Raw genomic sequence first — 230,686 nt, 5'->3', positions numbered from 1 at the left:
GCTAAGAAAAGCGCCAAACTCTGATTTGTTTTAGCCCTGTACTCTTAAAAACTGGCGCTAAACGTCCGGTCTTGGTCTGACTACAAATTTACCATTCTGCATTGGGTCTGTTTTCGGGAAAAGAAGCCTGAAAGACAGACCTTTTCTTTTGCCTTGAACTCGTATATTACTGCATGCGAAATCGGTTTCTGCTTCTGGTGCTTTTGCTTGGCTTGCAACGGATTGCCCTGGCCTGGGGCTTCTACGCGCACCAGCGCATCAACCAGCAGGCCGTGTACACCCTGCCGTCCGAGATGATCGGGTTTTACAAGCAGCACCTGCCATATTTAGTTGAACAGGCTGTGGCCCCGGACAAGAGACGGTATGCCGTGCCGGAGGAGGGTGCCCGCCATTTCATTGACCTGGACGTGTACGGAGACAGCGCTGCCTGCAAACTGCCCCGCCGTTGGGATGATGCCGTAAAGCAATTTACTCTGGATACCCTCCAGCGGCACGGCATTGTGCCGTGGCACATCGGGTTGGTGCAGTACCAGCTCACCCAGGCTTTTCAGGAGCATGATGTCCCGCGTCTATTGCGGCTTTCGGCGGAGCTGGGCCACTACGTAGCTGATGCCTGCGTGCCGCTCCACACCACCCACAACTACAACGGCCAGTTCACAAACCAAAGAGGTATTCATGGGTTGTGGGAAAGCCGCCTGCCGGAACTTTGGGCATCGGAATATGATTTCTTTATAGGTCCGCCGCAGCACCTAACCAATCCCGGCCGCACCGCCTGGGAGATAGTGGCCAGGTCTAATGCCGCCCTGGATTCGGTCTTTTCCGTGGAGAAACAGCTCACCAAGACTTTCCCCGAGGACAAGAAATACAGCCTGGAGGAACGCGGCGCCACTACGGTCAAGGTCTATTCCAGGGATTTCAGCCAGGCCTACCACCGTGGGCTGAACGGGCAGGTGGAGCGGCAGATGCGGCTGGCCATCCACCTGGTGGCCAGTTATTGGTACACGGCCTGGGTAAACGCGGGTCAGCCTGATCTTCGGCAATTGGCGCCGCTCACGCCTGAGCAAAAGCAGCAACTGGAGCAGAACAAAATTGAGTACCAAACCGGCGAACACGAGGCACGGTAAACAGGTGTTGGTGCGTTTTACCCCTGTCTTATGGAAAAAAGGCCCGGAACGCATCTTGTGGAAAAGAGAAACAGAAGCAGCGCATCTTATGACGGGAGGCCCTCACATGGATAAGAGCTATAGAGTTGACGTATTCCTGATTGCCTTAGGGTTGGCCACCCTGGTGGTGCAGCGGTTCTTCTTGAACCCAGACACCGATGCAGAGAACTGGCCCGGTTTCAGGTCTACCAAAGTGGAGGCCTCAGCGCCCATCCGCGCGCAGGTGGTGCCGGAGCAGGAGTACACCATCACTTTCCCGGCGGGCTCCAAGTACCAGGGCCTCACGCCGCCGGCAGATGTTAAACCCAATCCTTTCCTGGAGGTGCAGCGGATTGTGAACGACAATGGGGAAGTAAGGGACTACGCCGGCAAAGACACCGATATGCGCCAACTGCTGCTGGCCCACGCTGGCAAGGATTACCTGTTTGTGTTGCAGCAACAGGCCGCCAACGAGATGTTGCGCCATGAGCTTTTCCACCATTACTACAGTGATCCCACGCAGCCCAACATGTTAGAAGCTATAGGTTTTTACACGAATCAATTGCTGCAGGCCAAGTCTGAGGATGCTAAACTGATCTACATGTGCCTGCGGGCGCTTAAACAATACTGGCCTGAGGAGCAGCTTGCCCAGGCTGCCCTTTCCACCGCCACCCGGGTACAGGCCCGCGAGAAACAGGCTGCCGCAGATACAACCACCACCAATGGGTACCATCGGCAGGTCTACGCCCGCGAGCTGAAGAAGATGGCCAGCCGCCTGAAAAGCCCCGGCAAAGTGGATAAGCCTGTGGACAAGCGGGTGGATAGCTAAGTGGATAAGACGTGAATAAATATTCTACCCTAATCCTTTTTGAGGGCTCACCTAAAGCATTACTTTAGGAGTGAGAGGAAGGATATAGTTGCTGGTGCCTGACTTTAAAACATTGGTTTATAATTCATTTCATGATTCATTCCTTCCGTAGCCGTGCCGTGTTGGCAGTGGCTTGTATTAGTATCTTAAGCCTTACCTCGTGCGAGAAAATGCTCCGTGACATGGCCACCAAAACCACCACAGGGGAGAAAAAGCAAACTGCAGACTCTGTGGCGGCCGCCAACGCCCAGGCCTCTACTGCCGCTTCGGCCAGGGCCAAAGAACCCGAGTACGAGATCACCTATCCCAAAGGATCTAAATACGCAGGCCTCACCCCACCCAAAGGAGTCAAGGAAAATCCGTTTGAGGAGATTGCCCGTATCTCTGAGGCGCATGCCGGCGAAGCCAACTGGGCCGACAAGCACGCCGATATAAAAGGCGTGTTGCTGCAAAACCTGCAGAAAGATTACCTGTTTGTCTTGCAGCAGCAGGCCGCCAACGAGATGCTGCGGCATGAACTGTTCCCGCACTATTACCAGGACATGGGCAATACCCGCGTGCTGCTCACCATTGCTTATTATACAGAGCAGTTGGTGGAAGCCAAATCTGAGGATTCAGAGCTGATCTACAAGTGTCTGCGGGCGCTCAAAGGCCACTGGTCTGATAAGCAGATTGCCGAAGTCGCCTTGGGTACGGCCAAAAGAGTGCAGGCCCGTCCCATTTTGTCGCCCGCAGATACTACCACCCGCAATGGTAACTACCGCCAGGTGTACGCCCGCGAGCTCAGGAAAATGGCGCAGAAACTATCCGCTAACGCATAAGCCCGGTGAAGGCAACTTTACTGAGTTGTATTTTGTATTATGAAGGAAGATTTGTTTTTGTCTGAAGTGGTCAACTGATAAGTAGTCAATATCTTGTAAGATAAGTCTTCTTTTGTGTTAATGTGATTAGTATAATATATGACTGAGAAAACAGAGCCTAAGAAAATAGAGAATTCTTTGTTTCAGGTACGCTTGCCGCTCTTCCTGGGCCTGGCCATGGCCGTGGGTATCTTGGTGGGCGCCACCTTATTCCAGCCCAGCTCCAACAATCCGCAGGGTACCGCCCGGGGCTATCTTAAGTTCCGGGAGATCCTGAGCTACATTGACCGCGAGTACGTGGACACGGTGAACACTGAGCATCTCTCTGAATACGCCATCAACAAGATGCTGGAGAAGCTGGACCCGCATTCTTCTTACATTCCGGCCAAAGACCTCACCCTGGCCCATTCTTACCTGGAGAGCGATTTTGACGGCATTGGGGTGGAGTTCAACATCTTCCGCGATACGCTGTACGTGATTGCGCCGCTGAGCGGTGGCCCTTCTGAGCAGGTGGGCATCCAGGCGGGTGACAAGATCCTGAAAGTGAACGGCGAGACCATTGCTGGGGTGAATATCTCCAATGAGGTGGTGTTCAAGAAGCTGCGGGGCCCCAGAGGATCCAAGGTGAATTTGACGGTGTTGCGTCCGCATGAAACCAAGCCGGTGCAGTTCACGGTAACGCGCCGCAAAATTCCGTCCGTATCCGTGGATGCGGGGTACATGGTAGACAACCGGACCGGTTACATCAAAGTAAGCCGCTTCTCCAACGGTACTTATGAGGAATTCAAATCCAAGCTGACGGCCCTTAAAAAACAAGGCTTGCAGCGCCTGATTCTGGACCTGCGCGATAACCCTGGCGGCTACCTGGACCACGCTACCCGCATGGCCGATGAGTTCATCGCCGGAAACAAGAAACTGGTGTACACAGATGGTAAAGGCAATAAGTACGATGCCAACTACTACGCCAAGGTGAAGGGTGATTTTGAGCAAGGCGAGCTGATTGTGTTGATCAACGAGGGAAGCGCCTCGGCCTCTGAGATCCTGGCCGGTGCCTTGCAGGACCATGACCGCGCCCTGATCGTGGGTCGCCGTTCCTTCGGGAAAGGTTTGGTGCAGGTGCCTATTCCCCTTTCTGACGGCGCGGAGCTTCGCCTGACCATCTCCCGCTACTACACGCCAAGCGGCCGTTCTATCCAAAAGCCGTATGACCCAGAGTCTGCTGAGGATTACGAGATGGACATTGCCAACCGCTACAAGCACGGCGAGTTCTTCAGCCAGGACAGCATCAAATTCAACGATTCGCTCAAGTACAAGACTAGCCACGGGCGCATTGTCTACGGCGGCGGAGGTATTATGCCAGACGTGTTCGTACCGCGTGACACCACTGACAACACCAACCTGCTAACCGAGCTGTACCGCAAGAACGTGCTGCGCGAGTATGCCCTTAATTACTTCCGTGATCATCGTCAGCAATTGGAGAATACTTCCCTGGCCAGCTTCCAGGAGTCGTTCCAGGTCTCGGAAACCATGATGCAGGGACTCCTGAAAGAAGCCAAGCGCGCCGCCATCAAGGTAGACAACAAAGAACTGAAAAGGTCTGAGAAAACCATCCGGAACAACCTCAAGGCCTTTATTGCCCGCAGCCGCTACGAGGCCGAAGGTTTCTACCCTGTCCTCAACGAGATCGATCCTGATTTCCAACGGGCGCTGGGGCTTTTTGACCAGGCCAAGCACATCAGCTTAGGGAAATAGAATTCCCAGGCAATTAGATAGAAAGCGCAGCAGGATTTCCTGTTGCGCTTTTTGCTTTGTGGCGCTAATATCCTAACTTATTCGCTTCGGAGCCAAGGCGGAATTGCGGAAGGTAAACAGTAAGCTATGTCACTGCCGTGGTATCAGGTATTTTTGTTTTAAAGCCGATTTTACCAAAACGGCCCCTAAACGCAGCTTGCTTCTTACGTAGGTAATTCCCTGGTAAGCGGCTTTGGAATAACAATAGGTTACGCAGCAAAAGACATTCACTCACTCAATCCATCACTCCTTCACCCATTGAAAAGGTATGGCATACTATCACCGGTTAGGCGAAATTCCCCGCAAAAGACACACCCAGTTCAGACAGCCAGACGGTAGTCTCTACCATGAGCAGTTGGTGGGGACGCTGGGTTTCTCGGGTGTTTCCTCGCTGCTCTACCATCAGCACGCGCCCACCAGGATCACCAAAATAGGAGAGCCGGTGCCCTACGGACCGGTTAAGTCAGATGTGCCGCTGGCACCTTACCATATCAAACCGTTCAAAGGCGAAACCACCGGCGAGGATTACTTGGGCGCCCGCAAAACGCTCCTGATGAACAAGGACTGCACCATCTCTATCTGCCTTCCGCGCGAGCGCCAGATGACGTACTTCTACAAGAATGCCTTAGCCGATGAGATCGTGTTCATCCACGAAGGATCAGGGGAGTTGCGCTCGCAGATGGGCCGCCTGGAAGTGGAGGCCGGCGATTACGTGGTCATCCCCAGAACCATCATCCACCAGTGGAAATGGAACGAAGGCCCCGTGCGCCTGCTCATCACCGAGAGCTTCAGCCCCGTGGAGACCGTGCGCCGCTACCGCAACCATTTCGGGCAGCTGCTGGAGCACAGCCCGTACTGCGAGCGCGACCTGCGTCCGCCCCACGAACTGATCCAGGAAAGCGACCCCGGCGAGTACCTGGTCCAGATCAAGAAAGAAGGGTTCCTGCACCAGTATTATTATGATTTCTCTCCGCTGGATGTGGTGGGTTGGGACGGGTACTTTTACCCATACGCGTTCTCCATCCATGACTTTGAGCCCATCACCGGCCGCATCCACCAGCCGCCGCCCGTGCACCAGACCTTTGAGACGCAGGGTTTCGTGGTGTGTTCCTTCGTGCCCCGGCTGTTTGACTACCACCCCTTGGCCATTCCGGCACCCTACAACCACTCCAACGTAGACTCAGACGAGATTCTGTACTACGTGGCCGGCAACTTCATGTCCCGCAAAGGCATTGACATCGCCTCGTTCACCATCCACCCCAGCGGTATCCCGCACGGCCCGCACCCCGGCACCGTGGAAGCCAGCATCGGGAAGAAAGAGACGCATGAACTGGCCGTGATGATTGACACGTTCAAGCCGCTGTACCTCACCGTTGACGCGTTGGATTTGGTTGACCAAAACTACCCCATGAGCTGGAACCCAGACGTAGCGCCCCAGGCTCCCCGCCCGGCAGATATGATGGAGTAGGGTTTTAGGAGTGTTTTAAGGAAATCAGGCTTGAAATAACTTTGAAAGCGGAAGCCTCTCTGAAAGGAGGGGCTTTTGTTTTTGGCAAAATTGAATTTCTAAGCTTCCGAAATAAGTAAGGCTTTAATAAGGTGTCGCAACATGAAGACTAGTTACTGGCTTGCCATTCTTGTTTTGCCATGGTTTTTAATTGGCTGTCATGCATCTGGGCTGAATAGGATGTCACATTTAATCAGCAAAGAGCAATACCAAAATCATTCAACAAAGAAGTTCATTTTTCAAAAAGGAAGGAAAGCTGCACTAGAGAAATTTAGATTAGACCTGTCTGGTAGGTCAGGTGACACTCTTTACTTTCTTGAGACCTACAATTACGAACAAGCAAAAGTTTACGGCAGCGTTTGGAACAAAAAGAAAGTTATTTACTATGTTGAAGATGGGAAAGAAGTTTCCTTTCCAAAGGAAGAGCTGTATTTCACTGATCGAATGAAAGAACTCATTGCCCGTTGGGACACCGTAGGTATTAGGAGGGAAGAGGATTTATATTCCAATATGACTCCTAATAACCCTGTAATTGGAAGTAGGGTGGTCATTGAGGAAAAAAGATTTATGATCTCTACAATAAAATTCAAAGAGTTCTTCAATGTAGATAGAGACAAGACCAATTAACACTCTTCCTTCCTGTCATCCTGAAAGGATCTTGGTGGCGAACTGCAATAGCGGTTACTGCATGGCCTTTCTAGTTTGCCCACAAGATCTTTCCAAGATGACAGAAGAGGGGCCAAGATGATAAGAGGGAGAGCATTTTGTCCTTCTGCTTTTCTAGCCTACTTTCCTAAAAACACCCTCAAAACACAACTCCTCTCCGTCCCCCTCACTTCCCTAGTAGCGTAATACCTCTCTGGTGCTTTATCTTTGCAGTCCATTTACTTTCAACGTTTACCGCTATGCGCAAAGACTCACCCGCCAATAAACTGCAGAAGCTGATTGTAGTAGGAGACCGCTTGCTCATTAAACCCAAGAGCACGAAGGAGCAGACCAAAAGCGGATTGTTTCTGCCGCCCGGTGTGCAGGAGAAAGAGAAGGTGCAGGAAGGCTACGTGATGCGCGTGGGGCCCGGCTACCCCATTCCCTCCGATTACGGCCTGGATGATGAGATATGGAACCAGGACGAGAAGGAGCAGGTACGCTACCTGCCACTGCAGGCCCGCGAAGGTGATCTGGCCATTTACCTGCAGCGCGATGCCGTGGAAATCAATTACCTGGGCGATAAATATTTCATTGTGCCGCAGTCATCGGTGCTGCTGCTAGAGCGCGAAGAAGAATAGTCCAAGCCAAAAGAATCATGAATTCCGTTTCGGGCCTGTTTTATCTTAAATAAGCCTAAAACGATTTTTTGAAGTGTTCGCTTTTGAATGATTGTTGTTCGGAAGCGAACATTTTTGTTTTAAGTGTTCGATGCAATTGATTGTAAATCAATAATATAAACTCTTGGCATGGCGCTTGTCAAAGAAAGTAATAGGAACATTTTCTCAATTGCATGCAACCACCCAAAACGGGGGTTGTCTTTAGATAAAAGAGAAAGGGTTCAAGTACTTGTAAGACATCAACTAAAAAGTCATTCCATGCGTCCATTTCTGCTTTCCTCCTTTATTGTCTTCGGCTGTCTTAATTTGGTGGCGCCGGTCTATGCCCAAACTTCAGAGGGCGGGCAGAAAACCACTACGGCCAGCCGTGAGGAGGTGCGGGTCATCAACGGCACGTTTAGCACCAAAGGAGACAAAGGGGAAACAGTCTACATCACCACCGATGACAACGGGCTGCGCCTGAAGTTGGTGACCAGCGGAAACGTGACGGTAGCCGAGGATGAGCATTCCATCACTGGCTTGAGCCAGGGCGGGCGTTTTGAGTTTGCGCGCCAGGAGAAATCTGGGCCGGAGCACAAGGTAGTGCTGGAAAATAACGGCGGCACCCTGGAAGGCAAATACTGGGTTGACGGCGAACCTCAGGACTTCGCCACCGCCGGACAGGCCTGGCTGGCGAAGTACCTGCCCGAGATGGTGTCCAAAACCGGTCTGGGCGCCGAGGCCCGTGCCGCGCGGCTGTACCAGGAAGGTGGCGCCCAAAAATTGCTGACCTACACCGCAGGGATGGAAGCCGGCTCCGGCCGCACCAAAATGTACAAGTACCTCCTCAGCAGAGAAGACCTGAAACCGGGCGATATGCGCTTGCTGCTGGAGCAGGTGGCCCAGGGGAAAACTTCAGACTACGAAGCTGCTTCCATCCTCACTAAGCTCCCCCAGAACTTTCTGCAGAATTCTGAGACCGCCGAGGCTTACGCCGCTGCCAGTGCTACCATCGGATCAGATTACGAGAAGTCTCGCGTGTTAAGGCATCTTTTGCAGCAGGAGAAACTCTCTGAGAAAGCCCTTGACAAAACCGCCGAGGCCATTGCCACCATTGGCTCTGACTACGAGAAGGTGAAGGTGCTGCACGCGCTTGCCAGCCGGCCCCAGCTCTCAGAAAAGCAGTTTGAGTTGTCTATGCGGGCTTTGCAGAACATTTCCTCAGACTACGAGCGCACCAAGGGACTGCAACCGCTTATGCGCCATGAGCAGCAGGTGGTCAGGTACTTTGACAGGGTGCTGCCGCTTATCAACAGCATCGGGTCTGACTATGAGAAAGCCAAGGCGTACAGCAGCCTGTTGGGCAACTCGCGGCTGAGCACAACCCAGTACCTGCCTCTGCTCAAAGCCAGCCAAAGCATAAACTCAGATTACGAAAAGGCCAAGTTGCTCCGCAAGATGGCCTTGCAGCTCCCCAAAGACGACAAGAAAATAAAAGAAGCGTATTCCCAGGCGGCCAAAACCGTGGGTTCTAAATATGAATACGAAAAGGTAATAGCGGCTTACCAGTAAGCCGCTGTCATGTTGGTTGTTTGTAGTGAGCCGGCCCCTTTGGGGCCGTTTCCTTTTTAAGGCGGGTTTGTTTAAAACCTGATTTCCAGGAAAGAGGTGAAACCCCCAAAGTACTGGTGCCAGAAGCAAAAAGGTGATGAGTTAAACGGCTGTTGCAGCTTGCCTAGAAGGTCCTGTCAGGATGACAGTAGGCGTAATAATGCCAAAAGGAAAGAACGCTCAGGCCTTCCTGAGTTTGCGGTACACCATGATGGCTACCATCAGCAGAACCGATAACCCGATGAAACCCAGCACGCCCCAGGTAGCGTCCAGGCCATTTTTCAAAACTACCAGAAACACAATGCTCACCAGGAAAAGCGTGGCCACCTCGTTCCAGATGCGCAAGGCGGTGGAGGTTTGCTTTATCTCGCCGCGCTGGTGCTGTTTGAAGATGCGATGGCAGTACAGGTGATAGGCCAGCAGCCCGGCCACGAAGCCTAGTTTGATCCACAGCCAGGTGGGGATAGGGTCATAGTAGCGCAGGAGGCTCAGGCCCATGATCACGGTGAGTACCGCCGAGGGCCAGGTGATGCCGTACCACAGCCGTTTCTGCATGAGCGCAAACTGCGTCTGCAGAATGCTTTTCTCGGGCTCCGGTTTAGGGGCCGTTTCGGCGTAATAGACAAATAACCGCACAATGTAGAACAGGCCCGCAAACCAGGTGACCACAAAGATGATGTGCAGCGATTTCAGGTAATTATAATCCATAACAATATCCGCGCGCGGCATGGCTTTGAAGAGAGCCGCTGCAAAAATGAGGGTTTGTGCCGGAGAAACCAACGCCCACCAGAATAGAACTGTTTCCCTTAAGCTTTGTTTCTGCCCCGATTTCCAGAAAACAGCCCTTAAACGGCCTCACTAGAGCGAAAGACGCACGCCGATGGCCAGGTTGAGGATGTCTGGTACGGAGATGCCTTTGTTCCGGTACTTGTCCACGATCATAACGTCGCTGGTGCCGATCTCGCCGTAGAGTTCGCCGTAGTGGGGCCGCTTCTTGCCCCCAAACTCCCGACCCAGCGAGGAGCCCACAAAGGGAAGAATACGTGTGGCGGTGGGCCAGATGTAATAGCCCTCGGGGTAGTGTTTGGGGAAGAAGGTCTCAAACTGCTCGCCAATGGTCATACTGATGCCCGCGCCCGCCTTGATCCAACTGACCTGGAAACCCTTGAACAGCGGCTTGGGGTGGCTCTGGTAGTACACCCGGGTGGTAAAGGTGTGGGTAGTGTTCTTAAACCCGTAGTTGGGCGTGAACCCATACATGAGCTCAGCATTGGTGCGGTCATGTTTCCCGAAATCGTAGCCTACGCCCATAGCTAGGATGCCTATAAGGCCGGCGTGCTGCGCCACCACGTAATCTGGAGCGTACCATTTGTTTTTGGGTCGGTCTACCTTGTCAGAGGCAATTGGGGAGGCGTTATCAGAGGTGTCCTGCGCGGTGGCAGTAAGGGAGAGCGTGAGGCAGAAAAGCAGGCAAAAAGCGGAAAGGTTTCTCATACAGAATCAGAAATCAATTTTTTCGTAGGTTGCCTGGTTTCCAATCACTGTCACCATCACATAGCTCCGCTTTAAAGACGCGGCGGTAGTCACGTAGGGAATACCGTCCTGGTACAGCTCAGACGCGCGGTAATTGTGTGTGTGGCCGTGCAAAGAAAGGCGCACGTTGTATTTGCGCATGAGGTTCACATAAGTCTGTTCCTGGGCCGGGTTGGCTTCGCTGTTGTCAGGGATGATGTGCGAGATCACGAATTTGTTCACAATGGTCTGGGGAGTCTGCAGTTCCCGTTCCAGCCAGTTCACGTCGGGCACGCTCGCGTCAAACTCCAGGAAGTTGGTGTTGAGCAGAATGAATTTATTAGGCCCGAAGGTGAAGGAGTGGTTCAGGGGGCCATACATTTCCTTGTAAAGCTTGTCGCCATCGCCCAGGCAGTCATGGTTCCCGATCACGGTAACGTACGGCATCTTCAGTTTGGCCAGCACGCGGTGCATGCGCTCGTACTCATCGGTGAAGGCGTAGTTGGTCAAGTCACCGGCATGGATCACAAAGGCAATGTCGCGGGAGTTCATGTCTTTCACCATGTCCTCGGTCTCGGCAAAGTAGCCCTGGGTGTCACCGGTCAACGCAAAGCGCAGCGGGGTCTCTGGGTTGTACTGGCTTTCCAGGGCTTTGATGCGGGCTACGTTCTGGGCGGTAAGGTTTTTGAACTCAAGGTTACCTGCGTACGGGTGGTACTCAAACATATCGCAGGCCGATAGAAGGAAGAGAAAAGCCAGTGCCAGCCACTTGCAGGGCGGCGGCAGGAAGTATGTTTTCATGGATTTGACGCTATAGAATAGATAGAACGGTATTTTTCTCCTATACCCATTACTGGGGGCAAGGTTGCTGCTTTTGCGGCTTATACGTAAATAAGCGCCCTCGGAGGTTCTGTCTTTAGATATTTATAGTAAGATGTTTAAAACCTGATCTTTGTAATTATATTTGTTTTATGCGTAGAACCTGTTCCGGAATGAGAATCCTGCTTCTTTTGCCAACTTTATTCCTGTTGGTGGGTTTTGCATGTAAAAGATTGCCAGAGACAGAACAAGACGCCCAGACAGAGATGCCCAGGTCACCGTCCAAGCTTAGTTCCATCACAGAAAAGCCCCCGGTTTCTGACCAGAAGCCTGTGGCGCCTGGGCGTGCCCGCGCGGTGCTGGAGGTGGTGAGAATCTTGCCTGAGGTGGAGCCCGCCGGCAACGGACCCTGCAGCCAGGCGCCCTGCAAGGCTGAGGTGCGCATTATGCAAGTGCTGGGCTACGGATCTGGCTTCAACAAATCACTCGGACAGGGACAGCAGATGCTGGCTTACTTCCCCATGACGGTGCAGCCCGGCAAAGGCAGACCGGGTGTAACCGCCGGAAAGAAAATCAAAGCCGAACTGAAAAACTCTCTTAACGAGAAAGCCCCTTTGGTGATCCATTCCTATGCCTTGTCAGAATGAGTTTTTTATAGCCGCTTTTTCGCCTAAGTATCATAAATCCACAGTACTTCAGACCACAACCACATAAATTTTTCATGGAACGTTTATCCCCGCAGCGTCAATTCTGGATGTCAGGCGCTTTGCTTCTTTTCTTTGGGGCATTACTTTACCTTGCTGCTTCCCCAGCCTTTATGGGTGGTCGGGAAATGCATTTCTCGGCCCAGGGCCTGAAAGAGGCTGGACGGGTGGCACGTGCAGAGCGCCTGCATAAGAAAGGCGCCATCGGCAGCGAAGAAGACCCAGATGCCCGGCAGGCGTATGAGGTGTCAAGGTTAAGGGATCCGGCTACCGGCAAAATCCCCGAAGGCATCAGGGAACTGGAGCTGGCTTATTCCAACAGAATCCTCACGGCAGAGCAGGTTCTGTTCCAGGCGAATCCTTATGCCCGCATGGCCACTTTCACCTGGGACAGACGCGGTCCTTACAACATTGGCGGCCGTACCCGCGCCTTGGCTATTGATGTGGCCAACGAGAACAACATCTTGGCGGGTGGCGTGTCTGGCGGCATGTGGCGCAGCAGCAACGGTGGTAATTCCTGGGTAAAGGTCACCAACCCCAACATGCTGCACAGTGTTACCACCATTTCGCAGGACAAAAGAGCCGGCAAGCGCAATGTCTGGTATTACGGTACGGGTGAGTTGATTGGTAACTCCGCCAACGCGCCCGGCGCCTCCTACTACGGAAACGGGATCTTCAAATCCATTGACAATGGCGTGACCTGGAACCCGCTGCCCAGCACCCAAACCGATGATTACACCTCTTTTACCAGCGTTTTCCAGTATAATTACCGCGTAGCCACCAATCCGGCCAACGCCACCCAGGACGAGGTATTTGCGGCCACGGCGGGCTCTATTCGGCGCTCGGTCAACGGCGGAACCACCTGGGACTACGTTCTGGGTTTTGGGGCCGATACTGAGGATTTTAACACCAGCCCTTTCTTCACCGACATCGCGATTGGGAATAACGGCGCCATGTACGCAGCCTTGAGCCAGTATGCCAACGGCGGTCGCACCTCTACCAAGAAAGGCATTTACCGCTCCACCAACGGCACCACCTGGACCGACATCACCCCCGCTGAATTCCCGGATACCTATGAGCGCATTGTGATGGACATTTCGCAGTCTAACGAGAACATCGTCTACTTCTTTGTTTATACCACGGAGAACGCCGGCAGCGAAGCCAACCTTTGGAAATACCAATATGGGTCTGGAAACGGCAGTGGTGCAGGCGGCACCTGGACCGACCTAAGCGCAAACCTTCCAATGCTGGGCGGCAAGTCCGGGGACCTGGACCTGCAGGGCGGCTACAACATGGTGGTAAGATCCAAACCCACCGATCCTAACCTGGTGGTGTTGGGTGGTACCAACCTTTACCGCTCTACCAGTGGCTTTACCAACACTACCGCCACTACTAAGATTGGAGGTTACATTGCCTCAAATGCCACCTATGAGCAATACCCCAACCATCACCCAGACCAGCACGAGGTAGTCTTCTACAAGGGCAGCCCTAATACTATGATCTCTGCGCATGACGGCGGGCTTTCCAGAACGAACAATGTGCTGGCGGGCTCGGTGGCGTGGGAGTCTCTGAACCGGGGCTACCAGACCACGCAGTTCTACACCGTGGCCTTTGACCTGAACACCACCGATGATTTTGTGGTGGGCGGTATGCAAGACAACGGCTGCTGGGCTGTGGACAACATAGAAGAGCAGACCAACTGGGTAGAACAACTGGGCGGAGACGGGGCCTTTACGGCGGTCACTACGCATTCTATCTTGGTGTCTTCCCAGAACGGCACGGTGTACCGCTTTGCTTTCAATAACAACGGAGACTATACCGGCTACGCACGCATTGACCCGCCTAAAGCCGGCGGTTACCTGTTTGTGAACCCGTACACCATTGACCCTAACAATGAGTACCACATGTTCCTGCCGGCCGGAGACACCCTGTGGCGGAACAAGAATATCTCGCAGATTCCGGCCAACAGCACCGGAAACCAGTCTAACCTGGGCTGGGAAGTGGTAACCAAGCTGACTTCTTCTGAGGAGATTTCTGCGGTATCGGTGAGTAAGTCGCCGGCCAACGTGGTGTACTTCGGGACCCGGTCCGGGAAACTCTACAAGTTCAATGATGCATCTGCTACTTCCCCTACCCGTACCACCGTTACCGGAACCAGCTTCCCATCGGGGGCTAACATAGGCTGTATTGCCATTGACCCGCGTGACGCGAACAAAGCCATTGTGGTGTTCACGAACTATAAAGTGGAAAGCCTTTTCTATACCACCAACGGCGGAACTTCCTGGACGGCCATCTCGGGGAACCTGGAAGAGAACGGAGATGAGGAAGGAAATGGTCCGTCAACCAGATGGCTCACCATCCTGCCTAACCCCGATGGCACCACCAAATACCTGGTGGGTACCAGTACAGGTTTGTATTCCACAGCTACCCTCAGCGGCAGAAACACCAATTGGATAAGGGAGGGTGCCAGCTCAATTGGCCAGGTGCCGGTAGACATGGTGCTCAGCCGTACCACCGATGACCTGGTGCTGGTAGGTACCCACGGAAACGGGGTGTACAGCCGCCGCTACTCAGGCCCGCTTGCCTCCCCGGAAGAAATAGCCAATGCCGCGCAGTTCGGGCTGAAGCAGAACTACCCTAACCCTTTCCGCTCAGGATCGGCGACTACCATTCCTTTCTCTCTGGAGAAAGCAGCCAACGTGAAGCTGACGGTATATGACCTGAGCGGCAGAACGGTGGCCACCCTGGTGAACGGCAGAAAGCAGGCCGGAACGCACCAGGTTAACTGGGACGGCAGGGCAGGCGGCGGCGGAATTGTTGCCTCGGGCAATTATCTATACCAGCTTACCATTGATGGCAAGCAGTACACCAAACGCCTGACCTTCCTCCGGTAAGATACCCGCCGCCTTAAAACAGAAGAAGCTGCCCGAGAGTACTCCGGCAGCTTCTTCTGTTTTAAGGGTAATTTTTAACCAAGGATTACAAAATAGAAAGGGAGCCTTGAGAGGCTCCCTTTCTATTTTAAGGCTGTTTCTGGTAAAACAGGGCATAAATGAATTAGCGCTTCACGTACTGGGCAAACTCCTTAGCGAAGTAAGTGAGGATGATGTCTGCGCCAGCGCGTTTCATGCTCAAAAGGGTTTCCAGCATGATTTTCTCTCCGTCCAGCCAGCCGTTCTGGGCCGCGGCTTTCACCATGGCGTACTCGCCGCTCACGTTATAGGCGGCAATAGGCAGGTTAGAGTTATCTCGGAGCGATTTGATTACGTCCAGGTAGGAGAGGGCGGGCTTCACCATGAGGTAATCGGCACCTTCCAGGGTGTCCAGTTCGGCTTCAATGAGGGCCTCGCGGCTGTTGGCGGGGTTCATCTGGTAGGTTTTCTTGTCGCCATGCTTAGGGGCAGACTCCAGGGCATCGCGGAACGGGCCGTAGAAACCACTGGCATATTTGGCGGTGTAGCTCATGATAGACACGTTATAGAAGGCGTGCTTGTCCAGGAGCTGGCGGATGTGCGCCACGCGGCCGTCCATCATGTCTGACGGAGCCACAATATCGGCGCCGGCCTGGGCCTGCGCCAAAGCCATCTGGCCTAGAACTTCCAGAGAGGCATCGTTGATGATCTCGCCGTTGTCCACAATGCCGTCGTGGCCGTCGGTGCTGTAGGGGTCCATGGCCACATCGGTCGTTAACACAATGCCGGGGAACTGGCGCTTCAGCTCAGAGATGGTCTTCAGGAAAAGACCCTCAGGGTTCTTGCTCTCCTGCGCAAAGCGGTCTTTCTTGTCCTCGGAGATGTTGGGGAACGGCGCGAAGGCTTTGAGGCCCAGTTCCACACACTGGCCTACCTCGTCTACCAGGCGGTCCAGGCTGAAGCGGGAGATGCCGGGCATGGACGGAATGGCCTGTTGCACATTCTGGCCTTCGGTGACAAATATGGGGAAAATAAGATCGTGTAAAGTGAGGTGATTTTCCTGTACCAGATTACGGATGACATCTGATTTACGGTTCCGGCGGGGCCGGCGGGTTAAATGGTTCATAGCAGCGGTTAGGGTTAAGCAAGCGGGTTCTTGTCCTGAACGGGCCTGCTGCTGATACAACAAAAGCGTCCGGCGAAAAGTGTAGACAGGACCAAAATTTTCTGCCCACCTTCTCCGGCGCGGCGCAAAGGTACGGCGCATGATTGTCAGATGCTATGTTTTCCACAACCTTGCAATTGACTCATGTTTAAGGGTTACTTTCCTGAAAACAGACCAAAAGCAAAAGGCTGCCCAAACGCGAAGTTCAGGCAGCCTTTCTGAATGGGGTTAAGTCCGATTAAAACTCGGCCAGCGTTTTCTCGATGATGTCGCAGCAGGCGTTCAATTGCTCCTCGGTGATCACCAAAGGTGGCGCGAAGCGGATGATGTCGCCGTGGGTAGGTTTGGCCAGGAGGCCGTTCTCCATCAGCTTCACGCAGACATCCCAGGCGGTGCGGCCATCTGGAGTAGGCTGGATGATGACGGCGTTGAGCAGTCCGCGGCCACGCACCAGGCTTACCAACTCTGGGTGGCGGGCTTTAAGTTCGTTCATCCGAGCGCGGAAGATCTCGCCCAGGCGCATGGCGTTCTGGGTCAGGTTCTCGTCCTGGATCACGTCCAGGGCGGCTACGGCTACGGCGCAAGCCAGCGGGTTACCTCCGAAGGTAGAGCCGTGCTCGCCGGGTAGAATGCAGAGCATGATGCGGTCATCGGCGAGCGCCGCTGAAACCGGCAATACTCCACCGGAGAGGGCTTTGCCCAGGATCAGGATATCGGCTTTCACGCCTTCATAGTCAGAAGCCAGCAGCTTGCCGGTGCGGCCAATGCCCGTCTGGATTTCGTCTATGATCAGGAGCACGTTGTATTTCTCGCATAGGGCTTTGGCGCCTTTCAGGTATCCGTCTGAAGGCACCACTACGCCGGCCTCGCCCTGGATGGGTTCAATCATGAAGGCGCAGATGTGGGCGTCGGCCTGCAGGGCCTGCTCCAGCGCTTCCAGGTTATCATAAGGCAGCACTTTGTAGCCGGGCATGTACGGCCCGAAGCCCACGGTGCTGCTGGGATCGGTGGAGAAGGAGATGATACCGGTGGTGCGTCCGTGGAAGTTGTGTTCTACTACCAGGATCTCGGCCTCATGCGGCGGAATGCCTTTCTCTTTGTAGCCCCACTTGCGGGCCAGTTTCAGGGCAGTTTCTACGGCCTCGGCGCCGGAGTTCATGAGCAGGGCTTTGTCATACCCGAACAACTCTGCCAGGTATTTCTCAGTGGGGCCCAGTTTGTCATTGTAAAAGGCGCGCGAAGTAAGCGTGAGTTGCTGGGCCTGCTCGGTAAGGGCGCCAATGATACGCGGGTGGCAGTGGCCCTGGTTCACGGCGCTGTACGCCGAGAGAAAGTCATAGTACCGTTTGCCTTCCACATCCCAGAGATATACCCCCTCACCGCGGCTGAGGACCACCGGCAGCGGATGATAATTATGGGCCCCGTATTTGTCTTCTAAGGCGATGGCCTCTTGGCTGGAGGTAATGGTGGAAGTATTCATGTGGTAGAAAGTTTAGGTGAAAGAATTAGGCGGTGCGGTTACTTGCTTGTATAAATACGCAGGAACCGCTTTCAGAGATAAATGTACTGAAAACTGTTGAATGCGGAAGAAACCTGTCGCTTCAGGCCCGCAGAAGTCAATTTGACTTGCATTTAGCAGCTGTTTTCCCTAAAACTGGCCTGAAATAAAAAAGGCCGTTGGTTGATGAATTGCCTGCCTGAACTTCTCCGGCCGGCGCCTTTCTAGTTTCTAGTCCCTTTTCTCAGAATCGGCCTGTAAACGGAAATGAGCTGGTTTGGCTTTCATCCTTGAAAAGGGGCTTGTATCTTTGTGGCATGAAGCCCAAACCGCCGCCGCTGGAGCCCGGCGATTTTTATTTCAACGAGCAGGGGCTCATGGTTTTTACCCAGCAGTACCACCTCCGGCGCGGTTACTGCTGCCAGAGCGGCTGCAAACATTGCCCTTACGGATTCACCAAAAAGGGGAATTCTGCCCCGGCAGATGGAAGCAAAAATGGCGCTGAGGCGGGTTAAAACACTTTTGAAGAACACATTAAAGAAAAAAGTTGTGCGCAAGGGTTGACATTGCATAACTTTTTGCGGATATTTGCATCCCTTTTGTAATAAACGATACTAACGATACAATGGCACGAGTTTGTGATTTAACCGGTAAAAGAGTGCAGGTGGGTAACCGCGTTTCGCACGCTAACAATAAAACAAAACGCAAGTTTTACCCGAACTTGCAGAAGAAGCGCTTCTACATCCCTGAAGAGGATGCATGGGTAACCTTGAAAGTTTCTACCTCTGCGCTGCGCACTATCTCTAAAAACGGTATCTCTGCCGTTTTGAAGAAAGCCAAAGAAGACGGTTACATCGTTTACTAAGCTTCTGCCATGAAGGCTCTGCGACACCTTTGTTTTACATTGCTTGTGTCGCTGCCGATAGGGGTGACCGCGCAATCAACCGGCCCGGACAAACCTGCGGATTTCCTGGATAAAGAATTTCACCGGCAACGGAGAGAGGCCCTGCGGCAAAAGCTGCCGGCCCACTCCGTTGCCGTTTTGTTTTCCAACCCTTTGCGGAATCGGGCCAACGATGTGGACTTCAATTTCCACCAGGACCCCGATTTCTATTACCTCACCGGCTACCGTGAGCCCAACTCTGTGCTGCTGCTCTTCTCTGACCAGCACATGGTCAACGGCGTAGCCACCCAGGAGGTACTCTTCGCGCAGCCCCGCAACCCGCAGCGCGAGTCCTGGACCGGCAAGCGCTTGGGCGAGGAAGGCGTGAAGCAGTATTTAGGCCTAACGCACGCGCTGCCCGCCACCGCCTTCGCCAACTTCAAGCTGGACACCGCCGCCTTTGACCAGATTCTGTTCCTGAACCTACCCACGGACCTCAGAAACGACCTTGGCGACAAAGCCGATTTGTATGATCTGGTAGCGCAGTTCCGCCAGAAGATCGGCCTTCGGCCCGACCAAGATTTCGCCCATCAGGAACTCTACCAAATCATCAGGCAATATGATGCGCAGTCTGGCGATAAGGTGAAGCAGGAGGTGCAGCGGCAGATGGGCGCCAACTCGAACCTAAGTAACAACGCGTTCCTGAAAAATTACCTCGCGGCCAAAGACGCACCGGCCCGGGCTGCCCTGGTCGCTAACATGCCCAAAGAAAAATTTGATTTATCAGCGATGGAGACTGCCTTAGCGGAGATGCGGGAAACCAAATCGCCTGAGGAGATGAGGTTGCTCCGCAAGGCGGTGGCCATGTCAGCGATTGGGCAGTTGGAGGTGATGAAGGCCATGCAGCCCAATATGTCTGAGGCCGAGGTGCAGGGTATGCATGAGTTCGTCTACAAGAAATACGGCGCTGAGTACGAGGGGTATCCGTCTATAGTGGGCGCGGGCAGCAACGGCTGCATTCTGCACTACATCGAGAACGAGAAGCCCAAACTGGGCAACGAACTGGTCTTGATGGACCTGGGTGCCGAGTACCACGGCTACACCGCCGATGTGACCCGCACCATCCCGGCCAACGGCAAATTCACCTCAGAGCAGAAACAGATCTATGAGCTGGTGTATGCCGCCCAGGAGGCCGGGTTCAAGGAGTGCAAAGTGGGCAATATGTTCAGTGCTCCTAACGTGGCCGCGCAGGCGGTACTGGCCGAAGGTCTGATCAAACTGGGCATCATCAAGAAAGCCGAGGAAGCCCGCCGCTACACCATGCACGGCGTGTCGCATTACCTGGGCCTGGATGTGCATGACCGCGGTACCTACGGACCGTTCAAGCCCAACACCGTGATCACCGTGGAGCCTGGTATCTACATCCCGGAGGGAAGTCCCTGCGATAAGAAGTGGTGGGGAATCGGTGTCCGGATTGAGGATGATGTGCTCATCACGGAGAATGGCTGGGAGAACCTGTCGGTGGCGGCGCCCCGCACGGTGAAAGACATTGAGGCCACCATGGCCAAGCCCAGCCCCCTGGATAACTTCAAGCTGCCCGAGTTAAAGTAAGGGCACCGCCCACTGGTGGCAAGTGTCAAACGGAGAAGGGGTTTAGGGGGCATTTTGCAGAAAACAGGCCCAAAAGGAACTAAAGCGCGTCACCTGAACTTAGCAGAGTGAAAAAGAACAGGCTTTGGGGCGCAAACTGCGTGATACCCAAAGTAAAAAAGTAGAAAAGCATTTGTAAATACAGGACTGGCCTCGTATATTTGCAGTCCTAAATAAAAATCAACTTCGCGATGGCAAAGAAAGCTAAAGGCAATAGAGTTCAGGTGATTTTGGAGTGCACTGAGCAGAAAAACTCCGGCGTACCTGGCATGTCTCGGTATATCACTACCAAAAACAGAAAGAACACTCCTGAGCGTTTGGAGATGAAGAAGTTCAATCCGTTCATGAAGAAAGTTACCGTACATAAAGAAATTAAATAACCATGGCTAAGAAAGTAGTTGCAACCCTGAAAACTTCTACCGGTAAAGACTGGGCGAAGGTGATCAAAGCCGTTAAGTCTCCTAAGACTGGTGCTTATACCTTCAGAGAAGAAATGGTGCCTGTAGATCAAGTACAGGACGCCCTGAAAAAATAATTGCCGATATCGCATTGATGATATACCTGTAAAAGTCCCTCCATACCAGGGACTTTTTTGGTATATTCTAATTTCTAATTTTTACCTCCAATAGTTCCCTAGACCGCTATGGCACTTTTCGGTTTCTTCAGCAAAGACAAAAAAGAATCTCTGGACAAAGGTCTGGAGAAAACCAAAACCAGTTTCTTTGACCAGCTCAGCAAAGCCGTAGTAGGCAAGTCTAAGGTGGATGAAGAAGTATTGGATGAGCTGGAGACCGTGCTGGTACATGCTGATGTAGGGATTGGAACCACCGTCAAGATCATTGACCGTATTGAGAAACGCGTAGCGCGGGACAAATACGTGGGCACCTCAGACCTGGACCGCATCCTGCGCGAAGAGATTGCGGACCTCATGGAAGAGAACAAAGGAGGCGTAGCCGCCGACTTCACCCTTCCAGACACTGGTGGAAACCCGTACGTGATTATGGTGGTGGGCGTGAATGGTGTGGGCAAGACCACTACCATAGGTAAGCTAGCCTCCCAGTTCCACAAAGCCGGTAAGAAAGTAGTGCTGGGCGCTGGTGATACCTTTCGTGCCGCTGCTGTTGACCAACTCAAGATCTGGGGCGACCGCGTAGGCATTCCTGTGATTGACCACGGCATGAACACCGACCCGGCCTCTGTGGCGTATGACGCCGTGAAGAAAGGTGTGGAGATGAACGCCGATGTGGTGATCATTGACACCGCTGGCCGTCTGCACACCAAAGTGGGTCTGATGAACGAGTTGTCCAAGATCAAGCGCGTGATGCAGAAAGTGATTGAGGATGCACCACAGGAAGTATTGCTGGTATTGGACGGTAGCACCGGCCAGAACGCCGTCATCCAGGCCCGCGAGTTCACCAAAGCCACCGAAGTAACTGCTCTGGCCGTGACCAAACTGGACGGAACAGCCAAAGGCGGCGTCATCATCGGCATCTCAGACGAGTTCAAAATTCCGGTGAAATACATCGGGGTAGGCGAGCGTGTGGAAGACTTGCAGGTGTTTGACAAGCGTGAGTTCGTAGATTCGTTGTTCTCCAAGAAATAGTAAATCTGTTTTGGGCTTGTTGTGCGAAAAGCAGGCCCAGAATGGATAAATCTTTACTGCTTTTAAATTCTTCCTGCTTCAAGTTTTCAACTTGGAGCAACCATTGACGCAAGTTTTCAACTTGCCAGACATAGAAGCAGAAAAGTCAGGAATACCTACCTTGAGGCTGCCGCCTCATTGGAGTTTGAACTTCAGATCAAGATAGGTTCAAGTTTTCAACTTGAACCAGATAATATAACAGGTATTGGGATTAGGCTATTTAGAGGCTGATTTCAATAAAATAGGCGCAAAGTAAACCAAATGACCCGTTTTGGTTGTTGCATCCCATAACAAAGATTCCCTAAGACAGGCACGTGAAAGTAAGATCGCTTAAACAAGACAAATACAACGTTATCACGCTGGGTTGCTCCAAGAACCTGGTAGACTCTGAAGTGCTCATGGGGCAGTTGCGCGCCAATGACCGCGAGGTGGTGCACGACTCAGAGAAAGATGACGCCAACATCATTATCGTGAATACCTGCGGCTTCATTGACAATGCCAAGCAGGAATCCATAGACACCATTCTGCGCTACGCCGATGCCAAAGAAGCAGGCGCCATTGATAAACTCTACGTGACCGGTTGCCTTTCGCAGCGCTACAAAGATTCCCTGGAGGCCGAGATTCCGCAGGTAGACGCCTACTTCGGGACGCTGGAGTTGCCGCAGTTGCTGAAAACCCTTGAGGCCGACTACAAGCACGAACTCATTGGCGAGCGTCTGCTTACCACGCCTAAGCACTACGCGTACTTCAAGATCGCCGAGGGCTGTAATCGTCCCTGCTCGTTCTGCGCCATCCCTTTGATGCGCGGCAAGCACGTAGATCGTCCTATTGACAGCCTGGTGAAAGAAGCCACCCGCCTGGCCAACATGGGCACCAAAGAATTGATCCTCATTGCCCAAGATTTGACTTACTACGGTTTGCAGCACTACGGCGAGCGCAAGCTGGCCGAGCTGTTACAGCGTCTCTCAGACGTGAACGGCATTGAGTGGATTAGAATGCAGTACGCCTACCCAAGCCAGTTCCCAATGGATGCCTTGGACGTGATGGTAGAGCGCGAGAATATCTGCAAGTACCTGGACATGCCGTTGCAGCACATCTCAGACAACATGCTCAAGACCATGCGCCGCGGTATCTCCAAGCGCCGCACCCTGGAGTTGGTAGACACCATTCGCCAGCGCGTACCGGACATCGCCCTACGCACTACACTCATCGCCGGTCACCCCGGTGAGACGCAGCAGGACTTCGAGGAAATGTACCGTTGGGTAGAGGAAACCCGTTTCGACCGTCTGGGCATCTTCACCTACAGCCATGAAGAGAATACGCACTCACATACCCTAGAGGACAACGTACCCGATGAGGTGAAACAAGAGCGCGCCGATGCCATCATGGAACTGCAGCAAGGCATCTCCATGGAGTTGAACGAGGAGAAAGTAGGCAACACCTACAAAGTGCTCTTCGACCGCAAAGAAAGCGGCTACTTCGTGGGCCGTACCCAGTATGATTCTCCGGAGGTTGATAATGAAGTGTTGGTACCCGCAGACAGCACCTACGTGCGCCTGGGAGACTTCGCCCAAGTTAAAATCACCGATTCTTCGGATTTCGACCTGTACGGCGAAGTGGTGGGGAACAATTACGCCCCGGCAGAGAAAGAAGCCTCCGCGCATTTACCGTCTGTTTCTTAAGAAATACCTCTAAAAGGAGGCAGCAGACCTCACAGGTTTTCAAAACCTGTGAGGTCTTTTTGTATTATAGGGCATTGAGCCACTGTGGCCTTTTTGTCTTAGTCTGGAGCGAGTTGCCATACTCGTAAAGCCTATTGTTGTGCATAGAGTTAGCGGCAGCGCTCTACGCACAAACCGGACAGCCAATCTCCTGATTGGCGAAAGGAGAGGCTCCTGGCACAGACGCTCGCAGGACCTCCGGACGCTGCGAGGTCTTTTGAGCAAACGAAATAGCGTTGGCAGACAAAAACTCCCCTCCTAATTTAGGAGGGGTGCCCGAAGGGCGGGGTGGTGAAGTTGTTTTCATCCTCATTTACAGAAATGGGCCCTAAAACGTAACTGAACCACGCAGTTTCCTGCACGACACCATCCACCACTGGCTTAGAAACGTACTACGGGTATTATTCTGAAAATAGATTTTACCTTTGCACGGCGTGCGCGCTTAACGCCGGCATGCCCTTACTATGAAAGTTTCCTGTATTGACTATAGCGCCACCGGTGCCTTTTCCTCGCTTGTGCTGGACTATCTGCGGAAGGATGCCAAACTCCGGCCGTTTTACGCCCATTTTCCTGAAATCAGCTCGTTTCCGGCCCTCATTCAGGAGCGGAATTTCCCGGTAGAACGGCGGCAGGTGTTGGTGGAGGAACTGAATAGGCAATACCAGGGCTTGGAAATGACGGAGGCGGTGCAGGCCAATATTTCGGCGCTCGCCGATGCCCGGACTTTTACCATCACCACGGGGCACCAATTGAACCTGTTCACCGGGCCGCTGTACTTCATCTACAAGATTGTAACGGCCATCAACACGGCCCGCGAGCTGCAGAAAGCCTACCCAGACTATAAGTTTGTGCCGGTGTACTGGATGGCCACAGAGGACCACGACTTTGCCGAGGTGAACCACTTCACGCTTTTTGGGAAGCAGTATGCCTGGGAGAGTGATGCCAAAGGAGCCGTGGGACGTTTCTCCACCGATGGTCTGAATGAGCTGCTGGACGAGATGCCGGAGAGCTATCCGTTGTTTGAGCAGGCCTACACCGGCAGCGCTACCCTGGCCGAGGCCATGCGCCAGATCGTGAACGGTTTGTTTGGGGAGTACGGTGTGGTGTGCGTAGACGGAGATAGCCGCACTCTGAAGCAGGCGTTCAGCCCTGTCGCGCAGCGCGAACTCACCGAGCAGGTAGGATATAAAGCCGTCACCAAAACCAATGCGGCCCTGGAGCAGCACTACAAACCGCAGGTGATGGTGCGCGAGATCAACCTATTTTACCTGGACCAGAACCTGCGTGAGCGCATTGTGCAGGAAGATGGCCTCTACAAAGTCCTGAACACCGACCTGGCTTTCACCCGCGAGCAGATTCTGGCCTTAACCCAGGAGCAGCCCGAAAAATTCAGCCCTAACGTAGTGCTGCGGCCCCTGTACCAGGAACTGGTGCTTCCCAACCTGGCGTACATTGGGGGTGGGGCCGAGGTGGCATACTGGTTCCAGTTGAAAGGCACGTTTGAAGCCTATGGCGTGCCTTATCCGGCGGTGATGCTGCGCAACTCTGCCATGTATATCACCAAGCCCAATGCTCAGCGCATGGAGAAACTAGGTTTCACCGTGGCGGAGATGTTCCGGGAGTTGCCCGAGCTGAAGAAACGCCTGGCCGAGCTGCTGAACCAGGAAGAGGTAAGTCTGCAACAACAGCGCGATGCCGTGGAAGAGGCCTTCAGGCAGATAGAGGAGCTAGCCCAATCCATTGATCCTACTTTGGTGAAAGCCGTGGGTGCCGAAACTCAGAAAGCGCTGAACAGCTTCCAGATGCTGGAGAAAAAGCTGAACAAAGCCGTGGAAAACAAAAATGACACGGCCTATAACCAATTGGCCAACCTCAAGGAGAAGCTTTTCCCTACGGGTGTGCTACAGGAGCGCGTAGACAACCTGCTCACCTACCAGACCAACAACCCCAACTTCATCCAGGAACTGGTGGCCGCCTTTAAGCCGTTTTCCTACTGTTTTACCGTACTTCAGGAAGAATAGCCATGGCCCTGAAAGCTGATCTTAGAAAGGAGTATTCCCAGCGGCGCATGCAGTTCACGGCCGAAGAAGTAGAAGTCTGCAGCGCACGCATCGCGGAGCGTTTCCTGGCCGAGTTCGCGCCCAAGCCGGGGCAGACGGTTCATACTTTCCTGCCCATCAGGCATCAGCAGGAAATCAATACCTGGCCCATTGTGCAGCAGCTGTGGCAACACAATGTACAGGTGGCAGTGCCCGTGGCCAACCCGAAGGACTTTTCCATGGCCCACTTCCTCATCACCCCCGATACCCAACTACAGGAAAGCAAGTGGGGCATTCCGGAGCCGGTAAACGCCCTGCCCATCCCAGAGTCTGAGATTGACATCGTGTTGGTTCCTTTGCTGGCGTTTGACCTTCAAGGCCACCGCGTGGGCTACGGCAAAGGTTACTATGACCGTTTTCTGGCCCTTTTGCCACAAATGAGCCAAAAACTGGGCCTCTCCCTGGAGTCTCCCGTGGAGATCATTGATGATGTAAGTGCCACGGACCTTACCCTGGATGCCGTCATCACCCCCGGGCAGGTGTGGACCTTCAAGTCGTCAGACTCTCAGGACTAATAATCCTCCTACTACCTTACTCTTTTTGTACCACTACTTTCCTGGAGACCTGGAAAGCAGGCGTTACTACCTGCAATAGATACATGCCCGCGGCCAGGTGATGGGTGGCTACCCTGATTTTGGTGCTTCCGCTGCCAAGGTTCTGCGTCGTTTCCCAGAGTTTATCGCCCTGCAGGTTCACTAGGGTAACGGTTGCCCTCATGGACGCTGGTACCTCAATGGTAAGCAGCGTGCTTTTCTGCGCCGGCATAGGTGCCACGCTTACCTGATGGCCCGCCGGCAGGTTGTCTCCTGCGCCCAGCGGATCATGGTATGTCATCTTGAAGATGGTGCCGCTTTGGTCATCAGAGACCAGCAGGTTGCCTTGTAAGTCAATGGCTACATCCACGGGTCGGGCCCAAGCGCTGGTGGAGTCTTCGTTCAGGATGTGGTCTATAAGGGAAACCTGCAGGCCGGGTTTCTGGGTGGCTGCGTCCCAAGGGAAGTAGATCACTTTGTAGCCGGTTTTCTTCGTGCGGTTCCAGGAGCCGTGCAGGGCAATGATGGCGCCGTTGTTGTACGGGGCAGCCAATCCGGTTCCCTGAGTGAAGATGAAACCCAGCGGGGCGGAGTGGGCGGCTATCCCTTTGGAGATCCGGTCCATGTTGTCGCAGTTGACGGTGCTGTTTTTGTTCAGCTCATAATCCGGAGCGAAGGGCATGTTGTCCGGGCCTTCCGCAAAGGTGGGGTTACAGAAAGGCCAGCCGTAGTTTCCGCCGTCACGCACTTTGGTGAATTCCTCCGGCGGGTTGTTGTCTACGTAGCTGGGGATGATCTTGCCATAGTTGCCGGTGGCATCATTGAAGGGGTAACGGATCTGGTCGCGGTTGTTCACGGTCACCCAGAGTTCATCAGTGCCCGGGATAAAAGCCAGCCCCTCAGCGTTGCGGAGGCCCTGGGCGAAAAGCCGTCGGTTTTTCCCTTGGGCATCATACACGTAAATGGCTCCCCTGATGGGATCACTCTGGGTATCTGAAAGGCAGGCGTTGCAGGTAGAGGCAATAGACACGTACAGGTTGTGGTTCCGGTCCAGGGCGATGTTCTTCAGTTCGTGGCCGTAGTTGCCGTTCAGCTCAGGAAGGCTCGCATCCGGCAGGTTGTCTACAATGACCTCGCGGTTACGCCCCGTTAAATCCCCGTTTTGGTAAGTATAGCGGCTTACCTTGTTCTTCTCCGATACATACAGATAGATGGTACCGTTGATCTCGTGGAAAACCAAGTCATGGGGTCGGGCGAGCCCGCTCACGAAGTCAGTTACCTGCGGATCGCCGGTGGCATTGGGCCGCACCAGCTTCACCCGACCTTGTCCCGGTACCGATACCAGCAGATCACCGTTGGGCGCAATGGCCATGAACCGGGCGCCGGAGATGCGGGTGTAGACGGCCAGAGAGAAGTTCCTGGGCAAGGAAACAAAGCGGTCTGTGTTGAAAGGCGAGCTGCGCATGCCCTGGGGCACCGTTACTTTTACCCGTTCTGTGGCACCGGGCGGATTGGTCTGGGCCCAGCCGCAAGTAGCCCATAGCAAGAGTAGCGATAGCATGTAGCAGTTTCTCATAACTTCCTCTTTTACTGATGTCTTATATAACGATCAACCGCAAAAAACAGCGAATGAAAATTTGGAAATACTAAGACAAAGCAAATCACGGAGCTAGATTGTATTAGTGTTTTTCTATATATATTCGTGTTTATGCAACGAAACCGATGATAGGTGAATCTTACCTGTGCGCCTGCTGCAAATCCAATGAAAAAGTCATTCTACTCCCTTGTTCTCCTTTTATTGCTCCTGCCTAGCCTCAGCCAAGGTCAGCGCCTCTCTGTGGCAACAGATTCCGCCCGGTCTATCGCTTCTGCTGACTCAGTCTCTGGGGAGACCACTACCATCCTGCGCCTCTCAAGGCCAAGTGAGTCCTTGATGGCTTACGGCGCTGAAAAAGGCACTTTTACTCCGTCTTTTGATCAGAGAATCTCTTTCAGGCAAGAGGTGAAAGAAAAGAAGGAAAGTAAAGTGGTTATGTTCCTGGTAGGCGAGGCCGTGGTAGGTTTGGTGAGTTCCATCGGGTTTGCCAAAAACGGGGCCTATTGGTCGGCGGCAGGCTTGCACGTGATGTCACTGGCTGCCTTCAACGGGGGAAAAGCCCCGGAAAATGACGAAACGGGCTGGGCTACCTTCGGGATGATGAATGCCTTGGCAGCGCACCATTACTTTGTGAAACCCACCTCAGGTGCACCTGTTTTCTGGCGCAATTTCATAGGTGTCAATGCAGTGCTGCTCACTTCCCACGTGATGGACAAAGTTATCAGCAGAAAAAAGGCCAAAGCCCCTACGAACTTCCAGGACTGAGTTCCTTAGACCTATATTATTGAAAGTGTAGAGAACCTTTCCTGACTCTTAAGAAAAGGAAAAATCAGCCTGCCTTTTAAGCCCGATTTCTGAAAATCAGACTTAAAAGGCAGGCTGATTTTTTGCGGCATATTCATCTGGTTAAGGTTTGTGGAAATCATCCGCAGCATCATGATTTTAATTTTTTTATAAAAAGAGGAGATTGTTTCCTTGGTTTATTATAAAAGCCTCAGTGCCTTTTAAAAAAGTATAGATTTTTTGGTCATACTTTAGGAGATATTTGATTTTATATATATTATCCGTTCGTATTTCCGGAGGCACCAACAAACCTTTCATAAACCTTATTCTCACCTACTAAACCAAACTAAAGCATGAAGAAAACACTACTTCTTTTACTGGCGCTACTCTCCTCGCTGGGCATGGTCTATGCGCAGCAGCGGGAAATAAGCGGCAAAGTAACCGCCTCAGACGACGGCAGCGGCTTGCCCGGCGTCAGTGTGGTGGTCAAAGGCACCACCAACGGCACCTCCACCGATGCCAATGGGGATTTCAAAATCAGGGTAGCGGATGACAACGCCGTACTGGTGCTCAGTTACCTGGGCTACCTGACCCGCGAGATACCCGTAGCGGGCCAATCCTCATTCAATATTTCCCTGTCTCCTGATGCCAAGGCCTTGGATGAAGTGGTGGTAACCGCTTTAGGCATCCAGCGCAGTGAGCGCTCCTTAGGTTATTCTACCCAAGAAGTGAAAGGAGAAAACCTGACCTATACCAAAGAGCAGAACGTACTGGGTGCCTTGGCCGGGAAAGTGGCCGGGGTGCAGGTAGTGGGCTCCTCCGGATCAAGCATGGGCGGTACCCAGAAAATCAAGATCAGAGGTGTGAACTCTATCCAAGGCACCGGCGAGCCGCTGATTGTGGTGGACGGAACGCCAATCTCCAACGCCAACTTTGCCGGAAGTGACCGGGCAGACTACGGTAACCTTGGTCAGGATATCAACCCGGAGGATATTGAGTCTATCAACGTATTGAAAGGTCCGCCGGCTTCGGCGCTGTACGGCATCAGAGGACAATACGGCGTGTTGATGATCACCACCAAGAAAGGCAAGAAAGGAGCTAAAAAGGTATCGGTGCAGTTGAATTCTGCTTTTTCGGTGGAGAAGGCCGGTAATTTCTTGCCACTGCAGAATGTGTACGGCGGCGGATCCAGCCAAACCTGGAGAACCCTGCCCAACGGTGACAAATACGTGGACATGAGCATTGACGAAAGCTGGGGACCAAAGATGGATGGCACCTTGGTGCGCCAGGTGTTCAGTTTTTACCCGCAGGACCCAGAGTACAGACAGTTGACTCCGTTTGTGGCTCACCCTAATAACATTGAGGATTTCTATGAAACTGGGTCCAACCTGAACAACGGCGTGAGTGTTTCCGGCGGAAACGAGAACACCACCTTCCGGTTAAGCTTCAACGATACCAGAATTGAGGGCGTGGAGCCAAATACCTGGCTTAAGAGAAACAACCTGGGTTTAAGTGCTGCTTTGGACTTAACCAAAAAACTGACGCTCTCCACCAACATCAACTACGCCACCAACAGCGCCCAGCGTCCTTCACAGGGGTCTGAGTGGGGAGCCCGGTACATGGTGCAGTGGTTCCAGCGGAACATTGACATGGAGCGTATGAAAAACTACCGCTACCCGGATGGCTCTATCCTGCAGTGGAACCTGAGTCGGCCTAGCACCACCACCGGCGAGATCACCAACCTGCGGGGCCTGTATTGGGACAACCCGTATTTTGACGCGTATGAGAACACCAGTAATGACAGCAGAGATCGGTTCTTTGGAGACGTAGGTTTATCCTGGCAGGTATTGCCTTCCCTGAAACTGAGCGGTTTTGTGCGGTCAGATATGTTCACCCAGAACATCGAATCCCGCGTGGCTTTCGGGGGAAGAAGAATTCCGGGGTACTCTGTGGGCAAGTACCAGAACCGCGAGAACAACTATGAGTTTCTGGCCCAGTATACCAAAGAGTGGGGTGATTTCTCACTGAACGCGAACGTGGGTACCAACATCTTCGACCGGAAGTATACCTACGTGTCACAAGCTACCGTGGGGGGACTCTCCAGCCCGAACTACTACAACATCGCGGCTTCCATTGACCGACCGGCTGTTTCATCCTACCTTTTGGAAAAACAGATCAGAAGCGGATTCGGGATGCTTTCTTTAGGCTATAAGGACACCTACTTCCTGGATGCCTCTATCAGGAACGATAACTCCTCGGCTCTGCCAGAAAATAACAACTCGTACTGGTACCCATCAGTTTCCGGCTCCATGGTGTTCAGTGAGCTGATCGGCTGGAACCCGCTTTCTTTTGGTAAGGTGCGGTTGAGCTATGCTCAGGCCGGTGCTGACTTGGATGTGTACAGAACTTCATACAACTACGGGGTAGGTGGCATCTACGCTGCTCCCAATGCTACTACCAATACCTTGTTTATTCCGGACAACCTGAATAATCCAGCCATCAAGCCTTCTTTCGCGCATTCCTATGAAGCAGGTTTGGACCTCAAGTTCCTGCAAGGCAGAGTAGGCATGGCGTTCACGTATTATGTGCAGCGGAACAAAAACCAGATCCTGAACCTGGATGTGTCTGGCACCAGCGGGTATGGTTCTACCGTGATCAACGCCGGTTTAATTGAAAACAACGGGATTGAGCTTTCCTTGATGGCCACCCCTGTCCAGTCTGATAGATTCACCTGGGATGCTACCTTCAACCTGAACCGCAACCGGAGCATGGTGAAAGAGTTATACCCTGGCACCAATGTCTATACCTATGACAACACCACCTACTCTGGCGTTACCTCTTACCTGAACTCGTACGTGGGTAAGCCTTTCGGTAGCTTGATTGGAAAAGCGTATCAGCGGGATGAGGCCACCGGTAAAATCTTGCTTGATAAGGACAACCGGCCCTTGTTTACCGAGAGCAACCATGACTTTGGAAGCGTGCTGCCAGATCTAACGGGCGGTTTCCAAAACTCCTTTAAAATCTGGAAAGTGGAGTTAGGCGCCATGATTGACTACCAGATTGGCGGACAGTTCTTCAGCCGCTCCAGAATGCTGGCCGTGAAAACCGGAATGGCCCCGGAAACCGCTGCCCTCAACGAGAACGGCAAAAACGTACGTGATGCCGTGTCTGAAGGCGGAGGGGTGAAAGTAAACGGCATCTATGGCCCGGGCGTGAAGATCAACAACGTTGACGTAAGCGGTCAGGAGTTCAACGGCTTCGTAGACGCCCGCGCCTACTACAGAACCACCTTGGGTACCCACGTGTACGAAGAATGGATTTACGATGCCTCTTACGTGAAACTGAGAGAACTGCGCCTGGGCTATACTTTTGAGAAAGCCATGCTCAGCAAATTGCCTTTTGAAAGAGTGGGCATCGCTTTCATCTCCCGTAACGTGGCGCAGTTGTGGCAGAAAGCCCCGAAAGGCTTAGACCCGTCAGAACTCTCTACCGGTGGCCAATCAATCAGCTGGTATGAGTCTGGTCAGTCTAACACGGTGCGTTCCTACGGGGTTAATCTCAACATCACCTTTTAAGAAGAAACAGCATGAAGAAGATTTATATAGTACTGCTCTCTTGTTTTCTTTTGGGGAGCTGCAATGACTTTGGAGACATGAACGTGAATCCAAACCTGCCCGTAGTGGCTTCCAATACCCAGCTGATTGCCAACGCGGCACTTTCCCTGCCAGGACTGAGCGCGTCTCCGCAGGGAGAATACTATGCCCAGTACCTGTCAGAGACCCAGTACCCCAACCTGTCTCTCTACACCCAGGTAAGCTCCAGTTTCTATGGCCTGTACCAGGGCCCCTTAATGAACCTTGAATCTGTGCTTAAATCCCAGAACCTGGATGTGAAAGAAGGACCTATCGTGAACCAACTGGCGGTGGCCAAAATCCTGAAAGCCTATTTCATGTGGCACATCACAGACCGATGGGGAGACGTGCCGTACTCAGAGGCCCTGCAAGGCAAAGAAAACCTTACGCCTAAATACGATACCCAGGAATCTATCTACAACAACCTGTTCTTGCTTTTAGATGAGGCTGATAAAAGCATAGTGCCCGGGACCATCGCCAATGACATCATTTATGGCGGTGATATGACCAAGTGGAAAAAGCTGGGTAACTCCATCAGGTTACTCATGGCCTTGCGTCTTTCTAAAGTGAACCCAACCAAAGGAAGCGAGGAGTTCAATAAGGCTTTGACCGCTGGCATCATGACGTCTAACAATGACAACCTGGTGTTCAAGCACCTGCCAGATGCAAACAACCAAAATTACTGGTACGGCCAGGTCTTCACTCAGAACCGGAAATGGTGGGCTTTGAGCAATACCCTGGTAGACAAAATGAAGCCGGTAGAAGACCCAAGGCTGGCGGTTTACGGCGACAAAAACTCCGCCGGTCAGTACGTAGGGCAGGAGTTCGGGAAAACGGAGAACCTAAGCACCACCGCGGTATCCTTGCTGGGAACTGCCATCTGGAAACAAGATGCCAGCATTCACCTGGTGACGTACGCCCAACTGCTGTTTGCCAAAGCCGAAGCCGCTAAACTAGGCTGGATTGCCGGTGGCGACACCGAAGCCAAAACCAACTATGACCTGGCCATCCGGAATTCGGTGATTCAGTGGACCGTTAGCCCAACTTTTTCCGAGGCATCTGCCATTGCCGCAGCCAATGCTTTGTTAACCAAACCAGGTGTGCAGTATGACCCCGCAATGGCGTTGGAGCAGATTGCCGAGCAACGGTGGGTGCATTTGTACATGCACGGGTTTGAGGCCTGGGCCGAGTGGAGAAGGACCGGCTACCCCAATGAGCTGATCAGCCCCGGCGGAACGGCCATCCCTACAAGACAAGGCTATGCCACCACTGAGCTGTTCACGAACGAAGCTAACTATAAAGAGGCAGTGCAGCGTCAGTTTGGCGGTACCGATGGCCTGTACGGCAAAGTTTGGTGGGACAAAGACTAACCCCACGTAAAAGCACAAAAGAAAAGGCCGGTAGTTTACCGGCCTTTTTTGTGAAATCAGGTCAAAAAATAGGAAACGCTGTTACGGGGTTGGCTACTGCTCTTCAAAGAAATTCAGCAGAGCGCCGGCGTAGGCATCGTTCCAGCCTTCCACCAGTTCATCGTAGGCCTCGTCTGGGATGTTGGTCTGCTTTACCTCCATGGAGCAGCCCTGCTTGTGCGGGTGCAGTTTGATGGTCACAATGGAGTCCTCGGGTTCGCCCTCAAAATACCACTGCTGCACCAGCTTCTTGTTTTCCTCAAATTCTAGGTTCTTGCCCACAATGCTGCCTTCCCAGAGCGAGAACTCAGAGCCGGGTTCTGTGGACATCTCGGCGGTTTCGCCGGTCCAGATCTCCAGCGTAATGGGGTTGGTAAGGGCTATATACACTTCTTCCGGCGTGGCCGGCAGCAGGTAATATTTCTTGAAGTCTTTCATAGAATAAACAGTTGCGCGAAGGTAAAAGCTACGGCAGGTTCCTGGTGCTGCCGCCGGTTACTTTATTTCAGTGATATCTCCCTGCGGCGAAATCTTGAAGCGTTTGCGGGTGACGGTGAGCTTTCTAGTGTTGGGCACCTCATTGTACGCTGCATCAAATTGCCACCGGGTGGTGCTGTCCAGGTGCTCAATGGTGAAGTCCTTTTGGATGGTGAATTGCTCGCTGTGTTTAAAGCCGGGCTCCTCGCCGCAGGGGTTGAATTTCAAATCCTGTTCATCTAGCTGGGTTCCCTCCTGGTTATAAGTCCTGATCCTGGGCACGGTTTCATCTGACGGAAAGAGCACTAGGAGGGCAGTCACCTCCTTGTTAATCGGCAATCGGCGGTAAGGAATCTCGTGCGGTTTAAGGTAACTGCCGGCCACCGTGGTGTCTAATCTGGCCCCGAAGGTGTATTCAAAAGAGCAGGTCGCCTTGAAAGGCAAAGCCAGCGCCGGCAGTTCCCCGGCGAAGCTGGTAAAAGAAACGCTAGGCGAAGCCGCTACCGCATCGGCAGACGGATTGGTCTCATATTGAACGGCATTTTCTCTGGAACAGGAAGTAAACAGGTAAAGCAAAGGCAGCAAACCGAGGAGCAGTTTTTTCATAGATGCTTTATACGGAAAACAGTATATAAAAGGATTGGTAGCCTTTGCCGAAGCCGCTGAAAGGATTACTATCTGCTCTTGTAACCCCATTTCTGTCTCCTTTTTCTGAAAACAGCCCTGAAATAGATTACAGGTTAAAAGTAAGGTTTATAGGCCTGGATCTGCAGTCAAAAACTGCGGCAAGCCGATCTGTCCCCCTTTGAAGGGGGTAGGGGATGACATGGCAGCTTCACGAACCGATACTTTTGCTAAGTGCATTTATCCTCCTAGTGTGAAGGGCAACCACAAGGGATTGCCCCTACCTCTTAGGAACGCCATTCTCTGCACGAGTAGTCATCCCCCTACCCCCTTCAAAGGGGGACGAAGAAGTGACTACTCGTTACAGATACTAGGGTGAGGACCTTCGTGGGGGATGAAAGAAAGCAGTAGATTTTCCTAAAGCCAGTGAAATAAAAAAGCCGCAGTCTGAACAGGCTGCGGCTTTTGGTGCTAAAGTAGTGAAGGACTATTCCTCGTTTTCAGGTTGAGCGGTTCTGTTGCTGGAAGGTCTCTTGTTGTTCTGCTCGGCCTCTCTGTTCATTTCCATGATGTCTACCGGCTGAGAGAAGTCACCAAGGAGGTATTTAGAGAAGTAATCAGCGGTCATCCAGAAGGAGTACTCCGTCATGTCGCCGTAGCCGTGGCGCTGGCCGGGCATCATCACAAAATCAAAGCGTTTATTGGCCTTAATGAGGGCATCGGCCATTCTGATGCTGTTGGCAGGGTGCACGTTGTTGTCCACGTCGCCGTGGGTAAGCAACAGGTGGCCTTTCAGGTTCTTGGCCAACTCCGGGTTCTTATCGATGGTGTACTGGAAGGTGGTGTCGCCTTTGGCGGTGATCACTTCCTTCACGCCATGGTGCTTCTCAGACCACCAGCGGTTATAGATGTTGTTCTCGTGGTTTCCGGCACCCGATACGGCCACCTTGAAGAAGTCTGGGTACACCAGCATGGCGGCGGTAGACATGAACCCGCCACCAGAGTGACCGGTGATGCCCACGCGATTAATGTCAATGAACTTGTGCCGATCAGCCAATTGCTCCACGGCGGCTTTCTTATCTGCCAGACCGTAATCACGCAGGTTACCGTAGCCGAAGGTGTGATACCACTTGGAGCGCGCCGGGTGACCACCGCGGTTACCCACAGTAATGACAATGAAACCCATCTGGGCCAGACGGTCCATGCGGTCCATGCTTCTGCCGAAGGCCTTGTTCACGGCTTCGGTCTGCGGGCCCGGGTAGATATACTCAATGATGGGGTACTTCTTGGTGGAGTCGAAGTCAAAAGGCTTGTACATCACGCCGTAAAGGTCGGTCACGCCGTCATCAGCTTTCACGATGAAAGGCTCCGGGAACTTGTAAGAAGTGGTCATGAGGCGGGACAGATCTGCTTTCTCCAGGTCCATCACTTTTTTGCCGTTGCTGTCATACAGCGCTGAAACCGGCACGGTGTTCACGCGCGAGGCGTTGTTCACGAAGAACTTGCGGCTGTCGTTCATGCTCACCTGGTGATCAAAGTTGCCGCTGTTGAGAAGTTTCAGGCCAGAGCCGTCAAAGTTCACGCGGTACAGGTGCAGGTAGTAGGGGTCTTCCTTGGCTTCGCGGCCGTTGGCGGTGAAATACAGTACGCGGGCTTTGTCATCAATGCCCACGATCTCCTCGCAGTGGTAAGCGCCGGAAGTGATCTGGTTTTTCAGCTTGCCGTTGCCATCATAGAGGTAGAAATGGCCCCAGCCATCGCGCTCAGACCAATGGATCAACTCGCTTCCGCCGTTTACTAGGCCCACCCGGCTTACTTCCACGTAGGTATTAAAGCGCTCGTCAATCAATGGCTTCACGGTGCCGGATGGTACGTCCAGGGAAAGCACGTCAATCTTCTTCAGGTCGCGGCTGGTGCGGGTGAAGTAGACTTTGCTGTTGGTGCCGTGCCACAGGCTGGCGCGGAACTCGTCATCGCGGGAGCTTTGCTTGGCGGGCGCTGGCCACACCGAAATCTCCTGGTCTTTGAAAGCCGCGGTGTTGATTTTCTTGGCGGTTTTATCCGCGAAGTTGAACAACAGCAATTCTCTGATTGGCGCCTCTTTCTCGCCAGGCATCTGGTACTTGTAGGTTTCCAGCGCCGGACGTCCGGTGGCGGTGTTGTGCAGTACCCACAGGTCTTTCACTTTGCGGGCATCGGTGCGGGTCATGAGGAAATACTTAGAATCCGGCGACCACATGATGAAAGCAGGCTTGCGGTTCTTGCGGTTCTTCTCACGCTCCACGTTGGTTTCGCCCTGAGAGTCGCCGTAAGAGTAGTTTTCCACGCCATCGGTGGTGAACTTGGTTTCTACAATGGTAGAGTCCTTCTCATTTTTGAGGGCTTTCTCGTAGTTAGCGCGGTCCATCCAGTACAGGTTGTGCTCTTTGGCGAACACCACAAACTTCTGGTCTGGGGAGATGGAGGCCCACATAGGCTTACGTTTAGGCTTGTTGTAGTCCTTCAGCTCGGTGAGCTTGCGGGTGGCCAGGTTGTACTGGAAGTAGAAGGTTTTCTTCTCCAGTGAGTCAGCGGCCTTTTTATCCAGGCGGTCTTTCTTTACCTGGTCAATGGTGCTCTTCACCTCAAACTGCACGTTCTTTTCGTCCTCGGTGAACTTGAGGTTCTCAATGGGCAGGTGCTGCGCATCGAACGGGTCACGTACGATAGTAGTGATGGCTGCAGCCAACTGGTCTGTGTTGAAGATGGCCTGCTTTGATTTGGTGGCCGGATCCACGATGTACCAGTTCTTGCCGTTGGAGGTCTCATACTGGTACCAGAACCGGTCGGTTTGCTTCAGCCAGTGCGGATCCAGGCTGGTGGTGAAAATTAGCTTCTCCAGTTTTTTGGGAGAGAAGCGGGAAGCCAGCTGGTAGTTGGCTTTCTGGGGTTGCCCCGTTTGGGCGAAAAGCCCCAGACTAGCCCCTAAGAAGAGGGCCAGCGTGTAAACAATTCTCATGTAAAGGGTTTTGTAGGTGTTTGGAAGCTTGAAGATACGAAACGGTCTTTGAATTTCGGGGCTGCCATTAGGTGCCAGTTGGTTAAAGTCATTTTAAATGCTTCTCCTTAAAAAGTTAAGCAGGGGTTGTTTGCCTTTTTTACCTCTCCTCTGGTTCAAGTTTTCAACTTGGACCTACCATGGTCTGCAGTTTGCAACTGCAGTGAGGCGCCAGCCTCAAACACGGATTTCACTTGCGTTGTGCGGAGAGTTAGCGGCAGCGCTCTCCGCACTTCCCGGACAGCCAATCTCCTGATTGGCAAATTGGACGAGGTTCCTGATTGAAATATATCCCCGCTGTTGGTGTTCTCACCAAAAACGGCGATATACTACCCTTCAATTCACTAACCGCAGCTACCTCCCACTTCCTTCCTGCTCTGCCTCCGGGGCTTGTTCCTCCGCTGGGAGGTTTGTCACTTTTCTCCTTGATGAGAAAAGTAACCAAAAGAATCAAGAAGCCTCAAACTCGCTGACGCTCGGACAGTGAGGCTTCAATCAAGGTACCACCCCGCCAGCGTCCTCTGTTGCATAGCCAAGCAGGCCATTACTGCTTGAACAGTTCATCCGTGCGGCAGCCCGTGCCTCGGCCTCACTGTAGGCCTTCGCCCCGGCCCGCCGCAGGAGACAGATGGTGTCTGCTCGGATTACCTGATCATGTAGAGACAAGGCATGCCTTGTCTCCAAAGGTTCTATCGCAATAGCCGGCCACTACCGGAAAAACTGGTAAGGGCACCCACAAGAGGTGCCCCTACATTTCTTACAGTTCTCTCGCAACCTCACCCACCGTTGTTGGTGTTATCACCAACAACCAGAACTGCGGCTCAACAACCTTCTCACGCATTGCTAGATTCCCCTCCTCAGAGAAGTTGGGGTGGGTTGACATTCCTCATCCGTTGTTGGTGTTATCACCAACAACCAGAACTGCGGCTCAGCTACCTGCTTGGGTTAACAAGAATTGTCGTTTAAACCCCGTTTTCAGAAAACCAGCCCAAAACTTAGTTGGCTTTCACGCCACGGGTCATTTCTCTTTTGCCGGGTGGGCCGGGGAGGGCTTCTACGGTGAAGCCGGCGGCTTTGAGGCTGCGTTTGAAGCTGCCTTTGGCGCAGTAGGTGACCAGGGTGCTGCCGGGCTTGAGGCAGTCGTGCATTTTCTGGAAGATGGCGTCGGTCCAGAGGTGGGGCTGCTTCTCCGGGGCGAAGGCATCGAAATAGATGAGGTCGTAGCTTTCCGGAGAGGGGGAGAAGGCTTCCAGATCGGTTTCCAGTTTGCGGAGGGTGAACTGCGGGGTAATGGCCACTGGCTGCCCCCAAGGGGCGTTATGCAGGGGCGTGAAGAAGTCCAGTAGCTCGGGGTTGAGGATGAATTTATCGAACTGCAGTTGGGCCACCACCTCGGGGGGAAGCGGGTATTTCTCCAGGGTGTCATACTCCACCGTAGCCTTGGTAGCCAGGGAGTGTTGCAACGTGAGCAGGGCGTTGAGACCTGTCCCGAACCCAACTTCCAGCAGGCGCACGGCAGACTGGCGTTCCAGGGTGGCCTCTAAGCCCATTTTGATGAACACGTGCAAAGACTCCTGCAGTGCCCCGTGCACCGAGTGGTAATGTTCGTTCAGTTCCGGCACAAATAGGGTGGTAGAGCCGTCTTTGGTTTGTCTTACTTCCAGGTTCATGAAGCAAATTACGGATTAGCAAGCAGGAATGCACCGGAAATTAAGAATTAGAGGGTTTTAAGGCCGCTTTTGGTAAAACAACCTTAAAACAGAAAGACAGAAAGTGCACATAGATATCCTGCAACATAAGTTGGCCTAGACAGCTGTTTAACTGCTGTTTTTCAGAAAACAGGCGCAAAGAAAAGATTATATTCTCCTTGAAAGAAGGATGAATTAAGACTTTTGATGCTCTAAAAGGAAAACACACCAACTTGGAAAAACGGGAATCCGAATTCTTAATTCTTAATTCTTAATTCCCCATTCCTAATCAATCAATGTAGCCTTCGTACTGAATGCTGCTCACTTTGCCTTTGGAGAGATGGAACCTGAGCCAGGAGTTGCGTTCCCAGTCGCAGACTTCCACCACGTTCTTGGTTTCTTTGATGAAGAGTTTGTAGCCCATGAGTTTCTGCAGCAGTTCCTGGCGGGTACAGCCTACCTTGATGCCGTTCTTCAGGGATAGGTTAGGGCTCTTGATATCGGCGTAAGAAAGCATGAAACGCTTGGTGTACATAGGGTAGTACAGCTCCACGGTGCTGGAATCAAAGTTGAGCTGGAAGAGCGTGTCTATGTAGCGGGTGTTATGCTGGTTATGGATGGTGTCTTTCAGGACCTCAAACTTGGTGCGCACCTGGGCAGCGTACTGCTGCAGCACGGGCTCCTCAACGGGCAGGAAAGGGTTGGAGATAAATGCGGTGGCCTTGATGACCTCCGGATGCTCCTGTTCCAGCAGTTCTATGCGTTGATAGAACGCCTCCATACGGGCGGTGTTGTTGAAATTGGGGGCATAGGTGCTTTTGGGAGCTGTGGTCCTGGGCCTAGCTGCTGCCCTTGCCACCCGCGGCGTATCTGGTTCCTGGTTGCCTTGGCAGCCAGCTTGCACCCCTAGTGGGATTAAACACAAAAGCAAAATCAGCCGCCACATACCCAGGTCAGAAATGATAAGAAACTTAGTCAGAATTGTATTCTAATATACAAAAAACGATTTGCAAAGCTACACAGAAGCGCAAAAAAATAATCCTGCTTTCATGACCACTATACTCTTGGATACCCCTAAGCGTTGCGGGTTTTTTGGTATTTTTTCAAAGTCGGCCCATGTCATCCCGGGCGGAGGATGACCAGCGTATTGAGATACCCACTTTGTACTGGTATGACACCGTTTAAGAGCCGATTTTTCTTAAGCAGCCCCTAAACAACTAGGTTCTGAAACGCCCCTGTGAAGGTGGCCGGCCGGAGTTCTGCGCCTCGGGTGTTTCATCAAAGGGGATCTCTCGCACTTCAATCCTGACGGAGTTATGGTTGGGGGTAACAGGTTGCCCGAAGTTGTCGGCGTATTCCTGGGTGATCTCGGCCCCGAAGAAGATAATGAGCGAGGAGTAGTATACCCAGGAGAGCAGTACCACTAGGGAGCCCGCCGCGCCATAAGAGCTGTTGAAGTCGCTTCGGCCCAGGTACCAGCCAATGAGGTATTTACCCACCAGGAACAGGACTGCGGTGATAATAGCGCCCACCCAGACATCGCGCCAGCGGATGTGGGCATCTGGCAGGTATTTGTAAATGAGGGCGAAAAGCAGCGAGATAAGCCCCAGTGACACCACCACATCCAGAATGTAGATGAAAACCACGGCTATGCCAGGTAGCAGTTTCTGCATGTAGTCGGTGAGAATGCCAATCATGGCGCTCACCACCAAACTCACCAGCAGCAGAAAAGCAACGCTCAGGATCATGCCCAAAGACAGGATGCGGTCTATGACCAGTTTCAGGATACCGTTCTTGGCTTTGGTCTGTAGGTTCCAGACCTGGTTCAATGACTCCTGCAGCGTCACGAAAATGGTGGTACCGGCAAAGATCAGCGTGCCTATGCCTATCCAGGTGCCCAGCGGACTGCTGCCCTCCATGTGCAGTTTGGAGATCATGTTCTGGATCTCTGTGGCGGCCTCTGACCCTACAATCCCTTTGATCTGGTTGTACAGCTGACCGCTCACCGCCTCTTCCCCAAAGAAGTAGCCTGCCGACCGCACCACGATAAACAGAAGGGGCGGAAGGGAGAAGATAGTGTTGTAGGAGAGTGCCGCCGCCAGCCGCAGCGAGTTGTTCTTCATGAACTCAGAGGCGGAGTTCTTAACAAGATCAAGGATGCTTTTTGCGGTATATTTAGCCATTCAGTTCAGAATCAGGGATGAAATATCTGAAACTACGGCAACAAGCGCTCAATTGTTGATTTTTTGAAGGATTGAGCGATTTTGGGAATGAATGATGTATTGGTTGAGTGAGTGAGTGAGTGTAAATGGGAAGATGGTTGATGGTCTTACCGGGAGTAATCCAGGCACTTGTTTACTGATAATTAGTTTTGGGCCTGTTTTCAGGAAAACGTGCTTATTCCATCCCCCTTCAGACATTCACTCAATCTCTCAATCACTCATTGAAAAGAAAGCGTGAGCTGCCCCGAGGCCAGGAAGTGCGTCTGCACGCCGGTAGGGGTCACGTACAGGGTGTCTGGCTCCAGGGTGAAATCGGCGCCGCGGAGCAGGAATCTTTCCTGCAGTTGATTTTCCTTCAGGCCGGCTTGCAGGGCCTGCCGGAGGTTGGCCAGTTGGGATTTGACCGGGAACACCATCTGGTTTTCAAGTTGGGCTTTGAACTTGTTCTGCAGGAGCCATTGGGCGGTGTTCACCAGTTTGTCCCTGGTCTGCAGGGTGTATTCCAGGTTCTGCACCTTTATGCTTTGGGTAGCGGCGTCATAGAACGGCGTAGCCTGCAGCCATACCTTGCCCTGGAACTTCTTAGTGAGGAAAGATGCCTTGGTCTGGCCGCTCACGTCCAAAGCCAGCAGCAGTTGAGTGCCTTTCCCGCTGATGGCCACGTCATGGATGGTGAGCTGGTGTTTGCCCTCTTCAAAGCTGAAGTTCTGGTTTTTCACTTCCTTTTCCAGTATCTGGTTGAGGTAAGCAAAAGAAACATCGCTGGCTATGTTGAGTTGGGCCACCTGGGGCAGTGTACGGGTGGGAGTATAGTTAGGCAGTGCCACCAACGTCTGGCTTGGTTTCTGGCCCGATAAAACCTTTAGGAAAGCATCTATGCCCACCTGCAGGCTTAGTTTGTTTTGCTGAAGCTCCAATGGGGTGAGGCGCACGGCCTTGGGTTCCACGGAGAGCCAGGTGTTGTACTGGGCGTTCAAAAGCAGCGGATCCTGCAGTTGACGCCAGGCCTGAGCCAGGTAAGTAGGCAGAGGCACGCGCTTCTGTAGTTCCTGGTCCAGCAGCTGGAGCATAGGGGCGAGCTGGGCCTTGAGCTTGGGTTCTATGAAAGGAGCCAGGTTCAACCGAAGAGGTCCTAAAGACAGCGTGGGTTTGCGCGCCCCCCAGGCGAAATCGCCACTGGTGTAGCTTTTCAGGTTGTAGTCGGGGAGGAGCTGCAGGCGGCTGTCGGTGCGCACGGTGACCTCAAATTCGGTCTCCTCGGTTTTCTGGATGTTTTTGCACAGCTCGCAGGCGTTCCACTGCCATCGGCCTTTGGCCCAGATCCTGAGCGGAACCTCCATAGACAGCTTACTGAACTCAGAGCGCAGTTTCATGGGTCCGGCCTTGGTCACCTTGACCATGAGGTCATCGTCCTGCAGGTTATCGTCTTGGTAAATAATGCCGGTGAGTTCCTGGTTCAGGATGCCTTCCAAAGCTGAGACGGGGATGGTGATGGGCAAGGTGATGGTGGAGAGACGGGGTTCTGGCAGAGGCGGGGGAGAAACCTGGGCCTCGGGGGCCGGCACGTTAAGCGACGCTGATTTCTGGCAAGCGGGAAGTACGCAGACGCACAGCAGAACAAAAAATAAAAAATGAAAAGAGCGCCCTCGCATGCCGTCTATAATGTTGATGCCTTGGTAATAAGCCGATGTTGTTTTACGGCTGTTTTGGCAAAAGTAAGCATAAACCGCGTGATTATTGGGCCATCAGGAGCTGGTCAAGGAACTCGCGTACGTCTTCTTTAGAGGAAAGCAGGGCACAGTTGCGCAGGGTGCCTTTGTGGTAAATGGCAAAGAAAGGTGTACCGGTAAGTTTCACCTCCTTGCTGGAAACCGGGTTCTCAGAGGCGTCCATCTGCAGAAAGGTGATATCGCTGTACATGGGGTTCTCTGAGAATTCCTTGAAAGAAGGAGCCAGGGCTTTGCAGATAAGGCAGTCTTTGTCTATGAATTTGACAATGACCCGGTCTTTCTCAAAGATAAGGGAGCGCAGTTCGTTATCGGAAGATATATGGATGGCCATCATGTAAAATGCATTCGTTAAACTATCGGTAACGTGGAAAACAGCCCTGAGTTGAGAGAAAATGCTGTTCTAGCCGCCCCAAAGGCCTGTTAGGGTTCTTTTTGCAGGAGCCATTCTTTTCTGGTAACAGGGGTTTGCCACAGTGCCTTGTCCAGTTCCTGGTCTGAGGAGAACTGCAGTTGGGTAAGGCAGCGGGCCTCCACGCACAGGTTCACCTGCTTCTCCCTGAAAGGCCACGGCGTTACCCGTACGGTGCCGTTCTTCAGCAGCGCCACCTCGTATTTCACCTGGTCCGGGCCGTTGCTTACCTCCAGGGCGCGCTCCATTTCGGGCAGCTCATTGCGGCACAGAATAAGGGAAAGGCGGTCGCACCACTGCATGAAATCATAGGCATATTGCGCCTGGGCTTTCTTTACCTTGAGGCCCTGCCGCCATTTCTTCTGGCACAGGAGCTGTTCATCCAGGAAAGCGTCCCACTCTTTTTTCTGGCCCCGTAGTTCCTCATATAGAAATGAAAGGTGCATGCTGGTGAGCAGGCTGCGCCACCGGCCCTGGAACCGGGCTTCTTTCATGACCTGCTGCGCCTGCTCCAGGCAGAAGGGCAGTTGCGTGAAGTTGGCGGGCGCGCCGGCCGGCGTGAGGGCGTAGCGGCCCGTGAGGTCCTGCTGACCGTCATCGTGCTGGGCGATGGCCGCCAGCGTCTGCATAAAATAAAGCGGCCGCTTCTCCGGAAGCCAAGCAAAACCTATCTCGGCGGCCAAAAGGGCGTGGGCCTGCTGGTAGATAATCTCCCAGCCTCTCTCATGGGGGTTAACAATCATAGCTTTATGGGTGGCCGGTTGCTACAGCCGGAAGCCGGAAAGTTGTACGGCGCAAAAGAGAGAGGGTGGGGCCGTTTAGGGCCAGTTTTCTGAAAAAGAGGGCAGAAACCAAAAATCCCTGCCGGTTTTCAGGTCGGCAGGGATTTTTAGGTAAGCTGGAGGCCAAAGCGGCGAATCTTAGTTGTTGATGCGTTTCAGGTGCAGGAGCATGTCATCGGTCATGGTGTGCAGGTCGTACTGCGGTTTCCAGCCCCAATCCTGGCGGGCGGCCAGGTCATCAATGCTCTGCGGCCAGGAATCTGCGATCTGCTGGCGCATGTCTGGCTCGTAGGTGATGGTGAAGTCCGGGTAGTGGCGCTGGATGCTGGATGCAATCTCCTGAGGGGTAAAGCTCATGGCTGCCAGGTTGTATGATGACCTTACTTTCACCTGCTCGGCGGGCGCGTGCATGAGGTCCAGGGTGGCTTTGAGGGCATCGGGCATGTACATCATGGGCAGGCGGGTGTGCTCGCTCAGAAAACACTTGTAGGTGTTGGTGGCCAAAGCCTGGTGGTAGATGTCCACGGCGTAGTCAGTGGTGCCGCCGCCTGGCAGGGCTTTGTAACCGATGAGGCCGGGGTAACGCAGGCTGCGCACATCCAGACCGTATTTGTTGAAGTAGTACTCGCACCAACGCTCGCCTGCCTGCTTGCTTATGCCATACACCGTGTTAGGGTCCATGATAGTATCCTGCGGCGTGTTCTGCCGCGGCGTATTGGGCCCGAACACCGCGATGGACGAAGGCCAGTACACTTTCTCCACTTTCTGCTCCAGCGCGAAGTCCAGCACGTTGAACAATCCGTCCATGTTCAGGCGCCAGGCAAATTTGGGGTTCTTCTCACCCGTCGCTGATAAGATGGCCGCCAGGTGGTAAATCTGCTTGAACTTGTAGCGCGAGGCCAGCTCCGTAAGGTGCTGCGGGGTGAGCACGTCCACAATCTCAAAAGGCCCGGTCTCGCGCAGATCGGCTTGCTTGGGGTATTGAATGTCGGCGGCTACTACGTTGGCATCGCCGTATAACTTTCTCAATTCAAGGGTGAGTTCAGAGCCTAGCTGGCCGCAGGCGCCTATCACTAAAATGGCATTTTTCTGTTTTGACATGCAAGTGCTGAATAGGAAAACAAATGTACGTTATTCAAGTGGCTCCAAAAAATAGGGAGAGTGGACAGGTTTTGTATCTTTGGTGAGAAAACGAGAAGGGCATCTGGCAAACTCCTTTACTTTTTCTAACACAACTCTCTTTGCATGCGGTTACGGCTCCTTCTTTTTTCTGTTTTAGGCTTCTGGGCGACGGGCTGCGCGCCATACAGTGCGGAAACCAAATGGAAGGAGAATCCTGGCACGGTAGAAGCCCCAGTAGCTGTCCACACCCAAGCGCTGGACCTGGTGGATGCCTCCCGAAACAGAGCTGTGCCGGTGGTGCTTTATTCGGGCCGTTTTTCACAAAAGAGCGCCAAAACAAAGCAGAAGCTGGCGGTGCTCAACCATGGGTACGGCGGTAAAAACACGGCATATTCCTTTATCGCTAATTACCTGGTCTCCCAGGGATATCTGGTGGCCAGTATTCAGCATGAACTTCCCTCAGATGCGCCCATGCCCCTCACCGGTCCGGTGTATGAAACCAGGCTGCCCCATTGGCAGCGCGGGGTGCAGAACATCAGGTTTGTGGTGCAAGAACTGGAAAGAAGAACGCCGGACTTGAATAAAGGTGAGTTGCTGTTGGTGGGCCATTCCAACGGCGGAGACATGACCATGCTGTTTGCGCAGGAGTACCCAGACCAGGTGCGGGAAGTCATCTCACTGGATAACCGCCGCGTGCCTTTGCCCAGAACCCGCCAACCCCGCATCCTCACGTTGCGTTCCAGTGACCAGCCCGCCGATATTGGGGTGTTGCCCACGGCTGTTGAGCAAGAAAAGTTTGGAATCAGAGTTATACAGCTGAAAAATACGCTCCACAATGACCTGTGGGACGGAGCCACCGCCAACCAAAAGCAGCAGATAATCCAATATATTGCGCAGTTTCTGCGGACCAACTGAACAGAAAACCCATTTTGAGGCTGTTTTTCAGGAAACAGGCTAGAAACAACATAAAACCAGTAGCAAGTTTATCTAACCGATATGTACGAAACCTTAAAACCAGATCTGGAGCAGCAGTTAGCCGAGATCAAAGCCAATGGCCTGTATAAAAAAGAGCGCGTGATCACCACCCCGCAGCACGCCGAGATCAAAACCCAGCAGACCGGCGAGGTGCTGAACTTCTGCGCAAATAATTACCTGGGGCTTTCTTCGCACCCGGCGGTGCTGGAGGCAGCCAAGCGCACCCTGGACACCCACGGCTACGGCATGAGCTCCGTGCGTTTCATCTGCGGAACCCAGGACATCCACAAGCAGCTGGAGCAGAAACTGGCCGAGTTCCTGGGCACCGAGGACACCATCCTCTACGCGGCGGCCTTTGACGCGAACGGCGGTGTGTTTGAGCCTTTGTTCGATGAGCAGTCTGCCATCATCTCCGATGCCCTGAACCACGCCTCCATCATTGACGGCATCAGGCTGTGCAAAGCGCAGCGCTACCGCTACGAGCACAACAACATGGCCGATCTGGAAGCCAAACTGCAGGAATCGCAAAACGCTAAGCACCGCATCATTGTCACCGACGGTTCTTTCTCCATGGACGGCACCATCGCGCAGCTAGACAAAATCTGCGACCTGGCAGACCAGTACAAAGCCCTGGTGTTGGTAGATGAGTCGCACTCCAGCGGCTTCATTGGCAAGACCGGCCGTGGCACGCATGAGTACCACAACGTGATGAGCCGTGTGGACATTATCACTGGAACTTTGGGTAAAGCCTTGGGCGGCGCCATGGGCGGATTCACCTCGGGCCGCAAAGAGATCATTGACATGCTGCGCCAACGCTCGCGCCCGTACCTGTTCTCCAACTCTCTGGCCCCGTCCATTGTGGGTGGTTCCCTGGCCGTTCTGGAACTGCTGAGCTCTACCACTGAGCTGCGTGACCGTCTGGAGTGGAACACCAAGTACTTCCGGGAGAACATGACCGCCGCCGGATTTGATATCCGTCCGGGTGTGCATCCTATTGTGCCGGTAATGCTCTACGAAGCCACTTTGGCCCAGGAGTTTGCCGCCCGCATGCTGGAGAAAGGCATCTACGTGATTGGCTTCTACTTCCCGGTGGTGGCCAAAGGAGCGGCCCGCATAAGAGTACAGTTATCCGCGGAACATACTCAGGAACAGATAGATCGCGCCATCCAGGCCTTCACCGAGGTGGGTAGAGAACTGGGTGTCCTGAAAGGGTAATTCTTAAGATATTAAGAGAAGACGAGACAAAACCGGCTGGCCAATTTCAGATTGGTCGGCCGGTTTTGTTTTTGGCGTGACCACTTTCTGGTAGCTAAAAATGATAAGGTGAGAGGAATTTAAAATTATACAACTAAATAATTAGTTGTTAAACTAAGTTAACAGTTTTACTGACGCTTGTACAGAAGAAAATTACCCAATCCTGGGTGATGTCAGGAAGTATATTTTTTTAAATATATTTATAAAAGCCAAGTCGGCTGGCAGAGATATGGAGGTTCTTCAAATCAACTAAACCAATAGAATTCCTGATTTATTTAGTCCATAATTCAATTCCAAACTATGATGAAATCTAGAGTTCTATTAAAATCTCTCCTGCCCGTATTGTTGCTGAATTTTTATGCAAACGATTGCGTAAGCTGGGCGGAGTAAAAACCCATATGCCTGTTATTCAGGGATGGACAATCTAGGGATCTGGCAAAAAGCTACACGCTGGAAGAATTGAAAGCCGGGGTGATGGTCAATCCCATAGAGGGTTTGGAAAGCGCGAATGTGTATTTGGTGCGGGATTTGAGACCCGTGATGGCCCTTCCTTTCAAAGACAGGGCAAGCCTGCAAAAACTTGAATTATACGCCTGGTGCATGGGCCCTGCAGCCGGTAAAAACGGGGCTTCCAATCCGGCAGAACCAAACCTCAAGTCCGGCGACTGTTTTGTCTTTGATGCCATCCGGAAAGGAGAACAAATTTCCTTTGCCCTGAGGGTAAAATAGAGAGGTTCTGTAAATAGAAATATTCTGCTGCATAACAGCAAAAGTGTCTTTTTGTTTTTAAATTATTTTATCAGAAATACTCCTAAAACGTCTCTGTTGGTATGTACTATGCTACCAGCGGAGGCGTTTATTATTATATGGAATTTAGGTTGTCAGCAAAGAGATCATTCCCTACTTTTGCTTTGTAATTCCTTAAAGGAGATGCTCTTTCATTTAGGAGAAAGCAATAGTGTACGGCTTCCGGACGAAGGAGCGCCTGTACCGGTAATTGGTAACTGCTGTAGAAGCAGATGATAAAATGAATCAGAAAGTGGTCCCCCAGACTAAAATTCAATGAAGGTATTTTTAAGATATAGCAGATTTTTCCCCCTCAGTTCCCAAAAAGAATCCAAAGCGAACTATTTCCTGCTCCCCCTCCCCAAAAAACACCTCTGGCTTTTGCCGCTTTCGCCCGTTTATTCCCCCAGCACCTTATAGAATTGGCAATAGGTTGAGACAACAAACACAAAAAATTAAATAGATAAATAAAAAAGACAGACAAAAACTAAAACCACATGCAGGAAAAACTAGTGAGGATTGGCGTCTTCTATGACGGCAATTACTTCTTGCAGGTCAGTAATTACTATGCCTACGGCCATCAGCGCAAACGCAGGATTAGTATTTCTGGCCTCCATGAATTTATCAGGGAACAAGTGGCCGAGGAGGAGGACGTGGACCCACGTTTCTGTAGAATCGTAGACGCCCACTATTTCCGGGGCCGGCTCAATGCCTATGAGGCCAGCCAACGAGGCGACACCCTGTACTGGGACCGTGTGTTTGATGACATCCTTATGTCTGAGGGCGTGACTACCCATTACCTACCGGTGCGGACAACACCGGAGGGGTACAAGCAGGAACGCGGCATTGACGTATGGCTGGCGCTGGAAGCCTTTGAACAGGCTTTCTACAAACGGTTCGATGTACTGGTGCTCATCTCCTCAGACGGGGATTACGTGCCCATGGTACGCAAGGTGAACACCCTGGGAACCCGCGTGATGGCGCTTACCTGGGAGTTTGAGTACACCACAGACAACGGCCAGCGGATGACAACCCGCCCGTCGCAGGATCTGTTGGCTGAGGTAACCTATCCTATGGCTATGCACGGCATTATTGACCAGCGCATTGCCCGCAACGATGCCACCATACAGCGGTTGTTCGTACAGCCAGACCAGAAGCGGAGTACCGCCTCTCATGGCCACGACGAGGACTATGGAGACTCCATCGGGAACATTAGCGGGCACGGCGAAGGAGAGATCATGAGCCTCAAAAACGGGTACGGTTTCATCAAGTTCCCGCCCAACAACCTGTTCTTCCACTTCACCAACGTGGTGGACACAGATTTCAATGAGCTGCACGTAGGCGACCGCGTGGAGTTCGAGATTGAGAAAGATGATGAAGGCAACGACGTGGCCAAAAGCGTCAAACTTCTCTAGCAGCCTGACTAACTGCCATAGAAGAACCGTTCATGGGCGGCCTGACTAGCCCCCGTTGGATAAAAAAGCTCAAACGGCCTGACTAGCCTTTTTGGGTATGGATGTTCAATTCAGCCTGACTAGCTGTTTTTGAAAGATTGAAAAGAGGCGTGACAAAGCCTTTTAAAGACAAAACAACAAAGACAAAAATACTAAAGGGGGAGCCGGACAGCTCCCCCTTTTTCATTGGAAACAGGTACGTTTCCTCGTCGGGTGTTGGTTTGGGGCTGATTTCTTAAAAGCAGGCCTAAAGCGGGTTGAGGGCGGTGGTCTGGTCTATGAACAGGAAGGCGTCATAGCGCCGGGGCAGGACCGTGGGCACGTAATTGCCTGCCTCCGATGCCGGGTTATACACCACGCCAATAGCCCTATGGCCGCGCCGCTGAAGCGCTTCGGGGATGTCCTGCAGCTCGCGCATGAGCAGGAGTTTGTCCTCGGCGCTGTACCGGTGCAGGATATCTTCCCAGCTGTTGTTCATGGCGGCCGGCACGTTCATGACCCTGGTAGCGGCACCCCACATAGAAGACGCCACCACTTGCCCCTGGTAAGACCCGAAGCCCACCAAATACACTCCTTGGGCGGCGTGCTGCTCTCGTATCAGTTGCCCTATGTTCACCATGCCACTGGTAGCCATGTCTGTGTAGCGGGCATCACCTACGTGGGTGTTATGGGCCCAGATAACGATCTTAGCTCCGTTTCCCCTATGGGCTACCAGACGGTTTACGGTCTCCTGCATGTGGCGGTCTCGCACGTTCCAGGAACCTGTACTGCTCCTGATCATCTGGGTATAGTACCGTTCCGCGTTCACGGCTACCAGGGCGTTCTGCTCGGCGTTAAAGGCGGCCTCATGGTTGGCGGGCTGCCTGGAGCGGTAGGCCTGCACCGCCTCCAGCAGGGCCTGCATTTGCTGCGCACATGAGGTGCCCTGCGCGGTAGCCTGGGCATACAGTTGCTCATCCCGGTTGTAAGGCTCCAGGCAGATCTGGGCGTTGCGGGCCAGTTGGGCAATGGCGGGGTCTGCCGTCTCCATATAAGCGCGTACCTCCTCCAGTGATTCCCACATGCTGTAGACGTCCATGCCGTAGAAACCTACCTTCTGGTTCTGGGCCAATGATTGGTTGTGTTGCCGGAGCCACTCAGAGAAGGTGGCTACCTCTTGGTTCGCCCACATCCAGGTAGGCCAGCGCTGGAAAGCCTGCACCGCCTGCTGTGCGGTGCCGCCCGCCTGCCCTTGGATGTACTGGTTCAAAGAATAGGCGGCCGGCCAGTCACCTTCCACCGCAATAAGGTTAAACCCTTTCTCTTGAATAAGCCTCTTGGTGATGTCGGCCCGCCAGGTGTAGAATTCTGATGTGCCGTGGGAGGCTTCCCCAATCAGAACGTACTGGCTGTTGCCTATCTCATTGATCAGAATGTCCAGGTCACCTACATCCTCCAGCGGGTAAACCCCTTTGGTGAGGAAACCCTGTTCCTGCTCTATCTGGTCTAGTGTGTCATTGTCTGAGGAGCAGGAGTAGAGCCATCCGCTTAACAGAAAGACCCACACCAGCCGTAATTTTCCCATGTTCAATTTCCGCATAAGCTAATCTGAGTTTGATTTAGAGGAATGGAATAGTCATAAAAGACGGACTTAGCGCTATTCCCAGAATATGCTAAACGGAAGGGCAGGATCTTGGTGCGTTGAATTTGTACGGGATTTTCAGGAGGCAAATACCAAAAATCATGAAAGCTACTAGGCGTTAGACGTATAGGTATTGTTAAATTCCTGTCACCCAATGGTGCTGAAGGCCGCAGCCTATCCGTCAATCTTTGCTGTTGATAGGAGCATCCTGTACGGATGCGTTGGGAGTGGGTAAAAGTTCGGCCAGCGGCGGAAGCCAGTAAGGGGTGCCGTACTTGGGGTTAAGCACCAGTTTGTTGCGCATGTTGTCCAGAGGACTTTCCTCGTGCAGGCGGTGGAGCAGCTGCCAGGTGGCTGTGGCATCCGGCAGGGCGCAGTGCCACCTGGTAAGCGGGATGCCGTAGGCCTTGCACATATCGGGCAGGCTGCGCGGCGAGGGCTGCCGCAAACGGCACACCGACAGCGTGTCTATAAACGGATGCTGCACCGGGCCAAGTTTAAGCCGACGGTAAGTGCTGTAGAGAAAACCCAGATCAAACGGGGCGTTGTGCGCCACCACCGTGCTGTCGCCGATGAACTCTTTGAGGATGCTGAAGGCGGTGCGCTCGTCCATGGCATTGGCCAAATCTTCCTGTGTGATGCCCGTGAGTTCCGTGATCTTCCTGGGGAGCTCGCCTTTCAGTTGCACCAGCGTATGGAACCGACCGGTGATCTTGCCGTGGGCGCTTTTCACGGCCGCTATCTCAATCACCCGGCCTTTGCTGCCGCTTACGCCGGTGGTTTCAAAATCAAGGGCGGTCACGTTGCTGAGGATGGGCGTGAGGTCCGGAAAAAGCGGCAGAAAGGGTGCGTCAGGCATGGAAAAAATGAGTAGCTTGTAGCACGTATACGCAAGAACCTCGTTCTGTTTAACTCCTTGTTTTCATAAATCTAGCTTAAAACAAAGCGCAAACCAAGTTGTTGCAGGAGATACCATAACCCTTAAAAAAAGCAAGCGTGAGCACTACTCAATATGACGCAGTGGTAGTTGGTTCTGGTCCTAACGGTTTGTCGGCGGCCATTGTGCTGCAGCAGGCGGGGCTGGAGGTGCTGTTGATAGAAGGCAAAGACCAGTTGGGCGGCGGGCTGCGTTCCCAGGAACTGACCCTGCCCGGGTTTGTGCACGATGTGTGCTCGGCCATCCACCCGTTGGCGGCCGGTTCCCCTTTCTTCAAGACGCTGCCGCTGCAGGAGCACGGGCTGGAGTTTGTGTACCCCGAGGTCTCGGCGGCGCACCCCTTTGATGGCGGAAGAGCGGCGGCGTTGCACCTGTCTTTAGAGGAAACCGCGCAGGCCCTGGGAACAGACTGGAAATCATATCTCAATCTGATGCAGCCGCTGGTCAAGAGTTGGCCCGGCCTGGCGAAGGATGTGTTAGGCCCGCTGCGTATTCCCAACCACCCCATTGACATGGCCGCCTTCGGGCTGAATGCCCTGACCTCGGCCACGTTTCTGGCCAACCGCTTCAAAACCCAGGAGGCTCGGGGCCTATGGGCCGGAATGGCCGCGCACTCTATCCAACCTTTGTCTAACCTTACTACCTCGGCCATCGGGTTGGTGCTCATGGCGGTGGGGCATTTGCAGGGCTGGCCGGTGCCTAAAGGCGGCTCGCAGCAGATAGCCAACGCGCTGGCTTCTTACTTTGTGAGTCTGGGCGGGAAGATTGAAACCGGGCACTACGTGACCTCTCTCAAGCAACTGCCTTCCCATAAAGCCCTGCTGCTGGACGTGACGCCTAAACAACTCCTGGACATCGCCGGCGAGAAACTGTCGCCTTTCTACCGAGGCCAGTTGCAGCGCTACCGCTACGGCATGGGCGTGTTCAAAATAGACTGGGCTTTGGACGGACCCATTCCGTTCAGCGCGCCCGAGTGCCGCCAGGCCGGGACCATCCACCTGGGAAATACGCTGGAAGAGATTGCGACCTCGGAAAGGGAATCTGCGAGCGGGAAGCATCCTGAGAAACCATTTGTGCTCCTGGCCCAGCAAAGTCTCTTTGACAACACCCGGGCGCCGCAGGGCAAACACACAGCTTGGGCGTACTGCCACGTGCCCAACGGTTCTACCATTGACATGACCGATGCTATTGAACGGCAGGTGGAGCGTTTTGCGCCTGGTTTTAGAGATTTGATCCTGGCGCGGCACACCATGAACACCGCTCAGATGCAGGCGCACAACCCCAACTACATCGGTGGCGACATCAACGGCGGCATCATTGACCTGGGCCAGCTTTACACCCGGCCGGTAGTGACCTTGTCTCCGTACCAGACCTCGGCCAAAGGCATTTATATCTGTTCATCCTCCACGCCGCCGGGCGGAGGGGTGCACGGCATGTGCGGTTTTCACGCCGCCCGCCGGGCCCTTAAGGATGTGTTCCGCTTACCAGCGCCAATTTTATCTTAAAAATATTTGCTACAGGATAGGGGTAGCGCCGAATATAGCGGTCTTACTATCTCATGAAGGGAAAAAGCTCACCTGAAGCACTTAGTGCGGATGGTGGGCTTTGTTCTTTTCAGGGCGTTATAACTGCTTATCGCCATTTGTTTACCTGCTCGGTTTTGTCTTCAAACTCTGAGGCAAGAGAGTGCAGGCGGGCTTTTAGCAATAGCTTGCGCCCTTCCAGATTACGGGTGAAAACCAGTTCGCAATGTCCTACCAGATTCCGCCACTGATTTTCCAGAAATTCCGCCAGTGTTTTGTTTTTCCCGATCACCTCCGGTACGGAATGGTAGTCTTTCTGCAGCAGAAACTTCATAAAAGAGTTCTTCCGGATGATGACATACCGCGGATTACCCACTGGGCCAATCATCTCCCGCAGGGCTTTGATGAAATAAGAGCGTTCAAAGGTGGTGCCGCCATTTAGGTGGCAGTAGATGTTGCCATGTGCGTCTACAGAAGAGACCACGTTGAGCTTGGCTACCTCCGTCTGTAACACTCCTGCTTTTGCCAATGACTGCAGGAGGGCTTCGCCAATTTGTCTGAAGTCTTCGGAAATATCGCGGTACTTGACATAGAGCCGGGCCGTGGTATACAGCTGCCTTCCAAAAAAGAGCATGCCAATGACACCTATGAAAGCCAGGTAAAAGAACAGGTCGGTGGTGGTGCGAATATGGCGGGCAGAACGACCTAAACCCTGGAGGGCACCGTTGCCAAACGCCAAGATCATGCTGATAAGCTCTGCCAAGAGATAGGCAATGGTGCGGTTGTAAAACAGAGATTTAGAAGCCTGGTAGCTGCGACGGGTCTCAGGGAAGGGAATCTTGATCTCTTCCACCAGGGACAAACCTTTGGCCAGGGCTTGCTGCCAGCGTTCCTGCAACTGGTGCCGTTGAGCGGCAAAGGCAAGCATCTGATCATTACTGGAGTTAATCTGGTCTGCGGTAAGAGAGCCGGTCGGTAAATTAAGCCGGCCCAGCCCGTTTTCCAGCGTTATTTCCTCTTTGAGAGAGACTCCTACAAAAGACTTAAAGCGGCGGCGCAGCATCTCCATGTCATTTCCGCCTTGGGCGTCTGTGGCATCCAGACAGGCAAGATGCCAGATATTGCCCGTCTTGGCAGTGTTGCCTGCCTGCACTCTAATGGCACGTCCGCGCATTTGGTTGGAGGAGACAAAGGAGCCCACAGAGGTAGCCAATACCAATGTGTTGATGCAGGGAGCGTCCCAGCCTTCGCCCAGCAAAGATTTGGTGCCAATCAATACCTCAATCTCACCGGCCTGAAATACCTGGGTGACTAAATGTACCAGGGCGTGTTTCAGTTGTTCCGTGAATTGGATCTGCAGGTAGCTGGCATCGTAGGCGAGAGGGGTGGCAGCTATGGTAAGAATACCTGCTGCCAAGGCAAACCGCTCAAGGGCAGGAAAGGCAGCCTGCGGCAGAATCACCACGGAGCCCGTCAGAACGCCCAACTTAATGGTTTTCTCCTGGCTTCTTCGTAACTGCTCAAAGATGGGCAAAGCACCCATTTTGGTCAGGGGCAGATGCCCGGCCGGATGTAGGTATTCTTTTCTGATGAAGTCTGTGAGCACCACCAGCCTGAGGTTTTTGCCTAACGTCTGGTGTTCAAAAGAAACAATCTGCTCTACACTTTTGAGCTTGCTCAAGCTGGTGCCCAAGAAAGATTGTATTCTGTGGCTGTGCCTGAAACTGATCTGCCTTTTCTCCAGTGCACTGTAGCGCTTTAATTTATTTTTCAGGTGCTCCTGATGCTCCTCAAAGCCAAGGAAAGTTGCAGGGGCAAGGAACAGATAAAATTGGAGCACTTCTTCCATCCACTCATAATTGAGCTCCGGAATCTTGAAATTTGGATCACCTATAACTTGCAGATGGTCCGGTGAGATTTGTTTCCCGATGCCGTTCAGAAAGATGAGCGTAGCGGAGTAACACTTAAGATTTGTGTAGATCCACTCCAATTGTTCTAACGGCTGAGCGTAACTGGGATGCTGTTCCAGCGCCAGGGCCAGCGTTAGATCTTGCTTCAGTTCTTCAAAGAGTTGGAGGATCTTGCTTCTGAACTCTACAATTTTCTTTGACTCCTCCAGCGTGGGGATGGAGAGATAGACGTAGTCCTGGTGCGGGCAAAGGTCCTGCTCTACCACCAGCTCTGGTACGAAAATCTCAGCGTCCACCGGTCAGTTCTGTGTACCGCTGCCATTCCAGAGGCGTTACGTCATAGGGAGGTGTGGCGGTAAGTCCTACAACCGTTGGGCGGAGCTTCTTTTTCACCTGAATGAGCGTTTTCCACCATTCATTTTTGAGGTGATGGGCTTCGTCTGCCACAATGGTCTGCACCCCCTGTTGCCGGAGCAATTTAACGATGCCTTCCAGATTTGCGTTGGAGCGGGCGGCGGCCTTTGTCTCGGTTACTTCTGCTTCTGAAGCCTCCTCTTCTTCCTCTGAGACAGAAAGATTGTTACAGGCCGTGTGCAGGGCTTGGTAGGTGATCACCGTGACAAAGGCAGGTTGCCTGATGTTACGGGAGATCCAGTCTGGTTTATGAGTTGTTTTCAGGAAAAGATCGCAGAAACGCTGAATCCACTGGTTGCGGATGGCCAGCGAGGGGGCTAGAATCAAGGTAGGCTTGTTGAGCCGCAGCATCACTTCCAGCCCCAGGATTGTTTTCCCTGAACCCAGTGGCGCGATCACATGCAGATGCCCGTTCTCTAGGTGGCTATCCAGTTCATTCAGCACCCGCTCCTGGTATTTGCGCCAAGGATATAAGAACTGGATACCCGAAGGAAATTCTTTAAGAATGGTCTCTTCTCGTTCCGTTAAACCAAGTATTTCCTCCATAGGTGCCTCTTTTAATATTTCTCCACGCCTTGGGCTGGCTTCCAGTCAGACTTGGGCTCAAAGTGCTGCCATAAAATCTTGGAAACGGCTCTGATCAAAGCATACCCGGTATTGTTGTATTCCCAACTCTCGTCTTTCTGATTTTTGGTGATGATGCAGAACACGTAGTCGCCGTGCGGGGCGTTGACCAGCACTACCTCGGAGCGGGAACGGTTCACCGCCCCGGATTTTGAGGCTGTGTGCACAAAAGGTGGTATCTGCGAAAGTGCCTCCCCGTCAAAATAGATGCGGCCCAGGTTCCGGTACATGCGCTCGCTGGCGGCGGGACTCACGGCTTTCCCGTCTCGGATCATGGTCACCAGCGTAGCCATCTCGCGCGGTGTGGTCTGGCCCCAGCCGTACTTCTCCCAATTGGGTCTTCGGCCCGGAGTGCGAGAGTTCATGCGGGTGTAGGTGAAGCCGTTTTTCTCCAGCCAAGCGTTAATGGCTACCCCGCCGCCCGCTAACTGCTGCAGCCACAAACTGCCCGTGTTGTCTGAAGTGATGATGCTAAGCATCTGGATTTTGCTCAGGGCCACGGTAGAACTATCCTTAAAATTACCCACAATGTCTTCGCCGGCATAATAGAGGGAGTCGCGGTAGCGGAGTGTGGCTTTAGGATCAATCTCACCGTGCTCTATCTTGTCAAACATGGCCACCATAATAGGCACCTTAATCATGCTGGCAGTAGGGAAAAGCGTATCGGCGTTAATGGCCACGGTCTTGCCGGTCTTCAGATGCCTCACGTAAATGCCCACCTCGCCCTGGAAGTCTTTGGTAAGCGCCTGTAGTTTCTGGGTGAGTTTGACGTCTGTTTTTTCTTTGGCTGTTTTCTGCCCGGAAACTGAGAAAGTGAAGGAAAACAGGAAAAGGAGTACGAGGAGTGAAGAGAATCGCATGTTCATCTGGTTGATGCCCAAAAGATAGTCAATTCCATTAAGTCAACCGCTTCTCTGTTTGGTGGCTGTTAAGCGCTTTGGGCTGTTTTCCAGAAAATGGGCTTTAAATAGGGGAGGGGCCATTGGCACAGACGCTCGCAGGACCTCCGGACGCTGCGAGGTCTTTTGAGTAGACGGTATAGCGAAGGCAAACAGAAACTCCCTCCTGATTTAGGAGGGGGGCCCGCAGGGCGGGGTGATGAAAAGAAAATCTAAGGCAAACTCGTTCCAGAGGTGCTTGGGCAGACTAGATGAGTAAGGGGAGCAATCAACAATCAAAAATCGGCAATTAACTACGCGGCGGCTACTTTCTCCACCACCTTCGGCTCTATGTCAAACAGGAAGTGGTTGAGTTTGGAACGCAGGTCGGCGGCGGAGAGGTTGCGGTAGACTTCGCCGTTGCGCACCAGGGCAATTTGGCCGGTTTCTTCGGAGACCACCAGCACTACGCTGTCGGTGACTTCAGACAGGCCGATGGCGGCGCGGTGGCGCAGACCCATAGAGGCAGGCACATCGTTGCTCTCGGTCACGGGCAGGATGCAGCGGGCAGCTTTGATACGGTTGCCCTGGATGATGACGGCGCCGTCGTGCAGAGGGCTGTTTTTGTTGAAGATGGAGATGAGAAGGCGCTTGCTCACAATGGCGTCAATGGCGTCACCGGACTCGGCGAAGTAGCGCAGCTCGGAACTGCGGGCAAAAACGATCAAGGCACCGGTGTTCTTGCCGGCCAGGGATTTGGCGGCTTCAATGAACGGCGTGATGGAAAGCTTGTCAGTGGGCTCGGTGCGGCGCCAGGGGAATCCTTTAAACAGGCGCTCGTTGTTGAAGGCGGTGGTCTTGCCTATCATCAAAAGAAACCGCCTGATTTCGGGCTGAAATACAATAATGGCCGCTAAAACGCCCACGCCCATGAACTGCCCCAGAATGATGGTGAGCAACTCCATGCCGGCGGCTTTCACCACCAGGTACAGCAGGTAAATAGATAAAAGGCCTAAGAAGATCTTGAGGGCCACGCTTCCGGTCAGGAGTTTGTAGAGTTGGTACAGCAATACTGTCACCAGCAGCACATCAATAATGTCCAGCCACTCTATGTCTAAAAACCCTATGGAAAACAATGGAATCACGCCGTCAACATCTTTTTTACAATTTCAATAGTATGTACCGCCTCCTTCACGTCATGCACCCGCAGAATGTCTGCCCCGTTCAGTAACGCGAGCGTATTAGCAACAATTGTGCCCGTGAGGGCTTCCTCGGGACCCACGTGCAGCGGTTTGTAGGTCATGGATTTGCGGGAAAGCCCCACCAGCAGCGGTAACTCAAACAGTTCCAGTTCTTTGAGCCGGCGCAGCAACTGGTAGTTCTGGTCCACATTTTTCGCGAAACCAAAACCGGGGTCCAGCAGAATGTCTTTCACCCCGGCTGCCCTTAATGCTGCCACCCGCTGGGCCAGGAAAGAAGTGATCTCTTCCAGCAGACCCTGCTCATAGTGGTTCTGCGAAGCCATATTCTGCGGCGTGCCGCGCATGTGCATGAGAATATACGGTACCTGTAACCGGCCCGCTGTGGGGAACATACCCTCGTCCAGCGTGCCCCCGGAGACATCATTGATGATGTGCGCCCCGTGCCGTACTGCCTCTTCCGCCACCCGGGCCCTGAAGGTGTCAATAGACAACAGCGCCTCAGGGAAAGCTTTGGAGAGCGCCTCTATAATGGGTACTACGCGATTCAGCTCTTCCTGTTCTGAAACCTCGGGCGCGCCGGGCCGGGTAGAGTAACCGCCCACGTCCAGAAAGGTGGCGCCTTCCTTTAGCATCTTTTCGGCCTGGGCCAGGGCCTGATCGGTTCCCTGCAGACGGCTGCCGGCGTAAAAGGAATCAGGGGTGGAGTTGAGGATACCCATTACCGTGGGCTGCTGCAACAAGACCAATCTACCAGCGCAGTTGAGGGTGGTTTTTTTGCAAAAAAGTGTATCTTTCGCGTTCAATTGGCCAATTTCCATTTCCTATAAAAGTAAAACGAAAAACTTGATTCACCAAACCGCCCAGGAGTACAACCGCGTGGTAGAAGCATGCCAGCGCCTGTTTTTGCAGAAAACCCAGGACTACGGCACCGCCTGGCGAATCCTGCGTCTGCCTTCCATCACAGACCAGATTTTCATCAAAGCGCAGCGCATACGGTCTATCCAGGAGAAGGGCACACAGAAGATCCAGGACGATATTGCGTCTGAGTTTGTGGCTATTGTGAATTACTGCGTCATCGCCCTTATGCAGGAGCAACTTCTGGCGCAGGGCGAAACCGAGCAGGCCCTGGAGGTGGAGCGGGTGCGGGAACTGTACCAGGAGGAAATCAGGAAGACGCAGGCGCTGCAGGAAGACAAGAACCATGATTACGGCGAGGCCTGGCGCAGCATGCGCGTGGAGTCCATGACCGATCTGATTCTGATGAAGATCTACCGCACCAAACAGATAGAGGACAATGCCGGCCAGACGTTGGTGTCTGAAGGGGTGGAGGCCAATTACCGTGATATGCTCAACTATGCTGTATTTTGCCTGATAAAACTAAATTATCCTGACCATGGTACTCCGTCTGCTTAGTAGGTTCGCTTGGATAGTGGTGGGCGGGTTGTTCATCTTCTCGGGCCTGATCAAACTGAATGATCCGGTGGGCACCGCTATCAAACTGGAAGAATATTTTGAGGTATTCTCCACCGATTTCTCCTCAGTGTTTCTCTCGTTCAAACCATTTGCGCTCTACTTGTCCATTTTCCTGAGTACCCTGGAAGTGGTGCTGGGCGTGGCCCTGCTGGTACGTTGGCGCCTGAAGACAGTCTTGTGGCTGCTCTTTTTCCTGATTCTGTTCTTTACTTTTCTTACCTTCTACTCGGCGTACTACAACAAGGTAACTGATTGCGGCTGTTTCGGGGATGCCATCAAACTCACACCTTGGGAGTCGTTCACGAAGGACATCATCTTGCTGATGCTCATCCTTGTGCTGTTGTTCACCCAGCGTCATCTTCTGTCCTTGGGCCAGATGAACCGCGGCGTAACGGGTGCCATTGTGCTGGTGGCTTTGATCTTCTCGGTGACCGTTAGCGTGTATGCGTACCAACACGAGCCGTTCCTTGATTTCAGGGCTTACCGGGTAGGCGCCAATATCCCCAAACTTATGAAACCGTCGGCCCCGCTGCGGTATCAGTACGTGATGGAGAAAGCAGGCGTGGAGTCTATCTTCCAGAGCTACCCCACAGACACCACCTACAAATTCAAGAAGATGGTGCCGCTCAACCCGGAGGATGGCCCCAAGATCACAGACTTCAACATCTGGAACGACCAGGGTGATTTCACGAAGGAGATGTTCCTGGGTAACCGCCTGCTCATTCTGGTGAAAGACGTGAGCAAAGCTGACCAGGAAAGTTTCAAGGAGATCAACGCCCTGCTGGCCGGTCTGGAGAAAAACCAATCGCCCAAAGTGGTGCCGGTGGTTATCACTTCCAGCAGCAGCCAGGAGTTTGACGTGTTCCGCCACGAGGTGAACCTCTCGGCGCCTTACTTCTTCGCCGATGCCACCGTGCTCAAAACCATGATCCGGTCCAACCCGGGCTTGTTGCTTTTCAAGAACGGCATTGTGGTAGGCAAGTGGCACTACAATGATATCCCAGACCTGCCGGAGGTGCAGAACCTGGTAAAATAGCTGTTGTCTGCACTGATGTATTTGCCCTGTTATAGACACAGCGTTTCTGACCTGTCTTTCAATAAAATAGCTTGAAAACGTGGGTTGCAAAGGAAGTGGGTAATGAACGACCCTGTTAGGGGAGAAAGGTTTTCCCCTGATGTTTGTGTCTATCGGGAATGAATCGGGTTACTGCTGGTTTGATTATTCAGTCTCCAGCAATCATCGTATACATCTGAATAGGATGGTGGTGCTGCATATATTTCCTCAATTGTTGGACCTTGTCACAGACCATTGCGTACATGCTGTTTGCGTGCTGTTTTTGAGAAAGTAGCCCCTAAACGAACCGGTATATTCCTGGTTTGATGACCCCTTGAATATTGTGCCTGATTACATGTTTTCCGCCCAAGTGCTGCCCCAACCGAACGAACGTCCTTCCAAAATTTTCCTTGTAGGTATGCCCGGCTGCGGAAAATCAACGGTGGGAATGGAACTAGCCCAGCGGCTGCAATACACCTTTTTGGACCTGGATGCCTTAATTGAGGAGCAGGAGGGATGCACGGTGCCGCAGGTGTTTGAGCAGCGCGGGCAGGAGTATTTCCGGCAGGCCGAGGCCCGGGCCCTGCGCCTGGCTGCCGCCCGGCCTGAGCGCCTGGTGCTGGCTACCGGTGGCGGTGCGCCCTGTTTCTGTGAAAACATGACTTTTATGGTTTCGCAAGGCACCACGGTTTATTTGAAACTCACCCCCACCGAGTTAGTGGCCCGTTTAAGACCTTCTGACCTGCAGAGCCGGCCCTTGCTGCGGGATAAATCCCCCGATGAGCTGCTGAGGTATCTCTCTGATACACTGCATCAACGAGAACCGTTTTACCAACAGGCATCCTGCCAGGTTGGCGCCGGTGTCTCATCTGTAGCTGCTGTTGCGCAGGAAATAGTACAGTGTCTTCCTGGTGCCACAGATCAGGTTAGTGGCTGTATCTAGATAATTTTAGTTATTTTTGTGCGTTTCCTGGCAAGAAACGTTTCGTTTAATTTTTCCCGTTTACTATGAAACCGAATCACAAAGGATCTGCAACTCTGTTCAAGAATCCAGTACTGGAGCGGCTCACCCATACGCACATTGCGCTTCCTATCTCAATTTTTTTGGTGATTGCTACCGGTCTGCTGGTGTACGGCTTTAAGTACGGCTTCCTGGATGTGCTCTCGGCGGTAGGTTTGTTTGTGGCCGGCTGGCTTATTTTCTCCTTGGTGGAGTACATGGCGCACCGCTACATTTTCCACATGGCGCCCACCAATGAGTTCAAGAAGAACATCCAGTACACGTTTCACGGAAACCACCACGACTACCCCAAAGACAAAACCAGGCTGGCCATGCCACCCATCGTGAGTCTGTTTATCGCCTCTTTTTTCTTTTTCGTGTTCAAACTGATCTTCGGGTCGCTGGTGTTTGGCCTGGTGGCCGGATTCCTGTTTGGGTACGCGCTTTACCTTTTCGTGCACTATGCGGTGCATGCCTACGCGCCCCCCAAGAACTTCTTGAAACAGCTCTGGATTCACCACAGCATCCATCACTACAAGGATCCTGAGCGGGCTTATGGCGTGTCCTCTCCTCTCTGGGATTGGATCATGGGCACCATGCCGGAGCAGCGTAAAAGATAATGAATATCTAACTAAAAAGAGAAGGCCACCTGTAAGGGTGGCCTTCTCTTTTTAGCGTTGCTGGAGTAAATGAACCCTAGAGCCGGTTTCTTCCTCCGCCCCGTAATTTACGGAGTAGCCACATGATCAGAGCAATCACGATAACGATAATGATCACCGCTGTCCACATACCGGCCTGGAAAATATCCCCGATAACATCACAGCTGGAAAGCGTCATGGACATGATCAGCATGAACGCGAAAAAGTATGCTTGTAAATTTCTCATATCAGTAAGTTTAGGTCATTGATTAAAGGCTTGGTTTACACCATTGAACCATTTGTATTCTGATTACTCTGTTTTATACAAAAAGGTTAAACTCTGGTTTTCCCATTCTGCCATTTATTCAGCCTTGTCGCTCTGTATTTTCCTGATATGTAAGGTTTGATGAATACTGTCCAAGTATAGATATAGATAGTCTGTTGTGAGAAGTTAGGTCTGATAAGAAGTATGTTTTTTGTTATGGAGTTAAGTGGAAACCTTTGAAGTGGAAGAGCTTGGAAAGCAATTTCAAGCCTAAGTAAGATTAACTAACATGAAGCTGATTCGCTTTTTTGGTTTAGAACTGTTTTGGGTAAAACAGGCTTTAAACAGTTTTTTGACAAGAGAAGCGATGGGTGTTATACCGCTGGATCTCTGCCAGCTTGGATCATTGATGAGCCAAGTTCCTCTAAACAAGAAAGGCCCGTCTTGTAGACGAGCCTTTCTTGTTTAGAGCATTAGTGATGCTACTATCTCAATGCAATTGGATCTGGTTTACCATCTGGGTCATTGGTCACCAAGCCTTGGGAATTAACTCTTCCGCCGGTTAAGGCCAGGATGCCGGCTACGTGCGGAGCTGCATAAGAAGTACCGTTACCGTTCACATATCCGCTGCCTTTCCAGGTAGTTTTAATGTTGGTGCCCGGCGCTGCATATTTCACAGAAGCCCCGAAGTTAGAGGAAGGGTTGAACTTGCCGTAAGAGTCCATATTGGATACTACGTAGACGTTAGTTGCCACCACGCGGGCCGGAGAGTCTACCTTGCAGTCAATGGAGCTGTTACCAGATGCCACCACCACAAACATACCTTTGGCAGCTACTTTCTTCACCAGGTCATCCAGCATGGTGGAAGCGGCCACGCGCAAGCTCATGTTCACTACATCGCCAGCTTTGCCATAGGTGTAGGCATGATTCAACGCCGAGTAAATACGGGTAAGGGTCCCGTAACCGGTGTTGTCAAAAACGCGCAGCGCTACGATGGTCGCGTTAGCAGCCACACCGACTACGCCTGTTGTGTTATTTTTAGCGCCAATGATCCCCGCAACCGCTGTACCGTGGCCGTAACCGTCTTCCCAAGAAGTAACTCCGGAAATAAAGGATTTGCTACGGGTCTTGTCTACGTTCAAATCTGGATGAGTAGACTGTACGCCTGAGTCAATGACCCAAACCGTTTTGCCGGTACCATCGCCGTATCCTACCCGGGCGACGCCCCAGGGAATAGATTGGGTAGTGGCGGTGGTGGAGGTAGTAGTTTCAGCAGAAAGGGTAGCTACTGCATTCTCTAGCTGAACCGTCTGCTCCTGCTCTACATACGCAATGTTCTCATCTTGCCTTAACTGTTGCACCTGGTCTTTGCTGAGGTTACCGGTAAACCCATTAGATGCACCATCAAACACTTCGCCTACACGATCCTGGTTTATGCCTAATCTTGAAAATAAACGGTTTCTTAATTCTTGTTTAGAAGCGGCAGTACCATTCTTCATGACAACAATGTATTTACCTTCTACCACTTTGGAGGCAGCGGCAGGAGGAGTTGGCGCAGTGGCCGTTTCTTCTAAAAGCTCGTCTTTCTGGCAGCCCGCCATAGAAAATACAGAGGCTAGCGCGAAGAAAGAGACAGCTTTTTTGAAATTAGTTGATCGCATAGTCAATCTTTTTGAGTTAAAGACAAAGTGCAACGTAACCATATGTTACGCTTCTTCGTAACTCTCGGCTTTTGTTTATGGTTCAATCAACTCAGAATATTTAAGGTGAAGACGAGGTTTTTAGAATTTTTTGGGTTGTTAATTTTATATGAATTATTGATTATGGTCAAAGATTAGGCTTGTTGATAAAGCGAAATTTGGTGATTTGCATTTAGTTAAGTCATTGCTCTTCTTGAGTGCATGCTCTTGGCGTCAGTTATTTAATAATAAAAAGCACTTAACCAAATCCGTGAACTTTGGTTAATATTTAAAATACCATATATTATTATAACCTATTATTCACTAGGGAAAGTTTGAAAAAATCTCTGAATGCTGAGAGTCAAATCACTTGGTGCTTCGTAGTGCTTTTTTGGTTTTTCCCACTCATTAAAAGTAAAGTTCGGAAAAGGAGTGGTGACTATAATATTGAAGGATTTATATATTTAAATAACCTTTGAAAGGGAGGTAAGTAGTTGTAGTAGCTTGCTGGTCTAGTTAGGTCATGATTACAACATCCTTTGGTTTTTCTGCTCCATTTCTCTTCTAATTAAAGCAGCATTATACTAACCTCTTATTTCTAAGTAGTGTTATGACTTATTACCCGCTCTATTAGGCGAACAAAATATAATTTAAAATAATATGAAAGTCTCTGTAGTATTTTGAATTGAATTCAATAAAATGTTATGTGAACTTGAGAATAATCAATAAATGAAATAAAAGTAAACCTATTTAGTAGGCATGCATAATAAATAATAGGACTAATTCTTTAAAATTATACATTTAGTATTATGGTTTTACTTAGAATTTCTAAAAAGGTTATATAAATAATTTAATTAAAATTATAGTGCTGATTAGAAAATTATAGAGAGGATTAGTCTTTATACATTAAATGTAGTTACATATGTTTGGCTGGTCTAAAATATGATATTATTTTGTAAGACTAGCTTTTTTTGCTCTTCTAGCCAAATGAAAATATCACTTAACTTAAATAATAAGATATTAAATTAAACTAAATTTTTGCTTTATTATATTGACTTATTAAAATTGTTATATTTCAAAAAGTGGTGAATTGATAGATAGTATTGCCAAATTTGTAGGACTTGTTAAAAGAAGTAACTAAGTAATACAATAATCAATTAATGTCTAGTAACCCTTTTATGAAAAAATTGTACTTGTTTGGGAGTTTTAAATCTTTAGGAAAGCTTCTTTTGGTAATGCTTGTTATGGCAGTGTTGTCTGTATTCAACTCTATAGAAGTAAAGGCTCAGATTAAAGTTACTACACTTGCAACAGGTGGAGCTAATCTATCTGCTGATTTAGCCCTAAATGCTACAGGAGGAGGAGCATTTACCGGCTTAGGTGATATTGTGGTGTCTGAAACCGGAAAAGCAGATTTCTTAAGAGGTGGTAATGGAACTAACTTCGTTGTTAATGCTCCAGCTGGATGGATTTTTGATACTACCCCAAATAGTATTACTGTAGTAGTTGATCGTTCACAAGGTCCTTCTAATTTTACTGTAAGTTTGGGGACTGTTACGACCACTGCTATTACCGTGGCTGTGAGTGCGCCTTCTCAAGATAACAAAGTCGATTTTTTTACAATTTCTGGAATTAAAGTAAAAGCTGAAAAAGGAAGTCCACTTTCAACTGGATCAAATATTACCGGTACCTTCTCAAATAGAGCAGCGGTAGTTAGTACTACACCTACTGCACTTACTTTGGGAACTTTATCTCAAATAGCCGGAAGAGCACTTAAACTAGTTTTTCAAACGCAGCCTAGTTCAGAAATTTACGGGATGGGAGTTGGTACTCCAGTTGTAAGGGTTCAGGATCAATTTAATAATTTTACAACTAACAATTTGGGGACCTCGCTTATTGTTACTGCTTCTGTCACTTCTGGTGATGGTAGTGTGATAAACAATACCCAGGATATTGGCACCTCTTCAGGTAACGGAAGTGCGGTATTCTCTAACCTACAAACAACAACCGTAGGTACTAAGAGAATCACTGTCAGTGCCCCCAACCTTGCTTCTGCTGTAAGCGACCAATTCACTATTTCTCAAAAAACATTAAGTGTTCTCGGTGTTAACAAAGTATACAATGGTGACAATAATGCTTCTGCGACATTAGTAGGTGTGGTAAACGGGGATGATGTTACTTTGACTGGAACATTCAGTTTTGTGGACAAGAATGTTGGGAATGAAAAAATTGTTAATGTAATAGGTTTAGGTCTTTCAGGTACAAAATCAGGTAATTATATCCTTGATGGAAGTAGTGCTATCACAGCCAACATCACAGCAAAGGAGCTTACAATTTCAGGATTATCAGCTGTAAGCAGAGTGTATGATGGAACGAGAAGCGCATCTTTGTCTGGTGCTCCTGTTCTTAATGGCGTTTTCAATCAAGAAGTATCATTGAATCCGAATGCAGTAGGCATCGCCTCTTTTGATACCAAAAATTTTGGTACTGGTAAGGCTGTGACTGTGACTGGTTTTACTCTGATTGGTAATGGTGTAAGTAATTATTCGCTTACTCAACCAACTTTAAGGGCAGATGTCACTCAAAGAACACTAATCGTAACCGCTTCTGGGCAGGATAAGATTTATAACGGTGATGTGGCAGCAACCGTAGTGTTGACCACAGATAAGATACAGGGTGATGTTGTAAATGTAGCTAACTCCTATGTTGCAACATTCGAAAGTAAAAATGTAATAGAGCCTAAAAGCATAATTGATGTTTCAGGAATCTCAATCAGTGGAGCTGACGCGTTCAACTATACGTTAGCAAGCTCATCTGCATCAACTTTTGCAAAAATTATACCAAGAACGCTTACCATTGAAAATGCTGTTGCAAATAATAAAATTGTAGATGGGAATTTTGCAGCAACAATTACAGGGGAGTTAGTGGGTGTTTTATTAGGAGATGAGGTAACCCTAAACGGCACAGGTTTGTTTGCCTCTAAGGAAGTAGGGGATGATATTCAAGTTGTATCCACTAGTACCTTGAATGGAAAGGATGCTAATAACTATTCGCTTGTTCAGCCAACCGGGCTTATGGCTGACATTACTCCTAAAAATGATCCACTTCCAGTCTCTTTAATTTCTTTTTCAGGAAAGCAAAAGTCTTCATCAATTGATTTGTCATGGTCAACTGCTGCTGAGAAAGACAATGATTATTTCCAGATTGAGCGTAGCCAGGATGGTAAAACTTTCATTGGCGTAGGAAAGGTGAAAGGAAACGGAAATAGCAATGTGTTGCGGAATTACAACTTCTCAGATGCTTCTGCGCAGGCCGGCGTGAACTACTATCGCCTGAAACAAGTTGACTTTGACGGTAAGTTTGAGTACTCAAAGGTAATTGCAGTGAAGGCAGATGCTAAGTCAGGTGTTCAGGCGTCATTAGAGGTTTATCCAAACCCGACAGTAGGTAAAGTATATGTTACCTCTTCTCAAGTAAGTGGTGCCGCCACTGTAACTGTGTTCCATAGCAATGGCAGAGTAGTGCTGCAGCAAAATGTTCAAGTAGAAGTAGGGCAGCCTTTGACTCTTGATCTCTCGAACTATTCTCCAGGAGTTTATTTCCTCCAGGTTCAGACGGCCAATGGGAAGATGACTTCCCGCGTAGTAAAACAATAGATAATTCACTTAAAGCAAAAGCGAAGGCCACCTCTTTGGAGGTGGCCTTCGCTTTTGCAGTTATGCTAGCAGTGCTTATTTCTTTAACTATAGCCCCAAATTAAAGGCCTACTACTATAAAGGATACTAAAATTTACCCTTCCCAAAGGTCAGTGTCTTAATATGTAGGGCTTTGTGTTCCCTTCAATCAAGCCAAATAAATAAGCAAACAATTATTAAAGGTGTAGGCATAATCGCAGTTTTCCCTATTGAAATAGATTGGTGTTTCAAAAAAATCATAAAAATATATATAAATAAATAAAGAATAATTTAATAAAATATAAAATTATCAAGTAGTGTCTATTGTAATTATAGCTTAAAATAATTATGTGTTTTGAGGAGCAATTGGATAGGTATTGTTGCTTTCATTTTGGTTTAACCAGAAAACAAAGAATGTAAATACATACAATGGTATTATTTGAACATGAATAATTGAAATATTCAAATAGATAATTTAAGGATAACACAACTACTTACAAAGGTAAGTATGGGGCGATGATGAATTTTTTTTGTGAGATTTATGTAATCAATGCAAGAAAATATTGAATACATAATAAATCTTTAAATTAAACATGCCTTTTTTATGGACAAATTGTACTCATGTGATGGAAAGGAGCTAAAGCTAGCAGGTTTTCGCAATCTAGAGTTGGCCAGATCAATGCAAGAAAATCCGGCTTGTCTACCTAAATGGAAACTAGCTGAATCAAAATTTTGGAAAGTAAAGATAATATACCTAGTGTTATTTTTTCTTGGAATTTCATTTGGATCTATATCCTTAGTTGAAGCACAGAGTATTAAAATTGATAATGTCACCCCAAATCCTGTTTGTGCAGGTTCTAGTGTGACTATCACATTTTCAACTACTAATGGTAATGGGAATGGAAATGCTTTTAAATATAATACATCAACCACTTTTAAAGCATATTTGGGTCTTAATGGAGGGCAGTATACTGAAATTCACTCCTTCCAAAAGCCAACTACAGTCTTCGGAACCGGAAGTGGTGGTCCATCAAGTGTGACAAGTGGAATCACCCAATCTATTCCCCTTCCGGTAAATAGTGCCACGGGTACTTATAGAATTTATTTAGGGTCAACTCTGCCAAATCATGTTGGATCTCCAACTAATGGAGTTACTTTCACAATCAACGCAGCTGCGAATGCTGCTCCTGTAGTAGCAAGTGAAGAAGTTGCTAAAACTATTGTTTATGGAAGTTCCAACCCTAACTTCACAGCAACTGTTCCCTCAGGACAAACAATCAATTGGTACAATGCCTCAACGGGTGGAACGTTGCTCGCAGCAAATTCAGTCTCCTATACTCCATCTGAAAAGGCGGCTGGTACTTATAAATATTATGCTGAAGCCAGGAGCGGCTCAGGTTGTCCTAGTGCTACCAGAACGGAAGTGACCCTTACTATTGCTCGGAAAGCGCTTACCCTTACAAACGCGGCAGCAGGCAACAAAGTCTATGATAAGACAAATGCCGCCGTTATAACCGGAACCTTAACAGGTATAGTAGGCAGTGACCAAGTTTCTTATGATGGTATTGGTGTTTTTTCAAGTGTAAAAGTTGGAGAAAATATTTCAGTTACTTCTATCAGCACTTTAAAGGGGGCAGCTGCTAGTAACTACATTCTAACTCAACCTTCTGGTCTTTTTGCGAACATCACCCAAAGGAATCTTACCGTTACCACTATTGGGCAAAACAAAATTTATGATGGTACAACTGTGGCAACGGTAACATTTAAAACAGACTCCATCAGTGGGGATGTTGTTGGGGCTGCCTATGCCTCAGCCAACTTTGTTGATAAAAATGTAGGCCCCCGGGAAATCAACGTAACCGGCATTTCTATTACAGGGGCAGATGCGGGTAATTACAAGCTTGTTAATACAACAGCAGTAACAGCGGCTAACATTCTACTGAGACCAGTGGAGGTTTCCAACGTGTCCATAGAAAGCAGATCTTATGATGGTACTACCGTTGCAAAATTATTAGGCAATCCTACCTTAGTTGGAATTGTTTCCAGCAACGGAGAAGAAGAAAAAGTTACAATCAATAATTCTTTTGCGGATGCAACCTTTGAAGACAAAAATGTTGGCGTCAATAAATTGGTAGTAGTGACCGGATATACCATTGAGGGAGCAGATGCATCCAATTATAGAATTGTTCAGCCTATTGGATTAAGGGCTACTATCACTCCTAAAGATATTACGGGTGCGTTCATAGCAGCGGATAAGGTGAAGGATGGAACCACTACAGCTACAGTTATAGACCGTACCTTAGTTGGTCATGTTGTGACAGATGATGTAGCGCTTGTTGGAGGTACCGCAACCTTTGCCAGTTCAGAGCCAGGTACTTGGCCCGTTACTCTTTCGGGGGCCACGCTACTAGGAGCAGATGATTTTAATTATAATTTAACCGGAGTAGCTACAACAACCGCTACTATTGAACCAGGTCCATTACCTGTTACTTTGACATCCTTTGAGGGAAAACAAACAAAGAATTCTTCTGTTTATTTGTCTTGGACAACCGCCACGGAGAAAGACAACGACTACTTCCAGGTAGAGCGCAGCCAAGACGGTAAGTCTTTTGCAATTATCGGCAAGGTAAACGGCAATGGCACGACCAACGAGAAACAGGAATACAGTTTCACGGATGCTGCTGCGCCGGCAGGTACTGTCTATTACCGCCTGAAACAAGTTGACTTTGACGGCAAATTTGAATACTCCAAAGTGATTGCAGTGAAAGCAGACGGAAAAGCTTCTGCCCTGGCTTCTCTGGAAGCGTATCCTAATCCAACTCCGGGCAAGGTGTATGTATCCTCCACAGAAGGAAGTGGGCCGGCTACGGTGACCCTGTTCCATAGCAGCGGACGGGCTGTTTCCCAGCGGCAAATGCAGCTAGAAACCGGCAAGCCCATCGCTGACTTAACGGGTCAAGTGCCTGGCATCTACTACCTGCAGGTGCAGACTAATACAGGTAAATCTACAATAAGAGTAGTGAAGCAGTAAGTAATTCATTTCAAGTATAGGAAAGGCCACCTCCATGGGGTGGCCTTTTTTATTTATACCGGTCAGCTTAATTCACAGTCTTTATGATATAGAGGATAAAAGATTGGGCAACAGTCAGAAAGTGTTTGCCTGTTTTTAGGGTATATTCTTAAAAATCAGCCCAAAACACTCTTTTTATACTACTTCAATATGCCTGTTGTCCATGGAACATCTACGGGAAGGTGGGGCCGTGAAATATGAAATAGTAGTACTTTTGTGCCGTGATTGGGTAGGCACTTTATAGTGCTCCTTCCTATGTTTTTATGGAAAGAAAGTTTTTCCTATTAGTGCAGTAGATATGGTGCTACCATTATCCTAAGCCGATCACAAACCATATCTATCTCAAGGTGCAAGCATAGTCACGCCCTAGTTTCCCCCATCCAGAGTTCCAGAATGAAGCTTTACTTACGCTTATTTGATTTCAGCCAGAAAGTAAATTACAGAAAAGAAATTTTAGCCGGGCTTACGGTAGCCATGACCATGATCCCTGAGTCGCTATCCTTTGCGATTCTGGCAGGCTTTCCGCCGTTGGTTGGTTTGTACGCGGCCTTTATCATGGGCTTGGTGACAGCGGTATTGGGTGGCAGGCCGGGCATGATCTCAGGCGGAGCCGGGGCTACCGCAGTGGTGCTTATTGCTTTGATGCAGTCGCACGGGCTGGAGTACGTGTTCGCGGCGCTGGCCTTAGCCGGTGTTCTGCAGATCCTGGTGGGCGTGTTTAAACTGGGCAAGTTCATCCGGTTGGTGCCGCAGCCGGTGATGTACGGCTTTGTGAATGGTTTGGCGGTCATTATTGTCATGTCTCAGGTGGCGCAGTTCAAAACGATGGTGAGCGGGGAAGAGGCTTGGCTGTCAGGGAATGCCTTGTTCGTCATGGCCGGACTGGTGGCTTTGACCATTGCCATTATTCTCTTGCTGCCCAGGATAACCAAAGTCGTGCCGCCGTCATTGGTGGCCATTCTGGTGGTGTTTGGGGTAGTCATGGGCTTAGGCATTGAGACCCGGTTGGTGAAAGATATCGCCTCGGTGAGTGGGGGTTTGCCGCCGTTCCATATTCCGCAGATTCCACTTTCCCTGGAAACCCTCCAGATCATTTTGCCTTATGCACTTATCATGGCGGGCGTAGGCCTTACCGAGAGTCTGCTGACCTTGAACCTGGTGGACGAGATCACCGGCACCCGCGGAAACGGCAACCGCGAGTGTGTGGCGCAAGGCAGCGCAAACTTTCTGAACGGCTTTTTCTTCGGGATGGGCGGTTGTGCCATGATCGCGCAGACGCTGGTGAACCTCTCGGCGGGAGCCAGGGCGCGGCTGGCGGGCATTGTTGCGGCGCTTACCATTTTGGTCATTATCTTGGTGGGGGCTCCGTTTATTGAGCGGGTACCCATGGCGGCGTTGGTGGGTGTGATGGTGATGGTATCCATCGGTACTTTTGAATGGGCCAGCTTCCGGATTATTAACAAAATGCCCCGGGCCGATGTATTCGTGGGGATCCTGGTGGCGGGTATCACCATTTGGCTGCACAACCTGGCGTTGGCCGTGCTTATTGGTGTCATCATCTCGGCACTGGTGTTTGCCTGGGAAAGCGCCAAGCGCATCAGGGCCAGAAAGTACTTGGATGAGGACGGCACGAAGCACTATGAACTATACGGTCCGCTGTTCTTCGGATCGGTGGCGGCATTCACCGAGAAGTTTGACGTGGCCAATGACCCTCAGGAAGTAATCATTGATTTCAAGGACAGCCGGGTAGTGGATATGTCTGGCATAGAGGCCTTGAACAAACTCACCGAGCGCTACCATAAAGCCGGCAAGAAACTGCACCTGCGCCATCTCAGCCCAGATTGCCGCCAACTGCTCCAGAATGCCGGTGCCGTAATTGACGTGAATATTCTGGAAGACCCGCATTATGGCATCGTCACAGATTGAGTGCCTCTCGTTTTAAATCTGTTTTGAGGAAAACAAGCTAGAATCGCGCCTCCTTTGGTACGGAGAATTCCGCTGGCGCGGGTTTACAACTCGTGTCCACAGGAGTTGCAAGTATCAAGCTGCTCTATTTTGTCATCTTGGAAAGATCTTGTGGGCCAACAGTAGCGATGTTGCTTCAAAGCCTCTCTAGTTCGCTCACAAGATCTTTCCAAGATGACAAGAAAGGGGAGTTTCATTTGAAATGAATCAGATTACCTAGGTTTTGCAATGCAGGGAACAAAAGGTTTTCTGAAATGAGTGCTGGCACGAGCTGCAAGCTCGCGCCAGCGGGTTGAAGCGTAGGCACGTGCAATAGCACAAAAGCGTTTCGGGGCTGTTTTAAGCAAAACAGCCCCGAAACGCTTTTCCACATGATAACAAGCAAAGGAATTACACCACGTATGATAACCGGAACTCTGGGATCTCAATGTTCCCGTAGCCCAGCTCCGATAGATCTTCCTTTAGTTGGGTCATCACAGATTTCTCACCATGCACCAAAAAGATGCGCTGGATTTTCTCTTTGTCCTGGCAGTGCAGGAACTTGGCGATGTCACCGTAATCGGCGTGGGCGCTGTATTCCTTCATGATCATCATCTCGGCTTTCACCTCCACCTCATCGCCCATGATGTAGACTTTCTCGGCGCCGTTCATCAGTTTGCCGCCCAGCGTGGAAGGCTCACAGTAACCAGTGATGAGCACGGCACTGTTGGGGTCAGAGAGGTTGGTTTTGAGGTGATGTTGGATGCGGCCGGCCTCCATCATGCCTGAGGAGGAGATGATCACGCACGGCTCGTCAATCTTGTTCAACTCTTTGGAATCGTCTACCTCGGTGATGTAGGTAAGCTGCGGAAACCCGAACGGGTCTGGATCCTCTTTGAGGTATTCCTGCATGGTGTCGCGGAAGTACTGCGGATTGTCGCGCATGATGTCGGTGGCATACACTGAAAGCGGGCTATCTACGAATACTTTCACATCGGGCAGGCGGCCTTCCTCGGCCAGGTAGTTCAGAGAGTAAATGAGTTCCTGCGTACGCCCTATGCTGAAGGCCGGGATGAGTAGTTTGCCCTGGCGCTCCACGCAGACCTCCTGCACAATCTTCTGCAGGCGCTCCTCGGTATTCTCCAGGCTATCATGCACGCGGTTGCCGTAGGTAGACTCACAGATGATGATCTCGGCCTGCGGAAACGCCTGCGGCGGGTTCAGAATCCGGTTGGCAAACCGCCCGATGTCGCCGCTGAAGCAGAGGGTGCGCTCTTTGCCATCGTCCTGCAATCTGAGGTTTATGGCGGCGCTGCCCAGCACGTGACCGGTATCAGTGAAGAGCAGCTCAATGTCCTCGTCAATCTGGTAAGGTTCATCATACGGCACGGTCACGAACTGCTGCAGGGCCTGCTCGGCGTCTTCCTCAGTATAGAGCGGTGTCGTGTTGCCGTTTCCGTTGCTGCCCTGAATACGGGCGCTGTCCATGAGCAGAAGCTTGCAGAGTTCCAGGGTGGGCGGCGTGGCATAAATAGGACCGGTATAGCCCTCGCGCACGAGCAGCGGAATCAATCCGGAGTGGTCAATATGGGCGTGCGAGAGGATGAGGCAGGTAAGGTTCTCGGGCTCGAAGTCAAAGGAGCGGTTCCGTTCCTCGGTCTTGTCGCCCATGCCCTGGGTCAGGCCGCAATCCAGCAAAATGCGTTTGCCATTCTCTAAAGTAACCAGGTGTTTGCTGCCGGTCACGGTCTGGGCCGCCCCGTAAAAAGATATCGTCATAGGAGTAAGTCTGAATAGGTGGGGATTGTACGGGCGGTAGCCTATTCAGATGCGTGAAAAACCGTTTTGGGCCTGTTTTCTTTTAAATGAGCCAAAAACGACTTTGTGCTACCCTGCGCCAAGAAGCCATTATGCTTATACCAAGCTAAAAGACCTCGTAGCGTCCGGAGGACCTGCGAGCGTCTGTGCCAACTACCTCTCTTTAAATGAAAAGACCTCACAGGTTTTTGGAACCTGTGAGGTCTTCGTCTTATGTTTTCGGGCTGATTTCTTTTAAACAGCCTAAAAATAGCCTACAGCAGGGCCCTGAGTCTTTCGGCGGCGCTCTCGGGGGTGATGTCGCGCTGGGGCTCGGCCATGAGCTCGTAGCCCACCATGAACTTCTTCACGGAGGCGGACCTCAGCAGCGGCGGGTAGAAGTGCATGTGCAGGTGCCAGCCCGGGTAGTCCCTGCCGTCGGTGGGCGCCTGGTGGAGGCCCGCCGAGTAGGGGAAGGAGGTCTGGAACAGCCGGTCGTACACTGAGGAGAGCCGCTTCATGATGTCGGCGTAGGCGAGCTTCTCTTCCTCGGTGATCTCCCCCAAGTGCGCGAAGTGCCTTCTGGGGATGACGATGGTCTCGAAGGGCCACACCGCCCAGAAAGGCACCAGCGCCACGAAGAACTCATTCTCCGCCACGATGCGGGTGTTCTCCTCCAGCTCCAGGGCCAGATAGTCAGAGAGGAGGCTGCGGCCGTTCTCTGAAAAGTAGCGCTCCTGCTGCACCGTCTCTTTCGCCGGGTCTCCCGGCACGGAGCTCTGCGCCCAGATCTGCCCGTGCGGGTGGGGGTTGCTGCTGCCCATCACGCTCCCCTTGTTCTCGAAGATCTGCACGTAGCTGATCTCGGGCATGGCGCCCAGCTCCAGGTACTGCGCCTGCCACAGGTCCACGACTTTTTTGATCTCGGTGGTCTCCATATCCGAGAGGGTCAGGTCGTGGCGGGGCGAGAAGCAGATGACCTTGCAGATGCCCCGCTCGCTCTCGGCCTGCAACAGGCCTCCTGTAGTGAAGGTGCCGGAGGGGCTGTCGGCCTGCAGGGCGGCGAAGTCGTTGGTGAAGACGAAGGTGGAGGGGTACTGGGGGTTGGTCTCGCCGTTCGCGCGCACGTTCCCCGGGCAGAGGTAGCAGGTGGGGTCATACTCCGGGCGGGTGTCCTGCTCGGTAGACTCCTGCTGGCCCTGCCAGGGGCGCTTGGAGCGGTGCGGCGAGACCAGCACCCACTCCCCCAGCAAGGGGTTGAAGCGGCGGTGCGAGTGCTCGGTGATATCGAATGAATTCATAGTCTATTCTGTATTGGAATGGGAAACGTGGGGCTTAGCGCTTGGAGAAATCAATCGGAACCAGGCTGCTGCCGTCCACAATCTCGGCCACGTAAGTCTTAAGCGTGATGTTGTACTGTTGTTGGTAAGCCTCGGTCATCTGGCGGGTGAACTCATCCAAATTATCCAGTCTCACCAGGTTTATGGTGCAGCCCCCAAAACCACCGCCCATCATACGGGCACCCAGCACCGCGTCAGATTCCCGGGCGCGGTCGGCCAGGAAGTCCAGTTCGGGGCAGCTTACTTCATAGTCATGTTGCAGGCCCTGGTGCGAGGCGAACATTTTCTGCCCGAAAGCCACCAGGTCGCCGCGCTCCAGGTCCTCGCAGGCGTCTTCCACGCGCAGGTTTTCCTGCACCACGTACCGGCAACGTTTGTAGACGATGGGGTCAAATTCATCCTGGTGGCGTTCCAGCATCTGCTCGGTCACGTCACGCAGGCTGCGTACCTGTGGGTATAGTTTCTGCAGCAGGGCCACACCGGTCTCGCACTCCTGGCGGCGGGTGTTGTACTCAGAAGACGCTAGAGAGTGCTTCACCTGCGTGTCGCAGAGCACAATGCGGTAATCATCAATGTTGAAGGGGTAGTACTGGTATTCCAGGGAACGGCAGTCCAGCTTCACCACGTGGTTGTGCTTCCCGAACATGCTGGCGAACTGGTCCATGATGCCGCACATCACCAGCGCGTACTCGTGCTCGGCCTTCTGGGCCATCTTCACCATGTCAAAGCGCTCTATGCCGTACGCGTAAAGGTAGTTGAGGGCGTAGGCCAAGCCGCACTCCACCGCCGCTGAGGAAGAAAGCCCCGCCCCGATGGGAATGTTGCCCCCAAACACCAGGTCAAAGCCCTTTACCTCGAAGTTGGCCTTCTGCAGCTGCGCCACCACGCCCAAAAGGTAGTTGGCCCAGCCTATATCCGTGCGCTGCACGTTGGTCAGGTCAAACTCGCCGCTTTCTTCCAGGTCAAAGGCGTACGCCCGCATGGTCTGGGTGCCGTTAGGCGCCAGCGCGAAGTAAATTTCCTTGTTGATGGCGGCTGGCAGCACGAAGCCCTCGTTGTAGTCGGTGTGCTCTCCAATCAGATTTACCCGGCCCGGGGAGCGGGCTACTACCGGTTCCGATTTGTATAGTTTCTTGAATTTGGCAACAATGTCTTCAACCATAATATCTGTATTAAGCCTAAAGGCATAGCACTTAGAAATGCTATGCCTTTAGAGGTAAACGTAAACAACTTTCTTTTGATGGATTTCTTCTACCAGAATATGATGTAAAGGGCGGCCAGAATTCCACAGATGATGATAGAGCCTACGGCAAACGAGGTAGAAGTCCTGAACATAGAGGAATCAATCTCCAGTCCTTTGGGGTTGTGCTTGCTCTTAGGATCAAGCAAGGTGATGATGATCATCAGGAGCACGCAGACCACGAATACAATCCCCATCCGGTCCAGGAACGGAATCTCAGGGAACTGGAATTTCAGGAAGGTAGACAACGGAATGGTCAATACCGCCGCGGTCAAGGCTGCCGGAGAAGTGGTACGCTTCCAGAAGAAGCCCAGCGCAAAAATGGCAAACACACCCGGAGAAATGAAGCCGGTGTATTCCTGGATGTACTGGAACGCCTGGTCCAGGTTACGCAGTACCGGGGCTACCACAATAGCAATGATGAAAGACGCCACCACGGTCAGTTTCCCGAAGGTCACCAATCTTGTTTCTGAGGCGTTTTTGTTAAAGTACTTGCGGTAGATGTCCAGGGTGAAGATAGTGGAGATACTGTTGGCTTTTCCAGCCAGTGAGGCCACAATAGCCGCGGTTAACGCCGCAAAAGAAAGACCTTTCAGACCAACCGGCAACAGGTTCAGAAGCACCGGATAAGCGTGGTCAGGCTTCACGTGGCCCAGTTCGTTCGCCATCTCGGCCTGGAACATGCCGTTCTTGTGCAATACGTAAGCGGCAATACCTGGCAATACCACAATAATAGGCATCATCAGTTTCAGGAAAGCGGCGAAGAGGAGACCACTGCGGGCAGTTTTCAAATCAGCACCCAAGGCGCGCTGGGTAATGTACTGGTTACAGCCCCAGTAGTTCAGGTTCACAATCCACATACCGCCAATGAGTACGGAAAGACCGGGTAAGTCCATGTAGGCATCGCGGGTACCGCCTTCGCCGTTCGGGATCATGATCTCGTTCTCAGAAAGGATCATGCTGAAGTGGTCGCCGGCTTGCTGGCGCAGGTGCACCAGGCCGTCCCAGGCGCCGGAGCCGCCCAATTGCTGAGATACCAGGTCCAGGGCCAGGTACGTGGTGGCCAGACCGCCCAACACCAGTACAAACACCTGGATTACGTCTGTGTAGCCAATCACTTTCATACCGCCCAGGGTAATGAAAATAGCGAAGATGGCGCAGCCGTACATACAGTAATAGAAGTCTATGCCCGTAATGGTCTCAATGGCCAGTGCCCCCAGGTACAGAATAGAGGAAAGGTTTACAAACACATACACCAAAAGCCAGAAAGCCGCCATGATGGTACTCACCGCATCGTTGTACCGGTGCGAGAGGAACTGCGGCATGGTGTAGATCTTGTTCTTCAGGTAGATTGGGATGAAGAACACGGCTACCACAATAAGGGTGGCGGCAGCCATCCACTCATACGTGGAAATGGCAAGGCCCATAGCGAAACCCGAGCCCGACATCCCGATGAACTGCTCGGCGGAGATGTTGGACGCGATAAGGGAAGCCCCAATGGCCCACCAGGTCAGCGACCCCTCGGCCAGGAAGTACTCTTTGGAGTCCATGTGGTCGGCTTTCTTCTGCCGGTAAATCCAGTAGCCGTACCCCGATACAATAAAGAAGTAGGTTAGGAAGACAATGTAGTCAATGGTTTGTAAGCCCATAAAGAGGAGAGTGAATCAGTTGTTTGTTAGTTGAAAATGATATACCGTTTGGTGAAGTTATCTTTTTAATGATAATCTTATATAATCGCAATATAAGATTTTTCTATTCTGTCCGGCGCCGGCTGTTTTTTTTGCGCAGAGAAGACTGGCGTACAACCAAAACCGGGTCAAGGATTATTTTCTGCGGAAGGTCCACCAGGACGGGCTCTTCCTGGCGCAGGTTCATGAATATATTGGCCGCTTCCTGGCCCATGAGGGCGGTTTGCTGGTCAACGGTGGTTAGGCCCGGGGTAATGTAGGCGCTGAAAGCCTCGTTCGCAAACCCTACCAGGCCAATCTGGCCGGGCTTGCTCCAGGGGGTTTCTTTGATGGCCTGCAGGGCGCCCAGGGCCGTGAAATCCTCTACCGCAAAAATGGCATCGGGTCTTTTGGGCAGGTTGAGCAAAGCCTCGGTGCATTTGCGGCCCGAGTCTATGGAGACCTTCCCGTAGGTGATCAGGTCGCCGTCCACTTTATAGTTATGGGCTTTGAGCGCATCTACGTATCCGCGCAGCCGCTCATGGAAAATCTGGATATGCTGCGGGCCGGAGATGTGGGCAATGCGTTGGTAACCTTGCTGGATGAGGTGCTCAGTGGCCATGTAGGCGCCCTTGTAATCATCTATGACCACGGCCGGAACATCCAGTTCATCTATGGCGCGGTCAAACAGGATGAGCGGGATCTTGCGGTTTTTCACCTCCTGAAAATGGTCGTACCGGGTGGTCTCTTTGGCAATGGAAGCAATGATGCCGTCTACGTTAGACTGCAGCAAGGTCTGTATCCCCTGCGCCTCATCCTCATAAGACTCATTTGTCTGGAACAGCAGAACGCTGTACCCCTGGCTTTTGGCCACTTTCTCAATCCCGTGGATAACGGACCCGAAGAAGCTGATTTCTGCACTGGGAATGATCACCCCAATCACGTACGTCTTGCCCGAGCGAAGGGAGGACGCGGCGCGGTTTTGCCGGTAATTGAGTTTCTGAGCCGCTTTTCTTACAATCTCCTTGGTGGCAGAACTGATGGAAGGATGGTCGTTAAGGGCACGGGAAACCGTCGCTGCTGTTGTGTTCAGTTCCTTCGCAATATCATGAATGGTGGTTCTGCTCATGTTACGTAATCGATTACGTAAATATATCTTAAAATTTATGAATTTCGCAAATAGGTGTTTTTGACTCTATATTTTACATAATCTTAATAAAGTGTCATTTTAACACCTGTATTTTGTCTTTATTCTCTAAAAAATAAGCCATAAATAATAAATATTATAAGAAAACGAGAGAGTTAGAGGGGTGTGATTAGGAAATTAAATTGCCAATTTGTAAATATGCGACGTAATCGATTACGTTAATTTGCGAAATCGTTAATTGATGCCCGCTCACCTGTTTGTTTAAGAATCTTATAGGTCTTAAAATCTGAAGTGGATCGCTTTTACAACTCTTAACTCTTCTTACATGAAAAAAAAGTTACGCAATGAAATGCCGTTGGGCAATGGACTCTACCATCTGGGGAGGTGTAAAATAGGCCACTGGCTCCTGATGCTGATGGTCTGCCTGATGGTTAACTCCCTGGCCTATGAAGCGCAGGCGCAGGGTAGAACGGTTTCCGGAAAAGTGGTTGGTGCCCAGGGCGAAGGTTTGGCCGGGGTAACGGTATTGGTGAAAGGAACCAGCAACGGTGCCTCTACAGATGCCAACGGTAATTTCACAATCTCCCTGGCCAGCGGCCAGGAGAACGGCACCCTGGTGGTTTCCTATATTGGCTTCACCTCGCAGGAAGTACCTATTGCAGGGCAGTCTTCCATCAACATTACCCTGCAGCCAGATGAGCAGACCCTCAATGAGGTGGTGGTGATTGGTTACCAGACCGTGCGCAAAAGTGACCTGACCGGCGCGGTTTCGGTGGTAAGCCCAGAGGCCGCCAGCAGAGTGAGCGCCAACTCGGTGGCAGAGTCTATCCAGGGCTTAACGCCCGGGGTAACGGTAAGAACCGAGGGGGTGCCCGGCGCCAACGCCAGAATTGAGATCAGGGGAACCGCCAGTTTCCTGAACACCGACCCACTGTATGTGATTGACGGAATGATCGCCGACGCGAACACTACCATCAACAACAATGACATCGCCTCTATCCAGGTATTGAAAGATGCTTCTGCCGCGGCCATTTACGGGGCGCGTGCCGCCAACGGCGTGGTGATCATCACTACCAAGCAAGGAAAAGAAGGGCCGGCAAAAGTTAGCTTCTCCGCCAAATACGGGGTGCAGCAGATCCCTAAGCGCTGGGATGTGATGAATGCGAGCGAGTTTGCCGCCATGCAGCGCATGCAGTACCAGAACTCAAACAGAACCCCGCTGCCAAGTGTGGCCGAGGGTACTTTCAACCCAGCCATCAACACAGACTGGCAGGATGAAAGCCTTCAGAACGGAAGCCTGCAGGATTACAACGTTTCTTTGTCTGGCGGTACGGCTACAAGTAACTACCTTATCTCAGGTAGCTATTTTAGAAACGAAGGATTTGTGAAAGCCACTTCCTTTGACAGAGGTAGCTTACGGGTGAATACCAGCAGCCAGAAAGGCCGGGTTACCTTTGGCGAGAACATGGTGCTGACCAACTCCATCGCAAAGTCTCCGGGCGAAGGCAACCCCATCTATGACATGGCCATCATGCTGCCGGTTATACCGGTGCGGGATCCATCCTACATTACCCCGTCTAACCCGGACGGTTACGGCATTGGCTCTACCAGCGCTGTGACCTATGCTTTTAACCCGGTGGCAGTGCGCAATTACCGCAACTACAGAACAGAGTTCGCCAAGTTGGTGGGTAACGCCTATATAGACGTGAAGCTGGTAGACTGGCTCAGCTATAAATTCAACGTGGGTTTAGAGGTGAGCTTTGACCATTTGCAGCGCATCAGAAAAACAGGGGTGTACCAGTTTAACGCCACTTCTTACCCAAGTGAGATCACTGAAGACAGATCAAGATACCTCAGCACGCTGTTTGAGCACACCCTCAATTTCAACAAAACCTTCGGGGATCACTCCATCAACGGGGTGGTAGGGATTAGCCAGCAACAGGCAGAGAGACAGTATACAGCCGGCGGCAGAACCAACCTGCTGTATGCCAACGGTCAGTATTATACTACCATTGGCGCGGCCACAGGAACGGCCTCTGCCGGCGGCGGTCTGGGTGATGACTACAAGATCTTTGGTTATCTGGGCCGGGTGAACTACTCATTCAAAGACCGCTACCTGCTTACCTTAACCGGCCGGGTAGATGAGGATTCCCGTTTCGGGGCGAACTACAGAAGAGGTTTCTTCCCGTCAGTGGCTGCTAGCTGGAGAATAAGCGAAGAGAACTTCTTCAACGCTCCCTGGGTGTCTGACCTGAAACTGAACGCGTCTTACGGTAAACTGGGGATTGTGGTGCCAAACCTGGGTTCCTGGCCTTACACCGCTTACATCAACAACAGCCCCCGGGCTATCTTCGGGACAGACCAGACGCCTTACATCGGGGCTTACGCCGCCCGTCTGGCTAACCCAGACCTGCACTGGGAAGAAAGGGTGCAGCAGAACCTTGGTATAGACGCCAGCTTCCTCAACAACAGGGTCTCTTTGGAGTTCAACGTCTATAACTCATTGTCAAGAGACGCTATTCTGGACCTGGACGTACCTGGCTACCTGGGTAACCTGCAAGGCAACCCGTTCATCAACACCGCTTCTATCAGAAACAAAGGTTTTGAGATTGCCGCCACTTACAGAAGCAGCACCACTAGTGACTTCAGATGGGATGTTTCTGCCAACGCCACTACCATCAAAAACAAAGTAGAGGAAGTAGGCCAAGGGGTTTCCTTTATCCAGACCGGTAATGCCCGCTCAGCGGTAGGCCGTCCGGTTGGGGAGTGGTACGTGATCAGAACCGATGGGATTTTCCAAAACCAGGACGAAATCAACCGCCACGTAAGTGCCGAAGGTACCGTGATCCAGCCTTATGCCAAGCCAGGTGACATTAGATTCATTGATAAGAACGGTGACGGGCAAATTAATAACGACGACAGAGACTTTGCGGGTTCTCCATGGCCTTCTCTGCAAGCCGGCGGGCAGTTCAACGCTTCTTACAAGCAGTTCAGCCTGAACGTGCAGTTGGTGGGGGTGTTTGACTACACCATCTACAATGATGTGAGAAGAGCGCTGGATATCTACCAGAACACCAACTTCCGCTCAGACCTGAGCCCTTGGTCACCAACCAACACCAATACCAGTGATCCAAGAATAGGGTTGGAGACAGATGACCAGGGAATCATCTCCAACAATCGGGCAGAAAGCGACCGCTGGTTAGAAGAAGCTTCTTACCTGCGTTTCAGAAATGTTGAGTTGGGTTATGAGTTGCCGGCAAGTCTGCTCACCAGAGCCAGAATCTCAAACGCCCGCCTTTTTGTGAGCGGTCAGAACCTGTTTACCATCACCAACTATTCAGGGCTTGATCCTGACGTGACTGGTGGTATCCGGGAAAGAGGGTTGGATAATGGACACTGGCCATCGCCAAGGGTTATCTCTGTGGGTATTCAGGCCGGGTTTTAATTAAGTGTAAATAGAAAGGCATATGAAAAAGTTTCTAACATATTCATTGATGGCAGCTGGCTTGGCCATGTTCAGTTGCGATAAGGATTTAGATATAGAGAATCCGAACCAACTGGCCGTGGAAGCTTATTGGAAAACACCTAACGATGCTCTGCTGGGCGTGAACGCCACCTACAGTACCCTGCACCGGGGCATGTCCCGCTTCCTGCCCTGGTACTACATAGGCAGGTCAGATGAAGGCAGAAGCCTTAGCCCGGCCTCGCACCTGGTGAACAACTTTGACCAGTTCCTGGTAACGGATTACAACCTGGGCGATACCTACGGGCCACTTTGGCGGGATAGTTACATTGGCGTGAATCGGGCAAACCAGGTGATTAACAATGTGCCCAATATTGAGATGGATGAGACCCTGAAGCAGCGCTACATTGGCGAGGCCAAATTCCTGCGGGGGATGTTCTACTTCCACCTGGCTACCATCTACGGCAACGTTCCATTGATCACCAAGGTGTCTGTGGTGGGTGACTTGCCGCCCACTGCAACCCAGGCAGAGGTGTTTGCCCAAATAGAGCGGGATCTGACAGATGCAGCCGCAGTACTGCCCGCCACCTACGGCTCTGCCGACCTGGGCCGGGCTACCAAAGGAGCTGCTTACGCGTTGCTGGCCAAGGTGTACATGCAGCAGCATAAGTACGCAGAAGCCGTGGCTCCGCTGAAATGGTTGGTAGAAGATGAGGGCAGAAATATCTATGACCTCATGCCTAACTACCGCGACAACTTCCTGGTTACCTCTGAGAACAACAAAGAGTCTGTGTTTGAGTGGCAGTTTGCCCTTAACCCCGCAGAAAACCATGACGATGACACAGACCCGCGGGCCGATAACCTGAACTATGGCCAGTCTTTGGCGAAGTTTATGTCTCCTCCGGGCGTGGGTTGGTCAGACGTGGAGGCCCGCAGATGGGTAGTGGATGAGTTCAATGAAAGAACCACCACCGGTGCCCGTGATCCGCGTTTGGCAGCCTCGTTCCTCTTTGACTACACAGATGAAAGAGGTCCGGCCTTTACCATGGTGTACGGCCAGACTTTCGCGCAACGCTACGGTGCCAACAATGACCGGGTATGGTTCCGCAAGTTCCTCAATGACAACTGGAAAAACACCGAGGAATACAACTCACCTAACAACTGGCGCTACATCCGCTACGCAGATGTGTTGCTCATGTATGCCGAGGTGCTGAACGAGACCGGCAACACGGCCAAGGCTTATCAGTACGTAGACCGAGTGCGCCAGAGAGCAGGTTTGGCAAGACTGTCAGACGTGAAGCCTAACCTCACGAAAGAGCAGTTCCTGGAGCAAATCAAGCATGAGCGGCTTCTAGAGTTGTCTGGTGAAGGGCAGCGGTGGCATGATCTGGTAAGATGGGGAGACCTCACCTCACCAACTACCAAACAGAGAGACCCAGCCTTCAACTCCTTCACGCCTGGGCAGGATGAGTTCTTGCCTATCCCTCAGCTGGAGCTGGACCTTAATCCCAATCTGAATCAGAACCCCGGTTATTGATCTTTGAAGTAAAGCCGTGGAGCTGCCCAAGTTCCACGGCCTTTTTTTACCCGTTTTCTGAAACCATCAACCAAAACATATGAAAAAATATCTACCGTTTTTGCTTTGTCTGGGATTGTTAAGTCAGCAGGAAGAGGCTTCCGCCCAGAGCTTTACCATGAAAAACCTGAACTTCCCGGTGCAGCACGGTGACGTGTCGGCGGTGGACATTGACCGCGATGGAGACATGGACCTGCTCATCATGGGCGAGGTCTCCGGCACTGAGCGTTTCGTGCAATTGTTTATCAATGACGGCGCCGGAAACTTCACCAAAACAGCTTCTCCTTTTCTGGCAGGGGCGTTTGCTTCCATTGACTGGGGCGATGTAGACAATGACGGTAGGCTGGACCTGCTGCAGTCGGGTTTTGGGGCTACGCCGTTTACAGCCTTGTTCAAGTCAAACGCCGCCGGCGTGTTCACCCAGGTAGCCAACTCCGGTATTCAGCAGGTAACTCCCGGCACCGGCTTCGCCGATCTGAACAACGACGGCTATACAGATATCTATGCTTTCGGGAACGCGAACAACACGGCCAATGATGCCACCCGGGCCAAGATCTACTTCAACAACAAGTCTGGCGGCTTCACCGAGTCGGCGCAGTTCAATGATTTCAAGTTCATTGACCCCGAGATTTCGACCGTGGACTTTGACAAAGACGGTGACCTGGATCTGTTCGTGAATGGTTTTGAGGTGGTGAGCAATAGCCGCTTCTCTAAGATGTTCGTGAACACCAACGGCACGTTTGCCGTGCGTGACCTAGGCCTTATCCAGAAAGGATTCGGGGGCGCCGTTTGGGGCGACTATGATGCCGATGGTGACCTGGACCTGCTCCTTAACGGAGACGGCGGCGCCAACGGGGAACCTTCCAGTGACATTTACCGCCTGTACAAAAACACCGCCGGCGCTTTCGCCCAGGCTACCACTTTCTCTACCTACCGGCAGATTGCCGTGGGTGACGGCGGCCGCTTCGCTGATTGGGACAATGACGGTGACCTGGATGTGATTGTCACCGGTTGGGATGATACCGCCAAAAGACAGGCCACGGCCATTTTCCTGAACAACGCGGGTACCTTCACGGCCATGGCCAACAATGACCGGTTGCCGGGTGTATCAGAAAGCTCCATTGAGGTAGCTGATATTGACGGAGACAGCGACCTGGACCTGATGCTCACCGGTTTCTCGGGCAACAACTTCAACGGAGCCAACAGCGCCTACAATGACAAGGTATCGGTGATTGTGGTAAACCCTGCTACCACGGTGAACACCGCGCCTGCCATGCCGGCCACACTGCAAGCCACCATGGGTACTGGCGGCGCCGTTACCTTAAGCTGGAGCGCCGCCACTGACGCCACTACCTCCGCCAACTCCCTTTCCTACAACATCTTTTTGCAAGACGCTGCCGGCAAAGTGTACATCCACCCCATGGCAGACACCACCACCGGTAAACTGATGGTGCAGAAAATGGGCAACGTGCAGCTCAACACCTCCTGGACCATCAAAGACCTGCCGCAGGGCAGATACCGCTACGGGGTGCAGGCCATAGACAACAGCTTCATGGGCTCGCCTTTCATGAAGACCAGCTTTACCATCACCAACGGCGTGCTCACCGGCATCGCTGACCAGAAACTGGATCTGAACATGGAGGTGTATCCTAACCCTGCTCCGGGCAGAATCAACGTGAAGCTGGAGAAAGGCAAAAAGTACGACCTGAAAGTGTCTACCCTGGATGGCCGTACCGTGAAAACCCTCAGCGCCATGAACAGCGTGCAATTGGCTTTGGCGCCGGGTGTCTACATTCTGCAGGTAAATGACAACAAAGGCGGCGTAGAGAACCGCAAGATTGTGGTCCAATAAACCAGAACCAACCGGAAAGTCGCAGAAGCCGTTTGGGGTTGTTTTGCAGAAATCGGCCCCCAAACGGCTTGCCAGAAATTGTGGATGGGTCCTGTGGCAAATGGTGACCGTGCAAGGGCCGTGTTGCTGTTTGTCACAGGATTTTCCTGAGAAGGTGTTTTAGGGCTATTTCTTCAAGAATGGGCTTAAAACCGACTTCTGGTTTTTTCTGGGCTGGTACTGCAGGTGGCCTTTGTCTCGCCTCCTTTTCAGGTGAAGGTGGGCCAGGCTTTTATGGTTGAATGAAGCTTTGTGTGATTGTATCCACTAGATGATTGTCTATATGAGACGCGGGGTTGTAAAACCGAAAAAGAGAAAGCAGGTCCTGACGCTGCTGGTCCTGTTGGTCATTTTGTTTCTGGAATCTATGGTGTAGCGGCTTGGTTTTCTGAACCCAGCGGAAGGAGGGAAATCAATCTCACCGGGTTTGGCGAACTGCCTGAACCTGGTGCTTACTACTTGAATAATGGAATTACTTAAAACGAAGGTCTGGTGTCTGCTGCTGGGGGTGTTGTTCACCTTTTCCTGCAAAAGCGGGGATGACCCTAATCCCGGACCGGGTCCGGGCCCCAACCCAGGAGTACACGCTGATGATTTTCCGCCGGTAGACAACAGCACTACTTCTTTAAACATCACCTGGAACGCCACTGCCACCAAGTTGTCGCATGACGTGTATTTTGCGGAGTACGGCAGGGTGCGTCGTGTGAAAGGAGACACGCTGCTGCTGACGTATCATTATGGTACGCCCGGAAACGAGTGGGACAACATCGCCATCAGGAGGAGTATTGACGATGGCGCCACCTGGTCTGCCCCCGAAACCCTCCTAGCCGACAACAACCCCAGCTACTACGGTTTCTCCAATCCAGACATACTGGTGCTCAAAGACGGCCGGGTGATCCTGGCCTACACCGGCCGCGGCAACCCAGATGACAATGCCCACGCCAACATCCAGATCAGGATCAGCAATGACCGGGGCTGGACCTTTGGGCCGCCCGTGATTGTGGCTACCGGCCGGTCCTGGGAACCGTCTATGGTGCAGCTACCCGATGGCGAGATTGAGATTTTCTATTCCAGCGAAGCCCGTTGGTGGGCCGGGCCAGGCTCTACCGCGCAAGAGCAGGAGATCCTGATGGTGCGGTCCACGGATAACGGCGCCACCTGGAAACTACCCAAGCAAGTGGCCTACACCCCCGGTATGCGCGACGGCATGCCGGTACCGGTGGTCTTGAACAACGGCAAAGGCATAGTCTTCCCCATTGAATCTGTGAAGAACTCCAAATCACCTTGGATTGTGTGGTCCTCGCTGGAGGCCCGCTTCAACTACCAGGGGCCCAGCACCACCGCCAACAGCCGGCGCTGGCTGGCTACTTCGCAGAATATCTGGGGCGGGGCTCCGTACCTCATCCAGTTACCGTCTGGCGAGACCATTCTCTCCTGCCAGGATGCCGGTGGCCGTTCCGTAGGCGCTGACTGGAAAAAGAATACCATGCTGGTGCTGGTGGGCAACAGCTCGGCCATGAACTTTACTAACATTACCTACCCCTGGCCCAACCTGCCCAATAATGAGGGCGCCTATTACTCGTCTATGTTCCTGAAAGATGCCAGCACCATCTGGTTAATTACTACCCGGAATTTCAGCGATGGGCATAGTGAAGTCTACCTAAAAGAAGGGCATATAGGACCTTGAGGCGCTAAGGAATCAACAGGGTAGGAGAGCGTTATAAAAGAATTATTTACTGAGTTATTTACAATTTATGCATCATTACAAACGGCTGCTGTATGGTATTACCCTTTTTCTGGCGCTTGGCGCAAGCTGCAAAAAGGAAGCGGATGAAGTACAGAAACCAGTCACCCCCGTAACCAATACATCCAACACCTTTACCAATCCCTTGCTGCCCAGCGGACCAGATCCGTGGGTGTACCAGCAGAACGATACCTACTATTACATCCATACCCTGGGCAACCGCATTGGCTTGATTAAGACCAAGGCCATCTCGCAACTGGGCAAAGAGGCCTTTACCACTGTATTCGCGCCTGGGGTTTCAGAGCCATATTCCCAGAACCTCTGGGCCCCCGAGATCCACTTCTTGCAAGGCAAGTGGTACATCTATTTCGCCGCCGATAACGGGAATGATGTGAATCACCGCATGTACGTGTTGGAGAACGCTGCCGCAGACCCTACCACCGGCACCTGGACCATGAAAGGCAAACTGACCCCTACTACAGACCGATGGGCCATTGACGGATCAGTGTTTGAGCACGGCGGTCAGCTGTACTTCATCTGGTCTGGTTGGGTGGGCAACAACGACCCGGGCATCCAGCAGATTTACATTGCCAGGATGAGCAACCCCTGGACCCTGGAGGGAGACCGCGTCATGATCACCAGGCCTACCTTCAATTGGGAGATGAACGGCCTGGTGAATGAAGGCCCCGAGGTAATCAAGAATGCGGCGGGCAAAGTTTTCATGGTGTACTCAGCCAGCGGTTGCTGGACCGATAGTTACTCCTTGGGCCGCCTTACCCTGCGTGACAACGGCAATCCCATGAACCCCGATGATTGGATTAAGTCACCCGCGCCGGTGTTTGCCACCAAGGCTGAGAGCAACGCCTTCGGGCCGGGCCACAACGGGTTCTTCAAATCGCCGGACGGCACCGAGGACTGGATCATTTACCACGCCAACTCTTTCAGTAACCAGGGTTGCGGCAACACCAGAAGCCCGCGCATCCAGAAGTTCACCTGGAACGCAGACGGGACGCCCAACTTCGGTGAGCCGGTGAAAATCAATACGCCGCTTCCCAGGCCATCTGGTGAGGTGAAATAACCTTTGCCCTGAAAAGAGCCGAAGCAAAATATAGTATACTTAGTTTATGGCCTGTTTTTAGAAGAACAGGCCATAAACTCGGGCTTCTTTATCGGCAAAGGTCAGGGGCTGTCCTGGGATAATCCCGCAAGGTTGACCAAGGCTTTCCTGACCCAAATACCGTCGGACTTAAACCAAAATAGAATTTGATGAGACCTTTACTTTCATTATTCGCTATTCTCTGCCTGGCCACGACCGCTTTCGCGCAGCGGTCCGGAAACTTCAATGGCCTGGAGATGAACCTGGGCAACCTTTACCGTACCTCCAACGCCGAGACACGCTCCATCAGCCCCGAGAACTTCACCGGCGAGAAAGGCAAAGGCGGCATGGCTCCGCTGGACAAAGGTGTGCACGGGCGCCAGGCGCGGGAACTGGGCGTGGGCTGGAAGGTGAACCCGTTTATCTGGATTGAAGGTGGCAAAACCGTAACCCTGGCCGAGATTGACGGCTCCGGCGCCATCCAACACATCTGGATGACCCCCACCGGCAACTGGCGCTACTCTATTCTAAGGGTATACTGGGACGACGAGAAAGAACCATCCATTGAGGTGCCCGTGGGCGATTTCTTCGGGATGGGCTGGGGCGAGTACGCGCCGCTGAATTCTCTGGCCGTAACCGTGAACCCGGGCAGCGCCTTCAACTCATACTGGGTGATGCCGTTCCGGAAGAAGTGCCGCATCACCATGGAGAACACCCATTCTGAGCGTATGAACCTGTTCTATCAGATAGACTACACTCTTACCGATATCCCCAGCGATGCCGCCTATTTCCACGCGCAGTTCCGGCGCAACAATCCCACCAAGGGCTCTTTGTACACCCTGGTGGACGGTATCAGAGGCAAAGGCCAGTACGTGGGCACCTACATGGCTTGGGGCGTGAACAACAACGGCTGGTGGGGCGAAGGCGAGATCAAGTTCTACATGGACGGCGACAGAGATTTCCCCACCATCAACGGCACCGGCACCGAGGACTACTTCTGTGGCTCTTACAACTTTGAGAACAAGAAGACCCGCCAGTACGAGCCGTACTCCACCGCCTACGCCGGCCTGCACCAGGTGATCAGGCCAGATGGGCTGTACAACGCGCAACAGCGTTTTGGCATGTACCGCTGGCATATTGTAGACCCGGTCCGGTTTAGCAAAGACCTGCGCATCACCATACAGGACCTGGGCTGGCGCAGTGAGGACCGGTACCTGCCGCAGCAGTCAGACATCAGTTCGGTGGTGTACTGGTACCAGACCGAGCCGCACGCGCCGTTCCCCAAACTGCCGTCTAAAAACGAACTGGAGGTAAACTGATAAGCATACTGTTTAAGGCCTGATTTCTTGAAAACATCCTTTAAGCGGGAAGAGCCCAAGAACTCTTGCCAAAGAAATGAAACTACGCACTTAACTGAAACTGAACTATGAAATGGAAGTACTACCTGCTGGCCCTGGTTTGCGGCTTGTTAACCCAAAGTTGCGGCAGAAAAGATGCCACCACTCAGGAAACCGCCGCTAAACCCAGAACCGTCTGGAGTATAGACAAAGCCAAAGCCTGGTATAAAGACAAGGGCTTCATCATTGGGCCTAATTTCTCGCCCAGCACCGCCATCAACCAACTGGAGATGTGGCAGGCCGAAAGTTTTGACACCGCCACCATCAACCGCGAGCTGGGCTGGGCCGAGGACCTGGGCATGAACACGGCACGGGTGTACCTGCATGACCTGCTGTACCAGCAAGACTCGGCCGGTTTTCTGCAGCGGGTAGACACGTTTCTGGACATCGCGCAGCGGCACAACATCAAGCCTATCCTGGTGATCTTTGACTCCGTGTGGGACCCTAACCCCAAACTGGGGAAACAGCGAGAACCCCGGCCCCACGTGCATAACTCAGGCTGGGTGCAAAGCCCCGGATCAGTGGGGTTGCAGGATTCTACCCAGCACCCGCGCCTGGAGCGCTACGTGAAAGGCGTGATCAGGAGGTTTGCCAACGATGACCGCATCCTGGCCTGGGACATCTGGAACGAGCCAGACAACCTGAACCAGGGCTCGGCTTACGGCAAGCAGGAACTGCCCAACAAACTGGACTACGTGTTGCCTTTGTTGAAGAAAAGCTTTGTCTGGGCCCGCGCCGCCAATCCGGTGCAGCCGGTGACCTCGGCGGTTTGGAAAGGGAACTGGTCAAGAGAAGACTCGCTCACGGCCATTGAGAAAGTGATGCTGGATGAGTCAGACATCATTACCTTCCATAACTATGACAGCGCCCAATACCTGGAGCAGCGCATCAACTGGCTCAAGCGTTACGGCAAGCCCATGATCTGCACCGAGTATATGGCCCGGCCCAACGGCAGCACCTTCCAGAGCTCTCTGCCAGTGGCTAAGAAACACAACGTAGGCATGGTGAACTGGGGCTTCGTGGCAGGTAAAACCCAGACCATTTATCCCTGGGACAGCTGGGACAAAAATTACACCGCTGAGCCCAAAGTCTGGTTCCATGACATCCTGAGGAAAGACGGCACGCCGTACAGCCAGGCCGAGGTGGACCTGATCAAAAGCATGACCGGCGTGAGAGAAAAGGCCGTGGCCGCGCAGTGATTTGCTAAAGATCCGCTCCTGAATAATTGATACTAGAAACTGAATCTGCTTTCGAAGAGCAGTTACTGTTTTGGGCCAGTTTTTTAGAAATTGGCCGCAAAACGGAAACGTGAAATGGAGAGGGTAGTTGCCAGAGGGTGGCTGGTTTTAAAATGAATAATCCCGGCTTGGGCCGGAGGAAGGCGCCATAATAGAAGTATGAATCCCCATTTAAAGAAGTTAGTCTTTTTAGTTGCTTGTGGTGGGTGGCTGCTGGGCTGTAAGTCTAGTGCCACCCTGCCTGCGCCTGTTTCTACTGAAGCCCGGGAGACTGCATCCGCGCTTTATTTCACCAACCCCATCATGGACGGCGCTGATCCCTGGGTTCTGAAGAAAGACAGCGTGTACTATTCCTGCGGCTCTGGCAATGGCTCTATCTATGTCTCGCAATCCACGAAACTGACCGAATTGGGCAAGCGGGTGCCCGTATGGAAAGCCCCCGCCAGCGGTTGGAATGCGCATAACATCTGGGCCCCCGAAATCCACTACCTACAGGGCAAATGGTACATCTACTACGCCGCCGGGAAAGACCCGGGCGGGCCGTTCATCCACCAGCGCTCGGGCGTGCTGGAGTCCACCACCGATAGCCCGTTTGGGCCGTACGCAGACAAAGGCATGCTCTACACCGGCGACAGCCTGGAGAACCCGTCCTCGGTAAGGTGGGCCATTGACGTGTCGCCGTTCTATCTCAACGGGCAGTTGTACGCGGTATGGTCTGGCTGGGAAAAGAATGCTTTAACAGACAGAACCAAGCAGCATCTCTACATCGCCCGGATGAGCAATCCCTGGACCATTGCCTCTAACCGGGCCAAGATCTCTTCGCCCACCGAGCCCTGGGAAACCGGCGGGGAACTGGATCTCAACGAGGGCCCTGAGCTGCTGAAGAAAAAAGAGAAAGCCTTTTTGATTTACTCCTGCCGCGAATCGTGGCTCAAGGAATACCGGTTGGGGCAGCTGACCCTCAAAGACACCTTAGCCGATCCCATGGTGGCGAGTAACTGGACCAAGTCAAGCGCGCCCGTGTTTCAGGCTACCGCCAACGTACTGGGGGTGGGACACTGCAGTTTCACCACCTCGCCGGACAACACCGAGGACTGGATTTTCTATCACGCCAAGAAATCAGAAAAACCTGGCTGGCAGCGCGACATCCGGATGCAAAAATTCACCTGGACAGCCGATGGCTATCCGGTTTTCGGGGAGCCGGTGCCCTCCGGGGTTCCTATACCGGTGCCCTCGGGGCAGAAATAGAACTATCTGAATTGAATTGGTTAACCGTTTACAAACCCAGGGCCGGAACCAACCGGCAGACTGGCATTTCCTTTACCTATGAAAAAATACTTCCTCTCCATCTCAGCCGTAGTGCTGGGGCTATTGGCTTCCTCCTGTCAAAAGAACCAGGGCACTACCTCCCCAGAGACCTCAGCCGCGCCCGTGACCTCCACCCAGGCGGTGACCTACAGCAATCCCGTGCTGCCCGGCGACTACGCCGACCCTTCGGTAGTGCGCGTGGGCGATGATTACTGGGCCACGGCCACCTCTTCTGAGTGGGCACCATTGTACCCTATCCTGCACTCCAAAAACCTGGTAGACTGGGAGACTGTGGGTCACGTATTCCCCAATAAGCTGCCAGACTGGGCTGAGGCGCATTTCTGGGCCCCCGAGATCACCTATGACAAAGGCAAATTCTACATCTACTACACGGCCAAGAAGAAAGGCGGCAACCTCTGCGTAGGCGTGGCCAGCGCCACCAAAGCCACCGGCCCTTACACCGATCTCGGTCCGCTGGTGTGCCAGGAAGTGGGTTCCATTGACGGTTTCCCCATTAGAGATGAGAAAGGCGACCTGTACCTTATCTGGAAAGAAGACGCCAACAGCGTAGGCAAGCCTACACCGCTCTGGGGCCAGCGCATGAACGAGGAAAGAACCGCGCTCACCGGCGAGAAGTTTGAGCTCTTCCGGAACGAGAAAGGAACCTGGGAAGGCGGTCTGGTGGAAGGCCCGGCCCTCATCAAACGCAACGGCTACTATTACATGTTTTACGCCGGTGATGCCTGCTGCGGACGCGCCTGCACCTACGGCGTGGGCGTGGCCCGGGCGAAGGATATACGCGGCCCTTGGGAGAAATATGCGGGTAACCCCATCATGAAGAAAAACGAAACCTGGACCTGCCCGGGGCACGGCACCGTAGTCTCTGATGGCAAAGGCCGCGACTTTTTCCTGTATCACGCCTACAGCGCCAACAGCACCGTGTACCCGGGCCGCCAAGGCTTGCTGGACGAAATCACATGGGGTACGGATGGCTGGCCATCGTTCAAGAACGGTTCCCCTGCCTTAACCGCTACCGCGCCGTACAACACCAACGCCAAAGAGGAACTGGACATCCAGGAAGAGTTCACGACCAGCACCCTGGCACCCTCCTGGCAATGGTTTGTGGAGCAGACGCCCAAGTTCACGGTGCAGCCGGGTAACGGCGGTCGCTTGCTGCTGCAGGCTACCCCTGAGAAAGTGGGCAGTGTGTTATCAAAGCGCACCATAGAGGCAGACTATACCGCCACCACTGCCGTAAACCAGAAACAATTGGGCCAGGGAGTAGCCGCCGGCTTGGCCGCCATCGGGGACCCGCAGAACGCCATCGGGGTATCGGTGCGGAACGGGGAAATCACGCTATGGACGGTGAAAGAGAATAAAGAAACGGTGCACTCTAAAGTAGCGGCGCCAAAAGGAGATCTGCTGCAATTCAAACTCACTGCCGCTAAAGGTGACCAACTGCAATTCGCCTGGAGCGCTGATGGCACCACCTGGAATCCTCTGAACGAAGGCAACCCCCTAAACGGCGATTTCCTGCCACCCTGGGACCGGGGCGTGCGCATAGGCCTAACGGCCAAAGGACCAGTAGGTTCTGCTGCAGTATATGAATGGTACCGGTTGGTGCATTAGCAATTGAACTGACCTAATAGCTTATACTCCGTCTGAAAAGTGTTTCGGGGCTGTTTTCCAGAAAACAGCCCCGAAACACTTTTTAATTTGAAGCTGATTGCGGCGGGAGAATTGGCATTGTAGAAGTAGGGGCAATCCCTTGTGGTTGCCCTTCACGTTTGCTGTCACCAAAGGGCAACCACAAGGGATTGCCCCTACAGTTTGGGTTTTCTAGCTGTTTTCCAAAGAATAGGCCCAAAACGTTTCCTTCCCATCTCCCTGCCATTGTTGGTGTTATCACCAACAATCTAAACTGCGGTGACCTGCGCAAAGGCACATACCGCAGATTTTCCAACTTCCCCACACCTGTCGTTTAGAGGCCCTTTTTCAAAAATCAACCCCTGAACGGCCTGACTAAGGGTAACAAATTCCAGGAAGCCGAAGCGTAAGAGCAACCTAAAGTCTGGTTCAGGGTACTACCTAGAGTTGAGGTTTCATACTTGCCAGAATATGGAAAAGGATATAACACTGGCCGAGGATTACTATGCCTTCCAGCGCAAGGAATGGCTGGTGGCCCGGATATTTTGGATTGCCATGTCTTTTGTGCTGGCGGCGGCCGCCCTGGGGCTTTTCGGGAAGGGTTTGCTCAGTGACCGGACGGTGATCTCCCATGGGGTGCGGTTTGAATTCAACAAGTTCATGCGGGTAGAGAAAGGCACCGAGCTCCGGATTCATGTAACTCCCGGCGGGCAGAATGCGCAAGTCAGTTTCAACAATGACTACATCAATAAAGTACGGATAGACCAGATTATCCCTGAGCCGATCTCCGTGGAGGTAAAGGACCACCGGCTGGTGTACACCTTCAGTCTGGTGCAGAATGGGTTTATCACCTTTTTCCTGGTGCCTTACAAAACAGGATCCCAGCCCTTGGATGTCAACGTGGGCAATGCGCGCATGGCGGTCAACCAATTCGTCTATTTCTAAAGTTCAACCAAAACTGCTGCTATGGAATCCATCATTTTACGGGCCCTTACTGTTTATATCCTGGTCTTCGTTATCCTTCGCATGGCGGGCAAGCGAACCTTGGGCGAGATGACTGCTTTTGACCTGGTCTTGCTGTTGATCATCAGTGAGGCTGTGCAGAATGCCCTGGTAGACGACGATAAATCCATCACCGGTAGTATGCTGGTGATTCTGACCATGGTGTTCGCTGATATCATGGTCTCGCTGGCTACCAACCGGTTCAGGTTCCTGGACAGCGTCATCAACGGCATCCCGCTTATTATTCTGGAAAACGGCAAGCCGCTGCTGGATCGCATGAACAAGGCCCGCCTGCAGGAAGACGATATCCTGGAGGCCGCCCGCAAAACCCAGGGCCTGGAGAACATGGACCAGATCAAATACGCCGTGCTGGAAAAAGACGGCTCCATCAGCATCATCCCTTTCCACCTGAATGAAAACGGCATCAAGCCCAACATCATCAAAGAATCCTAGCCAAAGCATAAAGCCTTGACGAGGCTCAAAACCAAAAGCGGTGTTTCAGGCCTGATTCTGAGAAAACAGGACTGAAACACCGCTCTTATTTATTTGTAAGGAGGATGATTTACGCCTCCATATCGGCGGTGAGGTGGTGGTAGTCTTTGATGACGGTTTTGAGGAACTCGCGATCGGTCATGGTAGGGTTCACGCCCATGACTTCTTTGGCACGTTCCGCGATTCGGTTGAGCAGGGCCTCGTTCTTGTGCTCAATGGCTTTGGCCAGCAGTTTGCGCACCAGCGCCATGTCTTTGTCTGAGAGCATGGCCACCTCAGGGAACACAATGGTGTAGTTTTCCTCCAGCTGCACCTGAAACAGGTTCTTTTTCTTTACGGCGGTGGTTCTGATCACGCTGGTACCTGCCGCCACATCGCCCAGGCGCTGGCCTTTGCCCGTGATAGCGATAGTAGCAATGGCCACAATGCCGTAAAAAAAGATATCAATGGGCCGCAGAAGCCAGCGCAACAAATAATCCCCGATGCTGGGCGACTGTCCGCTCAGTTTGATCACCTTGATGTCTCGGGCCCTTTTTCCCAGGCTCTGGCCGTTCATGAAAATCTCGCAGAGCAGGTCGTAAAAGGTGTAAGGCAGCATGGCCAGAACGGCTGCTACAATGTAAGTTGCCTGGGGTACCTCGGCGGGAGCCAGTACCAGGATAAACACCAGGGCGCAGATGGTAAACCAGCCCATGCCCACCAACGCGTCAATGATATAGGCCAGGATTCTGTCACCCACGCTTGCGATCTCATACTCTACCTCCACATTCTGCGTGGTCCTGATTTTGATGGTTTCCATTTACTTGGTCAGCTGCTTTATTAACTTGCCTAAGTTAGATATATTTGGAAGGAAACAAAAAGACCAGGCATGCGCGAGGCCGCTTTCATCAAACAGAATTCAGCTAAATGGAAACGGTACGCCACCGAGCCCACGTCTAACCCAGATGAGCTCGCCGACCGCTTTATTGAGCTCACCGATGACCTGGCCTTCGCCCGTACCTTCTACCCAGACTCTGACAACACAGACTACCTCAACAGCCTCACCGGCAAGGTGCACCAGGCCATTTACCGCAACAAGAAAGAGAAAGGCAATCGCTTTGTGCTGTTCTGGAAACAGGAGTTGCCTTTGCTCATGGCGCAGTACCACCGGCAGTTGTTCTATGCGTTCCTCATTTTTGCGGCGGCCGTTTTCATTGGGGCGATTTCTGCGGCCTATGACGACACCTTTGTGCGCCTCATCCTGGGTGACCAATACGTGAACCAGACCGTGGACAACATCCGGAAGGGTGACCCCATGGCGGTCTACAAGCAGGCCGATGAAACCATCATGTTCCTGACCATTACCTATAACAACATCAAGGTGGCGTTCATTGCCTTTGCCATGGGTGTTTTGCTTTCTGCGGGTACTTTCTGGATTCTGCTCAAAAATGGCATCATGCTGGGCGCCTTCCAGTACTTTTTCTACAAGCAGGGATTGCTGCTCAGCTCCATGCTCACCATCTGGATTCACGGTACCCTGGAGATATCCGCTATCATCATTGCCGGGTGCGCCGGTTTTGTCATGGGCAACAGCCTGCTCTTCCCCAAGACTTTCTCCCGGCTGGAGTCTTTCCGGCGTGGGGCCAAAGACGGGATGAAGATTGTGGTGGGGCTGGTGCCTATCTTTATCATGGCCGGTTTCCTGGAAGGTTTTGTGACCCGCCATACCCAGATGCCCCTGTTCGCCAGTTTGCTCATTATTGGGGGCTCGGCGGCATTGATCGTTTTTTACTTTCTCTTATATCCTTACTGGCTGCAAGCCAAGTTACCTAATGAAAGACCAGTTGATTGAGTTCAGGCTAGAGCGTGATTTAAGCCAGAAACTGAATGCCACCATTGCGTTTCTGCGGCAGAACTTCAGGCCGCTTTTCAAGTGCATTCTGCTTTTTGTAGTGCCTTTTGCGCTGCTGGCGGGAATCTTCTCCGGTATCTACCAAAGTACCCAACTGGAGGAGCTTTCAGGGGCGGTGGAGTACGGGTCCATGGGGGCGTACACGTTTGCCCAGACCGTGAACTCGGCGCATTACTGGGTGAGCCTGTTTTTCTCGCTGGTGAGTTTTGTGCTCTTGAGCCTCACCATCTATTCTTACATGCTGCAGTACATGCAGCACCGGGGCCAGGTTGATTCAAGCCAGGTGTGGGAAGGCATCAAAAGCAACTTCATTCCGGTGTTGTACTCCAGCGTGGGCGTGATCCTGATAGGCATTCTGGCTACTTTGCTGCTGGTACTGCCGGGCATCTACGTGGCAGTGGCTTTATGTATGTTCGCGCTGGTGATGTTGCATGAAGAAGTAGGTTTCCTGGATGCCGTGGAGCGCTGCTTTTACCTGGTCAAAGGCTATTGGTGGCCCAGTTTCGGGTTTCTGCTGTTGCTGGCCTTGCTGCAGGGTGTTATCGGGTTTGTGGCCTCGGTGCCGGCCATGGCGCTGTATATCCTGCGTATTCTGCACTTACCGGCCGGCGAGAGCGATGTGTTGCTGGTGATTGCCACTTCCTTCACCACCTTTATCAGTCTACTGCTGTATGCGCTTAGCCTCACCGGTGTGGCTTTCCTGTATTTTGACCTGGTGGAGAAGAAAGAAGGCGTGGGTCTGATGGAGCAGGTAAACCAGATTGGTGCCCAGCGGGAGACATCTTTAGACCTGTTATAATCCTGCCTGTGCGCTTTCCCCAGCTTCTATTCTTCCTGCTTTTTCTGTGCTGTATGCTCAGCGGTAACACCTCCGTTGCCGTGCCGTCTCAAACGCCGGCCCCGGCAGCCGTTGCACCCTTGCAGGTGCGCTACCCCAATGCCCAGAAACTGCAGGAGCTCCGCGAGAACAAAGACTTTCAGTATCAGCAGGACATCCGGCCAGATATGTCTTTCTGGGAGCGTTTCTGGCGGCGCGTAGGCGATTTCCTGAACAGTCTCCTGGGCAAAACCTCTTACAACGGCTTCTGGAAGTACGTGCTCTACGCCATTGCCATTGCCACCACCGTGTTTGTCATTTTGAAGCTGTTTCAGGTGGATTTCTCGGGCCTGTTCGGTAGAAAGCCGGCGGCGGCTGCCCTTTCCTATGAGACCTACCGCGAGAACATCCATGAGATAGATTTTGCGGCCCTGCTGGAGGAGGCCGAGGCCCAGGGTGATTACCGCCGCGCCATCCGGTTGTATTACCTGCGCACTTTGAAAACCCTCACCGACGGTGGCTTCATTGACTGGCGGCCGGGTAAAACCAACTGGAGCTATGTACACGAGCTGCAGAACTCGCCTTTGCAGAAGCCATTTGAACGCGTGACCCAGCTGTTTGAGTACGTGTGGTACGGCGGCTCAGCGGTAGACGAGCAGAAGTTTTTGGCCGTAAGAAACTCGTTCCAGCAGTTTAACCAGTCTTTAGTAAAAACGGCATGAAAAACTACCGTTTATACGCGCTGGCCCTGGGGGTGCTTTTCGCCGTTTTTGTGGTGGTGGAATACTATCGGCCTAAACCCATTGACTGGAACCAGACCTTCTCCAACAAAGACAAGATTCCGTACGGTGCCTACGTGCTTTTTGAGCTCTTGCCAGACCTTTTCCCTGGTCAGTCTGTTACCTCCGTCCGGTTACCGGTGGTGAACCAGGTAGAGGAAAACAGCATACTTAGGGAAGATAGCACGGCAGCACCGGTGAATTATCTGTTTGTCAATGGGGCTACGCAATTAGACAAGCTGGAGCTAAAAACGCTGCTCCAGTTTGTGGCGCAGGGCAGCAACGTTTTCATCAGCTCCCACCATTTCTCCCGACCGCTACAAGACACCTTGGGCTTTAAACTGGAGTTCGCGCCCAAACATGATTCCCTGGGACTGGTTTTCACGCACCCGCAGCTTTCGAAGAACAAACCGGTGCAGTATGCCTGGGACAAGGTGAACCGCACCATCACCCTGAACGCAAACCACGCAGCCACCGTGCTGGGCAAGAACACGGCCGGCGGCGTCAACTTTGTGCAGATCCGGTTTGGGAAGGGAAGCTTTTACCTCAGTTCGGTGCCATTAGCCTTTACCAATTACCACGTCATCCATCCGGTGCAGAGTAAGTACGCGGCGCAGGCGCTGTCGCATTTGCCGGTGAGGCCCGTGTGGTGGGACGAGTACCAGAAGCAGGGCGCCGAGGGCGATGACTCGGTGTTCAGGGTGCTGCTGAGCCATGAAGCTTTGGCCTGGGCGTATTACCTTGCCTTAGGGGGTCTGCTGCTTTTTGTGTTGTTTGAAAGCAAACGCACGCAGCGCATCATTCCCGTGGTGGAGAAACCCAGGAACACCACGCTGGAATTTGTGCGCGTCATCGGGAACCTGTACTTCAACTACCGAGACCATAAAGTCATTGCCGAGAAGAAAATCAATTACTTTCTGGAGTACCTGCGCCTGCATTACTTTGAATCTACCCGGGTGCTGGACCAGGAACTGCAGACCCGCATTGCCCATAAGTCTGGGATTGCCACCTCAGAAGTAAGCGAGCTTTTCCGGCTTATCAACTACGTGCGCGCCACTGATACCCTGGAAGATCATAACCTGTGGCAGTTGAACAAACAATTAGAAAGCTTTTACCGGCAAGCTAACAGCCGATAACGAATAAACATGGAACCACTAGAAGAAGCCGCGTTAGGGCTGGCACCACAAACAGATTTCTCTGACCTGCAGCAGGCCGTAGGGCAAATAAAGGAAGAACTCCGCAAGCGGATCATCGGGCAGGAAGCCTTTATTGATCTCCTGCTGGTCGCTATCCTGGCGGATGGGCACGTGCTCATTGAAGGCGTGCCGGGCATTGCCAAAACCTTGACTGCCAAATTGCTGGCCCGCACCATTGACGTGGGTTTTAACCGCATCCAGTTCACCCCAGACCTGATGCCCTCTGACGTGCTGGGAACCTCGGTTTTCCATCCGGGTACGGCTACTTTCCAGTTCAAGCAGGGCCCTATTTTCTCCAACATCGTGCTGATTGACGAGATCAACCGAGCCCCGGCCAAAACGCAGTCTTCCTTGTTTGAGGTAATGGAAGAGCAGCAGATCACGCATGACGGGACTCAGTACGCCATGGCCGATCCGTTTATTGTGCTGGCTACCCAGAACCCCATTGAGCAGGAGGGTACCTACCGACTGCCCGAGGCCCAGCTGGACCGTTTTATGTTCAAGATTCTGGTGCAGTACCCGTCTCTGGCCGAGGAGGTAGCCATTTTGGGTGTGCACCACAACCGTCCGGCTCTGCAGCAGACCCTGGACGAGATCCGGCCCGTACTCACCGCTGAGAAGGTGTCCATGCTTAGAAAGCAGGTGCGCGAGGTGCACGTAGATACCAAGGTGCTGGAGTACATTGCCCAACTGGTGGTGCAGACCCGCGCAAACAAGTCACTGTACCTGGGCGCCTCGCCGCGGGCATCGCTGGCCCTGCTCAACAGCGCCAAAGCGCTGGCCGCCATCAGGAACCGCTCCTTTGTGATCCCCGAGGACGTGCAGGAACTGGCCCCATCTGTCCTGCGCCACCGCATCCTGCTCTCCCCGGAACGCGAGATGGAAGGCGCCACCCCAGACGATGTCATCAAGCAGATCATTCAGAAAACCGAGGTTCCCCGCTAAAGGGTGGTTACCAGTATAGTTGCTTTTTGGCTATGTAAATGCCTTTTGCTGATTTCCTCCTTCGCTACGCATTCCGTCCCTCTTTGAAGGGGGTAGGGGGATGACAAGGCCGTTCAAACAGCAAAGGACCTTCACTCCAAAGCAACCACCGCATCCCTATTTTAAACCCGTTTTCCCCAAATCAACCCTAAAACGCTCAACCCCTGAAAGCACTCATCTCCTTTTTTAACCGCCTGTATCTCACCAGGTACTTCTTCTACGCCTTCTCTGCGGCGGTAGGGTTGTTTGTGCTGGCTTTCTTCTTTCCGCCCTTTTTGTTCCTGGTGAAGATCCTGTTTGGGGTGCTGGTGCTGTTTGTGCTGGTAGACATGGCCGCGCTGTTTCGCCACCCCGAGGGGATTTCGGCGTCGCGCAGTATGCAGGAGAAGCTTTCCAACGGGAGCGAGAACCCGGTGTACCTGTACGTGGAGAACCGCTACGGCTTTCCGGTACGGCTGGAGGTGATTGAGGAGCTGCCGTTCCAGTTCCAGAAGCGCGATGCAAGTTTCCTGGTGCAGGTGCCGCCTGGCGAGACGCACGTGATTGAGTACCTGCTGCGGCCGGTGCAGCGCGGCGTCTATTCCTTTGGGGCCACCAATGTGTTTGTGAACGGGCCTTTGCAGCTGGTGCGCCGCCGTTACCAGTTTGGGCAGGGGCAGGAAGTGCCGGTGTACCCCTCGTTCCTGCAGCTGCGCCAGTATGAACTGTTGGCGGCCTCGCAGCACCTCACGGCCATGGGTATCAAGAAAGTGCGGAAAGTAGGCCACAGCGCCGAGTTTGAGCAGATCAGGTCGTACGTGGCCGGCGACGACCAACGCACCATCAACTGGAAAGCCTCGGCCCGCAAAGCAGAGCTCATGGTGAACCATTACCAGGACGAGAAATCGCAACAGGTGTATTGCCTGATTGACAAAGGCCGCGTGATGGAAATGCCGTTTGCCGGTTTAAGCCTGCTGGACTACGCCATCAACGCCACGCTGGTACTCTCCAACGTGGCCTTGCGCAAGGAAGACAAAGCCGGACTCATCACGTTCTCAGACCAGATCGGGTCAATGCTGCCCGCTGAGCGCCGGGCTTCGCAGTTGCAGAAGATTCTGGAGTTGCTCTACAGCCAAACCACCAAATTCCAGGAAACGGATTTCCAGCGGCTGTACGTCACCGTGCGGACTAAGATAAAACAGAGGAGCCTGCTGCTGCTCTTCACTAACTTTGAGACGCTCAACGGCGCCAAGCGCCAGCTGCCGTACCTGCGCAAACTAGCCAAACACCACCTGGTGCTGGTGATCTTCTTTGAGAACACCGAGACCCGCGCCCTACTGGAGAAACCCGCCGACAGCACCGAGGAAATCTACCTGAAAGCCGTTGCGGAGAAGTTTGCCTATGAGAAGCGCCAGATTGTAAAGGAATTCGCGGCCCACGGCATCCACTCCGTCTTAACGCCACCAGACAAGCTCACCGTCAACACCATCAACAAATACCTGGAGTTCAAATCCCGCGGCTTGCTGTAGGATAAGGGCAAATTCCTCTTTTGGGCTCTTTTTTAAAAATCGGGCCGGAAAAAGGAATCGTCACCAGCCCTACCAAAAGCACCTAGATCAGGTCAAAGGCACGGGCGTACTGCGAGATTTCGAAAAAGGAATGGGTATTCAGCTTTGTCTTGATGTTGCGGCGGTGGGTGTTCACGGTCTTCTCTGAGATGTACATTTCCTGCGAGATTTCCTGCGAACTTTTGCCCAAGGCCACCAACCGCAGTACTTCCCGCTCGCGCGGGCCCAGCAGGGCGAACCTCTGGTAATGCTGGCGCAGGAAAGCGTTCTCTTCCAGCACCCGGTTTATTTTGGCCGTGACGTGGTTCATAGGATTTACCGCAATGGCAATGGTGATGGAGAGCAGCGGCAAGCCTTCCTCATCACGCATGAAAATCTTAACCGAGCTCAGGTGAAGCATCCAGTCTTCCTGGTCATGGAAGCGCACCTGCTGGAAAAAGGAGAGGACCTCATCCTGGTCATTGCGGCTAAGCAGGCCCTGAATGAGTTTGGGGATATAATCGGCAGACTCTATGGGGTTGAAGAAGCGGGAGTGGAATTCCGCACCCATCTGCTGCAACTCTTCCAGGGTAGTCCCAATCTGTCGGAGCCCCCTGAGGGACATATACTCCACCGCCAGGTCTTTCTGGATGTTATGAATGACGACCACGCCGGGCAACAAATCGGCGATGGCCGCTACCTCAGATATTTTTTCCTCAATCTTTTGCCGAAGGCATACAGGGGGAGATGCTTTCATTGGTCTGTGGCTAGGGGATGTCTATTGTAAAAATAGATTTTTTAGTGAATTTATATCCATCTTACCTGGCAGAGGCTTGAAATAAATACCTCTAAAGTTAAAAAACAGTATTTAGTCTGGAGAAAAGGAGGGGGAAAGTACCAGGAAGGCTTAAAAAGCGAAGAGCCACTTCCAAGTATTACCTTGTAAGTGGCTCTTCTGGATAAATCAATGTGTCCATCAATCTAAGGACAAGCGGCGGGTTCAGTAGGTAACAGGCGTAAGTAAGAGTAATTACTTTGCTGCCGCAGAAAGGCTTTTTACTTCCTGTAAGAACTGGTCTACCTGCTCTTCGGGGGTCGCCCAGGAGGTGATTAATCTAATGGCCGAGACTTCGCCGGGCATTTTCCGCCAGACAAAGAAGCCGTAGTTTTTAGAAAGTTGGGCAATAAATGCATCTGGCAGGATGGGAAATATCTGGTTTGTTTCTGACTGGGTCAGGAAAGAGTAGCCGAGTTCCTGCAGTTGCCGGGCTATTTTTTTGGCCATGGCGTTGGCGTGGCCCGCCAGGTGGAACATGAGGTTGTCGCGCAGCAGCTCCACGAACTGAATCCCGAATAATCGGCCCTTGGCCAGCAATGCGCCACGCTGTTTGATGTAGTATTTGAAGTCCTTGCGCAGGCTGGCGTTACAGATCACAATGGCTTCGCCGATCAACCCTCCGCTTTTGGTGGCACCCAGGTAAAAGATATCGGTGAGAGCGGCTACGTCTGCCAGCGTGAGGTCATTTTTCTGAGCCGACAAAGCCATGGCCAAGCGGGCGCCGTCCATGAACAGCAGCAGGTTGTTCTCCTGGCAGAAGGCGTACAGATCGGTTAATTCCTGTTTTTTATAGATGGTCCCAATCTCGGTGGAGTTGGAGATGTAGACAATTTTGGGCTTTACGGTATGGTACTCAGGAAACTTGTTGAGCAACGGCCTGATGAGGTCTGGGCTTAACTTGCCGTCTGGGGTGGTCACGGTTTCAATCTTATGCCCGGTAGCTTCAATGGCGCCCGCCTCATGGTTGTTGATGTGCCCCGTCTCGGCAGCGATCACAGACTCATAGGTCTTAAGGAAAGCACTCAGCACAATAAGGTTCGCTAGCGTGCCTCCGGCCACCAAATGCACATCCAGGTCTGGTTGTTTGCACAGAGTCTTGATGGCGGCCACAGACTCCAGGGAGAAGGCATCGTTCCCGTAGCCGGCCTGCTGCTGGGTATTGGTCTCGGTTAGTCTTTGTAAGATATTAGGGTGACAACCCTCGCTGTAGTCATTGGTGAAACTATAAAGCATGGTGGTTTTGCTATCTGGAAATTGGGGTTTGGACAAAGATACAGCAGCGCACTACAAGTTTACGGGTTCCTAGCCCTAAACTTAAAAAGAGAAAGCAGGCGGAAGGCCTGCTTTGGAAAGTGAAGAAATCTGAGAATGGGGCTGTTCGGTCGCTTCTATGCCGTTGCCACACCGGAATTTTTGGGTCTGGTGCTTTCTGCATTTCTGGCAAGATTAGCCTTCTTCTTGGTTTTCTTATTTTTGTTCCACCACACCAGAAACCCGGTAATGGGCAAACTGGCACAGATGAGGCTGATGGAAAACGCCAGGATTTTGCCCGGCAATCCCCAGACCGCCCCAATGTGGATGTCATAGTTGAGCATGGTCAATTTGTCTGCGGTATTTGCCTCTGTATAACGGTCACCCTGCACCCGGTAAAGCGCCAGCGTGTACTGGTCATAGTAATACTCATTGCGGTTGTACCAGGAACCTTGGTTCTGGTAGGCGATGATTTCAAGGGCATCGTCCTTGTCTTCCAGAATCGGGGTCATGTAAAAGCCCTGTGCGTCTGGTTCTACGGCGATGGTTTTGTACCAGGCCCGGTCCAGCGCCGATACCGTATTATTGGCCAACAAACCCGCTTTAGTAGTGTCTGAATGCGGATGGTGGTGCCCCGGCATTTCTTTTCCGCCGGAGGTCACGTAGTACAGGCCTTCCTCAAACCACTTAAAGCTCCAGACCAAGCCGGTAACCCCCAGCACAAAGGCCAGGATCAGAGTGTAAAAACCCAGTACGTTGTGCAGGTCATAGTTCACCCTTTTAAAACTGCCGCTCCATTTGATTTTAAAGCTTTTATCGCGGTTGGATTTGTTCCAGCGTTTGGGCCACCACATCACCAATCCGGTAATGAGCAGCACCAAGAAAATGAGGGTACAAACCCCCACAATCGGCCGGCCAATTTCATAAGGAAGCCAAAGGGCCCGGTGCCCATTGATAATGAAGCGGAAGAAATCGAACTCACCCTCTCCCAATGATTGCTGTTTCTTCAAGAACTGGCCGGTATAAGGATTGAGAAAAACAGCCGTAAAATGCTCTTTGTTCTGAAAGCCCACTGCGGCAGCGCCTTCGCGGTTGCTATAGGTCAGGCCGGTGGGCTTGGCATTAGGCATGTAGGCCAAAGCAGTGTCTAGCAACTGGCTGGGCGGTACAAAAGCTTTTTCCTGGGCCTCCACAAAGCGCCAGGGCTCCAGGGCATCTTTGATCTCCTGCTGAAAAGCGTAAAAACAACCCGTGATGCTCACGATAAACACCACAATGCCTGATACCAGACCCAGCCAAAGGTGGAGCCAGTCGTTGAGGCGTCTTAGCGGACTTGGGTTGTTTGATTTTTTACTTTTCATGATGTACGCTGGGGAATGGGTAAAGAATACCACCAGCCTCAGATGAATAGGCCAAGGCTGGTGGTAGGTAGGTTATTTCAGTCTGGCAATTCCGCCTAAGAAAGAGCCTTCAATCATTGCTCCTTTGGTAGCGGTGGCGGTAGCGATATCGGTCTGGTAGATGTTTACCACCCCATTGGTGGAAATGGCGGTGTATACTTTGCCTTCATCAAGCAAGGCCGCGAAGCTTCTGCCTCCGTTACCGGTGAACTGAGGCGCATTGGCTACCAGAGTGATGGTTTTAGCCGATAGGTCCACAATGGCAAGGCGCAGGTTTTTGTCAGACCATCTGTCTGCCAGGGTAGGAGCTACCGTGGTGATGGCCGCAAATAACTTATTATTGCCTATGTAGATCGCGTGGGCAATCTTGCCGCCGTTAGGCGCGGTATCTGTGTTGAAGAAGTAGTTTTGGTCAAATTCTGTAGAACCAGCCGCAATACGCAGAATGCCGGCGGGCTTGGTTGATTGGCTGTAGCCGTTATTGTAGCTGCTGTTGGAAACAGTATATAAATCGCCGTTCTCGGTTTTGAAGATACCTGACTGGGTATTGAATGCCCCCGCCGGACCTGTACGAGTATCTTTGATCACTTTCTGTAGCCCGAAGCCCGGATAGCTATAGATGGCCACGTAGCAGGTATCGGTGTTAGCGGTAGCGTAGGTGGTATGGTTCACCGGATAGAAGGTCTGGAACAGTTGGTTTCCTCTTACTCTCATGCCGGTATGGAACAGCCAATCTCTGTTGCTAGGGTGAATGCTGTTCATGGGAACATCGGCTCTGCTGGTGATGGCGTTGGAGGCAACGTTCACCGTATAGAATTTGGCATTAAGGCCAGCCGTTGGCGAAGCAGGTAAGGATACGCCCACCATAGTAGTACCGGTTCCGTCTGGACCTATGAAGTCATTGTTGGCCAGTTCAAAGGTAAGACCGGTTTTGGTGGTCAGTTGGTTAGAGGAATTGAGGGTGATGGCATTGACATCGGTGATGCCTAATCCGCCAATACTATAGAAAGTGCCTCCCCCGAAAGCGTAATCACGGTAGCCAGACTGCAACAAACCGTTCCCGGTCAGGGAGATAGTGCCGCTCATGAGGTTGCTGGTCTGCACTACATAATTAGTGGTGGAGGTAGAAGTGGTAACCCCTACTCCCAGGGCATACACTTTGTCTGTTCCAGTACCCGGCGTAGGATCGTCGCTCTCGTTATCGCTACAGGAAAAGGAGGTAAAGACCACTCCTGCAAAAAGGCTTATTTTGGCTAGTTGTTTGATCACTGATTTCATTTAAATAATTATTGGTTGGTGATTATTTGCTGATAAAGTATCTGGCCCTTAAGAAGAAGGAGCGACCCGGCTTCTGGAGCAGGTAGTTATCGAAGAGTTTGCTGTCGGTCAGGTTCCGGGCTTCCAGGGAGAGGCCATATTTGCCGCCATGCAGCGTGTAGTTGATCATGGCATTGTGGGCTACCTGGCGCGGAATCACGTCCTGGTTGTTAGATCCCAGGTGCTCCGGCGTGAAGTAGTATTCCTCCACGTAATTGAGGTTGTAATTGAGGGTAAGCACATTGTTTTTTGTGCCCAGATCAGTGAAGGAATACCCTACCTCTGCGTTCCCAAACAGGTAAGGCATATTAGGGATGCGGTAACCGTAGCCCAGGTTCCTGTAGACGGTGGTACCTGTGAGATTGGTGCTGGTCAGGAATTCCTCTCTGTCCACAATGCTTTGGTAGGTGAAGTTCAATCCCATTTGGAGCCTGTTTTTCCAGGAATACCTGAAATCGCCTTCCACTCCGTTGGTCACCACGTTCCCCATGTTGATGTACTGCCGGTCAATAGGCTGGGCTTGCCTTTGGTCCAACCGGATGTAATCATCTGAATTTCGGTAGATATAATTGGCCTCCAGGGCGAATTGGTGATCTGGGTGGGGTTTGAAGGAATACATGGCCCCTGCGTTCACGTTGTCGCTGTTCTCAGGCTTCAGGGCAGAGTTTCTCCGGACAAACAGACCGTCTCCCAGCAATTCAATCGCCTCGGGCAGGCGGTAGGTATGCTCATAAGAGGCTTTCAACTGAAGTTGGGGCAGGATGAAACCGCCCAGCGCTGTTCCATAGCCGATATTATTGGTTTTGGTCTGGATGGGCTGATAGTTTGGCTCACCCGTTCCGTCAGAGACCTGCTCAAAGGAACTGGCATCTAAATGGTAGAGCTTAGAAAAGGCCGTAGCGGTAAAACGTTTCTTGTTCATCTGCCAGGCAAGGCCCAATACCTGTTTGTTCAGGGCTTGTGGATACCTGAAAGTCACGTTTTGCGGATCTTCCACGTCACTTGATTTCCGCCCGAAGTCAGACAAGACATAGTTAAAGGAAAGGGAATGGTCAGGAAAAAGCGCGTAACTGAGGTTAGCGGTTACAAGGCCTTCACTGTCGCGGTTCTTCAGCTGCGTCCGGACAAACTCAGCCGTGCTGGTTTCTTTCGTTTCCCGGTTCCAGTTGTATTGCAGGCGGGTGGTGTCTACAAACCGATTCTGCGTCATGTTATAGGCGCTGTACAGACTCAGATCCAGGCCTTTTACAAATAGGTTCGCTTTGCGGTACTTCACCGTAGGGATCACAGAGGAAGAGCGGGTGGTTCTGGCGCCAAAGACCTGTTCCATGGTCACGCCCGTCTGGATCTCCTTGTCATTGCCTGAGGCAATCAGTCCTACCAGGAAAAGGTCGGCATACTTCTTTCCGGTAACACCGCCTTCCAACTGAAGAGTCCCCGATTTATAGGCATCGTGGAAACGCTCTACTTCTCTCGTTGCTTCTTTTTGGCCGGTGGTAAGGTTGATGGGTTGCACATCCACCTTATAGTTATTGTCTGAGTAGTTGTAGAAAGCGTTCGCCCGGAAGGTTAGCCCGCTTTTAAGATTGGTGAAGGCCCCGTTCACAGCGGCTTTGTGGGTGTTGAAAGACCCGAAGCCGTAAGAGAAATCCAGGAAGTTAGGGTTGGCCCGGGTCACGATGTTCACCGCGCCGCCCAAAGCGTCTGCTCCCAGATGAATAGGAAGTACGCCCTTGTAGACTTCTATCCGTTCGGCCATGGTCACCGGCAGGTTGTTAAGCGTCAGGGAAGAGCCGAAGTTATCCATAGGGATGCCGTCCAGGAAGAATTTAACCTGTTTTCCGGAAAAGCCATTCAAAGAGAAACTGAAGTTAGAGCCCACGCCCCCTTCCTCCCGGATGCGGATGCCGGTGGTTCTATTCAGGGCCTGGTTTAAATCAGCGGAGGTGCTGTACAGTTTCCGGGTATCCAGCACGGTCACGTTGAATCCCTCTTCTTTGATAGCGGTGTTCTGCGTTTTGCCGGTTACCACTACCTCGTCCACGTTCAGGCTTCCAGATAACGCAATCGTGCCCAGGTTGGTGGTGAGGCCCCCTGTGATGTGAATCCTGCTCGTTCTTGAGGAATAGCCTACAAACGAGACTACCAGGTCATAATCGCCTTCAGGCGCAGAGAGAGAAAAAAAACCGTCAGCATTGGTCTGAACCGCAGCCTCGGTGCCTTTGATAAACACGTTGGCGAACTCAATGGCCTTGCTTCCGGCGTCGGTTACCTTCCCCGAGACTGTTCCGTTGTTTTGGGCATATCCGGCCAAAGAACAGGTGAGAAGTAAGAAGAATAGGGCAAAGAGCCCTTTGGTTAAAGGAATGGTAAGCTTTATATATGGCAGTGAGGGAAGTACTCTCATATTGCACATCAAGTCGATAGCTCGATAATTAGACTAATTCTAAATAATGACACAATATTAGGCCATACAACTTAGAATCCCAAGTTATTTAGAATGATTCTACAGTAAGTAGAAGATGAGTAGAGGCCAACTGCAGAAAGGCAGAGGAAAGTGGCCTGAATAGTTAGTTAATGGAATACACCATCAGAGGCATCACTCCGGTACTCAAGCCATAGGAGGGATATAGAAGTGTGCAAATTGTGTGCACACAAAAAAGCCACTTACAAGTTTTATCTCGTAAGTGGCTGATTTATAAGCTCCCCCTCTTGGGCTCGAACCAAGGACCCCATGATTAACAGTCATGTGCTCTAACCGACTGAGCTAAGGAGGAGTTTATCATGTTCTGGCCGTGTGACCTTGAATGATGATGCAAAAGTAGGGGCTATTCTGATTGTGTGCAAGTCTTAGCAAATAAAATTTTCCTGATTTCTGATAAGTGGCTGAAAATGAAACCAGAAAATTTTCTGTTTAGGGGCTCTTTATTTGAAAATAGCCCCTAAACAGAGGCAGTGCCGCGAAATGCTTTTACCCCGCTGTTCTAGATTGCCTCAAATTGACGCAGGAAACGGGCGTCGTTTTCGGTGAACAGGCGCAGGTCCTTGATCTGGTACTTGAGCATGGTGATCCGCTCAATACCCATCCCGAAGGCGAAGCCAGAGAACTCCTTGGAGTCGATGCCGCAGTTTTCCAGAACCTGAGGGTCTACCATGCCCGAGCCACCGATCTCCACCCAGCCGCTGTGCTTGCAGATGTTGCAGCCTTCACCTTTACAGATAAGGCAAGTAATGTCAATCTCTGCGCTGGGCTCAGTGAACGGGAAGAACGACGGGCGGAACCTGATCTGGGTGTCTGGCCCGAACAGCTCCTGCACGAAGTAATATAAGGTGTCTTTCAGGTCTTTGAAGCTCACGCCACGGTCCACGAACAAGCCTTCTACCTGGTGGAACACACAGTGCGCTCTTGCCGAAATAGCTTCGTTCCGGAATACGCGGCCTGGTGACAGCGTGCGGATAGGTGGCTTCTGGTGCTCCATTACACGTACCTGCACACTACTGGTATGCGTGCGCAGCAGCATGTCTGGGTTCTTGCTCAGGAAGAACGTGTCCTGCATGTCGCGGGCGGGGTGGTTCTCAGGGAAGTTCAAGGCAGAGAAGTTGTGCCAGTCGTCCTCCATCTCGGGGCCTTCAGACACGTTAAACCCAATGCGCTCAAAGATCCGGATGATCTGCTCCCGCACACGGGCCAGCGGATGCCGGGTGCCAAAAGCGTTAGGTACAGGCGGTAAGGTGAAGTCAAGGCCGGCCAGCGCATCTGGTGTGGCATTCTGCTCCAGCGCTTCCTGCACGGTGTCCATCTTCTGCTGCGCCAGCTGCTTGAGCTGGTTCAACTCCTGGCCTACCTGTTTGCGCTGCTCAGGGGCAACGGTTTTCATCTCGTCAAACAGCGCAGCAATCTGGCCTTTGCGGCTCACATACGTATTCCGGAAAGTTTCCAGTTGCTCTTTGTTCTCTATAGCATAGGCCTCTACCTCTTGGGTCAGCCGTTTAATGTTCTCCAATAGCATAGCGCAAAGATAAAGAAGTAATGGTGAATGCGTAAGGTTTTGTAAGGAAGAGCAGCGGCTAGCTGAGCTTGTTGATATGATTTACGCCTGTTTTACGGAAATCGGCTCCTAAACAGATTGCAGGGAAGTGCTTAGGTAGCCTTTCCCTTGTAATTGGCTTAGTTTCTTTGGGAGAATGGTTTGAAGCTGGTGCATCACGGCTTTGCAAACTGCCGGCCATGGTGGGTCCAAGTCGCAGACTTGAACCATGTCATATTATTCAGAAGACCTCACAGGTTTTCAAAACCTGTGAGGTCTGGGTCGTTCCTGCTAGCGCATTCCCAATTCCAGCCTTTCGGTGGAGCGCCTTGTCAGGTTCCGGTGCCGTTAGGCATTGCGACTGAAAGGAGCAAAGGAAGCTGGCGCAGCGCGAGGCCGGAAGGCGGGGCCTCGCGGCCGTGAGCGCACGGAGAGAAACGATGCAACAAATCAGGTTATGCACCCACGCAAATAACGGCGCCACGCCAGCGAAAGCGGACTACAATCCCACAAGAAAACTGAAAGTAAACAGCTCCGCCATGCTAACGCAAACAGACCAAACAAACACAAAAGCATCGGTAAAAAACAAATTACCTCCGTTTACCTACGCCCACCCGCCATTCACCTACTTTCTCTGGGGCTTAGCCTAATTCCCGTTGTGGCGCGCAGCGGTTCTGCCTAGTTTTGGAACATAAATCAGCAAGGTTATGGAAAATCCGAACATAAAACGAGTAGGCGATTACCGGCACTGGGAACGACCTACGGGCAAAGGGGGCCGGGTGGCCGCCGGGTTATTGATCATTGGGGTTGGCGCTATGTTGCTGGCCTACCAGATGAACGCTATCTTCTTGCCGAGCTGGGTTTTCTCCTGGAAGGTGCTGTTGATTGTGATAGGGCTGTTTTCGGGGATCAGGCATTCGTTCCGCAATCCCGGATTTATTGTGCCCATCATCATCGGGGGCGTGTTTCTGTTGGAGGACCTGATGCCTGGTATTCGGCTCAGAAATTTTTTATGGCCGATTATCCTCATGGTGGGCGGTCTTTGGCTTATCTTCAAACCAAGGCACACCTGCGAGAAACACATGAAGAACGTAAGGCGCTTCGGACCGCAGGGACCTAACTTCAACCGGGCTAATCCCACCAACGAGAGCTTTTCAAAAGATGACTTCCTGACGGCCACCGCGGTGTTTGGCGGCATCACCAAAAACGTGATCACCAAAGACTTCAAAGGTGGTGATATTGTGACCTTCTGTGGCGGCGCCAAATACAACCTCACCCACGCCGATATGCAGGGCGAAGTGATTCTGAACATCACCGAGTTCTTCGGAGGGGTGAGCCTGATTGTTCCGCCGCATTGGCGGGTTCGCTCCGAGGTGGTCACCATCTTCGGGGGAGTAGATGATAAGAGAGGCTTCGTGGAGGCGGCCCTGGAATCAGACAAAGTGCTGGTATTGAGAGGGACGGTGCTCTGCGGAGGCATAGAGATCAAGAGTTACTAATGATATCGGTTGCGCCAGTTTACGGGGCAAACAACTGCTTGACTATGTCTACATTCAAGAATATTCTGCTGTACCTTGGTTGGGCCATGCTGTGGGCCGTGGTGCAAACCGCGGTGATTTACCAGGCAGGTTTCCCGGTAGAGCTGGCCTGGAAAGACGCCTCTTTAAGCAGTGGTCTGGTAGTGAGCAGTGGATACGTGATGGCCTTGGCGCTTCGGTTCTATCGGCCGGGCGGACGGCAGGTGGTCTACTTGATGGCTTGGAGTTTGGGCGTGGCCATGATCAGCCTGGTGCTCTGGGATACAGGAATGGAGTACCTGCTGGGGCCGCAAACGGAGTACCTGGCCTTTGTAGACAAAACGTTCTTTGTGCGGCTGGCCTTCGCGTGGCTCATGATTTTGTTCATTGTCTTGCAGAATTGGCTCTGGTTTTATGCCCGCGAGAAACAGGAAGCCGAGGAGCGCAAAGCGGCTACCGAGAAACTGGCCCGCGAAGCCGAGTTGTTCAACCTGCGGCAGCAACTGCAACCGCACTTTCTGTTCAACAGCTTAAACTCCATAAGTGCGCTGGTGAAGACCCAGCCCGACCAGGCCAAGAAAATGGTGCAGCAGCTTTCTGATTTCCTCAGGGGAACCCTGCGGAAAGATGACCAGACCATGGTACCCCTCGCCGATGAACTGCAGCACCTGCAGATTTACCTGGAGATTGAGAAAGTGCGTTTCGGGCACCGGTTGCAGACCCAGGTAGATTACCAGGAAGAGAGCCTGCAAGGGACTTTGCCTTACCTCTTGCTGCAACCCATCGTGGAAAACGCCATCAAGTTTGGCTTATACGATACCATTGACGATATTCTGATCAAGATTACCGCCACCCTCCAGGATTCCATGCTGGTCATCAGCACCCTGAATCCTTTTGACTCCGCGCTGCTGCAGCACAAGCAGGGCACCGGTTTCGGGCTGGACTCGGTACGGAGGCGCCTGTACCTGTTGTACGCCCGCACCGATCTGCTCACCACCCACCAACAAGACAACGTTTTCATCACCACCGTTAAAATACCTCAGAAAATATGATCAAGTGTCTGGTAATTGATGATGAACCCCTGGCGCGGAGCATTGTCTGCGAGTACCTGCAGAAGTACCCAGATATGGAGATGGTGCAGGAATGCAACAACGGTTTTGAAGGCGTGAAAGCCATCATGCAGCATCAGCCGGAACTGGTGTTCCTGGATATCCAGATGCCTAAGATCAACGGTTTTGAGATGCTGGAACTGGTGGAGGCGGTGCCGGGCGTCATCTTCACCACCGCCTTTGACGAGTACGCCATCAAGGCCTTTGAGACCAACGCCGTGGATTACCTGCTCAAACCTTTCACCCAGGAGCGTTTTGATGCCGCTTTAAAGAAATGGCGCCAGAAACAGCAGCAGCCGGTACCAGAGACCACGGTGAAAGTGCTGGAAGAAGTGCCAGCCAAGCAGCCCGAGGAGCAGGTGCGCATTGTGGTGAAGGTGAACAACGACATCCGGATCATCCCGGTGCAGGACATCCACTACCTGGAAGCCTACGATGATTACGTGAAGATCCATACCGCCAACGGCTGTTTCCTGAAAAAGAAAACCATGGGCTACTATGAGAAAACCTTGGAGAGCCGCCAGTTTGTGCGGGTGCACCGGTCCTACATGATGGCCCTGGACCAGCTCACCCGCATTGAACCCCTGGAGAAGGAAACCCACGTGGCCCTGCTCCGCAACGGCACCCGCCTGCCCCTCAGCAAAGCAGGTTACGCCCGCCTGAAAACCGTGCTGGGTATTTAGCGCCTGAAAACCCGAAAAAGGCACCAAAAAATATTTCTAAGAATAAGTCTAAACCCCAACTGGAAGTCTGGGTAAGGGAACCGTTTTAGGGTTGCTTTGGCAAAAACAGCCTCAGAATGGCACCAGTCCTGATATTGATGGTTTCGGTTGTGGTACTCGTTTCCGGAGTGTTTTTGAGGAAATCGGCCTTAAACAACACGCCAGTAAAAGCAGCTTTCTGCCGGTCCTTTGGGCTTGCTTCGGAAAGTTATAAATGCAGACAATCAATGGCTTAGGACGCTGAAAACATTTGTGGTGGAAACTTTGGGAACAAGAAAAGTTTCCATAGGTTTACCCCCGATCAACGGAAACAAATGGAAATCAGAGACAGGATATTGCAGGAGGCACTGGCCCTTTTCTTTCAGAAAGGGATCAAGTCAGTTTCAATGGATGATGTAGCCGCGCGTTTAGGGGTGTCTAAAAAGACCATCTACAAATGGTTCGCGAACAAAGACGAGGTGGTGTTTGAGGGCATGCAGCAGTACATCAAGGGCATGGAAGGAACCTGCAGCCAGGCGCTGGCTTCTACCAACAACGCCCTGGAAGCCATGTTCCAGATTGTGGAGATGGTACGCGGGCTCATGCGGCAGATGCACCCCAGCATTTTCTATGACCTTCAGAAATACCACCCCACCTCCTGGGGGCTGTGGCAGGAGCATAAAAACGATTTCTTTTTAAAGCAGACCAAAGAGCACATCCAGCGCGGCATCAAAGAGAAGCTGTTCAGGGAAGATATTGACGTGGAGATTCTGGCCAGGCTGCGCCTGGCGGAGGTGGAGCTGGGTTTTGATTCAGAGACTTATCCGGCCACCCGGTTTGACTTGCAGAAAGTGCAGATAGCGCTGCTGGAGCATTTCATGCTGGGGCTGGCCACCCTTAAGGGGCATAGATTGATCAATCAACATAAACAGATCACTGAAGAAGACTAAATGTATGAAAAAGCGCCTCTCCGTTAGTTGGCTTTTGTTAGCCTGGCTCCTCACTGTACTGGATCCTTTGCCGTCCTGGGGACAGGAGCAGTCGTTCTCGCTGTCTCAGGCCATCCAGTTCGCCCTCCAGAACCGCCCATCGCTCAAAACGCTCCGGAACCAGGAACAGATAGACAAAGCCAAAGTAGGCGAGGTGCGCGCCATCGGGTTACCGCAGGTGAACGCCGGGGTAGACATCAACAACAACTTTATCCAGCAGAAATCCATTGTAGATTTCAGCGCCTTTGGGGGCGGCGGGCAGCTCAACAACTTCATCATTACCCAGCAGCAGCTCAACTCGGGGCAGGACATCGTGCTCACGCCCACCTACACCGTGCCCGAGGGGATGTCCGGGCCCCAGGCCATCACCTTTGTGCAGCCCTGGAGCGGGGCCGCGGTGCTCTCGGCCTCCCAGTTGCTCTTTGACGGCTCCTATCTCATTGGGCTGCGGGCGGCCTCAACCTACACCCAGCTCTCGAAGAAAAACACCCAGCAGGGCGAGATTGAAACCGCCGAGCAGGTGAGCAAAGCCTATTACAGCGTGCTGGTGGCCGCGGAGCAGATCAAATTGCTGGACCAGAACCTCACCCGCCTGGACACGCTCCTGCGCCAGACCTCCATCATGAACCGCAACGGGTTTGTGGAGAAGCTGGACGTGGACCGGCTGCACGTAAGCTATAACAACCTCAGGATAGACCGCGACAAAGCCCAGCGGCTGCTGACCCTGGGCGAGCAACTGCTCAAGTTCCAGATGGGCTACCCCCAGGCCCAACCCATCCTGCTCACCGATCAGCTCAATGAGAGCAGCCTGACTACCGGCAAGCCCAAAATCAACTACAGCGCCTTTGCCTACGCCAACCGCGTGGAATACTCCATCCTGGAAACCCAGCGCGACCTGGCCCTTTTGCAGCAGCGCAATATCAAATCTGGTTACTGGCCCCGGCTCCTGCTCAACGCCAACTACGGTTACAACGGGGTGGGGAAATCGGCCTCCGGTCTGCTGAATGTGCGCGCCGGGGCCAACAACACCACTACCCGCAACTGGTTTGATTTTGGGGTGGTGGGCGTGAGCCTGCAGGTGCCCATCTTTGACGGCCTGCGCAAAAGCTACCAGGTGCAGCAATCCAGAATACAGCTGGAGAGTGTGAAGCTGGGATTTGAGCAGCTGCAACAGGCCATTGATTTAGAGTTGCGGCAGGCCGATGTCACGGTAGAGAATACCATGAGCGTGCTGCGGGCCCAGCGGGAGAACCTACAACTGGCCGAGGAGATTGCCCGCGTGGCGCGCATCAAGTACCAGGAAGGCGTGGGCTCCAACCTGGAGGTGATCACCGCCGAGACCGACCTGCGCGCTGCCCAGACCAGCTACTACAGTGCTCTCTATGACGCCCTCATCGCCCAGGTAGACGCAGACCGGGCCACTGGTGCCTTACTCCTGAAATAAACCCCACCCATGAACCTTTCATCTCAATCTTCTATGAAAATCTACCTCATCGCCGGCTTTATTTCCATGGCCCTGTTCGCCTCAGGCTGCGGCCAGAAAGAGAAGGACAAAGCCACCCAATTAGCCGAACTCAAGAAAGAACAGGCCGCCCTGGCCAGCCAGATAACCCAACTGGAAACCGAACTGCAGAAAGAAGGCAAGGGCGGTGCGCCCAAAGTGGCCGCCGTGCCGGTATCGGTGTTGAATGTGCAGCCCGAGACCTTTCGCCATTACCTGGAGGTGCAGGGCCGCGTGGACTTTGACCAGAACGTGATGGTAAGCCCCAAGGTGCCGGGCGTACTCACCAGCCTTCGGGTAGACCCGGGCAACCGCGTGAGCCGCGGCCAGACCCTGGCTACCATTGACGCCGGCCCGCTGGACCAGCAGATTGCCGCTCTGCGCCCCAATCTTGATTTGGCCCGCACAGTGTACCAGAAACAGAAGAACCTCTGGGACCAGCGCATCGGCACGGAGATCCAGTACCTGACCGCCAAAAACAACGTGGAGAGTTTGGAGCGTCAGTTGGCCGCCATGCAGGCTGCCCGGGCCCAGTACATCGTGAAAGCGCCTATCTCCGGTGAGGTAGACCAGGTAGTTCCTAAATCTGGGGAGGCGGTGGCGCCCGGTATGGGCATTATCAGGCTGGTGAATGCCAGCAGCGGCAAGATTGTGGCGGAGGTCTCAGAAGCCTACGCGGCCAAGATCAAAAGGGGCGATGACGCGCTGGTGCTCTTCCCCGATCTGAATCGGGAGATCATGACCACGGTGCGCGTGGTGGGCAGCAACATTAATCCCAATAACCGATCATTCACTGTGGAATTGGGCGTGAAGCCTTCTGAACAGGGCAAGGTGAACCTGCGGCCCAACATGGTGGCGGTAGTACGCATCCAGGATTACGCCAAAGAGAATGCGCTCACCCTGCCGCTGGACATTGTGCAGAAGGATGAGCAGGGCAATTTTGTGTACGTGGTGGAGCAGAAAGGCAACCAGCGCGTGGCTGCGAAACGGAACATTTCCACAGGTACTTCTTACGGCGGTAAAGTGGAAGTGCTCACGGGCCTCAATTCCAATGATCAGGTGATTAGTGCCGGAGCCCAGAACCTCAATGAGGGGCAGCCGGTGAGTTTCTAAGGCGTTTTTCCAAAAAGAGACCCCAAACGCACCTCGGTGCCCAGGGTTTCCTAACCATGAACCAAATGGAACAGTCTCATAACATAAAGGAATTCAAGCCCACCAGCTGGGCCATTGATAACCGCACCAGTATCTACATCATTGCATTTATCATCTCCATTGCGGGCATCCTCACCTATAACCGCCTGCAGAAAGAGAACTTCCCGGACATCGTGATCCCCACCATGATCGTGACCACGGTGTACCCCGGTACCTCGCCCTCAGACATGGAAAACCTGGTGACGCGGCCCATTGAAAAGCAGATCAAATCCCTGAACGGGGTCAAGAAGGTCACCTCTACCTCCATGCAGGACTTTGCCATGATCAACGTGGAGTTCAACACCGATGTAGACGTGGAGGTAGGCAAGCAGCGGGTGAAAGACGCCGTAGACAAAGCCAAAACCGATCTGCCCACCGATCTGCCCCAGGCGCCCAACGTGCAGGAAATCAGCTTCTCAGAGATGCCCATCATGTACGTGAACCTCTCGGGGAATTTCAGCGCTGAGAAACTGAAACAGTTCGCCGAGGACCTGCAGGACCGTATAGAGGCCCTGCCCGAGATCACCCGCGTGGACATTGTGGGCGCCCTGGAGCAGGAAGTGCAGGTGAATATGGACATGTATAAAATGCAGGTGGCCGGCGTCACGTTTGGTGACGTGGAGCGCGCCATCTTCACCGAGAACATGACCATCTCAGGGGGCACCGTGCGGGTAGGTGACATGAAACGGGCCGTGCGCGTGGTAGGTCAGTACACCGATCCGGCCATCATAGGTGACATTGTAGTGAAGTCGCTTAACGGCGGAAACATCTACCTGCGGGATATCGCGCAGGTCACCGATACCTTTGAGGAACGCGAGAGCTTCGCCCGCCTGGACAATGACCCGGTGATCACGCTCAATATTGTGAAGCGCAGCGGCGAAAACCTCATTGAAGCCTCAGATAAGATCAACGCCATCATCAAAGAGGCGCACGGCACCACCTTGCCCCAGAACCTGAAGATCACCGTCACCGGTGACCAGAGCAACAAGACCCGCCACACCCTCAATGACCTCATCAACACCATCATCATTGGGTTCATCCTGGTGACCTTGATTCTGATGTTCTTCATGGGAACCACCAACGCCTTATTTGTGGGCTTATCGGTGCCAATTTCCATGTTTATCGCCTTCCTGATCATGCCTATGATTGGGTTCTCGCTAAACATGATTGTGCTCTTCTCGTTCCTGCTGGCGCTAGGGATTGTGGTAGACGATGCCATTGTGGTGATTGAGAATACGCACCGCATTTTCCACCAGACTAACTGGAGTATTGCCAAATCTGCGAAGATGGCGGCCGGCGAGGTGTTCCTGCCCGTGCTGGCCGGAACGCTCACAACGGTGGCGCCGTTCCTGCCGCTGGCTTTCTGGCCCGGCATTGTGGGCGAATTCATGTTCTACCTGCCTATTACGCTCATCCTCACCCTGATGGCCTCGCTGCTGGTGGCCTTTATCTTCAACCCGGTTTTTGCGGTATCCTTCATGAACCGTGACCATGATCCGGAGAAACAGAGAAAGTCCTTCAGGTTATCTATGGTCATCATGGCCGGGGTGGCGCTGCTGAGTTACGCGGTAGGCTGGGCAGGGGTTGGCAATCTGGTGGTGGTGCTCATGGTGTTTGTGGTTTTAAACAAGTATGTCTTCACCGGCTGGATAAACGGTTTCCAGGGTCGGGTGCTACCCGCCTTTATGAGTAGGTATGAGGGTTTGCTGCGCTGGATGCTGGTGGGCCGCCGGCCTTATAAGGTGGTGGCCGCGGTAGTCGGTCTGCTGGTATTCTCCTTTGTGATCACCGCTATCAGGGCCCCTAAAGTAGTGTTCTTCCCGCAGGGCGACCCTAACTTCATTTACACCTACATCCGGATGCCCGTGGGCACCGACCAGGTGGTGACGGATTCTATCACAAAGGTAGTGGAGAGTAGGGTGTTCAAGGTGGTGGGCCAGAATAACCCCAACGTAGAGTCTGTAATCTCTAACGTGGCGGTGGGTGCCGGTGACCCCATGGCCGGGGGGCAACAGGCTGAGTCTAACCGGGGGCGGGTAACGGTGGCCTTTGTGGAGTACCAGTACCGCGAGCCAGGTATAAGAACCTCTAAGTACCTGGACGATATCCGGGAGGCGGTGAAAGGCATTCCCGGGGCCGAGATCACCGTGGAGCAGGAGCAGAACGGTCCGCCGGTGGGCAAGCCCATTCTGGTGGAGGTAGCCGGCGAGGATTTCGCCGGCCTCATCAAAGTCTCCAAAGACGTGCAGCGCTACCTTGACTCTCTGCAGATTGCCGGCGTGGAGGACCTGCGTACCGATCTGGAAGACAAAAACCCCGAGATTACCGTGGAGATTGACCGCGTGCGGGCCAACCGTGAAGGTCTAAGCACTGCCCAGATAGGCTCCGAGCTCCGGACGGCCATCTTCGGGAAGGAGGCTTCCAAGTTCAAGAAGGATGAAGACGAGTACCCTATCCAGATCAGGTTGGCTGAGCAGTACCGCAAAAACATTGACCAGCTCATGGGCATGGTGCTCACGTTCAGAGATGCCGCGGGCATGGTGCGCCAGGTACCGGTATCAGCGGTAGCCACCATCAGATATTCCACCACCTATGGCGGCATCAAACGCAAGAACCTGAAGCGAGTGATCTCGCTTTCCTCCAACGTGCTGGGCGGCTACAATCCCAATGAAGTGGTGGGCAACATTCAGACGGCCCTGGACCAGTTCCCTACGCCCGAGGGTTACGAGATACGCATGGGTGGCGAGCAGGAAGACCAGAAAGAAACCATGGATTTCCTTTCCCTGGCGGGTATAGCTTCCATGGGTCTCATCTTCCTGGTGCTGGTGACGCAGTTTAACTCGGTTTCCAAATCCCTCATTATTTTATCAGAAGTTATCTTCTCGGTGATAGGGGTATTGCTGGGTTTCTCTGTCTTTAATATGGATATGTCAATAGTGATGACCGGGATTGGGATTATTGCCCTGGCCGGGATTGTGGTGAAGAACGGGATTCTGCTGGTTGAATTCACGGATGTGCTGAAAGGGGAGGGGATGGAGCTGAAGGAGGCGGTTGTGATGGCTGGCAAAACGCGTCTGAGTCCGGTGGTGCTGACCGCTACCGCCACCATTCTAGGTTTGATTCCCCTGGCCATTGGTCTCAACTTCAACTTCTTCACGCTTTTTACGGAGTTGGAGCCGCACTTCTTCCTGGGCGGCGAGAACGTGACTTTCTGGGGACCCCTGGCCTGGACCATCATTTTTGGTTTAAGCTTTGCTACGTTCCTTACCCTGTTGGTAGTGCCTATGATGTACCTGATCAATGAGAAAATCAAAAGTAAGGTACTTCCCAAACGCCGCGAGAAAGAAGCGGTTCTGGTAGGCTGATTTGATTGAAAAAGGACCCTTTAAATTTTTACCTATATGATTACCGCCCATATCCCCGCTGTTACCCGCAAAGTCGTTAGAATCATCAGCAAGACCAAGGAGATAAAGCCCTCCCGCCTCCGGGCCTCCGCAAACCTGAACAAGGAGTTTGGTTTTGACACCGTAGATGTAGTGGACATTATCCTGGAGCTGGAAAAACGCTTCAAGATCGTGATCCCCGATGAAGTACCACTCAACACCGTTGGTGATTTTGTAGACTATGTCTCCAGCCACACCATGCGACAGGCAAGTTAATCCCTTTATTAAAGTGCTCATTTTTTGACTTGGAAAGGCAGAGGGATTATCCTTCTGTCTTTCTTCATTTATAAAGGTTTTGGAAGGTTTTGCGGCTGTTTTGAAGAAACCGGGTGTAAAACAGTTCCCAAGCACATGGTCACCTTTCATAGTCCTCCATTAAAGGGATAGGAGGATGACTTCTTCTGCTGATCCTTCTTCTCTCATCCCTGGTTCAAGTTTTCAACTTGGACCTACCATGGTCTGCAGTTTGCAACTGCAGTGAGGCGTTAGCCTCAAAACCACTTTGGAGATATTACTTCCTACTTCTTTTCTTAACAAGTATCAGAACTGCAGCCGCGGTCTGCCCACGTTTGTCACTTTTCTCCTTGATGAGAAAAGTAACCAAAAGAATCAAGAAGCCTCAAACTCGCTGACGCTCGGACAGTGAGGCTTCAGTAAAGGTACCACCAGGCTAAGGCTATCTGTTCCATTGCCAACGCATGCCATTACTGGTTGAACAGTTCATCCGTGCGGCAGCCCGTGTCTCGGCCTCACTGTAGGCCTTCGCCCTGGCCCGCCGCAGGAAACAGATGGTTATGGTGTCTGCTCGGATTACCTAATATGTAGAGACAAGGCATGCCTTGTCTCCTATGGTTTCTCCGCAATAACCTGCACCTACCGGAAAGGGCGCCCACAAGAGATGCCCCTACATTATCCTCGTTTTTCTCCTCCCTGCCTCGCCCATCCTGCCCGCCGTTGTTGGTGTTATCACCAACAACCGGAAATATGGCTCAGCCACCTTCTGACGCATTACTGACGCATTGCAAAATTCCCCTCCTCGGAGGGGCAGGGGTGGGTTGTGTTTCGAAGCTATCATCAGAGAAACAGCCCCAAAGCTGCTGCATTCCAAATTCGCAAATGGGTATGCTCCCAAACGACTCAGAACTTAGGACTCAAGACTCAAAACTCAGGACTCAAGACTCAGAACTCCTTCAAAAAACCTCTAGGCGGTAGGCTTTGAGTTGTTTGTCCAGGCCGCGGGCGTCGCCGCTGATTTTGTCCAGGAGGGCCCAGAAGCGGGGGCCGTGGTTCTTTTCTACGGTGTGGGCCAGCTCGTGCAGGATCACGTAGTCGCAGAGGTGCTCGGGGAGGCGCATGAGGTGCAGGTTTAGGTTGATGTTGTTCGTGTGGGAGCAGCTGCCCCAGCGGGTCCTGGCGTTTTTGATGGTCACCTGCTGGAAAGAGAACCCAAACTGCCGGGCGAAATGCGCCACGCGCTGGGGCAGATAACGCTTGGCCTCCAACCGAAGGGTGTATTCCACGGCGTTTTTGATGTAGTCCTGCACGTCGGCGTGTTGCCAATCTACCAGCTCTGGGTACCACACGTACAGCACGCCGTCTTTGATGCGGCTTTTGCAGTGCGGCAGCGGATGGGGCAGCAGGAGCAATTGGTGGAAACGAGTTTTGAACTCCACATCGGGGGAGAACAGCGTCTTTTTGCTCTGTTGCAGTTCTTGTGAAGAGAGGTGCTTTCTGATCCAGGGGGCTTTTTCCTGCACAAAGGCCTCGGCCTGGGCCAGCGTGGCGCGTTTTGGTAAGGTCACCCGCACGCCTTTGCCGGGTCTTATGCTGATTCTAACGTATTTGGCCGTGACGCTGGGAACAAACTGCACAAGGCCTATGGTATCAATCTCCTTTTCCAGAATCCCCGATGCAAGGGTGGGGCTGCTTTTCTTCCTCTCCATATCCTGGCAAAGATACGGCTTGCGCAGGTAAATCAAGAAGCGTTTTCACCAGGCCTGAAAGCAACGGCATAAAAAAAGCGTCTCCGCAGAGACGCTTTCCAGATCATGTTTCAATTAAAAAGATTAGCTGAGTAAAGCTGAATCCAGGTCTCCCTCTAAAGATTCACTCACTCAATCATTCATTCAATCTCTCATTCTCACCCCTAGCGGATGTTGCCGCCGTGGTCTGTATCATAGCTGTTGCTGCTGGGCACTCGGGTGCTGTCTGTGGTAGAGGCCCGCACGTTTGGCTCGCCGTAGCCGGTGGGTACGCCGTGGTCGGTGGGGGCTGCGTCATGGGTGGCCGTTGGGTCTATCTCCTGGATGGGGGTGCCTTCCACGGAGTGTAGGCTGGTCACCGGAATATCATGGTGCTGGTTAGGGATAACGCCTCCGGTAGAGCCCTGTGAGCCCGAGGAGTTGTTGCCCATCTGCATGTTGCCCTCGCCGTAGCTCTGGTTCTGCTGCGAAGCCGAGGAGCCTATGCCGGAATTAGACGGAGCCGACAGGCGGCTGCTGCCGTACTGGCCAGGCGCTTCGTTCTCGTACTTAGGCGTGTGGGCAGATGGGTCTGTGTTCGCGGTGGCAGGCACAATGGCGCTACTTTCATGGGTTCTGCCGTTGGCAACTTCCCAGGCCAGGAACTTGTCCATCTCGGTTTTGATGCTGGTCATAAACCAGGCCAGCAGCGTCACATCATCCAGGAGACCAATGATCGGAATCCAGTCTGGGACCATGTCAATAGGCGACAGGAAGTAGATGAGCACGGCCACCCCCATCACGATGGTGTTTTTAGGGATGCCATGGTACTCCCCGCTCACCGAGGCTTTGATCAGGCGCGATAAAGTGGTCACGCTCTCCACCGCCTCAGACGCAATCGTCCCGAAGTCCTTTTTCTCGGCCGCCTTCTGGTAGGCATCGTTCAGGAGGGTCTTTATGCGCAGCGGTTGCTTGAGGTATTCTTCGGCCTTGTGCAGAAATCGCTTGAAGGCGGAGGACTTGTGTACATCGTTGGGGTTATCGGTTTGGTTTTCCATATGGTTTTTGACGTTTGAGTAACAGGTGTAAAGGTCAGCGCCTCACTTCCGCATCGGCAAGTAACAAAAAAGAAAGGAGATCAGGTAAGAAGTTAAATGGGGTCGGTGCGTATAATGGCTTGTACCACTTTCTATACTTGTTTTAAGGGTAAATAGTTAGAAACGCCGGTGGATAACAAGCTGATTTCTGGGCTGTTTTTCCATAAACAAGTTTGAAATAGGACCACAAAAAAGCGCCTGCCCTGTAGAACAGAGCAGGCGCTTTTGATATGCTTAAAGCTGCAGCAGATTAGATAGGTCTGCCGGCGGCGTAAAAGTTTCTCTTGTAGTAAGGAGACATAAGGGAGTTGATCATTACCCCTCCATTAGAGGCGGCATGGATGAATTTGCCGTCTTCCAGGTAAATGCCTACGTGATAGATGGGTTGGCCGGGTCCGCGGCGGAAGAAAACCAAGTCGCCGGTTTCAAGGGCGTTTTTGGAGACTCTACTTACTTCATGGAACATGGAGCGTGAGCTGTGGGTAAGCGTGATGCCATACACTTGCTTGTAGACTTTGCTTACAAACCCAGAGCAGTCTGTGCCGCGTTGGGTGTTTCCGCCGGAGCGGTAAGGGGTGCCAATCCAGTCAGCCACGGTTTCCAGCAGGGCTTTGTCTTCGTCGTAATCTAACTTAAGACCTAGAGATTGGGAGTAGTAGTTGTAGAAAAGAGAGTCTTTGAAAGTGAGACTTTTCTCTTTGGTTACCCCGCTGAGCGGATCGTTAGAACTGAAATTGTTGTGTTCCAGCGCCCATTCCTGAATTTGTTCTGATGGGGTGACCGATAAAGATTCTTCAGAGTAGTTGTTGGCTGAAGAAGGTTGCACTTCATAAAAGAAGGACAGAAACGCAGAGCCTAAGGCTAGTGCAGACAGAATGTAACTTTTCATCATCTGTTTTAATGGTGAAACATCGGGTGGTACCGGCTGCAGCAGAGACCACCTCGCGGCTCTTCCAACTGTCAGCGTCAGAGACGCTTAAAAACAAGAAGAAAGCCCTTTTACAGAAAGTATGCTATTTTCCAACATACTCTCATTATTTCAAAGGTAAATATGAAACCTTTTAAAACCAAACTCGTTTAAAGCCGGATTTATTGTGCGGGAATTGTAAAGAAGGGAAAACGATTCAAGAATGCAGCTTTAAAAGCTTGTCTGCCGTATAATTTGGCAAAAAAGAAAGATGAAGCCCCTGGAAAATAATTTGAAAATTATTGAGAACTCACCTCTGGCGCGGTTTGCCCGCTGGAAGTTGAAGGGCACCAACGTGGCGATGGTACTGGGCAAAACTATACACTTGAGCGGAGTTTCCAAAGAAAATTTTTTACAAGACAGTGCCTGGGTGGCGCACGAGCTGTGCCATGTGCGTCAGTTTCAGGAGCATGGCTACCTCAGATTTCTCTGGCTGTACCTGGTAGAATCTATAAAAGTGGGCTACTATAATAATAAGTATGAGGTGGAGGCGCGCATGGCCGGGGTGAAACAGAGTCTGTTGGCCAAGCAAAATCAGGCCCAGCCGCCTTCCGGAGCGGTTTAGGAACTTTCAGAACTTACCATAAAGAAGGGCTGCCGTTTAGGGCTTGTTTTCTGCAAAACAAGCCCTAAACGGCAGCCCTTCTAAGTTTTTGGTATTCTTTGCCTTCTAGCTGTTACTGCGCCATTTAATTGTGCAGCCAATGGCTTTGGTGCTGGTTTGCGTCACGGCTTTGCCGGAAAGCAGGTTGTCCACGGCGGCCTCTACGTAGCGTTTCTGTACTTTCTCTGGATCACCGGAGTTGTCATCTATCGCGCCTATATAGGACACTTTCAAGTCCTGCCCAGATTTGGTGAGAATGTAGACGTGCGGCGTGCGGGTGGCACCGTAGCGTTTGGCCACTTCCTGGGTCTCGTCATAGAGGTACACAAACGGGAATTTCTTATCGTTGGCGCGTTTCTGCATCTGGGCGTAAGAATCGTCTGGGGAGACTTTCACGTCATTGGGGTTGATGGCGATGACCGGGTAACCCTTGGCCGCATATTTCTTGTGCAGCTGAATGAGTCGGTCTTCGTAGAGCTTGGCGTAAGGGCAGGTATTGCAGGTGAAGGTCACAATAAAGCCTTTGGCCTCTTTCTGGTCGCGGAGGCTCACCATCTGGCCGTTTACGTTCTTCAGTTTGAAGTCCGAGGCGGAGTCGCCCACCTGATAACCGCCATCGGCGGCTTTGTAGGCGGAGGTTCCCAACAGCGTGAACACGCTGAGGAGCAAGAGTAAGTAGTAAGGTTTTTTCATAAGCGTAAGGTTTGTGGGAGACTAAGGGTTATGAGGAAATATAGAGGTGATGTATTCCTGCAGTTGCGCCAGCGTAATAGGTTTCTCTATGAAAAACCGCTGCTTGCGGCCGTTGTTCACGAAAAGGGTAGCCGGAATGGCGCCGCTCCAAGAAGGATCCACCTTATCAATCCAGGCATTCTGGTCCGGCTCATCCAGCAGAAAGACGGTGCTCTGCAGCTTGTGCCTTGACACGAACGGCACCACCTTCTTCTCCAGGTCCTTGGCGAAGTCCATGCTCACCAGCACCACCTGAATCGGCTTGCCGGCACTCTGCTTCTGCAACGCCTCAAAGTTGGGGAGTTCCTCAATGCAGGGTTTGCACCAGGTGGCCCAGAAGTTAATGACGTAGGTGGTGTCTGAGGTGGAGTTAAGGTATTTCTGCAGGTGCGGGAGTTTCACGCTGGCCACCTTTTGGGTCTGGGCCATAGCGTTTCCGGTCAGCAGTAAACTGAAGAGCAAAGCACTGAGGCAAACGATTCTCCGGGGGATCATAGAGACAGTGTATTTCATACCAATGTAACGATTCTGTTTATACCAAAGTACAACTATATAAGATTTTAACATATACGTAACTTATTTCACATGTCACAGAAACTCACAGGAAAGAAAATAGCCATTCTGGTTGAAAACGGATTTGAGCAGGTAGAACTGGAAAAACCAAAAGCCGCCCTGGAAAAAGCCGGTGCCGAAACCCACATCATCTCCCCGCAATCAGGGAAAGTGAAGGCTTGGGCCATGACCGATTGGGGCCAGGAGTTCCCCGTGGACAAAGAACTCAAAAGCGCCGTAGCCTCTGACTATGACGCGTTGTTGCTGCCCGGCGGCGTCATGAACCCAGATTACCTCCGCGCCAACGAGCAGGCGGTGGCCGTTGTGCGCGCCTTCAATGACAACGGCAAACCCATCGCCGCCATCTGTCATGGCCCATGGACGTTGATTGAAGCGCAAGCCGTGCAGGGAAGAAAGATGACCAGCTGGCCCTCGCTTAAAACAGACCTCACCAACGCTGGCGCCAACTGGGTAGACCAGGAGGTAGTCACAGACCAGGGCCTGGTGACCAGCCGCAAACCAGACGATATTCCCGCCTTTAACAAAAAGATGATTGAGGAGTTTGCCGAAGGAAAGCACGACCGGTCCTAAGTTCACCCAACTAAAAAACGAGAGCGCCGATGACATGATCATCGGCGCTCTCGTTTTGGCCTGTTTTAGCTAAAATAATCCTAAAACAGGAACGGCTAAAAACGCAGAAGGTGCTCCCGTTTGGAAGCACCTTCTGCGTTTAAAACCCTATAATTAATGCTTGTTAGAATCCTACGCCTAAATAGACCTGGAAGTTGCCTGCTCTGATGTCATTAAGGGCGCGGTTGGCGTTGGCCGAGTCAAATTTGCCCAGGTCCTCAAAGCTGCGGTAGTAACGCCCGCCCACTCTGAAGATAAACACTTTGGCTTCAATCCCGGCGGCAGCGCCGTAGTCAAAAGTGTTCAGGCCTTCCTTGTCAATCTCCTTGTCGTTTTCCTTGGCGGTAAGCATCACGCCCACCTGCGGACCCGCATGGATGCTGATGTTGTCTGTAAGGCTGAGTACGCCCAAGACCGGCACATCAATGTAATCAAACTGTCTGTCGGCGTCATTGGCGTTCACCTCACGGCGGGTGTAAAGGGCCTCCGGCTGGATGGAGAACACCCGGCTCACGCTGAACTGGGAGTAAAAACCGGCGTGCCAGTTGGTAGAGGACTTGAGGTTGTCCAGCATGTCTTTGCCATCGCCCTGGAGCGAACTAAACAAGACCCCGCCTTTCACCCCGAAACCGCTGTTGGTGCGTTCTCCGCCGCCGGATTCCTCGTTGTGGTTGATGACGCCTCTGTTCAGTACGCGCTCCTGCGCCTGTGCCGCTTCAAAGAAAAATACACTTATTAACAGTAAACAAAGTTTTTTCATAGTAGGTAGTACATTTGGGATAGATAATAAACCCTTTCCGCAGAAACGGGTTGTTCCTCTTATACTATCTCTTGCCTATAATGTTGCAGACAAACATTCTGCGCCAAGACAATGTTGTCTCAGTAACCCAGAAGAGGTTAAAAAGGAATAATCCTAAAAACAGCTTGCCCAGAAATTATGCTTAAGATTGCCTGGTCCCCCGAGTACGCGCACCCGTTGCCGGAAAACCACCGGTTTCCCATGCTTAAATACGAGCTACTTCCGCAGCAGCTCCTCTACGAGGGCACCGTGACGCAGGAGAACTTCTTTCAGCCCACGCCATTGCCCGAGGAGCGCATTGTGCGGGTGCATGAACAGGATTATTGGCGACGGCTGCACGGCTTGGAACTCACTCCCTCCGAGATTAGGAGAACCGGCTTCCCGCTGTCTAAGGAGTTGGTGGCGCGGGAGGTAATGATCATGGGCGGCACGGTGATGGCCGCGGAGTTTGCGCTGGAATACGGCATGGCCATGAACATTGCCGGCGGCACGCATCACGCCTTCACCGACCGGGGCGAAGGTTTCTGTCTGCTCAATGACAACGCGCTGGCGGCCCAGTACCTCCTGGATGAAGGCAAGGCGCAGAAAATTCTCATCGTGGATCTGGATGTGCACCAGGGCAACGGCACTGCCCAGATTTTCTCTGATGAACCGCACGTGTTCACCTTCAGCATGCACGGCGGCAACAACTATCCGCTGCACAAAGAAAAGTCTGACCTGGACGTACCCCTGCCGGATGGCATTGGCGATACCGATTACCTGAAGTTATTACGCGAGCATCTACCCGCCCTCATGGAGCAGGTGAACCCAGATTTCGTGTTCTTCCAGAGCGGGGTAGACGTGCTGGCCTCTGACAAGTTGGGCAAACTGGGGCTCACCCTGGCCGGCTGCAAAGAGCGCGACCGGCTGGTGCTGGAACTATGCCACCAACGTAGGATCCCCGTTTGCGCCAGCATGGGCGGCGGCTACTCCACCCGCATCGCAGATATAGTGGAAGCTCACGCCAATACCTTCCGGCTGGCCCAGCAGATCTTCTTTTAAATGGGTATCACGAAGCACATATCACGTAGCAAGATTTTTGTCCTGATACTTGATACATGCTACCTGATACGGTAAATCAAATACGGGTTTTAAGTTTGGTGTCAGCGCCGCGGAGGAAGGGAAGGGAGCGTTTCAGTGCCAGGTAGATCACTGGCACCAGCAGGAGCACAAGCAGTAAGTAGATCATCACCTTCATGATTTCAAAGAACAGGCTGATGACCATGGCTGATAAAAGGATGGATGCCGCCAGAAGCAGCCAGAATTGAAGGGGTTGTTTTGAGGAACTTCGGCCCATGGGAAAAGTTTTGGTGAAACAATGTGCGGGGCCTCGCCGGTAAAGGAGTGCTTCCGCATTTAACAGGGATCATTCTTCGTGGTAACCGCTGCTTTTATGTTGCGGTAAATACGTATATCTTTCTCTGTTATAGTAAGTTACAAATTATTTTTTGTTTTGGTGCCGTTTTTCTGCAATCGGGCCAAAAAGAATCTGCCAGCGGAAGGCCCAGCGCCACCGCAACCGGTAGCTTTCAATACCTGCCTTGGCCAACGTGCGCTGCCAGTCTGCGCGGGAGAAAGCCCGCAGCACCGAGAGCGGCGCGTCATGCTTTACCAGATACGAGCGCGAGAACATTTGGGTAAGACTCTTGATGGAATAGTAAGCCAGCGGATGCCGGTGGATGTCATTGATGAGCACGGCCACGCGCACCTGATCTTTCAGTTGGGCCAGGAGAGAGGCCAGTGCCGCCTCCGGGAAATGGTGCAGGAACAGGCTACAGATGACAATGTCAAACTCTTGCTGGGCAAACTCCGGGGAGAAGACATCGGCTTGGCGGTAAGTGATCTCAGGGTAGTCCTCGCTCAGGTCGGTGCTATACTGGAGCATAAAGGCGTTGGCATCTATGCCGGTCAGTTCTACCTGCAGGTTTTTGCTCCGCGCCCAGCGGGCCACCATGCGCAGGGTATCACCACCGCCACTTCCCAGGTCGGCTATTCTAAGAGTGTTTTCGGGAAAAGAGGCCAGAAATGGGTCCTTTATAACCTGATTTAGGCCGTTGCGCACTACGTCATGCCCGCCCAGCCAGACGTTGATGAACTCCAGTTCCTGCAGGTTCCGGCGCAGGTCATCATTGGCCAGCGACAGGTCATCCATCAGCTCCGGTTCCGTGGACCGCTCGCTAAACATAGTGTACTGAAAGCAACATAGATTCCAGGGTTAGCCCCGGCCCGAAGGCGAAGCTCAGAATGGGTGCCTCGTGGCGGCCGGGTTGTAGTTCCTGCCACAGCGCCCGCAGCACGAAAAGCACCGTGGCCGAGGACATGTTCCCGAACTGCCGCAGTACCTGGTAAGCGTGCCGGTTGTCTTTGGCGGTAAGGCCCAGCGCCTCTTCAATTACCTCCAGGATCTTGCGCCCGCCCGGATGGATGGCAAACAGCTCAACCTCCTCCAGCTTCAGGTTCAGCTTTTGCAGCAGCGACTGCGTCAGCTGCCCAATGCCCTGTTTGATCAAGGCCGGCACGTAAGAGGAAAGCGTCATCTCAAACCCGAAATCATGGATGTGCCACGCCATGTCCTTGTGCCCCGAAGGCGCCAGATCGCAGTGAAACGCATCTACGCGCAAGGACAGCGAAGACAGCGGTTTAGGGCTCACCAGCACCGCGGCGGCGCCATCGGCGAAAAGGGAGTTAGACACCAGATGGTCGCTCTGCTGCTGCTTCTGGAAGTGCAGGGTGCAGAGCTCGGTGCAGACAATGAGCACGCGGGCGTGGGCATCGGCGCGGCAGATAGTATCGGCCACTTTTAAGGCGTTGAAGGCGGCATAGCACCCCATAAAGTAGATGCACGTGCGCTGCACTTGGTTAGGCAAGCCAAGTGCCTCTACCAATTCAATGTCCAGGCCAGGGGCGTACATGCCCGTGCAACTGACCGTGATCAGGTGGGTGATCTGGCTGACGTCTATGTCCGGAACCTGGGCCAGGCACTCCTCCGCGGCCGCCACTGAGAGCGGCAAGGCATTTTTGCGGTATTCCTGCATGCGGTCGCCCACGGTGGGGAAAGGCTCCAGACCCGGGGTGTTGGGGTAGAACTCGTACTCGCCGTTCTGGCGACCGTAGTCGGGGAGGGCGGTGTGGCGCTGGTCAATCCCCGATACCCGGTACAGGGCTTTGAGTTTGCGCGTATCATTCTGGTCCAGCTGAAGGGCCTCGGCCATAAAATCAGCAATCTGTTGCTGAGGAAAAGCATGCGGTGGATTTGCCGTGCCGATGGCGCAGAGGTAACTCTTCATATAATAAGTATAAGCAAAAAATGCGGCAAGATGTTTAAAGAGCCGGATTTGTTTTGCCGGGGCTCCGGGCAGAGGGGGAGTGAATGCCCGCCATCCGGAACATACTCATAACCCCGGGTTGGGGTTTTGGCAAAAGAATAAAGCCCGCGAAAGTCCATTAAAAACATGCAAGCCTCCGACTGACAGGCAAGGTTGTTTCAGGTCGATTTTGTAGAAATCAGGCTTAAAGCAGGAAGGTCAATTCAAAACTGGAGGGTTAAAAAGGCTTGCCGTGCGTGCGCCGCATGATGGCACCCACCGCGCCCGGAAGGTATTTGAGGCTGGTGACCGCCAACTCAGACAGAATGGGCTTCCCGAACAGGCGCTGCACCAGGCGGCCAGTCTGTAACCGGGCGCCAAACTGCCGCTGCCAGGCCTTGGAGTAATTGTTTTCCAGTTGGGTTCTGGTTTGTTGGCCATTCAGGAAGAGCAGCACCTGCTCAGACAACAGTTTGGCCGAGTGGATGGCCATGGCCATGCCGTTGCCGCACAGCGGCGTGATGAGGCCGGCGGCGTCACCGCTCATGAGCACGTGGTCTTCCAGGCAGGCTTTGGGTGCGAAGGAGATCTCGTTGATGACCTCGGGCTGGGGATACAGGAATTCGCTGTTTTGGAGCAGGTCGCGTAGCCAAGGGTTTTTGCCTAGTTCCTGAGCCTCCATCTGGGTAATGGTGCCATGCTTTTTCAGGTTCTGGCGGGTAGTAAGGTAGCAGAAACAGTAGCGCTCCTCCTCAATCGCCGAGACTCCGGCGTATCCATCAGAGAAATTGTGCAGCGCAATGACGTGTTTGGGCAGTTGCGTACGGATGTGGTATTTGACCGCCAGGTATGGGGAGCGTTCCTCAAAGAAAGAGCGGTTCAGGCGGCGGTCCAGGGCACTGCGCTTACCGTACGCTCCAATGACCACCGGGGCCTGCAATTGCTCTCCGGAGGAAAGCGTGACGGTGAAATCATGTCCATCAAAAGCTACCTCGGTGGCGCTTACCCCTTGCCGGAACGTGACACCCTGCCGCTGGGCTAACTGGAAAAGGTGGTGGTCCAGGGTGTACCGGCTCACCCCAAATCCGCCCAGATCAAGCGGGGTCTGGAACGTGCGGCCGGTGGGGGAAGAAAGCAGGAAGTGGGTTAAATGAGCGGGTTTCAACACTTCTACGTCCACGCTCAGACTCTTTAGAAAGGGAAGAACCTCGTTGGAAATATATTCGCCGCAAACCTTATGGAAGGGAAACCTTTTCTTCTCTACCAGCGTCACCTCTACGCCCTGGCCTGATAGTTGCAAAGCATTCACCAAACCGGCTAATCCTCCTCCAATGACAATGACTTTGCGGGTAATCATAGGTGCTGGTAAGATGTTGCTTTTATGCTATAATTGTTATTTAAAACAACTCATTTACGTATTTGTTCAGTATAAAATACAAAACCAAGTGTACTCCTTGATCGTTAACAAGTTATAAGTTGATAGATCAATTTAGCATTTAGGCTTAAAGAAAACCCATGAAACACTTTATACTCTTATTTTTTATTTGTCTCACCTTCTTTGACACCTCGGCCCAGGTTAGGACCCGGCCACTGCCAACAGAACAGAAGAGTGAGGCAAAGGTAGACGTAGAAGACCAGTCTATGTCTGTGTACCCCAATCCCAGCACCGGTGTGATTACCATCTCCCTGGCAGGCTTTGAAGGCAAAAAGACTGATCTCCGGATCATGAATGTTATTGGCAACGTAGTGTACCGCGAAGTAATACAAGACCCGGACACCCATTACATGAAGGTGTTAGACCTAAACAAGCTGTCTAAAGGATTGTACTACGTAAAACTGGAGGCTCCTGCCTACAGCGAGGTAAGGAAGGTAATTCTGAAGTAACATTCAGTCCCTATAAGTGAAAGGCAAAACCATTGGTTTTGCCTTTTTTGTTTGCCATTAAACCGCTGAGACGCAAACGAAAACCATAATTTGCCTTTTGCTTTATGCAAGCAGAAAATGGCCATCTCTTACCGCATACCCAGGCAGAATCAGTTCTTGGTCAAAATGCTCATTGAGGTTTATTCTTTTTGGCTGGTGTAAGGCTAATTTGCTTGTAATAAAGGGAATAACAAAGGTTCAGGAATTATACGGAATTGTAAGTGGGTATTACCCGTAAGCACGGTTTGATCATTTGTACCTTAAACCAAGCCTTTTATTTTTTGTTCTATTTGCCAAAGGATGCACCAGTTTTGTCACAGCCATAGAAAAGAAGCGGATTTATTTTTTGATACTTCTAAAAAGAACCTGATTAAGTAGTGAATTCTAGGTGACAGGTAGGTGAAGATGTGCTTTGATCATTCATTAACTCTTGCAAACAGATAATCTCTTATTTATGGTGCAATTGAATTAGCCTGAAAAGAATTATTGGAATAAATAAAGCAAGTCGTCAAAAATCCAAATAAGACGCTGCAAGTAAACAGGACTATGAGGGTAGGAAGGTGATCACGCCATAGGGCGGGTAGGGAAGAAAGAAAAGGAGAGTGGCCTCGCCGGGAATCGAACCCAGATCTAAAGTTTAGGAAACTTCTATTCTATCCGTTGAACTACGGGGCCATTTAATGCAGTGCTGCATTGGTCTATTTGCAAAAGTAAAGCAAAATTAATATCAAGAAAATTTTAAAGCCACTAAATCTAACGCACCAACCATTTTTGTTTTCTCTTTTCCTGCCTTAATGAAACAAGTGCCAGGGCTTGGGCCGGTAGATTTGGCCTGTGGAACAAGTTTAATTAATGTTTTAAAAGAAAATATTCAGAATTAAGGCAATAATTACAAGAGTAATTCATTTAATAAGAAACAAATTGCGTAGAGGAATTCGTAGTGTAATTTAGTGGGAACAATTGGCAGCTTTTCGCTGAAGAATCAACGTTATTTATATATTTGCATAGATTTCAATCTATAACAACCTAATTACTATGAGAGATCAACTTAAAAGCAAGCTTGACAAGATGCAAATGGAGGTAATCCGCGATTGCCAAAATGTTGAAGATGTTCAATTGATGCTAGGTATTTTCAGCCAAATGAATGAGGCTTTGAATCAAATTCCAGATTCTTTGAACAAGCCTAAAGGCGCAAAAAGAGGCCGTAAGCCAAAAAGCGCAGACGCTAATTCCTAATAAGGATCTAGGGTTTATTTAGAGGAGTGAGGGAGACCATAGACATGGCCCGTCACTCCTTTTTTGTTTTTGGTTGGTTTTTATTTAAACAGGGCAAAAAGCGCCGGGGGGTTAATTTGATCCATGAGAATTAAAAACCGGCGGCCTGGGTATTCTGTGCTGGTTGGGCAAGAATTAACTGTATTTGTTTACGGAATGCATCAGCGCGGGCGACTCTGCAAAAAGGGGCATTAGGCCTCTCCTAGCCACAGTCTGGACTGTAAGCTGCCGGTATTGGAAAAGGCTGGGGAAAGAAGTTGAGGAAAATTTTCAACAACTGCGCCAGAAAGGCAAAGGAAGAGGCCATATTCACGTATATGTGGCGTTGGAAGGTAACCCAACAAGCAGATGAACTGGTTGAGATTTCAACTGAACGGCTTCTGACTTAGAATTTATCCATGGAGTCAACAGTAACCAATATTTCATTAGCGCCCCATGAAGCGGATGACACGCAGCCGGCACTGCTGTTCATCCCTGATATAAGCGGCTTCACCCGGTTCATGCATGAAAACGGGGTGCAGTACAGCCGTAACCTTATCGCCGATTTGCTGGAGATCATCATTGAGGCCAATATCCTCAACATGGAAGTCTGCGAGATTCAGGGAGATGCCATCCTGTTCTATAAAATTGGCGAGGCCCCGGCCATTGACCAGATCGTGAGCCAGTGCAAGCAGATTTTCCTGGACTTCCAGAATTACCTGCGCATCATGGAGCGCAATGACATCCTGTCCAGCCCCAAACTCTCTGAGAACAAACTTACCCTGAAGGTAGTGGTGCATTATGGGCGCATCAGTGTGACCCAAATAAGGGACCATATTAAACTCATGGGTACCGATGTGATCCTGGCCCACCGCCTGCTCAAAAACAGCATAGAGGGCTCAGAATACGTGCTCCTGACCGAGGGTTACCTCAACACCCAGGACCCTGAGGCGGTGGCGCACAATTTTGCCTGGTCCCAGCTCAAAGACGGCATGAACAGCTATGAGCACGTGGGGGAGATCCGCTATAAATACGCCTTCCTTACCCCGCTGCGCCTGCTGGTCACCGACCCCGAAGCCGAGCACACCGACAAGCAGTACCCCAACACGTTTTCCCTGCGGGACTATTTCAAGGCTCCCGCCGAGCTGGTGCTGCGGGTGATCCAGAATTACCGGCTCAAACCCAAATGGATGCACCGGGTGAAAAGCGCGCGCTTTGACACCAAAAAAGTGAACCGCATTGGCACCAACTACTTCTGCGAGATGGAGAAAGGTGGTTCCATTGAGATGCAGACCCTGCAGAGCCGCGTCACGCCCGAGAAAATAGAGGTCATTGAGAAAATGGCCAACTTCAAGATGTTTCCCAACGCCCTTATTTTTTACCACCTGTACCAGGAAGAGGGAAGAACCCTGCTCACCCTGGAATTCCATTACAGCCGGGTATCGGTGGGTGATTACTTCTATGACAACTTCGGGCGCAAGCAGATCAAGGGCTTCATGAAGGCTTCGCTGCTGCAGTTGAAACACCTATGTGAACAGCTGCACCAGAATCGGCAGAAATAAAGGAGAAGATAAGCCTGTAAAGCAGAAGGGGCTACCGTTTCTACAACGGCAGCCCCTTCTGCTTTGTGTCTTTCTGGATATCCTATCTGGAGATGGCGATCACAAAAGACAGCACCGTTAAGATAATGCCTATCATGAAAATGGTGTAGGAGATACGCAACAGGCGGTACTTGTTTTTGAGCACGTCTCCCAGGTAGTAGATATCGGTGATCATGTTGTTGTAGAGCGCGTTTTTGTCGCGCATGATGTCATGCATGCCGTTCTGGAAATCTTCCAGCGGGATTTTGGTGAAGTTCCCGAAAAACAGCAGGTTAATGCGACGGCTGGTGAGCTTATCGGGCCGCAGGCGGAAACTGGTTACCTCGGGCTGCGCCGAGATGATAGCCGAGATCACCGATGCCAGAGTAGTAGCCAACAGAATGCCCACTGGGATCATAAGGATAGGGTTACGCGTGAACTCAGCCCCAATGATGGAGGACTTGGTGCCCAGGTACGTGATAATGATGGACATGATGATGGCGTTGAGGCTGATCATCATGTTGGCCTTGTTATCTGCGATGGCACTCAGGCTGATGTGGTTGTCATAGGTGCTCTTGAACATGGTCTCAATACCCCGTTTGGGCTGGGCCAGGTCTTCGCGGTTCTTCTTCTCCTTTTTCTTTTTCTTTTTAGCCAGTTCTTTCTGGTGGTTGCGCTGCTCCTGTATGTTCTTGCTGAGCTGCTTGGAGAACTTGGCCTGCGCCGGCTGGGTCCGGAAAGAGACGGAAAGCAGGAAGTCCAGCTGGAACTGTGCCCACTCCAGGTCAGAGAAAGTGCGGTCCTGGAAAATCTCCCACTCCACACGCAGGAGCTCGGCGGTGGCAAAGAAAGTTTCCTTCCCAATATTGGCGATGTCAGCGTCCACCAAGAGGTCTTCCAGCAGGTGGTGCGTGGTCTGGCCCTGTTTGGTGGCCATTATGCAGGTATTCACCTGCGCGATTTTCTCAGGGGGGTATTTCTCTCCTTGAAGAAAGGCGGTGGCAATCTCTACGCTTTCCTCTTCATGATTCTCATAGGTGCTGATATAGCCCGTGTCATGGAACCAGGCGGCCAGCATAAGAATCTCCATTTCCTCTGGGTGCAAGTTGCACCCCTGGGCCAGCTCTCTGGCCTCTTTTACCACCTCAAACGTGTGTTTGTAGTTGTGGTAAACCAATTTCTTAGATAGTTTCTCTTTGAAAAGCGTGAACACGTAGTTGCCAGCTTTCCGGATGAGATCTTCGTTTTCCATAAAGATAGGTGAGAGCGATATTGCCCGTAGCACTTGTCTAAAGCAGCAAAAGGGCTGCTTTCAATAGAGTTGAATCCAAAGGTCTACAACGCGAAATAGGCCTTCAAGGTTGACCGTATTCCTCTCCGGGCGCCAGAAGAGACATTGCCCCAGCGTACAGAGATACTGTTTCAAGGCCGTTTTCCCTAGAACGGGCCCCAAACAAAAGCGGTCCTCCTGTGGGCCGGAACTCCGCCGCGCACCCTGCCCCGCCAATGGGTGTTCCTGTAAGTGGCTCTTCTGTAGAATGCTAGCATACTTAAGTTTCGCCTGGCTCTGACCAGTCCTAATTCCTGCGCCAGGGTTTAGAGGCTGTTTTTCTAAAACTTGTGCCAAAAAGGCTAGGCATGGGATGAATTCTTTATGAGGCTAGAAGAATTAGAAGAATCTACTTCGGCAAAATTTCTTCTAACCCTAGCCCCTTTGCGTACGTCATACAGGCAAATATTCTGCGGAAGCTATTCTAGAAGGGCTGGTATAATCTCTGAGGGCCGCGCTCCGTATAAAGACCAAATTTACCGCCTTTTAAATACTTCCCGGCTTGCCGGTTACCGCTTGGGCCTGCAGATTGAAGCTTTGGCATCTATCGTTCATGAAAAAAAAATACAGTCTCCTCTTTTTACCCTTTGCCGTTTTCTGGTTCGTGCAGGCATGTACCACGGCTAAACCTTACTATGCCCGCAATGTGGTGGATTGGCAGTCCCAGACGCCCAAAGACACCTCCGAGATTGTCTACAGCGTGTTCCTGATTGGGGATGCCGGCGCCCCGCTCACCGATAAACCAGACCCCACCCTCATGCACCTTAAGTCCCAGATTGACCGGGCCGGGGAAAGAAGCGCCGTGGTGTACCTGGGCGACAACATCTACCACAACGGCCTGCCAAAACCAGATGCCTATGACCGGAAAACCGCCGAGGCCCGCATGAAGGCTCAGTTGGATATTCTCAAAGGCTACAAAGGCGAGAAATACATGATTCCCGGAAACCATGACTGGGGCGGCGGCAGCGGCACCCCGGACGGCTGGGAGGCCGTGGTGCGGGAAGAGCGTTTCGTGGAAGAATACCTGGCAGACAGCAACATTGTGGTGGGTACCGATTTCTTTGTGCCCGGCAACGGCTGCCCCGGCCCATTTGAGGTGCTCATAGAGGAAGAGATCGTGCTCATTGCGCTGGACTCCCACTGGTGGCTGCACCCCTATGACAAACCCTACGGCGACGATAACCCCTGCGGCGTCACCAGCGAGGTAGACGTACTGGTGCAGCTGGAAGACATCATCCAGAAGAACAAAGACAAGAATATAGTAGTGGTGGGGCACCACCCGCTGTTCAGCAACGGTATCCACGGGGGGTATTTCACGCTTACAGACCACCTGTTCCCGCTCACCATCCTGCGCAAAGGCTGGGTATTGCCGTTGCCCATCATTGGGTCCATTTATCCATTGGCGCGCAAGTACGGCGGTATTGCCCAGGACATTCCGCACCCCAGCTACCAGGCCTATATCAACGGCCTCATGACCGTGTTCTCCAAGTATGACAACATTGTGTATGCGGCGGGGCATGAGCACAACCTGCAGTATTTTAAGGCCGGCAAGCTGCCGCACATTGTCAGTGGGGCCGGTTGCAAAACCCAGCACGTGAAAAACGGCGGCGACGCGCTCTACGCCGAGAAGTCGCAGGGATATGCCCGCATCAACTATTACCGCAACGGCGAAGCCTGGGTAGAATTCTATGCCAAGAACGATGATGATGAGCCCGCCAGGCTGTCCTTCCGGATGCCCATGTACGCCAAGGCCAAGCCAGAGACCGAGCAGATCACCATTTCCAAGGAAGACTATAAAGACAGCACCATCACCACGCCGGCCAACAAGGCCTACGGGGTGGGTGCGTTCAAAAAAGGCTTACTGGGAAACCACTACCGTAGAGAATGGCAGACACCCGTAACCATTCCCCTGCTGGATTTGCAGCGCGAGAAAGGCGGGCTGGTGCCTTACCAGAAGGGCGGTGGCAAGCAGACCTCTTCCCTTAAGCTTCGCAACGAGGAAGGCCGGGAGTACACCCTCCGCTCCGTGAACAAAGACCCCAGCGCCATGTTGCCAGAAGCGCTGCAGCGCACCGTGGCCCGTGACATCTTGCAGGACCAGATCTCGGCGCAGCACCCTTACGGCGCATTGGTGGCCGCCAAACTCGCCGATGCCGCCGGGGTGTACCATACCAACCCCAAACTGGTGTACATCCCCAATGATCCGCGCCTGCGCCAGTACCTGGATGAGTTCAACAACACCGTGGCTTTCCTGGAGGAAGACGCAGACGAGGATCACTCAGACGTAGCCAGCCTGGGCAACGCCACCAACATCATAGGTACCGAGAGACTGCTGGAGCGCAAGCGCAATGACCATGACAACCAGGTGAACGAGCAGGAGTTTGCCCGCGCCCGCCTGCTGGACATGCTCATTGGCGACTGGGACCGGCACGAAGGGCAGTGGCGCTGGGTGGAAACCAGATCCGGCGAAGACAACCGCACTTACCGGCCCGTGCCCGAAGACCGTGACATCGCGTTCTTCAAAGCCGACGGGTTTATTCCCTGGCTTGTGAGCCGGCGGTGGGCGGTGCGTAATTTCCAGCACTTCGGGAAAGACTTCGGGGACTATAAAGGCCTCAACCTCTCAGCTCTCTCCGCAGACCGTACCTTTCTGTCCAGCGTTACGCGTGAGCAGTGGGTCAAGCTGGCCAATGAGCTGAAAGCCTCCATGACCGACCAGGCCATTGAGGAAGCCGTACGCCAGATGCCACCGGAGGTGTTTCCGCTCTCTGGGCCCGAGGTGATCGCCAACCTCAAATCAAGACGTGACCTGCTGCCGCAGGTAGCTGAGAAATACTACCTGCACCTGGCTGAGGACGTGGACATTTCCGGCTCTGACAAGCGCGAGAAGTTTGAAGTGCGCCGCATTTCAGATGACGAGACCGAGGTGACCATGCGCAAAATCAACAAAGAGGGCGAGGTCTCCAAGGTGCTTTACCGCCGCTTGTTCAAAAACAAGGAAACCGAAGAGATCAGGTTGTACGGCCTGGGCGGCGATGATGTGTTTGAGGTAACCGGCAACACCAAAACCGGCCCTATGGTGCGCATCATTGGGGGCGAAGGCAATGACTCCATCTCAGACAATTCAAGCGTGAAGGGTCCGGTGCGCAAAACCAAGATCTATGATTTCACCGGCGAGAAAAACCAGATCGCCTTTGGCACCGAGGCCGAGGACAAAACCGAGGCCTTTGAGGACGTGAACCTCTATGACCGCGACAACTACAAGATTCCTTATTTTGGGCCGCGACTGTCTATAGAGTACAACGTGGACGATGGTCTGTTCCTGGGCGGCGGGGTGCTGTACCGCAACCACAAGTTCAGGAAACAGCCGTACGCCTCTGAGCATTACCTGCGGGCCAACTACGCTTTCGCTACCCGCGCCTACAACATCAGGTATGATTCTGAGTTCAAGCAGATCTTCAATGACAAACTGGACCTGGGGGTGAAAGCCGCCATTTTCGGACCGCAGTACCAGATCAACTTCTTCGGGTTGGGCAACGAGACGGAGCAGACCCGGGAGATAGAATACTACCGCGTGCGGATGGCCCGGATGATGGTGTCGCCAACCATCAACACCAGCTTCACCCACTTCGTGAGAATGGGCATCGGGCCGTTCTATGACCGGTATGAGCTGCAGCATTACCCCGGCCGCTACGTAGACGAGATCTTCTCAGAGGAAGTCTTCGGGGTGGAGCAGTTCACGGGCGTAAGGGGCTTTTTGAACCTGCAGGCGGTGAGCACCCCGGTGAACCCGCGCATCGGGTTGAAATGGCTGAACGAGTTCTCCTACTCCCACCAGTTGGGCGGGGAGGGCCGCAACTTTGGGCGTATTGGCTCTGAGTTCATGTTCTACATTGGGCCAAGGCTGCCGTTCCAGCTTACGCTGGCGGCAAGGTTGGGCGGGGCTCACAACTTCGGGGATTTCCCGTTCTACCAGGCCAATACCCTGGGCGGACTCACCAACCTGCGCGGATACCGCCGCACCCGTTTTGCCGGGCGTACTTCCGTTTACCAGAACACCGAGGTGCGGGTAGAGCTCTTCAAGTTCAATGTGTATTTGTTCCCGGGTAAATTCGGGATCATGGGTCTGGTGGACCATGGCCGTGTCTGGGCCGACGGTGATGACTCAAACAAAATACACCGCGGTGTAGGGGGCGGTATCTGGATTGACGTGCTCAAGCAGGCCGTGATCAATGCCACTTACTCAGCGGGCGAAGAAGATAAACTGTTCAACGTGAATTTTGGCTTCCTCTTTTAACATGTCTCTTACCACAACCACATATTGCGGCCCTGCCTCTATGAAAAAGTTTTTTCTCCTGATGGGTGTTTTAGGCCTGGTTTTTACAAAACAGCCGGTAAACGCCCAGGGCTTTTTCTCTGATTCTCTAAGGGCGGCCCAGGACACCACAGATGAGAAGGAACTGGCTAACCCCTCGGTGGTGGGCATGGGCAAGAGCAAGGGCATCATCATCAGGTATGAGCGGCTGCCCCGGTTTGGCATGCACTCAAGAGGTCAGCAGAGCACCGTGGAAGACGCCCGCGCTGATGTGCTAAAAAGCAACCGGTTTGAGTTCAAGGCCTATGCGCCGCTGGTGAATAACCCGCACTTTAAGCTGGTGCTGGGCGGCAGTTACTTTCTGGAAGAGTTCAACTACAAAGAGCCCGAAACGCAGCAATACCCCTTGTACCAGCGGCTGGAAGACAAGAACCTGCGTTCCCTGGACGGGCAGTTGGTCATGCTGAAACCGCTCAACTACAAGAACTACATCATCTTCCGGGTGAAAGGCGAACTCAACGGCGATTACGGCAAACATGATAACGTGAGCTTCACGCGCTACCTGAGAACTTCCATGGAGGCCATTTACGGCTGGAAGAAAAGCCGATACCTGTCTTATGGTTTAGGGGTGCAGTTGGGCTATGCTTTCGGGCGGCAGACCATTTACCCGGCTTTCCTGTACAACCGCACCTTCAACGACAAGTGGGGCGTAGAGGCGCTGTTTCCGGCCAACGTCACTTTCCGGCGCAACTTCTCAGAGAAATCCTTGCTGTACTTGGGCTACCGCATTGATGGCTCTACCTACAACATCAACATCAACACCGAGCCTTTCAACCAATACGAGACTGTGGAGCTCCGGAAATCAGAGATCAAAGCAAGGCTCCGCTGGGACCGCGAAATTTATGACTTCATCTGGTTCGGGCTGGAAACAGGATACCGCTACAACCACAAATTTGACTTGTACGATGGCCGCGCGCGCACTGCCAACCCCCTGATAGAAACCCACATCAAAGACGCGGTTTTCTTTAACGTGGAGCTGTTCCTGGTGCCGCCCCGCCGCTTCCTGAAACAGTAACCAATTTGTTTAGGGGCTGATTTACTGTAAACGGCCCCTAAACGGATTTCAGCTTTGACTTCAACTGAAAAGCCAACGGGCCGATATCTTCTGATACCGGCCCGTTGGCTTTTTAGTTGGAATAGTTCTTAAACCTGTTGCGGCCCTAAGTAACCGGGAATCCGGCCTGCGTGGCTTTTTCTTTCATGAGCCGGTAAGCCTCATCCTGGGCGTGCACAGACAATGATGGGTCATCAGAAACCCAGTATTGGTTATCTGAGAGACGGGCTTTCTGGTTGTCTTTCATGTGCAGATCCAGCATCTGGCGGGTTTCCTGGCGCAGCACGGGGTCATACACGGGGAAAGCCACCTCTACCCGGCGGTTAAGGTTACGGTTCATCCAGTCTGCCGAGGCGATAAAGATTTTCTCTTCCCCGCCGTTCCCGAAGACGTAGATGCGGCCGTGCTCCAGGTACCGGTCCACGATGCTGCGCACCGAGATGTTCTCGCTCAGGCCCGGCACGCCCGGAATCAGGCTGCAGATACCGCGCACCAGCAATTCTATCTTCACACCAGCCTGGCTGGCCTCGTACAGCTGTTTGATCATGCGGCTGTCCTGCAGGGCGTTCATCTTGGCCACGATGTAGGCGGGTTTTCCGGTCCGCGCCAGCTCCATCTCGTGTCTGATGAGTTTTTCCAACCCGTCGCGCAGGTTGAAGGGTGCTACCAGTAGGTGCTCAAACGTCTGGTTCGTGTTGCCGTCCACCAGAAAGTTGAAGACCTTAGACATCTCACCCGTGAGCCGTTGGTCGGTGGTGAAGAGGGCGTGATCGGTGTAGATGAGTGAGGTTTTCTCATTGTAGTTGCCGGTGCTCAGGTAGGCGTACTGTACCGCCTGGCCGTCTTCCTGCCGGGTCACTAGGCCAATCTTGCTGTGCACCTTGAGATCCGGTACCCCGAATATGACATTGGCCCCGGCTTTCTCCAGTTTGCTGCCCCAGTAAATGTTTGATTCCTCGTCAAAACGGGCTTTGAGTTCCACCACGGCAGTGACCAGCTTGCCATTCTCCGCGGCCCTGATGAGCGCCTTGGCCACCTTTGATTTATCGGCTACGCGGTACAACGTGATGCTGATGCTGGTAACGGCGGGGTCATCGGCGGCCTCTTCCAGAAAGCGGAGCACGTAGTCAAACTTCTGGTAAGGGTAATGCAGCAGAAACTCCTGCTCTTTCATAGCTTCCAGCATGCTGGGGGCTTTCTCCAGCACCGGGTGGGGCAGCGGCGGTTGCGGCGCATAGTACAGGCCGGGTATCTCAAACTTGGGGAACCCGAAGAAATCACGGAAGTTGTGGAAGCGGCTGCCCACCACCAGTTCATCGGTGGTGATGCCAATGTGCTCCAGCAGCGCGTGCAGCAAGGGTTCAGGGGTCTGCGGGTCGTAGAGCAGGCGGCTGGGTCTACCGGTTTCCCGTTTCTTGAGGCTTTTCTTGATTTTGGCCATTAAATTGCCCGATACCTCTTCCTCAATGTCCAGCTCGGCATCACGGGAGAGTTTCACGGCGTAGGCCTCCACCTCGGCAAAGCCGGGGAACAGCTCAGGCAAGCCCACCCTGATCACATCGTCCAGGAGCATGACGTAGTGCTCGCCCTGCTCCACGGGCAATTTCACAAAACGGCTGCCGTGTTTCTGGGTAGGAATCTCCAGAATGGCGTATTGCTCCGGCTCCTCCTGCGCCTTTGGTTTCAGGCGCACAATAAGGTACACGGTCTGGTCTTTGAGGAACAGCGGGCTGGGGTTGGCGCTGAAGATGATGGGTGCCAAAAGCGGCTTTATGGTACGCCGGAAATAGTCCAGCGCCATGTCGCGCTGCCCGTCTGTGCACTCGGTCTCGTCAATGAGGTGGATGTGCTCGCGGCGGAGCTCCGGCAGGATCTCGGTCCGGAAAACCTGCCCGAATTCCTGCTGCTGACGTGATACCTCGGCAATGATCTCGGCCAGTTCCGGCAGAGGATCGTCTTCCAGTTTCTCGCGGGTCTTTTTCTTCAGCTTGGCCAGGCGGCGCATGGTGGCCACCCGCACCTTGAAATATTCATCAAGGTTAGAGGAGAAAATAGCCAGGAAATTCAGGCGCTCCAGCAGGGGCACCCGCGGGTCTTTGGCTTCCTGCAGCACGCGGTAGTTGAACGCAAGCCAACTCAGCTCGCGGCTTATCTGCGGAACTTCATGAACCAGGGATTTCTCCTGCGAAGGTTTAGTAGAATCTGTATTGTCTTTTGCCGCCATTCAGGTGGGGATATGCGGGGCAGAACTGGCCCGCGTTAGCGATAGTTTTTTGGAAAGTCGAAGAAAAGGAGCTTGGCGTTGTCTCTGGAGATCTGGCCCCAGTGGCTGCAGTCAAAGCTGAGGCCCACAATGCCAGCCGTAGGAATATTGGCGATGCTTTTGTCTGGGCTGAGCTGATTGGCCAGTTCGGTGAACGCGGGATTGTGCCCCACCACCATCACGTGGTTGTATTCATCGGGCAGAGACTGGACAAAGATGAGCAGGTCCTCAGAGGAGATAAGGTAGAGCTCTTCCTGTACCCCAATCTTGTCTGGCGCGAAATTCAGTTCCTTGGCCACCAGCGATGCGGTGGTGATGGCCCTTACCGCGGAACTGGAGACAACCAGGTCCAGCTTTATTTCCCGTTCCAGCAGCTCCTGTCCTATGAGGGGCGCATCTGTGCGGCCTCTTTTGTTCAGAGGACGGTCATGGTCACTCAGTTCCTCGTACTTCCAACTGGATTTGGCGTGGCGTAACAGATATAGCGTTTTCATATGGCATACATAACATGAAAGCCACAACTGTGGGGCAGCTGCGGCTTTCATGTTTACTGTTTACGCCTGAAAATAGTTGTCTTTACAAGTATGCCACGGCGCCTGTTTCTGGGTTCATTTCTGGCTTGTTTTGCCTGAAAGGGCCCCTAAACGGGTTTACCCTTCCTGAGGCGTATTATGCGGGTAACGCTCAAAATGAATCTTGGACACCTGCTCCAGCAAGACCTGGCGCAACTCATCAATATTGGCCCGGTTTGTGGCCGAGATAAAGATAGCTGGGGTGTGCTGCTTGGCCATGTAAGACGATCTCAGGTCGTTGATGTCCGGTAGGGCGTCCGGGTGCTCTTCCTTCAGTTCCTGCTCTCGCTGCTGCAGGTACAGGTCGGTTTTGTTGAAGACCAGGATCACCGGCTTGTCCGCAGAATGGATGTCTTTCAAGGTATCATTCACCACCCCGATGTGCTCCTCAAACGAGGGGTGCGACACATCCACCACGTGCAGCAGCAGGTCAGACTCCCTGATCTCATCCAGCGTGGACTTGAAGCTCTCAATGAGTTTGGTGGGCAGTTTCCTGATGAACCCAACCGTGTCTGAGAGCAGCAGCGGAATGTTCTCAATCACCATTTTGCGCACCGTGGCGTCTACCGTGGCAAACAGCTTGTTCTCGGCGAAGACATCTGCTTTGGTGAGCAGGTTCATGATGGTGGATTTGCCCACGTTGGTGTACCCTACCAAAGACACGCGCACAATGCCCGAGCGGGATTTGCGCTGCTCATAGTTCTGCTTCTCAAACTTCTCCAGCCTTTCCTTGAGCAAAGAGATCTTGTCCCGCACAATCCGTCTATCGGTCTCAATCTCCGTCTCACCAGGTCCGCGCATGGCCACGCCCCCACCTTTCTGGCGGCTTAAGTGGGTCCACATGTTGGTAAGGCGGGGCAGCAGGTAGCGGTACTGGGCCAGTTCCACCTGCGCGCGGGCGGTGGCAGTCTGGGCGCGCAGCGCGAAGATGTCCAGGATGAGCAAACTGCGGTCAATGATCTTCACCTCCAGCTCGCGCTCCAGGTTACGCACCTGCGAAGGGGAGAGATCATCGTCAAAAATGACCATGTCTACCTTGTGCTCTTTCACATAGGCGATAATCTCCTCCAGTTTGCCCTTGCCCACGTAGGTTTTGGAGTCTGGTTTGTCCAGTTTCTGCACAAAGCGTTTGAGGGATTTGGCGCCTACGGTCTCGGTGAGGAACGCGAGTTCATCCAGGTATTCTTTGGTTTTTTCATCGGTCTGCCGGTATTCAGGCACGGCCACCAGCACGGCGGTTTCCTGTTCTTTGGCAGTAATATGGAGTTGGTTTTTCATGTAGTACGGTTACTTTTTAAGCAAAGTGGAATAGAGCGCCAGCGTCTCCATCTCCTGCTCAGAGAGCTGGGAGCTGTAGCCCGGCATAAGGCCGCGCCCGTTGGCGATGACTTCCCGGCGTTCTTCCACGGTAAGGGTGCTCTGTTGCAGATTAGTGGCGCCGCTGGCTCCCTTCTGGCCATCTACTCCGTGGCAGTTGGCGCACAGGGCGGTGTAAATGGCCTTGGTGTTTTCCAGCTGCGTTCCCTCCAGTTGGGCTAAAATAGGATTGCTGGCCTTTCCCGGGTCTGGGGAGGCAGTACCTACTTTTCCGTTGGGGGAAACGGCCACGGCTTCGCCTTTATCAGGACGCATTTTCAGGCTTTTAGTTTCGGCCACACCGTAGACATACAGGAAAATGAGTACTCCTACGGAGGTCAGGAGTTTGCTGTGCCTTCTGATGCCCACAATGGAAAACGGAATGGCGGCCAGCACCAGCACCACTTTGACCAGCAGCCAGGTGGGCAGCGGCCCGTTGTATTGGATCATTAGATAGCCTCCGCTGACCAGAATGAGCGTACCGGTCACTATGTCCAGCATTTTGGTGGAGGTGCGGGTTTTGTTCAGGGTCTCGTGTTTGCCGGTGAAAAGCAGGAACGCCTTTATCAGAAACAAGATCAGGAACAGGACTACTACCAGAACATGGATGTGCAGAGAAGCGGTGCTCACAGCGGTATAAATTGGTAACTGAGGCTTGGTTTACGTGCAAAGTAAGTACAATGGCGCTGAAAACCGATTAACCCCCGGTAGATTCTGTCCGTAGGAGCGGGTTGCTGCCAAATCTGCTGCTATCTTTGTCTTTTGCTTTATTGTACCCATGCGAATTGCCATTGTTATCAACAAGTCCTGGAATATCTTCAATTTTCGCCTTAGTTTGGTCAAAGCCCTGTTGGCTGCCGGGCATGAAGTTGTAGCCATCGCCCCCGAAGACGCCTATTCCGCCAAGCTGGTGGCTGAAGGTTGCCAATTCGTTCCATTACCCATGGAAAGCAAAGGCACCAACCCGTTCAAAGACATGCTGCTGGTGCGCAAATTCCTGAAGGCCTACAAAAGCGTGAAGCCCGACGTGATTCTGCAATACACCATCAAACCCAACATCTACGGCTCTATTGCGGCGCACTTGGCGGGAATTCCCACCATCAACAACGTGTCTGGGCTGGGAACGGTGTTCATTGTGCAAAACCTGGTCTCTAAGATTGCCATGGCCCTGTACCGGTTCTCGTTCCAGTTTCCGGCCAAGGTGTTTTTCCAGAACTCAGATGACAAAGCGCTTTTCTTAGACCGCAAACTGGTGCGCGAGTCCATCACCGAGGTAATCCCCGGCTCGGGCATCGATACCAAACGCTACCTGCCGGCCCCTGAATTCAAACGGCAAAGCCCGTTTGTCTTCCTGATGGTTTCGCGGGCGCTTTATGAGAAAGGCCTGGTGGAATACGTGGAGGCGAGCAAAATCCTCAAAGCCAAATACCCCGAGCTGCGCATTCAACTGCTGGGTGCCATTGACGAGGAAGGCAACATCGGGATCAAGCGGACCTTGGTGGAACAGTGGGCCAATGAAGGCTGGCTGGAGTACCTGGGCACCTCAGACAACGTGGCCAGCGTAGTTCATAGCGCTGACTGCGTAGTGCTGCCGTCTTACCGTGAGGGCACACCGCGTACCCTGCTGGAGGCCGCCGCCATGGCCAAACCCATCGTCACCACCAACGTGCCCGGCTGCAAAGAAACCGTGATTGACGGCTACAACGGCTATCTCTGCGAGGTCCGCAACGGCACCGATCTGGCCGCCAAAATGGAGCAGGTGTATCTGTTGTCAAATCCAGAGTTGCAGACCATGGGCCACAACAGCCGCCGTCTGGCAGAGGAAAAATTCGATGAGAAGTTCGTGATTGACCGTTATTTTGCCGCCATTGAAGGAGCAACCGGGAAGATTGCCAGAAAGTAAATTTGCAGATTTGAAGATGGGCGGATTTGAAGATTAAGGTTCAGGTTTCCTATACTTCACTCTGCTCATAGATTGAGGATTTACTCCAAACCCAGACCATTTCTATAACCCAAAAGATATCTACTTTAAGACATAAACATGCAAGTAAAGAACTACCCACTAGCGGGCGTGGTGGAAATCACCCCAAGGATTTTTGCTGATGAGAGAGGGGCATTCTTGGAGACTTTCAGTGCCCGGTTATTAGCCGAAGCCGGAATCACCGAGACCTTTGTGCAGGACAATCTATCCATCTCCAAAAAAGGCGTTTTACGCGGACTGCATTTCCAGAAACCACCTTATGCCCAAGCGAAATTAGTAAGCGTAACGGTAGGAAGGGCGCTGGATGTAGCCGTGGATATCCGCAAAGATTCGCCTACCTATGGGCAGTATGTTACTTGTCTACTGGACGCTGAGAAACGCAATTCCTTTTTTATCCCGGTGGGGTTTGCCCATGGGTTTGTAGCGTTGGAAGAAGGCACTATTTTCCAGTACAAATGCAGCAACTATTACCACAAAGATTCTGAGGGTGGTCTGCTCTGGAATGACCCTGCGCTTAGCATTGAATGGGGCATTGACAACCCCTTAGTCTCTGAAAAAGACGAAATCCTTCCCACTCTGGAAGGCTTTGACTCTCCCTTCTAAAGCTTGCATATTGATACTCACAAAAGAGCTTCTGCAATTCTGCAGAGGCTCTTTTGTTTTGTACCTGTTTTTCTGAAAATGATCTAAAACAGGGAATTGAAGATTGGCTCAGTTTATAGCTGTTTCTCTTAATTGCTTTCCCCACATTTATTTTCGGCCTGATTTTAGGAAATCGCTCCAAAAACAGGCAGTAGCGCCCTGAGCGTTTCTAACATCCGCAAAATGCTTTTTCAGGCAAGTGAATAAGCATTAGCCAATCTCTGCCGGATAACCACCTCTTCATTTTGGGTCTGGTTTTCACAAAAGACCCTCTAAACATAAAACAAAGCCCAATTCTCATCCAGTACACCAGAATGGATTGAATATAGCCTTTTAACTATGGTTAGATCTAGATAATTAAATATTTCTAATTTTAAATTAGCCAAATAGGGGATTGTAGGGTTTGGTCTGTCTTCTAATTCCTGTAAGACTACAATCTAAAATGCCATTTGCCCTATGTTATCTGGTTAAAAGATAAATCATCCCCCTTCAGTACCGCAGACGCTTCTTTTTTGTATCAGCCCAGCGCTCTTAGGCAGTGGAAAAAATCCATGTCCGGAGCTGCCTGGAAAGTTATTGTCCCATTTTCTGAACCTATGAACTCCTTCAACACGCTCTCAGCTACCCTTTGCCAATGAAAAGCTACTCTACCAGATTTTCCCTTGCCTTGATTATGTTTCTGCTCACCCTACTACGGGTGCAGGCGGCAACTCCAAAATCGACTAAACCGGTCCATTTCATTCAGAACCGGGGCCAGATCCAGAAGGAGGAAAGAAACCTGCAACAGGACATTGAATATGTGGCCATGGTGCAAGGCGCGACCATTTACTTCGCCGCGGACCAGATCATCTATAATTTCCAGAAGAAGGAAAGCAGCAGCAAGCAGGGAAAGAACTCTGGCAAGGAGGCAATGAAGGAGCAGCAAGTGGTCATGAAGCTGGTCAACGGCAACCCGCGGGTAAAGATCCTGAGCCAGCAGAAGGCCGAGGAATTCTACAACTATTATCTCCCGCATTGCCCTCAGGGCATTACGGGCGTTCCGGCTTTTCAGAAACTGGTCTATCAGGAGGTGTATCCCAACATCGACTTGGTGTTCCATGCCAGCGCTAAAGGCGTGAAATACGATTTTGTGGTCCATCCGGGTGGGAAGGCCTCGGACATCCAGATGCAGTACGCGGGAGCCACAGACATCAGCATTGACAAAAAAGGGCAGCTCCAGATTGTGCATCCGTTGGGAAGCATCCAGGAAGAGGCGCCTTACACCTATCAGCAGAAAGCAAAAGAAGGAGCATCGGCGGAGGCGGTGACCTCGGCTTTTACGCTGAAGAGCAAAAACAACATTGGGTTCAAAGTAGGGGCCTATGATATGGGTAAAGACCTGGTCATAGACCCTTTTGCTACTTATTACGGTGGTTCTTTGTTTGAAGAAGCCACTGATGTGGCCACCGATGCCACGGGCAACATCTACTTCACTGGTAACACCTACAGCGAGGATTTTCCTACCCAGACCGTGAGCGGAGGCTACAACCAGACCCTGCACGGCGGTTCTTATGATGCGTTTGTGGTGAAGTTTGACAAAAACGGCGTGCGCCAATGGTCTACCTTTTTTGGGGGCGGGAGCAATGAGACGGCGCGTGGTCTGGCTGTGGATGCCAATGGCAACGTAATCGTGACGGGTTCCACCTCCAGTACCAATTTGCCCCGGTTGGCCAACGGCGGCTTTGAGCAGACCACCTTAAGTGGATTTGATGATGCCTTTATCCTGAAACTGAGCGCCAGCGGGGCCCGACTCTGGAGTACGTACTACGGCGGGGCCGAGAGCGAGGAAGGGCACGATGTGGCCACCGACGGCGCGGGCAACATCATTGTGGTAGGCTCCACCAACAGCAACAACTTTCCACTGCAGGCGCCGGCCGGCGGCTACAGCCAGCCCGCCCGGGGCGGCGATGATGATGCCTTCATCCTCAAGTTCAGCTCGGGCGGTGTGCGCCAATGGGCCACTTTTTACGGCGGCAGAAATGAAGAGATTGCCACCGGCGTAGCCACCGATCAGAACGGCAGCATCTGGGTCACCGGCCAGGCGTATGGCGCCATGCCGGTACAGAATTTGGGCGGCGCCTACAACCAACCCAGTGTTGCTTCTACCAACGAGTCAGACGCGTTTATCCTGAAGTTCTCCGGCGGCGGTGTGCGACAATGGGCTACCTATTATGGCGGTACGGGTGAAGATTACGGAAGCCGCATTGCCGTAGACGGCGCCAACAACGTGCTGGTTACCGGTACCACCGAAGGCTTTTCTTTCCCGCTCCAGAATTTGGGCGGGGCCTACAACCAGGCCCAGGCAGGCGGCGAGGAAGATGCCTTTATCCTGAAGTTCACCAACGGTGGTGCCCGTACCTGGGCCACCTTCTACGGCGGTCCGCAGGAAGACTACGGCAAAAGCATCGTGGCCGACCGCAGCAACAACATCTACGTGGTAGGCATCTCCGAAGGCATGGGTTTGCCCACCCAGACCATCGCCGGCGGTTATAACCAATTGCAAGGTTCCTCAGAAGACTACACCGATGGTTTCCTGCTCAAATTCAACTCCGCCGGAACCCGGCAATGGGCTACGTACTACGGTTCCATGGAAGACGATGTGTTGAATGGCGTGGCCACCGATGCTGACGGCAATGTGGTAGCGGTGGGATCATCGCACAGTACTGACCTGCCCGTGGTTACGAACCAGGGCGGCTACAGCCAGGGCAATAGCGGCGGTGGCGAAAAGGTGATCGTGCTTCAACTGACGGGTAACGGGAAATTGTCTACCGGCCAGACCGCTCAGACCATTGAATTCGCCGCCCTTGAAGACCGGGATGGCGAGGGAAGTATCACCCTCAAAGCCAAAGCCAGCTCGGGGTTACCGGTAACCTATACCGCCGCTGGCCCAGCCCAGGTGCTGAGCGGGAATATCCTCTGGATTGAAGGTTTTGGCAAAGTGACCGTGACGGCACAGCAAAGCGGTAACAGCGTGTACGCACCAGCACCCTCGGTGGAAAGAAGCTTCTGTGCCAAAATAGTACTGCCGGATTACCTCAACGAGGAAGATGGGAATTACTGCGTGGGCCAAGGGAAATACTCCGTCTACGAGGTGGAGGGCGCCACTTACCAATGGTCGGTTTCGGCGGGAGGTACCATTGTCTCGGCGGTGGGGCCCGAGGTTACCGTGAACTGGGCCAATGCCGGCAAACACATGCTTACACTTAAAATCACCAGTAACTGCGAACCGGCCGGTAAAACTACTTCCTTTGAGGTAGACGTGGTTACCAGTCCCAAGCCGGGAGCCATCACCAACATGGTGCCCGCGCAGAATGCCGGAGGGTTGTCTTTGCCGCTGACTTTCTCCTGGGGCGCCTCGGCGAATGCCACTTCTTATGATTTCTATCTGTGGCCGGCCAATTCACCGGTTCCGCCTACCAGACCTTACGAGGATGACCTCACCGCCACTTCATTCACAGTGTCTTCCGGCTTGGTGAACGGGGTGACTTACAAGTGGAAAGTAGTAGCCAGGACCAGCTGCCAGACCACCGAAAGTGCCGAGCAGACCTTCGCGCTGGGTTGTACCACGCCCGCACAGCCCCTTGCTATTACCGGTAAGACCCCGGTTTGCGTGAGCCCAGATGCCGAGTTTTACTCTGTGCCTTCCGTAGCGGGGGTAACCTACACCTGGACTTTGTCCGGGGGAGGCACCATGACATCGTTTAGTAACATCGCCATGATCACCTGGGCTACTCCGGGTACCTACACCTTGACCGTAACTCCTTCCCTGGCTTGTGGTACCACCGGTCCGGCGCGTTCGGTGCAGATCACGGTCACCCAGATGCAGGCGCCGGCCGCGGTAAGCAATATGCAACCCGCCAACGGCATCGGGGATCTGTCCTTGCCTTTGAATCTTTCCTGGGCGGCGGCGGCGAATGCCACCGCTTATGATGTGTATGTCTGGCGCGATGGTACCTCCCGGCCTTTCACACCTAATGGTCAAAACCTGACAACGCTGTCGCATACCCTCACCAGCGGACTCAGCAACGGAATCACCTACAAATGGCAGGTAGTGGCTAAAAACGCTTGCCAGGAGACCGATGGACCCGTTCAGACCTTTATCATTAATTGCGTAACACCGGCCCAGCCTAGCATCATCAGCGGGAAGACTACGGTCTGCCTGGAGCAGCAGGACTACCGCGTAGCCAATGTCAATGGGGTGAACTACACCTGGTCGGCCGGGGATGGCGGTATTGTGTCTGGTACGGGCAATTCAGTGGAAGTCACCTGGACCAAAGCGGGCACGCATACCCTTACCGTTACACCATCGGTGGGTTGTGGGCAAGCGGGTCCCGCCCGTACCCTTCAGGTAACGGTGCAGAATATATCTGCCCCAGGCATGGTCAGCAATATGCTGCCCGAGAACGGTAAAACTAACGTATTGATTCCTCTGGACCTGAGCTGGAGTGCGGCGGCCAATGCTACTTCCTATGACCTGTACATCTGGCCAGACAACGGCACCAGCAGACCTTCCTTCCCCTTTGAGGACAACCTGACCAATTTGGGTTTCAGGGTAACCAGCGGGCTGGAGTATGGCGTGACGTACAAGTGGCAGGTGGTGTCTAAAAACAGCTGTAACGAGAAAGACGGGCCAGTGCAGACGTTCAAAGCCAACTGTCTTCCTCCGGATCAGCCCAAAGCCATTGAAGGGCTGACCAGCGTTTGCCCCGGCATTTGGAAATATGAGGCTAAAAACTCCAATGCCGCCAGCTACACCTGGCAACTCTCCGGGGGCGGCACCAAAACCGAAACCGGCGCCATACTGACGGTGAACTGGACCACCCTGGGTACGCACACTATCACTGTGACGCCGGTATCCGCCTGCGGGGCGCAAGGCCAGTCCCAGACCCTTACCGTAGTGGTAGGCAACCCGGTAGCCCCGGGGGCGGTCACCAACATGAAGCCCGCCAACGGAGCCCAGAATGTCCTTGTTTCCACTCCGCTTACCTGGGATGCCGTTGCCAATGCCACTTCCTATGATGTGTACATCTGGCCAGAAACTGCATCGGCTCGGCCTCAGTTCCCCGCCGCTTCCAATTTGGTGGGACCAGCCTACACGCTTAACCAGAAGCTGGCTTCTGATGTGGTGTACAAGTGGCAGGTGGTGGCCAAGAACAACTGCCGCCAGACCGATGGGCCGGTGCAGACTTTCCGCACGTTCCCGCTCCCAGACCTCACCATCGTAAGCAAAACCATCCAGGCCACCGCCACCAGTGGTGCTACCATTCCGGTTACCTGGGAAGTGAAGAACATCGGCAAGACAGGTACAGGCAACACCCAGTGGGTGGACCGGGTGTACCTGTCCACCGACCTTGACCTGCGCCGTGATGAAGACCAGTTGCTGGGTACTTTCCCGCAGGTGACCTATTTGCAGCCAGAGCAGTCCTACAAGCAGGTGCAGGAGGTGACGCTGCCAGCCACCCCGGGTACCTATTACCTGTTTGTCATCACGGATAACGAGCACGCCAACTGCGCCGGAGCCCTCACCGGGGACCAATGTTCGCTAGGCAGATTGACGGGCAAGGAAACCCTGCACGAAGGCAATGAGCAGAACAACTTTGTCCACCAGACCCTCAACATCCAGGTAGGCCCTACGGCCGATCTAAAGGTACTCTCGGTGGGTACACCAACGGATGTCTTCAATGGCAGTAGCATCAACGTTACTTACTCGGTGCAGAATATTGGCGAGGCGAGTGCCCTGGGCAAGAAAACTTACGCAAGCGGCGTGATACCCCAGACGCAGGTAGTGGGCGGACGCGGTGCCAAGTTGGGACCGACTGCGAGCTGCTATGACCATTACTGGGTAGACGGAATTTACCTGTCTTCAGACAACCAGTTCTCGCCCGCGGATGATATCTACCTGGGCTATTCTTTCGTGAGCCTGAAAAGCACGACCCAGAAAGATGTCTGCGGCAACTTTACCGGCGTTCCGCTGCCCAGAAACGAGACCTACAACCTGGTAGCCCCCGTAACGCTGCCCATCAATAAAGTAGGGAAGTTCTACGTGTTTGTGGTGGCCGCTGACAAAGACGGAGTAGACGAAGGTTCCCGCCTCAGCAACAACGTGAAGGCTAGCGGTGAGATCACCATCAAACTGACGCCGCCGCCTAACCTGGCCGTTATCGCCGTAAGCGGACCGAACACCGCGTTAGCTGGCACCGAAGCCTCTTTCTCCTGGACCGTGAAAAACAGCGGGGCCTCCGCGCCAAGAGCTACTGAAAACGTGTGGCACGACCACCTGTACATCTCCAAAGAAGCCACTTTCAACAAAGAGACCAGCATCAGCCTGGGCAAGTTCTACCAGACCCAGGGAACGGACTTTGTAGGCGCCAAAGGAGCCTACACCGAGACCAAGAGCATCCGGATACCGGAGGGCATTGCCGGAAACTACTACGCCTACCTGGTCACCGATGAAGACGATAAGGTTTTTGAGCACACTTTTACAACTGACAACCTAAAACGCAGCGACAAGCAGATCACGATCTCCGCCGGTAACTACGCTGAGCTGGAGGTACTCAATGTGGAGATGCCTACCGAGGTCATTGCCGGAAGAGAGTTTAAAATCAAATATCAGGTCAAAAACAGCGGCACCGGAAAACCGGGCGCTGAGTACCAGGATGCGGTTTCCTATTCCACCACCGCTACCTGGGACCCTACCCGGGAGATAGGAACCCAAAGGTTCACCGGTCAGCCGGAGCCCTCCCAGACCCAGAACCGCGAGATGACGGTAAGGGCTCCTAATTTGGAAGGTGACGCGTACTTCTTTGTGCAGACCGACCCCCGTAACAGGATCTACGAGAACAACGAGACCAATAACCTCAAAGGGTTCGGGACGAAGGTGCGGATCAGATTGGCTCCCCTGGAGCCAGACCTGGAGGTATCTGGGCTCACCGCCCCAACCGTGGCGCAGGCCGGAACATCCATCAAACTGGATTGGAAGGTTTTCAACGAAGGCAACGGCAGTCCCATCGTGTCCACCTGGGCAGACGGAATGTATCTCTCCAAAGACCGGGAACTGGACCCCACAGACATCGTGCTTTTCTCCAGGAACTTCCGCGTGAGTGGGCTGGAACCGGGCGCCACTTACAACGCGACCTATACTACAGAAATCCCCAGAGGATTGGCCGGTGCCTATTACCTGATCCATCTGGTTGACCCAGATAAACTGATCTCCAATGAGGTAAACAGAACCAATAACCTGCAGGTAAAGGAAATCACCCTATCTTCTTCCCCCGCTGCTGACCTGGTGGTGACCAAGATTGAGGCGTCTAATGTGGCTTTTGCCGGACAGTACCTGAAGGTGAAATTCACCATCACAAACCAAGGGCAGGGAACGGCTGTGAGTAAAATCAGTGACCGCTCTTACTGGCATGATGCCATCTGGCTGGGCCTTGATCCGGCGCTGGCTTCCACCGCTACGAGCCAGACGCTGGGCAGTAAGGTTAGAACCGTTACCCTGGCCAAAGGAACCAGCTATACCGACAGCGTGGAAGTGGATGTGCCCAAGTACCTCAATGGCGATTATTACCTCTTCGTGCGCACCGACAACCAGGACATGGTCTTTGAGCACGACAAAGAAGATAACAACCTGTCCATCGCCCTGCCGCTGAAGATCACGACGGCGCCTCCGGCCGATCTCATCGTGGAGAAAGTGAACCTGACCCCAAGCGTGTACCTGGGCGAGAACCTGCAGGCCGCGTACACGGTGAAAAACGTGGGCACGGTACCGGCGGTGGGCAACCTACGCAACAGCGCCTTCCTGTCAACAGATGCTACCCTGAACGCGGCCTCGGATGTGCTGCTGAATTACGGCGAGACCCGCATCAACCTGGAGCCGGGCCAAACGGTTTCCGGCACTTTGATGGCCCCGGTACCGGGCATGCTCCCCAACAGCTACCAGGGAATCCTGCTGGCGAACTCCAGCAACGCGGTGCATGAGAGCAACCTCAACAACAACCAGAAAGTAGGAGACACGCCGGTCAACGTAAAGATCAAGTCTCTCTTCCTGAACGTGCCGGAGATTGCGCCGCTCAAACTCAATGACCAGCTGTTCTACCAGGTGGCCGTCACCGCCGACCAGGACCTGCTCCTGACTTTGACTAGTGATCAGAACTACGGCCTCAACGAGGTGTATGTGGCCTACAACCGCATCCCTACCGCCGCCAACTTTGACTTCAAGTACACCGATGTCAACCGGCCTAACCAGAAAGTGCTCATTCCGCAGACCAAAGCCGGTAATTACTACGTGCTGGTAAGGGCATCGTCAGGATTCGGGGGTAGCCAGAACGTGACCTTGCTGGCCAAAGCACTGCCGTTTTCCATCATGAGCATCACGCCAAACCGCATGGGCCAGGGCGTGGTGAGCAGCACCTTGCTGGGCGCCGGGTTCCGCCAGGGCATCAGCATCACCTTGAAAGGAAGCAACGGTACTACCTCTGTTACCGCCGAGGTGGTGAAGATGGTCAACAGCATGGAACTGAAACTCCGCTGGGACCTGACCAACACGCCCAAAGGTATCTACGACCTGGTCGCCACCAACCCCAACAACCAGCAGCAGATTCTGGCGAAAGGAGTGACCGTGGAAGCCGCGAGTAAATACGCCGTAGACTATGTGCCGCAGGCGCCCAACGTGCTGCGCCGGGGTAAAGGCGGTTTGTACACCTTCTCCTTCCGGAATACTTCCAACGTGGATATCCCGGTACTACACGGTACGCTTACCGTGCTGGGCGATGCGGATGTGACGGTGGAGAAAATAGAAGGCAAGTTCCTGACCGGTTCTGACTGGCCCATCGCGCCTGGCATCCCCAACACCGATTACACCGTGGTAGGTGGCGCCAAGGAGGTTCCGTTTATCTCCCGCAACGTGGCCCCGGGTGAGCAGATGACCATCGCCCTCAACGTAGGCCTCAAGGATTTCAAACTGAACAGATTCCCGCTCACGGTGAAACTGCTGGCCTATTCCAGGAGCACGCTCATGACCAACCTGAGTGAGCAGATAGAGATTTCCCGTCGGGCAATTCTCGCTGATCCGGCCCTGTTGAAGGCAGACCAGGTGGAAGGATTACTTACTCTGGCTGGAAACCAGCGTAAATTCGGGCAAGCCGTCATGGCTACCCTCATCTCCAACGGCCTGCTCTCTTCTGCAGACACCACGGGTTTTGATTACACCTGCCCGGTCTGCGGGCCAGTACCTTCCAATCCGCAGCCGCCGCAGTCAGAGGACCAGAACCCAGAGATGATGGCGTTTGACTATGATCCGGGGGCCAGCCCAGGTTCCACCATCATGCCGACGGCTACGTTTGCGCCGGGGCAGGACTACCTGTGGGAAATCAACAAGTACAATGGCAATGCCGGGGCAGACCCGGGCTGGGACCTGGTGAAAATCAACGGCCGATTGAACATCACCGCTACGGCGCAGAACCCCTTCGTGATCAGGGTTTCCTCGCTGGACTATGACAACTACCCAAGCTACCTGGCAGGCTGGCACCCAGCCGTGGACAAATGCTGGCCAATCGCCGTGGCCGAGGGTGGTATCACCGGTTTCTCTGCAGACAAATTTGCCATTGACACTTCCCGTTTCGTGGCTTATAACTACACCTACAAAGGCAAGTTTTCGGTGAAAGTAACAGGCAATACACTTTACCTGTGTTTTACCGCATATGTGCCCAAAACGGGAGAGCCTGGTGTGCCCGGCGCCCCGGGTGGTTACGGTGAACCCGGTAGCCCCGGCGGACAAGGCGGACCTGGCTCAGGAACCATCAGCCCGGGTGCTGGTGGACCAGGTGGAGCCGGCGGTCCTGGCGGCGGAGCCGGTGGCGCAGGTGGTAAAGGTGGTGTTGGCGGCCCAACAGGTCCGGGCGGTCCCGGAGGCCCAGGTGGTCCTGGTGGATCGGGTGGAGGCTCAGGTGGCGAAGGCGGTGAAGGTGGTCCGGGTCCGCAAGGCCCAGGTCCCGAGGGTCCAACCGGTCCTACTGGTCCGGTAGGTCCTGAGCAGCCAGGTACTCCTCCGGGCACCCCGCCGGGAACGCCTCCGCACAGAAAACCTACGTCCAGACCAAAAGGTCCGGGTTCTTACCGGTACAGCAAGTCTTATATCCCAGACTGGCCGCAACAGCCGCAGAACCCAGATGACAACCAACCGCCTACCACGCCTAAAAAGTGTGATGAGACCATCTTCTCTGAGGATGACTGTAAAAAAGGACTGGACTTCCTGAACCAGATGGTGAAAGTACGCACCGGCGCCAGCGATCCGTATTCGGCGGTGATAGGCTCAGTGTCCACGGCTACCTCAGAATGCTACACCAGTGCTATTATTGGGGGCGTGGGTGATGCGGTGAACACCACCATTGGAATTGTGAAGGGCGGTCCTACGCCGTTGGTCATCACCAGCGCGGTGCTCAATGCTGGTAAGTTCGGGTTGTCTCTCTACAGCTGCTCTTTGCCAGAAGGAGACCGGAAACGCGATGTCCAGTTTGTGATTGACCTCATTGGTTGCTTTAACTCTTCCAGTGCGCTGGAGTTAGGAATTAACGTGGCCAGCTGTTTCGGGAAACTGTTCTTCTGCACCGACATTGTGGCCTCCTGTGACCCGAACGAGATCATCGGGCCAGTAGGCTTCGGGCCGAACCGGATGGTGTCCTCTACCGTGCCGATGGGCTACAAGGTGACCTATGAGAATGACTCCACCAGGGCCTCGGCCCCAGCCCAGCGCGTGCGGGTTACCGTGCCGCTGGACAAAGACCTGGATCCGCTGAGCTTCCGGTTAGGTTCCTTCGGGTTCGGGCCGTTCAACTTCAACGTGCCTGCCGATCTGGCCAGCTACCAGACCACCCTGGCAATCGCAGATTCTGTGGGCTACAACGTGGAAGTAACCGCCGGGGTAGACGTGGTGGAGAACGAGGCGTTCTGGATTCTGCAGACCGTTGACCCAAGCACAGGCTTACCACCCGCCGATCCGTTGAAAGGCTTCCTGCCTAAAAACAACGCAAGCGGCGCCGGCGAAGGCTACGTGACCTACACCGTGCTACCGAAGAACACAACGGTTACCGGAGATACCATCCACGCCCGAGGCTCCATTGTCTTCGATACAAATGACCCGATTATCACAAACCGGGCTCAAAACATCCTGGACGCGAAAGCGCCTGAATCCAAGGTAGCGGCGTTGCCGGCCCTGGTGGAAGCGACTACGCCGGTAGCCATCACTATCCAGGACGAGGCGAAGGGCAGTGGGGTGCAGTCTTATGACCTGTATGTGTCTGAGAACGGAGGGGCGTTCACCATCCTGAAAGCCAAGCTGAGCGCCGGCGCGGCCTACACCTTCAAGGGAGAGCCAGGCAGAACCTACTGCTTCTTCTCCATAGGCAGGGACAACGTAGGTAATCTGGAGCCGATGAAGCTGAACGGTGAGGCTTGCTTGCTGGTGAAAGGCACCGATAACACCAAGAAAGTGGCTGTATTGCAGCCTAACGGTGGCGAGCAGTACTGCCCAGGTACCCCGATCAAGATTGCGTGGGGAAGCCAGGGCGTGCAGAACGTGAACGTTTCTTACTCAGCCAACGGAGGCCAGACGTTCCAGAGCATCGCCACAAACCAGGCGGCAACCGGTTCGCTCAACTGGGCGGTTCCGGCTACCCTGGCGGCCTCAGATAACTTCGTGATCAAGGTGGAAGACGCTAACTCTACCAGTGTGAGAGACGTAAGCGACAAAGCCTTCAGTGTAGGCATTACCGCACCAGTGAACGCAGGTGCCGACCAGACCATCTGCCAGAATCAGGCTGCCTTTGCTCTTTCCGGCGCTAGTCCGGCAGGCGGAACCTGGAGTGGAACCGGCGTAAGTGCCAACGGAACCTTCAACCCGGCCACGGCAGGCGTAGGAACGCACACCTTGACGTACACCGTGCCGGTGAACGGCTGTACCACCAGCGTCACGAAGAAAGTGACCGTGACCACGGCCTCGGCGGTAACCCTGGCTAACCTGGCTCCGGTAACCGAGACCACCGCGCCATTTGCCTTGACTGGCGGCTCGCCGGCCGGAGGTACCTACGCCGGAATGGGCGTGGTGAACGGAACTTTTAACCCTGCATTGGTAGGCACCGGAACCTTCACCATCACCTACACGGTAGACGGAAACTGCGGCGCCTCGGTGTCCAAAGTCATCGCGGTGAATCCGGTGATCCTGGCGCCTGGTACGTTGGCAGCCCAAGCGGTGTCCGGGTCTCAGATCAACCTGAACTGGACCGACAATACTACCTCTGAAACCGGGGTAGTAGTGGAAAGAGCGCTCTCCGCGACTGGTCCGTTTACCGTAGTAGCCACGCTGCCCGAGAACACCACCGTCTACGCAGACAAGGGGCTCGCCTCCAAGACCACGTACTACTACCGCGTGAAGGCCATCAACGCCACCAACGCACAGTCTGACTACACCGCCGTGGCCAGTGCCACCACCAAGAATGACATCACGGACTCACCGTACGGCCTCAACAACACCTACGTGAAGCTGTTCCCGAACCCAACTCGTGACAAGGCCCATGTGGAATACCTGTCAGAGAAAGGCTCGCAGAAAGTGATCATCATCCTCTACAATGCCCTGGGCACGCCTATTCTGGAAAGAGAAGTGAAAGTACAAGGCGGATTGTTCAAGACCGAGTTAGATCTGAGCAACCTGACCACCGGTGCCTACTTTATGCGCCTGATTGACAAGGATCAGATCTTCTACAACAAGGTGATCAGGCAATAAGTAGCGTTGCTTTTAACAGAAAGGGAGACCATTTTCATGGTCTCCCTTTTGTTTATTATGACTTAGGGAATAGCGTTTGTTTTTGAGGCTATTTTTTAAAAATAGGCCCGAAACGGAAATCGTCTTTGACGGTTTTTGGCCTAATTTTATGAGAACAGGCTTGAAACGAAGAACCCACCCCTACCCCTTCCAGGAGGGGAATCTCGCAATTCGTCAGTGCGCTATATAAGTTGCAGGTTTAGTTAGTGAGAACACCAACAATGGGCAAAGACACGCTTCCCTTTCAAAGGAGAAGAAATTGTTTACCCACACCGAACACGCATTCCTGAGAATTCCCCTCCTGGGAGGGGTAGGTTCACGTTTGCATGCGTATTATCGCCAACTCAAAAAGACCTCAAGACCTCGCAGCGTCCGCAGGTCATGCGAGCGTCTGGGCCAATCGCGACGTTTACAGCAAATCCACCACCGTTTCCAGACCAATGCCGCGGGAGCCTTTGATTAGGACGTGGCTGTTGCGAATAGGATGATCCGTGAGCCATTGCACCAAGGCGCTTTTCTCGGCGAAGTAGCGGAAATCGGGGTTCACCTCGGCGGCGTAGCGCATTTCCTTTCCGCAGAGAAACACCTGCGCGAAGTGCTGTTGGTTCAGTTGCTCGCCCAAAGCGCGGTGCTCGGTTTCGCTTTCCTGGCCCAATTCCAGCATATCGCCCAGAATCACCACCTTGGGCTCACCGGCCATCTGCCCGAAGTTGGAGACTGACAAAGCCATTGAGCTGGGGTTGGCGTTGTAGGCATCCAGCAGTATGGTGTTGGTGTCTTTCTGTACAATCTGCGAGCGGTTGTTCGTGGGCACGTAGCCGGCAATGGCGGCATTGATCTGCTCGTGCGGCACCCCGAAGAACTGCCCGATGCAAGCCGCGGCCATCATGTTCTCAAAGTTGTAGGAACCCATCAAATGCGTGTGCACTTCCTCGCCGTTGGCGGCGCGGTAAATAACCTGCGGGGCGGCCTGCAGCAGCTCGGCAGAATAATCGTCTTGCGGTTGATAATAAGTGACTTTGCGCGCGATTCTGCGTACCATGCGCATGAGGTGTTCGTTAGAAGTATTCACGAAGACGGTGCCCTCGGCTTTGTCCAGGTGCAGGTACAGTTCGCTCTTGGTGCGGGCCACGCCTTCCAGGCTCCCAAAGCCCTCTAAATGCGCTTTCCCGATGTTGGTAATAAGGCCGTGGGTGGGCAAGGCGTAAGAGCAAAGCTCCGCGATATCGCCAGGGTGGTTGGCGCCCATCTCAATGATGGCCAGCTCGTGCTCGGGCTGGATGCTGAGAAGCGTGAGCGGCACGCCTATGTGATTGTTGAGGTTACCTTTGGTGCAAAGCACGTTGAATTTCTGGCTGAGCACCGCATTGATAAGTTCTTTGGTGGTGGTTTTGCCGTTGCTGCCCGTGATTCCGATGAAGGGAATGCTCAGTTGTAGGCGATGGTGTAGCGCCAGTTCCTGCAGTGCCTTGAGCGAATCCTCTACCTGGATGATGTTGGGGCCGGTGATGCTGGGGTCTTGCACCACGGCGTAGCGGGCGCCTTTATCCAGCGCCATCTGGGCAAACTGGCTGCCCTTGAAATTGGGGCCATCCAATGCAAAAAAAAGCGTGTTATCTTGTTCTGCCCGCGAATCGGTGCTTACCTTCCGGCATTCCAGGTATTTCTGATACAGGTGCTCCACTAGCTCCGCCATAGAAAAGAGTTATTTTGTACGTCTAGGATACGAATAAATGAACAAAGCATTAAAGGTACTAGCCTTTTCCTTAAGTTGGGTAATGGGCTGGACGCAAACTGCCGATGCGCAGAACCCCACCCGGCTGCAGGAAGTAACCGGACCCACGGTGCAGAACGCCACTGGCCAACCTCTGCGCTTGCCCTGGGCCGGAGGGTTCAACAGCCCGCAGTTCTCCGCCATCGACCTGAACCAGGACGGGCAGCAGGATCTGTTTATCTTCGACCGGAGCTCGCAGCGCGTGGCCACTTTTCTGGCGGTGCAGGACAACGGCACCTGGGCATACCGGCACGCTCCGGAGTATGAGAACTCCTTCCCCAAAGAACTGCGGTTTTTTGCCCTGCTTCGCGATTTCAACTGCGATGGCGCCCCAGACCTGTTCACGGCCTCTAACCAAGGACTGGTGGTGTACACCAACGTTTCTTCTACGGGCACTGGTATCCGGTTCAACCTTACGCACCCTACCGTATTTTTCAACACCGATGCCAACCTGCTGGTGGGCTCTGAAGACATGCCTGCTATTGTAGACATGGACAATGACGGCGACCTGGACATTCTTACCTGGGAGTGGTCGGGCGGCACCAAGCTGGAGTATTACCGCAACGAGCGGGTAGAGCAGGGGCTTAACTGCAACACGCTCACCTTTACCCGCACCTCATCGTACTGGGGGCAGGTGACCCGTTGCGTGGGAACCTGCAACAACTACCGGTTCAATGAAAGCTGCCCGTCCACCCACCACATCGGCGGCTCCAGCGTGCTGCCCCTGGATCTGGATGCCAACGGCGTACTGGACTTACTCTCAGGTCATGACGATTGCCCTGATCTTGCCAGCCTCTACAACACCGGCACCAATTCCCAACCCAAGATTACCCGTGCCGAGTACAACCTGCCGCCCAATATTTCCGGGCAGCAGTTCAGCGTTTTTCCAGCCGCCTATTACCTGGATGTCACCTTTGACAACGTGCCTGATCTGGTAGTGGCTCCCAACATGACCTCTAATTCGCACCAGAACGTGAACCTGAAGAACTCGGTATGGGTGTACCCCAATACCGGTACGGCTGCGCAGCCCGCCTTCGCCAGTTTGAAACAACCTTTCCTGCAGGACCAGATGGTGGACGTAGGCGAAGGCGCCGCTCCGGCCCTGGGCAACCTCATCAGAAACGAAGCTTTGGATCTGTTGGTGGGCAATACTGCCGTGCTGGAGAATGGCCGATACGCCGCCTCTCTCACCTTACTCCAAAACAAAGGCACTTCTACCGATGCGCTATTTGAAAGCCTCAACTCAGATTACCTGGGCTTCTCCTCCTTAGGTTTGCAACTGTTGAAACCCCAACTGCTGGACATCAACGGTGACGGAAAAACAGACCTGGCCTGGAGCGCTTTCAAGTCTTCTACCAATACCGTGGAGTTTAAGTATGTCCTGAACGAAGCCTCGGCCGGACAGCCCGCCGCTTTTACCCTGGCCAATGCTGTAGCCATCCCAGGCATTCTGCTGTTCAAAGGCGACACGCCTTACCTGTATGATGTAGACACCGATGGAAAGTTAGACGTGCTCATTGGGCGTACCTCCGGCAATCTCACGTATTACCGAAACATTGGCGCCAACACCAGCCCCACCTATACACTCATCTCCGAAGCATTTGGCGGTCTGGCCGCCGATGTAGAACGCAAAAGGCTCCAGGTCACCGTAGCCGACGTGAACCAGGACCAGAAACCTGATCTGCTCGCCACCGATGATAGCGGCAAACTCCGGGTGTTCCCCGCCTTTCAGGACCATCTTTCCGGCACGTTTCCGGTAGAAGAGAACCTGCTGTGGCAACCTTTCACGCAGCAGTACGGGGAAGCAAACTTCGGCACGGGCATGGTCCTGGCCACCGGTAACCTGAACACCGATGCCTTGCCTGAAATCATCATCGGAACGCACGCCGGAGGCCTCCGCTTCGTGAAAGCCATCTCTGAGCCTTTGGGTATCCAGAACCCAACGGCGGAACACTCCTTTGGCAAGGTTTTCCCAAATCCGGCCGATAAACTGGTGCAGATCATCACGGAGAAAAACGCTATCTACCAACTGCACAACGTAGCGGGCGCTCTGATCAAAAAAGGAAAAACAACAGCCGGAAAACCCCAGGAAATCTCCACCGCAGCCTTGCCCGCCGGCCTCTACCTCCTGCGCCTCCAAGCCGCTGATGGCCGAGTGGTGACGCATAAGCTGGTGGTGAAGCACTAGAAATAGGAACCCATAAAGAGGAACCCGTTTCAAAGCTGATTTCAAGAAAACAGCCTTAAAACGGGTTCCTCTTTTTTAATGATTACTGGTGATTCTGCTGCCTCCACAATGTCTCCATCTGGTTCAAGTCTGTGACTTGGACCTACTATGGTCTGAAGTTTGCAACTTCAGTGAGGCGTGAGTCTCAAAAACAAAATTTGGGAGGGAATCTAAACAGCGCTTAAGTTGCGTCTGTTTAGTTCGCAACCAAGATCCTTTCAGGATGACAAAGTGGGAGTGAGATGCCGTAAGGAAATGAACGGAATAATGGAAGCCCAAGCGTTTAGCTTCCGTTTGTGCAGTTCGCGCACAAGATCCTTTCAGGATGGCAAGGTGGAAGTGAGGAGGACAAAAGGAGGAGCATTCTCCTATTCAGTCCATCACACATTCACTCAATCATTCAACCTCTCAATCACTCATCCACTTAACCTCTCAATCACTCAACCTCTCATTCATTCAATCCCTCACACCTCAATCGTGAACGCATCGGCGTCAATGTCCCAGGGAAGTTTGCGGCGGGTTTCCTCTAGGTGCTCCCGCGAGAGGGTGATGGTAGAAACGGCTTCTTCGTATTCATGGTGCACCAGTTCCTCGCCCAACAGGTTGTAGGCCGCGGAGTCGCCGGAGTAGGCGTGGCCTTTGGCATCGGTGCCCACGCGGTTCACGCCTATGCAGTATGCTAGGTTCTCAATAGCGCGGGCCCGCAGGAGCGTACGCCAGGCCAGACGGCGGCGGTCTGGCCAACTGGCAATGTAGATGAGCACATCGTAGGAGATAGGCGTGTTACGGGACCACACCGGGAACCGAAGGTCATAGCACACGAGCGGGCAGATTTTCCAGCCGTTCAGGTCCACCACCAGTTTCTGGGTACCGGGCGTGTAGGCCTCGCACTCACCGGCCATCCGGAAGAGGTGGCGCTTGTCATAGTGCTCCAAGGTACCATCGGGGCGCATCCAGATGATGCGGTTGTAATAATTTCCGTTCTCGGTGATGATGAGGCTGCCCATGACCACGGCGTTGCGCTCCTGCGCCATCTGCCGCATCCAGGCCACCGATTCGCCGTCCATTTCCTCAGCCAGCGCCGGGGCGTCCATGCTGAAACTGGTGGTGAACATCTCGGGCAGAATAATCAGATCAGTTTCAGGGAGCTGTTGTATTTTCTCCTGGAAATTGGTGCGGTTGGCGGCGGCATCGTGCCAGGCCAGATCTAATTGAAGAAGGGAAACGCGCAGGTCAGACATCGGGGTAAAGAAGAATTAGGAATCTGGAATTAGGAATTGGAGAGATAAACCCTGATTTTGATCCTTCAGGAGAACCTATCTGCTCCATCCCCCGATAAAAGTACTCACTTCTGTTTACATCAAAAATCCCGTATGGAGATTCAAAAGAAAAAGATTGCCATAGACATGGACGAGGTCATGGCCGACCCCATTGCCAAGTTCATTCAGTTATACAACAAAGACTGCGCCCTGGAACTCACGCCGGAGGCCCTGCATGGCAAAGACGTGCACGAGGTGGTGCCACCTGAGCATTCCCACAAAGTCTGGGAGTACATCAACGCCGAAGGTTTCTTCCGGGACCTGGAGGTAATTCCAGACAGCCAGGAGGTCATCAAGGCCCTAATGGAAAGATACGATGTTTTCATTGTGAGCGCGGGCATGGAGTTCAGGAACTCGCTCATTGATAAGTTTGACTGGCTGCAGGATCATTTCCCGTTCATCAGCTGGCGCAACTACGTGCTCTGCGGTGACAAAAGCATCATAGGCGCAGATATCATGATTGATGACCGTCATCGCAATCTCCGCACCTTCACCGGCGACCGCAAACTGCTCTTCACCTCGCCGCACAATGTGAACATCCATGAGTTTGAGCGGGTGAGTACGTGGAGGGAAGTAGCGGAGAAGTTGTTGTAAGTATTTCCTTTTCGGGGATGGTTTTTGGAAAAGAAGTTGAAACCAGAATAGCTGTTTCTAAGTTCAATGTCCCCCTTTGAAGGGGGTAGGGGGATGATAACGTCCGCTGATTATTCTTTCTAATCATTCTGGTTCAAGTTTTCAACTTGGACCTACCATGGGCTGCAGTTTGCAACTGCAGTGAGGCGCCAGCCTCAAAGGCACATTATAGGACTTAACTTTCTAATCCCTTCCTTGCCAAGCCTCAGAACTGCAGCCGCGGTCTGCGGGCGTTTGTCACTTTTCTCCTTGATGAGAAAAGTAACCAAAAGAATCAAGAAGAAAAGAAACTCGCTGATGCTCGGACAGTCTTTTCTTCATTATGGTGACACCCCGCTGCCGCTATTTATTGCATAGTGAACTTATGGCACTGCCATTGGATAAGCCACTGCCTGCGCTCGGCGGAGGTTGGGTTACGCACGCGCCCAACCTCCGCCTCCCTGCATGTGCCTGCCTTTGCTCTAGAGCCGCTGCAATGCCTGCATCGTCCTGCGGACGGAGGTGATTTGAGGCTGTTTTTGCGAAAGCATTGTTAAATTACCGCAGCTCAGGTTGTTGGTGTTATCACCAACAACCTGAGCTGCGGTGAAAAGCGCAAGGGCAACCCCAAGGTATTTATCCTACAACTCAGGACTCAAGACTCAGAACTCAGAACTACAACTGGCACAGCCTTTCCGCCGCAGCCCGCAATGTCTCCTCTTTCTTCGCGAAGCAGAACCGGATTACCTGGTGGTCTAAGCCGTCGTGGTTGAACACTGAAACGGGAATTACGGCTACGCCGGCTTCTTTGGTGAGCCATTGGGAGAATTCCACGTCTGGCAGGTCTGAGATTTGGGAGTAGCGGGCCAGTTGGAAATAGGTGCCGGCGCTAGGCAACAGTTCAAACTTGGAGGGCTGCAACTGCGAGGCGAACAGGTCCCGTTTCTGCTGGTAGAACAGGGGTAGGGTAAGGTAGTGCTCCTGGTTGTCAAGGTACGCGGCGATGGCGTGTTGCAACGGGGTGGCCGTGCTGAAGGTGAGGTACTGGTGTACTTTTCTGAATTCACGGGTGAGCAGCTCGGGCGCGATGCAGTAGCCTACTTTCCAGCCGGTGGTGTGGTAGGTTTTCCCGAAGGATGAAACCACGAAGGCGCGTTCAGCAAGGGCCGGTACCGAGAGCACGCTGCAGTGCGGCTGCCCGTCAAAGACCATGTGCTCGTAGACCTCGTCGCTGAGGATGAGGAACGGGTGCTGCTGGGTGAGGCGAGTGAGCGCATCCAGGTCAGATTGGTGCCACACGGCGCCGCTAGGATTATGCGGCGAGTTGATGATGAGCAGGCGCGTTTTAGAGGTAAGCTTTTCCTCCACCTGTTGCCAGTCTACACTGAAATCTGGAAAGCGAAGGGGTACGAACACCGGTACGCCCCCACTGAGTTCAATGGCCGGTACATAAGAATCGTAGCAGGGCTCCAGCACAATCACCTCGTCACCGGGCTGCACCACGGCGGCAATGGCTGCGAACAGGGCCTCGGTAGCGCCGGAGGTCACTGTGATCTCCGTTTCTGGTTGGGCGGCGTGGCCGTACAGCAACTGCGTTTTCTGGCTTATTTTCTGCCTGAGCGATAAAAGGCCGGGGCTGGGCGCGTACTGGTTAAGCCCGTTCCGCATGGCCTCCGTCACCAAATCCACCAGCTCCGGCGGACAGTCAAAATCGGGGAAGCCCTGTGACAGGTTGATGGCCCCGTGCTGCAGAGCCAGTTGGCTCATGGTAGTGAAGATGGTGGTGCCTACGTTCGGAAGTTTACTCTGCAGATGAATGCTCATGCGGTTAAAGCCTATTTTGGTGAAAATAGGCAAAAATCGGATTGGGTCATGAAGAAGGCAGCATGGACTGCACAATTTCCTGCAGGGTAGGCACTACCTCGCGCTCAAACCAGGGGTGGCGCTTGAACCAGGCAATGTTTCGGGGAGAGGGGTGCGGTAGCGGCAGAAATCTGGGCAGATATTCCTGCCAGGCTTCTACGGTCTGGGTGAGGGTGGCTTTGGCATGCTGCCCCAGAAAGGCTTTTTGGGCGTACGTGCCTATGAGCAACGTGAGCTGGATGTTGGGCAGCAGCGGCAATAGTTGCGGGTGCCAGTGCTGGAAACACTCGGGGCGGGGCGGCAGATCGCCGGACTTGCCGGTACCCGGATAGCAGAAGGCGGTAGGCACAATGGCTACGTGCGCTTCGTTATAGAATTCATCGGGGGTAAGCCTCAGCCAGCTGCGCAGTCGTTTGCCGCTCTGGTCATCCCAGGGAATGCCCGACGCGTGTACTTTAGTGCCGGGCGCCTGCCCCACAATGAGCAGCCGCGCCGAGGTTGCCGCCCGCAGCACCGGCCGGGGACCGTGTGGCAGGTGGGCGGCGCACAACTGGCAGGCTCTTATCTGGGGGAGAAGTTCTTCTAGCATGGGGTGAAGGCAAAAGTATTTAAGGGCAAATTTCTGAAAAAGAGGCCAAATACGCCTGCAAAAAAAGAAGCCGGTACCAAATGGCACCGGCTTCAAAACTGTTTTAGATATTCCTAGGCTTCCAGGTAACCGTCAACAGACAACTCATCTTCCGGGAAAGCCCGGAGCAATAAGATGGAGGCGACTACGCTGGTCAAAGCAATGGCAATCATGAGTGCTTTCATAGTCTTCTCTTAAGTGGGCACCCCTGGTTAGTAGTACCGGGGGTTGTTGTTTCGCGGGTTGTTGGAGCGGTCATCGCCGGAGTCTGTCTCATCTGACCAACGGGGACCTCTCTCAGCGCCCCGGTCATGGCGGGAGCGGTACTCATAGTCGTGATCGTGGCGGCGGTTGTCATGGCCATGGTCGTGGTCATCTGAGTGACGGTTCCGGGTGAAGATGTTCTTCACATCATGCCATACTTCGCGCAGGCCTTCTCCCATGTCGTTTAGGATATCGCCTTTGTCATGGTCCATGCGGCGGCCGTCATTTGAGGTGTAGCGCTGCTCTCTGTACCAGTCATGGTTGCCGCTGCCGTAACGGTAGTCATCGTCTTTGTAGCGACTGCGCGAGCCGGGGTACTCATTGTACGGGTTGCTGTCTGGGCGGGGCAGTTCCTGCTGAACGCCTCTCGGCTCCATGTAGCCCCCGCGGTAGTAGTTCTCATTGGTGTCATCGCGGCGGCGCTGCTCAGAGATTCTGTTGTCTGGGTGAATGCGGTCATGGCCCTGGCCGTAGGAATCCTGGCGGGCAGAATAGTTGCCGCGTTCATCGCCGTAGGGCGAGAAGTGGGAGTTGCTGTTATTGTTGTTGAAAGCCGATTGGCCTGGCTGACGCTCAGACTGCGGGGTGCTGTTGCCGCGGCCATCGCCGTAGTTCAGGCTGTTGGGGTTGCGGTAAGAGCTGTACTCACGGTTGCCGTAGTGTTTGCTTAAACTGGCGCCACGGTCTGCGTTGGAGTTGCGCTGATGGGTGTCCTCGGGGAAGTGGCTTCTGGTCTGATTGCTTGGGCCGGTGTGAAAGTTGTTCCCGTTGTCCCAGTGGTTGTCATGCGAACGCTCTGAATGCTGGTTCCGCTGCTGGTCCCGATAATATAAATCGCGGCCTACTCTGTGGTTTTGGGCTTCGTTGTCCCGGCTGGGGTTGAAGCCGTTTCTTTGATTATCGTCCATGATTTCTATCGTTTAAATATCAATTAAAATGCCCACCGGTGCCGGTGGGAAATGTAAGTATGTGTACGATAGCGTTTGCGCAGGGTTAAGATGGCGGGGTTTGAAGATTAGTATTTTTACGGTGTAGGCCTTGAGAGCCAAGGCGGAGAAAGCTTGTGGATAACCTTTGCGGAAGAAAAGAGTAAGTGGGAGAAATTAATTTCCAGCTTACTTTTTATGAAACAATACTTACCACTGTTGGGTGTTTTCCTGTTGTTCTTTTTGGTGATTTCTGGGTTTGCGTACGGTAAGCCTAAAAAAGTAAACATGGCTTCTGAGGCTATTGTTACGGCGCAAAGCACAGCGCTCATCCGCTAGATTACCGCAGAAAATCCTTCAGATAAACCGGCATCCTTTTCCTATTTCTGGCATTATTTTTTTACAAACCAAACTACGCCACTCCAGCATAAACAAAAGGGCGGCCCTGATCTATTTCAGGGCCGCCCTTTTGTTTATAGGCGTAAAACGCTTGAGGTTTATGCAAAGTGCTGCTTCAGGATCTCGCGTACGTGGGCTTCTTCCAGCGGTTTGGAGATGTGCTGCTCCACGGCGTTGTATTTCTTCAGTTTCTCCAGATCATAGAAGCTGGCCGAGGAGGTGAGCATCATCACCAGAATGCATTTCTGGTATTCCTCAGGCAACTGGTGGTACTGGTCCAGAAACTCAAACCCGTCCATCACCGGCATCTTGATATCCAGGAACATGAGGTCGGGGAGGGGTTGCCCCTGGGCGATGGCATCGTTCAGAAACGTAAGCGCCTCTTCTCCGTTGGTGACCACTTCAATGCGGTCTGCTATCTCCATGCGGGTAAGAAGCCGCTTGTTTAAATAATTGGTGGTTTCGTCATCGTCTACCAACAAAATGAGGTTTAACCTTTTCATAGGGCAAATATAGAAAGCGCTCAGTCTATTGAACGCTGTTTCTGAAATAAATTGTGAAAGTGGTGCCCTGGTCTACCTGGCTGTCTACTTCAATGCGGCCGCCGTTCTTCTGCACAATGCGGTTAAGGATGTACAGCCCCAGACCGGAGCCCTCCACGTGGTTGTGGAAGCGCTTGAACATCTGGAACATCTTGGCGCCGTGTTTCTCCATGTCCATGCCCATGCCGTTGTCCTGCACCGTGAGCACCGTGTAGCCATTGACGTTGCTTTGCGTGTGCAGGCGCACTACGGGCGCACGGTCTGGAGAGCGGTATTTCACCGCGTTGCTGATAAGGTTATAGAAAATACTCTTGAGGTTCACCCTGGAGTACAAAAGCGTGTCTGCCTCTGCAAAGTCGCAGGTGATGTGGGCGCCGGCTTTCTGGATGAGGTCCTGGATGCTGAGCTGCACCTCATCTACCAACTCAGACAGTTTGATTTCCTCCTGGTGCGCGTCAATCTCCTTCTGCACTTTCACAATCTCCGCCAGGTCTGAGATGGTGGCGTTGATCTGCTTGAGGGATTTGTTGAACATACTGATGAGCAGCTGCGCATCTGGGTCATGGAAGGTGGCGTTCTGGGTAAGCTCCTGGAAGATGCCGGCCATGTTGATGATGGGCAGCTTCAAGTCATGGGAGGCGGTGTAGACAAAGCTGTCAAGGTCCTCATTTATGCTGCGGAGCTCGCGGTTGGTTTGCTCCATGAGCTCTTCATTGCGTTTCTGGTCTTCTATTTCAGTACAGGTGCCAAACCATTTGATAATGTTTCCTTCCTGGTCACGGAGCGGGAGGGCCCGGCCCAGAAACCAGCGCCATTCTCCGTCAGCGGCCCGCCTGAACCGGTACTCCACCTGGTAAGGTTCGCCGGTGCGCAGCGAATAATGCCAGCGGGCGAAGGATCGTTGCCGGTCATCTGGGTGCAGCAGGTCATTCCACACTTTGGGGCCTTTGCTGGCCTCTACGTCAAAACCGGTAAATTCAACCCACTGCTTGTTAAAGTATTCATGGTAGCCCACTGCATCTGTGGTCCAGACCAGTTGGGGCATGCTGTCTGCCAAAAACTGGAAGTTCTGGGTGCTTTCCTGCAGATCAAGCAGCATTTGCTTCTGGTCCTGGATGTCTGTGTGGGAACCCACCCATAAGGTGATGTTGCCTTCCTCGTCACGCATGGGTACCCCCCGTACCAGAAACCAGCGGTACTCTTCTTTCGCTTTGGTGCGCCAACGGTTTTCCACCATGAACGGCTCGCCGGTTTTAAGCGAGTGGCTCCACCCGGCATGCGTCTTGGCCAGGTCATCTGGGTGGATAAAGTACTCCCAGCCCCAACCATTAAGTTCTTCCTGCGTGGTGCCCAGGTAGTCATACCATTGCTGGCTGTAATACTCTACAAACCCGTCTGGCTTGGCGGTAAAGGTCATGTGGGGCAGGGCATCCAGGATTTTGAGGGTGCGCTCATGCGAGACTTTCAGTTCCTCGGCTAGTTTCTGGGCTTTTTCCCGTACCCGCACCCGCTCAGTTACCTCCACTACCACAATAATGATTCCTTCCACCGCTCCCTCCGCATCAAGCAGGGGTTGGTACATGAAGTTGAAATAGCCTAGCTCCAGTTCACCGTTTCCATTCCGGTCTAAGTAGGCAGGGGTCTCGGTTCCTAAGTACAACTCCTTGGTGGCATACACTTTCTCCACAATGTCAAAGAAGCCTTGTGTCTCCAACTCAGGAAGCGCCTGGCGGAACGGCTTGCCTACGGTTTCGCGGCCACCAATCAGTTGCTTGAACTGAGGAGTGACAAAGTCCACGATCCAGTCCGGGCCTTTGAGCACAGCGAACTGAACCGGTGATTGGGACAGCATGCGCTGCACATACTCATCGCGTTCCCTGAGCTTGGACTGGATATCTTTCTGGTCCTGTATGTTGGTGTCTACCCCAATCCAAGAGTTAATGGTGCCATCTTCATTGATGAGCGGGGTAGCGCGTATGGTGAACCAATGGTATCTGCCATCTGAGGCCCTTCTAAGCCGAGCCTCATTCACGTACTCCTGGCCGGTCTTCAATGACTGGCTCCACCTGTCAATGGTAAATTTTAAGTCTTCTGGATGGACAATGTGGTCCCACCCTTCATCTGGGCTGGTATTGCCCGTGTACTCATACCAGGCTTTGTTGTAGTAATGGATGTACCCATCGGCGCGGGCTACCCAGGCAATCTCGGGAATTCCTTCCAGCAGCGCGCGCACGTGCTGTTCACGCTCTTTTAGCTCGGCGGCGTATTTGTTTTTCTCTGTCAGGTCCAGCATGGCCCCAATCATGCGGATGGGTTTTCCGGCTTCATTGCGGGCCACCAGACCACGGTCAAAAACGTGGGCGTAAGTGCCGTCTGCTTTCCTGAACTGATATTCATCCTGCCAGTTGGTACCGCCGTTGTCAATGACGTGGTGGATGCCTTCCACCACCCGTGCGGCATCCTCGGGGTGAAGACGGCCATACCAGGAGTTGATGTCGTGCTCTATGTCTTCTTGTTTGTAGCCGAAGGTGACTTTGAACCCATCGTTCCACCAGATGAAATCATTGGTGAGGTCCCAGTCCCAGATCACGTCATTGGTGGCCTTGGCCAGGAGCTCAAACCGCTCCAGGTTTTCTTTGGCCAGGCGTTCGTTTTCCTGCTGGCGCTCTATGTCAATGAGGGTGCCCAGCATACGGTACGGCTTGCCTTTATCATTATACAGGATGTAGCCGTGGTCCATGACATGGGTGTAGGTGCCGTCGCCTTTGAGGAAACGGTATTTGCCAGACCATACCTTCTCCTGTTTCTTGACGGCCTCCGTAATGCTTTCCCGCAGCCCATCATATTCAGACGGATGTACGCGGGCATCCCATTGCGCGGGGCTTTCGCCGTCTTCAGATACCTTGTGGCCAAAGACCTGCTCAAAGTTCTTGCCCCAGTAGAATTTGCCGCTGGCAATGTCATAGTCCCAGGAAGAACCGCCCGAGGCCTCTACAAAGGCCCGGATGCTGCCTTTAGTGATTTCCTGCTCCTGTTTGTATTTGTGGGCCTCCGTTACGTCTACCACGCTGTGGATAAGGTACTGGACCTCGCCTGCAGCGTTCAGAACCGGTTTGTTGGAGGGCTGCCAGTATTTCTCCTCAAAGCCTCCGCCCATTTCCTGTGGTCGGGTCACATCGTAGCGCTGCAGGGCCATGGTGTGTTCCACCTTATGGGTCATGGCATAGTGCAGTGACTGCTTCAGGTTCAGTTCGCTGTTTAAACCGGGTACTGCCGGGTTATCCGGGAAAACGTCAAACAGGTATTTGCCTATGATGGAGGCATCCTTTAATGTAGCCTCTAAGTAGGCATCGGTGGCTTCCAGGATAATCAGTTCCGGGGACAGGAAGAGGTGCAATCCCGGAATAGCCCTGAGGAGAGAAGGTAAAGCAAGAGGAGCAGAGGTGGAAGAAAGCATCATGTGCGTCAACGCATTAAATACTGGGTAAGATGCCCGCCAGGAAATTTTCCTGTAGCATACTAGTCAATAGCCGGTTAAAAGAAAAGTAAAACCTGTTTAGGGGCTAATTGTTAGAAATCAGCCCCTAAACAGTTTTACACCTGCATTTCCCCGAAGATGGCTTTGGCCTGCTCCAGCGTGGAGACATCCTCTACCGTCACAATCAGTTTATCTTTGGCCTCTTTCAGGCGGGAGCGGCGGGAGTGCTGCTGCACGTACCGTAAAATACGGCTGAAGGTTTCTGAGTGGAAGAAGGCCTCGTTGTTCTGGCTGGGAATATATCCCTTGAGGGTGTCTTTCTTGAGCGTGAGTTTCTCAAAACCCAAGTGGCAGGCCTCCCAGCGCATTTTCACGATGTTCACCAGCTGCTCCACTTCCGGCGGCATGGGCCCGAAACGGTCTACCATGCCCTCTGCCAGTTTCTCCAGGCTCTCCAGGTCTTTCACGCGGTCTAGCTTGCTGTACATCTGCAGACGCTCTGAGATGTTGCTGATGTAAGAGTCTGGGATGAGGATCTCCAGGTCGGTCTCCACGGTGCATTCCCGTACCGGCTCCACCAGTTTCTCCAAGTCGGTGTCTTTAAAGAACAGGTCGCGGAACTCGGTTTCCTTCAGCTCCTGCACGGCTTCGTCCAGAATCTGGTGATAGGCCTCAAAACCCAGGTCGTTGATGAAGCCGCTCTGCTCACCGCCCAGCATGTTGCCCGCCCCGCGGATGTCCAGGTCGCGCATGGCGATCTTGAAGCCCTCGCCCAGGTCAGAGAATTCTTCCAGGGTACTCAGGCGCTTGCGGGCATCGGAAGGAAGTCCAGACACCGGTGGCGTTAACAGGTAGCAGTAGGCTTTCTTGTTGGAACGGCCCACGCGTCCGCGCATCTGGTGCAGATCTGAAAGCCCGAACATGTGCGCCCGGTTAATGATAATGGTATTGGCGTTAGGGATGTCCAGCCCGCTTTCAATGATGTTGGTACTCACCAGCACGTCATACTCGCCCTCCACGAAGCGCATCATGCGTTTCTCCAGCTCCTCGGGGTCCATCTGGCCGTGGGCGTAGGTTACCTTGGCATCTGGCACCAGTTTGAGGATGAGGTTGGCCATCTCCTCAATATCCGAGATGCGGTTGTGCACAAAGAAAACCTGACCCTTGCGCTTGAGTTCATGAACCACTGCGTCGCGGATGAGCGTGTCTTCAAACACATGCAGCTCGGTCTGTACCGGCTGGCGGTTAGGCGGCGGCGTCGCGATTACTGACAAGTCACGGGCGCCCATCAATGAGAAGTGCAGCGTGCGCGGAATTGGCGTGGCGGTAAGCGTGAGCGTATCTACGTTCACCTTGATTTCCTTCAGGCGATCCTTCGTTTTTACCCCGAATTTCTGTTCCTCGTCAATAATCAGGAGGCCCAGGTTTTTGAACTTGACGTCTTTGCTGGCCAGGCGGTGCGTGCCGATGAGGATATCGGTTTTGCCTTCGCCCACGCGCTTGAGGGTTTCCTTTATCTGCTTGGTGGTCTTGAAGCGGTTGATGTACTCCACGTTCACGGGGAAGGCCTCCAGACGATCCCGGAAAGTTTTGTAGTGCTGCATGGCCAAAATGGTGGTAGGCACCAGCACGGCCACCTGCTTCCCATCACAGGCCGCTTTAAATGCCGCCCGGATAGCCACCTCCGTTTTTCCGAAGCCCACGTCGCCGCAGACCAGCCGGTCCATGGGGTGCGGCTGCTCCATGTCGTTTTTCACGTCCTCGGTGGCCTTGCCCTGGTCTGGGGTGTCTTCGTAGATGAACGAGGACTCCAGCTCGGCCTGCAGGAAACCATCGCGGGAATAGGCGTAACCGGGCGCTTTCTTGCGCTTGGCGTATAAAGAAATGAGCTCAGCGGCAATATCTTTGACTTTGCTCTTGACCTTCTTTTTCTTGTTTTCCCACTCCTGCGAGCCCAGTTTGCTCATGGTGGGCGGCGTGCCTTCCTTGCCGGTGTACTTTGAAATCTTGTGCAGCGAGTGGATGCTCACGTAGAGCAAATCATCGTCTCGGTAGACTAACCTTATCGCCTCCTGCAGGCGGCCACCCACCTCCACTTTCTCCAGCCCCGCAAACCGGCCTATGCCGTAGTCCATGTGCGTGACGTAGTCGCCGGGTTTGAGCGTGCGGAGTTCTTTGAGGGTAAGGGCCTTGGATTTAGAGTAACCTTCGCGGGTTTTGTGCTTGTAGAAGCGCTCAAACAGCTGGTGGTCTGTATAGCACACCAGTTTCACCAGATCGTCCACAAAACCCTCGCGCAGCGCCAGCATCAGGTGGTGGAAGCGCACGTCATGGTCCAGTTCATCAAAGATGGTGGTGAGGCGGTCGGCCTGGCGTGGGGACTCGGCGGCGATGACGTTGACGAAGTCCTTGCTCTGGTTTTCGTGCAGGTTGGCCACCAGCCGCTGGAAGTCTTTGTTGAACGAGGGCTGCGGATGCGCCTGGAATTGCACCACCTCGGCGTTCTTGAAGTTGAAGCGCTTGCCAAACTCCACCAGCGTGAACGTTTCCAGGGCCTTTTTGAAAGACTTGCCAGATTCAAACAAATCCTCGGGGTTGGAGACAATCTGCACGCCCGCGCTGTGCTCCAGCATCTCTTTGAATGCCTGCTCAGCCTTTTCAAAAGACTCAGAAACCACCTCCACGGTCTGGCGGTAATCCTTGACCCAGATCTTGCTGTCATCGGGGATGAAGTCCAGGAACGATTCCCGCGTCTCTTGCAGCAGTTTGGTCTGCACGTTGGGGATGATGGAGATCTGCTTTTTCTGCTCTACTGAGAGCTGCGTGTTAGGGTCAAACGTCCGGATACTCTCAATCTCATCACCGAACATCTCCAGGCGGAACGGCAGTTCGTTGGCGTATGAGAACACATCCACAATGCCCCCACGCACGGCAAACTGACCGGCCTCGTAGACGAAATCGGTGCGTTCAAAGTCATAGCTGGCCAGCATCTCCGTTAGGAAATTCACATCCAGTTTCTCGCCCACCTTTGCGCCCAGCGTGTTGGCCACCAAAGACTTCTTGTTGATTACCTTCTCGGTGAGGGCCTCTGGGTAGGTCACGATCAGGGCACCGGCGCCGGCCCGGTTGTTCAGGCGGTTGAGCACCTCGGCCCGCAACAGGATGTTGGCGTTCTCGGTGTGGTCAAACTGGTAGGCGCGCTTGTACGAGCTGGGAAAGAGCAGGACTTCCTGGCCTTCTTCCAGCAGGTTGGAAAGGTCACTGTAAAAGTAAGCGGCCTCCTCGCGGTCATGCAGGATGAACAGGTGCGTGCCGGGCTGCATGGTCTGCAAGGCAGACGCCACCACGGCATCAAGGCTGCCCACCAGTCCTTTCAGTTGTATATGTTGAGGTTCAGGAGTCTGCAGGCGTTGGGCCACGGTTTGCACCACGGGGTCTTGCCGGTACAGCTCCAAAAATTGAGTTGCTTTCAAGGGTAAATCTTTTCTAGAAAATCAGGGGCAAAGCTAGCCATTCTTGCCGGTTAAGGAAACGAAGACCAAGAACGCTTAGTTGCCCATAAGCCTAACGGTACAGGCCTCTCTATCAACAATGTTTTGGGCATATTTTCTCCAAAACAGGCAAAAAAGAAGAACACAGGCCCAACACAATTTCAAGGTAATTTGTATACGCAGTGAAATATATACCCTGATTGCCTTATTTTTGGCGCTGCATTCCTCCCGAAGCCTAACCTCTGTATATGGAATTCTTTGATTATTTTATCAATATCCCTGAGAACATTGTGATTGTTTCTCCTGAGTTCAAGATTCTGGCTGCCACAGACCGGTACCTGAAAACCACTATGCGCAGACGGGAAGAAATCATAGGGAAGGTCTTTCTGAAGGAAGTGTACCAGGAACCAACCATTTCTTTTGAGGAGAACCCGGTGATCATCTCCATCAAGAAAGCCATGGAAACCAAGAAGGTTGACTACCTGGATGTGCTCAGATATGACCTGGAAAAGCCGGTAGAGGAGGGCGGGGGCTACGATACCCGCTACTGGGAGGCATCACACACGCCGGTGCTGGATGAGGCGGGCAACGTGCGGTTCGTGATCCAGAACACATCTGATGTAACGGAACGCGAACTGGCCAAGCAGGCCCGTAAAGCCAGCGAAGAGAAGTTCAAGTTCCTCACTGATGCCGTGCCGCAGCTGATCCATACCGCCGAGCCCAACGGCGCCTGCACCTACGTGAACCAGCGCTGGCTGGACTATACCGGCCTGCCGTTTGAAGAGTTCATGGGCAGCAGCTGGCAGAAAGTAATCCATCCAGATGACATTTACCGCGTTACAAACCGGCAGAAAGAAGCCATCTACGCCGAGACCGAGTTCCAGGCCGAGCTACGCATTAGGAGCAAAGACGGTAGCTACCGCTGGTATCTGGTAAGAAGCCTGCCCATGAAAGATGAACAGGGCAAGGTAATTATGCGCGTGGGCAGTGCCAATGACATCCACAGCACCAAACTGATGGTGCAGGAGATCCTGGAATCAAATGAGCAGATGTCTGTCCTTTCAGACCAGGTGCAACAGGCGTTCCAGAAAGCCGAGGATCAGCGCCTGACCTTGGAGCGCCTCATTATGCAGGCACCCGCTATCTTTGCCATCCTGAAAGGGGAGGAGCACCGGTTTGAACTGGTGAACCCGCAATACCAGCAACTGATGCCCGGCAGAGAACTTACCGGAAAAACGGTGAAGGAGGCAGTGCCGGAGGTGGTTGAGCAAGGATTCCTGCAGATCCTGGACAATGTCTATACTACTGGTCAGCCTTTTGTAGCCGAGGAAATTGGCGTGGAAATGGACTGGAACAACACCGGACACAAGGAGAAGCGTTACTTTACCACCACCTACCAGCCCCTTATTGAGGCAGACAAGGTAACTGGCATCATTGTTTTTGGGTATAATGTCACAGACAAAGTAAAGTTAAGACAAGAGTTGGAAACACTCAGAAAAGGGTAACGCCCCAATTGAGGTTTAGAACTATCTATTAGAAGTAGTTTTGCTGCAAATGAATCAAGCGCAGGTAGATTTCCAACAATTACGGATTAAGCATATTCTGTTTAAGTCAAAAGTGCGTTCTGTGCTTTACGGCGGCACGCATGATGCTGACTTTTTCTCGCGGAACGGACCCATCAACATCTGGTTTAACTCTGTGGGTTTTTCCAGATACAGAAACGTTGCTGAAGTACTGGAGCTGAAGCAGGTTCAACAAGACCTGAGCTCCGCCGCCGATGCTCTGTTTAGCCTCTATGACCGCGGCAAGATAGACGAAGCCCAGAATGGCCTTGCCCGGATTGAGGAGTTGTCTGGCCAGTTCCTGGAATTACTTTCCAGGTTAGAAGGCAAGTTAGCCGCTTAGGCTTCAAAAGATAAAAAAGCAAAGAGCGCTGTTCCCTGAGGGGCAGCGCTCTTTGCTTTTTAGAGTTCTGGTATTCTGGTTTAGACCTACGGTGCAGGCTTATTCCCCGTCTTTCAACTTCCCATCCATCTTCTTTTTGAATTTCTCCACCTTAGGCGTAGAGACCGCACGCATGTATGGGTTGTTGGGGTTGTTGCGGTAGAAATCCTGGTGCTCTTCCTCGGCGGGGTAGAAGGCTTTGAAAGCTACCACTTGGGTCACAATAGGGGCTTGGAACGCCCGGGTACTGTTCAGTTGCTTGATGTAGGCATCTATCTGGGCTTTCTCCTCTGGGGTGCGGTAGAAGATGGCCGAGCGGTACTGGGTTCCTTCATCTGGGCCCTGGCGGTTGAGGGTGGTAGGGTCATGCGCCGCGAAGAATGCTTCCAGCAGGGTATGGTAAGAAATCACCTTAGGGTCATAGTAAATCTGAACGGCCTCGGCATGGCCAGTGAGCCCAGTGCTCACCTGCTCATAGGTAGGGTTCTTGGTGGAGCCGCCGGTGTAGCCAGAAACCACGTCATAGACGCCTTTCAGCTTCTCAGCGGCTTCCTCGGTGCACCAGAAACAGCCACCCGCGAAAGTAGCCACAGAAAGGCTATCGCGGGAAACACTGGGTTGCTGGGCTGTTGGTTTAGTGGATGTAGCGGCTTGTTTTTCTTTCCGGCCCTGGGCGCAGGAGGTGAAACCCAACAGGAATATACAGGCAAAAAGGAGAAGTCTCATGATTTGGATACTAGGTAAAGTACATATGAGTAGAACCGTAAAAGTACGGTAAAAGTTTAGGGGCGTGCCGGCGCAGGGTGGGTAACTTTTTGGGTTTGGCTTCGTCCAAAGAATAGTTCACTAACCTTTCTGTAAAACTATGGCAGAATCTGCGAAAACCACCACCGACCATAACACCATCAAGAAATGGGCCGAGGCCCGCGACGGCAAACCCGCCTCAGTAAAAGGCACCGGCGACGGCGATGAGGCCGGCCTGCTGCGCATCAACTTCCCGGGTTACGCCGAGGACAACCTGGAGGACATCACCTGGGAAGAGTTCTTCGAAAAATTTGAGGAAAAGAAACTGGCTTTCCTCTACCAGGATGAAAAAGACAGCCGCTTTTCCAAGCTAGTGAAACGAGAGAAATAGGTTGTATGCGTATTTTTCTCTTGAAGCGTTTAGGGCTTGTTTCCTCTAAAACAGGCTCTAAACGCTTTTTTCTTGCCTGCGGCAGAAAATTGAGCAATATTATTCTTATTTATTTGGACTAATTCTAAACTGATGCTATTTTTGTAGTGTTCCCTTTTGAGCAAATCAGTAGAATTGCCTTATGCCCACCCCCCAGAACCTACAAGAGCTATTCCGGACCATTTACGGCGCTGTTTACCAGTGCAACAGGTATAACTGCTATCTTGTGGAGTTCGCCGGCGGCATTTCGCCTTTCAAAGTGAAGGATTTCATGGCCCTGAAGCAGCACGTAGACGCCATCAACGTGGAGGCTATGCTGGAAGACCCCTCCCGCGCCTCAGATGTACATGTGCTCATGCCCTACCGCTCAGAGCGCTGCTTCGTGTTAACCCTCACGGATGTGCTGCATTTCCAGGAGTTGCTGCAAGGCGCCCGCGCGATGATGTCTTTGAACAGTATGCTGTACGAGTGCCTTTACGCTCCCGCTGTTTACTAAGTCTTTCTTCTTCTTTATTTCTCGTTTTCTCTTTTCTTCTTTCCCTTGTTTGGGCCTTTTCTTCGTATAGGCCTTTTTATTGTTTGTTCCTGTTTTGGGATTGATCTTCTGCAGGCTGGTTTCCTACTTTTGATGTATTTTCTGGAAAACGCCTGCCAAACGTAAAGTCACCCTTCGGCGGGGTAGGGGGATGACTTCTCCTGCTGTTCATTTTACTTTCTCTGGTTCAAGTCTGTGACTTGGACCTACCATGGTCTGCAGTTTGCAACTGCAGTGAGGCGTTAGCCTCAAAACTACTTCTCGGGTCTTTACCCCAACTACCCCCTTGCTCAGCTTCCAGAGCTTGCTCCTCCGTTTGGAGGTTTGTCACTTTTCTCCTTGATGAGAAAAGTAACCAAAAGAATCAAGAAGAAAAGAAACTCGCTGACGCTCAAACAGTCTTTTCTTCACTTTCTGTGACACCCCGCTGCCGCTATTTATTGCATAGTGAACTTATGCCACTGCCATTGGAGAAGCCACTGCCTGCGGTCGGCAGAGGTTGGGTTACGCACGCGCCCAACCTCCAACGACCTGCATGGTCCTGCCCTGCTTGAAGAGGCGCTGCAATGCCTGCATCGTCCTAGCGGACGGGTGGAACGCTTGCGTGGTTGTCTTGTTCTCACCGGTTTTTGAATGCAGAGACAAGGCATGCCTTGTCTCCCACGGTTCTAATGCAATAAAAGGCAGCTATCGGAAATCAACCGGAAATAACCGACGCTACCTGAAAGGGCACGCACAAGAGATGCCCCTACATTTCTCACCGTTCTCCGCGTAACCCCGCCCACCGTTGTTGGTGTTATCACCAACAACCAAAATTATGGTTCAACCGCCTTCCCACACATGGCGGAACTCCCCTCCTCGGAGGGGTAGGGGTGGGTTACGCGTTCAGGAGCCATTTTCAAGAAAACAGGTCCAAAACACAGCTACAACCTTATCAGGCTCCTCTTATCCCTTCTACAGACCTGAATTTAGACTGAATCTGTATTACGCCAAAAAGGGCTTTGGCAAGAACAAAGAGCGGCTTTAACCGGTATATTTGAGTTAGGCCGCTTATCCAAGTCAGGCTGCAAAAGGAGATACAGACCATGAAAGATTTACTGAGATTGCGTACCTCTCTTTCAGAAGAAATAGAAACGCTTTTAAACGAACAGATAAAAGTTGAGGCCCATTCCTCGGCTACGTATTTGGCTATGTCCAGCTGGTGCAACCGCCAGGGATATGACTACAGCGCCGATTATTTCATGAAGCAGTCGCATGAGGAGCGTGAGCACATGCTCAAGCTGTTCAACTTCGTGGGTGATCTGGGCGGCCATGCCATTTCCCCTGAGGTGGTGAACATTCCGCAGGAGTTTGACTCTTTCCGCGATGTATTTGAGAAGGCGCTGCAGCAGGAGATTTTTGTGACCCAGCAGTTCAACCGCCTGGCCGACCAGTGCATGAAGTCACGGGATTACATGACGTTCCAGTTTCTGCAGTGGTTCCTGAAAGAGCAGGTGGAAGAGGAGTATGTGGCTCGCCGCGCCCTGGAGCTGTTTGACGTGATCGGTGAAGAAGGCACCGGCCGTTGGGAGATTGACAAGCACGTGCGCAAAATAAAATATGACAACGACACCGCCGGCGAATAACCTTTGTAGAAGGCTTCCCGTATAAAAAGCAAAACCCCTCAAGCCCGTAAGCCTGAGGGGTTTTTTATTTGCCCAGCACCTGTTCTCTGAAAACCTGCAGGATTTGTGCTTCGCTCATATCGTGGAGCCAGATGTTCTGCGGCTGTATACTGAAAATAGGTCCGTGCTTGCAACGGTCGGTACAGTCGGTTTTGATGATCTCTACCTCGTCTTTCAGGCCGGCCATTTTCAGTTGGTCGCGCATGTTCTTCCGGATTTCCTTGCCGCCGCGTTTCTGGCATTTGCCGCTTCCGCAGGCGTAGATTACCTGGCGTGGGGTGGTTGGGTACTTACTCATATAAAGCGTGGATGTCTCCTCTCTTGTACGGCCCCGGTCTAGAATGGCTGTCTTATCTTTGTTTCGCCTGCCGTTTCAACGCCTTTTGTTTTCCTGTTTTAAAACCGATTCTTTAAAATCAGCCATAAAACAAGAAAAGCCGCTAAAGGCGTTATTCTTCGTAAGCGTTGCGTTGCCGCTGGGTTTTGTAGATCTGCCAGATATAGAGCAGGATGCCGCCGGCCAGTAACCCATAAATAGCATAGGTGAGCGCCCCGTTGTTCTGCTGGTACACAGTGTCTTTGCCCTGGAAAAAGGTGAGGTTCTTGGCCGGCGCAGATAAGCCGTACAGCCGGCGCACACCGCCGTTTTCCAGCACATCTTCCCGGTCGCTGTACTCCACACGCAGCCGGTCGCCGGGTTTAAGGGCGGCTTTGAAGGCAGTGGTATCAAAGACGGCTTCCTGCTGACCGGAAAGCTCAAACCGCTCAGCGAATTCTTTAAGCCAGATGCCGTAGTCTCTATTTCCCTCGGGGGTTTTCTTGAATGAATAGTTGATCAGGGTTCCTTCCTTCACCATCAGGTCCTGCACATGCTTCACCTCCTGCGTCAGGTTCTTGAAGACCAGCAGACCTAAGCCCATAATGATCAGAAGAATAGCAGGCATGAACTGACCCGAGATGGGCAAAGGGAAAGTAGGAACGCCTAAAGTGCGTCTACCGCGTTTTGACATAGTATGTTTGAATAAGATAAAGTCCTAAAAGTATTAAAACTATGCCGGTAATAGAAGAGTTCGTTTAAGGCGGGCTTCTTTCAGGTAAAATTAAATATGGCGGAACTGCCGTTCCTGGGGCCTCAGGAAATGTGACTTTTGCAGTACTAATCCTTTTAGTGGTTTAACAGGTCATTTCAGAATTTCCACCCATCCTTTGGCGGTGTTGCCTTCCGTGTCTTTGAGGATGTAAAAATACGTGCCTTCAGAGAGATTGCCGCCGTCCCATTTCTGGTTGTAAATTTTCTGCTGGTACACCTGTTTTCCCCACAAGTCATACACAATGATCTCGGTGGGGAAGCAACTGAAGTGCTGCACAAAGGTCTGGTTTTTATCATCGCCATTGGGCGTGAAGATATTGGGGATAAAAGGCGGCTCCACTACCACTTCCCCTACTTCCAGGGTTTCCTGGCAGCCGTTGCCGTACGTGGCAATCAGGGTGACTTTGTACTTACCCGGGGTTTTGTACAGGTGGCGGGGCGAATGCTCATCTGATTGGGTGCCGTCCCCGAAGGTCCAGGTAAAGGTGTCTGCGTTGGTGGTGCCGTTGGCGAAGGCCGCGTTGAAAGGCGCGTAGCCCGAGATGGCTGGGTTGTCAGGGCAGCTGTTGGCGAGTTGCGCTTGCATGGTGGGCACCGGCGGCATGTTGATCACCTTGGTATCTGTCACCGGGCAGGGAGCCGAGATGGAGTAAGACGCGGTGATGGTACCAGTAAAGCCGGGCGGCGGTGTGAATACACCTGTAGGGGAAACGTTGGTGCCGCTCCAGGTGCCTCCTGCAACGTTGGCCCGCAGCTGGAAGGGTGCGAGGCTGCCCGGGCACAAAGTGGTATCAGGACCAATCTCTACCAGGGGTAGAATCACCTCCACGGTAATGGAAGCAGAGCCGCAGATGCCGTTAGAGCCGTCACTGCGGTAAGTAATTACGTGCTTGCCCACCCCGGCCACTGATGGGTTGAAAAGGGAATCGGTGACGCCTTTCCCGGAGAAAACGCCTCCCGCCGGTGAGCCGGTCAGTTGGATGAGTTCCTTTGAGTTGGCGCAGTACTGGTTTCCCGGAATGGTGAGGGTATGTGGCACGGGTGGTGTCACGACCATGACCATGGTGTTGGAGATGGCGCAGGAACCGGTGCCTGTCACGGTATAGGTGAGCGTATGGGAACCTACCATATCCAGGGTGGGCGTGAACTTGTAGGCTCCGTTCACCTTAGAAACCCCATTGCCTGTCCAGACGCCTCCGCTGGGGGAGCCTGCCAGGTTCACGGGGCCGGCCTCCAAGCAAATCTCCTGGTCAGGACCGGCATCGGCGCGTAGTTCCTCGGCAAAATCAAATTTGAAGGCGGCGTTGTTGCAGTTCAGGCTGTTGTTGGTTCTGGAGTAGTAATTGGCCCCGGCCGGGATGGGAAAGTTTGACTTAGCCTGGCACCCCCCGCACACTGACTGGTACACGTAGCCTTTCTTGTCAAAGCGGCTGGTGCCGCCGTCAACGTGCTCAAAACTTCCGCCGGTAATGTTCTGGTTGCCGCCGAAGAAAGTGGCGTAGAGGAGCTCGCTGGCGTTTGTGCCCAGTTGCATGAGGTAGAAGTCGCCTCCGTCTGTGGTAGTCTGGGCGGCTCCTGGAGTGATGGGCAGACCCGTAGTGGTGCCGTTGCCGTAAAACCCGCCGTTGTTACTGCCGCCCCAGCCAGAGACGTAGATGCGCTGGCAGTCATCCACCAGAAAAGCGGTGGGCGAAATGTCAATGGTGGTGCGCCCAGCGCCAAACACGGTAGACCAGGCGGTGGTGGACAAGTCATTGCTTAGTTTATGCAGAAACTGCCGGCCGCCCTTGTTGCTGTAGGTGCCGCTGGTCACCGGGTAACCGCCCAGAGTCTGACCCAGCAGGTACACGGCGTTGTCGCCGTCCAATTGCAGGAAATAGGTTTGGTCATAGGCCTGGGTGCCCAGGAAAGTGGCCGCCATGATAGAAGAGCCCGTGTTGCTGATCTTCAGCACAAAACCGTCTGTATTGCCCGCGGAGGTTGGTTTAAGCCCTTTGGCGGTGCCGGGAAGGGTGGTGCTGGTAGTACCGCCGCAGACGTACACCTGCCGGTTCTGGTCCAGTTGGATGGAGTAGGCCGCATCTGTGCCGGTGCCGCCGTAATAACTGGCCCAAAGTACCTGGCTGAGGTCCGGAGAAAGCTTGCAGATGACCGCATCATTTGAGCCGCCGTGCATCTCTGACCGGAATCCGTTCGTGGCGGGGAAATCATCAGAAGAGGTGTTGGAGGCGATGTACACGTTCCCGTCCGGGTCAGTGATGATGTCGCCGCGGTACTGGTCACCGTAGTTCTGGACCAGGGTGGGCAGCGAGTTGGGTCGGGCCAGGAGACCGTCGTTCTGGCTGCCACCCAGGAAAGTGGAGGCCAGTAACTTGTCGCCGTTTTTGCTGAGGCGGGTAATCACAAGGTCAGACCCGGAGGTATAGGAAGGGTTGCCGCCCGTGCCAAGCGGGGTGATAGGATCACCGCCTTTGAAGGTGCGGCTCAGCGCCGACGCAGTAGTAGGGTAGTCAGCGGAACTGGAGGTGCCCAAAACCAGGAGTTCGTCAGAGGCGTTCACTACCAGGCTGTGCGGGGTCTCGGTGCTGCTGCCACCAATGTAAGTGGCATACAGGCGGGCTGCGGGGCCGCTTACCTTGGTATCATACTTGATAATGGCCATGTCCCACATGCCATTGAAAGCCATGTCAAAGGCGCCTGTGTTGGTGGGGTACCCGGTGCCGGAGACAATCCCCCCGGAATACATGTTGCCCTCGCTGTCATAGGTGGCGGTGTAGCCCCAGTTGTCGGCGATGGAGCCGGTGAAGGAGGAAAATTCTACCACCGGGTCAATCACCAGCGTGTAGCGGTTATCAAAGCCATCGGGGAATTGGAAGGTGACGGTCTGGCCAGAGAGTTGGTAAAGGCATTTGACTTCCACGCGCCGGTTCTGCACCATCTGGTAGGCCACGGGTTTGTGCTCCTTTACATCACCCACCGAGGTCTCCACCTGCAGGTTGCCGTCTTGCAAGGACAGCTTGGTGGCGCCTTTGTACCTGATTTTGATTTGGTCTAGCGAAGTGCCCGGTGCCACATGCAAATCATACTTCAGCTTGCCGGCCTGCTCATAAAGCGTAAGGTCTACCCCATTGTAAAGGCCTTTATAACGCACCTGCCGGAAGCCCCGGGCACCGGAGCCCCACTTTTTGGGGTCTTTGCCCAGATAGTAATTCCGGGTCCCTTCGGTGACTTCCTGCGGCTGTAGCACAGGAGCCGGATTGGCATTCTCAAAAGTGACGGAGTAGGCGTGGCTTTTAAAGACATCTGGTGAGGCCGAGCTGCGCAGGGTGGCCCCGGCCGCCTGGGAGTGCCCGTGGTTTCGGGCTGCTGCTACTGCCGTGGAGTCATGCAAGACGTACATAAAGCCGGTGGGCTGCAGAAAAATTTTGCCTCCCCAGACATCGGCAGCGAAAGCCACCTGGCTGGGCCATTGTCCTTTGTTCTCCACAAACTCCAGGGTGCGGGAGTCCATGATATTGGTTCTGCTCTTTACAGCCTGAGGCGTTGGCGCAGGCGCAGGTGCCGAGGCCCCCGTAAAGAATTCTAACAGGGTCCAGAAGGCAGAAACAATAAAAAGGGGAGGGGGCAGGCTCATTGTCAGAAATTGAAACTTCTGACTAAAATAAACTAATTTTCCTATAAATCAGCTTCCTGGCCCCTTTTGTTTTTAGGTTGACTTCAAAAAAATAGGCAGAAAACCCAATTACCAGCCCATTCTTTCTTTGAGGGAGGTGATATGCCCCACGTGGTGCTCCCCGTGCCAGGCGTACATGCCTGCTACCTGAAACAGATAGGTCTCGCCGCTTTCCGGATGGATGTAGGACCGGTGCCATTCTTCCATGCAAAGAGAACGGAGCAGAATAATCCAACGCTGGTGCAGGGCTTCCAGCATCTGCAGGGAAAGCGCGGGGTCTGCCCAGTGCGCATCCAGAAGGTAAGCCCAGGAAGATTCTTCGTAAGGTTTGATGGTGGGGGTATTCTCAGTGAGGGCCAGCCTTACCCGGGTATAGGCATTGAGGTGGCTGTCGGCGAGATGGTGGACGACCTGGCGCAGGGTCCAGCCGCCGGGGCGGTAGGGCGTGTCCAGCTGTTCATTAGACAGGTTATGGATGGCGGCGCGCAGTTTGGCGGGCAGCGCCTCAATGGCCGTGAGCGACTGCTTCACAAAGGCAGACCCATATAAAGGGGGTGCCTCATATCTTCCTACAGGGTAGCGTAAAAGTTCAAGGGGCAGTGTTGGTGTTTCCATGCAGATACAGGACTAGTCTCAAACAAATCTAACGAAATAGACTATTCTTGGCTGCGTTTTGGGGCTTTATTTTTAAACTATGGGCAAAACTATTTTACCGCAGAAGACCCGCCAGATCTTGGGCATGGGCGGTAGAAAAGGGCTGAAAACGCGAGGCGCCTCGGGCCTTGGGCCAACCTTGCAGGAGGGTTCTAAACGCAGCGCTGTTCTGCACGTGCAACTGGGTTAAGGATGCTTGCAGTTGCTGCCGGAGTTCTGCGGGAAGCGAGGCTTTCACCACCACGGGGCCCAGCGGAATCTGGCCCGAGGTCCAGAGCAGGGTGATGTCCTCCGGGTACACCTGCCAGTTCTGCAGCTGTTGCAGTAACTCGTCCAGTCCGCAGGCGCCTACCTGGGCCAGGCCGGCCTTCACCTGCTGCACTACCTGGGCATGGCTCTGGGTGTACTGCACTTCCTCAAAAACCTCTTCCAACGTTCCAAAGCCATTCTGCCGCAGAACCTGACGCTGCAGGTGATTTCCCGAGGTGGAGTGTTCACCAGCCAGTAAGATGCTGGTAGGTCCTGGCTTGCTCTTAAGCTCCTCCAGACGCTGAATGCCCGATAACCGGCTGGCGAAAAGGCAAGCCTGGTAGTTCTTTTGCCCGGGAGGCGTTTCCAACGTTGCCAGAGGTTGAACGGCCGGCACGGCATCATGGGAGAGCAGCAGAAAACCATAGGTGTTCACCAGTGCCACATCTACTTCCTGCGCCCTGATGGCCGCCAGCAAAGCCGGGATAGTGGGGTAACTCACGGCCCGCACCGGTCTGTGCAGGGTTTGCTCCAGGTGGCTGGCCAGCGGCTGCAGGTTCTCCAACCGGTTGTGCTGGTCGAGGGCGTAAGTGGCCACCACCAAAGGACCTTTCTGGTCCTGGGAGAAGGCGGTCTGGCAAAATGTGAAAAACAGGAAAAACAGGAAAATGGCTTTCATGGCTAAGCTGGAATAGGGTTTCCGCAAAGCTATGGTCAAGGTGCCGTCCGCAGGTATCGGCCGAAGGCCAGATTATGTCCCGGATGGTTCAGCGGTGAGTTTGCCTGGGGTGTGGCCGTACTGCTGCCGGAAAGCCTGCACAAAATGGGAAGCGCTTTCATAGCCCACTGCATCGGCTACCTCGCTTACGTTGGCGGTGGTGTGGCGCAGGAGGAAATGGGCGTGCTCCAGCCGACGCTGCCGCAGCCACTGTCCCGGGGCCATGCCGTACGTCTGCCGGCACGCTCTTTTGAGGCCAGAAAGGCTAAAACCGCCCATAAACGCCAGCTCCTCCAGGGTAACCGGCCGCAGGAAATTCTTCTCCAGAAGCTCGGTCAAAGAGGGGCGGGCCACCTCCTGCAGCTGCGCCAGAAAGTTTCTGAAAGCGGGTCCTGCGGTGTCATGCAGCCAGAGTTGCCACAGCAGTTCCTGCAATTTCAGGTGCAGCAGCGGCGCCGGCGCCAGGGACGGGTCTTTGAAGAACGGCATCAGGGTCTGCAGGTAAAGCGCCAGGGAAGAGTTCACCGGGAATGTGAAGCCCGCCCTTTGGGAAGGCTCTGCGGTTGATCCATGCAACGCCTGGGCCTGTTCCTGGGCAAACGTCTGCAAGAGGGAAGTAGGCAAGAAAAACAGCAGGCTTTCATACCGGTCATCCTGGCAGCGGCGCGAGGACATGAGGTAGGAGCCTTTCCTGATAACGCCCCCGGTGTCGGCCGGCATCACAAGATCACCTTGTGGGGTATGCACCTCTTTCTGGCCATGCAGCACCACCATAAACAGGTGATTATCCAGTTGCACCTGGGTCTGCACCGAGTCCTGGAACCGGCGGTATTCCACCAGCGTGGCTTCCTGCGCAGACCAGGCCACCCGCTCCGGCAGCTGCGCGAAGAACGAAGGAATAGCGATGCGGGAAGGCGGTGCCGATAGCAGGGTAGACATACAAGTCACAGTTCTGGGTACAGAACGAAAGTACACTTTTTGCGCAACAATGTACAGGTGCTGCGGGTTGTAGAACAGGCGCTGTTTTTAACTTTATTCTGAGAAAACAGGCCCTGAACGTAAAACGCTTTCCCATGCCCGAGTTACCCGAGGTAGAGACCTATCGCCGATTCATTGATGAGACCAGCCTGTTCCAGCCCATTGCCGAGGTGGAGGTGCAGGACCCCAAGCGGCAACTGCAGGTAGACCTGGATGATTTCAGGAGGGCGCTGCGCGGAAACCAGTTCACCCAGACGGCCCGCATCGGCAAGCAGCTGTTCCTGGAAACCGCCCGAGGCCCCATCGTGACCATGCACTTCGGGATGACCGGCGATGTGGCTTACTACAAAGATGAGGCAGATACCCCGCGCTTTGCCCGGGCCATTTTCCATTTTGAGAACGGCTTTAAGTTCGCTTTCCTGGACTCCCGCAAGTTCGGTCGGCTGGGGCTCACCCAAAGCGTTGCAGCCTTCCGGCTCCAGAAGAAACTGGGTCCCGATGCGCTTACCCTCTCCACCGAGGAACTGACCCAGGGCCTGGCCAAGAAGAAATCAGCGATCAAGCCGCTGCTGCTGGACCAGCGCATTGCGCCCGGCGTAGGCAACTGGATTGCCGATGAGGTGCTGTTTCAGGCCCAACTGGAACCAGAGCGCCCCGCCGATTCCCTGCAGCCCGCCGAGATTAACCGTCTGGCCGCCTCCATCAGGGAAGTGCTGGAAACCGCCATCGCCGCCGAGGCCATTTACCGTGATTTCCCCTCGCATTACCTTATCCACGCCCGCGAATGGGACGAAGCGCCCGCTTCCCCAACCAAAGACGCCCACCTCCACTGCCCCCGCTGCAAAACGCTCATCCAGAAGAAGTACGTGGGCGGCCGCGCAACCTACTTTTGCCCCAATTGCCAGGTGTAGCGCAGGCGTAATTTCAGGTTGGTAACGTCTGTTGACCGGAGTGGTGGTTTGGTCAACAATGTATTTCAATTTCTGTCTATATTGGCTTGTCACCAGGTAGTCTCGCTATAGCGCTGATAGGTTGGATGACGTAGTTAACCAGTAATTATTTATAGCCCATCTATAAAATCTAGATTGACACTCAAACAAGAATATAGACAGTTCCTCAAAGAGAACTTCCCAGGTTTGAAGATTAAAGCACCTTTGTTTTTCAACTGGGAAAACGTTTTGAGGTTTGACCTTCAGGTGGGTAAAACGAACACTGACGAATACTTTCAGGAGGTGGAGAAACGAGCGACTGCCTTATTTGAGGCAGCTTTCAAGCCCGAAGACAAAATTTACCTTGTTCTTCAGGAGCGCACGGGCAAACGCGGAAAAATAAGGTTCACAAATTACAGCTTCAAGCAAATCAAAGGTCTTACAGAGGAAGAAGTGACGTACTTCAAAGTCCACAGGCTATATGAACCAGCCGACAAGACGGATATATGGAATGTTGCAGTTACCAAACTCAAAACTGATAGGGTAAACTATCACAAAATCTTAGCAGCTATTAGTGTTATGGATTTCCCTTCCAGACAACCTAGGTTGGATTGCAGGGGATTTCTCACGCATAAGGAAATATTCTTCCTTAACATTGACAGAAAGTTAATCTACTATATGTATGATGACCGTGGGTTGGATATTGTGGCGAAGGACAAGGAAACCCTTATGCCAATATACCATAGATTCAATGATTGGATTTTGGAATGTAACCGTGCGCAAATTGATGACGCAATAAAAGGGGACGGGCAATAATATGGTCGATGACCTTACCCGCCTCCTGTAGGAGGGTGTTGGTATATAAATGATAATGATAACAGAAGAACCTATAAAGAAGAGAATTCTCTTTGTTTGCACTATCAATAGAATGCGAAGTGCGACTGCTCATAAGGTTTATGAGGCTGACCTAAGGTTTGAAGTTAAATCCGCGGGAACAGATTCTAGTGCTTCAGTTATACTAACGAAGGATTTGCTAGATTGGGCTGATGCGGTGGTAGTGATGGAATAGCACCATCGAAACATAATTCGAAAGAAATTCCCAGACATTTACCTGCAGAAGACAATAGTTTGCTTATACATTTCTGATGATTATGATTTCATGCAACCTGAACTGATTCAATTGCTTAAGATTAAGTTTGAAGATGTATACAAAAGAGGATTACTACAATAAGTAACTTCTTAAAAATCAAATGGAATGAACATTCAGTTATATCTAGATAGGATAAATTTCAAAGGTCAGGTTTCGGTAAGCAAAGAGGTGCTTTTTGAGCTTCAGGCAGCTCATTTGCTGAGTGTGCCTTTTGAGAATCTGGATATTCACTATAACCAAAAGATAACGTTAGATACAGACGCCATTTACAAAAAGATAGTGCTCAATCGCAGAGGTGGGTTTTGCTATGAATTGAATGGGCTGTTTTATCAGCTTCTCAAGGGCATAGGCTTTGATGCCCGTATGGTATCTGGCAGGGTGCACATCAAAGACGAGAATTACGGGGCAGAATATGACCATATGGCTATTGTGGTTGGTGTAGACGGAAAGGAATACCTGGTGGATGTAGGCTTCGGGAAGTTTTCCTACAAACCCTTGGAAATATCACTAGGCGTAAACCTGCAGGATGAGTTCGGGTTATTCAAGTTTGACAAGGCCCACGATGATTACCTGAGAATAAATTTTTTCAAAGGCGGAAGCTGGGTTCCGCAGTATTTATTTGATCTAAAAGGAAGAGGGTTCCAGAAGTTTGGGGGAATGTGTGAGTTCCATCAGACAAGCAAAGAATCTCATTTCACCCAAAAGAAAGTTATTTCCATAATTACCAAAAACGGCCGGAAAACGCTCAGCAATAATCAACTCAAGATTACCGACGGTGACACCGAAAGTATAATGGAGTTTGAGGAAGAACTATTCGAGTCCAAACTCAAAGAATATTTTGATATTGAATTAAAAAGCAGTCGCTAACAAGGGGAAACCGTAAGTTCTGGCCGACGGCCTAGTATGCTGTTTACACGAGACCGTTATCAGATTTTTTAGTTTCTAGTTAAATAAAAGTTCATGAAGAATACATTCGGGCTGCTGAGCCTACTTGCCCTAGCTATTCTGGCTTTCAAACCTGCTGATGATAAAACCGTTTCCAGCCTCACTGAAGAAAATGGCTGGGTGGAACTTATCAATGGGAAAGATTTAACCGGATGGAAAGCCACCGAGAACCCTGCTACCTGGTCAGTAACGGACGGCCTTTTCCAGGCCGACGGAAAACGTTCCCATCTGTTTTATGAAGGAGAACACCTGAAAGACGGTTTCAAAAATTTTGAACTGGAAGTGCAGGTGAAAACTTTCAAGCTGGCTAATACTGGCATCTATTTTCATACCAAATACCAGGAAACAGGCTGGCCTAGTAGCGGCCTGGAAATACAGGTAAACAATACCCATATTGGAGAAGGGGACTATGTAGAACTCAAAAAAACGGCCAGCCTTTACGGGGTGCGGAATTTATACAAAACATTTGGCCAGGATGGGGAATGGATGACGATAAAAGCCCGGGTAGAAAGCAACCGTGTGCAGGTTTGGCTCAATGGCATGAAAACGGTTGACTACCTGCAGCCCGAGAAAACATTTAAGACCGTTCCACGACTTGGAAAAGGAACGTTCTGTCTGCAGGGGCACGATACCTTGAGCAAAATGCAGTACAAAAGTTTTAGGGTACGCCGCTTGCCAGATGATGCCCGTTCAAACGCGGTTGCTCCTGTTCTGGGTGCCTGGCATGACAGCCTCGTAGTGCTGCAGGGCCGTCAATTTGCTTTTATTGATTTAAATCCAAAAACTGCCTTATCAGCGAAAGAACTTACGGACTACCTATATACCACGGGCATCAATGTTTCCATGGTAAAAAGCCCTGCCTCTGTTAAAGAACTTGCAACAGCTAAAAATCTTCCCCTTTTTACCGGTATAAAAGTGAATGCTACAAACCAGGCAATGGCCAAGGCATCAGCCGCGGACTATATTGTTGGTGAAAGCACTGATGTAAAGACGGCACAGGCATTGCTGAAAGGAAAGAAAATCAATATCTGGTCTCACAAGGGCAGAGCCCTGAACAGCCCTATGGCCGCAGAACTGTTGGACTTGGCAAAGCAAAACAACATTGCCATTGAGATTGACAATATAAGCAAAAGCCCGTCGGTGGAGATCATAAAGATGGCAAAGGCCAAAGGCTGTAAATTCACATTCGCAGGACTTGTACCCGCTTCAAACATGCAAAAATCAATGTATGTGGTGAAGGTTCTCAAAGAGGCGAATCTTACTTATAAAGACCTTTACATTCCCAAATGGTAGCACTTTCAGACAGGGCTTGATTCACCTGCTGGCTTTATGGTGCTTCAAAGCTATGCTGTGGACTAAAAACCAACGACATGATGGCGTAAACGCCATGCTGCATTACCGGCTGTCATTCATTTAAATTAGCACTTATGCGACTTTACTTCTCCAGGGTTCTTAGCATCTTCTTTTTATTGATTCTGTTTAGTGCCTGTACCCGAATGGGTAAGACAGGAGCCGAAGTAGGCGGGCAATTCAACGTGGAGGAAGCGACGATTGCCGATATCCACACGGCTTTCAAAAAAGGCACCTGTTCCTGTGAGCAACTGGTGACCACCTACCTGCAGCGGATAGAAAAGTACGACCAGCCTACCAAACTAAACGCCATTGTACTCACCAACCCCAAGGCGCTCCAACTGGCCCGGGACCTGGATGCAGAATACCGGCAAACGAAGAAACTGCGGCCGCTGCACTGCATTCCGCTCATTGTGAAAGACAATTTCAATACCAAGGGCCTGCAAACCGCCGCAGGCTCGCTGGCGATGAAAGGCTTTGAGCCGGAGACCGATGCCTACCAGGTACGGGTGTTGCAGGAGGCTGGCGCGTTGGTGCTGGCCAAATCCAACATGGCCGAATGGGCCTTCAGTCCCATGGTCTCCATCAGTTCCATCGCCGGCGAGACGCTGAACCCCTACAACCTGGGGCATGTGCCGGCCGGGTCCAGTGGTGGTACGGCCGCGGCCGTGGCGGCTAACCTGGGCTCCGTGGGTTTGGGTTCCGATACCGGCAACTCCATTCGCGGCCCTTCTTCGCACAATGCCCTGGTAGGCTTCCGGTCCACCTTGGGACTTACCAGCCGCGCAGGCATCGCACCGCTTTATTTGCGCAACGACGTGGGCGGCCCCATGGCCCGGACGGTAGAAGACGCTACCCGGATACTGGAGGTAATTGCGGGTTACGACCCCGTTGACCCTTTAACCAAACACAGCCAGGGCAAGGTGCCGGCCAACTACCGGCAGTTCCTTGATAAAAACGGGTTAAAAGGTGCCCGGATAGGCGTACTGCGGGTACTGAGTGACAAAGATCCCGATCCGCAGGTAAAGGCGCTGTTTGAAAAAGCTATTGCGGACCTCAAACGCCTGGGTGCCGAAATCGTGGATCCTTTTGAAGTCCCTAATTTTGCGGAGGTAAGCGAGGACCAATGGTGTTCCGTTTTCCAGCATGATATAAACCAGTACCTGGCTTCTCTGGGACCCAAGGCGCCGGTGAAAAATTTGCAGGAAGTGGCGGCATCGGGCAAGTATTCGGCCTACATTAAAGAAAACTTAGAGTACGAACTGAGCCAGAAGACCGCACCGGCTCCTGATGCCACCACCTGCGGCGATGCTTACCATGATACCCGCCGCATCGCTTTCCGGGAAGCCGTGACCGGGGCCATGAAAAAGTATCGGCTGGATGCAATCATTTACCCCACCTGGAACCACCCTCCTGCCAAAGTGGGCGATTTCAAGGGCTACAAAGGCGACAACAGCCAGATCATTGCGCCGCACACGGGCTTACCTGCCTTTACGGTGCCCATGGGTTACACTTATGACAACCTACCTGCCGGCCTGCAGTTTCTGGGCGATATGTATGCAGAACCCACACTGATCAAGCTCACCTATTCTTATGAGCAGGGCACAAAGCACCGCAAGCCGCCGGTGCGGTTTAGTGAATAGTCAATAGCCTGTGGGGTATTATTCATAAAAATGCCACAGCCAATTACAGGTAAACAGCCTTCTTGGCCACTGCCTAGTTGCGGCTGATTTCAATTAAATGTTAAAAGTTGACCCGATGATAGCCGAATTGCATAAGCTTTATTCCCGCGACCTTGACAGGTTGAAGGCAGAGATGGAAGCATTCCAGTTAGAGAGCAATCTTTGGAAGACAAAAGGAGAAGTAAAGAATTCTGCCGGTAATTTATGCTTGCATCTAAATGGTAACTTAAGGACCTATATTGGAAAGAACATAGGTAATAATGACTATGTGAGAAACCGCGACGCTGAATTTAGCTTAAAGGATGTCCCCAAACGGGGATTATTAGCGCAAACTGAGGAAACGAAAACCATTGTTTTGAGCACCTTGAGCCAAATGAGGGCAGAAGACCTAGAAGCACCTCACAAGGAAGAGGCCTTGGGGTATCCTATGTCTAATGGATTTTTCCTCATGCATTTGCTCGCGCACCTGTCTTACCATTTAGGGCAGATCAACTACCTGAGGCGAGTATTGGAAGAATAGCCGAAGCCCACCATACCTGTGCGGTAACACCGTCATTGCATAGCCTAAACCTTGAAGTCCCTACCAAAGATGAAAAGGATCCACTTATTTGAATTTGAAGACTTTCCATGGTTCCCCAATGGGCTCAGGGTTAGTTTAACCAGGCTGATGGTGGTGATGCACAGATTGCTAGGCACCCATAAAGACTTAGTTGAATTGGTGAACAAAGTCATGGCCTATGCGCCCAAGCCCGCCATCATAGATTTATGCTCGGGCAGCGGAGGGTCTATGCTAGCGGTGGCGGAGACTTTGAGGGCAGAATATAGGCTGCAGGATCTAACCCTGACCTTGACAGACCTGTACCCCAACAAAGAATTAGCGCACCAAATCAACACCCGCGGCAGCTCTGGTGTCGCCTATGTAACCAAACCCATAGATGCCGCCAATGTGCCCCCTAATCTGGTTGGGTTGAGAACCATGGTGTGCAGTTTTCACCATATGCCGCCGGGCACGGCAAGAAACATCCTGGTCAATGCCAAAGAAAGGAAACAGCCCATCTGCATCTATGAAATAAGCGACAACAGTTTCCCCATCTCGTTGTGGTGGGTAGCCTTGCCTTTGAATTTCATTGTGGCCTTTTTCATTACCCCCTTAGTAAGGCCTTTGACCTGGCAGCAGATAATCTTTACGTACCTGCTGCCCATTATTCCCTTTTTCTTCGCCTGGGACGGTGCCGTGTCTAACGCCCGGACCTATACCCTGAATGATCTGGATGTACTGCTGGAAGGCCTGGGGGCAGATGATTACAGGTGGGAGAAAGGGATCATCGGCGGCAAGGCCAAAAAAATGTATTTACTTGGTTTCCCGATGGCAAATCAATAGGGTTCCGGTTTCTGCCAAAGCTCCCACCTTAGCCAAGCCGTTGGAATGGAGATATGACCAATCCTGGTGCCAAGGCTGAACTGAAAAGAAGTTGCCACCTAAGTATTTTCTGCCTATTTTCTGTAAACTTCAATAAAACCCCAAGCCCATGAATCTACCACAGCAATTGGCCCGGCACCTGAGAGAAGTGCATTTCGGGGAGAACTGGACAGACGTCACCATAAGGGAACATGTTTCTGATATAACCTGGCAGCAGGCTACAACCAAAATCTCTTCCCTCAACACCATCGCGGCCCTGGTATACCATATCAATTACTATGTGAAAGCGGTATTGCGGGTATTAAGGGATGAACCCCTCAACGCCAAAGATGCCAACAGTTTCAACCATCCGGCTGTTGACTCACCGGAAGCCTGGGAAAAGCTGCTGCAAGAGTCTTGGACCGATGCCGAAGACCTGGCCCAATTAGTGGAGCAGTTGCCGGAAAGCAAACTAGGGGAAACCTTTGTGGAGGAGAAATACGGCAGCTACTACCGCAACATCCAGGGGGTGATTGAGCATGCCCATTACCATTTAGGTCAGATAGTGCTGCTCAAAAAGCTGTTGTCCCAGCCCGCCGAGGCGAGTGTAACGCAAAGTGTCCATTGAATTGCTCTCTGCCAAAAGCAGCATTAGCCCTGTTCCTCAACCCGTAGCGAGCCGGCGAGTAGCGTTTCCATTTTAACTCCGTTTTATGAAAATCCTCCTGGAAACAGAAAGACTAAGGCTGCGTGAGTTCACGTTCCAAGACACGGCTTTTATCATCACCCTCATGAACAGTCCCGGGTGGCTGCAGTTCATAGGCGACCGAAACATCAAGACCCAGGAGCAAGCCAAGTTCTACCTGCAACACGGCCCCCTGAAAAGCTACTTGCAGTATGGGTACGGTTTGTCTTTGGTAGAGCGCAAAGAAGACGGCCAGCCCATTGGCATGTGCGGCCTGGTGAACCGGGATGGCTTACCGCACCCCGATCTGGGCTTCGCTTTTCTCCCTGATTTCAGCGGACAGGGCTATGCCTATGAAATGGCCAGCGCCGTGGTGAAAGACGCCAGTACCCGCCTGCAAATCCCAACTATCCTGGCCATCACCGCCCCAGATAACGCAAGATCCATCCGGCTACTGGAGAAAGTAGGGCTGAAACTACAGAAGACCACCCGCTTGCCCAACAGCCAGGAAGACCTGCTGCTATTCAGTAATTAATTCATTCCCATCAATCCAAAGAGCAGATGACCGGCGAAACAGATTTAGCCACCATGCTGAGGACCTTAGAGCCCAAACTGAACCCCGGTGATTACGTCTTCTGCGTGGTGCAAGACCCGGCAAAGATAGACCTCACCCAGGCGCTCATGACCTTCCGGGAAGCCGAAGGCCTCACCGTGATCCTCAGAAAAGACCTCGCGGATGCGTTGCAACTTGCCTATTCGTTTACCGCAGCCTGGATCACCCTAACAGTCCATTCCTCGCTGGCGGCAGTAGGCTTAACGGCGGCTTTCTCCCAAGCCCTTTCAGAAAAGGGGATAAGCTGCAACGTAGTAGCCGCCTTTTACCACGACCACATTTTTGTGGACAAACAGCACGCCCAGGCCGCCATGGATGCTCTGAAGGACCTCTCCAAAAAAGCATAAGCCCCGCTTCCCGACTACAGCCATCAGGGTTTCACCAGCGCTAGCTACGCTTAGATGCTTCCCTCAAGGGGAGATACACGTTTGAAGCGTAATTACATTTAGCTAGTGGAATCAATTGGCTTCCGAGTGTATATCTATGGTAATGATTTACGCCTGTTTATAGAAAATCAGGCTATAAACTGGAAGTGGTCCCTGCGCAGAAAGGAAAGCCTGCATGAACATGACCCAAGTTTCCGCTAAGCCTTATCATTCTCTCATTCTCTCATTCATTCTCCCAAACTAACAACCATTCTGCCGTTGTAATGCAATCTATACACCTGTAGAGGTTTGGTGATGTGTAATTTTTAATGTTTGTTCATTTTTTTTGAAACTATTTATGGTGTTTTGAGTTTTTACCTTAATATTTGATAATCGTTAATTAAAAGATGTAAGTATCGTGTGTGGAATTGTTTGTGCTTTCGATTTAAAAGAGTCATCTGAGGCGTTGCGGCCGCAGATTTTGGAAATGGCGAAGTGTATCCGGCACCGTGGACCGGATTGGAGCGGGATCTACAGCAATGAGAATGCGATCCTGGCGCATGAGCGGTTGGCCATCGTGGATCCTATCTCGGGGAAACAGCCTTTGTTCAGCCAGGACGGAAAACTGGTGCTGGCCGCCAACGGCGAGATCTATAACCACCTGCAACTGCGCGAAAAGCTCACCATCCCTTATAATTTCCAGACCAAGTCTGACTGCGAGGTCATTCTGGCGCTTTACAAAGAGAAAGGCACGCAGTTCCTGGATGACCTCAACGGTATCTTCGGCTTTGCCATCTATGATATTGAGAACAACGAGTACCTCATCGCCCGTGACCACATGGGCATTATCCCGCTGTACATAGGTTGGGACCAGAACGGTACTTTCTACGTGGCCTCTGAGCTGAAGGCCCTGGAGGGCAAGTGCGCCAAGATTGAGCTGTTCCCGCCGGGCCATTACCTGTCCAGCAAAGAAGAGGGCTACCAGAAATGGTACGATCGCGACTGGATGGAGTACAAGAACGTGGCCGAGAACGAAACCAACATCCAGGCTCTGCGCGAGGCCCTGGAAGCCGCCGTGCACCGCCAACTCATGAGCGATGTGCCCTACGGCGTGCTCCTTTCCGGCGGACTGGATTCTTCCATCACCTCAGCCATTGCCAAGAAATACTCAGAAAGACGGGTGGAAACCAACGACCAGGAAGCCGCCTGGTGGCCTCAACTGCACTCCTTCGCCATCGGTTTGGAAGGCTCCCCGGATTTGGCCGCCGCGCAGAAAGTAGCAGATCACCTGGGCACGATCCACCACGAAATCAAGTTCACCATCCAGGAAGGGATTGACGCCATCAAAGACGTGATTTACCACCTGGAGACCTATGACGTAACCACCGTGCGGGCCTCTACGCCCATGTACCTCATGGCCCGCGCCATCAAAGCCATGGGCATTAAGATGGTGCTCTCCGGCGAGGGCGCCGATGAGATCTTCGGGGGATACCTGTACTTCCACAAAGCGCCTAACGCCAAGGCTTTCCACGAAGAGAACGTGCGCAAGCTGGAGAAACTGCACATGTATGACTGCCTGCGCGCAAACAAATCGCTGGCCTCCTGGGGCATTGAGGGCCGCGTGCCGTTCCTGGACAAAGAATTCATGGACGTAGCCATGCGTATCAATCCGCAGGACAAAATGATCAACGGCGAACGAATGGAGAAATGGGTGCTTCGCAAAGCGTTTGAAGATTACCTGCCCGCCAGTGTGGCCTGGCGCCAGAAAGAGCAGTTCTCAGACGGCGTAGGCTACAACTGGATTGATACCCTCAAGGAAATGGTTAACGCCAAAGTGAGCGATGAGCAACTAGCCAATGCCCGTTTCCGGTTCCCCATCCAGACGCCATCGTCCAAAGAGGAGTACTATTACCGGTCTATCTTCTCCAAGCACTTCCCCAGCGATGCCGCCGCGCTATCAGTACCATCTGTGCCATCCGTGGCCTGCAGCACGCCTGTCGCGTTGGAGTGGGATGCCTCCTTCAAAAACCTGAATGACCCATCGGGCAGAGCCGTGGCCAACGTCCACGCCAAGGCTTACCAACAGGAAGTCTTGCAATAAGCTTCTAGGCCCGAAGCCATAAAACAGAACCGCCACCTGTTGTGAAAACAGGCGGCGGTTCTGTTTTTATACCGAATGCGAATAGGGCCTGTTTTTCGAAAATCCCCTCCAAAACAAGAGCTCCCCCAAAGCCGTTTTAAATCTGATTTCTGTAAAACGGCCCGAAAACAACCAGGCATCTCAACGAAAGGTGGAGTTTATTTTGAGTTCTGCTGAACATGCTCGGCGAGTACTTCCTCTACAGAGGTCCATTCAATGCCCGGGTAACGGTCATTGTCCAGCGGCGCCAGTTTAGGAAGCCCGCTGAACATGTTCCGCATGTACTGCATGCCCTGCCAGGCTGGAAAGACCTCCTCTTTTTGCGGGAAGACTGTTTTTGTGAACTTGATGATTCTGTCCAGTCGGCGCAGTTTTCCGGCCTTGAGCAACTTGAAGGGATGCCCGGTAGCCTGGCTGGCGGCATCCTGCAAGCCCCGTGCACTCAGCACATCGCCGGCTACCCGCAGGTAACGGGGCGCGGTGTCATCCAGGGCGGCAGCGGCGGTGAACGCGGCAGTGTCTTCAGTGGTGGTGAAGTCCAGCGGCTGGTCTGCGTCTTCCCAGTACACCACCCGTTTGAGCGGGAACAAGACCACCGGCGCCTGCCCGGTCAGCAAATCAGAGAACATGCCGTTGAGTATGGAGGTAGCCTTGATGGGTGCCCTGTCCAGGCGCTCTTTGAATTCCTGCCGCAGATCCAGGTTGCGGTTCGTGCCAGGGGGCAGTTTGGTGAAATCAATCGCGAAATCAGAGGGGACAAAGCGGGGCACGCCGGCCTCCACCGCCGCCTGCAGCAGAGCCGTCTGGGCATCGAGAATCACCTCCTCAAGGCCAGACAACGCCGATACCACGCAGGTTGCGCCGGCGCAGGCTTTCACCAGTTCTGCATGGTTACGGTAATCAACTTCCACCAGCGTGGCGCCTTTTTTCCGCAAAGCCGCGGTTTTGTCACCTGTGCCTCCGGGGCGCACAAGCGCCCGCACCCGGGCGCCGCGTTGCAGCAGGTGCCGGGCAATGCGCCCGCCCAGGTCACCGGTGGCGCCGGCTAAAACAATAAGGGATTTCTCAGGGGTAAGGGGGTGGTCAACTGCCATAAAGTACTTTTCAGGATATCTACCTTAACCGCGTACCGGGGCAATTGTTAGGAAAATTAGGCTTTGAAGAATAAAAAAATACTTGTCCATTTTTCGGTTGCGGTCCCGTTTTGAATCATCTTTCTTTGGGGAATAAAGGCTGTTTTTTTAGAAAACAGGCCTAAAAAGGAAAGTCAAAACACGTGATAATAGTCAAGGTATGCTGGTCACCAATCAGAAAGACGTAGACAAATACTACAAAGCCCTGCTGGCCAAAGATGAGCAATTCATTGGTATCTTTTACGTGGGCGTGAAAACCACCGGCATCTTCTGCATCTCCACGTGCCGGGCGCGCAAACCCAAACGGGAGAACGTGGAATTCTACACCGAGGCCCGCGAACTGCTGCAACACGGTTACCGGCCCTGCAAGGTCTGTAAGCCCACCGAGCAGGCGCACCAGCCGCCGCCCGAGGTGCGCCTGCTCCTGCAGATGGTGAAGGAGAACCCTAAACAGAGAATCCAGGACTACCAGATAAGGCAGCAGGGGCTGGCCCCAGAGAAGATCAGGAGATGGTTCAAGAAGCACCACGGCATCACCTTCCAGACCTACCAGCGCATGATCAGGATCAATACCGCCTTCCAGGAGCTGCAAAGCGGTAAAAGCGTGACCCATTCGGCCTTTGATGCCGGCTATGAATCTCTAAGCGGTTTTAACTATACTTTCAAAAAAATGCTCGGAAAATCACCAGAAGACACCAAAGACAAATCCGTCATCCTGATGACCCGGCTCACCACTCCCTTAGGCCCCATGTACGCCTGTGCCACGGCTGAGGGCGTCTGCCTGCTGGAGTTCACAGACCGGAGGATGTTGGAAACTGAGTTCCGCGACCTGCAGAAAAGACTCAATGCCACCATCCTGGCCGGGGAGAATGACCACCTGAGGCAGTTGAAGGCTGAGGTGGAAGAGTATTTTGCCGGTACCCGGCAGGCGTTCACGGTGGCGCTCCACACTCCGGGAACGGAGTTTCAGCAGAAGGTCTGGCAAGTGCTGCATGACATCCCTTACGGTACCACCAGTTCTTACCAGCGCCAGGCCGAGAGATTAGCCATGCCCCAGGCGGTAAGAGCCGTAGCCTCGGCCAATGGCCACAACCGCATCTCCATCATCATCCCCTGTCACCGCGTAATTGGCAAGAACAACCAACTAACCGGCTACGGTGGCGGCTTGGAACGAAAGAAGTGGCTCATAGAGCACGAACGCAAAAATGCGCTTTGCCAGGTATAGCCCAGAAAAGGTTAGTAGGTACTAAAAAAGAATCTCCCCGTTTAGGGCCTGTTTTATGGAAACAAGCCCTAAGCGGGGAGATTTATTTTATGAGGAGCTTTTAGAAAGGATACCCGATGGCCAGGTTCAGCACCCCAGTGCCGAACAGTCCGGATTTAGGCCGACCACCATTGGGGTAGGTTGGGTCGCGGAGCGGATACGCCAGGTCCACGCGTATCACGAAGAACTGCACGTCAATCCTGATGCCGGCGCCGGCGCCCACCGCCAGCTGGCTCATAAAGTTACCGCTGAACTTACCGCCGGGCCGCGTAGGGTCTTCGTTTACAAGCCAGATGTTACCAGCGTCCACAAAGAAGGCGCCTTTCAGGTACGGGTCCATCAGCGGGAACCGGAACTCGGCATTCCCTTCCAGCCTGATGTCACCGGTCTGGTCAAAATAGGAGAAGCTTTGGGAGACTTCGTTGCCGGGTTCCTGTAATGCCGTTGGATTGTAAACACCGGGTCCCAAGCTGCGGGCCGGAAACGCCCTGATGCTGTTAGGACCGCCAATGCCGTACTGCTTGATGTACGGAAGCACGTTGGAGTTGCCGTAGGGCAAACCGTAGCCGCCCAGAAAGCGGGTAGCCAGCACCAGTTTTTCAGTGAGGTTGAAGTAGTAGCGGGTTTCCAGGTCAAACTTAGCGTACTGCGAGAGCGCCTGCCCCCGGAACGTGTTCGGGAACTCCGGATCAGCGGGCCGTTTGTTTTTCACCCGGTAAAAGAGCCCCCACAAACCACCCGAGAAATCAAGCCCGGGGCTGATGTAGAATTGGTGGCTTCGCCCTTCAACCCCCAAGGTATTGTACACCAACCGGTAATTACCGCCAATAATGAGCTGCTGGTCAAAAGCCCGTGCCAGGAACGGACGTTGTGCCAATTCTTCCTGGAAGGCGGGAGTAGGGTTCAGCAGCCGCGAGTACTGCACCTGCACGGGATTGATCTGGAACTCAGTGGTGGCGTATTGCCGCCAGGAGTACCCGTACTCAAAGTTGAAGGAGTTCTGCTGAAAGAATTCCTGCCGGTTGATGAACCGGAAACCCAGCGCAAACCGCGTTCTGGGCTGGTACATACTGCTGGCGATCCGGATGTTGAACGGTGAGATGATGCGGGGTACGTGCATCTCGGCATCGGCTCCTACCTCCATGGACGTAAGGCCCGAACGAGCACTATCCCCGCTGATCTGCGATTCAAAGGAACCTACCAGGTTAATGAGCAGCAACTCGGCACCGCGCAAGGCATTCCGGTTCCGGAAACTGACCGTAATACCCGGCCCTGCGTACCCGTTGGATTTCTGCACCGTCTGCACCTCAGCCCTAACCGATTTTTTCTTGGCTTGGGTCAGGAGGATATCGGCATTGATACGGCCATCCAACCCTATAGAATCCAAGGGTGTGAACCGCACCTCGGCAAACTTGAACGTGCCCAAATCCATGAGGCGATTAACGGTCTGAAGGTGGCGTTTGCGGCTGTAGAGGTCGCCGTTTTCCACGAAGACCGCATTCAGAATGGTTTTGGCCTTAAAGGTTTCTTCGTCTGGGTAGTACTTGTAGTCTTTGAATTGTACCGGTGCCTCACTATCGCCAATGGAGTCGCCCAGGGAATAGTCGGTGTATATGCTCACCTGCTTGTAGCGGTACGGGATCAGGGCCTTGGTAGGAGCTGTGTCCTTCAGGCGCACATAGATGTTGACCTTGTTGTTCTGGGTACTGTCTACGTGGTAAATCAGATAGCTTTCGTCAAAAAAGAAGAAGCCTTTCTCTTTCAGGATCTCGTTCACCCGCAGGCGCTCGGCAATGAGTTTTTCCAAGTTGTAGGGGTCATTCACCTTCAGCAGGCTTTGGGGTTCCGTCGCCCTGATGGCCATGGAGACGCTGTCGTTCCCCTGCGGAAACTGGATCTGCTGAATGATGTATTGCTTACCCACCGTGGCGGCATAATGCACCTGCGCCATCTTGCGCTTGCTGGTGGTGTCTACGGTGTGTTCCAGGGTGGGGGAGAAATACCCGTTATTGTACAAACGGTTGATCATGGCTCCTTTCACACGGTCTGGGTGCGTCTCGCTTAACAAAACCGGCGGCTCTCCCAGGCGGGTTTTAATCCAGTTGGCAATGCCTTTGCGTTCACGGTTTCCGCCCATGGCGTTGTAGATCCAGAGCTTGGGCCGCATGCCCAGGAAGGAGGTATTGGGCTGCGGCCGGATGGCGGCGTTCAGTTCCGGTTCCAGGGCTTTGGTGTCTGTCTCAGGGTAGGGAGAAGTCACTTTGATGTCACCGCCAATGTAGAGGTAGTCGCCCTGGGGTACGCTTTTGGTGCTGCTGCAACCCGCCAGAAAAGCCAGGAGAAACAACAAGGAAAGTGCCCTGGAAAGGGAGAGGGTAGAGAAGGTCACGTGTCTATAAAGCGATGTCATTTATTTTGCTTTGCCAGTATTTCTAAAGAGTTCAGCGAGGCTGTCATATTCACGCACGAAAAGCAGGGAAACACCGGTGCGCTGCAACTGTCCGTCCAAGAAGCCTTCATAGGAATTGTTCCGGAAAGCCCGCAGCCGCAACCGTCCGTCCTTGGTCACCGAGTATTCCACTGATACGTCTCCCGCAAAGGCATTCCCGCCGCTGTTTCCCGCGTTACCAGAATTGCCCTGGTCATTGCCGCCGCCCAACGGAATGTCTGTCCCGAAGCTTACGGTCAGCCGGTCGTTGAGGAGCTGGCGCTGCATGGCTACGTTCAGGTCTGTGCGGCTCTGGGCATCGCCGGAGGAGTAATCATCATAGGAGTTCAGGCCCAGTTCAATTCCCAGCCCGCCCAGGTACTGGCCAGTCAAGTTATTGAGCTGGTCAGAGAGTACTTTGCTTGCACTACCGCGCAGGGCACTGTTGATACCGCCTCCGGCCGAAGACGCTAATGGGTCCTGCGCCATGAACCGACCAAGTACCAGTAGGGAGAAGACCTGTTTGGTGCGCTCAGATTCCTGCGTTGGTTGGCTTAGCTGATCCAGGCGGGCACGTACTTCTTCCACCATGCCCCCTTTTGCTTTCTCATCCAATTCAATATTAAAGGAGATAGCCGGGTTCATGAGTTCGCCTTCCATGTTCAGGCGAACATCAAACGGCAGTTTGTTGCGGAGTTGACCGGCGCTTCCGGCATCTACTCCGGCGGTTTGGCTCTGGATAAGTTCCAGCGGAGCCGCGTCTACGTTATAGATGGCCGTGATATTGGCATCGGCGTCCATCATGTCACCGGTCCAGACAATGTAGCTGGCAGGGTCAAACGCAAACTCACGTTTCACCAGTTCATACAGGTTCATGGAGTAGAGGCCTTCGGTGACATCATAGCGGCCCGACAAGGTGATGTTTTCAGTTACATCATAGCCTACATTCAAGTTTGCCTCGCCCCTGATGGTTAGGTTGTCGCCCGACTCTGGATCTACAATCACGGTGATGGGCGTTTCATCGGTTAAATTCAGGGTCATGGTCATTTCAATTCCTGTGACCTCGGCCTCCACCGTATCTATCTGCTTTTGGCGGTTGATGCGGCGGTTGCGGGTGCTGTCTGGGTCTATAAAGACCACAATCCCCTCCCGGTTCACGCCCGCTTCCTCCTGTGGCATCACATAGGTCAAATTAGAGTTAGGCGCTACTGTTACAGTGGTGTTGATGACTGGCACGTTCAGATCTCCCGTGATCCGGGTGTCGCTGTCCAGGAACACACGGCCGTAGTACAGCTCATTGTCAGCGGCGGTGCTGTTCATGACCATGAAGTCATCGGTAGTGGCCCGCAAATCAAAGCGGTAATCCACGAAGTTGGAGGTAAGGATGGCGCCGTTCACGGTGGCGCGGTTGTTCAGGGAATCCAGCATGACAAAGTCATTGAACTGGATGCCTTCATTGTTCACGCTCAGGCGCTCATCAGGTACCCGGAACGTGGAATTGAGCATGGCTAGGTTGAAGGTAGCCTCTCTAAACTGCAGGTCGCCCACAATGTCTGGGTCTTCCAGGGTGCCCCTAATGGCTACATCGCCCGCTAAATTACCTCCCAGGTTTTTAACCATTCCCTGGGTAAATGGCTGGAGGCTGGCCAGGTTCAATTGACCTAAATCCAAATCAAAGGACATCGGCTTGCCTTCGGTAGTCAGGTAATACCCTGCCAGGGTCACGTTGTTGCCGTAGCCGGAGAGGCGGGCCGTCATGTTGTAGCGGTTGGCGGTAGGGTTGCTGGCCTGCAGCGTGAGGTCACCTACCGGGAATGTCTCGTACTCCAGACCGGTGAGGGCCATGTCTGCCGTAAAGCTCATGTTCCCCGAGATGTCATTCAAGGTGGCCTTCCCGTTGAGGGTACCAGCCACTAGACTGTCTTCCTGCAGAATGGCGCGGGCCAGATAGCCTACGTCTACATTGGTCAGGTTGACATCCAGCGGGGAGTTCTGGGCCGTTGGGTTCTGGCTTTGCAGCGCAATGGCCATGGGGCCGTTAGATAAGCGGAGATTGTTCGCCACTACCGCTCCATTGTTGGTGTAGTACCGTACAAAATTGTTTGGCCCCACGGTCCAGGCATCGCGGTTAATGAGCAAATCTGGAGCGACGTTCACTTCAAACCCATTGGTGATTTGCCGCAGCAGTACACCAATAGCCGATTCTTCCTCTCCGGTCCTGCTTTGGTTCGCTGCGCGCAGGGCTACGGTGTTGTTCTGCACATTCCCACCCAGCACAATGTTGTTCACCCTAAACGTGGTGTCCTGCCGGATGCGCTCTGCCCGTACGTTATAATTCAACTGTTTGGGGTCTGACGAGACATTCAGGGAAATGGAGTCTAGCCGCATGCCGGTATAGCGTACGCGCGGTACACTGGCTACCATCTGCAGATTGGCGGTCTGGCTATTGTAGTTCCCGTACAGGGTATCTAAACTCAGGCGGGTAAGCCCGGGCACGAAGGCCTGGAACACGCGTGGTTTGTGCAGGGCCATATTAAAGCTGAACTGCCTTGCGCGGGAACTGGGTTTGTAACCGCCATTCCCCAAGTCATAATACCGACTGATGTGGTTCATCAATTCCGGCCCGATGTCTCCTAAACCGATGTTCCCGTTCAGGTTGGCGGTGATCACGTCTGAAAGCACCCGCAGTTCGGTCTGGCCGGGCTTTTGCGTTAGATTTACAGAAAGTGAGTCAAACTGGAGCGGGCGGTTGTTGCTGGTAAGGGCGGTGTTGCGGGCAATGATGGAGCCGTTCAGGCTGTTGGCATCACCGCCTCGTAAATCAGCGATGATGTCGCCGCGCAGTCGTAAGTCCTCTGGGTACAGTTTCAGGGCCTGGAAGTCTATCGCTCTCAGGTTGGCGTTCATGGCGATGGCCGGTTGGGCGCCCCGAAGGTTCACGGTTCCGTTCAGCGCAAAATCCAGGTTCTGGTCCTTGGTGCTATTGGCTTTGATGGCGTAGCGGTTGCGGTTGGCATCTACATCGAAGTTCAGGTCATGGTAGTTGTATCCGCCGTATTCAAAGCTCTGCACGGTACCGTCAATTTTGGCCACCATGGTCTCAGGCGTGATGCCGGTTCCGTTGATATTAGCGACCAAAGAGGCTCTGCCCAGGGTTTTGTCATTCATCAAGCGTCCCAAGTCAAAGCGCATCAGGCGCACATTGCCCTGGATGCGTTCCTGTCCTTTGGTGCGGCCCGGTGTCATGTCAATTTTGGCAATCGCATTCCCGAAGGTGGTACGCACGGTGGCATCTACGTCAAAGGCGGTCATGGTCCCACTGAAGGAACCTTGTACGTCCATGGACGGTGGCAATGTGATGTTGGCCGGTAAGGTGCCCGCCGGCAGCAATGATTTCACATCGGCGGCGGTGGTATGGAAACGGTTGATCTGGAGGTTGGCGGCCAGGTTCTCTGGGTTAGGCAAGCCCCTGATGCGTCCGCTCAAAGCCAGGTCTGTGTTGCGCCAGCCGCTCACGCGCACGTTGCTCAGCAGCAGGTTGTCCATGCGGCCGTTCACCAGGCCACTCAGGCGCACGGTCTGGCCCAGGTTGCCCGCCAGGGGCGGTTGGTTCACCAACGCAGGCTGCAGCAAGGCAACATCTCTGAACCCGATGTAGGTGTTCTGCAGATCGGCGGAAAGGGTGAGCTTGCTCAGGTCCTCGGCAGCGGTCTCCAATGAAGGATAGCCTACTTTGATGCGGCGCGCGATGCGGCTGTGGCCCGTTTCCAGCACCAAATCTGATAATTCGGTCTGAACCGAGTCAAACAGGATGCCGGCCGTGAACTGCTTTACCTCAAAGCCGCTTTTCTCCTGGAACGTGAGTTGCTCCAGTTGGGCGGTGGTGCGGTTGGTGCTGTAGTAAAGGTCGTTCAGTTGCAGGTTGAGATTGCGGGCCATGAGGTGGTTGTAGTCCATGCCGCGGGCCTGCTTGGGCGCATCGTAATTGTCAAAGGCGGCGTCTACCTCGGTCACGTTCAGTTTGTCCAGGGTGAGGACCCAGTTCACGGGCTCGCCAGTGGTTTTGGAAACGGCTTCCTCAATGGCCTCCAACGCCTCCGCCGGATTTACCACGCGGTATTCCTCGGGCATCTCGGCGTTCTGGGCGTAGGCCAGGGTACTGTTGTGCAACTCCAGGTTGCTCAGGTCAATGCGCGAGTTGATGAGGTCAATTTTCTCAGAGGCCATTCTCGCCTGGCCCAAATTCACGTCTATGTACTGTTTGGCCACCCCGTTGCGGTACTTGAGTTTCACGCGGTCCAGCGCGACGGTCTTCAGCCCGAACTGCATGGTCAAAGGCTCAGACTCGCCTTCGGGCGGAACCTTGGTCTGCACCATGTCTACATAGGTGTCGCGCAGCGTGATGTCGCCTATGCGGTAGATTTCCTTCGTGAGGTCCAGCTCGTCCATCTTCACGTTGAGGTTGCCCACGCGGGTACGCACGTTCTGGCCGTTCACCTCATCGCGATAGGTGAGGAAGATGTTCTTGAAGTTAATGGTGCCTATGTCATAGGTGAAACCGGCGCTGGTGGTGTCCTGAACGGTGGTATCAGTGGGGGTGGCGAAGGCTTTGAGGATGTAGTCAAAGTTGGAGACGCTGTCTGGCAGGGTGCGGTAGATGTGGGCCGTGGCGTTCTCCAGTTCCAGCGATTTAAGGGCCACTTTGGATTGAATGATGCCCAGGATGTCCAGGTTGGCGGCCAACCGCTCAGAATACCAGAGCGTGTCGCCTTTCTGGTCTTGCAGGTACACGCCCTCCAGCAGGATGTCTTTGCGGAAATCACTGCGGAACTTACCAATGCGTACCTCCGTGCCTATCTTGTTCTGCAGGTAGTTCTCTGCCTTGCTGGCGGCAAAGTCCTGCACCTTTGGTATCTGAAGGGCCACCAGGAGGAGCACCACCAGCACCAACAACCCGCCAATTATCCAGAGAAGCACGGCGAGTGTTTTAAGCGTATATTTCTTAACAGTATGCGTAGACAAAATAAATACAGTAGCAGTTTTGGGAGATGCTACTTGTACTCAAGTTATATAGCTGCGGTTACATATATCCTTGTTAAAGAATAGGATTAAACCATTTTTTAAGGGTTTTTCTGAAAAAACGGGCCTAAAACGCCGGCCATTTTTGTAGCCGCGAAACCAGTAACCGGCTTACCCCTGCAAAGCGGCTTTACCCTTGCCCTTGGCTTGCGTATGTTTTAGAAAAAGAACCTTTGATGCATCCCTCGCCTCCCCAGCCGGAAACACCCGGCAAAAACGCTCTTAACCACGAACGCCGGCAGCTTCTCCGGCGCATTCAGCACGCCCTGGAAGGACCCATGATCTTTCTGGGTTTTGTGTGGCTGGTCTTGTTGGTGGTGGAACTGATCTGGGGTCTGGGTGCGGTGCTGCAAATGCTCAACTATGCCATCTGGATTGTTTTCATCCTGGATTTTGCCCTGCGGTTTACCCTGACGCCGGAAAAAGGCGCGTTTCTGAAGACCAACTGGCTCACCGCTATTTCCCTGGCGGTGCCGGCCCTGCGGGTTTTCCGGCTGAGCCGATTTGTGCGGGTATTCAGGACCGTGCGGGCGGTAAGGGGCTTTAGGTTGGTGCGGGTCTTGAGTTCGTTAAACCGGGGCATGAGAAGCTTGGGCGCCACCATGGGCCGCCGGGGCTTTGGCTATATGTTGACCCTTTCGCTGGCTGTTTTGTTCTCAGGAGCCGCCGGCATGTACGCGTTTGAGAACGAGGTCGCAGGAGGTATCTCTTCTTACGGGGAAGCGCTTTGGTGGACGGCCATGATCCTGATCTCCTTGGGCAGTGAGTACTGGCCCAAAACACCCGAGGGGCGGGCTTTGTGTTTTTTGCTGGCGCTTTATGGGTTTGCCGTATTTGGGTATTTCACTGCCTTGCTGGCCAGTTTTTTCCTGGACCAGGATGCTGCGAGCAAAAACTCTGAAGTAGCCGGAGCTACCCAAATTGAGCAGCTGCACCTGGAAATGAAACAACTACGGGAAGAATTAAGGGCTGTCTTGGCTTTACAGCAGACCCCCAAGGCACCGGCAGGCGAAATAAACCCACCCGGCAACCCCCAGGCATAGGTTTGAACAAATTACAGGAGGGACATTATCTGTCGGGGCAGCTTTGGTCTGCTTTGACCAGTTTTCGGGTATCGAAGCCAAGGGTCTGGGCTTTTTGTTCCAGTTGATTGTACACCGTTGCGTCCAGCGTACGGGTGCGGGCCAGAATCCAGAGGTATTTGCGGTCTGGGGAGCCCACCAGGGCGTGGGAGTAATCATCGGGTAGGTCCAGTATCCAATAATCGCCCCGGAAGGGCCAGAAGAACTGCACCCGCAATTTAGTGTTGTTGCTGCCTTCCACCGGGAAGGCTTTGCCCAGGGCACCGTCTTCTTTGCCGCTTGCGCTGCCTTTGCGGCAGGAGTTGTTCACCTCCACGTAGCCTTCTCTGGGCGTGTACACGGCGGTGGTGCAGTGGCAGCCCTTCTCAAAGCGGTTGGGGATAACGGCAATCTCGTACCACTTGCCGGCATAGCGCTGCAGGTCCACAGAGGAGACGGTGGGCAAAGGGGCGGGTTTGGGTTTAAGGGCCAGGAACAAAGCTCCCACAGCCAGCAAACCAAGGCCAACTCCGGCAAAGACAAGTGATTTTTTCATGACAGGACAGATAAAAGATTGCTCCCGCTCCCATGGTCTGGCAAAAGCAGGTGGCAAGCGGAGCAATGCCTTTATCCGGCGCTGTTAGTAAAGGGGCTTGCGCATCTGGTAATGCTGCACCTCGCCAAAGAGAAGGTGGGTTGGGTACTCTTCTGTAAACCCGTTACGCTTGTAAAAGTTTTTGGCGTACTCGCGGGCCTGCACAATGAGTTCTTTGGCGCCCATTTTGCGTGATTCTTCCTCCACGGCCTGCAGTAAACGGCGGCCTACTTGTTTGTTCTGGTACTTGGGGGCTACAGACAGGAATCTGAGCTGGGCCTCAGAGTCGGTTTCCATGTGCACGCGGCAACCACCCATGATCTCGCCAGTGTTTTCGTCAATGGCCATCAGGTGGGTTGCTTCGCTGTCATCGTCCATGCGCTCGCTGCCTACCGGCTGATGCCAGGGCTTGCGTAACATTTCGTAGCGTAACCGGTAATACTGCTCAAACTCGTGAAAGGTAGAGGGCTGAATAATTTGCATGACTGCGTTTTTAAGCTCTTTTCCGTAAAATTTCGCTAAACTAGTAACTTTGTTCGGCATCCTGATACAAAACCGTATAAATACCTGTCATTTTAATTAACACAACTACCATGCCTTCATTTGATATCGTGAGCAAAGTTGATCCGCAGACCCTGGACAACGCCATCAATACCGTTAAGAAAGAAATCCAGAGTCGCTATGACTTCAAAGACACCAAAGGCAGCGTGGAGCTGGACAAGAAAACCAATATGGTGCACATTGTCACCGAGAATGACATGCGCCTGCGCCAGATTGAGGACATAATCCTGAGCAAGATTGTAAAGCAGCAGATAGACGCCACCGCCCTGGACTTCAGCAACGAGGCCACGCCCAGCGGTCCCATGATCAAGAAAGACGTGAAAGTGCGCGCCGGCATTGACAAAGAAGACGGCAAGAAGATTGTAAAGCTCATCAAAGACAGCAAGCTGAAAGTGACGCCCGCCATCATGGACGACCAGGTGCGCGTGACCGCCAAAAAGATTGATGACCTGCAGGAGGTAATTGGCATGCTGCGCCGCGCCGAGCTGGGTATTCCGCTGCAGTTCGTGAACATGAAATCATAAGCGGGCCTGCCCGTACCGTAATTATACTTTAATTAAAGGCGGCAAACCCTGGTTTGCTTAACCCAGTTCCTGAGACTGCGTTTAAATGCCTTTACCTGCTCTCTTTTACGCACTATCTGAATAAATAAAACTATGTTTGATGTCTTCTCCAGCCCAGATGTCTGGCTAAGCCTCCTCACCCTTACCTTTATGGAAGTGGTGTTGGGGATTGATAATATTGTGTTCATCTCCATTGTGGTATCGCGGCTGCCGCGCGAGCAGCAGGCCCGGGGCCGCACCATCGGGCTGATGCTGGCCCTGGTGTTCCGGATTATCCTGCTGTCTTTCATCAGCTACATTGTGAACGCGAACCAACCGTTGTTCACCTGGAACCTGCCGTGGCTGGATGAGCCGTTTGCTGTTTCCTGGCGCGATATTATTCTCTTTGGCGGGGGCTTGTTCCTGCTGGCCAAGAGTACCACCGAGATCCACAACAAACTGGAAGGCGAAGAAGAGGAGCATGGTGCTGCGGGCGGTACCGCTACCATGGGTAAGATCCTGGTTCAGATTGTGATGGTAGACATTGTGTTCTCCTTTGACTCTATCTTAACAGCCGTAGGTTTAGTTGACCACGTGATTGTAATGATCATGGCGGTGATTATTTCTATGGGTATCATGCTAGCCTTTGCCAAGTACGTGAGCGATTTTGTGAACACGCACCCAACTGTTAAGATGCTGGCCCTTTCCTTCCTGATCATGATTGGGGTAATGCTGGTGGTAGAGGCGCTGCACGCCCACATTCCTAAGGGCTACATCTACTTTGCCATGTTCTTCTCCCTGGTGGTGGAAATGCTGAACATGAAACTGCGCAAGAAAACCTCCCCGGTGCAGCTGCGCCAGAGCGAGATTCTGGAAGAAGACATCACCGTGCAAGGGCGTTGATAAGTCCTTCCAAAACGGAAAGCAGAAGCGGGAACCCGGTCATCGGGTTCCCGCTTCTGCTTTTAGGGTTATCGGCAAAGTCGGGTTTGTCCAAGCCTTCTTTCGCTGTTCCTTCTTTTTAAGCTCGTTTTTGAAAAGAAGGCCAGAAACGGTTTTCCCATTTCCGCAGATATAGTAAAACCAATCTCCCACAAACAAACCCAGTGTACCTGTTTCCGTTTTGAGGCTGTTCTCGCCAAAGTAGATGAAAAGTTTATCTATTAGTAAATCCTTTTAGCAGAACCATTGTGGTTATTTAACCAATACAAAGCGAATTTTCAGTTTTTTACGGCCAGTTAGCGGGGTGCGCTTGCTTTTGCTGTTTTTAAATTTTATTATTAAAAAGCCATTTTGTTGATACTCTCACAACAAGGGGGCAGGTAATGTCTTTCATGTTGTCATTACCTTATTTTTAAAAGCAAAAAACACCACCCAAACCCAACAAACAACTAAGCTAACCATCTTCTTTTATGGCCGATAATCATTACGATGCCATTGTCATAGGTTCTGGTATCTCCGGCGGCTGGGCTGCCAAAGAACTCACTGAAAAGGGCCTCAAAACCATTATGCTGGAGCGGGGCCGCAACATTGAGCACGTCAAAGACTACGTTAACGCAAATAAACACCCCTGGGAACTGCCTCACCGCGGCGGCCGCACCCAGGAAATGATTGACAACTACCCGGTACTCAAGCGCGACTACACCCTCAATGAGGCCAACCTAGACTACTGGGTGAATGAGAAGGAAAGCCCCTACGTTGAAAGCAAGCGTTTTGACTGGTACCGGGGTTATCACGTAGGGGGCCGCTCCCTCATGTGGGGTCGCCAGAGCTACCGCCTCTCTGACCTTGATTTTGAAGCCAACGCCAAAGACGGCATCGCGGTGGACTGGCCTATCCGTTACAAAGACCTGGCGCCGTGGTACAGCTACGTGGAGAAATTCGCGGGTATCAGCGGTTCCAAAGAGAACATCCCGCATTTACCGGACGGCGAGTTTCTGCCGCCCATGGAACTGAACTGCGTGGAGAAAGACGTGGCCGCCCGCATCAAGTCGCATTATAAAGGCAACCGGCACCTGATCATCGGCCGGACGGCCAACCTCACCGCAGCGCATAACAACCGCACCAACTGCCAGTACCGCAGCAAATGCTGGCTGGGCTGTCCGTTTGGGGCATATTTCAGCACGCAGTCGGCCACGCTGCCGGCGGCTATGGCAACGGGCAACCTTACCCTGCGGCCGCACTCCATCGTGACCAAGATCCTCTATGACAAAGACACCAAAAAGGCCAAAGGCGTGGAGGTGCTGGATGCGGAGACAAACCAAACCTATGAATACTTTGCCAAAGTGGTGTTCCTCAACGCCTCTACGCTCAACTCCACCTGGGTCTTGATGAACTCGGCCACCGATGTGTGGGAAGGCGGGCTAGGCAGCAGCAGCGGTCAGTTAGGCCATAACCTCATGGACCACCACTTCCGGGCCGGAGCCAAAGGCGATATGGAAGGCTACGAAGACAAATACTATTACGGCCGCCGTCCAAACGGTATCTACATCCCAAGGTTCCGGAACATAAACGGCGAGAAACGCGACTACATCCGGGGCTTCGGGTACCAGGGTAGCGCCAGCCGCACCGGCTGGGGCCGCGAGATCGCGGAAATGGGCATCGGGGGCGATCTCAAAGACGCCATGTGCGAACCCGGCGGATGGACCATGGGCATCAACGCCTTCGGGGAGACGCTGCCGTACCATGAGAACATGGTGAAACTGAGCAAAGACAAGAAAGACAAGTGGGGCCTGCCGGTGCTGGATATTTCCTGCGAGATAAAGGAAAACGAGCACAAAATGCGCAAAGACATGGCCAACGATGCCAAAGAGATGCTGGAGATAGCGGGTCTCAAGAACGTGGAAACCTACGATGCCGGTTACGCCATGGGGCAGGGCATCCATGAGATGGGCACCGCCCGCATGGGCCGCGATCCTAAGTCATCGGTGCTGAACCAGTTCAACCAGGTGTGGGATGCCCCCAACGTCTACGTGACAGATGGCGCGGCTATGACCTCGGCGGGTTGCCAGAACCCATCGCTCACCTATATGGCCCTTACTGCCCGCGCCGTGGACCACGCCGTGAGTGAATTGAAAAAAATGAACATCTAAAACCCCTCTATAGATAATCTCATGGCCGAAGAAGAAAACAAGCCTGCCCCGCAGGACAACACCCGCCGCCAGTTCCTGAAAACCGGCGCCCTGGCCGCAGCCGGGTTCATGATTGTGCCTCGCTACGTGCTGGGCGGCAAAGGCTACACCGCCCCCAGCGATAGGTTAAGAATTGCCGCCGTGGGCGTGGGTGGCAAAGGCGAAAGCGACATCAAGAGTTTCTATGACAGCGGCAAAGCCGACATAGCCTTTCTCTGCGACGTGGACGACACTCGCGCCGCCAAATCGCGGCAGCGGTTCCCCAAAGCCAAATACTACAAAGACTGGCGCGAGATGTTTGACAAGGAGAGCAAGAACTTTGACGCCGTCTCTGTCTCCACGCCAGACCATAACCACGCCGTGACCACCATGGCGGCCATGCAGCTGGGCAAACACGTCTACGTGCAGAAACCGCTCACCCATGACATCTACGAGGCCCGCATGCTCACCGACGCAGCCAAGCGCTACAAAGTGGTCACCCAGATGGGTAACCAGGGCGCCTCCGGCGACGGCGTGCGCCAGATGCGGGAGTGGTATGATGCCGGGCTCATAGGTAAGGTACACACCATTTACTCCTGGACGGACCGCCCCGTTTGGCCGCAAGGCATCCAGTGGCCCGCCACCAAGGGCGAGGTGCCCGCCGGGCTGGACTGGGACCTTTGGCTGGGCACCGCTCCTTACAAAGAATACGTGAACAAACTGGTGCCCTTTAACTGGCGCGGCTGGTGGGACTACGGCACCGGCGCCCTGGGCGACATGGGCTGCCACCTGCTGGAGGCGCCGTTCAGAGTGCTGGATTTGACCTATGCCACCGATGTGCAGGCCAGCGTAGGCAGCGTGTACGTAGACGAGTTCAAGCGCGGGTACTTCCCCGAGAGCTGTCCGCCTTCCAGTCACGTGACCCTCACGTTCCCCAAAACTGATAAAACCAAACAGCCCGTCACCATCCACTGGATGGACGGGGGCATCCAGCCGGAACGCCCCGAGGAACTGGGCGCCAATGAAGTGTTCGGAGACGGCGGCAACGGAACGCTCTTCGTGGGCACTAAAGGTAAGATGATGTGCAGCACCTACGGCGCCAATCCGCGTTTACTGCCTACTTCGCGCACCAACGAGGTAAAAGTGAAGCAGAAGCTTGCCCGGGTACCCGGCGGAGCCGAAGGTCATTACGCCCAGTGGGTAGAGGCTTGCTTGGCCGGTTACGGCAAGATGGAGGTAAGCTCTCCGTTTGAAATCGCCGGTCCGCTCACCGAGGCCCTGCTCATGGCCAACCTCGCCATCCGCGGCACGGACGTGCGCCGGCCCAACGCCGCCGGCAACGGCTTTGACTATCCAGGCCGCGGGGTGAAATTGCTCTGGGACAACCAGAACATGCGCGTTACCAACTTTGATGAGGTAAACCAGTTCGTGAAACGCGACTACCGCGCCGGCTGGACCCTGGGAGCTTAAATTGAAGATTGACGCATTTTGTCCCCTTTGCAGACCCGGGTTGACAAGGCAATTTCAAGAGCCGAAAAGCTCTTCCTCGGCCTGTCCCCTGACAGACCGAAAGGCACAGGAAAGCTAGCCTACACTGGTTTGGCCTGTCAAGGGACAGGCCAAAGGAAAGAGTTGTCGCATTCCGTCCCCCTTTGAAGGGGGTAGGGGGATGACAAGGTTGCTAGAGGAAGGAAAAGCTTTGGCTACGGAGCTTGGGCAACCACAAGGGATTGCCCCTACATACGAAAATGCCATAATCGACAAGATTAATCAGCCCAAGCCTGCAAAGGGGGGAATGGAAGAAGTTTATCAGTTTAGACAAGATTTTAAGAAAATAAGCCATAAAAGGTTTACTTATGAATAGAAGAGAAGCGATTGCCGCCGTGGGCTGGATTCTGGGCGGTACCCTCATCGGGGCTGAGTTCCTGGTGTCCTGCACCAGCAGTGCCGCCAAGGTGAACAAGTTGTTTGACCAGGACCAGGTCACGTTTCTGGATGAGGTAGGGGAGACCATTCTGCCTGCCACCAGCACGCCCGGCGCCAAGGCCGCCAAGATTGGGTTGTTCATGGCCAACATGGTGCAGGACTGCTACACACCAGAAGACCAGAAGATTTTCATGAAGGGCATCTCCCAAGTAGATGAAGAAAGCAAAAAGAAGTTCGATAAGAAGTTCATGGAAGCCTCGCCGCAGCAGCGCACCCAACTGCTGACCCAGTTGGACAACGAGCAGAAGAACCATCAGAAAAACAAAAAGGAAGAAGAGCCTAACCACTACTTCCGGATGATGAAGGAGCTGACTTTGCTGGGTTTCTTCACCTCCGAGGTGGGTGCTACGCAGGCGCTTCGCTACCTGCCGGTGCCTGGCCGCTATGACGCCTGCATGCCTTATAAGAAAGGCGACAAAGCCTGGGCCACCTAAGCCTTTGACTTGAACGGTTTGCCTGGCTTAGAATGGTTTCCGCCAGAAGGTGCTTCCCGCTTTTGCGCTCAAAATTAGAATTTGGGGCAGAAGCGGGAATTGCCGGATAAAACGCCATATTTAAGCTGGTTTTGGGAAAACAGGCCTAAAACGAAACCTCGGCGCTGCCGCGGCAACTGAAATCAGCCATGGCGAATGTCAGGTACCGGAACCGGAAATGACTGACAGGAAATACCAAAGCATCTATTTAACCTTAACTTACAACCACAGAATTACGCGTACACCCTATGAAAAAAGTATTCCTTCTCCTGAGCTGCTGCGCTTTTATGGCAGCCTGTAACAGCAATTCTTCCACCACCAATGAAGGGGCGGTAGCCAGCACAGACGCAGATTCAGCCTCCTCGGCCTCCATGAGCGCGGCCACCCGCCAGCCAGATGCAGACACCGCCAGCATGGACATAGGAACCAACCGCTCCGCTGGCACCGGCGGTGGGGAAGTGCACGAGAAAGGAGCTCAACTGATCGCCAGTTCAGATTGTACCGGTTGCCACAGAATAGACCAAAAGTTGGTGGGGCCGGCTTACGAGGCCGTGGCTGAGAAGTACGAAAACAACGAGAAAGACACTGAGTACCTGGCCGGCAAAATCATCAAAGGCGGTAGCGGCGTTTGGGGACAAGTGGCCATGACCGCGCACCCTAACCTGAGCGAGGAAGATGCAAAGCAAATGGCCCAGTACATCCTGTCTCTTAAAAAATAAAGGTATCCTATGACAACCCTCCGCCACCTTCTCCCGCTACTGGTTCTGGGCGCTCTGGGCGCCTGCCAATCTTCCACGCATCAGACTTCTATGACGGCCAACGAGAAATCAAGCGGTTCTGCCTCTGAAGCTTGGCAGCCACTCTTTGACGGTAAAACCACCCAGGGCTGGCATACCTACGGGCAGGCCAAAGTAGGCAAGGCTTGGAAAGTGGAAAACGGTACCCTGCACCTGGATGCTGCCCACAAGCAGGACTGGCAGCCCGGTGACGGCGGCGATATTGTGACGGCGGAGAGTTACGGTAACTTCCATCTCAAGCTGGATTGGAAAATTGCGGCCAACGGCAACAGCGGCATCATTCTGTTTGTGCAGGACGAGCCCACCAAATACCCCAACACCTGGAGCACCGGCCCCGAGGTGCAGGTCCTGGACAACGCCGGTCACCCCGATGCCAAGATCCACAAGCACCGCGCCGGTGACCTGTATGACCTCATCGCCAGCAACCCTGAGACTTCTAAACCCGCCGGTGAGTGGAACCAGGTAGAGATCATCAGCAACAATGGGCGTCTGGACATCATCCAGAACGGCACCAAAGTGGTTTCCACCACCCTCTGGGACGATAACTGGAAAAAGATGGTGGCCGGGAGCAAGTTCAAAGACATGGCCGGTTTCGGGGCGTTCAAATCAGGGAAGATCGCGTTGCAGGATCACGGTGATGATGTGTGGTACCGGAACATCATGATCAAGCGGCTGTAGGCCCTCTGTTAAGAGAATAACGCAATGTCAGATAAAAACAGAAGATCGGCCATCAAGGGCATCCTGGCCGGAACGGCGGCGCTTACCGCGGCCGGGCCTTTGGCCTGTTTTGGCCAAAACGAGCCCCAAACAGAAGCTGCCTATACTTTGAAAGGAAACCTTAACCACTCGGTGTGCCGCTGGTGCTTCAATGAGTTGTCAGTGGAGGAACTCTGCGCCGCCGCGAAGGAAATAGGCCTTAAGGGCATTGACCTGGTTGGTCCCAAAGACTGGCCCACCCTCAAGAAGCACGGCCTGGTTTCCTCCATGTGCAATGGCGCGGAGATCAGCCTGACGGAGGGGTTCAACCATCCGCAGTACCACGCCCAACTCTTCAAGAACTATTCAGACATGATTCCACTGGTAGCCAAAGCCGGCTACACCAACCTCATCTGCTTCAGCGGGAACCGCAACGGCCTGGATGATGAAACAGGCCTCAAAAACTCGGTGGAAGGCTTAAAGAAGCTATTGCCCCTGGCCGAGAAACACAAAGTGGTGCTGGTGATGGAGCTCCTGAACAGCAAAGTGAACCACAAAGACTACCAATGCGACCGGACCGCGTGGGGCGCCGAGCTGGCCAAACGGCTGGGCTCTGAGAACTTCAAGCTGCTCTATGACATCTACCATATGCAGGTAGACGAGGGCAACGTGATCCAGACCATCAAAGACAACCACCAGTACATTGCGCATTACCACACCGCCGGTGTGCCGGGCCGTCACGAGATTGATGATACCCAGGAGCTCAATTATCCGGCCATCATGCGGGCCATCAAAGACACGGGGTTTAAAGGCTTCGTGGCGCAGGAATTCATTCCGCAGGCCAAAGACAAATTGAAATCATTGCGGCAAGCCATCCAGATCTGTGATGTCTAAGCGGCCTGCCCATCCAAGAATACTCTAACCAATCAACCTTCTACTAAGCACCAAAGCCAAATGAACAACAGAAGATCTTTTTTGCAGAAGCTGGGTTTGCTGTCGGCGGGCGTCGCCTTCGCGCCGTCGCTGCTTGCCTCCTGTGATTCCTCTAAAACCACTAATACTGATAACGCCTCTGCGGATGCTTCTACAGACACTAGCACCGCTGGCGCCAGCACGGGCACTGCCACCGGGGCCATCCGTGACATAGGAATCCAGCTGTACACCCTGCGCGAACTGCTGCCCAATGACCCGAAAGGCGTGATAGGCAAAGTGGCCCAGGCCGGATACAATGATGTGGAAACCTACGGCTACTCCGTAGACAAAGGCTACTGGGGTCTTCAGCCGAACGCTTTCAAAGAATTGCTGCAAGCCAACAACCTGGTTTCTACGAGCGGACACTATGAGTTTGGGCAGTACATGAAAGACGGCAACACCGACATCGTGAAACGCTATATTGAGGCCGGAAACATTGTAGGCCAAAAATACATCACAGTGCCCTACCTGGGCGAGGAACTGAGAAACAGCGCCGATGCCTACAAGAACATCGCTGAAAAAGTGAACAAGGCGGCGGAACTATGCAAAGCCTCTGGCCTGAAACTGGCCTACCACAACCACGATTTCGAATTCAAGCAATACGGCAACACCACCGGGTACGACATCCTGCTCAAGGAAACCGATCCGGCCCTGGTAAGCTTCGAGGCAGATCTTTTCTGGATGGAGAAAGCCGGCCGCAAACCGGTAGACCTGTTTAACCAGCACAAAGGCCGCTTTGTGATGTGGCACGTGAAAGACATGGACAAAAACTCGCCTGACCTCAACACCGAGATAGGCAGCGGCACCATGGACTACAAAGCCATCTTCGCGCAGGCCAAGACCTCCGGTTTGGACCGCATTTTCGTGGAGCAGGAGAACTTTGCCGCCGGCATGGACCCCTTCAAGAGCATCAAGCAAAGCCGCGACTACGTGAAAAACACCCTGCTCGCGTAAGTAGCCGCACCATTTTTGTCATCACCCTTTCGGGCCTGTTTTACCAAAAACAGGCCCGAATTATGTTTAGGGGCTCCGGTTGGTTTTTGATTTTAGGGTGATGGAAGGGCAGTTTTGGTTGTTGGTGATAACACCAACAACGGCGGATGAGGCAGCGAGGGAACGATAAGGAATGTAGGGGCACCTCTTGTGGGTGCCCTTCTTGGTAACTGCCAGTCGCAGCCGTTGCGGAGGACCCGTGGGAGACAAGGCATGCCTTGTCTCTACAATATCAGATATTCAAAGCAGACACCACCACCTGTTACCTGCGGCAGGCCGGGGCGAAGGCCTACAGTGAGGCCGAGGACCGGACTGCCGCACTGATGAACTGTTCATTTGGTAGTGGCCTGCATTAGCTATGGAACAGAGGACGGCAGCGGGGTGGTACCTTGATGGAAGCCTCACTGTCCGAGCGTCAGCGAGTTTGAGGCTTCTTGATTCTTTTGGTTACTTTTCTCATCAAGGAGAAAAGTGACAAACGCCCGCAGGCCGCGGCTGCAGTTCTGAGATTAAGCAAGAAAGGTAGTAGGAAGTAAAGGCAGAAAAAGGGAAGTCACTGAATTAAATCCGCGCCATAGTAGGGCGCCTCACTGCAGTTGCAAACTGCAGACCATTATAGGTCCAAGTTGAAAACTTGAACCAGGAAAGACAAGACAGGAAAGATAACAAAAGAAAGAGCAGCAGAAGAGGTCATCCCCCTACCCCCTTCAAAGGGGGACGTGGGTTTAGTAAGCATTTTTAGAAAATGGGCCGTAAAGGGAGAGGTCTTCAAATCCGATGGTGAGAACACAATGTCCATTTCTTGGGCAATCTTCCAAAACCATCTCAAAAACACTTTTCCCAAAGTGAAGGTCAGAGACTTATCAAAACAATCCTTATCTTCACAAATCCCAAACCATCACCCTACTAACCCCTTTATTATGAAGCAGTTTTTTACCAACCATGTCTCTGGCTGGAGGAAACCCGTGTTGCTGCTTTGCACCCTGGGGCTGTTCGTGGAGCCATCAATGGCCCAGAACGCACCTGCCCCGGCAAA

At 52.8% G+C, this 230,686-nt stretch carries 175 protein-coding genes and 2 tRNA genes (2 of these 177 cut by a window edge); 103 read left to right on the top strand and 74 right to left on the bottom strand.

The features are described 5' to 3' along the window. The 9 genes from J3P34_RS10540 to J3P34_RS10500 form a co-directional block, all read left to right on the top strand. Positions 1 to 24 carry the 3' portion of a hypothetical protein gene (locus J3P34_RS10540; protein WP_210488448.1) on the top strand. It extends 489 nt beyond the left edge of the window, so 24 of the gene's 513 nt are visible here — the last part of the coding sequence; its start codon lies off the left edge, out of view; the stop codon is at positions 22 to 24. A 149-nt stretch (positions 25 to 173) separates the two neighbouring features. Next, the gene (locus J3P34_RS10535) at positions 174 to 1,124 is read left to right on the top strand and encodes a zinc dependent phospholipase C family protein (RefSeq protein WP_210488446.1); all 951 of its coding nucleotides are present in this window, start codon (positions 174 to 176) and stop codon (positions 1,122 to 1,124) included. 106 nt (positions 1,125 to 1,230) lie between these two features. Then, on the top strand, positions 1,231 to 1,971 hold the full coding sequence (locus J3P34_RS10530; protein ID WP_210488445.1) for a hypothetical protein: 741 nt from the start codon (positions 1,231 to 1,233) through the stop codon (positions 1,969 to 1,971). A gap of 131 nt (positions 1,972 to 2,102) precedes the next feature. After that, positions 2,103 to 2,831 carry a hypothetical protein gene (locus J3P34_RS10525; RefSeq protein ID WP_210463141.1) on the top strand — a complete coding sequence of 243 codons (729 nt, stop codon included), beginning with the start codon at positions 2,103 to 2,105 and terminating at the stop codon, positions 2,829 to 2,831. A 138-nt stretch (positions 2,832 to 2,969) separates the two neighbouring features. After that, the gene (locus tag J3P34_RS10520) at positions 2,970 to 4,622 is read left to right on the top strand and encodes a S41 family peptidase (RefSeq protein ID WP_210488443.1); all 1,653 of its coding nucleotides are present in this window, start codon (positions 2,970 to 2,972) and stop codon (positions 4,620 to 4,622) included. A 307-nt stretch (positions 4,623 to 4,929) separates the two neighbouring features. Further along, positions 4,930 to 6,129 carry a homogentisate 1,2-dioxygenase gene (locus J3P34_RS10515; protein ID WP_210488441.1) on the top strand — a complete coding sequence of 400 codons (1,200 nt, stop codon included), beginning with the start codon at positions 4,930 to 4,932 and terminating at the stop codon, positions 6,127 to 6,129. 141 nt (positions 6,130 to 6,270) lie between these two features. After that, positions 6,271 to 6,795 carry a hypothetical protein gene (locus tag J3P34_RS10510; protein WP_210488439.1) on the top strand — a complete coding sequence of 175 codons (525 nt, stop codon included), beginning with the start codon at positions 6,271 to 6,273 and terminating at the stop codon, positions 6,793 to 6,795. A 278-nt stretch (positions 6,796 to 7,073) separates the two neighbouring features. Beyond that, positions 7,074 to 7,454 carry a co-chaperone GroES gene (locus J3P34_RS10505; protein WP_210488437.1) on the top strand — a complete coding sequence of 127 codons (381 nt, stop codon included), beginning with the start codon at positions 7,074 to 7,076 and terminating at the stop codon, positions 7,452 to 7,454. Between the two features lie 297 nt (positions 7,455 to 7,751). Beyond that, entirely contained in the window at positions 7,752 to 9,044 is a 1,293-nt protein-coding gene (locus J3P34_RS10500; RefSeq protein ID WP_210488435.1) for a hypothetical protein, read from the top strand. A gap of 219 nt (positions 9,045 to 9,263) precedes the next feature. Here the strand turns inward: J3P34_RS10500 and J3P34_RS10495 are convergent, their stop codons facing one another. The 3 genes from J3P34_RS10495 to J3P34_RS10485 all read right to left on the bottom strand — a co-directional run bounded on the left by J3P34_RS10495 (position 9,264) and on the right by J3P34_RS10485 (position 11,396). Next, entirely contained in the window at positions 9,264 to 9,791 is a 528-nt protein-coding gene (locus tag J3P34_RS10495) for a CopD family protein (RefSeq protein WP_210488556.1), read from the bottom strand. Positions 9,792 to 9,941: 150 nt separating this feature from the next. After that, positions 9,942 to 10,577, bottom strand: a complete 636-nt coding sequence (locus J3P34_RS10490; protein ID WP_210488433.1) for a hypothetical protein — start codon at positions 10,575 to 10,577, stop codon at positions 9,942 to 9,944. A 6-nt stretch (positions 10,578 to 10,583) separates the two neighbouring features. Next, positions 10,584 to 11,396, bottom strand: a complete 813-nt coding sequence (locus tag J3P34_RS10485) for a metallophosphoesterase family protein (RefSeq protein WP_210463149.1) — start codon at positions 11,394 to 11,396, stop codon at positions 10,584 to 10,586. 251 nt (positions 11,397 to 11,647) lie between these two features. On the opposite strand from J3P34_RS10485, the gene J3P34_RS10480 reads away from it, so the two are divergent. Together J3P34_RS10480 and J3P34_RS10475 are read left to right on the top strand one after the other, a co-directional pair. Next, entirely contained in the window at positions 11,648 to 12,061 is a 414-nt protein-coding gene (locus J3P34_RS10480) for a hypothetical protein (protein ID WP_210488431.1), read from the top strand. A gap of 74 nt (positions 12,062 to 12,135) precedes the next feature. Next, on the top strand, positions 12,136 to 15,012 hold the full coding sequence (locus J3P34_RS10475; protein WP_210488429.1) for a FlgD immunoglobulin-like domain containing protein: 2,877 nt from the start codon (positions 12,136 to 12,138) through the stop codon (positions 15,010 to 15,012). 163 nt (positions 15,013 to 15,175) lie between these two features. Here the strand turns inward: J3P34_RS10475 and hemB are convergent, their stop codons facing one another. Next, complete coding sequence (gene hemB, locus J3P34_RS10470) at positions 15,176 to 16,156, bottom strand: porphobilinogen synthase (protein WP_210488427.1); 981 nt, start codon at positions 16,154 to 16,156, stop codon at positions 15,176 to 15,178. 277 nt (positions 16,157 to 16,433) lie between these two features. Then, positions 16,434 to 17,675, bottom strand: a complete 1,242-nt coding sequence (rocD, locus tag J3P34_RS10465; protein WP_210488425.1) for an ornithine--oxo-acid transaminase — start codon at positions 17,673 to 17,675, stop codon at positions 16,434 to 16,436. Positions 17,676 to 18,010: 335 nt separating this feature from the next. On the opposite strand from rocD, the gene J3P34_RS10460 reads away from it, so the two are divergent. From J3P34_RS10460 to J3P34_RS10420, 9 genes are all read left to right on the top strand, one after another. After that, entirely contained in the window at positions 18,011 to 18,208 is a 198-nt protein-coding gene (locus J3P34_RS10460) for a C1orf53 family protein (RefSeq protein ID WP_210488422.1), read from the top strand. Positions 18,209 to 18,318: 110 nt separating this feature from the next. Further along, the gene (gene rpmB / locus J3P34_RS10455; RefSeq protein WP_149089630.1) at positions 18,319 to 18,558 is read left to right on the top strand and encodes a 50S ribosomal protein L28; all 240 of its coding nucleotides are present in this window, start codon (positions 18,319 to 18,321) and stop codon (positions 18,556 to 18,558) included. A 45-nt stretch (positions 18,559 to 18,603) separates the two neighbouring features. Next, entirely contained in the window at positions 18,604 to 20,187 is a 1,584-nt protein-coding gene (locus tag J3P34_RS10450; protein ID WP_345890348.1) for an aminopeptidase P N-terminal domain-containing protein, read from the top strand. A gap of 230 nt (positions 20,188 to 20,417) precedes the next feature. Next, positions 20,418 to 20,606, top strand: a complete 189-nt coding sequence (rpmG, locus tag J3P34_RS10445) for a 50S ribosomal protein L33 (protein WP_062543030.1) — start codon at positions 20,418 to 20,420, stop codon at positions 20,604 to 20,606. A 2-nt stretch (positions 20,607 to 20,608) separates the two neighbouring features. Continuing rightward, positions 20,609 to 20,761, top strand: a complete 153-nt coding sequence (locus tag J3P34_RS10440; RefSeq protein WP_210463155.1) for a DUF4295 domain-containing protein — start codon at positions 20,609 to 20,611, stop codon at positions 20,759 to 20,761. Between the two features lie 108 nt (positions 20,762 to 20,869). Then, the gene (gene ftsY / locus J3P34_RS10435; RefSeq protein ID WP_210463156.1) at positions 20,870 to 21,829 is read left to right on the top strand and encodes a signal recognition particle-docking protein FtsY; all 960 of its coding nucleotides are present in this window, start codon (positions 20,870 to 20,872) and stop codon (positions 21,827 to 21,829) included. Between the two features lie 353 nt (positions 21,830 to 22,182). Then, positions 22,183 to 23,550, top strand: coding sequence for a 30S ribosomal protein S12 methylthiotransferase RimO (gene rimO / locus J3P34_RS10430; protein WP_210488418.1), 1,368 nt, complete (start codon positions 22,183 to 22,185; stop codon positions 23,548 to 23,550). Between the two features lie 503 nt (positions 23,551 to 24,053). Further along, positions 24,054 to 25,610, top strand: a complete 1,557-nt coding sequence (gene bshC, locus J3P34_RS10425; protein ID WP_210488416.1) for a bacillithiol biosynthesis cysteine-adding enzyme BshC — start codon at positions 24,054 to 24,056, stop codon at positions 25,608 to 25,610. A 2-nt stretch (positions 25,611 to 25,612) separates the two neighbouring features. Then, positions 25,613 to 26,203 (top strand): 5-formyltetrahydrofolate cyclo-ligase, encoded by a 591-nt coding sequence (locus J3P34_RS10420; protein WP_210488414.1) that lies wholly within the window; start codon positions 25,613 to 25,615, stop codon positions 26,201 to 26,203. Positions 26,204 to 26,219: 16 nt separating this feature from the next. Here the strand turns inward: J3P34_RS10420 and J3P34_RS10415 are convergent, their stop codons facing one another. Beyond that, the gene (locus tag J3P34_RS10415; protein ID WP_210488412.1) at positions 26,220 to 27,782 is read right to left on the bottom strand and encodes a PQQ-dependent sugar dehydrogenase; all 1,563 of its coding nucleotides are present in this window, start codon (positions 27,780 to 27,782) and stop codon (positions 26,220 to 26,222) included. Positions 27,783 to 27,983: 201 nt separating this feature from the next. Here J3P34_RS10415 and J3P34_RS10410 point away from each other — a divergent pair, with 201 nt between their 5' ends. The 3 genes from J3P34_RS10410 (at position 27,984) to J3P34_RS10400 (ending at position 33,603) form a co-directional block, all read left to right on the top strand. Continuing rightward, positions 27,984 to 28,583, top strand: a complete 600-nt coding sequence (locus J3P34_RS10410; protein ID WP_210488409.1) for a hypothetical protein — start codon at positions 27,984 to 27,986, stop codon at positions 28,581 to 28,583. A 371-nt stretch (positions 28,584 to 28,954) separates the two neighbouring features. Further along, the gene (locus J3P34_RS10405) at positions 28,955 to 32,176 is read left to right on the top strand and encodes a SusC/RagA family TonB-linked outer membrane protein (RefSeq protein ID WP_210488407.1); all 3,222 of its coding nucleotides are present in this window, start codon (positions 28,955 to 28,957) and stop codon (positions 32,174 to 32,176) included. Positions 32,177 to 32,187: 11 nt separating this feature from the next. Then, the gene (locus tag J3P34_RS10400; protein WP_210488405.1) at positions 32,188 to 33,603 is read left to right on the top strand and encodes a SusD/RagB family nutrient-binding outer membrane lipoprotein; all 1,416 of its coding nucleotides are present in this window, start codon (positions 32,188 to 32,190) and stop codon (positions 33,601 to 33,603) included. Positions 33,604 to 33,696: 93 nt separating this feature from the next. On the opposite strand, the gene J3P34_RS10395 is transcribed toward J3P34_RS10400, so the two are convergent. The 10 genes from J3P34_RS10395 to J3P34_RS10350 all read right to left on the bottom strand — a co-directional run bounded on the left by J3P34_RS10395 (position 33,697) and on the right by J3P34_RS10350 (position 45,712). Next, complete coding sequence (locus J3P34_RS10395; protein ID WP_210463164.1) at positions 33,697 to 34,080, bottom strand: SRPBCC domain-containing protein; 384 nt, start codon at positions 34,078 to 34,080, stop codon at positions 33,697 to 33,699. A gap of 57 nt (positions 34,081 to 34,137) precedes the next feature. Then, the gene (locus tag J3P34_RS10390; RefSeq protein WP_210488403.1) at positions 34,138 to 34,725 is read right to left on the bottom strand and encodes a hypothetical protein; all 588 of its coding nucleotides are present in this window, start codon (positions 34,723 to 34,725) and stop codon (positions 34,138 to 34,140) included. 505 nt (positions 34,726 to 35,230) lie between these two features. Further along, complete coding sequence (locus tag J3P34_RS10385) at positions 35,231 to 37,741, bottom strand: S9 family peptidase (RefSeq protein ID WP_210488401.1); 2,511 nt, start codon at positions 37,739 to 37,741, stop codon at positions 35,231 to 35,233. 1,034 nt (positions 37,742 to 38,775) lie between these two features. Beyond that, entirely contained in the window at positions 38,776 to 39,450 is a 675-nt protein-coding gene (mnmC2, locus tag J3P34_RS10380; RefSeq protein WP_210488399.1) for a tRNA (5-methylaminomethyl-2-thiouridine)(34)-methyltransferase MnmC2, read from the bottom strand. Positions 39,451 to 39,757: 307 nt separating this feature from the next. Continuing rightward, entirely contained in the window at positions 39,758 to 40,372 is a 615-nt protein-coding gene (locus J3P34_RS10375; protein WP_210488397.1) for a hypothetical protein, read from the bottom strand. A gap of 313 nt (positions 40,373 to 40,685) precedes the next feature. Then, positions 40,686 to 41,651: a YihY/virulence factor BrkB family protein gene (locus J3P34_RS10370; protein ID WP_210463169.1), complete on the bottom strand. Its 966-nt coding sequence runs from the start codon at positions 41,649 to 41,651 to the stop codon at positions 40,686 to 40,688. A gap of 257 nt (positions 41,652 to 41,908) precedes the next feature. Beyond that, positions 41,909 to 43,342 carry a DUF4403 family protein gene (locus J3P34_RS10365; RefSeq protein ID WP_210488396.1) on the bottom strand — a complete coding sequence of 478 codons (1,434 nt, stop codon included), beginning with the start codon at positions 43,340 to 43,342 and terminating at the stop codon, positions 41,909 to 41,911. An 82-nt stretch (positions 43,343 to 43,424) separates the two neighbouring features. Beyond that, on the bottom strand, positions 43,425 to 43,754 hold the full coding sequence (locus J3P34_RS10360) for a thioredoxin family protein (RefSeq protein WP_246849949.1): 330 nt from the start codon (positions 43,752 to 43,754) through the stop codon (positions 43,425 to 43,427). Between the two features lie 86 nt (positions 43,755 to 43,840). Continuing rightward, on the bottom strand, positions 43,841 to 44,572 hold the full coding sequence (locus J3P34_RS10355) for a DUF3891 family protein (RefSeq protein WP_210488394.1): 732 nt from the start codon (positions 44,570 to 44,572) through the stop codon (positions 43,841 to 43,843). A 177-nt stretch (positions 44,573 to 44,749) separates the two neighbouring features. Next, on the bottom strand, positions 44,750 to 45,712 hold the full coding sequence (locus tag J3P34_RS10350) for an NAD-dependent epimerase/dehydratase family protein (protein ID WP_210463172.1): 963 nt from the start codon (positions 45,710 to 45,712) through the stop codon (positions 44,750 to 44,752). Between the two features lie 144 nt (positions 45,713 to 45,856). Here J3P34_RS10350 and J3P34_RS10345 point away from each other — a divergent pair, with 144 nt between their 5' ends. The 4 genes from J3P34_RS10345 to J3P34_RS10330 all read left to right on the top strand — a co-directional run bounded on the left by J3P34_RS10345 (position 45,857) and on the right by J3P34_RS10330 (position 50,163). Further along, the gene (locus J3P34_RS10345; RefSeq protein WP_210488392.1) at positions 45,857 to 46,648 is read left to right on the top strand and encodes a serine aminopeptidase domain-containing protein; all 792 of its coding nucleotides are present in this window, start codon (positions 45,857 to 45,859) and stop codon (positions 46,646 to 46,648) included. A gap of 81 nt (positions 46,649 to 46,729) precedes the next feature. Further along, positions 46,730 to 47,923 carry a glycine C-acetyltransferase gene (gene kbl / locus J3P34_RS10340; protein WP_210488389.1) on the top strand — a complete coding sequence of 398 codons (1,194 nt, stop codon included), beginning with the start codon at positions 46,730 to 46,732 and terminating at the stop codon, positions 47,921 to 47,923. A gap of 513 nt (positions 47,924 to 48,436) precedes the next feature. Then, complete coding sequence (locus tag J3P34_RS10335; RefSeq protein ID WP_210488387.1) at positions 48,437 to 48,691, top strand: hypothetical protein; 255 nt, start codon at positions 48,437 to 48,439, stop codon at positions 48,689 to 48,691. Between the two features lie 554 nt (positions 48,692 to 49,245). Then, entirely contained in the window at positions 49,246 to 50,163 is a 918-nt protein-coding gene (locus J3P34_RS10330; RefSeq protein WP_210463175.1) for an NYN domain-containing protein, read from the top strand. Positions 50,164 to 50,449: 286 nt separating this feature from the next. On the opposite strand, the gene J3P34_RS10325 is transcribed toward J3P34_RS10330, so the two are convergent. Further along, a complete protein-coding gene (locus J3P34_RS10325; RefSeq protein ID WP_210488385.1) occupies positions 50,450 to 51,766 on the bottom strand; it encodes an erythromycin esterase family protein in 1,317 nt (438 codons plus the stop codon). A gap of 238 nt (positions 51,767 to 52,004) precedes the next feature. Continuing rightward, on the bottom strand, positions 52,005 to 52,682 hold the full coding sequence (locus tag J3P34_RS10320; RefSeq protein WP_210488383.1) for a 3'-5' exonuclease: 678 nt from the start codon (positions 52,680 to 52,682) through the stop codon (positions 52,005 to 52,007). Positions 52,683 to 52,819: 137 nt separating this feature from the next. On the opposite strand from J3P34_RS10320, the gene J3P34_RS10315 reads away from it, so the two are divergent. Next, positions 52,820 to 54,265 carry a phytoene desaturase family protein gene (locus J3P34_RS10315; protein ID WP_210488381.1) on the top strand — a complete coding sequence of 482 codons (1,446 nt, stop codon included), beginning with the start codon at positions 52,820 to 52,822 and terminating at the stop codon, positions 54,263 to 54,265. A 127-nt stretch (positions 54,266 to 54,392) separates the two neighbouring features. On the opposite strand, the gene J3P34_RS10310 is transcribed toward J3P34_RS10315, so the two are convergent. The 5 genes from J3P34_RS10310 to folP form a co-directional block, all read right to left on the bottom strand. Further along, on the bottom strand, positions 54,393 to 56,489 hold the full coding sequence (locus J3P34_RS10310) for a P-loop NTPase family protein (protein WP_210488379.1): 2,097 nt from the start codon (positions 56,487 to 56,489) through the stop codon (positions 54,393 to 54,395). After that, entirely contained in the window at positions 56,479 to 57,153 is a 675-nt protein-coding gene (locus tag J3P34_RS10305) for a DEAD/DEAH box helicase (RefSeq protein WP_210488377.1), read from the bottom strand. Before J3P34_RS10305 ends, J3P34_RS10310 begins: the two co-directional genes overlap by 11 nt. 11 nt (positions 57,154 to 57,164) lie before the next feature. Continuing rightward, entirely contained in the window at positions 57,165 to 58,091 is a 927-nt protein-coding gene (locus tag J3P34_RS10300; protein ID WP_210488375.1) for a serine hydrolase, read from the bottom strand. A 332-nt stretch (positions 58,092 to 58,423) separates the two neighbouring features. After that, a complete protein-coding gene (cdaA, locus tag J3P34_RS10295; RefSeq protein ID WP_149089607.1) occupies positions 58,424 to 59,254 on the bottom strand; it encodes a diadenylate cyclase CdaA in 831 nt (276 codons plus the stop codon). Beyond that, positions 59,251 to 60,129, bottom strand: a complete 879-nt coding sequence (folP, locus tag J3P34_RS10290) for a dihydropteroate synthase (protein ID WP_210488373.1) — start codon at positions 60,127 to 60,129, stop codon at positions 59,251 to 59,253. The genes cdaA and folP overlap by 4 nt, the downstream gene beginning before the upstream one ends. Positions 60,130 to 60,154: 25 nt before the next feature. Here folP and J3P34_RS10285 point away from each other — a divergent pair, with 25 nt between their 5' ends. The 4 genes from J3P34_RS10285 (at position 60,155) to J3P34_RS10270 (ending at position 63,458) form a co-directional block, all read left to right on the top strand. Then, positions 60,155 to 60,724, top strand: a complete 570-nt coding sequence (locus tag J3P34_RS10285; RefSeq protein ID WP_210488372.1) for a DUF1599 domain-containing protein — start codon at positions 60,155 to 60,157, stop codon at positions 60,722 to 60,724. Further along, positions 60,705 to 61,820: a BT_3928 family protein gene (locus J3P34_RS10280; protein ID WP_210488370.1), complete on the top strand. Its 1,116-nt coding sequence runs from the start codon at positions 60,705 to 60,707 to the stop codon at positions 61,818 to 61,820. Before J3P34_RS10285 ends, J3P34_RS10280 begins: the two co-directional genes overlap by 20 nt. A gap of 373 nt (positions 61,821 to 62,193) precedes the next feature. Beyond that, positions 62,194 to 62,781, top strand: a complete 588-nt coding sequence (locus tag J3P34_RS10275) for a shikimate kinase (RefSeq protein WP_210488368.1) — start codon at positions 62,194 to 62,196, stop codon at positions 62,779 to 62,781. Positions 62,782 to 62,846: 65 nt separating this feature from the next. Beyond that, positions 62,847 to 63,458 (top strand): sterol desaturase family protein, encoded by a 612-nt coding sequence (locus tag J3P34_RS10270; protein WP_210488365.1) that lies wholly within the window; start codon positions 62,847 to 62,849, stop codon positions 63,456 to 63,458. Between the two features lie 76 nt (positions 63,459 to 63,534). Here the strand turns inward: J3P34_RS10270 and J3P34_RS10265 are convergent, their stop codons facing one another. Continuing rightward, complete coding sequence (locus J3P34_RS10265; protein ID WP_210463186.1) at positions 63,535 to 63,723, bottom strand: hypothetical protein; 189 nt, start codon at positions 63,721 to 63,723, stop codon at positions 63,535 to 63,537. Between the two features lie 307 nt (positions 63,724 to 64,030). On the opposite strand from J3P34_RS10265, the gene J3P34_RS10260 reads away from it, so the two are divergent. Then, positions 64,031 to 64,210: a hypothetical protein gene (locus tag J3P34_RS10260; RefSeq protein WP_210488363.1), complete on the top strand. Its 180-nt coding sequence runs from the start codon at positions 64,031 to 64,033 to the stop codon at positions 64,208 to 64,210. 16 nt (positions 64,211 to 64,226) lie between these two features. Here J3P34_RS10260 and J3P34_RS10255 read toward each other — a convergent pair whose 3' ends face one another. Beyond that, positions 64,227 to 65,402 carry a S8 family serine peptidase gene (locus tag J3P34_RS10255; protein ID WP_210488362.1) on the bottom strand — a complete coding sequence of 392 codons (1,176 nt, stop codon included), beginning with the start codon at positions 65,400 to 65,402 and terminating at the stop codon, positions 64,227 to 64,229. A 1,196-nt stretch (positions 65,403 to 66,598) separates the two neighbouring features. On the opposite strand from J3P34_RS10255, the gene J3P34_RS10250 reads away from it, so the two are divergent. From J3P34_RS10250 to J3P34_RS10240, 3 genes are all read left to right on the top strand, one after another. Continuing rightward, positions 66,599 to 69,076, top strand: coding sequence for a YDG domain-containing protein (locus J3P34_RS10250; protein ID WP_210488360.1), 2,478 nt, complete (start codon positions 66,599 to 66,601; stop codon positions 69,074 to 69,076). 622 nt (positions 69,077 to 69,698) lie between these two features. After that, positions 69,699 to 72,125 (top strand): YDG domain-containing protein, encoded by a 2,427-nt coding sequence (locus J3P34_RS10245; protein ID WP_210488358.1) that lies wholly within the window; start codon positions 69,699 to 69,701, stop codon positions 72,123 to 72,125. A 432-nt stretch (positions 72,126 to 72,557) separates the two neighbouring features. After that, entirely contained in the window at positions 72,558 to 74,090 is a 1,533-nt protein-coding gene (locus J3P34_RS10240) for a SulP family inorganic anion transporter (protein WP_210488356.1), read from the top strand. Positions 74,091 to 74,519: 429 nt separating this feature from the next. Here the strand turns inward: J3P34_RS10240 and J3P34_RS10235 are convergent, their stop codons facing one another. The 5 genes from J3P34_RS10235 to J3P34_RS10215 form a co-directional block, all read right to left on the bottom strand. After that, positions 74,520 to 75,887 (bottom strand): MBL fold metallo-hydrolase RNA specificity domain-containing protein, encoded by a 1,368-nt coding sequence (locus J3P34_RS10235; RefSeq protein ID WP_210488354.1) that lies wholly within the window; start codon positions 75,885 to 75,887, stop codon positions 74,520 to 74,522. Positions 75,888 to 76,180: 293 nt separating this feature from the next. Beyond that, positions 76,181 to 77,206, bottom strand: coding sequence for a UDP-glucose--hexose-1-phosphate uridylyltransferase (locus J3P34_RS10230; protein WP_210488352.1), 1,026 nt, complete (start codon positions 77,204 to 77,206; stop codon positions 76,181 to 76,183). 34 nt (positions 77,207 to 77,240) lie between these two features. Continuing rightward, positions 77,241 to 78,407 carry a galactokinase gene (locus tag J3P34_RS10225; RefSeq protein WP_210488350.1) on the bottom strand — a complete coding sequence of 389 codons (1,167 nt, stop codon included), beginning with the start codon at positions 78,405 to 78,407 and terminating at the stop codon, positions 77,241 to 77,243. 89 nt (positions 78,408 to 78,496) lie between these two features. Continuing rightward, positions 78,497 to 80,134 carry a sodium/sugar symporter gene (locus tag J3P34_RS10220; protein ID WP_210463194.1) on the bottom strand — a complete coding sequence of 546 codons (1,638 nt, stop codon included), beginning with the start codon at positions 80,132 to 80,134 and terminating at the stop codon, positions 78,497 to 78,499. 103 nt (positions 80,135 to 80,237) lie between these two features. Continuing rightward, positions 80,238 to 81,281, bottom strand: a complete 1,044-nt coding sequence (locus J3P34_RS10215; RefSeq protein ID WP_210488348.1) for a LacI family DNA-binding transcriptional regulator — start codon at positions 81,279 to 81,281, stop codon at positions 80,238 to 80,240. A gap of 343 nt (positions 81,282 to 81,624) precedes the next feature. Between J3P34_RS10215 and J3P34_RS10210 the strand changes: the two genes are divergently transcribed. The 12 genes from J3P34_RS10210 to J3P34_RS10155 all read left to right on the top strand — a co-directional run bounded on the left by J3P34_RS10210 (position 81,625) and on the right by J3P34_RS10155 (position 98,114). Then, positions 81,625 to 84,744, top strand: a complete 3,120-nt coding sequence (locus J3P34_RS10210; protein WP_210488346.1) for a SusC/RagA family TonB-linked outer membrane protein — start codon at positions 81,625 to 81,627, stop codon at positions 84,742 to 84,744. Between the two features lie 22 nt (positions 84,745 to 84,766). Further along, a complete protein-coding gene (locus tag J3P34_RS10205) occupies positions 84,767 to 86,299 on the top strand; it encodes a RagB/SusD family nutrient uptake outer membrane protein (RefSeq protein ID WP_210463197.1) in 1,533 nt (510 codons plus the stop codon). 79 nt (positions 86,300 to 86,378) lie between these two features. Next, positions 86,379 to 88,190, top strand: coding sequence for a T9SS type A sorting domain-containing protein (locus tag J3P34_RS10200; protein ID WP_210488344.1), 1,812 nt, complete (start codon positions 86,379 to 86,381; stop codon positions 88,188 to 88,190). 297 nt (positions 88,191 to 88,487) lie between these two features. Continuing rightward, a complete protein-coding gene (locus J3P34_RS10195) occupies positions 88,488 to 88,709 on the top strand; it encodes a hypothetical protein (RefSeq protein ID WP_210488342.1) in 222 nt (73 codons plus the stop codon). Then, the gene (locus J3P34_RS10190; RefSeq protein WP_210488340.1) at positions 88,696 to 89,916 is read left to right on the top strand and encodes a sialidase family protein; all 1,221 of its coding nucleotides are present in this window, start codon (positions 88,696 to 88,698) and stop codon (positions 89,914 to 89,916) included. Before J3P34_RS10195 ends, J3P34_RS10190 begins: the two co-directional genes overlap by 14 nt. A 67-nt stretch (positions 89,917 to 89,983) precedes the next feature. Beyond that, a complete protein-coding gene (locus J3P34_RS10185; RefSeq protein ID WP_210488338.1) occupies positions 89,984 to 91,051 on the top strand; it encodes a glycoside hydrolase family 43 protein in 1,068 nt (355 codons plus the stop codon). Positions 91,052 to 91,239: 188 nt separating this feature from the next. Further along, on the top strand, positions 91,240 to 92,388 hold the full coding sequence (locus tag J3P34_RS10180; RefSeq protein ID WP_210488335.1) for a glycoside hydrolase family 172 protein: 1,149 nt from the start codon (positions 91,240 to 91,242) through the stop codon (positions 92,386 to 92,388). 107 nt (positions 92,389 to 92,495) lie between these two features. Beyond that, entirely contained in the window at positions 92,496 to 93,665 is a 1,170-nt protein-coding gene (locus J3P34_RS10175) for a cellulase family glycosylhydrolase (protein WP_210488333.1), read from the top strand. A gap of 198 nt (positions 93,666 to 93,863) precedes the next feature. Continuing rightward, positions 93,864 to 94,952 carry a glycoside hydrolase family 43 protein gene (locus tag J3P34_RS10170; protein WP_210488332.1) on the top strand — a complete coding sequence of 363 codons (1,089 nt, stop codon included), beginning with the start codon at positions 93,864 to 93,866 and terminating at the stop codon, positions 94,950 to 94,952. A 78-nt stretch (positions 94,953 to 95,030) separates the two neighbouring features. After that, positions 95,031 to 96,641, top strand: a complete 1,611-nt coding sequence (locus tag J3P34_RS10165) for a family 43 glycosylhydrolase (protein WP_210488330.1) — start codon at positions 95,031 to 95,033, stop codon at positions 96,639 to 96,641. 489 nt (positions 96,642 to 97,130) lie between these two features. Next, positions 97,131 to 97,604: a hypothetical protein gene (locus J3P34_RS10160; RefSeq protein ID WP_210488328.1), complete on the top strand. Its 474-nt coding sequence runs from the start codon at positions 97,131 to 97,133 to the stop codon at positions 97,602 to 97,604. Positions 97,605 to 97,625: 21 nt separating this feature from the next. Then, positions 97,626 to 98,114, top strand: a complete 489-nt coding sequence (locus J3P34_RS10155) for a DUF421 domain-containing protein (RefSeq protein ID WP_210463207.1) — start codon at positions 97,626 to 97,628, stop codon at positions 98,112 to 98,114. A gap of 109 nt (positions 98,115 to 98,223) precedes the next feature. Here the strand turns inward: J3P34_RS10155 and J3P34_RS10150 are convergent, their stop codons facing one another. Beyond that, the gene (locus tag J3P34_RS10150) at positions 98,224 to 98,952 is read right to left on the bottom strand and encodes an RDD family protein (RefSeq protein WP_210488326.1); all 729 of its coding nucleotides are present in this window, start codon (positions 98,950 to 98,952) and stop codon (positions 98,224 to 98,226) included. 69 nt (positions 98,953 to 99,021) lie between these two features. On the opposite strand from J3P34_RS10150, the gene J3P34_RS10145 reads away from it, so the two are divergent. From J3P34_RS10145 to J3P34_RS10120, 6 genes are all read left to right on the top strand, one after another. Continuing rightward, a complete protein-coding gene (locus J3P34_RS10145; RefSeq protein ID WP_210463209.1) occupies positions 99,022 to 99,984 on the top strand; it encodes a stage II sporulation protein M in 963 nt (320 codons plus the stop codon). Next, on the top strand, positions 99,965 to 100,843 hold the full coding sequence (locus J3P34_RS10140) for a hypothetical protein (RefSeq protein ID WP_210488324.1): 879 nt from the start codon (positions 99,965 to 99,967) through the stop codon (positions 100,841 to 100,843). Before J3P34_RS10145 ends, J3P34_RS10140 begins: the two co-directional genes overlap by 20 nt. 8 nt (positions 100,844 to 100,851) lie before the next feature. Further along, a complete protein-coding gene (locus J3P34_RS10135; protein ID WP_210488322.1) occupies positions 100,852 to 101,583 on the top strand; it encodes a DUF4129 domain-containing protein in 732 nt (243 codons plus the stop codon). Next, a complete protein-coding gene (locus tag J3P34_RS10130) occupies positions 101,580 to 102,776 on the top strand; it encodes a DUF4350 domain-containing protein (RefSeq protein ID WP_210488320.1) in 1,197 nt (398 codons plus the stop codon). Before J3P34_RS10135 ends, J3P34_RS10130 begins: the two co-directional genes overlap by 4 nt. Before the next feature lie 9 nt (positions 102,777 to 102,785). After that, positions 102,786 to 103,781, top strand: coding sequence for an AAA family ATPase (locus J3P34_RS10125; RefSeq protein ID WP_210463213.1), 996 nt, complete (start codon positions 102,786 to 102,788; stop codon positions 103,779 to 103,781). Between the two features lie 287 nt (positions 103,782 to 104,068). Then, positions 104,069 to 105,328: a DUF58 domain-containing protein gene (locus tag J3P34_RS10120; RefSeq protein ID WP_345890347.1), complete on the top strand. Its 1,260-nt coding sequence runs from the start codon at positions 104,069 to 104,071 to the stop codon at positions 105,326 to 105,328. Between the two features lie 82 nt (positions 105,329 to 105,410). Here J3P34_RS10120 and J3P34_RS10115 read toward each other — a convergent pair whose 3' ends face one another. The 7 genes from J3P34_RS10115 to pheS form a co-directional block, all read right to left on the bottom strand. Continuing rightward, complete coding sequence (locus J3P34_RS10115; RefSeq protein WP_210488318.1) at positions 105,411 to 106,103, bottom strand: helix-turn-helix domain-containing protein; 693 nt, start codon at positions 106,101 to 106,103, stop codon at positions 105,411 to 105,413. A 273-nt stretch (positions 106,104 to 106,376) separates the two neighbouring features. Continuing rightward, entirely contained in the window at positions 106,377 to 107,417 is a 1,041-nt protein-coding gene (locus J3P34_RS10110; protein WP_210488315.1) for a threonine aldolase family protein, read from the bottom strand. 155 nt (positions 107,418 to 107,572) lie between these two features. Continuing rightward, complete coding sequence (locus J3P34_RS10105) at positions 107,573 to 108,796, bottom strand: PepSY-associated TM helix domain-containing protein (RefSeq protein WP_210488313.1); 1,224 nt, start codon at positions 108,794 to 108,796, stop codon at positions 107,573 to 107,575. A gap of 72 nt (positions 108,797 to 108,868) precedes the next feature. Further along, complete coding sequence (locus J3P34_RS10100; protein ID WP_210488311.1) at positions 108,869 to 110,113, bottom strand: DUF4374 domain-containing protein; 1,245 nt, start codon at positions 110,111 to 110,113, stop codon at positions 108,869 to 108,871. 22 nt (positions 110,114 to 110,135) lie between these two features. Then, positions 110,136 to 112,559: a TonB-dependent receptor gene (locus tag J3P34_RS10095; protein ID WP_210488309.1), complete on the bottom strand. Its 2,424-nt coding sequence runs from the start codon at positions 112,557 to 112,559 to the stop codon at positions 110,136 to 110,138. A gap of 296 nt (positions 112,560 to 112,855) precedes the next feature. Then, positions 112,856 to 112,929 (bottom strand) — tRNA-Asn (locus J3P34_RS10090). A gap of 207 nt (positions 112,930 to 113,136) precedes the next feature. After that, complete coding sequence (gene pheS / locus J3P34_RS10085) at positions 113,137 to 114,162, bottom strand: phenylalanine--tRNA ligase subunit alpha (RefSeq protein ID WP_210488308.1); 1,026 nt, start codon at positions 114,160 to 114,162, stop codon at positions 113,137 to 113,139. Between the two features lie 725 nt (positions 114,163 to 114,887). Between pheS and J3P34_RS10080 the strand changes: the two genes are divergently transcribed. The 8 genes from J3P34_RS10080 to J3P34_RS10045 all read left to right on the top strand — a co-directional run bounded on the left by J3P34_RS10080 (position 114,888) and on the right by J3P34_RS10045 (position 124,847). Beyond that, positions 114,888 to 115,679, top strand: a complete 792-nt coding sequence (locus tag J3P34_RS10080) for a LiaF transmembrane domain-containing protein (protein ID WP_210488306.1) — start codon at positions 114,888 to 114,890, stop codon at positions 115,677 to 115,679. 44 nt (positions 115,680 to 115,723) lie between these two features. Further along, on the top strand, positions 115,724 to 116,749 hold the full coding sequence (locus tag J3P34_RS10075; protein ID WP_210488304.1) for a sensor histidine kinase: 1,026 nt from the start codon (positions 115,724 to 115,726) through the stop codon (positions 116,747 to 116,749). Then, positions 116,746 to 117,489: a LytR/AlgR family response regulator transcription factor gene (locus tag J3P34_RS10070; protein ID WP_210488302.1), complete on the top strand. Its 744-nt coding sequence runs from the start codon at positions 116,746 to 116,748 to the stop codon at positions 117,487 to 117,489. The genes J3P34_RS10075 and J3P34_RS10070 overlap by 4 nt, the downstream gene beginning before the upstream one ends. A gap of 353 nt (positions 117,490 to 117,842) precedes the next feature. Then, positions 117,843 to 118,457: a TetR/AcrR family transcriptional regulator gene (locus J3P34_RS10065; RefSeq protein WP_149089562.1), complete on the top strand. Its 615-nt coding sequence runs from the start codon at positions 117,843 to 117,845 to the stop codon at positions 118,455 to 118,457. A gap of 4 nt (positions 118,458 to 118,461) precedes the next feature. Continuing rightward, the gene (locus J3P34_RS10060; protein WP_210488300.1) at positions 118,462 to 119,940 is read left to right on the top strand and encodes a TolC family protein; all 1,479 of its coding nucleotides are present in this window, start codon (positions 118,462 to 118,464) and stop codon (positions 119,938 to 119,940) included. 9 nt (positions 119,941 to 119,949) lie between these two features. Then, positions 119,950 to 121,110 carry an efflux RND transporter periplasmic adaptor subunit gene (locus J3P34_RS10055; protein ID WP_246853649.1) on the top strand — a complete coding sequence of 387 codons (1,161 nt, stop codon included), beginning with the start codon at positions 119,950 to 119,952 and terminating at the stop codon, positions 121,108 to 121,110. Between the two features lie 56 nt (positions 121,111 to 121,166). Then, positions 121,167 to 124,553 (top strand): efflux RND transporter permease subunit, encoded by a 3,387-nt coding sequence (locus J3P34_RS10050; protein ID WP_246853648.1) that lies wholly within the window; start codon positions 121,167 to 121,169, stop codon positions 124,551 to 124,553. A 36-nt stretch (positions 124,554 to 124,589) separates the two neighbouring features. Next, a complete protein-coding gene (locus J3P34_RS10045; protein WP_210463225.1) occupies positions 124,590 to 124,847 on the top strand; it encodes an acyl carrier protein in 258 nt (85 codons plus the stop codon). A gap of 974 nt (positions 124,848 to 125,821) precedes the next feature. On the opposite strand, the gene J3P34_RS10040 is transcribed toward J3P34_RS10045, so the two are convergent. The 3 genes from J3P34_RS10040 to J3P34_RS10030 form a co-directional block, all read right to left on the bottom strand. Then, a complete protein-coding gene (locus J3P34_RS10040) occupies positions 125,822 to 126,574 on the bottom strand; it encodes a M48 family metallopeptidase (protein WP_210488298.1) in 753 nt (250 codons plus the stop codon). A 203-nt stretch (positions 126,575 to 126,777) separates the two neighbouring features. After that, positions 126,778 to 127,650 (bottom strand): YkvA family protein, encoded by an 873-nt coding sequence (locus tag J3P34_RS10035; RefSeq protein ID WP_210488296.1) that lies wholly within the window; start codon positions 127,648 to 127,650, stop codon positions 126,778 to 126,780. Positions 127,651 to 127,939: 289 nt separating this feature from the next. Further along, on the bottom strand, positions 127,940 to 128,581 hold the full coding sequence (locus J3P34_RS10030; protein WP_210463228.1) for a C40 family peptidase: 642 nt from the start codon (positions 128,579 to 128,581) through the stop codon (positions 127,940 to 127,942). A gap of 286 nt (positions 128,582 to 128,867) precedes the next feature. Between J3P34_RS10030 and J3P34_RS10025 the strand changes: the two genes are divergently transcribed. After that, positions 128,868 to 129,221, top strand: a complete 354-nt coding sequence (locus J3P34_RS10025) for a hypothetical protein (RefSeq protein WP_210488294.1) — start codon at positions 128,868 to 128,870, stop codon at positions 129,219 to 129,221. Between the two features lie 105 nt (positions 129,222 to 129,326). On the opposite strand, the gene J3P34_RS10020 is transcribed toward J3P34_RS10025, so the two are convergent. Together J3P34_RS10020 and J3P34_RS10015 are read right to left on the bottom strand one after the other, a co-directional pair. Continuing rightward, positions 129,327 to 129,953, bottom strand: a complete 627-nt coding sequence (locus J3P34_RS10020; RefSeq protein ID WP_210488291.1) for a thioredoxin family protein — start codon at positions 129,951 to 129,953, stop codon at positions 129,327 to 129,329. 21 nt (positions 129,954 to 129,974) lie between these two features. Beyond that, the gene (locus J3P34_RS10015) at positions 129,975 to 130,487 is read right to left on the bottom strand and encodes a TlpA family protein disulfide reductase (protein WP_210488289.1); all 513 of its coding nucleotides are present in this window, start codon (positions 130,485 to 130,487) and stop codon (positions 129,975 to 129,977) included. A gap of 90 nt (positions 130,488 to 130,577) precedes the next feature. Between J3P34_RS10015 and J3P34_RS10010 the strand changes: the two genes are divergently transcribed. Further along, positions 130,578 to 131,135, top strand: coding sequence for a type 1 glutamine amidotransferase domain-containing protein (locus J3P34_RS10010; RefSeq protein WP_210488288.1), 558 nt, complete (start codon positions 130,578 to 130,580; stop codon positions 131,133 to 131,135). Between the two features lie 163 nt (positions 131,136 to 131,298). Here the strand turns inward: J3P34_RS10010 and J3P34_RS10005 are convergent, their stop codons facing one another. Next, positions 131,299 to 131,934, bottom strand: coding sequence for a porin family protein (locus tag J3P34_RS10005; protein ID WP_210463233.1), 636 nt, complete (start codon positions 131,932 to 131,934; stop codon positions 131,299 to 131,301). Positions 131,935 to 132,111: 177 nt separating this feature from the next. Here J3P34_RS10005 and J3P34_RS10000 point away from each other — a divergent pair, with 177 nt between their 5' ends. After that, a complete protein-coding gene (locus J3P34_RS10000) occupies positions 132,112 to 133,014 on the top strand; it encodes a histone deacetylase family protein (RefSeq protein ID WP_210488286.1) in 903 nt (300 codons plus the stop codon). Between the two features lie 76 nt (positions 133,015 to 133,090). Here J3P34_RS10000 and J3P34_RS09995 read toward each other — a convergent pair whose 3' ends face one another. The 4 genes from J3P34_RS09995 to J3P34_RS09980 form a co-directional block, all read right to left on the bottom strand. After that, entirely contained in the window at positions 133,091 to 133,309 is a 219-nt protein-coding gene (locus tag J3P34_RS09995) for a hypothetical protein (protein ID WP_210463235.1), read from the bottom strand. 144 nt (positions 133,310 to 133,453) lie between these two features. Next, on the bottom strand, positions 133,454 to 134,197 hold the full coding sequence (locus J3P34_RS09990) for a methyltransferase domain-containing protein (RefSeq protein ID WP_246853647.1): 744 nt from the start codon (positions 134,195 to 134,197) through the stop codon (positions 133,454 to 133,456). After that, entirely contained in the window at positions 134,190 to 135,299 is a 1,110-nt protein-coding gene (locus J3P34_RS09985; RefSeq protein WP_210488284.1) for a type III polyketide synthase, read from the bottom strand. Before J3P34_RS09985 ends, J3P34_RS09990 begins: the two co-directional genes overlap by 8 nt. A gap of 256 nt (positions 135,300 to 135,555) precedes the next feature. Further along, the gene (locus tag J3P34_RS09980; RefSeq protein WP_210488282.1) at positions 135,556 to 136,674 is read right to left on the bottom strand and encodes an NAD(P)/FAD-dependent oxidoreductase; all 1,119 of its coding nucleotides are present in this window, start codon (positions 136,672 to 136,674) and stop codon (positions 135,556 to 135,558) included. A 158-nt stretch (positions 136,675 to 136,832) separates the two neighbouring features. On the opposite strand from J3P34_RS09980, the gene J3P34_RS09975 reads away from it, so the two are divergent. Then, complete coding sequence (locus J3P34_RS09975) at positions 136,833 to 137,201, top strand: T9SS type A sorting domain-containing protein (RefSeq protein ID WP_210463238.1); 369 nt, start codon at positions 136,833 to 136,835, stop codon at positions 137,199 to 137,201. Positions 137,202 to 137,843: 642 nt separating this feature from the next. Here J3P34_RS09975 and J3P34_RS09970 read toward each other — a convergent pair. Further along, a tRNA-Arg gene (locus tag J3P34_RS09970) sits at positions 137,844 to 137,915 on the bottom strand. Positions 137,916 to 138,275: 360 nt separating this feature from the next. On the opposite strand from J3P34_RS09970, the gene J3P34_RS09965 reads away from it, so the two are divergent. Both J3P34_RS09965 and J3P34_RS09960 read left to right on the top strand, forming a co-directional pair. Next, positions 138,276 to 138,476, top strand: coding sequence for a hypothetical protein (locus J3P34_RS09965; protein ID WP_149089523.1), 201 nt, complete (start codon positions 138,276 to 138,278; stop codon positions 138,474 to 138,476). A gap of 437 nt (positions 138,477 to 138,913) precedes the next feature. Continuing rightward, positions 138,914 to 140,056, top strand: a complete 1,143-nt coding sequence (locus J3P34_RS09960; protein WP_210488280.1) for a DUF2652 domain-containing protein — start codon at positions 138,914 to 138,916, stop codon at positions 140,054 to 140,056. A gap of 82 nt (positions 140,057 to 140,138) precedes the next feature. Here the strand turns inward: J3P34_RS09960 and J3P34_RS09955 are convergent, their stop codons facing one another. Then, positions 140,139 to 141,326 carry a Pycsar system effector family protein gene (locus J3P34_RS09955; protein ID WP_210463240.1) on the bottom strand — a complete coding sequence of 396 codons (1,188 nt, stop codon included), beginning with the start codon at positions 141,324 to 141,326 and terminating at the stop codon, positions 140,139 to 140,141. Between the two features lie 631 nt (positions 141,327 to 141,957). Between J3P34_RS09955 and J3P34_RS09950 the strand changes: the two genes are divergently transcribed. Further along, positions 141,958 to 145,701, top strand: a complete 3,744-nt coding sequence (locus J3P34_RS09950) for a metallophosphoesterase (protein ID WP_210488278.1) — start codon at positions 141,958 to 141,960, stop codon at positions 145,699 to 145,701. Positions 145,702 to 145,741: 40 nt separating this feature from the next. Then, the gene (locus J3P34_RS09945) at positions 145,742 to 146,794 is read left to right on the top strand and encodes a DUF6268 family outer membrane beta-barrel protein (protein ID WP_210488276.1); all 1,053 of its coding nucleotides are present in this window, start codon (positions 145,742 to 145,744) and stop codon (positions 146,792 to 146,794) included. A gap of 145 nt (positions 146,795 to 146,939) precedes the next feature. Here J3P34_RS09945 and ppk1 read toward each other — a convergent pair whose 3' ends face one another. The 4 genes from ppk1 to J3P34_RS09925 all read right to left on the bottom strand — a co-directional run bounded on the left by ppk1 (position 146,940) and on the right by J3P34_RS09925 (position 151,654). Next, a complete protein-coding gene (gene ppk1, locus J3P34_RS09940) occupies positions 146,940 to 149,057 on the bottom strand; it encodes a polyphosphate kinase 1 (RefSeq protein ID WP_210488274.1) in 2,118 nt (705 codons plus the stop codon). Between the two features lie 35 nt (positions 149,058 to 149,092). Continuing rightward, positions 149,093 to 149,590, bottom strand: a complete 498-nt coding sequence (locus J3P34_RS09935) for a SixA phosphatase family protein (protein WP_210463244.1) — start codon at positions 149,588 to 149,590, stop codon at positions 149,093 to 149,095. Between the two features lie 156 nt (positions 149,591 to 149,746). Beyond that, positions 149,747 to 150,946, bottom strand: a complete 1,200-nt coding sequence (hflX, locus tag J3P34_RS09930) for a GTPase HflX (protein ID WP_210463245.1) — start codon at positions 150,944 to 150,946, stop codon at positions 149,747 to 149,749. Between the two features lie 9 nt (positions 150,947 to 150,955). Next, positions 150,956 to 151,654: a c-type cytochrome gene (locus J3P34_RS09925; RefSeq protein ID WP_210488273.1), complete on the bottom strand. Its 699-nt coding sequence runs from the start codon at positions 151,652 to 151,654 to the stop codon at positions 150,956 to 150,958. Between the two features lie 148 nt (positions 151,655 to 151,802). On the opposite strand from J3P34_RS09925, the gene J3P34_RS09920 reads away from it, so the two are divergent. From J3P34_RS09920 to J3P34_RS09910, 3 genes are all read left to right on the top strand, one after another. After that, a complete protein-coding gene (locus J3P34_RS09920; protein WP_210488272.1) occupies positions 151,803 to 152,927 on the top strand; it encodes a glycosyltransferase family 4 protein in 1,125 nt (374 codons plus the stop codon). 138 nt (positions 152,928 to 153,065) lie between these two features. After that, on the top strand, positions 153,066 to 153,608 hold the full coding sequence (gene rfbC, locus J3P34_RS09915; RefSeq protein ID WP_210488271.1) for a dTDP-4-dehydrorhamnose 3,5-epimerase: 543 nt from the start codon (positions 153,066 to 153,068) through the stop codon (positions 153,606 to 153,608). Between the two features lie 673 nt (positions 153,609 to 154,281). Further along, a complete protein-coding gene (locus J3P34_RS09910; protein WP_210488270.1) occupies positions 154,282 to 166,461 on the top strand; it encodes a DUF7948 domain-containing protein in 12,180 nt (4,059 codons plus the stop codon). A gap of 448 nt (positions 166,462 to 166,909) precedes the next feature. Here J3P34_RS09910 and J3P34_RS09905 read toward each other — a convergent pair whose 3' ends face one another. Then, positions 166,910 to 168,196, bottom strand: a complete 1,287-nt coding sequence (locus J3P34_RS09905; protein WP_210488269.1) for a UDP-N-acetylmuramoyl-tripeptide--D-alanyl-D-alanine ligase — start codon at positions 168,194 to 168,196, stop codon at positions 166,910 to 166,912. Between the two features lie 37 nt (positions 168,197 to 168,233). Between J3P34_RS09905 and J3P34_RS09900 the strand changes: the two genes are divergently transcribed. After that, positions 168,234 to 170,462: a T9SS type A sorting domain-containing protein gene (locus J3P34_RS09900; protein ID WP_210488267.1), complete on the top strand. Its 2,229-nt coding sequence runs from the start codon at positions 168,234 to 168,236 to the stop codon at positions 170,460 to 170,462. A gap of 503 nt (positions 170,463 to 170,965) precedes the next feature. Here J3P34_RS09900 and J3P34_RS09895 read toward each other — a convergent pair. Beyond that, positions 170,966 to 171,742, bottom strand: coding sequence for an amidohydrolase (locus J3P34_RS09895; RefSeq protein WP_210488265.1), 777 nt, complete (start codon positions 171,740 to 171,742; stop codon positions 170,966 to 170,968). 132 nt (positions 171,743 to 171,874) lie between these two features. Here J3P34_RS09895 and J3P34_RS09890 point away from each other — a divergent pair, with 132 nt between their 5' ends. Continuing rightward, entirely contained in the window at positions 171,875 to 172,414 is a 540-nt protein-coding gene (locus J3P34_RS09890) for a 5' nucleotidase, NT5C type (protein WP_210488263.1), read from the top strand. 693 nt (positions 172,415 to 173,107) lie between these two features. Here J3P34_RS09890 and J3P34_RS09885 read toward each other — a convergent pair. The 6 genes from J3P34_RS09885 to mfd form a co-directional block, all read right to left on the bottom strand. Beyond that, positions 173,108 to 174,256: a pyridoxal phosphate-dependent aminotransferase gene (locus J3P34_RS09885; protein ID WP_210488261.1), complete on the bottom strand. Its 1,149-nt coding sequence runs from the start codon at positions 174,254 to 174,256 to the stop codon at positions 173,108 to 173,110. A gap of 46 nt (positions 174,257 to 174,302) precedes the next feature. Further along, positions 174,303 to 174,884, bottom strand: a complete 582-nt coding sequence (locus tag J3P34_RS09880) for a uracil-DNA glycosylase family protein (RefSeq protein WP_210488259.1) — start codon at positions 174,882 to 174,884, stop codon at positions 174,303 to 174,305. Positions 174,885 to 175,135: 251 nt separating this feature from the next. Continuing rightward, positions 175,136 to 176,095, bottom strand: coding sequence for a hypothetical protein (locus J3P34_RS09875; protein WP_210488258.1), 960 nt, complete (start codon positions 176,093 to 176,095; stop codon positions 175,136 to 175,138). A 515-nt stretch (positions 176,096 to 176,610) separates the two neighbouring features. After that, a complete protein-coding gene (locus J3P34_RS09870; RefSeq protein ID WP_210488256.1) occupies positions 176,611 to 177,015 on the bottom strand; it encodes a response regulator in 405 nt (134 codons plus the stop codon). A 25-nt stretch (positions 177,016 to 177,040) separates the two neighbouring features. Beyond that, positions 177,041 to 180,514, bottom strand: coding sequence for a PAS domain-containing protein (locus J3P34_RS09865; protein ID WP_210488253.1), 3,474 nt, complete (start codon positions 180,512 to 180,514; stop codon positions 177,041 to 177,043). A gap of 134 nt (positions 180,515 to 180,648) precedes the next feature. Beyond that, positions 180,649 to 184,005 carry a transcription-repair coupling factor gene (gene mfd / locus J3P34_RS09860; RefSeq protein WP_210488251.1) on the bottom strand — a complete coding sequence of 1,119 codons (3,357 nt, stop codon included), beginning with the start codon at positions 184,003 to 184,005 and terminating at the stop codon, positions 180,649 to 180,651. A gap of 266 nt (positions 184,006 to 184,271) precedes the next feature. Here mfd and J3P34_RS09855 point away from each other — a divergent pair, with 266 nt between their 5' ends. Further along, a complete protein-coding gene (locus J3P34_RS09855; RefSeq protein ID WP_210488249.1) occupies positions 184,272 to 185,528 on the top strand; it encodes a PAS domain-containing protein in 1,257 nt (418 codons plus the stop codon). A gap of 49 nt (positions 185,529 to 185,577) precedes the next feature. Further along, entirely contained in the window at positions 185,578 to 185,928 is a 351-nt protein-coding gene (locus J3P34_RS09850; protein ID WP_210463262.1) for a histidine kinase, read from the top strand. Between the two features lie 99 nt (positions 185,929 to 186,027). On the opposite strand, the gene msrA is transcribed toward J3P34_RS09850, so the two are convergent. Next, on the bottom strand, positions 186,028 to 186,693 hold the full coding sequence (msrA, locus tag J3P34_RS09845) for a peptide-methionine (S)-S-oxide reductase MsrA (protein WP_210488247.1): 666 nt from the start codon (positions 186,691 to 186,693) through the stop codon (positions 186,028 to 186,030). Between the two features lie 139 nt (positions 186,694 to 186,832). Between msrA and J3P34_RS09840 the strand changes: the two genes are divergently transcribed. The 3 genes from J3P34_RS09840 to J3P34_RS09830 all read left to right on the top strand — a co-directional run bounded on the left by J3P34_RS09840 (position 186,833) and on the right by J3P34_RS09830 (position 189,301). After that, positions 186,833 to 187,102: a hypothetical protein gene (locus J3P34_RS09840; protein ID WP_210488245.1), complete on the top strand. Its 270-nt coding sequence runs from the start codon at positions 186,833 to 186,835 to the stop codon at positions 187,100 to 187,102. A 181-nt stretch (positions 187,103 to 187,283) separates the two neighbouring features. After that, positions 187,284 to 187,637, top strand: coding sequence for a hypothetical protein (locus J3P34_RS09835; protein WP_210488243.1), 354 nt, complete (start codon positions 187,284 to 187,286; stop codon positions 187,635 to 187,637). A gap of 1,124 nt (positions 187,638 to 188,761) precedes the next feature. Beyond that, positions 188,762 to 189,301 carry a ferritin gene (locus tag J3P34_RS09830; protein ID WP_210463266.1) on the top strand — a complete coding sequence of 180 codons (540 nt, stop codon included), beginning with the start codon at positions 188,762 to 188,764 and terminating at the stop codon, positions 189,299 to 189,301. A 64-nt stretch (positions 189,302 to 189,365) separates the two neighbouring features. Here the strand turns inward: J3P34_RS09830 and J3P34_RS09825 are convergent, their stop codons facing one another. The 6 genes from J3P34_RS09825 to J3P34_RS09800 all read right to left on the bottom strand — a co-directional run bounded on the left by J3P34_RS09825 (position 189,366) and on the right by J3P34_RS09800 (position 196,663). Continuing rightward, positions 189,366 to 189,638 carry a (2Fe-2S) ferredoxin domain-containing protein gene (locus J3P34_RS09825; protein WP_210463267.1) on the bottom strand — a complete coding sequence of 91 codons (273 nt, stop codon included), beginning with the start codon at positions 189,636 to 189,638 and terminating at the stop codon, positions 189,366 to 189,368. A 151-nt stretch (positions 189,639 to 189,789) separates the two neighbouring features. Beyond that, positions 189,790 to 190,350, bottom strand: coding sequence for a hypothetical protein (locus J3P34_RS09820; RefSeq protein WP_210488242.1), 561 nt, complete (start codon positions 190,348 to 190,350; stop codon positions 189,790 to 189,792). Positions 190,351 to 190,521: 171 nt separating this feature from the next. Continuing rightward, entirely contained in the window at positions 190,522 to 193,941 is a 3,420-nt protein-coding gene (locus J3P34_RS09815; protein WP_210488240.1) for a DUF7948 domain-containing protein, read from the bottom strand. A gap of 231 nt (positions 193,942 to 194,172) precedes the next feature. Beyond that, positions 194,173 to 194,718 (bottom strand): YfiT family bacillithiol transferase, encoded by a 546-nt coding sequence (locus J3P34_RS09810; protein WP_210463270.1) that lies wholly within the window; start codon positions 194,716 to 194,718, stop codon positions 194,173 to 194,175. Between the two features lie 94 nt (positions 194,719 to 194,812). Then, positions 194,813 to 195,685: a phosphate/phosphite/phosphonate ABC transporter substrate-binding protein gene (locus J3P34_RS09805; protein ID WP_210488238.1), complete on the bottom strand. Its 873-nt coding sequence runs from the start codon at positions 195,683 to 195,685 to the stop codon at positions 194,813 to 194,815. Positions 195,686 to 195,757: 72 nt separating this feature from the next. Next, on the bottom strand, positions 195,758 to 196,663 hold the full coding sequence (locus tag J3P34_RS09800; RefSeq protein ID WP_210488235.1) for a helix-turn-helix transcriptional regulator: 906 nt from the start codon (positions 196,661 to 196,663) through the stop codon (positions 195,758 to 195,760). 134 nt (positions 196,664 to 196,797) lie between these two features. Here J3P34_RS09800 and mutM point away from each other — a divergent pair, with 134 nt between their 5' ends. The 11 genes from mutM to asnB all read left to right on the top strand — a co-directional run bounded on the left by mutM (position 196,798) and on the right by asnB (position 207,921). Further along, a complete protein-coding gene (gene mutM, locus J3P34_RS09795; RefSeq protein WP_210488233.1) occupies positions 196,798 to 197,613 on the top strand; it encodes a DNA-formamidopyrimidine glycosylase in 816 nt (271 codons plus the stop codon). A gap of 174 nt (positions 197,614 to 197,787) precedes the next feature. Continuing rightward, a complete protein-coding gene (locus tag J3P34_RS09790) occupies positions 197,788 to 198,447 on the top strand; it encodes a DUF3885 domain-containing protein (RefSeq protein ID WP_210488231.1) in 660 nt (219 codons plus the stop codon). A 439-nt stretch (positions 198,448 to 198,886) separates the two neighbouring features. Beyond that, on the top strand, positions 198,887 to 199,648 hold the full coding sequence (locus J3P34_RS09785) for an arylamine N-acetyltransferase family protein (RefSeq protein WP_210488229.1): 762 nt from the start codon (positions 198,887 to 198,889) through the stop codon (positions 199,646 to 199,648). Positions 199,649 to 199,741: 93 nt separating this feature from the next. Further along, positions 199,742 to 201,019: a DUF1080 domain-containing protein gene (locus tag J3P34_RS09780; protein WP_210488228.1), complete on the top strand. Its 1,278-nt coding sequence runs from the start codon at positions 199,742 to 199,744 to the stop codon at positions 201,017 to 201,019. 203 nt (positions 201,020 to 201,222) lie between these two features. Continuing rightward, positions 201,223 to 202,719, top strand: coding sequence for an amidase family protein (locus J3P34_RS09775; protein ID WP_246853646.1), 1,497 nt, complete (start codon positions 201,223 to 201,225; stop codon positions 202,717 to 202,719). A 115-nt stretch (positions 202,720 to 202,834) separates the two neighbouring features. Further along, positions 202,835 to 203,278 carry a DUF1572 family protein gene (locus J3P34_RS09770; protein ID WP_210488223.1) on the top strand — a complete coding sequence of 148 codons (444 nt, stop codon included), beginning with the start codon at positions 202,835 to 202,837 and terminating at the stop codon, positions 203,276 to 203,278. Positions 203,279 to 203,434: 156 nt separating this feature from the next. Then, positions 203,435 to 204,139, top strand: coding sequence for a hypothetical protein (locus J3P34_RS09765; RefSeq protein WP_246853645.1), 705 nt, complete (start codon positions 203,435 to 203,437; stop codon positions 204,137 to 204,139). Positions 204,140 to 204,287: 148 nt separating this feature from the next. Continuing rightward, positions 204,288 to 204,785 (top strand): DinB family protein, encoded by a 498-nt coding sequence (locus tag J3P34_RS09760; RefSeq protein WP_210488219.1) that lies wholly within the window; start codon positions 204,288 to 204,290, stop codon positions 204,783 to 204,785. Between the two features lie 85 nt (positions 204,786 to 204,870). Further along, entirely contained in the window at positions 204,871 to 205,377 is a 507-nt protein-coding gene (locus J3P34_RS09755; protein ID WP_210488217.1) for a GNAT family N-acetyltransferase, read from the top strand. A gap of 26 nt (positions 205,378 to 205,403) precedes the next feature. Then, complete coding sequence (locus tag J3P34_RS09750; RefSeq protein WP_210488215.1) at positions 205,404 to 205,802, top strand: ACT domain-containing protein; 399 nt, start codon at positions 205,404 to 205,406, stop codon at positions 205,800 to 205,802. 436 nt (positions 205,803 to 206,238) lie between these two features. Continuing rightward, entirely contained in the window at positions 206,239 to 207,921 is a 1,683-nt protein-coding gene (gene asnB / locus J3P34_RS09745) for an asparagine synthase B (RefSeq protein WP_210488214.1), read from the top strand. A 197-nt stretch (positions 207,922 to 208,118) separates the two neighbouring features. Here the strand turns inward: asnB and J3P34_RS09740 are convergent, their stop codons facing one another. After that, positions 208,119 to 209,054, bottom strand: coding sequence for an NmrA family NAD(P)-binding protein (locus J3P34_RS09740; protein ID WP_210488211.1), 936 nt, complete (start codon positions 209,052 to 209,054; stop codon positions 208,119 to 208,121). Positions 209,055 to 209,253: 199 nt separating this feature from the next. On the opposite strand from J3P34_RS09740, the gene J3P34_RS09735 reads away from it, so the two are divergent. Further along, positions 209,254 to 210,318 (top strand): bifunctional transcriptional activator/DNA repair enzyme AdaA, encoded by a 1,065-nt coding sequence (locus tag J3P34_RS09735; RefSeq protein WP_210488209.1) that lies wholly within the window; start codon positions 209,254 to 209,256, stop codon positions 210,316 to 210,318. 100 nt (positions 210,319 to 210,418) lie between these two features. Here the strand turns inward: J3P34_RS09735 and tamL are convergent, their stop codons facing one another. Together tamL and J3P34_RS22365 are read right to left on the bottom strand one after the other, a co-directional pair. Further along, positions 210,419 to 212,767, bottom strand: a complete 2,349-nt coding sequence (gene tamL, locus J3P34_RS09730) for a translocation and assembly module lipoprotein TamL (RefSeq protein ID WP_210488207.1) — start codon at positions 212,765 to 212,767, stop codon at positions 210,419 to 210,421. Further along, positions 212,768 to 217,762, bottom strand: a complete 4,995-nt coding sequence (locus J3P34_RS22365) for a translocation/assembly module TamB domain-containing protein (RefSeq protein ID WP_210488205.1) — start codon at positions 217,760 to 217,762, stop codon at positions 212,768 to 212,770. A gap of 278 nt (positions 217,763 to 218,040) precedes the next feature. Here J3P34_RS22365 and J3P34_RS09720 point away from each other — a divergent pair, with 278 nt between their 5' ends. Beyond that, complete coding sequence (locus J3P34_RS09720; protein ID WP_210488203.1) at positions 218,041 to 218,907, top strand: ion transporter; 867 nt, start codon at positions 218,041 to 218,043, stop codon at positions 218,905 to 218,907. A 25-nt stretch (positions 218,908 to 218,932) separates the two neighbouring features. On the opposite strand, the gene J3P34_RS09715 is transcribed toward J3P34_RS09720, so the two are convergent. Beyond that, positions 218,933 to 219,481 (bottom strand): lipocalin family protein, encoded by a 549-nt coding sequence (locus tag J3P34_RS09715; protein WP_210488201.1) that lies wholly within the window; start codon positions 219,479 to 219,481, stop codon positions 218,933 to 218,935. A gap of 84 nt (positions 219,482 to 219,565) precedes the next feature. Beyond that, on the bottom strand, positions 219,566 to 220,003 hold the full coding sequence (locus tag J3P34_RS09710) for a GNAT family N-acetyltransferase (protein ID WP_210463289.1): 438 nt from the start codon (positions 220,001 to 220,003) through the stop codon (positions 219,566 to 219,568). A 110-nt stretch (positions 220,004 to 220,113) separates the two neighbouring features. Here J3P34_RS09710 and J3P34_RS09705 point away from each other — a divergent pair, with 110 nt between their 5' ends. The 10 genes from J3P34_RS09705 to J3P34_RS09660 all read left to right on the top strand — a co-directional run. Then, positions 220,114 to 220,605 (top strand): YajQ family cyclic di-GMP-binding protein, encoded by a 492-nt coding sequence (locus J3P34_RS09705; protein WP_210463290.1) that lies wholly within the window; start codon positions 220,114 to 220,116, stop codon positions 220,603 to 220,605. A gap of 132 nt (positions 220,606 to 220,737) precedes the next feature. After that, positions 220,738 to 221,526 carry a TerC family protein gene (locus J3P34_RS09700; RefSeq protein WP_210463291.1) on the top strand — a complete coding sequence of 263 codons (789 nt, stop codon included), beginning with the start codon at positions 220,738 to 220,740 and terminating at the stop codon, positions 221,524 to 221,526. Positions 221,527 to 222,035: 509 nt separating this feature from the next. After that, positions 222,036 to 223,715, top strand: coding sequence for a GMC oxidoreductase (locus J3P34_RS09695; RefSeq protein WP_210488199.1), 1,680 nt, complete (start codon positions 222,036 to 222,038; stop codon positions 223,713 to 223,715). 21 nt (positions 223,716 to 223,736) lie between these two features. Further along, positions 223,737 to 225,203 carry a Gfo/Idh/MocA family protein gene (locus J3P34_RS09690; RefSeq protein ID WP_210488197.1) on the top strand — a complete coding sequence of 489 codons (1,467 nt, stop codon included), beginning with the start codon at positions 223,737 to 223,739 and terminating at the stop codon, positions 225,201 to 225,203. Between the two features lie 386 nt (positions 225,204 to 225,589). After that, complete coding sequence (locus J3P34_RS09685; RefSeq protein WP_210488195.1) at positions 225,590 to 226,153, top strand: gluconate 2-dehydrogenase subunit 3 family protein; 564 nt, start codon at positions 225,590 to 225,592, stop codon at positions 226,151 to 226,153. 287 nt (positions 226,154 to 226,440) lie between these two features. Next, a complete protein-coding gene (locus J3P34_RS09680) occupies positions 226,441 to 226,911 on the top strand; it encodes a c-type cytochrome (RefSeq protein WP_246849965.1) in 471 nt (156 codons plus the stop codon). A gap of 9 nt (positions 226,912 to 226,920) precedes the next feature. Further along, positions 226,921 to 227,667, top strand: coding sequence for a 3-keto-disaccharide hydrolase (locus J3P34_RS09675; RefSeq protein ID WP_246853643.1), 747 nt, complete (start codon positions 226,921 to 226,923; stop codon positions 227,665 to 227,667). A 24-nt stretch (positions 227,668 to 227,691) separates the two neighbouring features. Continuing rightward, complete coding sequence (locus tag J3P34_RS09670; RefSeq protein ID WP_210488193.1) at positions 227,692 to 228,579, top strand: hydroxypyruvate isomerase family protein; 888 nt, start codon at positions 227,692 to 227,694, stop codon at positions 228,577 to 228,579. A 60-nt stretch (positions 228,580 to 228,639) separates the two neighbouring features. Then, positions 228,640 to 229,611 (top strand): sugar phosphate isomerase/epimerase family protein, encoded by a 972-nt coding sequence (locus tag J3P34_RS09665; RefSeq protein WP_210488192.1) that lies wholly within the window; start codon positions 228,640 to 228,642, stop codon positions 229,609 to 229,611. Positions 229,612 to 230,570: 959 nt separating this feature from the next. Further along, positions 230,571 to 230,686 carry the beginning of an amidohydrolase family protein gene (locus tag J3P34_RS09660; RefSeq protein ID WP_246853642.1) on the top strand. The gene runs 3,307 nt beyond the window's last position, so 116 of the gene's 3,423 nt are visible here — the first part of the coding sequence; it begins with the start codon at positions 230,571 to 230,573; its stop codon lies off the right edge, out of view.

It is taken from the genome of Rufibacter aurantiacus (genome assembly GCF_017916345.1).
In the GTDB taxonomy this organism is placed as follows: Bacteria; Bacteroidota; Bacteroidia; order Cytophagales; family Hymenobacteraceae; genus Nibribacter; species Nibribacter roseolus.
The sequence above is the reverse complement of the archived record's forward strand: the minus strand, read 5'-3'. Positions and strand labels throughout refer to the sequence as shown.

Coding starts and splice junctions, on each gene's coding strand:
- rpmB (WP_149089630.1), top strand. CDS start 18,319: ATGGCACGAGTTTGTGATTTAACCGGTAAAAGAGTGCAGGTGGGTAAC.
- J3P34_RS10385 (WP_210488401.1), bottom strand. CDS start 37,741: ATGAGAATTGTTTACACGCTGGCCCTCTTCTTAGGGGCTAGTCTGGGG.
- J3P34_RS10495 (WP_210488556.1), bottom strand. CDS start 9,791: ATGGATTATAATTACCTGAAATCGCTGCACATCATCTTTGTGGTCACC.
- J3P34_RS09820 (WP_210488242.1), bottom strand. CDS start 190,350: ATGTCAAAACGCGGTAGACGCACTTTAGGCGTTCCTACTTTCCCTTTG.
- J3P34_RS10080 (WP_210488306.1), top strand. CDS start 114,888: ATGGAAAATCCGAACATAAAACGAGTAGGCGATTACCGGCACTGGGAA.
- J3P34_RS10420 (WP_210488414.1), top strand. CDS start 25,613: ATGGCCCTGAAAGCTGATCTTAGAAAGGAGTATTCCCAGCGGCGCATG.
- J3P34_RS09810 (WP_210463270.1), bottom strand. CDS start 194,718: ATGGAAACACCAACACTGCCCCTTGAACTTTTACGCTACCCTGTAGGA.
- J3P34_RS10200 (WP_210488344.1), top strand. CDS start 86,379: ATGAAAAAATATCTACCGTTTTTGCTTTGTCTGGGATTGTTAAGTCAG.
- J3P34_RS10535 (WP_210488446.1), top strand. CDS start 174: ATGCGAAATCGGTTTCTGCTTCTGGTGCTTTTGCTTGGCTTGCAACGG.
- J3P34_RS10305 (WP_210488377.1), bottom strand. CDS start 57,153: ATGGAGGAAATACTTGGTTTAACGGAACGAGAAGAGACCATTCTTAAA.
- J3P34_RS09700 (WP_210463291.1), top strand. CDS start 220,738: ATGTTTGATGTCTTCTCCAGCCCAGATGTCTGGCTAAGCCTCCTCACC.
- J3P34_RS09945 (WP_210488276.1), top strand. CDS start 145,742: ATGAAAAAGTTTTTTCTCCTGATGGGTGTTTTAGGCCTGGTTTTTACA.
- mutM (WP_210488233.1), top strand. CDS start 196,798: ATGCCCGAGTTACCCGAGGTAGAGACCTATCGCCGATTCATTGATGAG.
- J3P34_RS10410 (WP_210488409.1), top strand. CDS start 27,984: ATGAAAAAGTCATTCTACTCCCTTGTTCTCCTTTTATTGCTCCTGCCT.
- J3P34_RS09720 (WP_210488203.1), top strand. CDS start 218,041: ATGCATCCCTCGCCTCCCCAGCCGGAAACACCCGGCAAAAACGCTCTT.
- J3P34_RS09920 (WP_210488272.1), top strand. CDS start 151,803: ATGCGAATTGCCATTGTTATCAACAAGTCCTGGAATATCTTCAATTTT.
- J3P34_RS10260 (WP_210488363.1), top strand. CDS start 64,031: ATGAAGCTGATTCGCTTTTTTGGTTTAGAACTGTTTTGGGTAAAACAG.
- tamL (WP_210488207.1), bottom strand. CDS start 212,767: ATGACATCGCTTTATAGACACGTGACCTTCTCTACCCTCTCCCTTTCC.
- J3P34_RS10395 (WP_210463164.1), bottom strand. CDS start 34,080: ATGAAAGACTTCAAGAAATATTACCTGCTGCCGGCCACGCCGGAAGAA.
- hflX (WP_210463245.1), bottom strand. CDS start 150,946: ATGAAAAACCAACTCCATATTACTGCCAAAGAACAGGAAACCGCCGTG.
- J3P34_RS09965 (WP_149089523.1), top strand. CDS start 138,276: ATGAGAGATCAACTTAAAAGCAAGCTTGACAAGATGCAAATGGAGGTA.
- J3P34_RS09760 (WP_210488219.1), top strand. CDS start 204,288: ATGAATCTACCACAGCAATTGGCCCGGCACCTGAGAGAAGTGCATTTC.
- J3P34_RS09750 (WP_210488215.1), top strand. CDS start 205,404: ATGACCGGCGAAACAGATTTAGCCACCATGCTGAGGACCTTAGAGCCC.
- J3P34_RS10415 (WP_210488412.1), bottom strand. CDS start 27,782: ATGCTATCGCTACTCTTGCTATGGGCTACTTGCGGCTGGGCCCAGACC.
- J3P34_RS10160 (WP_210488328.1), top strand. CDS start 97,131: ATGGAAAAGGATATAACACTGGCCGAGGATTACTATGCCTTCCAGCGC.
- ftsY (WP_210463156.1), top strand. CDS start 20,870: ATGGCACTTTTCGGTTTCTTCAGCAAAGACAAAAAAGAATCTCTGGAC.
- J3P34_RS09695 (WP_210488199.1), top strand. CDS start 222,036: ATGGCCGATAATCATTACGATGCCATTGTCATAGGTTCTGGTATCTCC.
- J3P34_RS10130 (WP_210488320.1), top strand. CDS start 101,580: ATGAAAAACTACCGTTTATACGCGCTGGCCCTGGGGGTGCTTTTCGCC.
- J3P34_RS09865 (WP_210488253.1), bottom strand. CDS start 180,514: ATGATGCTTTCTTCCACCTCTGCTCCTCTTGCTTTACCTTCTCTCCTC.
- J3P34_RS10060 (WP_210488300.1), top strand. CDS start 118,462: ATGAAAAAGCGCCTCTCCGTTAGTTGGCTTTTGTTAGCCTGGCTCCTC.
- J3P34_RS10005 (WP_210463233.1), bottom strand. CDS start 131,934: ATGAAAAAACTTTGTTTACTGTTAATAAGTGTATTTTTCTTTGAAGCG.
- bshC (WP_210488416.1), top strand. CDS start 24,054: ATGAAAGTTTCCTGTATTGACTATAGCGCCACCGGTGCCTTTTCCTCG.
- J3P34_RS10335 (WP_210488387.1), top strand. CDS start 48,437: ATGGTCAATCCCATAGAGGGTTTGGAAAGCGCGAATGTGTATTTGGTG.
- J3P34_RS09705 (WP_210463290.1), top strand. CDS start 220,114: ATGCCTTCATTTGATATCGTGAGCAAAGTTGATCCGCAGACCCTGGAC.
- J3P34_RS10365 (WP_210488396.1), bottom strand. CDS start 43,342: ATGCGAGGGCGCTCTTTTCATTTTTTATTTTTTGTTCTGCTGTGCGTC.
- J3P34_RS09905 (WP_210488269.1), bottom strand. CDS start 168,196: ATGGCGGAGCTAGTGGAGCACCTGTATCAGAAATACCTGGAATGCCGG.
- J3P34_RS10155 (WP_210463207.1), top strand. CDS start 97,626: ATGGAATCCATCATTTTACGGGCCCTTACTGTTTATATCCTGGTCTTC.
- J3P34_RS09770 (WP_210488223.1), top strand. CDS start 202,835: ATGATAGCCGAATTGCATAAGCTTTATTCCCGCGACCTTGACAGGTTG.
- J3P34_RS10125 (WP_210463213.1), top strand. CDS start 102,786: ATGGAACCACTAGAAGAAGCCGCGTTAGGGCTGGCACCACAAACAGAT.
- J3P34_RS10175 (WP_210488333.1), top strand. CDS start 92,496: ATGAAATGGAAGTACTACCTGCTGGCCCTGGTTTGCGGCTTGTTAACC.
- J3P34_RS09985 (WP_210488284.1), bottom strand. CDS start 135,299: ATGAAGAGTTACCTCTGCGCCATCGGCACGGCAAATCCACCGCATGCT.
- J3P34_RS09775 (WP_246853646.1), top strand. CDS start 201,223: ATGGGTAAGACAGGAGCCGAAGTAGGCGGGCAATTCAACGTGGAGGAA.
- J3P34_RS09710 (WP_210463289.1), bottom strand. CDS start 220,003: ATGCAAATTATTCAGCCCTCTACCTTTCACGAGTTTGAGCAGTATTAC.
- J3P34_RS10270 (WP_210488365.1), top strand. CDS start 62,847: ATGAAACCGAATCACAAAGGATCTGCAACTCTGTTCAAGAATCCAGTA.
- J3P34_RS10355 (WP_210488394.1), bottom strand. CDS start 44,572: ATGATTGTTAACCCCCATGAGAGAGGCTGGGAGATTATCTACCAGCAG.
- J3P34_RS10150 (WP_210488326.1), bottom strand. CDS start 98,952: ATGGAAACCATCAAAATCAGGACCACGCAGAATGTGGAGGTAGAGTAT.
- J3P34_RS10205 (WP_210463197.1), top strand. CDS start 84,767: ATGAAAAAGTTTCTAACATATTCATTGATGGCAGCTGGCTTGGCCATG.
- J3P34_RS10490 (WP_210488433.1), bottom strand. CDS start 10,577: ATGAGAAACCTTTCCGCTTTTTGCCTGCTTTTCTGCCTCACGCTCTCC.
- J3P34_RS09870 (WP_210488256.1), bottom strand. CDS start 177,015: ATGAAAAGGTTAAACCTCATTTTGTTGGTAGACGATGACGAAACCACC.
- J3P34_RS10185 (WP_210488338.1), top strand. CDS start 89,984: ATGCATCATTACAAACGGCTGCTGTATGGTATTACCCTTTTTCTGGCG.
- rpmG (WP_062543030.1), top strand. CDS start 20,418: ATGGCAAAGAAAGCTAAAGGCAATAGAGTTCAGGTGATTTTGGAGTGC.
- J3P34_RS10180 (WP_210488335.1), top strand. CDS start 91,240: ATGAGACCTTTACTTTCATTATTCGCTATTCTCTGCCTGGCCACGACC.
- J3P34_RS10220 (WP_210463194.1), bottom strand. CDS start 80,134: ATGGGCTTACAAACCATTGACTACATTGTCTTCCTAACCTACTTCTTT.
- J3P34_RS10010 (WP_210488288.1), top strand. CDS start 130,578: ATGTCACAGAAACTCACAGGAAAGAAAATAGCCATTCTGGTTGAAAAC.
- J3P34_RS10370 (WP_210463169.1), bottom strand. CDS start 41,651: ATGGCTAAATATACCGCAAAAAGCATCCTTGATCTTGTTAAGAACTCC.
- J3P34_RS10330 (WP_210463175.1), top strand. CDS start 49,246: ATGCAGGAAAAACTAGTGAGGATTGGCGTCTTCTATGACGGCAATTAC.
- J3P34_RS10275 (WP_210488368.1), top strand. CDS start 62,194: ATGTTTTCCGCCCAAGTGCTGCCCCAACCGAACGAACGTCCTTCCAAA.
- J3P34_RS10520 (WP_210488443.1), top strand. CDS start 2,970: ATGACTGAGAAAACAGAGCCTAAGAAAATAGAGAATTCTTTGTTTCAG.
- msrA (WP_210488247.1), bottom strand. CDS start 186,693: ATGAGACTTCTCCTTTTTGCCTGTATATTCCTGTTGGGTTTCACCTCC.
- J3P34_RS10460 (WP_210488422.1), top strand. CDS start 18,011: ATGAAGCCCAAACCGCCGCCGCTGGAGCCCGGCGATTTTTATTTCAAC.
- J3P34_RS10190 (WP_210488340.1), top strand. CDS start 88,696: ATGGAATTACTTAAAACGAAGGTCTGGTGTCTGCTGCTGGGGGTGTTG.
- J3P34_RS10115 (WP_210488318.1), bottom strand. CDS start 106,103: ATGAAAGCATCTCCCCCTGTATGCCTTCGGCAAAAGATTGAGGAAAAA.
- ppk1 (WP_210488274.1), bottom strand. CDS start 149,057: ATGGCGGCAAAAGACAATACAGATTCTACTAAACCTTCGCAGGAGAAA.
- J3P34_RS10050 (WP_246853648.1), top strand. CDS start 121,167: ATGAACCAAATGGAACAGTCTCATAACATAAAGGAATTCAAGCCCACC.
- J3P34_RS10280 (WP_210488370.1), top strand. CDS start 60,705: ATGGTACTCCGTCTGCTTAGTAGGTTCGCTTGGATAGTGGTGGGCGGG.
- J3P34_RS09830 (WP_210463266.1), top strand. CDS start 188,762: ATGAAAGATTTACTGAGATTGCGTACCTCTCTTTCAGAAGAAATAGAA.
- J3P34_RS10165 (WP_210488330.1), top strand. CDS start 95,031: ATGAAAAAATACTTCCTCTCCATCTCAGCCGTAGTGCTGGGGCTATTG.
- pheS (WP_210488308.1), bottom strand. CDS start 114,162: ATGCTATTGGAGAACATTAAACGGCTGACCCAAGAGGTAGAGGCCTAT.
- J3P34_RS10405 (WP_210488407.1), top strand. CDS start 28,955: ATGAAGAAAACACTACTTCTTTTACTGGCGCTACTCTCCTCGCTGGGC.
- J3P34_RS10525 (WP_210463141.1), top strand. CDS start 2,103: ATGATTCATTCCTTCCGTAGCCGTGCCGTGTTGGCAGTGGCTTGTATT.
- J3P34_RS10500 (WP_210488435.1), top strand. CDS start 7,752: ATGCGTCCATTTCTGCTTTCCTCCTTTATTGTCTTCGGCTGTCTTAAT.
- J3P34_RS10035 (WP_210488296.1), bottom strand. CDS start 127,650: ATGGAAAACCAAACCGATAACCCCAACGATGTACACAAGTCCTCCGCC.
- J3P34_RS09815 (WP_210488240.1), bottom strand. CDS start 193,941: ATGGACTCCCGCACCCTGGAGTTTGTGGAGAACAAAGGACAATGGCCC.
- rocD (WP_210488425.1), bottom strand. CDS start 17,675: ATGAATACTTCCACCATTACCTCCAGCCAAGAGGCCATCGCCTTAGAA.
- J3P34_RS10485 (WP_210463149.1), bottom strand. CDS start 11,396: ATGAAAACATACTTCCTGCCGCCGCCCTGCAAGTGGCTGGCACTGGCT.
- J3P34_RS10325 (WP_210488385.1), bottom strand. CDS start 51,766: ATGGGAAAATTACGGCTGGTGTGGGTCTTTCTGTTAAGCGGATGGCTC.
- J3P34_RS10015 (WP_210488289.1), bottom strand. CDS start 130,487: ATGATCCCCCGGAGAATCGTTTGCCTCAGTGCTTTGCTCTTCAGTTTA.
- J3P34_RS09980 (WP_210488282.1), bottom strand. CDS start 136,674: ATGATTACCCGCAAAGTCATTGTCATTGGAGGAGGATTAGCCGGTTTG.
- J3P34_RS10250 (WP_210488360.1), top strand. CDS start 66,599: ATGAAAAAATTGTACTTGTTTGGGAGTTTTAAATCTTTAGGAAAGCTT.
- J3P34_RS10360 (WP_246849949.1), bottom strand. CDS start 43,754: ATGATGGCCATCCATATATCTTCCGATAACGAACTGCGCTCCCTTATC.
- kbl (WP_210488389.1), top strand. CDS start 46,730: ATGTACGAAACCTTAAAACCAGATCTGGAGCAGCAGTTAGCCGAGATC.
- J3P34_RS09825 (WP_210463267.1), bottom strand. CDS start 189,638: ATGAGTAAGTACCCAACCACCCCACGCCAGGTAATCTACGCCTGCGGA.
- J3P34_RS10110 (WP_210488315.1), bottom strand. CDS start 107,417: ATGCTTTATAGTTTCACCAATGACTACAGCGAGGGTTGTCACCCTAAT.
- J3P34_RS10000 (WP_210488286.1), top strand. CDS start 132,112: ATGCTTAAGATTGCCTGGTCCCCCGAGTACGCGCACCCGTTGCCGGAA.
- J3P34_RS10350 (WP_210463172.1), bottom strand. CDS start 45,712: ATGTCAAAACAGAAAAATGCCATTTTAGTGATAGGCGCCTGCGGCCAG.
- J3P34_RS10505 (WP_210488437.1), top strand. CDS start 7,074: ATGCGCAAAGACTCACCCGCCAATAAACTGCAGAAGCTGATTGTAGTA.
- J3P34_RS09835 (WP_210488243.1), top strand. CDS start 187,284: ATGCCCACCCCCCAGAACCTACAAGAGCTATTCCGGACCATTTACGGC.
- J3P34_RS09715 (WP_210488201.1), bottom strand. CDS start 219,481: ATGAAAAAATCACTTGTCTTTGCCGGAGTTGGCCTTGGTTTGCTGGCT.
- J3P34_RS09960 (WP_210488280.1), top strand. CDS start 138,914: ATGGAGTCAACAGTAACCAATATTTCATTAGCGCCCCATGAAGCGGAT.
- J3P34_RS10475 (WP_210488429.1), top strand. CDS start 12,136: ATGGAACGTTTATCCCCGCAGCGTCAATTCTGGATGTCAGGCGCTTTG.
- J3P34_RS10100 (WP_210488311.1), bottom strand. CDS start 110,113: ATGAAATCAGTGATCAAACAACTAGCCAAAATAAGCCTTTTTGCAGGA.
- J3P34_RS09800 (WP_210488235.1), bottom strand. CDS start 196,663: ATGTCTACCCTGCTATCGGCACCGCCTTCCCGCATCGCTATTCCTTCG.
- J3P34_RS09995 (WP_210463235.1), bottom strand. CDS start 133,309: ATGGGCCGAAGTTCCTCAAAACAACCCCTTCAATTCTGGCTGCTTCTG.
- J3P34_RS10140 (WP_210488324.1), top strand. CDS start 99,965: ATGAAAGACCAGTTGATTGAGTTCAGGCTAGAGCGTGATTTAAGCCAG.
- J3P34_RS10225 (WP_210488350.1), bottom strand. CDS start 78,407: ATGGTTGAAGACATTGTTGCCAAATTCAAGAAACTATACAAATCGGAA.
- J3P34_RS09950 (WP_210488278.1), top strand. CDS start 141,958: ATGAAAAAAAAATACAGTCTCCTCTTTTTACCCTTTGCCGTTTTCTGG.
- J3P34_RS10390 (WP_210488403.1), bottom strand. CDS start 34,725: ATGAAAAAACTGCTCCTCGGTTTGCTGCCTTTGCTTTACCTGTTTACT.
- J3P34_RS09805 (WP_210488238.1), bottom strand. CDS start 195,685: ATGAAAGCCATTTTCCTGTTTTTCCTGTTTTTCACATTTTGCCAGACC.
- J3P34_RS09740 (WP_210488211.1), bottom strand. CDS start 209,054: ATGGCAGTTGACCACCCCCTTACCCCTGAGAAATCCCTTATTGTTTTA.
- J3P34_RS10045 (WP_210463225.1), top strand. CDS start 124,590: ATGATTACCGCCCATATCCCCGCTGTTACCCGCAAAGTCGTTAGAATC.
- J3P34_RS09890 (WP_210488263.1), top strand. CDS start 171,875: ATGGAGATTCAAAAGAAAAAGATTGCCATAGACATGGACGAGGTCATG.
- J3P34_RS09955 (WP_210463240.1), bottom strand. CDS start 141,326: ATGGAAAACGAAGATCTCATCCGGAAAGCTGGCAACTACGTGTTCACG.
- J3P34_RS09690 (WP_210488197.1), top strand. CDS start 223,737: ATGGCCGAAGAAGAAAACAAGCCTGCCCCGCAGGACAACACCCGCCGC.
- rfbC (WP_210488271.1), top strand. CDS start 153,066: ATGCAAGTAAAGAACTACCCACTAGCGGGCGTGGTGGAAATCACCCCA.
- J3P34_RS09900 (WP_210488267.1), top strand. CDS start 168,234: ATGAACAAAGCATTAAAGGTACTAGCCTTTTCCTTAAGTTGGGTAATG.
- J3P34_RS10055 (WP_246853649.1), top strand. CDS start 119,950: ATGAACCTTTCATCTCAATCTTCTATGAAAATCTACCTCATCGCCGGC.
- J3P34_RS10215 (WP_210488348.1), bottom strand. CDS start 81,281: ATGAGCAGAACCACCATTCATGATATTGCGAAGGAACTGAACACAACA.
- J3P34_RS10025 (WP_210488294.1), top strand. CDS start 128,868: ATGAAGCCCCTGGAAAATAATTTGAAAATTATTGAGAACTCACCTCTG.
- J3P34_RS10040 (WP_210488298.1), bottom strand. CDS start 126,574: ATGGAGAGGAAGAAAAGCAGCCCCACCCTTGCATCGGGGATTCTGGAA.
- J3P34_RS09910 (WP_210488270.1), top strand. CDS start 154,282: ATGAAAAGCTACTCTACCAGATTTTCCCTTGCCTTGATTATGTTTCTG.
- J3P34_RS09875 (WP_210488258.1), bottom strand. CDS start 176,095: ATGGACGATAATCAAAGAAACGGCTTCAACCCCAGCCGGGACAACGAA.
- J3P34_RS10065 (WP_149089562.1), top strand. CDS start 117,843: ATGGAAATCAGAGACAGGATATTGCAGGAGGCACTGGCCCTTTTCTTT.
- J3P34_RS10320 (WP_210488383.1), bottom strand. CDS start 52,682: ATGCCTGACGCACCCTTTCTGCCGCTTTTTCCGGACCTCACGCCCATC.
- J3P34_RS10400 (WP_210488405.1), top strand. CDS start 32,188: ATGAAGAAGATTTATATAGTACTGCTCTCTTGTTTTCTTTTGGGGAGC.
- J3P34_RS09765 (WP_246853645.1), top strand. CDS start 203,435: ATGCACAGATTGCTAGGCACCCATAAAGACTTAGTTGAATTGGTGAAC.
- J3P34_RS09785 (WP_210488229.1), top strand. CDS start 198,887: ATGAACATTCAGTTATATCTAGATAGGATAAATTTCAAAGGTCAGGTT.
- J3P34_RS09665 (WP_210488192.1), top strand. CDS start 228,640: ATGAACAACAGAAGATCTTTTTTGCAGAAGCTGGGTTTGCTGTCGGCG.
- J3P34_RS09855 (WP_210488249.1), top strand. CDS start 184,272: ATGGAATTCTTTGATTATTTTATCAATATCCCTGAGAACATTGTGATT.
- J3P34_RS10030 (WP_210463228.1), bottom strand. CDS start 128,581: ATGATGAAAAGTTACATTCTGTCTGCACTAGCCTTAGGCTCTGCGTTT.
- J3P34_RS10145 (WP_210463209.1), top strand. CDS start 99,022: ATGCGCGAGGCCGCTTTCATCAAACAGAATTCAGCTAAATGGAAACGG.
- J3P34_RS10095 (WP_210488309.1), bottom strand. CDS start 112,559: ATGAGAGTACTTCCCTCACTGCCATATATAAAGCTTACCATTCCTTTA.
- hemB (WP_210488427.1), bottom strand. CDS start 16,156: ATGAACCATTTAACCCGCCGGCCCCGCCGGAACCGTAAATCAGATGTC.
- J3P34_RS10170 (WP_210488332.1), top strand. CDS start 93,864: ATGAATCCCCATTTAAAGAAGTTAGTCTTTTTAGTTGCTTGTGGTGGG.
- J3P34_RS10230 (WP_210488352.1), bottom strand. CDS start 77,206: ATGAATTCATTCGATATCACCGAGCACTCGCACCGCCGCTTCAACCCC.
- J3P34_RS09885 (WP_210488261.1), bottom strand. CDS start 174,256: ATGAGCATTCATCTGCAGAGTAAACTTCCGAACGTAGGCACCACCATC.
- J3P34_RS10245 (WP_210488358.1), top strand. CDS start 69,699: ATGGACAAATTGTACTCATGTGATGGAAAGGAGCTAAAGCTAGCAGGT.
- mnmC2 (WP_210488399.1), bottom strand. CDS start 39,450: ATGAACCTGGAAGTAAGACAAACCAAAGACGGCTCTACCACCCTATTT.
- J3P34_RS09850 (WP_210463262.1), top strand. CDS start 185,578: ATGAATCAAGCGCAGGTAGATTTCCAACAATTACGGATTAAGCATATT.
- J3P34_RS09975 (WP_210463238.1), top strand. CDS start 136,833: ATGAAACACTTTATACTCTTATTTTTTATTTGTCTCACCTTCTTTGAC.
- J3P34_RS10345 (WP_210488392.1), top strand. CDS start 45,857: ATGCGGTTACGGCTCCTTCTTTTTTCTGTTTTAGGCTTCTGGGCGACG.
- J3P34_RS10265 (WP_210463186.1), bottom strand. CDS start 63,723: ATGAGAAATTTACAAGCATACTTTTTCGCGTTCATGCTGATCATGTCC.
- J3P34_RS10105 (WP_210488313.1), bottom strand. CDS start 108,796: ATGAAAAGTAAAAAATCAAACAACCCAAGTCCGCTAAGACGCCTCAAC.
- J3P34_RS09990 (WP_246853647.1), bottom strand. CDS start 134,197: ATGTTTAGCGAGCGGTCCACGGAACCGGAGCTGATGGATGACCTGTCG.
- J3P34_RS10075 (WP_210488304.1), top strand. CDS start 115,724: ATGTCTACATTCAAGAATATTCTGCTGTACCTTGGTTGGGCCATGCTG.
- J3P34_RS09935 (WP_210463244.1), bottom strand. CDS start 149,590: ATGAAAACGCTATATCTGTTACGCCACGCCAAATCCAGTTGGAAGTAC.
- J3P34_RS09680 (WP_246849965.1), top strand. CDS start 226,441: ATGAAAAAAGTATTCCTTCTCCTGAGCTGCTGCGCTTTTATGGCAGCC.
- J3P34_RS10240 (WP_210488356.1), top strand. CDS start 72,558: ATGAAGCTTTACTTACGCTTATTTGATTTCAGCCAGAAAGTAAATTAC.
- J3P34_RS10070 (WP_210488302.1), top strand. CDS start 116,746: ATGATCAAGTGTCTGGTAATTGATGATGAACCCCTGGCGCGGAGCATT.
- J3P34_RS10210 (WP_210488346.1), top strand. CDS start 81,625: ATGAAAAAAAAGTTACGCAATGAAATGCCGTTGGGCAATGGACTCTAC.
- J3P34_RS09735 (WP_210488209.1), top strand. CDS start 209,254: ATGCTGGTCACCAATCAGAAAGACGTAGACAAATACTACAAAGCCCTG.
- J3P34_RS09675 (WP_246853643.1), top strand. CDS start 226,921: ATGACAACCCTCCGCCACCTTCTCCCGCTACTGGTTCTGGGCGCTCTG.
- J3P34_RS09840 (WP_210488245.1), top strand. CDS start 186,833: ATGGCAGAATCTGCGAAAACCACCACCGACCATAACACCATCAAGAAA.
- J3P34_RS09880 (WP_210488259.1), bottom strand. CDS start 174,884: ATGCTAGAAGAACTTCTCCCCCAGATAAGAGCCTGCCAGTTGTGCGCC.
- J3P34_RS09895 (WP_210488265.1), bottom strand. CDS start 171,742: ATGTCTGACCTGCGCGTTTCCCTTCTTCAATTAGATCTGGCCTGGCAC.
- J3P34_RS10515 (WP_210488441.1), top strand. CDS start 4,930: ATGGCATACTATCACCGGTTAGGCGAAATTCCCCGCAAAAGACACACC.
- J3P34_RS10255 (WP_210488362.1), bottom strand. CDS start 65,402: ATGCGATCAACTAATTTCAAAAAAGCTGTCTCTTTCTTCGCGCTAGCC.
- J3P34_RS09685 (WP_210488195.1), top strand. CDS start 225,590: ATGAATAGAAGAGAAGCGATTGCCGCCGTGGGCTGGATTCTGGGCGGT.
- folP (WP_210488373.1), bottom strand. CDS start 60,129: ATGGAAATTGGCCAATTGAACGCGAAAGATACACTTTTTTGCAAAAAA.
- J3P34_RS09670 (WP_210488193.1), top strand. CDS start 227,692: ATGTCAGATAAAAACAGAAGATCGGCCATCAAGGGCATCCTGGCCGGA.
- J3P34_RS10510 (WP_210488439.1), top strand. CDS start 6,271: ATGAAGACTAGTTACTGGCTTGCCATTCTTGTTTTGCCATGGTTTTTA.
- J3P34_RS09780 (WP_210488228.1), top strand. CDS start 199,742: ATGAAGAATACATTCGGGCTGCTGAGCCTACTTGCCCTAGCTATTCTG.
- J3P34_RS10235 (WP_210488354.1), bottom strand. CDS start 75,887: ATGACGATATCTTTTTACGGGGCGGCCCAGACCGTGACCGGCAGCAAA.
- J3P34_RS10300 (WP_210488375.1), bottom strand. CDS start 58,091: ATGCGATTCTCTTCACTCCTCGTACTCCTTTTCCTGTTTTCCTTCACT.
- J3P34_RS10530 (WP_210488445.1), top strand. CDS start 1,231: ATGGATAAGAGCTATAGAGTTGACGTATTCCTGATTGCCTTAGGGTTG.
- J3P34_RS10020 (WP_210488291.1), bottom strand. CDS start 129,953: ATGAAAAAACCTTACTACTTACTCTTGCTCCTCAGCGTGTTCACGCTG.
- J3P34_RS10440 (WP_210463155.1), top strand. CDS start 20,609: ATGGCTAAGAAAGTAGTTGCAACCCTGAAAACTTCTACCGGTAAAGAC.
- J3P34_RS09755 (WP_210488217.1), top strand. CDS start 204,871: ATGAAAATCCTCCTGGAAACAGAAAGACTAAGGCTGCGTGAGTTCACG.